The organism is Microbacterium sp. UFMG61, assembly GCF_015354505.1.
GTDB lineage: Bacteria > Actinomycetota > Actinomycetes > Actinomycetales > Microbacteriaceae > Microbacterium.
The window spans coordinates 1-227,559 of record NZ_JACAFP010000005.1 but is presented as its reverse complement, the minus strand read 5'-3'; the positions used below and the strand labels follow the sequence as shown (position 1 = coordinate 227,559).

Genomic DNA, 227,559 nt, shown 5'->3' with positions numbered 1-227,559 from the left:
GACTCGTAGAAGCTCGGCCAGCCGCAGCCGGAGTCGAACTTGGTGCCGCTCTTGAACAGCTCGGCGTCGCACGCGCCGCACGTGTAGAGGCCGGCTCGTCCCTCGTCGAGCAGCTCGCCCGTCCAGGCGCGTTCGGTGGCTGCCTGGCGCAGCACCGCATACTGCTCGTCGCCGAGCTCTTCGCGCCACTCTTCTTCGGTCTTGTCCACGCTGTACGACATGAGTCCTCCTGGGGGTTCCGCTCCATTCTCTCGCGTCCGGAGGCGGGCGGGGTCACGAGAGAATGGACGCATGACGGATGCCGTGCAGCAGCGCTACGCCCGCTTCGCCGAGCACGAGGCGCCCGGTCGCAGCGAGCTGTACGCCGAGTGGGCCGCAGGAGTCGCGGGCGATCCGGGGGTCAGCGCCGTTCTCGCGCGCATCCCCGAGAATCGGCGCCAGCCGCCGCTGGTGTTCGCCGTGACCCGGATGCTGGGCGCAGAGCTCGGCGACTACGGCGGCTGGCGCGCGTTCGTGACAGCCCATGCCGACGAGATCGTGGCCGAGTGCACCGCGCGACGGCTGCAGACCAACGAGCCGTTGCGGCTCGCGCCGCTGCTGCCCGTGCTCTCCGAGATCGAGGGTCCCCTCGCGCTGCTCGAGATCGGCGCCTCCGCGGGGCTGTGTCTGTATCCCGACCGCTATTCCTACCGTTTCACGGATGCCGACGGCGCGGTGCGCCTCGCGCTGGACCCGGCCGACGGCCCGTCGGAGGTCGTGCTGCACAGCCGGGTGGGGGGCGCCCTCCCGCCGATGCGGCTGCCCGAGGTGGTGTGGCGGGCCGGGATCGACCTCACGCCGCTCGACGCGGGGAACGACCGAGACCGTCGCTGGCTGCAGGGCCTCGTCTGGCCGGGGGAGGAGGGGCGAGAGCAACGTGTCATCGCTGCGCTCGACATCGCGGCGGACGCGCCCCCTCATCTCGTCGCCGGAGACGCTCTCGAACACCTTGAGGAGCTCGCCGCGCGTGCGCCGCAGGATGCGACCCTCGTCGTCACGACCCCGGGAGTGCTGGTCCACATCCCTCGGGAGGCGCGTCAGGCGCTCGTCGACCGCATCCGCCGATTGCCGGCGCGCTGGATCACGATCGATCCGCCCGCGCTGCTCGACGTGTGGGAGCCGGCCGTCGACGCCGACACCTGGCCCGATTTCGTGGTCGCGCTCGACGGACGCGTGCGGGCGTCGGCCGATCCGCTCGGACGATCGTGGGAGTGGCGCGCCGCCGCGGGCGTCTGATCGACCTACTCTGATCTCATGCTGGGAGAGATGACCGAGCGCGATCGCGCCATCTTCGCGCTGGAGACCGCCTGGCCGCGGCACAGCGGCGCGAAGGAGGAGGCCATCCGCGCGCAGCTCGGCATGAGCTCGGCCCGCTACTACCAGCTGCTCGGCCGCCTCATCGAGTCAGACGTCGCGCTCGAGTACGACCCCATGCTCGTGGGCCGCCTCCGCCGCATCCGCGATGCGCGCGCGATGCGCCGGTCGACTCGGACCCCGGGCTTCGTCGGCTGACCGACCGGCGGGAATCGGCTGCGCCGCGCGGTCGGGCGTGGCGCGGATGTCCAGGTCGGTGCCAGTAGCATCGAGGGGTGTCAAAGCCCACCCGAGACCGATTCGATGACGTGCCCCGCTCTTCCGGACGTGTGGGCGCGCACCGCGCCGAAGCCCCCGGCATGAACGGGTGGGTGGTCCTGCTGTGGTCGTTCGTGGCCGCTCTGGTGCTCGTGGTCGCAGGCATCTTCGGCTCTCTGATCGTGATGGGGCGCATCACGCCGTTCCCCGAGGCGGCGCCCACGCTCACCCCGATCCCCGAGGAGACGGGCGTGATCGACACGTCCTATTCCGTGATGATCCTCAACGCCACCGCCGACGAGGCCCTCGACGAGGACATGCGTGCGGTGCTGATCAACAACGGGTGGCCGGCCGAGACCGTCTTCGCCAGCGACAGCACGAGCGAGGACTTCACGACCACCACGGTCTATTACGTCGCCGCCGAGGACGAACTCGCGGCGATCGGACTGGCGGGACTCATCGGCGGCGCCGATGTGCAGCAGAGCGACTTCTACCTCGGGGAGACCGAGGAGGGGCAGAAGCAGCTCACCGTCGTGATCGGCCTCGACCGGGTCTCGGGCGCCGCGACCGACGTCGAGGAGACGCCCGCTCCGTAGTACCTCCTGCAGCTTGCACTCGGTGGGGTCGAGTGCCAGAATGGCGTTAGCACTCTCTCACTCTGAGTGCTAAACCCAACGTCTACGTCCAGGAGGGACGACAAAACTCATGGCAAAGATCATCGCTTTCGATGAGGAGGCCCGCCGCGGCCTCGAGCGCGGCCTCAACATCCTCGCCGACGCCGTCAAGGTGACGCTCGGCCCGCGCGGTCGCAACGTCGTGCTCGAGAAGAAGTGGGGCGCTCCCACGATCACGAACGACGGTGTGTCGATCGCCAAGGAGATCGAGCTGGACGACCCGTACGAGAAGATCGGCGCGGAGCTCGTCAAGGAGGTCGCCAAGAAGACCGACGACGTCGCCGGCGACGGAACCACCACCGCCACCGTGCTCGCTCAGGCACTCGTCCGCGAGGGTCTGCGCAACGTCGCAGCCGGCGCTGACCCCATCTCGCTCAAGCGCGGCATCGAGAAGGCCGTCGCAGCGATCACCGAGGAGCTGCTCGCCAGCGCCAAGGAGATCGACTCCAAGGAGCAGATCGCCGCCACGGCATCCATCTCCGCAGCTGACCCCGCGATCGGCGAGCTCATCGCCGAGGCGATCGACAAGGTCGGCAAGGAAGGCGTCGTCACCGTCGAGGAGTCGCAGACCTTCGGCACCGAGCTCGAGCTCACCGAGGGCATGCGCTTCGACAAGGGCTACCTGAACCCGTACTTCGTGACGGACCCGGAGCGCCAGGAAGCGGTCTTCGAAGACCCGTACATCCTCATCGCGAACCAGAAGGTCTCCAACATCAAGGACCTCCTGCCGATCGTCGACAAGGTGATCCAGGACGGCAAGGAGCTCGTCATCATCGCCGAGGACGTCGAGGGCGAGGCTCTCGCGACTCTCGTGCTCAACAAGCTCAAGGGCATCTTCAAGTCGGTCGCCGTCAAGGCTCCCGGCTTCGGCGACCGTCGCAAGGCGCAGCTGCAGGACATCGCGATCCTCACCGGTGGTCAGGTCATCACCGAAGAGGTCGGCCTGAAGCTCGAGAACGCCACGCTCGACCTGCTGGGTCGCGCTCGCAAGGTCATCGTCACCAAGGACGAGACCACGATCGTCGAGGGTGCCGGCGAGGCCGACCAGATCGAGGGTCGCGTCACGCAGATCCGTCGCGAGATCGAGAACACCGACAGCGACTACGACCGTGAGAAGCTGCAGGAGCGTCTCGCCAAGCTCGCCGGTGGCGTCGCCGTCATCAAGGCCGGCGCAGCGACCGAGGTCGAGCTCAAGGAGCGCAAGCACCGCATCGAGGACGCGGTTCGCAACGCGAAGGCAGCCGTCGAAGAGGGTATCGTCCCCGGTGGTGGCGTCGCGCTGATCCAGTCGGGCACCAAGGCTCTCGACGCTCTGTCGCTCTCGGGCGACGAGGCGACCGGTGCGAACATCGTTCGCGTCGCGATCGAGGCTCCGCTGAAGCAGATCGCTCTGAACGCCGGTCTCGAGCCGGGCGTCGTCGCGAACAAGGTCGCCGAGCTCCCCTCGGGCCAGGGCCTCAACGCGGCATCGGGCGAGTACGTCGACATGTTCGCCGCAGGAATCATCGACCCGGCGAAGGTGACCCGATCGGCGCTGCAGAACGCAGCCTCGATCGCGGCTCTCTTCCTCACCACCGAGGTCGTCGTGGCTGACAAGCCCGAGAAGGCTGCAGCTCCGATGGGTGACCCGTCGGGCGGCATGGACTTCTGATCCTTCTGCACCATCAGGGACTCCGGTCCTGACACAGAAACGCCCCGACTTCGGTCGGGGCGTTTCTGCGTGTCCGCGCGCTGTCTCGGCGGTCTGCTGAGTCGCGCGGGTCGGCTCCGAGCTCAGCGGAACAGGCTCGCCGAGTACTGGTCTGCGTCGGCGTACTGCGTGGCCGCGCTGCCCAGCCCCGTGCCGATCGATTCGAGCGCCTGCTCGACGTGGACCTGCGCGCCTCGCCATTGTTCGGCGCAGGACTGGAACGCGTTCGAGGCGGTGCCCACCCAGGTCGACTGCAGCTGTGTGAGCTGGGCCATGAGGGTCGCGGCCTCGGCGCGCAGGCGCTCCATGGTGGCGAGAGCGGAGCCGTGCGCGGCGCCGACGGCTTCGGTGTCAACGGTGAAGACGGACATGAGAACTCCTTTGTCGATGGGGTTCCGACGGTACGAGAATCCCGGCGCGCGAGGTCATCGTGCGAGGGCGAGCGACCGTCCGGTGTGCACAACCGGCGGCCGTGCGGGTCCGTGCAGAGAGAGGCTCAGAGGTCGAGAGGCTCGAGGGGCTGCGTGTCCTCGAGCAGGTGGGCGGGCGTGGCACGCGAAGGAGCCAGGGGGAATGTGACGGTGAAGGTCGCACCGCCGCCCGGAGTCTCCGAGACCTCGACGCTGCCGTGCAGAGCCTTCACGATCGACGCCACGATCGCGAGTCCCAGCCCCGAACCGCCGGTCTCGCGGGCGCGAGACGTGTCAGCGCGCCAGAAGCGCTCGAAGATCTGCTCGCGGATCTGCGGGGGGATGCCCTCGCCGTGGTCGACGATCGAGATGCTGCCCGTGCCGCGAACGCGGTCGGCGTCGACGACGAGCTCGATCGGGCTCTCTTCGGGCGAGAAGCGCCGGGCGTTGCCCAGCAGGTTCGTCACCACCTGACGGACCTTGTTCTCCTCGCCGAGGATGATCGGGGGAGTCCGCACCGGGATGTCGGTGGCCTCGGTGAAGTCGATCGCGGGTACCTTCTCAGCCCCGCGAGGGCGACGCCGGAGCCGAGACAGCGTGCCGCGTGACAGGCCGCGCGGCGCGGGCTGCGGTGTCTCGGGCGCCACGGGGGTGGGGCGGGTCGTGACGTCGATCAGCGGAGCCTCGACCGTGCGGTCGACGACCGACACCGTGCGGGCCGGAGCGGCGGCACGCAGATCGAGCGCGGCGTCGCGCGCGATGGGGCGCAGGTCGAGCGGCTCGATCTCGGGCTCGCGCTCCTCGTCGAGCCGGGCGAGTGCGAGAAGGTCCTCGACGAGCACTCCCATGCGGATCGCCTCCTTCTCGATGCGCTCCATCGCTCGGGCGGTGTCCTCCTCGCCCTTGATCGCACCCATGCGGTAGAGCTCGGCGTATCCGCGCACGCTCACCAGCGGGGTGCGCAGCTCGTGGCTCGCATCGCCGATGAACCGGCGCATGTGCCGCACGGTGCGATCCCGCTGCGCCAGCGAGCCGTCGACCCTGTCGAGCATCGTGTTGATGGCGTAGTTGAGGCGTCCGACCTCGGTCGTCGGCTCGAGGTCGGTCAGCCGTTGGCTGAAGTCGCCGGCGGCGATCGACATGGCCGTCGATTCGACCTGCCCGAGTCGACGGAAGGTGAGCGTCACCAGCCCCCGTGTGAGCAGCGCCGCCAGCAGTATCGTGACGAGTGCGACCGTGATGTAGATGCCGAAGTACTGGCTGATGATCCGGTCGGCGGAATCGAGGGGCATCGCGACCACCTGGATGCGCAGCGAGCCGCCGCCTTCACCGGGCAGGCTCGCGACCGCCGCGCGGAAGCTCGCGCCCTTCGTGCCGTCGAGAGTGAAGGTGCTGTCGCTCTTCGCCTGTGCCTCGAGCAGCGTGAACGTCGAGGGGAACAGCGGTGAGCCGTTCGCCGAGGCGCCGGTCGTGGTCTGCAGCACGCCCTCGCCGTCGTAGATCGCGACGAAGAAGTCGCGCGGCGACTCCTTGGGTGTGTAGTGCGTCTCGCCGTCGACCATCGCCACGTCGAAGTAGCGGTCCGCGAGGTCGGCCGAGACGAGCGCGGGCAGCTGCGACTCGATGTTGCTGACGAGCGCGTTGCGCAGAATAGGCACGGTTCCGACTCCCGCCGCGAGCAGGCCGAGCGCGAGCACGGCCACCGTCACGCCGGTGACCTTGGCGCGCAGACTGATCGCCCGCCACCAGCGGGTGACCGCGTCGGGCTTGCGCGCCATGCGGTCCTCCTCGAGACGGATGCTGAGCGGTGTCGGTGTGCTGAGCGGTCGGCGTTACTTGCCGACCTTGAGCATGTACCCGAATCCGCGCTTGGTCTGGATCACCGACTCCTCGGTGTGCGGATCGATCTTGCGGCGCAGATACGAGATGTAGCTCTCGACGATGCCCGCGTCGCCGTTGAAGTCGTACTCCCACACGTGGTCGAGGATCTGAGCCTTCGACAGCACGCGGTTGGGGTTGAGCATGAGGTAGCGCAGCAGCTTGAACTCGGTCGGGCTGAGCTCGATCGGCTCCTTTCCGACGTGCACGTCGTGCGTGTCCTGATCCATCGACAGCTCGCCGGCGCGGATGATCGACTCCTCGTCGGCCTGCATCGTGCGGCGCAGGATCGCCTGCGCGCGTGCGACGATCTCGTCGAGGCTGAACGGCTTGGTGACGTAGTCGTCGCCACCCGCGTTGAGTCCCTCGATCTTGTCGTCGGTGCCGTCCTTCGCGGTGAGGAACAGGATCGGTGCGGTGAATCCCGCTCCGCGCAGACGCTTGGTCACGCTGAACCCGTTCATGTCGGGGAGCATGACATCGAGGATGATGAGGTCGGGCTCCTCCTCCAGCACGGCGGAGATGGTGGCCGCGCCGTTGGCGACCGTCTTCACCTGGAAGCCCGCGAAGCTCAGGCCCGTGGACAGCAGGTCGCGGATGTTCGGCTCGTCGTCGACGACCAGGATGCGCGCATCAGTCATGACCCCATTATGGTGACTCCGTCGATGGGAATGCTGGTGATCCGTCGGAGCGGCGAGTACGCCGAGGGCGAAGCGCCGGTGCGACGGCGCTGTGGAGGCGGCGCGAGGCGGTCAGGCCGCGATCGCGTCAGCATCCATGATCGTGTAGCTGTACCCCTGTTCGGCGAGGAACCGCTGGCGGTTCTGCGCGTAGTCCTGATCGATCGTGTCGCGCGCGACGAGCGTGTAGAAGCTCGCCGTGTGCCCCGACTTCTTGGGCCGCAACAGGCGTCCGAGGCGCTGCGCCTCCTCCTGTCGCGATCCGAACGAGCCGGACACCTGGATGGCCACGGAGGCTTCGGGCAGATCGATCGAGAAGTTCGCCACCTTCGACACCACGAGCACCGGGATCTCGCCCTCGCGGAACGCCTGGTACAGCTGTTCGCGTTCGTCCACCGGGGTGGCTCCCGTGATCTGCGGAGCGTTCAGCGACTGCGACAGGGAGTCGAGCTGGTCGAGGTACTGGCCGATCACGAGGATCCGCTCGTCCTCGTGCTTCGCGATGAGCTCGCGCACCGCCTGGATCTTGGCGGGGGCCGACGCCGCGAGGCGGTAGCGCTCGTCGTCGGTCGCCGCGGCGTACTCGAGGCGGTCGCTCGGCGGCAGGTCGACGCGCACCTCGTAGCAGACGGCGGGGGAGATGAACCCCTGCGCTTCGATCTGCTTCCACGGTGCGTCGAACCGCTTGGGGCCGATCAGGCTGAAGACATCGCCTTCGCGGCCGTCTTCGCGGACGAGCGTCGCGGTGAGTCCGATGCGACGGCGGGCCTGCAGATCGGCGGTGAGCTTGAAGACGGGAGCGGGCAGCAGGTGCACCTCGTCGTAGACGATGAGACCCCAGTCGAGCGCATCGAGCAGCGCCAGGTGCGCGTACTCGCCCTTCCGCTTCGCCGTGAGGATCTGGTACGTCGCGATCGTGACCGGCTTGACCTCCTTGGCCTGGCCCGAGTACTCGCCGATCTCTTCGGGCGTCAGGCTCGTGCGCTTCAGGAGCTCGTCCCGCCACTGGCGCGCGGACACGGTGTTCGTCACGAGGATCAGGGTCGTCGTCTTGGTCGCGGCCATCGCTCCGGCGCCCACGATCGTCTTGCCGGCACCGCAGGGCAGCACCACGACGCCGGAGCCGTCCTTCGAGAAGGCATCCACGGCATCCTGCTGGTACGGGCGGATCTGCCAGCCGTCCTCAGCCAGCTCGATCTCATGAGGAGTGCCCGGGGTGTACCCGGCGAGGTCCTCGGCGGGCCAGCCGATCTTCAGCAGCTCCTGCTTGATCTGGCCGCGCGCCCAGGCGTCGACGATGAAGGACTCGGGTGTCGGGTGCCCGAGGAGCAGCGGCTGGATGCGCTTGTTGTTCGCCACCTGCGTGAGCACAGCCGGGTCGCTCGAGCGCAGGATCAGGATTCCCTCGTCGTCGCGCTCGATCACGAGGCGCCCGTAGCGGTTGACGGTCTCGCGCAGATCGACCGAGACCGACGGCGGCACGGGGAAGCGCGACCAGCGATCGAGGGTCTCGAGCATGTCCTCGGCCGTGTGGCCGGCGGCACGGGCGTTCCAGAGTCCCAGGCGGGTGATCCGGTAGGTATGGATGTGCTCGGGTGCGCGCTCGAGTTCCGCGAAGATCGCCAGCTCGTGGCGGGCGCTCTCGGCGTCGGCGTGGGCGACTTCGAGCAGCACGGTGCGGTCGCTCTGGACGATCAGGGGGCCATCAGACATAGCTGTCCAGTTTACTGCTCGATCACGGTGGCGGCGCGGATGCTCGACACCGGCAGCGTGCGCTCGACGTCGGCCGCGCGGTCCCTGCCTCGGAGGCGTCCGCCGCCGAGACCGGTCGCCTCCAGCAGCAGGTCGCGCGTCGAGCCGTCGGGCATCCCGATCGTCACTCGAAGCGTGGCGCGCGATCGCACGGCCGCCTCGAGCTCGCGATCGAGCCAGGCCGCGTCGGCATCCGGTCCCTGGTGCGACCGCAGCGCGGCGATCAGCGGGGCGAAGTCGACGGGCGTCGGCGGAGCGGGGTCTGCCGCCGGGTTCCGCTCCCCGGTCAGTGCTGTGCCCTGTTCGTCGACGAGCGTCGCCGGATACCGGGCATCCACCAGCGCCCAGTAGACGGTGTCGCGGCCGACGTGGGTGGTGAGCGAGCCGACATGCGAGGAGAGTCCGAGCGGTCGCAGTGTCTGATCGACCGACATCGCGTCGAGCAGGGTGCTGTCGGCACTCTCGATGCGTGTGCGCCCGGTCTCGGAATCCGTCGACACCCGCACGAGCCCGTGACGCTGCGCCGTCTGGGTCACGAGATATCGGAGCGGCTGCGGGATGCCGGTGAGTGAGACGCCCTCGAGGAACTCGACGATCGACTCCTCGGTCTCGCCCGCGACGAGCGCCCTCGCGACGGACTCCGGGGAGAACCGGTACGACGATGCCTGCGCGGCGGATTCGCGGGCGGCGATGGTGCGCAGCCGCACATCGAGCGCTGGCGCGAGCGGCCCGGGAGCGATCGCGCTCAGGTCGTTCTGGAGGAAGATGCGGTCGACCTCGCTGGGCAGAAGCAGCGTGAGCGGCCGCGGATCGATCGGCGCGCCGTGACGCACCGTCATCGCCCACGACGGTTCGCTGTCATCGTCGGCGCGGAGCCCGAGAAGTCGGGCGCGTTCGAGCAGCGCCGCGCTGCGCTCGGGCCAGGACGCGTCCCAGGGGTGCGCGTGGGTCCAGTCGGAGGTCGGGATCCATCCGCCGTCGTGATCGCGCACGCCGCGGGGCAGTGCATCGCGGTGGCCGGAGACCAGGGCGCTCCACCTGTCGGCGACTGAGGAGCGCAGCCATGCCTCTGCGCTGACGGTCGTGCGCAGACGGCGGTCATCGACCGTCATCAATCCCGCGGTCGTGGCGATGGCGACGAGTGCGTCGAGCGTGTCGGCATCGAGCCCCGCCTCGCCGAGCTGCCGTTTCTCACCCGCGCTGAGAGTGCCGCCGGTGAGCAGGGTGAAGGGCCGGTCGCGCGCCAGCAGCAGCAGATCTGCCACGGCCGACACCGTGGTGAACGCCCGCTCCGCCGCGTGCGCCTCTGCGGTCTCGTCCGCGGCGACGGGTGCCGCGGGGTCGACGGCGGCAGGCGCAGGGCGTTCGGCGACGGCCGACGCCACCGCCGGCCACGGCACGCCGTCCGGGCGCACCAGGGCGAGTGACAGGAGCGCCGCACGCTCGGCGGATTCGGGGACTGCGGATGCCGAGAGTGCGGCCGCATGCAGAGCGATGGCCTCGCTGCGGGTCAGCGTCGGAAGCACCCGGGCGAGGGAGCCCGCGTCGAGCAGGGCTTCGGCGGCATCGAAGAAGTCCTGCCATCCGGCATCGGCGCGCACGGTGCGCGCCGTGAACAGCGTGGCGAGCTCGGCATCGCTCGCCGCGGCCAGCCGTTCGGCGAGGGGGCGGGCGTGCGTCGTCATGCCGATGGCCTCAGGATCGCGAGGCGCGACCCTTGCGCACGAAGCTCATCGAGAGCAGGACGATGATCATCACGAACGCCGCGGGGAGTCCCCAGTAGGGGACCGCAGCCACGAGCGGCCAGACTCCCGAGCCGAAGTCCTGCTGCTGCATGCCGACGGCCGTGCCGATGATGATCGCGAAGAAGCAGAGGATCGAGGCCGCGGCGAGGCCCAGTGCCGTGAACGCCAGAATGCGGTCGACTCGGCGCACGGGGACATCCGGTTCAGGACTCTGCATGTTCATCCGTCTCAGCCTAGTCGCTGCGGGGCCTGACGGTTCCGCGGGCGGCCTCGGCTTCGGCGCGCGCCGACCGGTAGGCTGAGGGCAGGCGCATCTGCGCGCCTTCCAGCTCCACACCGACTCAGCGAGGTTTCTCCCATGCCCACCGGCAAGGTCAGGTTCTACGACGAAGACAAGGGTTTCGGCTTCATCGCCACCGATGACGGTCAGGATGTCTTCCTGCACGCGTCGGCGATGCCCGCCGGGACGGCTGTGAAGGCCGGAGCTCGGGTGGAGTTCGGCGTCGCCGACGGAAAGCGCGGGCTGCAGGCGCTCTCGGTGCGCGTGCTCGAAGCCCCGCCGAGTCTGGCGAAGGCCAAGCGCAAGCCGGCCGACGACATGGCGATCATCGTCGAGGACCTCGTGAAGCTGCTCGACGGCATCGGCGGCGACCTGCGCCGCGGCCGCTACCCCTCGTCCTCGCACGGCCGCAAGATCGCGGCCGTCCTGCGCAAGGTCGCTGATGACCTCGAAGCCTGACGTCGATCAGCGTCTCGTCGACGCTCATGATCTCGCGCTCGCGGCGCTGCACGAGATCACTCCGGCGTCGACCGTCGGTCCCGCGGCCGGCTACCTCCCCGAGGACGACGGTTCGGTGTCGCTGCGGTTCGAGAACCGCCTTCCCGGATACCCCGGCTGGTACTGGACCGTGACTGTCGCGCGTGTCGACGAGGAGGATCCCACGGTCCTCGAGATCGAACTCCTCCCCGGCGACGGAGCGCTGCTGGCGCCCGAGTGGGTGCCGTGGGCCGAGCGTCTCGCCGAGTACCGCGCGCACCAGGTGGAGCTGGCCGAGCAGGCTGCTGCCGCGGCCGAAGCCGACCCCGACGCGGATGACGCGGACGGACTCGACGACGACGAGCTCAACGACATCGACGAGGACGAGGACGACCTCGATGACGATGACGATGACGACGCGGACGACGATGATGACGACGACCTCGACGACGACGATCTGACGGCGGAGCCGCGCGTGCTGCACGCCGGTGATCTCGACGGCGTCGACATCGACGAACTCGACGATTCCGCCACCGCGGACGACGCTTCGGACGAGGACGACGACGACGAGGACGACGACTCCGACGAGGACGACGACTCCGACGGCGACTCCGACGACGAGGAATGACCGTCCGCTCGGGCACGCGAGTGCGACGAGCATGACAAAGGGGGCCGCGTGATGATCACGCGGCCCCCTTTCTGCATCCTGCCCGAAGGTCAGGCGCCCTGGTTCTCGAGCACGTAGTCGAGGGCGCGGGTCAGCTGGCGCACGTCGTCCGGTTCGATCGAGACGAACGTCGCGACGCGCAGCTGGTTGCGGCCCAGCTTGCGGTAGGGCTCGGTGTCGACGATGCCGTTGGCGCGGAGGGTCTTGGCGATCGCCGCCGCATCGACGGTGTCGTCGAAGTCGATCGTGACGACGACGGGCGAGCGGTGCGCGGCATCCGCGACGAACGGCGTGGCGACCGCCGAGCCCGCAGCCCAGTCGTAGAGCACACTCGACGATTCGGCCGTGCGGGCACCGGCCCACGCGAGACCGCCGTTGTCGTTGATCCAGCGCAGCTGGCTGTCGAGGAGGTGCAGGGTCGTCAGAGCCGGAGTGTTCAGCGTCTGATTGAGCCGCGAGTTGTCGACGGCGTTCTTCAGGCTGAGGAACTCGGGGATGTACCGATCGGATGCCGCGATGCGCTCGATGCGGTCCACCGCGGCGGGGGAGACGGCGGCGAACCACAGTCCTCCGTCGGATCCGAGGTTCTTCTGCGGTGCGAAGTAGTAGACGTCGGCCTGGGTGGCGTCGAAGTCGATGCCACCCGCTGCGCTGGTCGCGTCGATCACCGTCAGCGCGCCCTCGGCGGCCACGCGCTCGACGGGCGCGGCGACTCCGGTGGAGGTCTCGTTGTGCGGCCAGGCGTAGACGTCGACACCCTCGACGACCTCCGCCGCGGTGCGGGAGCCGGGCTCGGACTTGCGCACGTCGGGAGCCTCGAGCCACGGGGCGGCGGCCGCGGCGGCGAACTTGCCCCCGAACTCGCCGAAGACGAGGTTCTGACTGCGGCGCTCGATCAGGCCGAAGGCCGCAGCATCCCAGAATGCCGTCGATCCGCCGTTGCCGACGATGATCTCGTAGCCCTCGGGGAGGCGGAACAGTGCGGCGAGCTGCTCGCGCACGCTGCCGACGAGGTTCTTCACCGGCGCCTGGCGGTGCGAGGTGCCGAGCAGGGTGGGCCCTGCGGCGAGCAGCGCATCGAGCTGCTCGGGGCGCACCTTCGAGGGACCGCATCCGAAGCGGCCGTCAACGGGCAGGAGGTCACGGGGAATCTCGATCGCCATGGGTCGAGTCTAAGCCGTGCCGATGTCCCCTCCACACCGCATGACGCCTGATGTCCGCGGGGGAATGTAGGCTTGCCTAACGAGACTCGGAGGGCCGCATGACGGACTTGATCGACACCACGGAGATGTATCTCCGCACCATCCTCGAACTCGAGGAGGAGAACATCGTCCCGCTGCGCGCACGCATCTCCGAGCGCCTCGGTCACTCGGGCCCGACGGTCTCGCAGACCGTCGGCCGGATGGAGCGCGATGGGCTCGTCGTCGTCTCGGAAGACCGCACGCTCGAGCTGACCGACGCCGGCCGTCGCAAGGCCGTCGACGTCATGCGCAAGCACCGTCTCGCCGAGCGTCTGCTCTCCGACGTGATCGGTCTCGACTGGGCCTACGTGCATGAAGAGGCGTGCCGGTGGGAGCACGTGATGAGCGAGCAGGTCGAGCGTCGTCTCGTCGAGCTCCTCGGGCACCCCACCGAGTCTCCCTACGGCAACCCGATCCCCGGCCTCGACCAGCTCGGCGACACCCCTGCGCGCACCTTCGACGAGGGCGTGATCGGTCTCGTGCAGAAGCTCAACGCCGCGGGCGCCCCGATCGAAGGCACGGTCCGTCGTCTCGCGGAGCCCGCCCAGGTCGACCCCGAGCTGCTCGAGCAGCTTCGCGATGCCGGCGTCGTGCCGGGCGCGAAGGGCGACTACCGCTTCAACGAGGGGTACGTCCTCATCCAGATGGAGGGCAAGGACGACGGACTCGAGCTGCCCGTCGAGCTCGCCTCGCACATCTTCCTCGTGGGCGAACCGGCCTGATCCCGGCAGAAATCCCGCGTGATTCCGCCTCTGCGGGGATTGCCAGTTTCGCAGGGTGACAGTTTCGTTATCTTCCGGTAACCTCGGACAGGTCGTCGCGAAAGCCCACTGACGATACCCGAGAGGATCGCCTTCCAGGCTCGTCGTCTTCTCGGTAAGAACGCACAAAGTACCCGAGCTACATTCGTGCCACGAGAGCAGAGTGCCGACGAGTCAGCGCTACCCGAGCGTGCAGGCGCAGGAGGATTACGTTTTGGTCAAAGACATCGAATCACCCGCGAAGACATCTGAAGATCGAGCAGTCGCCCGCACCACCCGTGCCGCGGCCAGCGCACGCAAGGCCGTGAAGCCTCTGCGATCGATCGCCATCTTCGGGGCAGTCGGTGCTCTGGTCGCCGCGGTCGCTCTGCCGGCGTACGCATCCTCCAAGCCGAGCGAAGCGGCCGCCACGACGCTTCAGCAGCTGGCAGCCGACGACTCGCAGTCGCTCGTCGTCGCGTCCGCAGCCACGGCCGCCACTCTCGATCGAGGCACGTTCACCGCGACCACTCCCGACGAGATCGCCAAGAAGAAGGCGGAAGAAGCGGCGGCGGCTCGAGCTGCTGCAGCTGCATCCGCAGCGGCCGCGTCTCTGGCGTCGTCGGGCGGCGGCAACTTCAACACCGGGAACTATGCGCTCGTCTCGCCCGGATCGGGCGAGGTCCGCTACCCGCTGCCTCAGGGTTCGTACAACGTCAGTCGCACCGTGGGCGGCGCTCACCAGGGCGCCGACATGCTCGCTCCCGCGGGCACCCCGATCTACGCGGCGGCCGCCGGCGTGGTTCGTGCCTCAGCCGAGAGCATCGGCGGATACGGTGTCTGTGTCATGCTCGACAGCGTCGTGGGCGGTCAGCGCGTGCAGACCACTTATGGCCACATGATCTACGGTTCGCGTCAGGTGCAGGCCGGCGAGACGGTCGCCGCCGGGCAGCTGATCGGCTTCGTCGGCAGCACGGGACGGTCGACCGCGAACCACCTGCACTTCGAGGTCTGGGTGAACGGTGGACTCATGGAGCCGATCGCCTGGCTCGGTGCGAACGCGGGCTGAGGTCCTCCACTTCCTCTGCGCGTGGACGACCCCCGCGGACACTCCCTCGCGGGCGGCCTCTCGGACACGCCTTCGGCTGTTCATCCGCAGTTTGGCCCTCGCGCCCCGCTCATGGGTTAGCCTGAACGCGTTGTCGTATCAGGCGGGAGAAGCTGATGGAACGAATACCGAGCATCCGAACCATGGATGCCCTCGGTCGTCACGTCCTTCAGCATCGTCCGCAGGGACTCCACGGTTCTGCCGTGTGTAGAAGGCGCTGTCTGTAGACAGCGCCTTTTTTTCGTCCCTGCGAGCGCTCACGTCCTGCGCGGCGCGTGTGAGTCGAGAGTGCCGGGAAGCCGTCCCGGCGGATCGAGAGGATGACGATGCGCACACTGGTACTGAACGCGGGATACGAGCCTCTGGCGATCGTGTCGTTCAAGAGAGCCCTGGTCCTGGTCATGAACGACAAGGCCACGGTCATCGAACGCGTCGAGGATGATCCCGTCTGGGGGAGCCACGGCGTGTATGACAGACCGGCGGTCATCATCCTGTCGCGCTACGTGCGCATCCCTGTGAGCAGACGTGTTCCCGTCACCCGGCGGGGTGTTCTGCGGCGCGATGATCATCGCTGCGGGTACTGCGGCAAGGCCGCCTCGACCATCGACCATGTGCTGCCTCGTTCGCGCGGGGGAGCTGACTCGTGGGAGAACCTCGTGGCCTGCTGCCTGCGCTGCAACAACGTGAAGAGCGACCGCACCCCTCAGGAGATGAGATGGGCGCTGCGCTTCACGCCTCGTCCCCCGCACGGCACCGCCTGGACGGTGCGGGGGAGCGAACGCAGCGACCCCCGATGGGAGCCGTACCTCGCTCTGGCAGCGTGAGACGGGGACGAGGGTGCCTCTAGAATGGAACCCACGCCCCCGTAGCTCAGCAGGATAGAGCAGCCCTCTCCTAAAGGGCAGGTCGCTGGTTCGAATCCAGTCGAGGGCACTCCATCAGACGCGGCCCCATGGTCAGTCGCGACCGCGCCGCCACAGCTTCGACGGCCACCAGATCACGCGACCCAGGTCGTACGCGAGCGCCGGCACGAGCAGTGAGCGCACGACGAACGTGTCGAGCAGCACGCCGAAAGCGACGATGAAGGCCAGCTGCACGAGGAACAGGATCGGGATCACCGACAGTGCGGCGAACGTCGCCGCGAGCACGAGTCCTGCCGAGGTGATCACTCCGCCGGTGATGGAGAGCCCGCGCAGCACGCCCTCGCGGGTGCCGTGCTCGAGAGACTCCTCGCGCACTCTGGTCATCAGGAAGATGTTGTAGTCGATGCCCAGTGCCACGAGGAAGACGAAGCCGTACAGCGGCACGGCGGGATCGGCACCGGGGAAGTCGAACACCCCGTTGAACATGAGTGCCGAGACGCCCATCGCGGTGCCGAACGACAGGACGGTCGTCGCGATCAGCAGCACGGGGGCGAGGATCGAGCGCAGCAGCAGCATCAGGATCAGCATGATCACGACCAGGATCACCGGGATGATGAGGTTGCGGTCGTGGATCGACGCATCGTTCGTGTCGATCGCCGTCGCGGTGACCCCGCCGACGACGGCATCGATGTCGTCGAGCTCCGCGCGGAGGTCACGGACGGTCTGTGCTGCGGCGTCGGAGTCCGCGGCATCGGTGAGTGTTCCCTGCAGCAGGACCTCACCGTCGACGACGGTGGGCTCGGGGGCCGGAGTGCCGGGAGGGCCGAACGCCGAGATGCCGTCTTCGGTCACCGGGGCCGAGCCGCTGGGCGAATCGGATGCTGTCACGGCGACGCCGTCGATGCCGTCGTCTGCGAGGAGCACATCGGCGGCATCCTGCAACCGGTCCTCCTGCACGACGACGTACACCGGGCTTCCGGATCCGCCGGGGAAGTGCTCGCCGAGCGCGACCTGGCCGTCGCGAGCCTCGGATGCGCCGAGCACGAGGTCGGACTGCGGCACGCCCGAGGCGTTGAGCTGCAGCACTCCCGACGCTCCGGCGATCAGTACGAGCGTGGTGGCGATCCAGATGACCCGCGGACGCCTGGTGATGAGGCCGGCGAGACGTGCCCAGAGCCCGGTCGTGCGCATGCCGTGCTCCTCGGCCACGACCTCGGGCTCGAACTTCGGACGGCGCGGCCAGAACACGGCGCGCCCGAAGAGCAGCAGCAGCGCGGGGAGCAGCGTCAACGCGGCGAGCATGGCGAAGACGATGCCGATCGCAGCGACCGGTCCCAGCGTGCTGTTCGACTTCAGGTCGCTGAGCAGCAGGCAGAGCAGACCGGCGATGACGGTGCCGCCCGAGGCCACGATCGGCTCGAACGAGCCCTTCCAGGCGGCGAGCACGGCGGTTCCCTTGTCGCGCGCGACGCGGAGCTCCTCTCGGAACCGCGCGACGAAGAGCAGGGCGTAGTCGGTGGCGGCTCCGATCACCAGGATGAAGAGGATGCCCTGGGTCTGCCCGCTGAGCAGCAGCACCTCGAACTTCGCGAGCCACCACACGACGAGCAGTGCCACGCAGAGTGCGAAGAGGCTCGTCGACAGCACCACGAGGGGCAGCAGGAACGATCGGTACACGAGCACGAGGATGATCAGCACGGCGAGAAGGGCCACTCCGAGCAGGAGCCCGTCGATGCCCGCGAACCCGGCCACGAGGTCGGCACTGAATCCGGCGGGGCCGGTGATGTACACGGTGACCCCGTCGGGTGCCGCATCGCGCAGTTCGTCGCCCAGCGCGGCGACGGCGTCGGCGAGCTCGGCGTCGCCGTCGATCGGGATGAAGGCCTGCACGGCCTGACCGTCGTCGGAGGTGAGCGCCGGGGAGACGTCGTCGCTCACGCCCTCGACCGAGGGCGCACCGGCCACGGCATCCGTGATGGTCTGGATGTCGCTCTCGGAGAGGTCGCCGTCGGCGACGAACACCGCGATGGCGGGGATCGTGTCGCTGTCGCGGAACTCGCCGAGAAGCTTCTGCACCTGCGTCGCGTCAGCCGATTCGGGCAGATAGCTGGTCTGGTCGTTCGAGGAGACCTCATCGATCTTGCCGAACAGCGGTCCGCCGAGACCTGCGCCGACCAGCCACACGAGGATCAGGGCGACCGGAAGGAACACACGCACCCACGAGTGTCGACGGGTGCGCTCACGGGTCGGCGGGGTCGACGGGGTCGTCGAGCGGTCAGGGCGGGACATCGGGTTCCTCTCGGGAGGGGGATCAGGAGGGGGGAGACGGGCGCTCGGACCGGAGAGTCAGGAGACCCAGGCGAGGATCAGGATCATCGTGGCGAGGAAGCCCGCGAAGTAGTTGAGCGCGATGAAGCGGCGCCACGCACGGTTCGTTCCCGCCGACGTCTCGTCGGTGACGTTCCACCACGGCGCGGCATTCACGAGGTACGGCAGCGCGAGGACGGCGCCGAGGGGAGCCGGCCACGACGTGAAGAGCATCGCGATGCCTGCCGCGGCCCACAGCGCGATCGCGAGACGCACCGTCGCGCGAGCACCGATCACCGTGGCGATCGAGCCGATGCCGCCTTCGCGGTCGGGGCCGATGTCCTGCACCGCGCCGAAGGCGTGTGCGGCCATCCCCCAGAGGAAGAAGGCGACCAGCACGATCACCGCGGTGGGGGTGACCGCTCCATCGGCGAGAGTCAGGCCCACGATCGCGGGCGTCACGAAGTGCAGGCTCGACGTGGTCGAGTCGAGGAACGGGCGCTCCTTGAAACGGAGTCCCGGAGCCGAATAGGCGATCACCGCGAACACGCTGATCGCGAGCCAGAGCCAGGACGCGGGGTTGCCGACGACGACGAGGTAGACGAGGAACGGGACGTTCGTCACCACCGCCGACCACAGGGTCGCTCGATGGATGCGCGGTGAGAGCAGCGCTCCCTCGATACCGCCCTTGCGAGGGTTGGCGAGGTCGGAGGCGTAGTCGAACACGTCGTTGATGCCGTACATCGCGAGGTTGTAGGGCACGAGGAAGTACAGGGTCCCGAGGATAAGGGTGAGATCGATCTCGCGCGTGGCGAGCAGGTAGGCCGCGGCGAAGGGGAACGCGGTGTTGATCCAGCTGATGGGGCGTGAGGAGAGCACGATCTGCGCGAGATCGCTCCGCGCCGTCGTCTTCGATGCGTTCATGCGCGATCCTCCCCGCCTGTGCTGCCGATCCGGGACCGTCGACGGGCCCGCAACGCCGCCCATACCGCGGGGAGCATGATCGCGCCCGCGATCGGATAGGCGAAGTCCTCGAGGGGGGCCAGGCCGATGTGGATGCCGAGCAGGTGTCCGGGCGAGTAGTGGAAAAGCCCGGTCGCGATCATCAGCGTGTCGAACACCGCGGTGAGGACCACCAGCACGGTGACGGTGATGCCGACGCCGGCCAGGCTCGCGCGGCGTCGTCCGGCGACAAGCGAGGCGATGACCGCGATGACGACAGCGCCACCGAGGAACCAGGCCGAGAGGGCGACGTAGGTCATGCCGTCTTCTCGGTTCCTCGGCGCAGACGCAGCCGTGCGACGATGCGCGTGGCTCCGGTGTACCCGACCATGGTGCAGACGACCAGGAACAGCAGGAAGATCGGCTCTTCGATCGGCAGCTCCGGAGCGAGCAGGATGCCTGTCGCGACGAGGGCCTCTCCCCGGAAGAAGATGCCGCCGGCGATGCCCGCGATGTCCCAGAGCAGGAAGAACGCCAGACCGATGACGGTCACGATGGATGCCGAGAGGGCATCCCGCCAGAAGAACAGGCGGAAGCGCCAGTCGAGCAGGAGCATGCAGCCGAGAGTGGCGAGGAGGATCGCCAGGTATACGACCCCCATCATGAGGCCTGAGTGGGGGTGGTGATCGTGGACTCGGCGACCGGGCCGCTCGAGTGGTCGCCGCGGATGCGCTTCAGCACGATCTCGGCGCTGATGAGGCACATCGGCACCCCGACCCCCGGCGCGGTCGTGCCTCCCGCGTAGTAGAGCCCCTCGACGCGCCGCGATGCGTTCTGCGCCCGGAACATCGCGCTCTGCGACAGGATGTGCGCAGGACCGAGCATCCCTCCGCGCCACGAGTTGTAGTCGTCGCGGAAGTCGGCGGGACCCTTGGTCTCGCGCACCACGATCCGCTCGCGAAGGTCGTCTATGCCCGCCCATTGCGAGATGAGGTCGATCGCGGCATCCGCAGCCGCCTCGACGGCCGGAGAGCCGGTGCCGTCCGAACCGCCGCCACCCAGATCGGTGTCGGCCGGGATCGGAACGAGCACGAAGAGGTTCTCGTGGTCGGGCGGAGCGACGGTCTCGTCGGTCGCGCTCGGGCGGCACACGTAGGTGGATGCCGGGGAGGGGATCGCCGGGTGGTCGCCGAAGATGGCGTCGAAATTGGCATCCCAGTCGTCGGTGAAGAACAGGGAGTGGTGCGGCAGCTCGGGGAGCGCACCGCGCACGCCGAGCATGACCAGCACGGCTCCGGGGCCGCTCGTGCGGCGCTCCCACCAGCTCTCCGGGTAGGTGCGCAGCTCGGGCGGCAGCAGACGGGTCTCGGTGTGGTGCAGGTCGGCGCCGGAGACGACGATGTCGGCATCCTCGCGGTGCAGGATGCCGTCGGCATCCCGCCATTCGATGCCGGATGCGACACGGCCGCCGCGGGAGTCGCGCGTGCGGATCGCCGTCACGTCAGCCTCGGTGACGATCGTGACTCCCGCTGCTCGAGCGAGATCCGCGATCCGCTCGACGACGCGCCAGAAGCCACCCTGGGGGTAGCTGACGCCCTCGTCGAGGTCGAGCGCGCTCATCAGGTGGTACATCGCCGGAGCGCTGCGCGGATCGGTGCCGAGGAACACGGCGGGGTAGCCGAGGATCTGTCGCAGCACCGGATCGCGGAAGCGCGTGGCGGCGAAGGACTGCAGGCGTGTGCCCAGCAGTGAGAGGAGGCGGGGGAGTGCGCGCAGCACCTCGGGACTCGTCAGGGTGCGAAGGCGCGTGAACGGGTTGTACAGGAAGTACTTCTCGGCCATCGTGCGCGCCTCGTGCGCGGAATCGAGGTAGGCGTCGAGAGCTCGGGTCGATCCCGGCTCGCGCGACTCGAACAGCTCGGTCACGGCTGCTCGGCCACTGGGTACCGTGACGGCCGCGGGCGGAGTCCCGTCCGCCCCAGGCTCCCGGAAGACCCGATAGCCCGGGTCGAGGAGCGTGAGGTCGAGCTGTTCCGCGGTCGTCGTGCCCATCATCGTGAAGAAGTGATCGAAGACCTCGGGCATCAGGTACCACGACGGACCGGAGTCGAAGCGGAACCCGTCGCGTTCGATGGTTCCGGCTCGTCCGCCGACGCGGGCGTTCTTCTCATACACGGTCACGTCGTGTCCGTCTCGGGCGAGCAGACCGGCCACGGCGAGGCCGGCGACGCCTGCCCCGATCACGGCGACGCGGCTCATCGGTCACGCTCCACAGCGGTGACGACGACGGCGCGCGCGGCGAGCAGAGCCTTGAGCGGATCGGGAACCCGCACCCGTCGTCGGTACAGCTCGTTCGCGGGAGTTCGCGCCACCCGGCGGTTCAGCGCCTCGAAGAGGGCGAGTGCGCTGCGCACCGCGGCGCGCGCGTCTTTCGGGAGCAGAGGGATCGAGAGCCGCGCGTCGTCGAGCTGCGCGTCGATCCTGCGCACCCACTCGTCGCGATCCGCGTCGCTGATCCGACCCGATTCGGCCAGGTAACCGCGCTGCAGGCGGTCGGTGTCGTCTGCGAGATCACGCAGGAAGTTCACGTTCTGGAAGGCGGCGCCCAACTTTCGGGCGCCGTGCACGAGTGTGGCGTGCTCGTCATCGGTGCGGATCGCTCCGCGCAGGAACACACGCAGGCACATGAGTCCGACCACCTCCGCCGAGCCGTACACGTAGCGCTCATGCGCCTGGGCATCGAACGCGGCGAAGTCGGTGGCGCTCGTGATGTCGGCGCTCATCGAGTCGAAGAACGGCTGCGTGAGATCTTCGCCGATGCCGCATTCGCGGGCTGTGCGGGCGAATGCGTGCAGCACGAGGTCGGTGCTGTACCCCGTGCGCATGGAACGATGCGTCTCGGCGACGTACGACGCGAGCGCCTCCGTCTGCGCCGAGATGTCGAGGCCCGCCTGCGCCGCGACGCCGTCGACGATCTCGTCGGCGATCCGCACCATCGCGTAGATGTTGCGCACGTGCTGACGGTGGCGCCCGCCGAGCAGTCGCGTCGCCAGACCGAACGATGTCGAGTACGTGCGGATGACGTCGGTCGACGCCGTGTCGGCGGCGCGGCTGAAGCGGCCGAGGCTGTCGCCTCCGGCCGGCGCGGCAGCGGCGCTCACGACTGCCGTCCGTCGAGGCGGTCGGTGATCGCGCTGATGGTGCGGGCGGCGTCCGCGCTGATCTCGCCGCTGCTCTCGGCCTCGGCCAGCAGCGTGCTGACGGCCTCGCGCTGGTCGGCGATGAGGGCGGTCACGAAGCTCTCCGCACCGCACTCGCGGAGCGCGTCGCGGATCTCGGTCGCCTCGTGCATCGTGAGGTCGGCCGAGCCGAAGGTGCGCTCGATGCGCGGCCATGCCGAGGTCGAACGGGCGTAGGCGATGATCGCGGTCTCTTTTCCCTCGCGCAGGTCTGAGAAGGCATCCTTGCCATGCATCCTGTGGTCTCCGAACACGCACAGCAGGTCGTCCTGCAGCTGATAGGCCAGTCCGAGGTGGCGGCCCACCAGATGCAGCGCGTCTTCGGCGGCGCACGACGAGCCGGCCAGCATCGCGCCGGCGCGCAACGGGAGTGAGAAGGAGTAGGTGGCCGTCTTGTACACGCTCATGTTGAGCACCGTGTGCAGGTCGGGTGCCACGATCCCGTGACTCAGGGCGACGTCGGTGTGCTCCCCGGCCACGGTCTCGAGGATCGTCTGCTCCACGAGGTCGAGAAGCCGAGTGCGCGTCTCGTATGGAAGATCGACGCGGGCGAACCCCATCACGGAGGCCGTCAGCAGCAGGTCTCCCATGAGGATCGCACTGGAGCGAGCCCAGTGCAGAGAGGCCTCTTCGCTCGCGCCCGGGTTTCCCGACGCGAGAGCGCCGATCAGATTCGGGCGCTTGCGGCGGGTCAGGTCGCCGTCGATCACGTCGTCGTGCAGCAGGAAGGCATAGTGCAAGAGCTCGATGTGCGTCGCGACGTCGATCGCTGCCGTCGTCTGATCGACGCCCGATTCGGGGGACAGCGAGCGGTGGATGTCGAGCAGCAGTCGGGGGCGCACGAGCTTGCCGCCGAGCGCGTGATCGGCGGCGGCCCTCCAGAGCGACGCGAACTCGCTGCCATAGGCCTGAGCGGTGTCGCTGTGCACGGTGAAGCGGCGTCGGAGCATCTCCTCGACCTGGGTGCCCATGTCCTCATGGATCGCGGTGGAGGTCATGGTCAGACCGCCCCGTGCGCGCGCAACTGTGGAAGCTGCTCGACCAGCCAGGGACTGAAGGCGAAGGGGGCCGCCGCGACCGCGTCGGCGAACTCGGCGGGATCGACCCACGCCCATTCGGAGACCTCGTCGGGATCGGGTACGAGGGCGCCGTCGATGCGCGCGATGTGCACGGGGCAGATCTCGTTCTCGACGATCCCGCTCGCGTCGACAGCGCGGTAACGGTAGTCGGCGAGAACCATGGTCACGTCGGTGACGGTGAGGCCGAGTTCCTCCTGTGCACGGCGGTGCACGGCATCCGTCATGCTCTCGCCGGGTCGCGGGTGTCCGCAGAAGCTGTTCGTCCAGACACCCGGCCAGGTGCGCTTGCGCAACGCGCGGCGGGTGACGAGGATTCGGCCGTTCTCGTCGAGGACATGGCACGAGAAGGCGAGGTGCAGGGGAGTCTGCGTCGTGTGCACCTCGTCCTTCGGGAACACGCCGATCGCGTCTCCGTCTTCGGACAGGAGGATGACCTCATCCAACGGGGGAACCTCCAAGATTTCGCTAGCTTAGCTAATTATCAACATAACATGAATCCAATCGTGTGTAGCATGATCCCATGAACAACAGATCTGACGCCAGCCCCCGGGGGAGCGGCTCGTCGGATGTGATCTCTCCTGAGGGGCAGATGTCACCTGACGGGCTTGCACACTCGGCGATCTACGATGTCGAATCGAGTGACCCTCGAAGTGTGCTGATCGACCGCTCGGGTGTGGGCCCCGAAGATCTTCAGCAGATCGCCGTCCTCATGGGAGCGCTCGGAGACCTTCGCGACGCCGAGCAGAAGCTGTCGCTGGCCTCACGCCGCTACATGCGCCTGAACGAGACCGACATGCGGGCGCTGCACTACCTGATCGTCTCCGACAACCGGGGAATGGTGGCGACCCCGGGCGGAATCGCCGCGCACCTCGGCATCTCGACGGCATCGACGACGAAGCTTCTCGATCGGCTCGAGAAGGGGGCGCACATCCGTCGTGCCCCGCACCCGACCGATCGTCGCGCGCTCGCGATCACGATCACACCGGAGACCAGGCAGGCGGCGATGGACACCGTCGGCAAGCAGCAGGCGAAGAGGTTCTACTCGGCCGCGCGACTCACACCGGCCGAGCGCGACGTCGTCATCCGATTCCTCTCGGACATGGCAGATGAGATCGCGCTGAAGGACGAGGCCTGGGCGCAGGCCGATGCGGTGCTCTCAGACTGACCCCGCTCACTCGACGAAGCCCTCGGACCTGTTCGGTCCGAGGGCTTCGTCGATGCAGTGCGTGGCTCAGTGGGCGGCGTTGTACGCCTCGACCACGGGCGCGGGAATGCGGCCCCGCTCGGACAGCGTGTATCCGTTGTCGTTCGCCCAGGCGCGGATCGCCGCGACCTCGGGGTTGCGGCCGGGCCGCTTGCGAGAAGAGGTCGCGGACCGGGCGGCTCCGGACGTACCCGCTCGACGCCCCGCCGAGATGTACGGCTCGAGAGCCGAACGCAATTCCTCGGCGTGCTCGGCGTTGAGATCGATTTCGTAGGAGGTGCCGTTCAGCGAGAAATGAACGGTCTCGCCCTCGCCGACCTCGAGAACGCTGCCGTCGATGTCGTCAACCAGCTGGTGCACAATTCGTCTTGCCATAGCGATGACAATACAGCGCGAATGCGAATATCAGAAGCGGATCCACGGGTGATATTCCGACTGTCACGTCGAAATGCACCCGCAGGCAGAATTCATCGTCAGGGAAGGATGCCCGCGCGGCGCGCTTTCGTCACCGCAGCGTGGCGCGTCGAGGCGTCGAGTTTCGACATCGCGGTGCCGAGATACGCCTTGACCGTGCCTTCGCGGAGCCCGAGCTGCGCGGCGATCTCGCCGTTCGTCGCGCCGAGTGCCGCGCATGCCAGAACATCGGTTTCGCGACGGGAGAGGTGGATCGTGGGAACCGGCCCCGTCGTCGGGGGTGCCGGCGCGTCGCCGGCGAGCAGGACGAGACGCTGCTCGACCTGCGCGATGCGCGCGCGGATGTCGACGTCGTCGACCGAGGCGGCGATGCTGCGGAGCTCGGCGAAGCTCTCGCGCAGCTCCTCCCGCTGGCGGGGTGCGACTGACTCGGTGGCGGGTCCGGCTCCCCGCAGCCGCCGATCGACCTCGTCGCGGATGCGCAGTTCGTCAGCCACGGACTGGGCGATCTGCATGGCGGGCGCCGTGGTGACTCCACCGACCGGCGTCCTGTCCCAGGCTCCGGCGTAGAGGACGCCGCGGGGGCGTCCGGCCACGATGATCGGAAGAGCCAGCAGGGTGTTCAATCCTTCACCGAGCACGAAGACGTCGTAGTCGTGCGTGATCTGTCGCGAGGAGCCGTAGTCGTTCGTCATGCGCGGGCGCAGCTCCATCATCGCGCGCCCGCCGAGTCCGCGCTCGGGACGCACACGCAATCCGTCGAGGCTGCGCGTCCGGTTGCCCACGATGCTCGTGACGCTGACCACACCCTCATCGATCAGCCCGCCGAACGCCACGGGGAAGCGGGTTCGCTGAGAGAGCTCGCGCACGGCTCTGGCGACGAGCTCGGTCTCGGATTCCATCCCGGTCGCTGTGCTCACGACGACTACCTACTTTCGGGGGTGACGGCACCGTTCCCCGTTTCGTAGCGTCGACCCTACCACTCGTGCGGCCCGCCCGCGCGAGCCGTGAACCATGTGGCAAGGAGGCCCCATGACCGACCATTCACCTGCCGATTCGGCGGACGGAATCGACTACATCGCCGTCGAGGAATCCGAACGTTTCCGCACGCTCAAGCGCACGCAAAGATCATTCATCTTCCCGCTCGCCGCGTTCTTCCTGATCTGGTACTTCGTGTACGTGCTGCTCGGGGCGTTCGCGACAGATTTCATGGCGCAGCGGGTCTGGGGCGACATCACCGTCGGACTGCTGCTGGGTCTGGGGCAATTCGTCACGACATTCGCCATCACGATGGGATATGTCGCCTTCGCGAATCGCAAGCTCGATCCGATAGCGACCGAGATCCGTGAAGAACTCGAGAAGGCGCAGGGGCACGCATGAACGTCTTCTCCGCCACCGGCGAGACCCTCGCGGTCGAGAGCAATCCCGTTCTCAACATCTCGATCTTCGTCGCATTCGTCGCGGTGACATTGTTCATCGTCATCCGCGCGAGCCGGAACAACAAGACCGCGGCCGACTACTATGCGGCGGGTCGGTCGTTCACGGGGCCGCAGAACGGTTTTGCGATCGCCGGCGACTATCTGTCGGCGGCATCGTTCCTCGGTATCTGCGGGGCGATCGCGATCAACGGCTACGACGGATTCCTCTACTCGATCGGATTCCTGGTCGCCTGGCTGGTGGCGCTCCTGCTCGTCGCCGAGCTGATGCGCAACACCGGCAAGTTCACGATGGCCGACGTGCTGTCCTTCCGCCTGAAGCAGCGCCCGGTGCGGATGGCGGCCGCCATCACCACGCTCGCGGTCTGCTTCTTCTATCTGCTCGCCCAGATGGCCGGTGCCGGCGGGCTCGTCTCACTGCTCCTCGGCATCGACGGGCGGGTCGGACAGTCGATCGTCATCGCGGTCGTGGGTGTGCTCATGATCGTCTACGTGCTGATCGGTGGCATGAAGGGCACCACCTGGGTGCAGATCGTCAAGGCATTCCTGCTCATCGGCGGTGCCATCGCGATGACCGTGTGGGTTCTCGCGATCCACGGGTTCAACCTCAACACCCTGCTCGAGGCGGCGGTGGCGAACTCCGACAAGGGAGACGCGATCCTCGCCCCCGGTCTGCAATACGGCGCCAACCCGTGGGACTTCCTGTCTCTGGGCATGGCACTGGTGCTCGGCACCGCCGGTCTTCCGCACGTGCTGATGCGGTTCTACACGGTACCGACGGCCAAGGAGGCGCGTCGGTCGGTGGTGTGGGCGATCTGGCTGATCGGCGGGTTCTACCTGCTGACGCTCGTGCTCGGCTACGGCGCCGGCGCACTCGTGGGCGCCGACGTCATCGCGGCCGCACCGGGCGGTCCGAACTCGGCGGCTCCGCTCCTCGCCCTGTACCTCGGCGGCCCCGTGCTGCTCGGGTTCATCTCGGCGGTGGCGTTCGCCACGATCCTCGCCGTGGTGGCGGGACTCACGATCACGGCCGCGGCCTCGTTCGCGCATGACATCTATGCCAACGTGATCCAGAAGGGCAAGAAGGATGCCGCGGGCAACCCGGTCGAGCCCGACCCGAACGGCGAGGTGCGTGTCGCCCGTCGCACCGTGATCGTGATCGGGATCCTCGCGATCGTCGGAGGAATCGGCGCACAGGGGCAGAACATCGCCTTCCTCGTCGCGCTGGCCTTCGCCGTCGCGGCGTCCGCGAACCTGCCGACGATCCTGTACTCGCTGTTCTGGCGCCGCTTCACCACGCGCGGCGCCGTGTGGAGCATGTACGGCGGTCTCGGGGCGGCGATCATCCTGATCGTCCTGTCGCCGGTGTTCTCCGGATCGCCCACGTCGATGATCCCCGGGATCGACATCGTGCTGTGGCCGATGAACAACCCGGGCATCGTGTCGATACCCATCGGGTTCTTCCTCGGCTGGCTCGGCACGATCACGAGCCGGACGAAGGAATCGCCGACGCTGGCCGCCGAGATGGAGGTCCGTTCGCTCACCGGCTTCGGTGCCGAGAAGGCGGTCGATCACTGACGGATGCCGCAGCGGTGTCAGCTCTCACCGAACAGCGTGGACCCCGGCGGCCTACTCGCCGGGGTCCACGCTGTGCGACGTCGCCGCGCCTCGAGATCAGCGCCGCGCCTCGAGATCCAGCAGGAAGGTCTTGCGCTCGGGATGCGCTCCGTACTGGCCGGCGGACCCGTCGGAGCGCACGACACGGTGCACCGGCACGATGATCGAGAACGGAGTGAGGCGGCATGCGGTGCCCACGGCACGAGCTGCGCCGGGGTGCCCGGCGAGTGCGGCGACCTCGCCGTAGCTGAGGGTCTCTCCCCAGGCGATCGAGCAGATCGTCTGCAGAGCCGTGCGCGAGAATCCCTCGGCCAGCCGCCAGTCGAGATCGATCTGCTCATGGAAGGCCACCGGCGTTCCGTCGAAGTAGTCGTCGAGGAGGAGGGTGAGCTCGGCCGCTGCGCCGGGGTCGGGCTCGGGGATCGCGCCGAGTCGGCGCGAGATGTTCTCGAGCAGCCAGGGGACCGACGGATCGGCGGACTCCGAGAGGTCGAAGCGCACGATCCCCACGTCAGAGAACACGGCCAGGGCGTCTCCGAACGGAGTGGGGGCGAAGTCGTAGCGGAACGTCATGCGTCCATCCTGACGTGCGCGGTCCGACCGACGGCGTCGTGGGGACGGGGATGGGGGACAGGGGATCATCCGCATCCGCCTGTGGAGGAGTGGTGTCGACGCGCGCGGGCGGGGCTCGAACCGGCGGAAATCCGGTGAAACCCGCCCGGGATACCGCCGCGGCGACGCGTCGCGCTTAGTGTGTGAGGGTGTGGCGACGTGATGGCAAGCCTGCGGAAGCAGCGAACGATGCCCCGGTGAACCTGGGCGATCTGCACGTGACCCCGGCGCACATCGAGGTCGCGCACGCCGCCGAGGCTGAGCGCACCCGGCTGCGCGCGGAAGCCGCCGATCTCGGCGGAGCGTCCCCTCTCGTCACGTTCCGCGACACGATCGAATCCGGCATCGACATCTCGAAGGCCCACCCGGGCAGCCTGCCGCAGTTCATCACCGGCAAGTCGACCCTGCTCTCCAACCTCTTCCGCGATGAGGTCGGTCTGCGCACGGCACGGCTCGCGGCCGAGCGGATCACCGCAAAGAACACCGAGCTGCGCACGGTGCGCGGCATCGAGGCCGTCCACCTCGCGGTCGGCCTTGCGGGATGGCGTATCGGCGGAGCCGAGTTCTCGGCCCCCGTGCTGCTGCGACCGCTCGCCATCCGCCGGCACCACACCGACTTCGAGCTCAAGCTGCACGGTGTCTTCGAGATGAACCCCGAACTGGTGCGCGTCGCTCGCGAGCATTTCGGGATCACGATCGATGCCGCGGCGCTCGCCTCGCTCGCGTATGACGGCGGTGTGTTCAAGCCGCAGCCCGTGATCGACAGTCTGCGTGCGACGACCCGCGCGATCGACACGTTCACCGTGCTGCCCCGCCTCGTCGTCTCGACCTTCGCCGACGTGGGCGGCGCCATGTCGCGCGACGGCGGCAACCTCGACCACGTCGTGCTGAACGCGCTGGCCGGGCACGTCGGCGACCGTGAACAGGTCTCGGCACGTCGTCCGGCTCCGCATCATGTCGGACCCGACGACCGTGCACCGGCATCCGACAACCTGCTCCTCGATGCCGACGCCGAGCAGGAAGCCGTGCTCGCACGTATCGCCGCCGGGCAATCACTCACGGTCGCCACCCTGCCGGGCACGGGCGGCACCCAGACGGTCATCAACGCCGTGGGCGAGCTGGTGCGCGCGGGCAAGCGTGTGCTCGTCGTCTCCGCCCGACGCTCGACTCTCGACGGCGTGCGGCACCGGCTCGCGGGCATCGGCCTCGATGGGCTGGCCATCTCGAGCCAGAGCGTGCGCCGCGACCTGGTGCGGGCGATCGGTCGCAACGAGAAGGCGACCGCGCCGAAGGTCAGCGACGTCGACGACGCACTGGTGCGCCTGCGCAGCGTGCTCATCGACTACCGCCGGGCGCTCACCGCCCCCGTCGCGGGCACCGGATCCTCGGTGCTCGACGCCACGCGCCACCTCACCCGGCTCGCGTCGCTCCCGACTCCGCCGTCGACGACCGCCCGACTGTCGATCGACACCCTGCGCCGCCTGGCGAACGACCGCTCAGCAGCGGCCGACACACTCTCGCACGCGGCTCGACTGGGGGAGTTCCGGTTCGGCCCCGACGACTCGCCCTGGTACGGCGTCACCTTCACGACCACCGAGGCCGCCCGCTCGGCGCATCAGCTCGCCGGGCGTCTGCACGCCGACAGTGTGCCGGCGCTGCTCGAGCGCGGCTATGCGCTGATCGCGCAGACGCACATGCGACCGTTCGCCACGATCGATGAGCTCGGCGAGTACCTGCGGTTGCTCCAGGGCATCCGCGATTCGCTCGACCGCTTCAGCCCCACCGTGTTCGAACGTCCCCTGGGCGAGCTCATCCAAGCCCACGGGTCGCGCCGGGACTCGCCGGGCATGTCCAGCGCCAACCGCCGCCGACTGCGCCGACTGGCCAAGGAGTACGTGCGACCCGGCGTGCACGTCACCGAGATGCACGACTCGCTCCTGCGCATCCAGACGCAGCGCACCCAGTGGCAGCGCTGCGTCGACGCGGGCGTCGCACCGGAGATCCCGCTGGGTCTCGCCGACGTCTACACCGCGTGGCAGCGTGTCGTGGCAGAGCTGTCCGAGCTCGACGCGGCGCTCGGTCGCCGCGAACCGCTCTCGTCTCTTCCCGTCGCGCGACTCGTGCGCATCCTCGCCGGGCTCGCCGCGAAGTCCGATGTCTTCGACAACCTCGTCGAGCGCGCCGAGCTGCGTGACCGGCTCGCCGATCTCGGACTCGAGCCCCTGCTCACCGAGCTGTCGGTGCGCCACGTGTCCGAGGCGCAGGTCGGCGAGGAGCTCGAGTTCGCCTGGTGGCAGTCTCTGCTCGAGCGTGCTCTGCAGGACGATCGGGCGCTGCTCGGTGCGAACACCGCGGTCGTCGACCGGCTCGAACGCGACTTCCGCCTCGTCGACGAGGCCCATGCGGCGATGGCCGGGCCTCTGCTCGCATGGCAGCTGGCGAATCAGTGGAAGATCGCGATCGTCGACGAGCCCCAGGAATCGCAGCACCTGCGCAAGGCTCTCACGCAGAAGACCACGACGACCGCTGAGATCGTGAGCGCGGCTCCGACCCTCGTCGGCGTGCTGGCGCCGGTGTGGATCTCGTCGCCGTATCTCGTGCCCGAGATCCCCGACTCGGTGGAGTTCGACACCGTGCTGCTGGTGGATTCCGCCGCGATCAACCTGGCCGAGGCGACGCCGGCGATCCGCCGCGCCCGCCAGGTCGTGGCGTTCGGCGACCCTGTCACGCAGCGGCCGACGGCCTTCGACCTCGCCGTGGGCACCGACCCCGAGTGGGAGCCCGAGGTGCCGTTCGACGAGGTGTCGGTGTTCGAGCGGCTCTCCGAGCTGCTGCCGGTCATGACTCTCACGCGCAGCTATCGTGCGGGCGGCGAAGACCTCGCCGAGCTGATCAACGACGCCTTCTACGGCGGAGAGATCGTCTCGCTCCCGTGGGCGGGCTCGTATCTCGGCCGGGGCAGCCTGACCGTCGACTACGTCGAGGGAGGCACCGGTGCGCCCGATCCGGTCTCCGGGGCCGTCGAGAGCCCGGATGCCGAGGTGGCCCGTGTCGTGACGCTCGTCGTCGAGCACGCGGTGCACAGGCCGAGCGAGTCCCTCATGGTGGTCACCGCCAGCCGTCGTCACGCCGAGCGTGTGCGCGCGGCCGTGACCTCGGCCTTCGCAGGGCGGTCGGACGTGGCCGACTTCGTCGGCCGCGACACCGCAGAGCCGCTCGCGGTGCTGACCCTCGAGGAGTCGGTCGCCGAGAGCCGGGATCGCGTGATCTTCTCGCTCGGCTACGGGCTCACGAAGCACGGTCGCGTGCTCAGCGACTTCGGTGACCTCTCCTCCTCCGACGGAGAGCGCCTGCTCACCGTCGGCATGACCCGTGCGCGCCGCTCGATGGTCATGGTCTCGTCGATCAGGCCCTCGTCGTTCGACGACGGACGGCTCGAGTTCGGTGCCGCCACGCTGATGTCGATCCTCGGCGGTCTGGCCGCTCGCGGTCGCGAGGCGCGGCTCGAAGACCTCGCCGACCCGCTGACGCTGGCCCTGGCCCGCGAACTGCGTCGCCTCGGCGCCGCGGTCGACGTCGACTACCGCGGACTGCTGCCGCTCGTCGCCCAGCACGCGGGCAAGGCGGTCGTGATCGAGTCGGACCCCGAGTCCCGGGGAGATTCGCTGCGTGAGACGCTGCGTCTGCGGCCGAACGTGCTCCGCCGTCTGGGCTGGCACTACGTGCGGGTGCACGCGTTCGACCTCTACAGCGACCCTGCGACCGTCGCCTCGCGCATCGCTGAAGTGCTCGGCATCTCGGCATCCACGGTGCGGGCCGACAACGACACCGAGCCGCTCGACCTCAGCGATCCTCAGGATGACTGACGACACCGAGCCTTCGGCGCCGCGTCAGGAAGTGGTGCGGGTGGCGGGTTCTCGCCGCGCGCGCCTGACGCCCGTTCCGGGCACCGACCCCTCGCCGGAGCATGCGGCGGGGAAGAAGCCTGCGGCATCCGGTCCGCGCGGGGCGAAAGGGCCGAATGACGACCGCCTGATGCAGGACGTTCCGCCGCACTACTGATGGGCGGCGGCCGCTCGCATCGGCCGAGACACGCAGAACCGCCCGAGACCCGCAGAATCCCGGGGATTCGATGCGGATCTCGAGCGGTCGACCGGATCTCAGCGGATGCCGGATGCCGGATGTCGGATGCCGGTGCGACGACTCAGCGTCAGTCGCGCGGCGTCTGCTGCCTGGCGAGCAGGTCGCGGATCTCGATGAGCAGCTCGGTCTCGGTGGCTGCGGCCGGCTCTTCGGCGGGTTCTTCGGCCGCGGTGCCCTTGCGTGCTTCGACGTGCGCCTTGAAGGTGTTCATCGGCAGGACGAAGACGAAGTAGACCACGGCGGCCACGGCGAGGAAGCTGATGATCGCCGAGATGAGGTCGCCGAGGGGGAACGTCACCTCGTTGCCGTAGATGTTCGTGACGGTCGGGCCGAAGTTGCCGGCAGCATCCGCCTCGAAGAACAGGGAGACGAGCGGGTTGATGAGGCTGTTCACGACTGCGGTGACGATGGCCGTGAACGCGGTACCGATGACGACCGCGACAGCCAGGTCGATGACATTGCCGCGGAGGAGGAATTCCTTGAAACCTTTGAACATGTGAGTCTCCGTGTTGTTCGGTGCGTCAGGACGAAGCGGAGGTCGCAGCGGGCGCGGGCTTCGCGCTCGTCGTCGACTCTGACTTCGATGATGCCGGGGTCGAGGACGAACCCGCGGAGCCCGCCCGCGAGTCGGTGCGATAGAAACCGGAGCCGTTGAAGGTGACGCCGATCGAGCCGTACTGCTTGCGCAGCTCGCCGCCGCACTCGGGGCAGACGGTCAGCGCGTCGTCGGCGAAACTCTGCACGGCGTCGAAGGCGTGGCCGCAGGCGCGGCAGGCATAGGCATAGGTGGGCATTGCGATCCTCGTCGGGTCAGCGCCGGGTCGGCGACAGGAGAAGGGTCTGCGTGGGGGTCACGACGCCGGTCACCGGCTGATCGTGCACTTCCCTCGGCAGGAGGTCGAGTACCTCGGAATCATAGATGACCGCATACACCGGCGGGCACTTCTCCATCGATCCGATGGTCTTGTCGAAGTAGCCGCGGCCCCAGCCCATGCGCATTCCGCCGCGATCGACGGCGGCTGCCGGGATGATCATGAGGTCGACGTCGTTCACGGCGATCGGTCCGAGCAGCTCGCCGGTCGGCTCGGGGAGGCCGAAGAGGCCCTCGGCGATCTCGTCGTCGTCGGTCGCGACGGCCCAGTCGAGCAGCCCGTCCGCGCGGGTGACCGGAAGCAGCACGCGGATGCCGCGGCGCACCGCCGCGCGCACGAAGTCCCGCGTGCCCGGTTCCGTGGTCGTCGACAGGAAGCACGAGATCGATCGGGCGCCGAGGGAGTCTACGAGGTCGTCGAGTCGGCCGGTGAGAGCGCTGTCGAGGGCGTCGCGCTGCGATTCGCTCAGCAGCTGTCGTCTCTCGCGGAGTTCGGCGCGCAGTGCGCGCTTCTCGTGCTCGACGTCGTTCGCCATGCCTCCGAGTCTACGGCGGCTCCACGGGTAGGCTGTCGGAATGGGTCATCAGAAGATCAAAGCCGTCATTCCTGCCGCAGGACTGGGAACGCGGTTCCTGCCTGCGACGAAGGCGATGCCGAAAGAGATGCTGCCTGTCGTCGACAAGCCGGCCATCCAGTACGTCGTCGAAGAGGCGGCGGATGCCGGCATCGATGACATCCTCGTCATCATCGGGCGCAACAAGAACGCCATCTCGAACCACTTCGACTCGGTGCCCGAGCTCGAGGTCAAGCTCACCGAGAAGGGCGACATGGGTCGCCTCGAGCACGTCATGAAGTCGAGCGACCTGGCCGACATCCACTTCGTCCGTCAGGGGGAGCCCAAGGGGCTCGGACACGCGGTGCTGCGTGCCCGCACCCACGTGGGTGACAGTTCCTTCGCCGTGCTTCTCGGCGACGACCTCATCGATGCGCGCGACCCGCTGCTCACCGAGATGATCGCCGAGCACGAGCGCACCGGCGCGGCCGTGATCGCGCTCATGGAGGTCGACCCCGCCAGCATCCACATGTACGGCGCCGCAGCTGTCGAGACGATCGACGGCTCGGATGCCGTCACGGTCACCGGCCTCGTCGAGAAGCCCCCCGTCGAAGACGCTCCGTCGAACCTCGCCGTGATCGGCCGCTACGTGCTTCCCGCTTCGATCTTCGAGGTGCTCGAGCACACGGAGCCGGGCAAGGGCGGCGAGATCCAGCTGACCGACGCGCTGCAGGTCCTCGCGACCGACCCCGACGGTCCCGGCGTCGTGGGCGTGGTGTTCCGCGGGCGCCGCTACGACACGGGTGACCGTGTCGACTACATCAAGGCGATCGTGCAGCTGGCCTCGGACCGCGACGACCTCGGTCCTGAGCTGCGTCCGTGGCTCAAGGAGTTCGCAGAACGCCTCTAGGCGTCTCGGCTGCGGGAGCGCGCAGGATGGAACTGGCGACGGGGATGCGGCATGGACCGATCGAGCTTCGTCTCGTGCGCCCGCGCGACGCGAGGTCGCTGCAGCACGAGTTGCTGTCGAACAGGTCATGGCTGCAACCGTGGGAGGCGACCGTCCCGTATGGAGCGGTGTCCTTCGACATGCGCCTCAGCATCCGACGACTGCTGCAGCAGTATCGCGACGGTGCGGGATATCCGTTCGTCATGGAGTACGAGGGCGAGATCGCCGGGCAGCTCAACGTGTGGGGAGTCGCGCGAGGCTCGCTGTGCTCGGCGACGATCGGCTACTGGGTGAGCGAGCGGTTCGCGGGTAAGGGGATCACGCCGACCGCGGTCGCGCTCGCCACGGACGCCTGCTTCACCGAGTATGCGCTGCACCGCATGGAGATCTGCATCCGCCCGGAGAACGCGGCGAGCCTGCGCATCGTGCAGAAGCTCGGCTTCCGCTACGAAGGGCTGAGGCGCCGGTACATCCACATCGACGGCGACTGGCGCGACCACTATGCATTCGCGCTGACGCGTGAGGATGTGCCGCAGGGTGTGCTGGCGCGATGGGTGAGCGGGCAGGTGCCCCCGGATGCCGCGACCATCCCCCCTGCGGATCGCATGATCATCTGATCGCCGTCGCGCGCAGAACTCATCGCGACACGCGCTCGCGCAGAGCATCGTCGTCGCCGCTGTTCCCGTACCGTGGGGAGCATGGACGGGCCGGTGCTGAGCGGGGGAGTGATCGTGCTCGTCGCCGTGCTCCTGTGGATGCTCTATCTGCTGCCCTCGTGGCGCGGACGCTTCCAGTACGACGCCGCCGAACGCAACGCCGTGCGCCTCAATCAGGCGCTCCGCGTGCTCGCCGAGACGAGCGAGACGCCCGATGAGGTGCGCCTCGAACTGAATGCGCGCACAGCGCTCGCCCAGCAGAAGCTCGCGAAGCGCGTGCAGTCGGAACGAGAGTCCGCCGAGCTCGAGAAGCTCCGTCAGGAACTCGCCGCGACGCGGGCCGATCCGGTGATCCGCCAGGCTCGTGCGCGCCGACGCGTGCGGGTCGCTGCGACCTCGCTTCTGCTGGTCGGCCTCGCCGTCGCCGGGCTCGGGGTGTGGCAGCTGATCGTCGTGCAGACGCAACTTCTGATCTGGCTCGGTGGCGCGCTCGCGATCGGTGCGACCGTGGTGCTGCAGCGCATGGCGTCGGTCGCCTCGCGCGCCGCGCGACGGCCCGCTCAGGTCGTCGCGGCGCCCGCTCCGCGTGTGGCGCCCGCGCTGCACGATCAGGGTCCCGCGACCTGGACTCCGCGTCCGCTTCCCGAGCCGTTGGTGTCGGTCGCCGGTTCACGGGCGCAGGCCGCCCGCGCCGAGATCGAGGCCCAGGAGGAGCGTCGCAAGGTCGCTCGTCTCGCCGCGCTCCGCGAGCGCGCCGAGCAGATGGCTCCCGCCCCACCCGTGCAGCTTCCCGCAGCCTCGTCGCCGTACGCCCGCATGGGGTTCGTCGACGATGCCGAGATCGAAGCGCACGTGCGCGACCTGCTCGCCAAGCGGGCCGCCGGGTGACGCAGACACCTCGTCGACCGTGATAACGTAGACGAGGTTCACGGGCCTATGGCGCAGTTGGTAGCGCGCCTCGTTCGCATCGAGGAGGTCAGGGGTTCGAATCCCCTTAGGTCCACACCGTGAAGAAGGCCCCGGGCTCACGCCCGGGGCCTTTCTCATTCTCCGTCGCCGCCTAGAGAACGGCAGGGATGAAGATCTCGACGCGACGGTTCAGCTGGCGGCCGGCCGGATTGTCGACGCCGTCGATCTCGTTCGCAGCGACCGGGCGGCTCTCTCCGAAGCCCTCGGCGGTGAGGGCAGTCGTCACACCACGCTCCTGAAGCCCGTCCACCACGGACTCGGCTCGCTGCTCGGACAGCACCTGATTCTCGGCATCCGATCCGACGGCGTCGGTGTGGCCGCTGACCTGCGCCTCGGCGACGTCGAGGGTCGTGAAGACCTCGGCCACCGCGTCGAGGGTGGCGGCGGCATCGGGGCGGATGTCGCTGCGATCGAAGTCGAACAGCACTCCGTCTTCGAAGGTGAGAGTCGTGCCGCACGAGGCCACCGGGGCGAGCGTGCCGAGAGGCGGGAAGACGCCGAGTTCGGGCACGGGAGGCAGAGGATCGGCGTCGATCATCTCATCGTCGACGAGCGCCGTGCCATCGCCGAAGTTCTGGATGGTGATGGTGTCGCTCGTGTAGTTGCCGGATCCGTCGCCGAAGTTCTGGATCGTGACATCGCCGTCGGTGTAGTTGCCGGATCCGTCGCCGAAGTTCTGTATGGTCACCGTGCCCGCTGTGTAGTTGCCGGATCCGTCCCCGAAGATCTGCACGGTGCGGGAGGCGTCCGTGTAGTTGCCGGATCCGTCGCCGAAGTTCTGTATCGTCACCGCGCCGTCGCTGTAGTTGCCGGACCCGTCGCCGAAGTTCTGGATGGTGACTCCGTTGATCGTGGAGTTCCCCGATCCGTCGCCGAAGTTCTGCACCGAGCCGTCGGGCCCCGTGAACGTGCCCGATCCGTCGCCGTACAGGTACGCGGTGCCGTTGCCGGAGATCACGCCGCCGCCCGCGTCGCAGTGCGCGGGGGAGGCGGTGACGCCGGGGATGTCGGACAGCGCGTCGTTGACCTCGATCGTGAAGGCCGAGGCCGAGGTGTCGAGCAGAGCGAGATCGGGGAGCACGAAGAGCGGTACCGGAGGGAACTGTCCCGCGTCGTACCCCGCCACCGTGGCGGCTGAGGGAGTCGGCGTGGGTGTCGCTGACGGGGTCGGGACCGCTGTGTCGGCAGCGGACACGGGCGGCTCCGGCGCGCAGCCGGCGAGGGTGGCGGTGAGAAGGATGCCGAGCGCTGTTCCGGCGGCAAGGGAGCGGCGACGGCCGCGCGATGTCACGATCTGGGGCGAGTGCATGCTCACAGAGTAGCGATCGGTCAGCGCGCCACTCGCGACTCGAGGACGGCGGCGGTCTCGCGCACGGCATCCGCGAGCACCTGCTCGTTGAGCTCGGACCCCGCCCACGTGACCGCGACGGCCGCCACCGGCCAGCCCGTGTGATCGCGCACGGCGGCGCCGACCGACCGCAGGCCGTCGGCGACCTCGCTGTCTTCCGTCGCGTAGCCGCGCGCGCGTACCTCTCGCAGCACCTCGCGGAGCGCGCTCGGCGTGCGCGGACCCAGGCCCGTGCGGTCGGGGAACGCTGAAGCGCTGGGGTAGAGGGCGCGCACCTGCTCACGGGGGAGCGACGCGAGCATCGCCCGACCCGAGGCGGTGAGGTGCGCGGGCAGCCGCACTCCGACGTCCGTGACCAGCGCGGGGCGCCGCGGCGCACGCTCCTCGACGATGTAGAGCACGTCGCCGCCGCTCATGACCGCGAGGTGGGCGCTCTCGCCGAGACGATCGGAGAGCGCAGCGATCAGCGGTCTGCCGAGTCGGGCGAGCGGCTGCTGGCGGGAGTAGCCGCCCGCGAGCTCGAACGCCGAGGTGCCGAGCCCCCACCGGCGATCCTCGCGCAGGTGCATCACGAACCCGTGGGCAGCAAGGGTCGTGAGCAGGTGGTAGACGGTCGAGCGGGGGAGGGCGAGCTCGCGGGCGATCGCCGACGCGGCGACGGGTGCCGGTCGGCCGGCCAGATAGCGGAGGATGCGCAGGGTCTGATCTGCCGCGGGAACCTGCGGTTCGCCGGAGTGCGCTGAGCCGACCGCTTTGTCTGGGATCACAGACACAGCATGCCATGACCCCCTGACGGAAGCGACCCCCGAGGTGTGGAATCGAGACATGAGTGATCCGTCCCCCGTTCTCGTCGGCGCTGCACCTCTGAGCCCTGCCGATGTCGTCGCCGTCGCCCGGCACGGCGCCCTCGTCGACATCAGTCCCGAAGCGATCGAGCGCGTCGCCGAGACCCGCCGCGTGATCGACGGACTCGCGGCCGACCCGCATCCGCACTACGGCGTCTCGACCGGTTTCGGCGCGCTGGCGACCACATTCATCGCTCCCGACCGACGGCTGCAGCTGCAGGCGAGCCTCATCCGCTCGCACGCGGCCGGCACCGGTGCCGAGGTCGAGCGCGAGGTCGTCCGCGGACTGCAGCTGCTGCGCCTGCAGACGCTCGCCTCGGGACGCACCGGCGTGCGCCCGGTCGTCGTCGAGACCTATGCGGCCCTGCTGAACGCGGGCATCGTGCCGGTCGTCCGCGAATACGGATCACTCGGATGCTCCGGAGACCTCGCTCCGCTCGCGCACATCGCCCTCGCGACGATGGGGGAGGGCGACGTCCGCACGGTGGACGGCGAGCTCATCCCGGCATCCGACGCTCTGGCCGCCGCCGGCATCGAGCCGCTCACGCTCGTCGAGAAAGAGGGACTCGCCCTCATCAACGGCACCGACGGCATGCTCGGGATGCTCGTGCTGGCGCTGCATGACCTCGAGACCCTGCTGCTCACGGCCGACATGGCCGCGGCGATGTCGGTCGAGTCGCAGCTGGGGACGGATGCGGTCTTCGCCGCCGACCTCATGGCACTGCGCCCGCAGTCGGGGCAGGCGGAGTCCGCCGCAAATCTGCGGTCGTTCCTCGGCGACTCGCCCATCGTGCACAGCCACAAGGGCCCGGAGGACGGCCGCGTGCAGGACGCGTACTCGCTGCGCTGCTCGCCGCAGGTGCACGGCGCCGCGCGTGACACCATGGGCTACGCATCGACCATCGCGGCTCGCGAACTGTCCAGCGTGATCGACAATCCGGTCATCACGCTCGACGGACGCATCGAGTCGAACGGCAACTTCCACGCAGCACCGGTCGCGGCGGTGCTCGACTTCCTGGCGATCTCGGTCGCCGATGTGGCCTCGATCGCCGAACGCCGCACCGACCGGGCGCTCGACCCGGCACGCAGCCACGGTCTGCCGCCCTTCCTGGCCGATGAGGTCGGCGTCGACTCGGGTCTGATGATCGCCCAGTACGCCGCAGCCGGCATCGTGTCCGAGCTCAAGCGCCTCGCCGTCCCGGCATCCGTCGACTCGATCCCGTCGTCGGCGATGCAGGAGGACCACGTGTCGATGGGCTGGGCCGCCGCCCGCAAGCTCCGCCGCGCGATCGACGGACTCGGCCGTGTGCTGGCGATCGAGATCCTCACCGGGGCCCGCGCGCTCGACCTGCGCGCACCGCTGCAGGCGGGTCCGGCGACCGGCGCCGTCCGCGACCTCATCCGCACCGTCGCCGCAGGGCCCGGACCCGACCGCTACCTCTCACCCGAGATGGAGGCCGTGACCGCACTCGTGCAGTCCGGCGCCGTCGCCCGCATCGCAAAGGAGCACGCGCATGACTGACCCTTCGACAAGCTCAGGGACCCGGGAGGGCTCGGGGACCCGGGAGGGCTCGGGGACCCAGGAGGGCTCGGGGAACCGGGGGCCGCGCGTGGTCCGCGCCGCCCGCGGCAACCAGCGCACCGCCAAGAGCTGGGGTGCCGAGGCCGCCAAGCGGATGCTCATGAACAACCTCGACCCCGAGGTCGCCGAGCACCCCGAAGACCTCGTCGTGTACGGCGGCACCGGAAAGGCCGCTCGCAGCTGGGAGGCGTACGACGCGATCGTCCGCACGCTCGACGAGCTCGAGCCCGACGAGACGCTGCTCGTGCAGTCGGGCAAACCGGTCGGCGTCTTCCGCACGCACGAGTGGGCGCCCCGCGTGCTGATCGCCAACTCGAACCTCGTGGGCGACTGGGCCACTTGGCCCGAGTTCCGCAAGCTCGAAGAGCTCGGCCTGATCATGTACGGCCAGATGACCGCGGGGTCGTGGATCTACATCGGCACCCAGGGCATCCTGCAGGGCACCTATGAGACCTTCTCGGCGGTCGCGCGCTCACTGGGCAGGGACTCGCTCCAGGGCACGCTGACCCTCACCGGCGGTGCCGGAGGGATGGGCGGCGCGCAGCCGCTCGCCGTGACCCTCAACGACGGCGTGGTGCTGATCGTCGACGTCGACGAGTCGCGCCTCGCGCGCCGGGTCGAGCACGGATACCTCGACGAGTACACGACCGACCTCGACGCGGCCGTCGCCCGGGTCGTCGCCGCGAAGCAGGCGGGAGAGGCCCTCTCGGTCGGCGTGGTCGGCAATGCGGCCGAAGTCTTCCCCGAGCTGCTGCGCCGCGGTGTGCCGATCGACATCGTCACGGATCAGACCAGCGCCCACGACCCGCTCGCCTACCTGCCGGTGGGCATTTCGGTCGCCGACTGGAAGGCCGAGGCCGAACGGGATGCTGAGGCCTTCACCCACCGCTCGCGCGAGTCGATGGCACAGCACGTCGCCGCGATGGTCGCGTTCCAGGATGCGGGGGCGGCGGTCTTCGATTACGGCAACTCGATCCGGGCCGAAGCGCAGCTGGGCGGCTTCGACCGGGCCTTCGAGTTCCCCGGCTTCGTGCCGGCATACATCCGTCCCCAGTTCGAAGAGGGCCGCGGGCCGTTCCGCTGGGCGGCTCTCTCGGGCGACCCCGAGGACATCTACAAGACCGACCGGGCGATCGCCGAGCTCTTCCCCGACGACAAGCCGCTGCACCGCTGGCTCGAGAAGGCCGGCTCGACCGTGCACTTCGAGGGTCTGCCCGCGCGCATCTGCTGGCTCGGATACAAGGAGCGTCATCTGGCCGGTCTCAAGTTCAACGAGATGGTCGCCTCGGGTGAGCTGTCGGCGCCGATCGTGATCGGCCGGGACCACCTCGACTCGGGATCCGTCGCCTCGCCGTACCGCGAGACCGAGTCGATGAAGGACGGTTCGGATGCGATCGCCGACTGGCCCCTGCTGAATGCGCTGCTCAACACGGCATCCGGTGCCTCGTGGGTGTCTCTGCATCACGGCGGCGGCGTCGGCATCGGCCGCTCGATCCATGCCGGTCAGGTCAGCGTCGCCGACGGTTCGGCGCTCGCCGCCGAGAAGCTCGAGCGCGTGCTGACCAATGACCCCGGCACCGGAGTCATGCGACACGTCGACGCCGGATACGAGCATGCGCGCGAGATCGCTCGCGAGCGCGGCCTGAAGGTGCCGATGCTGTGAGCGCCACGCTGATCACGAACATCGGCGAGTTGACGACCAACGTCGCCTCTCCTGAGGGAGACCGCTTCGGCACGCTGCGCGATGCCGCTGTGCTGATCGAGGGCGGACGGATCGCCTGGGTCGGATCGGTGGATGCCGCACCCGATGCCGACGAGATCATCGATGCCGGTGGTCACGCGGTCGTCCCGGGGTTCGTCGACAGCCACAGCCACCTCGTGTTCGGCGGTGATCGTGCGTCCGAGTTCGAGGCGCGGATGGCCGGTCAGAAGTATGCCGCGGGCGGCATCCGCTCGACCGTCGCGGAGACGCGAGCGGCGAGCGATGGCCAGCTGCGTGAACGCCTGCGGGAATTCGTGGACGAGATGCTCGCGCAGGGCACCACGACGGTCGAGATCAAGAGCGGTTACGGACTGAGCGTCCTGGATGAACAGCGCCTCGTGCGACTGGCCGCCGAGGTCACGCCGGAGGTCACATTCCTCGGTGCGCACGTCGTTCCGGTCGAGTACGTCGACCGTGCCGACGAGTATGTCGAGCTGGTGACGGGCCCGATGCTCGACGCGTGCGCTCCGCATGCGAAGTGGGTCGACGTGTTCTGCGAGACCGGAGCGTTCTCGGTCGCGCAGTCGCGGCGGGTGCTCGAGGCAGGAATAGCGAAGGGTCTCCTGCCCCGAGTGCACGCGAGCCAGCTCGGTCCGGGCGACGGGGCGCGTCTCGCGGTCGAGCTCGGCGCGGCGTCGATCGATCACGGCACCTACCTGACCGATGACGACATCGCAGCGCTCGCCGCCTCCGACACCGTGCTCACTCTCCTGCCCGGCGTCGAGTTCTCGACCAGGCAGCCGTATCCCGACGCGCGTCGACTGATCGACGCGGGTGTCACCGTGGCGATCGCCTGCGACACGAACCCCGGGTCGAGCTTCACATCGTCGATGCCGTTCTGCATCGCGATCGCGGTGCGCGACATGGGCATGACCCCTGCCGAGGCTGTCTGGTCGGCGACCGCCGGGGGAGCGCGGGCGCTGCGTCGTGACGATGTCGGCGTGATCGCTCCGGGCGCGCGGGCAGATCTGGTTCTGCTGAAAGCGCCGACGCGCATCCACCTGGCGTATCGGCCCGGAGTGCCCCTCGTCGATCGGGTGTGGAAGGACGGGGTCGCGGTCTTCGCGGCATCCGACGAGGCACGAGGAACGGAGAATTATGGCTCTGTCGCACGATGAGCTTTGGCCGCGCGCCGGATCCTGGCCCGCGTTCGCCGCGGGGGATGACGCGGATGCCGTGCTGATCGGCATTCCGACCTGGCGCACCTCGCTGTCGCCGACCGGCGCTCACGCGACGCCCGCCGCGATCCGTGAGGCGCTGACCCGCTACAGCGCCACGCTGATGGGCCCGCCCGTCGTCGATCTCGCCGAGGCGCTGCGCGTGCTCGATGCCGGGGATGTGGCGGAGCCCGACGGTGAAGCCGGCATCGCGGCGACGGTCGGGCGTGTGCACGAGCTCGCCGAATCCGCTCGTCTCGTGATCGCTCTCGGCGGCGACAACGCGCTGACCTACCCGGTCGCGCGGGGAGCCGGGGCCACCGGGCTGATCACGATCGATGCGCACTTCGATCTGCGCGACGGCGTGTCGAACGGCTCGCCTGTGCGGCGTCTCATCGAAGACGCCCCTGACGGCGAGCGCATCGACCCGACGCGGATCGTGCAGATCGGCATCGCCGACTTCGCGAACTCGGCGGCCTATGCGGCGCGGGCCGCTGACTGGGGCATCCGGGTCATCACGCTCGATGAGGTGCGGCGCCGGGGCATCGCCGAGGTCGTCACCGAGGCGATGGCGATCGCGGGAGCGGGCGCCGCCTCCCGCATCCATCTCGATGTCGACGTCGACGCCGCCGACCGGGCTGCAGCGCCCGGCTGTCCGGCGAGCGTCCCCGGAGGGTTCGCCGCGTGGGAGCTTCGCGCTCTCGTGCGCTCGATCGTCGCCGACCCTCGGGTGGTCAGTGCGGATATCGCCGAGGTCGATGCGACGGCCGACACCGACGACCTGCGCACGGTGCGGCTCGCCGCCCTCTGCGTGCTGGAGATGCTCGCGGGCCTCGCGACGCGCTGAGCCCGCGGGCGGCGTGAGAGTAGGCGATGTCTACGCTGGTGGCATCCCTCGATTCTCGAAAGGCTCATCGATGTCGCTGACGCTCCCTTCCCCGTCGCTGCCGGACCCGACCGCCGTCCCCGCGCTCCGGTGGGGCGTGATCGGCACGGGCATCGCCGGGAAGTTCGTGCATGCGATCCACGCGCACACCGAGCAGCGCGCGGTCGCGGTCACGGCGCGAGACCGAGTCAAGACCGAGGCGTTCGCCGCCGAGCACGGCATCGCGCGGGTGCTGCCGAGCATCGAGGCGCTCGTCGCCGACCCCGAGATCGACGTCGTCTATGTCGCCACGCCGCATCCGCTGCACCGCGAACAGGCGCTCGCTGCGATCGCCGCAGGCAAGCACGTGCTCATCGAGAAGCCGATCGCGATGTCGGCCGATGAGGCGCGCGAGATCACGGATGCCGGTCGCGCTGCAGGGGTGCTCGTCATGGAGGCGATGTGGACCAGGTATCTGCCGCAGTCCGACGTGATGCGGAAGGTTCTCGCCGACGGCGCGATCGGCGACGTGCGGCTCGTCACTGCCGACTTCGGCTTCACGATGCCCTACCTGCCGGAGCACCGGCTCTGGGATCCGGCGCTCGGTGGGGGCGCCCTGCTCGATGCCGGGGTCTATCCGATCTCCTTCGCATCGTCGGTCCTCGGCGCTCCGGCCGAGATCGTGGCCAGAGGAGACAGCGGCCCCGGGGGAGTGGATGTCAGCGCCGATGTGCTGATGTCATACGCCTCGGGCGCGCGGGCGTTCGCCAGCACCTCTCTGCAGACCGCGCTCCCCGTGAAGGCTGCGGTGCTCGGCTCGCGCGGCCGCATCGAGATCGGCAGCCCGTTCTTCGGCCCCTCGTCGATCAGCGTGACCATCGGCGGGTTCGGATCGTCTGAGACGGCCTCGTTCACGGACAACCGGTTCGAGGCCGTGCACGACGGGCTCGGATATCAGGCGACAGCTCTCGCCTCCTATGTGTCCGAAGGGCGAGTGGAGTCCCCGGTGCACACGCACGATGACGTCGTCGGCGTGATGCATGTCATCGACGTCGCGCGGGCCGCGATCAGCGCGTCCGGGTCATCCAGCGTCTGAGCATTTCCGGTACCCGACGTTCACCATGACCATCTCCGACGAACTCCTGAGAGGACCTCGAGGACGTCGCCTGTGCCTCTCCGTCGTGGTCGGTGCCGACGATGCCGTGAGGTCGGCCGTGTTCTGGCTCGGTCACCAGCTCGATCCGAATCCGGGGACGATCATCCGCTTCGGCGTCGAGGGTGGCGACGATGTCGAGGATCCCACCGTCACCGAGGCCGAGGTCGCCGACCTCATCCTCCGTTCCGATCTGACGGCGCCGATCTCTGAAGATGCGGTGAGGGATGCCATGGGCGAATCGGTCGACCACGCCCGGTACTGGCAGCACGCGGACGGAGCGGACCTCGTGGCCGCACTGCCGCGGGTGAGAGAGGCTCTGCGCCCCGTCGCCGAGCGGCTGGTCGCGGCGATGCCGGAACTGAGTGCGCCGTTCACGACGACGCAGTGGGCGGTCGACTGGCGCCCCGAGTCGGACAGCGCGCCGATCGAGCGCGACCCGGCTGCGGTTCTCGCGAGGTGGACCGCCGAGCAGCAGGCGAACGAGAGGCGGTCGATCATCGATCGGACTGCGGACCCCCGTGCCGGGGCTTCGGGGACCTGGTGGTCGCTCCCGGGGGAGCTCCTCACCACGAGAGCGCGGGTGCTGGACGCGCTCCAGTACGTCGAGGATTCCCTCGGCTGGGAGGTGGCGACCATCATCCCCGTCCGTGGGGCGGGGCGGATTCTCGAGGTGTCGTCGGGCGAGGACTGGGCCGAGCTGTGCCGCGAGTACCCGATGGATGTGACCGCCTCGCGTCGCCACGATTGGTTCTGGGTCACGGGTCGCGACGGCCGATGGGTCATCCCTGATTGGGAGAGCGTCGCGCAGCGGTGGGATGCCGTGCATCTCACGACCCTCGGATACCTCTCGGCAGCCACGCGGCTGATCGATGTCGACGACGAGCGTGCGACCGTGATCGCCGGGTGGGCGCCCGATTCCACGATGTGGCTCACCGATGCCGCGCGCGAATGGGAGGGTCCCCGTCAGCAGTGGCGCCGAGTCGAGGGCGGGGCCATCTGGGAGAGGGAACCGACGACTCCGGGCGCCGACGAGCTGTGAGGCGGTGAGCCGCGCCGAGGCGGAGGCGCCGCGACCGCCGATCGGCGACTTTACGATAGAGCCATGGACGCTCTGGAGACCCTCGCTCTCGTCGGCGAGGTGCTGTCCTGGGTGGGGTTGGGAATCGGGCTGCCGCTGCTCCTGCTGGCAATGCTGATCCGTGCGATCGAAGGCCCGTGGCACCGCATCGAGATCGCGATCGTCGAACGGGAGGGCTCGTCGTTCGCCCGCTGGTTCGCCGGGGGAGACTTTCACGAGAGGCCGCTGAAGCGCGGCGAGTCCGTGATTCCGCACGAGGGCTGGGCGCCCGGCGTCGTCAGTGCGAACGATCCCTCTCGCGCTCGCGTGGGGGATCCGCCGCATCTGCGACGAGTTGTCACGACGCTCGGGATCGTGTTCGCGGGTGTCGGCGTGATCGGTCTCGTCGGATCGTTGCTCCCGCTGTTCCTCTGACCGGAATGTCAGGTCGGACGAGTGATGAGGTCCTGGAGCTGCCGTGCGTCTCGGCCACGGCGGACCCGGTCTCAGAGGGCCGCAGCCTGCTCCAACTGCACGAGTCTCTCGCCAGGGCTCCCGGTGAGCATCGCGATCGAAGGCATGTCGCCCGCGCGTTCGAGATCGTCGAGTGCTTCGAGAAGAGCGTCCTCCATCGCCTCTCGGAGCTCCGGGTCCTCGTCGTCGGGAAGGTCGATCGGATGCCGTGGATCCAGCGGCACGACGGCGATCAGATCGATGTCGGCCATCGATGACTCGACCAGCTCGTGGGCTCGCGCGAGGAGCGCGTCGTCTCCGCGGCCGAGCATCTCGAGCGCGGTGAGGTAGGCGAGGAAGTCGAGGGGACCGCGCTCGAAGATGACGGATCTCTCGCCCGCCGACTCCCGCAGACGCGCGACCGTCACGCGCAGCTGCGCCACGAAGCAGGCCGCGCTGCTCGGATCGTGGGAGTCGATGTCGTCGAACGGGTCGCCGAGCACCGTGTACTCGGGATGTGCCGCGTGGAAGTCGGAGATCAGCGTGCTCTTGCCGCTCGCGTGAGTGCCCGACACGACGATCCGCACGGTCAGACCCCGGGAATCAGCAGGTGCGCGATCGTGAAGATGGCGAGCCCCGCAAGGGCGCCGACGAAGGTGCCGTTCAGACGGATGTACTGCAGGTCACGCCCCACCATGAGCTCGATCTTCTCGGTGGTCTCGACCGGGTCCCAGCGCTCGACGGTGTCTGTGATGATCGACGCGATGTCGTGGCGGTACCGGTCGACGAGGAACACGGCGGCATCCGACACCCAGGTGTCGACGCGGTGCTGCAGCGCGGCATCCGTCGTCAGCCTGTCGCCGACCTCCTGCAGAGCCTGGGCTGCACGCACGCGCAGGCCGCTCTCGGGGTCGGCGAGGGCGGTGAGCAGTCCGTTCTTGGCCGTGTTCCACGCCTCCGCGGCGAGGGCGCCCACTCGGGGGCTGTCGAAGAGCGACGATTTGGCGTTCTCGAGCTTCGCGCGGGTCGCCGGGTCGTTCTGCAGGCTGTCGGCGAGACGGGCGAGGTAGCCGTCGACGGCGATGCGGGCCGGATGCTGCGGATCGGCCTGCACGGCCCGCACGAACTTCACCGCCTCGTTGTAGGCGGTGTCGTCGACGAAGCGGTGCGCGAGCTTCGGCACCCACCCCGGGAGTCTCCGCGAGATGAGCCCCGAGAACGACTCGGCGTTCGCGTCCAGCCAGCGGGCGATGCTGTCGGCGGCGAGGTCGACGGCTCCATGGTGGGCATCCGCCTCGACGATCTTCTCGAGCCAGGCGCCGGCCGGCGGACCCCACTCGGGGGAGACGAGGTGCTCGCGGGCGAGGTCGGTGATGAGGTCGCGCACGTCGTCGTCGCTGAGCGCGTTGAGCACGGCTGTCGCGATCGTCGCTCCCTCAGCCGCCACACGCTCGGCGTGCGCAGGCTCACGCAGCCACTCACCGGCTCGTTTCGAGATGGCGGTGCTGGCGAGCTTGGTGCGTACGACGCTCGCCTCGAGGAAGTTCGTCTCGACGAACTCGCCGAGCGTGCGGCCGATCTCGTCTTTGCGGTTCGGGATGATCGCCGTGTGCGGAATCGGCAGTCCGAGGGGCCGCCGGAACAGCGCGGTCACGGCGAACCAGTCGGCGAGGGCACCGACCATGCCGCCTTCGGCCGCGGCGCGCACATAGGCCAGACACGGCTGCCGTTCCTGGAACGCGAACGCGATCACGAACGCGACGGCCATGAAGATCAGTGCGCCGAGGGCCACCGCCTTCATGCGGCGGAGGGCGCGCAGTCGCACCTGGTCTGCGGGCGACAGGAGCGCCATCGGGGTTCGCGGCATGACGTCATCCTTTCACGGGGATCTGTGTCCGGTCCTGTTCCGGTATGGCGGGTAGCTGGCGTATCCGCGAGCCATTCTTGGGATGTAGTTCCACGACCATCCGAGACGAGGCCCATCGTGTTCACCTTGACAGCCCGAGAGTTCAAGCGATCCGCCGCCCGCGCTCAGCGGGTCGCCGATGACCAGCCCGTGATAATCACCCGAAACGGCGCGCCCGCGTACGTGCTGCTGAGCATCGGGGAGTATGAACGGCTCCGAACTGCGGGTCCGGTCGCGGGTTCTCGGTCGTTCCTGGACATCATCCTGCCGCTGCCCGACGGGGCAGATCCCGACGATCTGTTCGGTCAGATTATGGACGAGATCGCCGCCGACAGGGCTCGCGATTTCGGGCGTGATGTCGACCTCTGACATCGGGACTGCCAGCTGAGCGATGCGCTGACCGCGCTGCACCACGGGCTGAGTCTCGTGACGCGCAACACGAAGGACTTCGAGATCCCCGGCCTCTCGGTGCTGAACCCGTTCGAGGGCTGACAGCGGCAGGATCCGAGTACCCTCGAATCGTGATCGAAGACATCAAGAAGCGCGCACTGCACCGCACCAGCATCCTCGAGGGTCAGATGCGCGGCGTCGCGCGGATGATCGAGAACGAGGAGTACTGCATGGACATCATCACGCAGTCCCGCGCGATCCAGCGTTCGCTGGAGTCCCTGAACCGTCTGCTGCTCGAGAACCATCTGCGCACGCACGTGACGCACATGTTCGAGGAGGGCGGGGAGGAGCGCGACAAGGCTGTCGACGAGCTGCTCAAGGCGTTCGACTTCGACCGCAAGTAGGGTCTGGCCGGTCGCGCTCCTCTTGTCTAGCCGCTTACGCCGCTCTTCAGAACGACGTAAGCACCCAGATTGTCGACCTTGACCCATTTTCCTGTCGTGCCGATACGGTTCGTGGTGCCGAGTTGGACCGCTCCTTTTCCAGCGGTTCGGTAAGCGCGAGCGCAGTACCCAGCGGGGACGTAGAACGCGTCGTAGTCGGTGAACCGATCGCTGAACGCTCCACGAGAGACGTATGCGGTAGACCCGGTCACGGTCGTCCCGTTCCAGTCCGTACCAACCCGGATGCAGTTTGCCCCCTGCGGGTATTGCGGGGAACACTTTCCTGATTCTGAATGCCGAGATATGGCGACGGCGGAGACGGAGCTGAGAAGCGCCACGCGCAGCAGCGGCTGCGACTCACGGCACTGTCAGCTCGTGGCTGCCTCGTCGGCGACGGCGAGAGCCTCGTCGAGCACCGTGAGGCCGCGCACCAGGTCGTCCTCGCTGATCACGAGCGGCGGCGCGACGTGCATGCGGTTGAAGTGCGTGAACGGCCAGACGCCGGCCTTCTTCGCGGCGGCGGCGAAGGCGGCGACCGGCGCAGCATCCGCTCCGCTCGCGTTGAACGGCACCAGCGGCTCGCGTGTCTCTTTGTCGCGCACGAGCTCGACGGCCCAGAACAGTCCACGGCCCCGTACCTCTCCGACGCTCGGGTGGGTCTCGACCCAGCGGCGCAGCGTCGGCTCGACGATGCGCTCGCCGAGATCGCGCACGCGCTCGAGGATGCCGTCACGGCGGAACACCTCGAACGTCGCCACACCCGCGGCGCACGCGAGCGGGTGGCCGGAGTACGTGAGTCCGCCGGCGAACGGTGTGGTGTCGAACGCCTTCGCGATGCGCTCCGAGATCACGACGCCGCCGAGGGGCACGTAGCCCGAGTTCACGCCCTTGGCGAAGGTGATGAGGTCCGGGCGCCCGCCGTAGGCGTCGATGCCGAACCACTCGCCGAGTCGGCCGAAGCCGACCATGACCTCGTCGGCGATGTAGACGATGCCGTAGCGGTCGCACAGCTCGCGCACGCCCGGCAGGTATCCGGGCGGCGGCACGAGCACACCGTTCGTGCCGACCACGGTCTCGATGATGATCGCGGCGATGGTCTGCGGCCCCTCGAGCTGGATCGTCTGCTCGAGGTGGGCGAGTGCGCGCTCGGACTCCTGCTCGGGCGTCTCGGCGTGGAACGGCGAGCGATACAGGTACGGCCCGAAGAAGCGCACGGCTCCCGAGTCGGGCGTGCCGTTGGCCCATCGACGAGGGTCGCCCGTCAGCGAGATCGCGGTCGAGGTCGACCCGTGATAGCTGCGGTACATCGAGAGGACCTTGTGGCGACCGGTCGACTGGCGGGCCATGCGCACCGCGTACTCGTTGGCCTCGGCGCCGCCGTTCGTGAAGAAGACCTTCTCGAAGCCCTCGGGCGCGACCTCGACGATGAGTCGTGCGAGCTCGCCCCGCACGTCGTTGGCCATCGCGGGCTGGATCGTCGAGAGCCGCCCCGCCTGCTGCTGGATCGCCGCGACGAGGTCGGGATGCTGGTGCCCGAGGTTCAGGTTCACCAGCTGGCTCGAGAAGTCGAGGTAGGCGTTGCCGGCGTAGTCCCAGAACGTCGAGCCCTCACCCGCGGCGACGGGGAGCGGATCGATCAGGCCCTGGGCGCTCCAGGAGTGGAAGACGTGGCCGCGGTCATCCGCGCGCACCTGCGCCTCGGCCTCGGGGGCAGGCAGCGTGTGGGATGCACCGTGGCGGTCGGTGTAGTTCGTCATGTCTCGTGTCTCCGTTCTCTGTCCGCTCGGGAGCTCAGTGGTTGCTCGGGAAGCCCAGGTCGATCTGCGAGGGCGTGTGGTCGGGCCAGCGCGTGGTGACCACCTTCGACCGAGTGTAGAAGTGCACCGACTCGGGACCGTAGATGTGCGAGTCGCCGAACAGCGAGTCCTTCCATCCGCCGAACGAGTAGGCCCCGATCGGCACGGGGATCGGCACGTTGACGCCGACCATGCCGACCTCGATGTCGAACTCGTACTGGCGGGCGGTGCCGCCGTCGCGCGTGAAGATCGCGGTGCCGTTGCCGTAGGCGTTCGCGTTGACGAGCTCGACGGCCTCGGCGTAGGTCTCGACGCGCACGACCGAGAGCACCGGACCGAAGATCTCGTCGTCATACACCTTCATGCCCGGGGCGACCTGGTCGATCAGGCTGACTCCGATGAAGAAGCCCTCGGAGTCGAACTGCGTCGTCGTGCCGTCGACCACGACCGTCGCTCCCTCGGCGGCGGCACCCGTCACGTACGAGGCGACGCGGTCGCGGTGCTCGCGGGTGATGAGCGGACCCATCTCGCTCGCGGCATCCGTGCCCGCGCCGATCGTGAGGCCCTCGATGCGCGAGGCGATCGCGGTGACCAGGTCGTCGGCGATGTCGCCGACCGCGACGAGCACCGACACGGCCATGCAGCGCTCGCCGGCCGAGCCGTACGCGGCGGAGACGGCGGCGTCGGCTGCAGCGTCGATGTCGGCATCCGGCATCACGACCATGTGGTTCTTCGCCCCGCCGAGCGCCTGGACGCGCTTGCCCGCGGTCGACGCGCGCTGGTAGATCGACCGGGCGATGGGGGTCGAGCCGACGAAGCTGATCGCGTTCACGCGCGGCGACTCGAGCAGCGCGTCGACGGCCTCCTTGTCGCCGTGCACGACATTGAGCACGCCGTCGGGAAGACCCGCCTCCTGGAAGAGCTTCGCGAGCCAGACCGACGCCGACGGATCCTTTTCGCTCGGCTTGAGCACCACGGTGTTGCCGCACGCGATCGCCGAGGCCACCATCCACAGCGGCACCATCACCGGGAAGTTGAACGGGGTGATCGCGGCGACGACGCCGACGGGCTGCTTGACCGAGTGCACGTCGACGCCACGCGAGACCTGCTCGCTGCGCTCGCCCTTGAGCAGGTGCACGAGACCGGCGGCGAACTCGACGTTCTCGATGCCGCGCGAGACCTCGCCCGCGGCATCCGAGAGCACCTTGCCATGCTCCGACGTGACGATCGCCGCGAGCTCGGGCGTGCGCTCCTTGAGCAGCTGACGCAGACGGAAGAACACGTCGGCGCGCTTGATGAGGCTCGTCTCGCGCCACGCGGGCAGAGCGGATGCCGCGGCGGCGATCGCCTCGTCGACCTCGGCGGTGGAGGCGAAGGCGACCTGCTTCGTGACCTGACCGGTGGCCGGGTCGAAGACCTGACCCGTGCGCGCCGCATCCGCGGTCTCTGCTCCATTGATGAGGTGACGGACGATGTCCACGGGGCTCCTTCGGGGTGCGGAATCCGTATCGAACACTCTGACCGAGGCGCGATACGCTGACTTCCTCCCATGATCACAGAGCGCGAGGAGAATTAACGGTGTCAGAACGTAGCGAGATCGCCGACGATCGGACAGATCGTCCGGCGAGTGCGGTCTTCCTGACGGTCGCCGACGTCCTCGCGGAGGCCGCGGTGCAGCAGGGCGAGCCCGACGTGATCGTCGGCGGCGCCGCTCTCGACGCCGCCGTGCGCTGGGTGCACGTGTCCGACAGCGTCGGAGTCGCGCGTCTGCTCGACGGCGGCGAGCTGCTGCTGACCACCGGGGCGGGGTGGCCGGTCGATGACGCCGAGCTGCGGGACTTCGCGTCGAGCCTGCATCGCGCGGACATCGCCGGGATCGTGTTCGAGCTGAAGACCGCGGGGCAGGCGGTGCCACAGCCGGTCGTCGACGTCTGCGCCACGGTGGGCCTCGCGCTCATCGCCCTCACTCACGAGGTCAAGTTCGTCGCCGTGACCGAGGCGGTGCATCATGCGCTGATCGCAGCCCAGACCGACGCCCTGCATCAGCGACAGCACCTGCACGAGCTCTTCACGACGCTGAGCCTGCAGGGGTCTCCGGCCGACGTCGTGGTGTCGGAGACCGCCCGAGCGCTCGGCGCTGCGGTGGTCCTCGAGAATCTCGCGGGCGAGGTGATCGCGACCGAGGGGCTGGGAATGCCGATCGCCGAGGTGCTCGATCGTCGTGGTGCTGCCGAGCGCGTGCCCGTGCAGGCCAGGGGAGTGCGGTGGGGCACGCTCGTCGCGCTTCCGGGCCCTGCGCACCCCGCAGGTCGCGTCACGGTGCTCGAGCAGGGCGCGACGGCCCTCGCGTTCGGATGCATCGCCGACGGCGGTGACGCCGAATGGTCGCTGCTCGCCCAGCGCGGGGTGATCGACGACCTGCTCGGCGCGCGCTTCGCCAAGGCCGAGGACATCGATGCACGGCTGCGTGCCGGAGGATTTGCACTGGCCGGGCGTCACTGTCACGGTCTCGTCGCGCGAGGCAGCGCGTCGACCAGCGAGCTCGCCTACCGTGCGCGACAGGCGGGGTTCGCGGTGATGGCCGCCCGCGTCGACGGCGACGATGCGGCGCTGCTGTCGGTGCCGGCATCCGTCGTGCTCTCCGACGAGGTGCTGCTGCGCATCGCCGGTCCCGACCGCGCGGTGTTCGTGGGGCCGGTCGCCGACGACGTGATCGGACTCCTCGGTTCACTGCGCGCGGCCCGCGACCTCGCCGACAGCGACAGAGCGGATGCCGGGGCCCGAGTGCGCCGCGTCGACGACCGCCCGCTCGAACGGCTCGTCGCGACCCTGCGCGACGACCACCGATTGCACGAGCACAGCGAGCGGATGCTGTCGCCGCTGATCCGACACGATCGTGAGCGCCGCGGCGACCTGCTCGACGTGCTCGCAGCTCTCGTCGCCCACCCGGGCAACCGCTCGGCGGCGGCCACCGCGAGCCACCTGTCGCGGTCGGTGTTCTATCAGCGCCTCACGCTGATCGGCGATCTGCTGGGCGCGGACCTCGACGACGGCGAGACGATCGCGGCGCTCCACCTCGCACTTCTCGCGAGGCGGCGCACTGCGGCATCCGGTTGAGCCCAGCCGGCCGGCGTCAGAGCACCGATTGCGCCTCGGAGAGCACGCCGCGCAGGATCTGACCGATCTCGCGGAACTCGGCGGGGCCGATCGTGAGTGGCGGCGCGAGCTGGATCACGGGGTCGCCGCGGTCGTCGGCGCGACAGTAGAGTCCGGCCTCGAACAGCGCGGGCGACAGGAAGCCGCGCAGCAGCCGCTCGGACTCGTCGTCGTCGAAAGTCTCCCTCGTGGCCTTGTCCTTCACCAGCTCGATGCCGAAGAAGTAGCCGTCGCCGCGCACGTCGCCGACGATGGGCAGATCGAGCAGGGTCTCGAGCTCGGCGCGGAACATCGGCGAGTTCTCGCGCACGTGCTCGTTGAGCCCCTCCTCGTCGAAGATGGCGAGGTTCTCGAGCGCGACCGCCGCCGACACCGGATGTCCTCCGAACGTGTAGCCGTGCGGGAACGAGACGTCGCCCTTCGAGAAGGGCTCGTAGATCCGGTCGCTGATGACCGTGGCGCCGATCGGAGAGTAGCCGCTCGTCATACCCTTGGCGCACGTGATCATGTCGGGCACGTAGCCGAGACCGGTGCACGCGAAGGTGTGACCGAGTCGACCGAACGCGCAGATGACCTCGTCCGAGACGAGCAGCACATCGTGGCGGTCGCAGATCTCGCGCACCCGGGCGAAGTAGCCGGGCGGGGGCGGGAAGCATCCGCCCGAGTTCTGCACCGGCTCGAGGAAGACGGCGGCGACCGTGTCTGCGCCTTCGAACAGGATCATCTCCTCGATGCGGTCGGCTGCCCAGCGGCCGAACGCCTCCAGGTCGTCGCTCGGGCCGCCCATCTCTGCCGCGCGGTAGAAGTTGGTGTTGGGCACGCGGAAGCCGCCGGGGGTGACCGGCTCGAACATCGACTTCATCGCCGGGATGCCGGTGATCGCGAGGGCTCCCTGCGGGGTGCCGTGGTAGGCGACCGAGCGCGAGATGACCTTGTGCTTGGTGGGCTTTCCCTGCAGCTTCCAGTAGTGCTTGGCGAGCTTGAAAGCGGTCTCGACGGCCTCGCCGCCTCCGGTCGAGAAGAACACGCGGTTGAGGTCTCCGGGTGCCTCGTCGGCGAGGCGGTCGGCGAGTTCGATCGCTGCGGGGTGCGCGTACGACCACAGCGGGAAGAACGAGAGCTCGGATGCCTGCTTCGCTGCGGCCTCGGCGAGACGACGGCGTCCGTGCCCGGCGTTGACGACGAACAGGCCCGCGAGGCCGTCGAAGTACTCCTTGCCCTTCGAGTCCCAGATGCGGTGGCCGTCACCCTTGACGATGATCGGCACACCGCTCTTCTCCACCGTGGACTGGCGCGTGAAGTGCATCCACAGATGGTCCTTGGCCATCGCCTGGAGTTCGGCCTCGGACGGTGTCGTGCGGTGCGTGCTCATCTGGTCCCCCAGTTGTAGAGCTGCTTCTGCAGCTTGGCGTAGATGAAGGTCTCGGTCGACAGCACCCCGTCGATCGGCCGGATGCGGTCGTTGATCAGCGCGAGGAGGTCTTCGTCGTCTTCGCACACGACCTCGGCGAGGATGTCGAAGGATCCGACCGTGATCACGACGTAGTCGATCGCGGGGATCTCGGCGATGGCCTCCGCGACGACCCGGGTGTCACCGGAGACGCGGATGCCGATCATCGCCTGCCGGGGGAAGCCCAGCTGCATCGGGTCGGTGACGGCGACGATCTGCATCACACCCGACTCGGTGAGGCGCTGCACGCGCTGCCGCACGGCGGCCTCGCTGAGACCCACCTCGCGGCCGATGTCGGAGTACGAGCGTCGCCCGTCCTCTTGCAGCAGCTCGATGATCGTCTTCGCGACGTCATCCAATGGAGGGTGCTTCTTCGAGGACGGCATGATGCGATCCTCGCACCGGAGCGGCCTCTCTTCAACCGATTCCGCAGAATTTTCAGTTCTGTGGCGGGGAAACCGCAGAATACTGCGATTAGGCGTCGAGCGGGCCCAGCCAGGCGCTCGCCGCGGTGGCGTGCGCCGACTCGGGATCGGACGGGTGGAACGCCCCCGCGAGCACATCGCGGTACAGCCGGGAGAGCTCGTTCGACGAGAAGTACGAGCCGCCGCCCGCGACGAGCATGGCCTGATCGACGACGTGCTTCGACATGGTGATGGCGCGGTGCTTGACGCCGGAGAGCAGGGTGAACCAGCGGGCGCCGTTGTCGACCCGCTCGTCGACCTCCCGCGCGAGCGCGGCGATCTGCGGGGGCAGAGCGTCATACGCGAGGCCCATGTCGGCGATGCGCCAGCGGATGTCGGGATCCTGGCTGTAGGCGGCGCCCGTCTTCTTCGAGCGGCGCTTCTGGGCGGTCTCGACCGCGAGATCGAGCGCGCGCCGGGCGATGCCGGTGTACACCGAGGCGAGCAGGATCTCGAAGACCGAGAAGATGCCGAACACGATCGGGTCGGGGTTCGGGCCGGGATCGATGCGGCGCACCACGTGCGCGGCATCCGCGACTGCTCCGTTCACACGGGTCGTCCTGCTCTGCGTCCCGCGCATGCCGAGGGTGTCCCAGTCGTCGCCCGTGGCGACCGCATCGGTGCGCTCGACGAAGGCGAACACGAGCTTGGGGGCGTCGGCGCTCGTGGTGTCGAGACCGTGCAGCCCGAGCCTCGTCCAGACGGGCGCGAGCGAGGTGAAGATCTTGGTGCCGGTGAACGAGTAGCCGCCATCGGCGGTCGGTACGGCATCGGTGTCGCTGCCGAACAGCACGAGGTCGTTGCCGCCCTCGCTGATGCCGAACGCGAAGACCTCGCCGGCGACAGCGCCGTCCTGCACGAATTCGAGACCCGTGACTCCGCGATCGGAGAAGACCTTGGCGACGCCCGTCCAGACGAGGTGCATGTTGATCGCGAGGGCCGTGGCCGGGGCAGCCGTGGCGAGGCGCTGCTGCAGGATCGCGGCTTCGACGAGTCCGAGCCCCGCGCCGCCGCGCTCGGTCGGCACGAGGATCGAGAGATAGCCGGCGTCGCGGAGCTCGTCGAGGTCGTCCTGCGGGAAGGTGTTGTCGCGGTCGTGGATCGGCGCGCGTTCGCGGATGCGCGCGAGCAGATCGTCGGGGAGGAACGCGGTCGGATCGAACGTGGTCATGCGAGTGCCTCTTCCAGCTGTCGGATGGTCTCCTCGGGCTTGTCGCGGTGCAACGAGTGCCCCGATCCCGGGACGACCGACATCGTGATGAGCGAGTTCGATGCGAGAACTGCCGCCGCGACATCACCCGTGAAGATGCTGTAGACCGCGGGATCCGAGGCGATCACGTGCGTGGGGACGGTCAGCCGCGCGGCATCCGCCGTGACGTCCCAAGGGGTGTTCTGCCGGCTCGTCTGCTCGACCGCCCAGGCGCTCGTACGGTGCACCGCATCGACCTTGAGCTCCCAGTCCTGGGGATGCCAGTGCGGATGCTCCTGCCGCACCAGTTCGACCCTGTTGTCGGCGAAGGCGCGCTCCTGACTCTTGCGGACGATCGCCGCATCGCGACCGCCGACGAGGATGGCGGGGTCGAGGAGCACGAGTCGGCGGGTCCAGGCGGGGGCGGATGCCGCGGCCACCGTGGCGGAGGCCCCTCCGAGCGAGTGCCCGACGACGGCATCCCACGGTCCGCCGCCGTCGGGGAGTGTCGCGACGAGGTCGGCGCCGTATGCGGCGACCGAGTAGTCGAGGGCGCGCGGCGCATCGCCGTGGCCGCGCAGATCGACCGCGGTCGCGTGCCAGCCGGCGTCAGCCAGGCCGGCGCCCACACGCCACATGAGCGCACCGGACGAGCCGAGACCGTGCACGAGGAGGACGCGGCGATCGGATGACGGGTCTCCCCAGGAGATGCGAGGCAGCGAGAGCGATGCGGGCATGCTCTCAGCCTACGACCGGGATGCGCAGGGCAGCCCGACAGCAGTCACGCGGGGTCAGATCAGCGGGGGCAGATCGCCGTGCGTGGTGAGCACGCGGGCCGCGGCGGCGTGCCCGGCGGTCAGTCTCGCCGCGAGGTCGGCGTCCTCGAGGGTCGCGGCGAGGAAGCCTGCCGCGAAGGCATCGCCGGCGCCGACCGGCTCGACGACGTCGACCTTCGGAGCCGGAACGAACACCGGCTCGACGTCGCCGTGGAACGCTGTCGCGCCGACGTCGCCGTCTTTCACGACCAGCAGTGCGCAGTTCGGAAGGTGCGCACGGATCTCGCGGGGCGTCACGGTGCCCCAGATGCGTTCGGCCTCATCACGCCCGACGAACGCGATGTCGGCGGCATCCGCGAGCCTGGCCAGGGTCTGGGCCGCGTCCTGCATGGTCCACAGCGCGCGCCGATCGTTGACGTCGAAGGAGACGAGTGCGCCCGCCGCGCGAGCGTCGACGGAGAGCTGGTCGACCATCGCGCGGCACGACGAGGAGAGTGCGGGGGTGATGCCGGTGGTGTGCACGATCCGGACGCCGGCGAGCTGGGCGGCGTCGAGGAACCCGGGTGCCATGAGCGACGCAGCCGACCCGCGGCGGTAGTAATAGACGGAGGAGGACTCGATGCCGGGATCCTTCAACATGACACCGGTCGGAGCATCCGCGTCCGTCGTGACCCAGAGGTCGACTCCGCGGCGCGAGAGCTCAGTGGAGATGCGCACGCCGATCGGATCGTCGCCAAGGCGCGAAGCCCAGGCGGCGCGGTGGCCCGCCGAGACGAGGCCGACCGCCACGTTGCCCTCTGCGCCGGCGAGTCCGAGCGCAGCCGTCTCGGTCTCGGCGAGGGGGGCGCCCAGGGCCGTGACGAGTCCCATGGACTCGCCCACGCAGACGACCTCCGGGACAGCGGACGAGGGGAACTCGGAGCTCATGAAGGCGTGACCGCCAGGGGTTCGGTGTCGGGGTGGGGGCTCGCGTCGCGGTGACGCAGGTCGGGGAAGGAGCGGACGAAGACGATCGAGACGACGAGTCCCGCCGCCGCGAACAGGGTCGCCGCGAGATAGGCGCCGCGGGGATCCGTCGCGTCGACGAGGAACCCGGCCACGGCAGACCCGGCGGCTGCTCCGATGAGCTGCCCGGTGCCCGCCCAGCCGAACGCCTCGGCGGTCTCGCTGAACTTGACGCTCGCCGTCGTGATGGCGAACAGCACCGCCAGAGCCGGGGCGATGCCGACACCGGCGACAATCAGGGTGCCGCCGAGCCAGAACTCGTTGAGGGCGAACATCGTGAGGGCGAGGCCGATCGTGACGATCGTGAGGCGGCGGGCCATCGCCCACGGGCCGATCGGGATGTGGCCGAACGAGAGTCCGCCGGCGAGGCTGCCGACGGCGAACACCGCGAGCACGAGACCCGCCGCCAGGCTGCCGTGCTCGAACGTCGCGACGACGCCGACCTCGACCGCCGAGCATGCACCGATGAGCAGGAAGCCGATGATGGTGGCGAGGAGCACCGGCGGTTTGAGGACGACCTTGCCGAGTGCGCTGCGGCTGCGCGGGATGCGCACGCGGCCGACCTCGGGGGAGAGGATGAACCACGCTCCGCCGCCGACGAGCACCACCGCCACGAGCAGCAGGCCCTCGGCTGTGCCGACCTGCGTCGACACGAGCGTGATCACGACGGGGGCGAGCACCCAGATGATCTCCTGCAGCGAGGCGTCGAGCGAGAACAGCGGCGTGAGCTGACGCGAGTTCACGAGCTTGGGATAGATGGTGCGCACGGCGGCCTGCACGGGCGGGGTCGAGAGGCCCGCGATCATGCCGAGGATCATGTAGCCGGGCACGGTGAGGGGGAGGAGCGCGAGACCGAGCACCGCCACGACGCAGACGCCGAGAGTGAGGGCGAGCACGCGGCGCATGCCCCACGCGCCCATCCATCGGCTCGTGATCGGACCGGCGACGGCCTGGCCCACACTGGTCGCGGCGAGCACGAGACCGGCCGATCCGTAGGAGCCGGTCTGCTGCTCGACGTGCAGGAGGATCGCCAGCGAGGTCATGCCGTTCGGGAACCGAGCGGTCAGCTGTGCCGCGATCATGCGCGCCACTCCGGGCGTGCGAAGAAGGTCCGTGTATCCCGCCACAGGTCAACGCTACCGGGCGCCGGGGACACCCGTCGAAGCGTGGTTCGGACGACACGCCGCGACACGCCGAGGACCACTTTCCACAGGAAATCGAATGTCGGAACCCGCGCGTACGGTGCCACCTGTGGATGGATCCCCGGCGGGGGTTCGAGAGGCGCGATTTCTCGCGGTTCGCGACCCCTCTCCGAGGGCTCCTGCCTGTGGAAGAAACGGTGGAGAACCTGTGTTGTAACAGTGGAGAGCGGTGGAAAACTACACGGATGTAACTACTACCCCTAGTGGTCACCCTGAATGTCCGTACCTATATGTAGTATTGAGATCCCGGCGAGGGTCTGCCGGAAAACAGCCTGATCCAGAAGCAGGCCAGAGATTTGAGGGGAAGCGAAAAGATGTCGATCACGGTCTACACCAAGCCGTCCTGCGTTCAGTGCAACGCCACCTACCGCGCGCTCGACGCCAAGGGCATCGAGTACGAGATCCTCGACCTGTCGGAGGACCCGACGGCCCTGGAGCAGGTCAAGGCGCTGGGCTACATGCAGGCGCCCGTCGTCGTCACCGACGAGGGACACTGGTCGGGCTTCCGTCCCGACAAGATCGACGAGCTCGCGTCTCGTCTGGCGTAGTTCGACGAGCTCACCAACCCAAGGGGAAGAGTATGAGCGCCGTCGCGACCGCCGCGCCGCTCCTGGTCTACTTCTCGAGCGCCTCGGGTAACACCGCGCGCTTCGTCGAGAAGCTCGGGCTTCCGGCCCGACGTATCCCGCTCCTCCGGCAGGAGGAAGAACTCGTCGTCGACGAGCCCTTCGTGCTGGTCACCCCCACCTATGGCGGGGGTGAGGGGCGGGGTGTCGAAAAAGGTGCCGTACCCAAGCAGGTGGTCCGGTTCCTCAACGACGAGCGAAACCGGCGCCACATCCGCGGAGTGATCTCCGCGGGCAACACCAACTTCGGCGAGTCCTTCTGCCTCGCCGGTGACATCATCAGCCGCAAGTGCAACGTGCCTCACTTGTATCGGCTCGAGATCTTCGGCACACAGGACGATGTTGATCGCGTGAGCGACGGATTGGAAAGACAGTGGGAACTGCAGTCGAAGAGCATGACGCCGTGACCGAGACGGTGGCGTTCAAGATGAACCCGAGCTACGAGGGTCTCGACTATCACGCCCTCAACGCCATGCTGAACCTGTACGACGCGAACGGCAAGATCCAGTTCGACGCCGACAAGAGGGCGGCACGCGAGTACTTCCTCCAGCACGTCAACCAGAACACCGTGTTCTTCCACTCGCTCAAGGAGCGTCTCGACTACCTCGTCGAGAAGGAGTACTACGAGCCCGCCGTCATCGAGCAGTACTCGCTCGAGTTCATCCAGAAGCTCAACGACCTCGCGTACAGCAAGAAGTTCCGCTTCGAGACCTTCCTCGGCGCCTTCAAGTACTACACGAGCTACACGCTCAAGACCTTCGACGGCAAGCGCTACCTCGAGCGCTTCGAGGACCGCGTCGTGATGACCGCCCTCGGCCTCGCCGGCGGCGACGAGAAGCTCGCCGTCGCTCTGGTCGAGGAGATCATCTCCGGACGCTTCCAGCCCGCGACCCCGACCTTCCTCAACTCGGGCAAGGCGCAGCGCGGCGAGCTCGTCAGCTGCTTCCTGCTGCGCATCGAAGACAACATGGAGTCGATCGCCCGCGGCATCAACTCCGCACTCCAGCTCTCCAAGCGTGGCGGCGGAGTGGCACTGCTACTCTCGAACATCCGCGAGGCCGGTGCGCCGATCAAGCAGATCGAGAACCAGTCCTCGGGCATCATCCCCGTGATGAAGCTCCTCGAAGACAGCTTCAGCTACGCCAACCAGCTCGGTGCCCGCCAGGGTGCCGGCGCGGTGTACCTCAACGCGCACCACCCCGACATCATGCGCTTCCTCGACACCAAGCGTGAGAACGCCGACGAGAAGATCCGCATCAAGACGCTGTCGCTGGGTGTCGTCGTGCCCGACATCACGTTCGAGCTCGCCAAGAACGGTGAGGACATGTACCTCTTCTCGCCGTATGACGTCGAGAAGGTCTATGGCGTGCCCTTCGGCGACATCTCGGTCACCGAGAAGTACCGCGAGATGGTCGACGACGCGCGCATCAAGAAGACCAAGATCAACGCGCGTGAGTTCTTCCAGACCATCGCCGAGATCCAGTTCGAGTCGGGCTACCCGTACATCATGTTCGAGGACACGGTGAACAAGGCCAACCCGATCAAGGGCCGCATCAACATGTCCAACCTCTGCAGCGAGATCCTGCAGGTGAACACGCCGACCACGTACAACGACGACCTGTCGTACGACCAGATCGGCAAGGACATCTCCTGCAACCTCGGCTCGATGAACATCGCGCTGTCGATGGATGCCGATGACCTGGGACAGACCGTCGAGACCGCGATCCGCGCGCTGAGCGCGGTGAGCGACCAGAGCCACATCCGCTCGGTGCGCTCGATCGAAGACGGCAACGACCGCTCGCACGCCATCGGCCTCGGCCAGATGAACCTGCACGGCTACCTGGCTCGCGAGCACGTCTACTACGGCTCCGAAGAGGGCATCGACTTCACGAACATCTACTTCTACACGGTGTTGTTCCACGCGCTGCGCGCCTCGAACAACCTCGCGATCGAGCGCAAGCAGGCCTTCGACGGCTTCGAGGACTCGACGTACGCGTCGGGAACCTTCTTCGACAAGTACATCGAGCGCGCCTGGGTGCCCGAGACCGAGAAGGTCAAGGAGCTCTTCGCGGGCCAGCACATCCCGACGCAGGAGGACTGGGTGGCGCTGAAGGCGTCGATCCAGGAGCACGGCATCTACAACCAGAACCTGCAGGCGGTGCCGCCGACCGGCTCGATCTCGTACATCAACAACTCGACGTCGTCGATCCACCCGATCGCGTCGAAGATCGAGATCCGCAAGGAAGGCAAGCTCGGTCGCGTCTACTACCCGGCTGCGTTCATGACGAACGACAACCTGGAATACTACCAGGACGCGTACGAGATCGGCTACGAGAAGGTCATCGACACCTACGCCGCCGCCACCCAGCACGTCGACCAGGGCCTGTCGCTGACGCTGTTCTTCAAGGACACCGCCACGACGCGTGACATCAACAAGGCTCAGATCTACGCATGGCGCAAGGGCATCAAGACGATCTACTACATCCGTCTGCGTCAGATGGCGCTCGAGGGCACCGACATGACCGAGTGCGTCAGCTGCATGCTGTGACGCTTCGACAGGCTCAGTGACCCAGGTATCGAGAAACGAAGAACAATGACTCCCCACCCCCCGCTCAAGCTGGTCGACAGCGTTCAGGCGATCAACTGGAACCGCATCATCGACGACAAGGACCTCGAGGTCTGGAACCGTCTGGTGAACAACTTCTGGCTGCCCGAGAAGGTGCCTCTGTCGAACGACATCCAGTCGTGGAACACGCTGACGCCCGACGAGCAGCTGCTCACCATGCGCGTGTTCACCGGTCTGACGCTGCTCGACACGATCCAGGGCACCGTCGGCGCGGTGTCGCTGATCCCTGACGCGATCACCCCTCACGAAGAGGCGGTGTACACGAACATCGCGTTCATGGAGTCGGTGCACGCGAAGAGCTACTCCTCGATCTTCTCGACGCTCGCGTCGACGAAGGAGATCGACGAGGCGTTCCGCTGGTCGACCGAGAATCCGAACCTTCAGAAGAAGGCTCAGATCATCATGGATTACTACCAGGGCGACGACCCGCTCAAGCGCAAGGTCGCCTCGACCCTGCTCGAGTCGTTCCTGTTCTACTCGGGCTTCTACCTGCCGATCTACTGGTCGTCGAAGGCGAAGCTCACGAACACGGCCGACCTGATCCGCCTCATCATCCGCGACGAGGCCGTGCACGGGTACTACATCGGCTACAAGTTCCAGAAGGGTCTCGAGAACGAGACCGAGGAGCGTCGCCAGGAGCTGAAGGACTACACCTTCAACCTGCTGTTCGAGCTCTATGACAACGAGGTGCAGTACACGCAGGACCTCTACGATGGCGTCGGCCTGACCGAAGACGTCAAGAAGTTCCTGCACTACAACGCCAACAAGGCGCTGATGAACCTCGGCTACGAAGCGATGTTCCCCTCGACCGTCACGAACGTGAACCCGGCGATCCTGTCGGCGCTCTCGCCGAACGCCGACGAGAACCACGACTTCTTCTCGGGCTCGGGCTCCTCCTACGTCATCGGCAAGGCCGAGGCGACGGAAGACGACGACTGGGACTTCTGAGTCATGTTGTGCGGCGTCATGCATTGTGGCGCGGACGCACCTTGAAGTTGGCGCACATCACGGGACCTGGCTCAGATTCTGGAGTTGGCGCAAGAGACCATTGAGAGTGGGGTGCGAAGCCTATGCCGAACAAGCCGCACCCCACTCCCATGGATCTAACCAGGTCTTGGCCAGACGTCCCGTCGACGGACCCCGCCGGCGAGGCCGCACGCACCTTCGTCGTTAACCTGCGCGCGGCTATGGGCGAGAAGAGCATTCGGCATTCGACGTGTTGCCGCGGATGCGGGTATCGATGAGGGGGACCGTTCGTCGTGTTCTTGACGGGTCGGCCTGGCCGCACTTTCGAGCGATGGTGCTGTTGGAGGAATCCCTCGGTGCGCGGTTGTACACGCGGTAGTCGTCTTCGCGGCACGGCGCGGGCGACCGAACTCGTTCAGTCCTCGTCGGCCTGCGCGAGACTCATGACCGCCGCGACATCGTGCCGGCTACGACAGGCCGCGGTGAGAAGCATCACGGCCTCCGCATCCAGCTCGGTCGCTCGCGACGTGTCGGGGCTCTTCGAGCCGTCCTCGCGGTACTGCAGACGCGGTACGGGAATGACTGGACCTCCGGCGCGCCGGTATGTCTCGGCGGCGTCAGCGCGCACCTTCGTTGTGCACGGCGTGATTCCGAGTGCTTGAGCGTCGGAGAGGACGTCGCGGTATAGATCCTGTTCGTCGAGCGCGATGCACATGTCAAGCAGCACCGTGAGGACGTAACTGCTCAGGGAGCGAGAGAGCGTTGTCGCCTCCAACGCTCCTCCGAGGAGTCGCTCGACGACCGACCTCGGGCTGTCATCCATCGTCCCGAGTCCCAAGCCGTTGAGCGCCGGGTCGGTGCGGTCCATCAGCCACTTCGCTACCGAGCGGAGGTATGCGGCTGCCGTCGCCGGATCGCGTCGGTGGAGGGCCAAAACGGTCGGAATGATGGAGACAGCGAACTGGTCCGATACGGGACGCGTACCTCCAGGGTGATCTGTGGCGAGTACGCCGACAACACGTTCGAGTTCGCCTCGAGTGGCCGCAGAGTCCGACGAACGTGCGGCCAACGCCAGAATCTCCGTGAGGCGTACGAGAGTGACCGCGTATGAGACCATGCCGGTTGGGCCGGGGTCTCCGAGCGCGAGGTGGGCGGGATCGTCCAGATGGGGCGTGACCGCCTCCAGCAACTCGAGCGCGACGCTCTGGAAAAGGCGCTTGGCAGAGCTGGCTTGCAGGTCGGCCGTTTCGGACAGCTTGGTGCCGCACGCTCCACGGAATAGGTGCAGGGCGCACATCGAGGCGAGATCCAGGCGGCGCCCCACCCGGAAAGCGCTGATGAGCATCGCCGCTTCGAGGGACGCGACCCCGGGCTTGGGAGCATCAATCCAACGGCGAGTGAATCGCTCGAGGGAAGGCTCATCGACGGCGTCGGAGCGAATGTCGCTGAGCATGCGCTGCAGTTCGATTTGCTCATCGAGAGAGACCAAAGCCAACTCCGGGTTCGACACGAGCCACGCGGCCAGGTGTTCTCTGTCCCAGAACTCGATACGCCACTCGTTCCTGCGGTGGATAGCCGCTGCATACTCCTGAGCATCGGTGGGGGCGGCACCTTTCAGGCGGCCCGTGGCCAAGAGCACAGCAACGCGAGGGATGGCGTCATCGAAGTGAGGGTGAGCACGTGTGTTGTACCCGACTTCCTCCAGCTGCGGACGCACAGCCCTCCATTCGCTCTGACCGATGTCGCCGGCCTTGGACTGAATCGCATACTGCTCGACGACGCCTGTCTCCGGGTGCCGTCTTTTCGCAACGACGTCCTTACCGAACTCAAACGCCCCGTGAATGAAGTGGATATCGTAAAAGCCCTGAGCTGCGAGAACGGCGAGCAGCGTCGGGTCAAACTCTCGCTCGGTGACGGTGTCAAGAAAGGCGCCGACGGCTGCGTGAAGCACGCTGCTCCTCTCGTTTCGCGGCGATGATGGCGTCGAAGCGTCGCCCCTGCTCCTCGGTTGGAGGGTTCTTCCGGAGCAGATCGTGGAGCGCCGGAGTGATGATGAGGGAGAGGTTGTGGTTTCCGTCTTCGTCGAACTCAATCTCCATCGTCTGGACGGCTGCGATGAAGTTCTCAGTAGGGTTGCTGTCCGTCAGAGACAGTACGTTGCCGCTCGCCGTGGCCACATCCGACATGAACCCGACCATCTCGCTGGTCTGTTGGTCGCCGAGGCTCTCGGCGAGCTCGAGGACGTGCCCGAGCGCTGTTCCAACGTCGAACGTGAGCGCTGTTTCCAGTGATATCTGCATGTCGTGCTGATGCGAGAACTGCCGGAAGTCAGCGGACTCCTCTTCAGGCGCGGCGTCGTCGGCGACATCGGGTAGCTCGTCGAGGGTGTGGCGGGTGACTCTTTGGAGCACCGGGTAAAGGTCTTCGACGAGAGTGTGCACGCTGTCGCTGAACCAGTCCCACCCCGCCTGAACGTACTCGCTCGGAACGGCGGGCACGGGCGGTGGAACACTCGCCGGTTCAGGTTGCATGCTTCGACGGTACTCGGGGGATCGGACGACGGATCACTGGCCGTGACTGACGAAGCCGCTTGCGACCTCCCACGATGCCCGTTCGAGCCCATCGATCTCCTCTATGACCGCCTGAGCCGTAGTGTCCTCGAACGATAAGACCACATCGAGGGCTCCGTCGATCTCTTCGACGTCCACGCCGTGATCCCGAGCATCGCGAATGGCGTCGGCGATAGATGGATTGATGAGGTCAGTGACCAAGACGAGCGTGACCGCGTCGACATCTTCGAGCAGCGAGGCTGCGGTGTCGATATCGGCATCAGGGCCGAAGATCGGGCCGTTGTCATCCCACACCATCTCCAGGTCGGACTTCGTGGTGACTTCTTCACCTGCCCGTTGGAATGTCGCGACAATCGTCATACCGAATTGTGTGCGCCTGAGGATGGCGGAGATGAGATCAGGTGCGAGAACCACGCCCCAACGTCGCCGAACCCGCTCAGTCACGTCGACCTCGGTTGTGGCGGCGGCAGGTGCCTCCTCGCTGGCAAGTCGCAGAAGCGTGTCAATCGCGCGGCGCGGAGCCGTGCGGAAGAACTCTCGGTTCTGGGTGTCGCGAAACTCCGCGAGTTCCGCGTGAATGGCTCGTTCGAGCATTCTCGGATTCTCCGTCGATTGGGCGTAGAGGACGACGAATGGGGAAGGAACTCCCGTGCTGTATAACTGCTTCGCCCGCGCTTCAGGCGACCCCGTCGTCATCCCGATCTTGACGAGCTTTGGGAAAGCGCAGTTGTGGAGTATGTAGACGGCACCCATGCCGCCACCTTATCGACTCGCTGTGTCGCCCTCACCGGAAGGAAATGGGGCTGGCTGGTCGTTGAGCGGGCAGGGATGGATGGCCCTGCCTCGCGAGCCGGCGCACTACTGAGTTCGTAGGGTGTTGGTCAGCTGTTCCCGGATTGCATCGACGTAGTCACCATCCAGACCAAGGTCCCCGCGTGCGGCGATGAACGTTGTGTCCCAATCGCGACCCGACGTGGTCCCCGGAGTCAGGAGCACGCCGATAGTGGTCAAGTTCGCCATATCGGCGATGGCGAAGAAATCGTGATGCTGCAGTTCGACTCTGGCGTGGAAGACCATCTTGGCCATTTCGTCCAACCTCGAGGCAATCATGAAGACGATGGGCGAGTCGAACTCGTCGCCGGCGATGGGAAGGTAGATGCGTGCTGAGGTGATGAGGGAACGCCGCGACCAGGTCTTCGCTTCTGACATGTAGGCCTGCAGCCTCTCTCCGAGATCGCTCCTGGAAGCTACAGGGATGCTGTCCAGGCGTGAGAGGAGCTCAATTCGCGTCAGCTCTTCCTCCGCGGGGATGCTGCACAGCGCGACATCTTCTTGGATGGTGCGGAGAATGAAGTGCGCGGACGTGGCGGCCGTGCCTGCAGGGTCGAGCGGTGCGAGGGGGACTGACGATACTGTGGCGCCGCGGGTAGCCCATTCCGGAGCAGATGGGGGTGCAACGTCAAGATCGGCGAGGGCCAGCTCGTGGTAACGAACGGGCTCGGTGCCGAGGGCGACGTTCTCCCCGGCGACCCTCCGCAAGTAGCTGACGACGGAGCGCGCGGAACGAAGTTGGTTGAACAGGAACTCCCAGTCTCGTCTCAATATCACGACCGCATTAGAGGGCGTGTCCGGCGGCATGTAGCCGTCCGGCACCTTGTCGTGGTCTACGAGGACGAGGGAAATCCAGGTGAGGGTCGTGCCGTCGATGGTGACTGTTCGGCCTCGCTTATTGCGCATGGCAACAGGTCGAGTCGACAGAAACCGGATGGAGCCGGCGCCCTGTTTCAGGCCCTTCGTGATGTTCTTCGTGAGCCAGTTCGACTCTCGCTCTTCTAGGCCTCCCGATTGCTCGCGGCTTTTCGACTGAATCATCACCGCGGTTCCGCTCGTGATGAGAATGCCGTCCCCGACTTCGCGCACCCCGCTGCCGCTGGTCTCGTGGGCGGGCTCGAAGACGAAGTCGGGCATGCCCCAGATGGCCGCGGCGGCGCGGATGGCATTCTCCGCTGCGATGCCACGCTCCATTTCGGGAGGTAGGGGTACGGCAGGCAGGATGGTTCGGCGTCGCACTCCGTCCTTGGTTTCGATGAAGAGTGTGATTCCGTCAGACATGCGCTCAGGCTAGTGCCGGGCTCCGACAAGTCGATTGCCTGAATCACTGCGTGCCAGTGGGCGGTCGCGCAGGTCGTCTCATCCATCGAGGCGGGCACGAACAGGTTCTACGTGAACCGCCCGCAGCGCGCGGACCCTGGGGCACGAGCCGCGACACGCCCGACGGTCACGACACGCCGAGGCGCATTCCGAATCTCGGACAGTTCGGACATATTCTAATGCAAACCAAGAAAGTCAAGCTCGCCTGTGGATAACTCACATCCCGGGCATTGAATTCCGCGGGATCACGCGGCTTTTGACTTTCGATCTCTCTCCTGCATCTGTGGAAGAAGCAGTGCAGAACCTGCGTACAACTGCCGTAGGCGTGTTGGCTGAACTACACCGGTGTAACTCGAACCCCTTGTGAACCCTGTGTATGTCCGGTCGCTCGACTAAAATGAGAGCTACCGACAGGTAACTACGGAAAAAGCCCCTCAGATCAGCTACCAACTGATCCGAGGGGCGGAAGTTTCATTCGAAGACCGAAACTTCCTCCAAAGTACGCGTGACGGCGACGTGCGACAAGAACTTGTGGACTTTCGCGCGTGTCATTCGAATCCGATTGGAGGATTTCCACATGGCTCGTTTTGTGATCAAGAAGGCCAGCAACGGCTGGCAGTACTACTTCAACCTCATCGCCCCCAACGGGCAGGTGATCGCGACCTCGGAGATGTACAACTCGAAGATGGCCGCGCAGCAGGGCGTTCAGTCGGTGAAGCTGTACGCGCCGACGGCTCTCGTCGACGACGTCACTGGCTCGGTTGGGCGGTTCTGAGGTGGCTACGCGTCGGGTCAACGGCCTGATCTACGTCACCTGCCCGTACTGCCGCACGAAGTTCGGCCCTTACCAGCGCCTCGGCCTCGGTCAGCGCTCGTGCGGCCGCTGCGGCCGGTCGTTCATTGCCCGGTAGCCAGTGATCAGGGGAGGGCGTCGGAGCGATCCGGCGCCCTTCTTGGCGATTTGGGGCCGGCCGGAGCGTCCGTTCGATTGTCGCACGCGGAGGCCGACCTGGCTGCGAGGTCGCCTCGCTCGCGCGGAGTTCGCTAGCTCCCTCGTCTCTGAGTTCGCTGACCAGCTCCGCGATTTCTGCACGGCGATGTCAGCGCGAGGTTTCTGATGGGCTGGAGCGGCCCCACCAGACGACGGTGGGGCTTCGGGCGAAACTATCGCGATCTCAGTCAGACTCTTTGTGTTTGCCTTGCGGCGCCGCTCGTGTCTTCGTCGTCTTCTTCTTCTTCTTCTTCTGGCTTTTCTTAGTAGCGGGGGAAGACTCCTCTGTCACGCGCGTTTCGTGGCTGTGATCACTGTCCGTGCTGACCGGAGCCTTCTGATCGACGGCAGGCGGAGCGGATACGACTCCGGGGAAGAGCGCGGCCCCCGAAGCGTCTGTCTTGGGAGGTTGGATAGCCTCCTTCTTCGCCTTCTTGCGAATCTTCGCCTTGTCAGGTTCTCCGAACCAAGTGCCCCAGTAGATCCGATTGAATTCACGCCGAGAGAAGTAGCGACCGTCGTCGAGGCGACGGTACCAGTTCGTCCCGTTCACGTCGGTGAACTCAACGAAGAGTTTGAGTTCACGCGGGTCTTTCTCTACGTCTACGGTGCGGCGCTGAGTGTGTCTCGGCTTGAACTTCCATCTGAAGTTCTCGTGAGCACCAAAAATGGCGATCATGTCAGGACCGCCCTGCGCGTACTGATAGAGCGCAACGCCTGAAACCGGGTACTTCCCGGTGTTCTCGACATCCAGGACCACGGAGTGCTGCTTTGTGAACGGGTGGTGTACGTAGGTGGCTTCAGTGAGCAGGGCGTCTGCGTGCACAGCTCGCTTCTCGTTAGCTTCGCGTCTCAAGAGGTAGAAGCCGAAGAAGAACGCCCCAGTAGTGCCCAAGGCTCCAACCCAATCTGCGGCGTTCCCCCATTCCCACACGTCGTACCCCCACATCTTTGCCCAGTTGTCCCACAGGTCAGCCCAAGATGCCACGCCCAGAGAATAGCGTGTGCCGCGTGCATTCAAGACAGCGCCAACTTCTGCGACGCGCCGACGAAGCGACGGAGACGCGTGCTTCAGGCGGGACTTAAGCCAACTGCGACACATCTGCGCCAGGATCGTCGACGCGGCAATCACCTGCTGAACATGACGAAGGGGGCGGATGCTGCGGCATCCCTCCCCTTCATCATGTGACGGCCTCAGACGCGCTCGTCGGCCAAGCGGGCCCGGCGCTCCTCTTCACGCTTCGAGTATGTGGCGGCGCGGATGGCATCGTCGGACTCCAGGCCCGTTCCCAACGCCCCGCCGAGTGTCGCCGCCGACGCGACGAACCAGGTGAGCACGAACAGATCGCCGACTTCGACGGTTCGGCCGAGGGACTCGCTCATCATCGACGTGTCGAGCACGAAGAGTGCCCAGGCCAGATTCACGACGTACAGCGCCAGATAGCAGATGATGATGCCGATGGTTAGAGTCAGCAGCGTCGAGGTGTTGTAGAGACGGGATCTCTCACGCGCCTGGGACGAGTCGTCGTCGGGACGGTCCCAGAGCCTGCCGTCGATCACGATCCAGGCGATGATGATCGTGATGGAGGCCACAGTCGCCGCCACCAGGCGCCAGCCCGACAGCGAACTGGCGAGCGACCACACCGTCGGCTCGATCGTCGCCACCGCCCCGGTCGCCAGCGCCGCGACCAGCGCGGACTTGAGCCCGGCGGCCAGCAGCCATGGGCGATTGGCGAGCACCATTCCGAGCAGCACGCGCCCGCGGGCGCTGAGCCCGGGGAGTGGCAGGCGCTGTTCCTCGGGCGAGGAAGGCTCGGCCATCCCGTCGACGAGTCCTCGCACCGCGCGGCGCGCGGGTCTGCACACGGAACCCGCCCAGGGCAGGCAGTGACAGCACCGCGGACTGGCGCCGAGGATCGACCGCCGCCAGCAGGTAGCGACCATCGTCATCGCGGAGCGGCAGCTCAGTGACGCCGATGACGAGATCCCACTGGTTCCGGCCCGCGTGCGCACGAAGTCGTTCCAGCGCGACGTCGACGTCTTCAGAACCGAGGGTGAACGGTTCGCTGCCGAGTTCGACGATCCAGCCGTCGGCCACGGTGGACAGCGGCCGCGTGAGGTCGGTCATCCGGCGGGCGACAGCGGTGGGCGAAGCCGGGTCGGCCACGAGGCCCACTCGGATCGGCTTCATCTCCGCAACCTACACCCACCACACGTCGCCCGCATCGGCATCTGCGAGTCCTGCGCTGCCTACTTCCGGTTCGCCGCATGGTATGCGAGCAAGGCCTTGATCGAGGCGTCTGCCCCACGATGGCCGAGTCATCTCCGTCGATGACGGGAGCGATCTGCATCGCGACGAGCTGATGACCCAGATCGTGCCCTGGGTGACGGTGATGTGCTCGTGCAGGGCGATCAGTGGCCGGGCACTCGGCCACTGTGGTGTAGGCGGCAGCGCCCGCTAGGAGGACCAGACGAGGCGGCGAGGAAATGGTCGCACGAAACTCCGACGCTGGCTGGTCCGGATCGGTGTGCCGGGTGCCAGCCTCCTTGCACCGCTCGCGCTGCCGACGATGCTGACCGCCGCGTTCTTCGTGGCCGCCGGGGTCGGCAAGGAGCGGGTCTTGTTCTGGCAGCTCATCGCCATCGTCCTGTGGACAGGGGCGTCTGCGCTCGCGGCTTCCGGTGTGCTCGCTCTCCGGGTTGGTGAGGCGCCCGCTCTCCGGCGGACGCACCGCGGACCCGCGCGGCCTCTGACGCACGCGCCCCGCCGTGGAGAAGCGCGTTCACACATCTACTTATGCGCTTAAGGTACGCTGTCGAGCATCCGCTCGATCCGATCGAGGAGCTCTCATGCGCACGACGCTCGACCTGCAAGGACCATGGACCTGGACGATCGACGCCGACGGACCCACCGATCTTCCCGACGAGGCGCGGTCCCTCCTCGACGTGTCCGTTCCCGCGCGGGTGCCTGGCGCGGTGCACCCCGATCTTCAGGCGGCGGGGATCATCGCGGATCCGCTGGTCGACCGCAATGAACTCGGTGTCGCGTGGGTGTCGCGCACCGATTGGCGCCTCACGCGGCAATTCGGGCCGGTGCGCGAGGGCGAGCGTGTCGATCTCGTCCTGGACGGCGTGGACACCGTCGCCTCGGCCGTCCTCAACGGCTCCGAGGTGGGGGTGACGAGGAACATGCACCGTTCCTATCGGTTCGACATCACCTCCGCCGTTCGCGACGACAACACGCTCGATCTGCGCTTCACGTCTCCGTATACGGAGGCCGTGCGCTGGGAGCGCGAACTCGGTGCTCGTCCGAGCGCCTATCCCGAGCCCTTCGCCTTCATCCGCAAGATGGCCAGCAGCTTCGGGTGGGACTGGGGCCCCACCCTGCCATCGTGCGGGCTGTGGCGCGGCGTGCGTGTGGAGTCGTGGAGCACGGTGCGCATCGCCGCCGTCCGCCCCCTCGTGGATGTGGTGGAAGGCACGGGCATACTCACGGTTCACATCGAGCTCGAGCGTGCGGAGTCGGGACGGGATCGTGCGTTGCAGGTGGAGGTGACGATCGACGGTCAGGCCGTCCGCGCGGAGGTGCCGCACGGCGAGGATACGGTGAGCGTCGTCGTCGCGGTCCCCGAGGTGCGCCGATGGCAGCCGCGGGGCTCTGGCGATGCCCACCTGTACGGAGTCGATGTCACGGTGTCGACCGGCGCGGAGATCATCGACGAGCACCGCACCCGGGTGGGGTTCCGTACCGTCGCCGTCGACCGCACCCCGGATGCCGAGGGGACTTCCTTCGTGCTGTCCGTGAACGGGCGGCCTCGATTCGTCAAAGGTGTGAACTGGATCCCCGAGAGCGTCTTCCCCGGAACGATCCAGCCGGGACGCGTGCGGGAGCGCCTCGAGCAGGCCGTCGCCGCGAATGTCGACCTGATTCGCGTCTGGGGTGGCGGCGTGTACGAGAGCGAGGAGTTCTACGACGCCTGCGACGAGCTGGGTCTGCTTGTCTGGCAGGACTTCCTCTTCGCGTGCGCCGCATATCCCGAGGAGGAGCCGATCAGGGCGGAGGTGATCGCCGAAGCCCGCGAGAACGTCGTCCGCCTCAGCGCGCACCCAAGTCTCGCGCTCTGGAACGGGAACAACGAGAACCTCTGGATGCGTCTCGACAAGGACTGGGCGACGCAGCCCGGAGGAGAACTCTCCTGGGGGGAGCGGTACTACCTGGAGTGGCTGCCCGATGTCGTTCGCGAGCTCGATCCGACTCGGCCCTACACGGAGGGGAGCCCGTGGTCCGGCACCTGGGCGCACGACCCCAATGACGCCGATCATCAGACCTTCCATTCGTGGGATGCCTGGAACGAAGACGACTACGACGTCTACCGCGGAAGCTCGCCGCGCTTCGTCTCCGAGTTCGGCTGGCAGGGGGCCGCGGCGTGGCGGACGCTTCGCGACGCGGTCAGCGACCCTGAGCTTCGCGTCGAGTCCGAGAACGTCCGTCATCACCAGAAGGCCATCGACGGGCATGCGAAACTTGCACGCAATCTCGCCCGCCACCTCCCGGCGACGGAGGACTTCGATCGGTGGCACCTGCAGACGCAGTGGATGCAGGTCGAGGCGGTCCGCACCGGTGTGCTGCACTGGCGAGCGAGTTGGCCACGCACAGCGGGCGCCATCCTGTGGCAGCTCAACGATCTCTGGCCCGTCACATCATGGTCGGCGATCGACAGTGCCGGCCGCTGCAAGCCCCTCTACTTCGCACTTCGGGACATGTATCTGCCACGAGTGCTCACCATCGAGCCGCGTGATGGTGCTCTGGAGCTGTGCGTCATCAACGACGAGGACCACGCGTGGGAAGGGCCGGTGCAGCTGGCGCGGCGCCGCGCAGACGGAGCGCCGACGGCGGAGCGGTCGTACGCGGTCTCGGTTCCGCCACGATCGGTCACCCGCACCACAGTGCCCTCGGTCATCGCCGATTCACCGGATCCGGCGGGCGAGTTCATCGTCGCGACGCTCGGCGACGAGCGCGCGCTCTGGCATCTCGCCTCGCCGCGAGACTCTCGGCCTCCCGCGACACCGCTGGAGATCACGGTCGCCGTCGTGAGCGGTGGACTCGACATCAGCGTGCGCTCACGGGATCTCGCCCGCGACGTGCTTGTCCAGCCGGACCGCATCCATCCTGACGCGACGGTCGATCGTGGCTTCACCACCGTGCTGCCGGGGGAGGAGGAGGTGTTCCGCGTCCGCGCTCCGGAGGCGCTCGACCCCGACTCGGCTTCGGTGCCGTTCGTCGTCGCGTCGCTGCGGGATATCATCGATCCCGACTGACGGGAGTCGCACCGGTGATGATGAGTGCTGCGCGGGCCCGGCGGGTCACCATCGCAGACGTCGCGCGAGAGGCACAGACGTCGACAGCGAGTGTCTCTTACGCGCTCAACGGCCGCCCCGGGATCTCCGAGGCCACGCGAGTGCGCGTTCTCGAGGTCGCGGGCCGGCTCGGCTGGTCGCCGGCGAACGCCGCACGAGCGCTGGCCGGCGCCGGAGCAGACACGATCGGCCTCGTGATCGCGAAGGATCCTCGCGATCTCTCCGTCGAGCCGTTCTACATGCAGTTCATCGCCGGCGTGGAGACCGTACTCGCGGACCGCTCGATGGGACTCCTGCTCGAGGTCGTCTCGGATCCGGATGCCGAGGTCGAGGCGATCCGGCGTTGGCACGGCTCCCGCCGCGTGGACGGCGTGCTGCTCACCGACGTGATGGTCGATGACCAGCGGATCGCCGTCGTGTCGGAGACCGGCATCCCGGCGGTCGTCGTCGGCGATCCCAGCGTCGCGGCGGGAATGACGACCGTGTGGACCGACGACGCCGTCGGGATGCGTCAGGCCGTCGAGCATCTCGCAGCTCTCGGCCATCGGCGTGTCACCCGCGTCGCGGCGCCGCGACGTTACGCATACACGGCGATCCGGGACGAAGCCTTCGAGCGCTCAGCTCGCGCGGTGGGCATCGAGCACGCCATCGTTCACACCGACCTCTCGCAGGACTCCGGGGCGACGGCCGCGCACGCGGTGTTGTCATCGGCTCGAGCGCCGAGCGGCCTGATCTTCGACAACGACATCATGGCCGTCGCCGCTCTGACCGCCGCACACGGCCGGGGGCTCTCGGTCCCCGACGATGTCTCCATCGTGGCGTGGGACGACTCGCTTCTCTGCCGTCTGGTGGCTCCGGCGCTGACGGCACTCGGCCACGATGTCGTCGCCCTCGGGGCGCACGCTGCGCGTCGGCTCCTCGACGTCATCGACGGGGCGCAGCAGTCAGTCCATCAGGACGCGGTGCCGAGGCTGCAGGTCAGAGCCTCGACCGGTCGGGCGCCGACCGGGGTCTGACCTGCAGCTTGGGTCGTCTACCAGCGAAGAGCGGGATCCCACCGCAGCTGCACGCCGCCGCGTTCGAGATCGCGCTGGAAGTCATCGAGGTGCCGGGCGTTCGCCCGCACCGTCGACGGCTCGATGTCGTGGTCGAGGCAGTACGACGCGAGTGCCCCCACTGCCTCGCCGATCGACCATTCGACGGGCTGGAGGCGGTAGCTGCCGTTCGAGATATGCGTCGTGCCGATGTTCTTGGCCGCGGGGAGGAGGTTGCGCACCCGCTGAGGCAGGAGGGCTCCGAGGGGAATCTCGAACGGCTCCGGCAGGCCGCCGCCACCGGAGCTCCCGCCAGTCGTGGCGTGCCGGTCGATCCAGTAGTAGTGGCCGACCCCCACGGTGTCCGGGTAGCGCTCGGCGCCGCGTCCGTCACGGAGGTCGCGGTCGAAGTCCTGCTCGAGGATCGTCCGCTCCGCCCGGATGCGGCGTGACTCGCGGAAGTACGGCATCATGGCGAACCCGTCGGCGGTGCCGGTGACCTGCGGCGCGACCCGGAGTCCCGGCCAGCCGGTGCCGCCGTCTGATCGAGGTGCCTCCGTCTGCAGCCAGTACAGCAGAGCGCGACTCAGCGCCTTCGAGCGACCCCAGTGCACGTCCGCGTCGTCGACGCCGAAGAGCGGGCCGCCGACGTAGTCGTTCATCGGCCAGTTCACGATGACGATATCGCTGTCATAGGCGCCGTCCTCGAACTGGCGCCGTGCGGCGATCCGTCGGTAGTTCCACAGTTCCGGGGCCTCGCCCATGTTGCGGTGGTCGACGTCGATGGCGAAGGGATCGTCGTCGTCGTTCACCCGCAGTGTGTAGTCGCGGGCGATGGAGCCGTCGTGGGCGGCCCGGCGGAAGCCGAGCATCTTCTCGCCGTCAAGTTGCGGTGGACGCCATTCGCGGAACTCGTCGTAGTCGTCAGGGCGATCGATGGTGTGATCCTGCCCCGCGAGGTGTTCGACCGCGAAGCACCAGGTTACACTCTGCATGTCGAGCGGATCGCCGGATTCGGGCGCACCGGGCTCACCCGTCTCGCTCTGCGACTCGCGGCCGGTGACGTACTCCACCCCGCCGAGGTCGAGCAGGTCGCCGAGCTCGGTCGCATCCAGCACGAACGGCGCGGAGAGCTCACGTGAGTCGCCCTCGCGATCGCGCACCGTGACAGCCGTGATTCGATCGCCGTCGGCGTGGACCGCGACGGGGGTGGTCTCGAGCATCAGAGTGAGCCGTCCGGAGGCCTCGTACGGCCGGAGCATGTCGTGGATCACGGCGACGATGACCTTCGGCTCGACGCTGAGCGGGCTGACCCAGGCCGCTCCCGGGTTGAGATGGCGATCGGCCCTCGCGGCGGGGGTGAGCGGATAGTACGTCCGGTAGTGCTCTCGGACGAGGTCGCGGAAGTGGGCGTAGCTGCGGTTGCGTCCCGTCGCTTCGATGCGTCGGTGCTCGTCGCTGGGTACGAGCTGGCTCGTCAGTTGGCCCCCGAGCCACGCGGTCTGCTCGGTCATGATGACCGATCTGCCGCGGCGCAGAGCGGCGAGGGCGGCGGAGACGCCGCCGACGCCTCCGCCGATGATGAGAAGGTCGGCCTGCTGTCGTGTCACGGAAGAACACCTTTCTTTCCCGAGAACTCTAAGTAATTTTCTCGAACATGTCCAAGTAAAATCTCAAGGGGTGCCGTGTGCGCCATAGAATTCCAGAACGCTGACTGAGTGAAGGGGTGCCCATGCGCGCGAAGGAGCGTCGACCGTCGCTTGCCGAGGTGGCGGGCGAGGCGGGGGTCTCGATCTCCACCGTGTCGAAGGTCGTGAACGGGGCGCCTGACGTCGCTCCCGACACCCGTGTTCGGGTGGAGTCGGTGCTGCGCGACAAGCAGTACCTCTCGCCGAAGCAGCGCTCGCGGAGCGATCTGGCCACGGTGGTGGTCGTGCTCGCGAGTTCCAGCATGTCGTCACCGCTGACGGTCGAGATCCTGCGCGGCACCATGCGTGCGGCTCACGAGGCGGGGCTCGAACTCGTGCTGCTCGATCTGCCGGACGGTGTGCCCGCCGCCGGTTGGATCGAGCGGACCAAGCGCAGTGGTCCGACAGCGGTCATCGCACTGAAATCGCGGCTGAGGACGCAGGAGCGGGCCAAGCTGGCGAAGAACGGCGTCCCCCTCGTCGAGGTCGACACGTACCAGCTCCCCGACAGCGACTCGTATTCGGTGGGCGCCACGAACTTCGCAGGCGGAATGGCTGCGACGCAGCATCTGCTCTCGCTCGGGCACCGTCGAATCGGGTTCCTCGGCGGGGTCTCCGACACCCAGGCGTCGATCGCCCGCAAGCACGGGCATCTGGCCGCTCTCGCCTCGGCCGGTATCGAGCCCGGAGGCGACATCATCGAAGAGGGTGACTTCACCTACGAATCCGGGCTGCAGGCCGCAGAGACCCTTCTGGGTCGAGAGGGTCGTGTCACAGCGATCTTCGCGGCGAGCGATGCGCAGGCCGCCGGGGTTCTGGAGGCTGCCCGACGCGCCCGCGTGCCTGTCCCGGATGAGCTGAGCGTCATCGGGTTCGACGACCAGCTCGTCGCGCGGATGACCGCTCCTCAGCTGACGACCATCCGACAGCCCTCTGACGCGATGGGGTCCTACGCGGTGGAGGTCGCCCACAAACTGCTGCTCGGCTCGGCACCGCCGGCCTTCCACACCGATCTCGCGACGGAGCTCGTCGTCCGAGGGTCGACAGCCCCGGTGAGCGCTACCGAAAATATTGCTTGATATTCTCGATAGTTCTGGTACTTTTTCTTTCAGCGCGCTACGAGGCGCGTCAATGAGTCCGAAGGAGTACTTCATGCGAGCTACCCGATCCCGAGGGGCCGCCATCGCGCTCACCGGAGTTCTGGCGGTGTCCCTCAGCGCCTGCGCCGGTACCGAGAGCGGCGCGTCAGGGCCTGTCGACCTGACCATGGCACTCTGGTCCTCCAACGAAGGTCACCTGGCGCTGTTGCAGGAGATCGGGGACGCCTACGTCGAAGAGCACGGCGACGAGGTCTCATCGATCACATTCGAACCCGTGACGAACCCGGACTACATCGCGGGGCTCACGACGCAGATCGCCGGAGGCGATGTTCCCGACCTCGCCTGGATCCCGGAGGCGAGCGGTCCCGAGTTCGTCGATTCCGGGATCCTGCACGACGTACGCGAGACGCTGGAGAGCGCCGACGGCTACGACCTCGACGACATCCTGCCTGCCGCGCTCGCACCGTGGCAGGACGACGACGGCGGTGTCTACGCGTATCCGTTCTCGAACTCCCCGTTCGCGCTCTACGTCAACAACGACCTCGTCGCCTCGGCGGGTCAGTCGGATGTCGAGTCGCTCGTGGGCACCCCCGATTACACCTGGCAGACGGTCGCGGACATCGCCGCGGCGGTCAACAGCGAGACGGGAGCGACCGGACTGAACGTTCCCACCTTCAACCCGACGAACTGGAGCGCGGTGACCATGCTCGGAAACGCGTGGGGCGCAGCGCCGTGGTCCGACGACGGCGCGACCTGCGAGTTCGCCTCGCCCGAGATGATCGACTACCTCACGTGGTACCAGGAGCAGATGGGCAGGGGAGCGATTCCCGCCGTCTCCGGCAACGCGGCCCCCGCCGCGTTCGCGAGCGGTGACGTCGCCTTCAGCGTCGCTCAGCTCAGCCAGTCGGGGAGCCTCGACGACAGCTTCGAGTGGTCGTTCCTTCCGTTGCCCGCAGGGCCCGAGGGCTACCACCCGATCGTCGGACAGGCCGGGGTGAGCGTGCTCGAGCGCAGCGAGAACCAGGATCAGGCGGCAGGCTTCCTCGCTTACCTGACCAACCCGACGAATGCCGAGCTTCTCGCGCAGTTCTTCCCGCCGCCCCGCGAGTCGCTCCTCAACGTGGAGACGCTTTCCCAGGCAGCTCCGAAGCTCTCGCCTGAAGAGATCCAGTCCGCGATCATCGACGTGGTTCCCGATGCCACGGTGAAGCCGCAGCATCCGGTTCTCTCCCAGTTCTCCGACAAGGTCCGCGCGGGGCTCGACCCGGTGTGGTCGGGCGGCGACGTCGAGACCGCTGTCACCGGCATCTGCGAGCAGATCTCGCCGACGCTCGAGGGCTGACCCGCGTGCCCGCACGCACTGTCGCGGCGAGCGCACGAAGCGCCCTGCCGAGCCGGCGTCCCCGTCCTGACGGGGACCGCTGGCTCGGCGTGGCCTTCGTCGCGCCCCAGGTCCTCGGCGTCATCGTCCTCGGCGTCGTCCCGTTCCTCTTCGTCATCTGGTACAGCTTCAACGAATGGCGGCCGCTCACCGGCGGTATGGAGTTCATCGGCCTCGACAACTACTCACGTCTCATCGCGGATCCGACCTTCTCCGCCTCGGCCGTCGCGAGCCTGCTGTTCAGTGCCGGAGTCCTCGTACTGAATCTCGTGATCGCCATCAGCCTCGCTGTCCTCCTCAACCGACGGATGAAGGGCATCACGGGATTCCGCACGATCTTCTTCTCGCCGGTCGTGGTGTCGGTCGTCGCCTGGTCGGTCACCTGGGGTTTTCTTCTCGCTCCAGACGGAGGCATCAACGGAGCGCTGCGGATGCTCGGAATCGACGGTCCCAACTGGCTGGCAGACCCGTCGACGTCTCTGATCTCCCTCGTCGTGGTGCAGGTGTTCAAGGGGGTGGGCATGAACATGGTGCTCTTCCTCGCCGCCCTGCAGAGCGTGCCGGAGGAGATCCGCGAGGCCGCGCAGCTCGACGGCGCGACGCCGTGGCGGTCGTTCTGGGCGATCACCGTGCCGATGATCGCCCCCACGATCCTGCTCACCGGCATCCTCACCACGATCGGATCGCTCGAAGTGTTCGCTCCCGTGCAGCTACTCACCGGAGGTGGTCCGGGGGACTCGACCAACGTCCTGCCGTTCCTCCTCTACCGCACCGCCTTCGTCAGCCAGCAGTTCGGCTACGCCAGCGCTATCGGCGTCGTCCTGTTCGGCATCATCCTGGCGCTGACGATGCTGCAGTGGACCACGCGACGCAAGTGGGTGCACGATGAGGTCTGAGGCATCGAAGGCGGCACGCAGCCGCGCCAGGATCAACACCGTCGTGCTCTACGTGCTGCTCGTCGTGGTGTCGGTGCCGTTCCTGTACCCGACGCTGTGGATGTTCTTCTCCTCGTTCAAACCGGCGAACGAGATCTTCCTCCAGCCGCCCACCCTGCTGCCCAGGGAATGGACCCTCGACGGCTTCGTCCAGGTGTTCACCGCCCAGCCGTTCCTGCAGCAGTACGGCAATTCGATGTACATCGCGGCGATCGTCACGGTGTCGTCGATCCTGCTCTCCGCGATGGCCGGCTACGCCTTCGCGCGCATCAGCTTCCCGCTGCGCAATGCGGCCTTCACCCTGCTGCTCGCCGCGATGATGGTGCCGACCGAGGTGACGATCATCCCGATCTTCACGGCGGTCAACGCGATGGGGCTCAACGACACCCACTGGCCTCTCATCATCCTGCCGATCTTCGGCCCCACTGCGGTCGTCTCGGTGTTCATCTTCCGCCAGCACTTCCTCAGTTTCCCCAAGGATTACGAAGAAGCGGCTCGGCTGGACGGCGTCACTCGGGCGGGGGTGTTCTTCCGGATCGCGCTCCCCTTGGCGACGCCGGCGATCGCGGCGGTGGGGATCATGGCGTTCCTGCGCTCGTTCAACATGTACTTCGAGGCGCTCATCTTCCTGCGCACGCCGGAGAAGTTCACGCTCGGTCTCGCGATCACCCGCTACCAGGACTTCTACGGCGAGCAGATGTGGAACACGCAGCTCGGTGCCGCCTCTCTCACCGTCGTCCCGATCCTCGTGGTGTTCCTCATCGCGCAGAAGCAGTTCGTTCAGGGCCTCGCCCAGACAGGGCTCAAAGGATGAGTTGACCCCCCGAGCGACGACGCGGACCGGGCGTCGCCGCAGCCCCACCATGCCCGGTCAGAGACGAAGGAGTCGAGATATGCATGAGGATGAGACCCGTCTGCAGATGCTGCCGGCGCTCAGCCGAAGGAACTTCCTGGTCGGTGCTGGCGCTGCCGCGGCGCTGCTCGCGATCGGGAACGCGGGAGCATCGCCCGCGATGGCGACATCGGCCGGTACGGTGCTGCCGCTCGTCGCGCCGCTCCCTGCCGGGCAGCCGGTGCGCGCCCAGTTCGCCCCGAACGAGCAGGTTCTTGCGGCATACCTGACGATCGTGGCGCCGCTCGCCAACAGCGTCCGCGACGTCGCGCCGAACTACGGGTGGATGGAGGACGGCTGGTGGCGCACACCGAACCAGCCGTACAACACCCGGATCATGGAGCATGTCGCGACGCTGTCGTGGTTCTATGCCAACGATCGGCCGTGGAACCCGTACTACCGCGACCCGGCACTGCTCGGGCGGCTCGACGCGGCGCTCGGTCACTACCTCTCGCTGCAGCACGCCGACGGGTCGTACCCGGAGTACTCGCCGACCGAGCATCACCTGTCACCGACCGGATTCGGAACCGTCGCGCTCGCTGCGGTACTCCGCGACCTTCGTGCCGCCGGCGAGCTCTACGACCGCCGCGTGCAGATCCGCGACGCCATCCGCAAGAGCTCGGCGTGGCTCGTCGACACCTCTCGTCCGCACTGGAATCGGCCGGTGCAGTTCGCCAACCAGGTCGTCGCAGGCCTCTCCGGCGTGGTCGAGGCCGCGCACGTCCTCGGGGAGCCGGCGGTGAGCGCCTCCGTTCCGAACCGGCTGCAGATCATTCTGAAGGACGGACAGGCCCCGGCCGGGTTCTTCCACGAGCCGATCGCTCCGGATGCCGGATACAACTTCGATGTGATGCTGCCCGATCTTGGTGCCCTCTATACACGGCTGCCGGACCCGTCGATCATCCAGCTGGCGGAGCGGTTCGCGGCCTGGTGGGGGTACGTCGTCGTCCTGGAACCCGGGCGGAACGAGGGCTTCATCCTCTCGGGGACCAGCGCACGCAACATCGTCGCGACGTTCGTGCCCACCCCGGTGGACGACGTCGACCGCAGCGCCCTCGCGCGCACGTTGCTCCCGCATGTGCCGGCATTGCGGGCGTTCTTCGCGAGTTCGGAGGAGAAGACGCAGGCACGCACCGACTGGGCCGCGTCGACCGCGCCCGTGGCGCCGCGGCAGAAGCAGGACTCGTCGCCACGCCTGCACATGCACGTGCCGCAGGCGCCGATCGGAGTGTCGGCGGCACAGCGCGATGCCCAGGCCGCGGCGCTGCGCTACCGGCAGGAGAGCACGTTCACAGAGCTTCGCAGAGGCACGCTCGATCAGCAGTACGTCTTCGTCCGCCGACCCGGGTACTACACCGCCGCCCTCTACGGGGTGAGGCAGAATTCACTGCAGCGGGCGGGCACAAATGCCTTCTGGCATCCGGTCGCCGGGATGCTCGCTCTCACCGTGAACAGCACCGGACCCGATGACTGGACGACGATCAACGACACGGCCGGTACGGCGTCGTCGCGGGGGCCGGTGACCGCGACGCACCATGCGGGGGAGACGGCCGCCGGTGCCGCCATCTCCGCCGACGGCCTCACCGGCTACACCGGGGTGTTCACGACGCGCTACACCACCGCCGACGGATCTGTGCGCACCGATGTGACGCACCGCGCCGACGGTATACGGCGGATGCTCTCGACAGCGGGGCCGTCGCGCGAGCGCATCCCGCTGATCATCGGTCAGGACGACGTCGTCGCATTCGCGAACGGCACGGCGGCGCCCTACGGTCAGGAGACGATCACGATGACCCGCGGCCTCACGGTCACTCGGGGCGCTCTGCGGTTCGTCATCGACTGGGGCGTCGACCGGGAAGCCAAGTACGCGCCGATGGATCGCGCTTATCTCGGAAACCGAACGCACAGGATCCTCACGATCAGCTTCGCGAACTCGCTCACCGTCGATCTGAAGGTTGTTCCCGCGGTCTAGCCAGGGTCGCGCTCATGCCCGCGGCGTCGCATGCTGCGCCGCGGGCATGTGGCGTCCGAACCGGCCGAGCGGTCGGGCCCCTTGCAGGACGGGAACGGCTCCGGATTCTACTTCCGGTTCGCCGCGTAGTAGGCGAGCAGCGCCTTGGTCGACGCATCCTGACCCTCGATGGCCGACTGATCTCCGCCGATGGCGGGCGCGATCTGCATCGCGAGTTGCTTGCCGAGCTCCACGCCCCATTGATCGAAGGAGTTGATGCCCCAGATCGTGCCCTGGGTGAACGTGATGTGCTCGTACAGCGCGATCAGCTGGCCGAGCACCTGCGGGGTGAGTGCGGGCGCGAAGATCGACGTGGTCGGACGGTTGCCCGCGAACGTGCGAGCGGCGACCAGAGCACCGGTCGTGCCTTCGGCCTCGACCTCCTCCGCCGTTTTGCCGAACGCGAGCGCCTTGGTCTGCGCGAGGAAGTTCGCGAGGAACAGCTCGTGCACGTCCTGGCCGCCGTCGGTCAGCGGGTAGGCGGGGTTCACGAACGCGATGAAGTCGGCGGGGATCAGCCGGGTGCCCTGGTGGATGAGCTGATAGAACGCGTGCTGGCCGTTGGTCCCGGGCTCACCCCAGAAGACCTCGCCCGTGTCGGTGGTGACGGGCGTGCCGTCCCAGCGCACGGACTTGCCGTTGGACTCCATCGTCAGCTGCTGCAGGTACGCGGGGAATCTGCTCAGCTGCTGCGCGTACGGCAGCACGGCGTGCGACTGCGCGCCGAAGAAGTTGACGTACCAGACGTTCAGCAGCCCCATCAGCACCGGCACGTTGTGCTCGAGCGGCGTCGTGCGCACGTGCTCGTCGACGGCGTGGAAGCCCGCGAGCAGCTCGCGGAACGTGTCGGGGCCGAGCGCGATGGCGAGCGACAGGCCGATCGCGGAGTCGACCGAGTAGCGGCCTCCGACCCAGTCCCAGAAACCGAAGGCGTTGGCGGGATCGATGCCGAAGGCGGCGACCTTGTCGAGTGCCGTCGACACCGCCACGAAGTGGTGGGCGACCGCGTCGGTGCGCGCATCGTCGTCGTCGGAGATCGCACCGGATGCCGCGAGGCCGGACCACAGCCAGTCACGGGCGAGGCGGGCGTTGGTGAGCGTCTCGAGCGTCGTGAACGTCTTCGACGCGACGATGAACAGCGTCGTCTCGGGGTCGAGGTCCGCCGTCTTCTGCGCGAGGTCGGTGGGGTCGATGTTCGAGACGAATCGCGCCTCGATGCCGGCATCCGCATACGGCTTCAGCGCCTCGTAGACCATGACGGGGCCGAGATCGGAGCCGCCGATGCCGATGTTCACGACGTGGGTGACCTTCTTGCCGGTCACTCCCTGCCAGTCGCCCGAGCGCACACGGGCGGCGAAGGCGCTCAGCGCGTCGAGAACGGCCTGCACGTCGATGTCGACCTCCTGCCCGTCGACGACGAGTTCGGGGGATGCTCCGGCGGGCCGCCGCAGGGCGGTGTGCAGCACGGCGCGATCTTCGGACGTGTTGAGGTGCTCGCCCGCGAGCATCGCGGCATACCGCTCAGCGACGCCGGTCTGCTCGGCCAGGCGCAGGAGGGCTGCGAGAACATCGTCGGTGACGAGGTTCTTCGAGAGGTCGACGTGCAGGTCGGCCAGGGCGAACGAGAGCGACTGCGCGCGGTCCGCGTCGGCGGCGAACCAGCCGCGAAGATCGGGGGTGAACGCACCGTGCAGGGCGGTGAGCTCGGACCAGGCGGACGTGGCTGTCGGATCAACGGGAGCGGTCATGATCCCACGCTACTGCGACCGGCGAGCCACCGCGCGCTCGTTACCGCGCCGGTTCCGGGGTGAGGTAGAGCCCGCCCGGCTGAGACGCGGTCACGGCGAGATCGCGCAGCCAGTTGCGGTTGATGTCGGGCGAGCGAGGGCCGGTGAACGAGAAGACCAGGGCGCTCGCGGGATGCACCCACACCGTCGTCCGTCCGCCGCCGAGGCTCAGGTCATCGCGCCACGTGAACGGGAACGGTTCGCCGCGTCGCAGTTTGGCCGTCATGACGAGCTGCAGGTGATTCAGTGCGCGATCCTCGACGTCGACCCGTGGCCCACGGTTGTACATGAATCGTCCCATCGGCGTCTCCTCGGTGCCCGGGGCCCCAGCGTCGCACGCGCGCGTCGCGCCGCGTAGGGGGTGTACAGGCGGCACCGCGGAGAGGATCATGTACCCGCCCCTAGGATGGCGGGGATGACCGAGTCGAGCCCTCACGAGACCCGCGTGCGGTCGAGTGTCTCGCGTCTGCTGATCATCACCCCGCTGCTGGTGGGAGTCGCTCTGCTCGCCGTCGCCGTCGCCTGGACCCTCGTGAGCGCCGACCTGGGCTTCTTCGGCTTCCTGCTGATGCTGATCGGCGGATGGGCGGTCGCCTTCGCGTTCGTGAACGCGACCTTCGAGATGCGACCTCGGATGCTCGGAGTCGTCGTTCACATCGGTGTGGCCGCCGCGCTGACGGCGCTGATGTACTGGGCGATCGAACACGGCACGGAGCCGCTCGCGGCTCTTCCGGAGGGCACGAAGGCGGTTGTCGTCGTGCTGCAGATCGCAGCCGGCCCCGCCCTCGGGTGGATCTGGCTCGGCCTTCTCTCGCGGATCACCGACCTCTTCTCGCGGCGTGATTCCGCTCGTAGGCCCGCACCCACGGCACCGACGTGGCAGCGTGACGGAAGCGGTGACGGATCAGTCGTGGAGTTCTCGGCGATCGAGGTGCGGATGCGCGAGATCACATCCTGGATCGTCGCGCTCGTTCTCGTCGGCGGACTCGGTGCCGTCGCACTCCTCATCGTCCTCGGCGACGCGGTCGTGCAGGCGGGACCCAAGATCGCGATCATCGTCGTCGGCGTGGTCATCGCGCTGCCTGTGTACCTGCTCTTCCTCGCCGTGGTGCGCCGGCGCACCGTCACGTGCGCGGTGGCGTTCGGCAACGACGAGCTGCGGGTCCGCGTCGGATCCGGCTCTCATGTCATCCCGTTCCGCCAGATCGAACTGCTCGTCTGGCGGACCGCCAGCGACTACGCGCGTGTCGAGGTCCGCGGTGCGGGCGTCGATCTCTCCCTCGTCGTCGGACTCGCGAAGGCGGCTGCCGGACGCACTGCCGAGCTTCCCGATCTGCCGCGGCGGGTGTTCCGCAGGTTCGAGCTCGCGGGCCTGTCCGTCGAACAGCGGCGCCGCGACGATATCGTGACATTCCGTCGATCGCAATGATCGGCATTCCTGTGCATATCGAGGCCCGCGTCGGGGTACGGTTCACTCATGGGAAGACTGCGATACGACGGCACCTCGGAGCCGATCATCATCGAAGACGAGACGCTTGCACACCTCAAAGTGATCATCGGCACGAAGCTGCGCCGGCAGGAGAGCTTCATGATGACGTGGCACCCGACCGAGGGTGGGGACCCCGGCCGAGTGACGGTGTGGATCCATCCCGCGATCCCGCTGCAGTTCCTGTTCAGCACTGCCGAGTCTCAGCACATCGAGAAGTCGCGCATCGAAGACATGATGCATGCGCTCAATGCGACCGGCGAGCTCGTGATCGACGAGTTCGTGCAGCCGAAGGTGCTCAGCGCCGGGGCGCCGGCCGCCTGAGCGCCCGTCGACGTCGATGCGGATCAGGCCGTCTTCCGCCTGAGCAGTCCTCTTCCGACCGCACGCCTACTCGCCGGGGTAGCCGCTCGCGCTGAGCGTGCGCGCGAGATGCGCGGCGTTCCTCGCGGCGGTCGATGTGGCCTGGGCGACCTTCTCGGGCGTCTTGGGCAGATCCTTGTAGTCGACGCTCTGCATCGCCTCGCCGTTCCAGTACACCGATCCCTGGGCGGGAATCGTGAAGCCCACGTCGTTCAGGCCCTGGAAGAGGATCGCGGCGATGTGGTGCGCGCCGTCCTCGTTGCCGACGACCGCGGCGATCGCGACCTTGTCGAAGAGAATCGGACGCCCCTGCTCGTCGGTCTCTGCGAGTTCGGCGTCGAGCCTCTCGAGAACGCGCTGGGCGACGCTCGAGTGCTGACCCATCCAGGTCGGCGTCACGAAGACGAGGATGTCGGCGGCGAGCACGCGCTGTCGCAACGTCGGCCACTCGTCGTCGCCGCCCATGTCGGCCTCGACCCCGGGGCTGATCACATGATCGACCGCGCGGACGAGAGTCCCCGCGACGTCGTGTTCGGCGAGAGCGTCGAGGATCTGGGATCCGAGCAGATCGGAGCTCGACTCGGCGGGGGAGGGCTTGAGGCTGCAGGTGATGGCCAGTGCGGTGAGCGTCTTCGTCATGCGAGCGATGCAACCACGCGACGCGCGCCACCGGCAGGGCCTTTCGTGCGGGCGATCTCTGCGCTAAAGGTATCCTTGATGCTGGCCGGTTGTTCAGACAGGAGACCCCGTGATCCTCAGCTTCATTTTCTTCATGATCCTCTTCCTCGGAGGAATCTGGCTCATGGGGCTCGCGCAGTCGCTCGAGGACTTCCAGGCGATCGTCTTCATCGCCGGCATCCTCATCGTCAGCCTGTCGCTGGCATTCATGATGCGTCAGCGTGGTTCGGCCACCCGCCGCAAGGACAACTGGTCGGGCAACGCCACCGAGTGACGCTCAGAGCCGCTTGGTGAGCCTCATCTCGAGGTTCGCCTTCACCGCGGGCCATTCGGGCTCGATGATCGAGAACTCGACGCTGTCGCGCAGTGCGCCGTTGCGGTAGCGACTGATCGCCCTCATCACGCCGTCCTGTTTCGCGCCCAGGCGCTCGATGGCGGCGCGCGACTGGGCGTTCATCCACTGGGTCGTGAGACCGACGCGGAATACACCCAGCTCTTCGAACGCATGGCGCAGCAGGAGCAGCTTGGACTCGGCATTGGTGCCCGTGCCGTGCGCCGAGGGCCGGTTCCACGTGTACCCGATGTGCAGTCGGGGAACTTCGTCGACGATGTCGTAGAACGACGTCAGGCCGAGGATGCGGCCGGAGGCGTCGAACGCCGTGAACGGGATCATGCCGCCGGTCTCGATCAGACCGATGCGTCGGTCGATCTCCGCGGCGAGACCGTCGGGGGACGGCACCGACGTGTACCAGGCGTTCTTCCACAGGTCGCCCTCGAGGAGCGCCTCGAGCAGGCCGTCATGGTGAGACGTCTCGAGCGGGCGCAGCTCGACGAGTCGTCCTGTCAAGGTGGTCGGTGCGGGAGTCACGCGAAAGCTCATGCCCTCATTCAACCAGTGCGACGGCACCGCGCCGCAGGAGGCGCTGATAGGCGTGCACGATCTCGATCGTGACTCCGAGTTCGAATGCGAGGCTGGCGGCATGCGGGCCGCGCAGCTGCTCGGCGGCGGCATAGGAGCGGGCGTCGATGAGCAGGCGTGCCGCCCATTCGTCGGCACGATGCTCCTGCCGGTTGCGGAGAGCGTGGTCTGACGTCGGCACGTGACCGAGCACGGCGTGTCCCAGCTCGTGCGCGAGAACACTGCAGGTCGCGCGTGTGCTCATGCCGGGGTCGATGCGGATGGTGGAGGTGGCAGGTTCGAAGCCGCCCCGCGACGCGCCGCGACGTTCCACGAGATGGAGGCCGTGCTGCTCGACCAGTCGGAGGAGATGTTCCATGCGCAGCCTCCTCGATCGACGGCGGACGGCCGTGCGCCTCAGTCGTAGAGGTCGTCGGTGTCGCGGCCGTGAGGGACCCCGGATTCGAACGCCACCTCGGCGACATCATCTCGTCGACCGGGGACATCGGCTCGGGGGCGCAGGGGAGTGATGACGGCGTCACCGCGTCCCGCCTCGGTGCGGAGTCGCTCCTCCGCACGGTCGAGGATCACGTGGGGCTCGACGCCCACCACGGCGCTGACCAGGTACAGCACCGGGACGGGGATGTCGCGCTTGCCCGTCGTGTAGTTGTCGAGAGCGCTCCGCGACACGTCGATGTCGCGCGCCATCCGCGCGATGCTGCTGCCGGCGGCGAAGATCTCGGCCTTGAGCTGCCGCCCGACTGCCCGGTTGTAGTTCTCGGCAGGTGTCGTCACCTGAGTCACGATAGCACCGGCCCGAAGCCAGGATGCCGTCATGCTGGGCGTCGGGCCTTGTCGCGTCCCGACGACGACGATAGTGTCGTCGGGTGACGACACATGTGCGACGGGTGGTCGCAGAATCAGTGGTGCGCGAGCTCGCCCATGCCGGCGAGACGGTGCCATGGCTCGCCGACAGAGCCGGGATCACGGTGAAAGCCCTGCAGGCGAAGATGGCGTCGCGACGCGACTTCACGGTCACCGATCTCGCAGCCATCGCCGACGTGCTCGGCATCCCGGTCTCGCGTCTCGTGCCACCGTCCTCCGAACGGTGATTCCGGCGGCGTTCTGCGCCGAATCGGGGGACGGGTGACGGCCGCGCGCTCGGGGGAGAGCCGCGTGCCGTGGGTGCGGTCGGGGGCGTCGTGGGGTCGTGCTCCGACCGCATCCGAGTGCGAGAGGCTAGCGTGGACCGCATGAAGACTGTGCCCTTCGGCTCCGCATCCGCCCCCGCCGTCATCGCCGGCATGATGCGCATCGACGACAAGGACGATGCGCACATCCGCGAGCTCTATGGTTCCGCCAGGGACGGCGGCATCGACTTCTTCGATCACGCCGACATCTACGGCGGCACCATGCACCACTGCGAATCGCGATTCGCCGACGCGCTGCAGCTCGGAGCCGCGGAGCGCGACGAGATCGTGCTCCAGACGAAGTGCGGCATCGACCCGGCGCAGCAGGCCTTCGACTTCTCGTACGAGCACATCGTCCGCCAGGTGGAGGGATCGCTCCGCGCGCTTCGCACCGACTACATCGATGTGCTGCTGCTGCACCGTCCCGATGCTCTCGTCGAACCCGACGAGGTCGCGCGAGCGTTCGACGAGCTCGAGGCCGCGGGAAAGGTGCGCGCCTTCGGCGTCTCGAACCACACGCCGCGACAGATCGACCTGCTGCGCACCGCGGTGAATCAGCCGCTGATCGCGAATCAGCTTCAGCTCTCGATCACGCACGCCCCGATCATCGCCCAGCCGATCGCCGCCAACATGCTGGCCGAGGGCCAGAGCATCGTGCGCGACGGCGGAGGCATCGTCGAGTACTGCCGCATCAACGGCATCACGATCCAGGCGTGGTCGCCGTTTCAGGGAGGGTTCTTCACCGGCGTCTTCCTCGGCAACCCCGACTACGCCGAGCTCAACGCGGTCATCGATCGTCTCGCCGCGTCGTACGGCGTCGAGCCGATCGCGATCGCGACGGCGTGGATCACGCGTCACCCGGCGAAGATGCAGGTCGTCCTGGGAACCACCACGCCCTCGCGCGTTCGGGATGCCGCCGCCGGGGCGGACATCGAGCTCACGCGTGCCGAATGGTATGAGCTCTTCCGGGCCGGCGGGCACCTCCTTCCCTAGCCACTGCCCGGGCGCAACCGTCGTGCGTCGTCTACCCTGATCACATGCCGTTCCTGTTCTCGATCCTCGTCATCGTGCTGATGGTCGGCGCGTTGATCGACATCATCACGCGCGACGACGCGCAGGTGAGATTCCTGCCGAAGATGGCATGGGTCGTCATCGTGATCCTGCTGCCATTGATCGGTGGCCTGCTCTGGTTCGCGATCGGACGCGAGTACTCCGAAGCGGGCTTGCGCATCCCCCGGATGCGGACAGCCGGTCGGTCGAGCCGTCGGACGACTCCGCAACCCGCCCCACAGCCGTCGCCGCCCTCTGACACGCGGTCGACCGAGCAGCAGATCGCCGACCTCGATCGAGAGATCGAGGAGTGGCGTCTGCGTGCGGAACTCGAGAAGCGCCGTCGAGAGTCCGAGAGCGACGGACCTGCGGCCTCCGACGGGCGAATCTAGGCGACGGCCGGCACCCCGAAGGACTCGCGTACGGCCCCGTCGAGATCGGGATACACGAACTCGAACCCTGCGCGTGTGAGCTTCTCGGGCAGCACCCAGCGGCTCTTGAGGATCAGCTCGGTCTCGGTGCGGATGCCGATGGCGCCGAGCTCGAGCATCCACCGCGGCATCGGTGGCCCGATGCGCGCGCCGGCCGCGTGGCGCACGATGGCCATGAACGCGCGGTTGTCGACCGGATTCGGCGCTGCCGCGTTGACCGGCCCCTCGAGCTCCGGATGCAGCTCGAGGAAGTCGATGATCCGCGCGACGTCCTCGACGTGCACCCAGCTGAAGCGCTGGCGACCGCCACGAGCACCCACGTCATGACCCGTGCCGGCAGCTCGGCGGGCGCGGCTCGCCGGCCAGCGTCCGTCGAGCTGTGCGCCGCCGAGTCCGAGGCGGGCGAGAGTGCGAAGGGGACCCAGAACGCCACCGTGGCCGAGCACGATCGCGCTGCGCAGCGCGACGCGTCGCGTGTGCGGCAGCTCGTCGGCGAACAGTGCGCGTTCCCAGGCCTTGGCGACCTCGACCGAGAATCCCCGGCCGATCTCACCGGTCGACTCCGTCATCGGGCGATCCTCGGCGTGGCGGTAGATCGTGGCGGTGGAGGAGTTGACCCAGAGCGCAGGCGGGGCCGACGCTCTCGTGATCGCCGTGCTCAGCGATGCCGTGGTGTCGAGCCGGGAACGGAAGATCGCCGCGCGATTCTCGGCGGTGTACCGGCAGTTGACGCTCTTGCCCGCGAGCCCGATCACGAGAGACGCGCCGTCGACAGCGCGATCGATCGCCTCCTGGTCGCCCCAGGCGATGTCAGCACCCGATCGCGAGATCGTCACGACCTCGCGCCCGGCCGCGCGAAGCCGCGGCAGCAGGTACGTGCCCATGAAGCCGGTGGATCCGCCGAGCACGACCCGACCGGCGGACACCGGCGCGTCAGTGGGCATCGGGGTGTCGGTGCTCATGCGGTCTCACTCTCGATCGAGTACTCGAAGAACCCGGTGTACTCGTAGACCCGACCGAGCATGGGCGCGTCGATGGTCATGTTCACGTGGTGGCGCTCGCGCTCGTCATCCCATCTCTCGACCAGGCCGATCGTCGGCCGCAGGAATGCGGGGGCGGCGAGCCTCAGTCGTCCGAGACGCAGGCCGACCTTCCGGATGCTCAGCACGACAGCGCCGTCGCGCACGTCGATGTCGAAGGTCGTCACCACCGTGCGATGCGGCCCGATCTCGTTGCGCAGGATGCCCGCAGGGGTCAGCTCGACGACATCGGGCATGAGCCAGGTGCGACCCGGGAGGTCGAAGTGACGTACGGCGAGCGCCCGGCCGTCGACGGTGCGGTTCTCGATGCGGAAGGGGACGTCGGTCTCCCACCCGGCGAAGGCCACTCCCAGCGCCTCGGCGATGCGGAACACCGGCCACAGCCAGCGGTGACGAGACCCGGCGGTCGTGAATGTTCCGCGCCCCACCCCCACGTGCCCCGCGGGGATCGTGCGGAAGTACCATCCGGTCTTCGGATGCAGCTCGGCGATGCGCTCGCCGAGTGCGCGCTCGTAGGGGGACGCGTGGGGATTCTCCGCGGCAGTCACGGGTCCAGCCTAGGCGGACGGAGCCGCCAATCGTCGATCGATGCTCGCGGGGGAGAGCACGTCCCTGGCGACCATGATCGCGGCGCCGAGCACGGCTGCACGATCGCCTGCCTGCGATTGCACGATCGCGAGGTGCTGTGTGGCGAGAGGGATCGAGCGCCGGTAGACGACCTCACGGACGCCCGCCAACAGGTGCTCCCCGGCGCGGGCGATGCTTCCGCCCAACACGATGATCGACGGATTGAGCAGGTTGACGACCGTTGCCAGGACCTCGCCGACATCGCGCCCGGCCTGGCGGGTGGCGGCGATCGCGGCGGCATCGCCCGAACGGACGAGATCGATCACGTCCGCCGGGCCCCTCGCGTCATGACCCTGCGCCCGTAGCGCCGCAGCCAGGGCGGACCCGCTCGCGAGTGCTTCGAGGTCGCGCTCGTCATCGGCATCCCGTGTCGACCCGACGCCGCCCGGTACCTGCACGTGCCCCATGTCGCCGGCAGACCCCTGCGCGCCCCGCTGGAGCTGACCACCCGCGATGATGCCCGCACCGATGCCCGTGGAGACCTTCACGAAGACGAGGTCGTCGACGTCGGGCCAGGCGGTCGCGTGCTCGCCGAGGGCGAGGATGTTGACGTCGTTGTCGACGAGTACGGGGACATCGAACGTGCGCTGCACGAAGCCCGGCACGTCGAATCGGTCCCATCCGGGCATGATCGGAGGATTCGTCGGGCGACCGCTGGAGTGCTCGACGGGGCCCGGGACGCCGATGCCGATGCCGAGCAGGGGCAGGCCGGCAGCCGCGGGGGAATCGAGCAGCGTCGCCCCATCGCGCAGGATCGCGTCGAGAAGCGTCTCGGGCCCGTCGCCGATGTCGACGGTGCGGGTGTGCGAGTCCAGGAAGGCACCGGCGAGGTCTGCGAGCGCGATCGTCGCGTGGGTGGCGCCGAGATCGACGGCGAGCACGAGTCCGGCGCGGGGGTTGAAGGCGACGCGCGCCGGAGGGCGTCCACCTGTCGATGCGGCTTCACCGGCCGGGCGCAGCAGCCCTGCGGCCAGGAGCGCGTCGACGCGCACCGACACGGTCGATCGGGCGAGTCCGGTGAGTGCGGCCAGCTCGGCTTTGGTGCGCGCGGTTCCGTCCCGGAGAATCTGGAAGATCTCTCCCGCGCCGGGATTCGGAGGCGCGGACGGCCGCGGAGCGTCAACCATTGCGTCAGTAAATCACAGCACTTCGAAGAGTCGACGACGAACTTCCGATTCGTTACAAATGACTTTTGACGAAGATCTAGCAAAAGCGGGACCGCCATGTCAGACTCACCGGCATGACAACGGATGTCACTGACACCGGACTCGGGACGATCCGAGCCGGGATCCTCGGCGGAGGGTTCATGGCTCGTGTCCATCGCACGGCCGCACGTGACGCGGGGGGCGAGCTGCGGGCCGTGGCCACGGGCTCCGCCTCGGGCGGACGCCGGGCCGCCGGCGAGCTCCACGCCGCGCGTGCCGAGGACGACGCCGCTGCTCTGCTCGTCGCCGACGACATCGACATCGTGCACATCTGCACCCCGAACGCCACGCATGCCGAACTGGCGGCGCATGCGCTCGAGGCCGGCAAGCATGTCGTCTGTGAGAAGCCGCTCGCCACGAACGCCGCCGACGCCAGACGCCTCGCGGACCTGGCTGCTGCGAGGGGACGGGTCGTGGCCGTGCCCTTCGTGTACAGATACCACCCGATGGTGCGCGAAGCCCGAGCTCGCGTCGCGCAGGGCGACGTCGGGGAACTGCTCACCCTCGACTGCTCGTATCTGCAGGACTGGATGCTGTTGCCCACCGACGACGACTGGCGCGTGCATTCGACCTCGGGTGGTGAGTCGCGCGCGTTCGCGGACATCGGCTCGCATCTCTGCGACCTCGTGGAGTTCGTGATCGGCCAGCGCATCCGATCGCTGAGCGCGCGGAGTCGTCGGGTGTTCGCGGAGCGCGGCGGGCGCAGCGTCGACACCGAGGATCTCGTCGCGATCCTCGTCGAGACCGACTCCGGTGCCCTCGGCACCCTGCTCATCTCGCAGATGGCCGCCGGGCGGAAGAACGCTCTGACCCTGGAGTTGCACGGCTCGCGGCAGAGCCTTCGCTTCGAGCAGGAGCGGCCCGAGGAGCTGTGGGTGGGCATGCGCGACGAATCGCGGATCCTGCTGAGGGACCCGCTGGCCGCCGCAGAGGATTCCGCCCGCCTGCAGCGCGTGCCGGCGGGACACTCGATGGGGTATCAGGACGCGTTCAACGGATTCATGGCCGACGTGTACGCGGCGGTCGGGGGAGAGCACCGTGACGGCCTGCCCACGTTCGAGGACGGATACCGGTCCGCTGTGCTGACCGAGGCCGTGCTCGCATCGGCGGCCGACGGCGGGCGATGGACGGAGGTGGCGGCATGACCGCGACGATCACGCAGCCGGTGCTCGAGGTGTCGGGCATCCGCAAATCGTTCTTCGGCGTCGAGGTGCTCAAGGGCATCGACTTCGACGTGCAGCCGGGGGAGGTGCATGGCCTCGTCGGCGAGAACGGAGCGGGCAAGTCCACGCTCATGAAGATCATCGCCGGTGTGCAACGGGCGGACGAGGGGGTCGTGCGGTATCGCGGCGATGAGGTGCACCATGCGCACCCCCGCCAGGCGATGGACGACGGCATCGTCACGGTCTTCCAGGAGTTCACCCTCCTGGCCGAGCGGACGGTCGCACAGAACGTGTACCTCGGTCGGGAACCCCGCCGCGGCGGGTTCGTCGACCAGAAGGCCATGACCACCCGCACCGGAGAGCTGCTCGCCGATCTCGGCGTCTCGTTCATCGACCCGCAGGCGCGCGTCGGCTCGCTCACGGTCGCCGAACAGCAGATCGTCGAGATCGTCAAGGCGCTCTCCTTCGACGCGCAGGTCATCTCGATGGACGAGCCCACCGCCGCACTCAGCGACCGCGAGGTCGAGCTGCTGTACGCGATCATCCGGCGACTCACGTCTCGAGGAGTCGCGGTGATCTACGTGTCGCACCGACTGAAGGAGATCTTCGACCTGTGCGACCGCATCACGATCCTCAAGGACGGCGCGCTCGTGTCGACCGACGAGACCGCCGCGCTGACCACGGACGAGCTGGTGCGCCGCATGGTCGGCCGCTCGATCCAGTCGTACTTCCCCGACGCGATCGACGGCACGGTCGTCGGAGAGCCTCGGCTCGAGCTCGACGGCTGCGGGAACGCCTTCGTCGACGGCGTCTCGCTCACGCTGTGCGCCGGGGAGATCGTCGGCGTCGCGGGGCTGCAGGGCTCTGGTCGCACCGAGCTGGTGGAGGGGATCTTCGGAATCGATCCCTTCTCCCGCGGCGTCATGCGCGTCGACGGCTCGTCCGTGCGCATCGCGAGCGCTCGCGCCGCGGTGCGCTCGGGGCTCGCGCTGGTCTCCGAAGATCGCAAGGCGCAGGGCCTCGCGCTCGGGCAATCGGTGCTCGACAACGCGCTTCTGGTCATCCGAAGCGTGTTCTCCGTGCGCACGTCGTCGTCTCGCCGTGAAGTGCCCGGAGTGCTCAGCTCACTGGAGGTGAGTTCGCGCGGACTCGATCAGGAGGTGCGATTCCTCTCCGGCGGAAACCAGCAGAAGGTCGTGCTCGCGAAGTGGCTGCTCACGCAGCCGCAGATCGTGCTCTTCGACGAGCCGACGCGCGGCATCGACGTCGGCGCGAAGTACGCCGTGTACCAGCTCATGCGCGACCTCGCCGCCCAAGGGAAGGCCGTGCTGATGGTCTCCAGCGAACTCCCGGAGGTGATCGGCATGAGCGATCGGATCCTCGTGATGCACGACGGCGAGCTCGTCGCCGAGCTGCCCGCGGGCTCGGCGGAGCACGAGATCCTCGGCGCCGCGACCGGGGTCGCGCACCCCCACGATGCGACGACCGAGGGAGGCACGCTGTGAGGCGGTTCAGGGTCGACTCGACGGTCATCGTGCTCGCCATCCTCGTGCTCACCCTCGTCGTCGGGGCGATTCTCGTCGGCACCGTCGGGCGCAACTTCCTCAGTCCGGGCAACATCCGCGACATCCTGACCGGCATGAGCGTGCTCGGCCTCGTCGCGATCGGTCAGACCCTCGTCATCCTCGGAGCCTCGCTCGATCTCTCGGTCACGTATGTCATCAGCCTCTCGAGCCTCCTCGCCGCGACGATCATGAACGGCAGCCCCGCGAACATCCCCGCGGCCGTCGCGATCACGGTGCTCGTGTGCGCCGGCATCGGCCTCGTCAACGGCCTGATCGTGACGGTACTGAAGGTGAACGGATTCATCGCGACCCTCGGCGTCGGGCTCATCCTGCAAGGAATCCTCAACACGAACTTCGAGGGTTCGGCCGGGAAGGTGCCGTGGGAGTTCCAGCTCATCGGCGCGACCGGCGTCGGACCGGTGCCGGTGTCGACCATCATCATGATCGTGCTCGCCGTGGCGATCTGGTGGCTGCTCAATCGCACCCGCACCGGCGCCCACCTCTACGCGGTCGGCGGCGACCCCGAGATCGCACGTCTGTCGGGCGTCCGCACCCGTCCTCCGCTGATCACCGCACACGTGCTGTGCTCGGTGTTCGCGGGGCTCGCCGGACTCCTGCTCGCCAGCCGCCTCGGCGTCGGAAGCCCGACCGTCGGACAGCAGGGCGGCTACGCGCTGCTGTCGATCGCGGCGGTCGTGCTCGGCGGAACCCTGCTGCTGGGCGGTCGAGGCTCGATCTGGGGTGCGATCGGCGGTGTCGCGATCCTCGCGGTGGTCGACAACGTCATGAGCGTCATGCAGGTCAACCCGTTCCTGAAGGACGTCGTGCGCGGCGTCGTGATCGTCGCCGCGGTGGCCGTCTACAGTCGTCGAGCCGTGGTCCGTCGTCGTCCGCGCTTCGGCGCCGGGGGAACACGCACCGGGGGAGACGACGCGGCCAAGGCCGCCGACGCCGACATGGCGGCGGCGGCATCCGAACTCGCTGAGAAGAGCGCCGCCGCCGAAGGAGGACGCGCATGAACGCACTCCGCACACTCGTGAGTCCTCGGGGCGCGGTGTTCCTGCTGCTCGTGATCCTGCTCATCGCCGTGACGATCCTCAACCCGAGCTTCGCGGAGCCCGGGCAGTTCATGCGCTTCATCCAGCGCGTGGCCCCGATCGCCATCGTCGCGATCGGTCAGTACTTCGTCATCATCGCCGGCGAGTTCGATCTGTCGCAGGGCTCGCTCATCACCGCGCAGGTGATCATCGCGGGAAACCTCGTCGGACAGGACGATTCCCGAACCGTCCCCGTCCTGGTGCTGATGATCGTGTTCGGTGCGGTCGTCGGACTCGTCAACGGCGTGATCACCACACTGCTCAAGGTGCCGTCCTTCATCGTCACGCTCGGCATGATGCTCGCGCTCCTGGGCGGCGTGATGTGGTGGACGGGAGGGGCAGCCACCGGCAACCCGGCAGACAGCTTCCGCGAGATCGGTCGTGGTGGCATCCGCGACGTGCCGCTTCTCGAGTTCATCCCCTGGGCGGTGTTCATCCTGATCGGCTGGCTCGCACTCGGCATCTGGGTCACGAAGCGGCCGCTCGGCAAGCTGCTCATCGCCGTGGGCGACAACGCCACCGCGGTGGACTTCGCGGGTGCACGCAGCGCCTGGGTCACCACTCGCGCGTTCATGATCTCGTCGCTGTCGGCCACGCTCTCGGCCGTGCTGCTCGTGGGGTACGCGGGAGTGCATCCGTCCGTCGGCCGGGGCTACGAGTTCGTCGCCATCACCGCCGTCGTCCTGGGAGGGGTCGTGCTGGGCGGCGGGCGCGGCTGGATCGTCGCCGCCGCGGCCGGTGCGTTCGCTCTCGAGGCCCTTTTCATGCTGCTGAACATCGCCGGCGTCCCTTCGACCCTGCGCGATGCCGTGCAGGGGGTCATCATCATCGCCGCCGTCGCCTACTCGGCCGTCGCATTCCGTGCCCGGCGCAGGCGAAGCCCGCAGCCGTCTCCGGATCTCACGACGCCGGACTCCGTCACGACCGCAGAATCCGCAACAACCCGCACCATCCACACAGAAACCAGAGGAGATTGACAATGCGACGATCAATGAGGATCGCCACCGCAGGGGTGGCTCTCTTCGGACTCATCGCGCTCGCCGGGTGCACGACAGACCCGTCCGTGGCGCCGGCCGAGTCCGACGCTCCGGATGAATCGGCCGAGACGACCGAATGGTTCGACCAGGAGCTCTTCGACAAGCAGATGGCCGAGCGTGATGTCGAGCCGCAGGGTCCGGCGGACGAGCCATACCTGCAGCACATCAACGCCGAGATGGTCGACACCGCGGAGTTCGCGAGCGAAGGTGCCAAGAAGGCCTGTTTCGCGAACGCCTCGATCTCGAATCCGTGGCGTCAGACGGGCTGGATCACGATGAACGAGCAGCTGAAGTCACTGCAGGAGGCAGGCGCCATCAGCGAGCTGGAGACCCGCGACGCGCAGGACTCCGACGACACCCAGATCGCCGACATCGACTACTTCATCTCGGAGGGCGGCTGCGACGTCTTCCTCATCTCGCCGAACAGCACGGCGGCGATGACCCCGGCTGTCGAGCGGGCCTGTGAGACCGGCAAGCCGGTGATCGTGTTCGACCGCGGTGTCGACACCGACTGCCCCGTCACGTTCATCCACCCGATCGGCGGATTCGCGTGGGGTATCGACACGGCCGAGTTCCTCATCGACAACCTCGAGGAGGGTGACAAGGTCGTGGCACTGCGGATCCTTCCCGGGGTCGACGTGCTCGAGCACCGCTGGGCGGCGGCTGAGAAGCTGTTCGACGAGGCGGGCATCGAGGCCGTTGACTACTTCACGGGCGCCGACCCGGCCGAGATCAAGAGCATCATCAGCGACGAGCTCGCGAAGGGCGACGTGCAGGGCATCTGGATGGATGCCGGCGACGGAGCCGTCGCGGCGATCGAGGCGTTCGAGGACGCCGGGGCGGACTACCCGGTGATGACCGGCGAGGACGAGATGAGCTTCCTGCGGAAGTGGAAGGACACGGGTCTCACGGGTCTCGCGCCGGTGTACTCGAACTTCCAGTGGCGCACGCCGCTGCTCGCCGCGCAGATGATCTTCGCCGGCGAGGAGGTCCCGAAGGAGTGGGTGCTGCCGCAGAAGCCGATCACCGAGGCAGAGCTCGACGACTACCTCGAGGCGAACGACGGCATGCCCGACGGGCACTACGCGAAGTTCGGCGGGGAGAACCTTCCCGGCTACCCGACGGTCTGGCAGGAACGTCAGATCCCGTAACCCGCAGTGACGCTCCCACCCTTCCCTCCGCCGCCCGCGGATGGGAGGGTGGGAGCACACGCGTCATCCCCGAAGGAGCAGGATGTCTCGCACGATCGCCGTCAACACGTGGGTGTGGGCCTCTCCGCTCAGCGATGCGATTCTCGAGCCGCTCGCGCGGAAGGCTGCGGGGATGGGGTACCAGGCGCTCGAGCTGCCGCTCGAGGACGTCGGCGACTGGGACCCCGCGCACACGCGGGAGGTGCTCGACGGATTCGGACTCGGCGCGATCCTCGTGGGGGCGATGGGCCCCGGCCGTTCGCTGCTCGCGCGGGCAGGCGACGTGGATGCCACCCAGCGCTATCTGCGCTCGTGCATCGCCGCGGCGGTCACGCTCGGTTCGGAAGTCGTCGCCGGGCCCTTCTATGCGCCGACCGGCGTGACCTGGCGAATGACGGGGGACGAGCGCGCGGACGCGGTGGCGGAGCTGCGCGAGAACCTCCGCCCCCTGGCCGAGGAGGCCGCGTCCGCCGGGGTGATGCTGACGATCGAACCGCTCAACCGCTATGAGACCAGCGTGCTGAACACGGTCGAGCAGACTCTGGATGCGCTCGAGCCGCTGCTCGGCGCCGGGGTCGGTCTGGCGCTCGACACCTATCACCTCAACATCGAGGAGAAGAAGCCTGCCGACGCGATCCGATCGGCAGCGGGAGCGATCGGCCACGTGCAGGTGTGCGGCAGCGACCGGGGCGCGGTCGGCGACGACCACACGGACTGGCCGGAGATCCTGCGCGCCCTCGACGACGCGGGGTATCACGGGCCGCTCGGACTGGAGAGCTTCACCGGCGAGAACGCGACGATCGCGGTCGCGGCGTCGGTGTGGCGTCCGCTCGCGCCGAGTCAGGACGATCTCGCCCGCCGCAGCATCCACGCGCTCAGGGCGCTCGGCGCCTGAGGTCGTCACGAGATACGAAGGAGCGTCCATGTCCACGCATCCCGTCACGCTGTTCACCGGCCAATGGGCCGACCTGCCGTTCGAGGAGGTGGCGCGGCTGGCGGCCGACTGGGGATACGACGGACTCGAGGTGGCGGCCTCGGGCGATCACCTCGATCTGCGGCGGGCCGATGAGGACGACGCGTACGTCGCGTCCCGACTGGAGGTCCTCGACCGGTACGGGCTGGAGATCTTCGCGATCTCGAATCATCTCGCCGGTCAGGCGGTCTGTGATGCGCCGATCGACTTCCGTCATCAGGCGATCCTGCGCGACTACGTGTGGGGCGACGGTGATGCCGAGGGCGTGCGCACCCGTGCGGCCGACGATATGAAGCGTGCGGCGCGGGTGGCGCGCAGGCTCGGCATCGACACGGTCGTCGGATTCACGGGGTCGTCGATCTGGCCGTATCTGGCGATGTTCCCGCCGGTGCCGGCAGCGGTCATCGAGAGCGGTTTCGAGGACTTCGCCGCGCGTTGGAACCCGATCCTCGACGTGTTCGACGGCGAGGGTGTGCGCTTCGCGCACGAGGTGCATCCGGGCGAGATCGCCTATGACTACTGGTCGTCGGTGCGTGCGCTGGAAGCGATCGATCACCGGAAGGCGTTCGGCTTCAACTGGGACCCGTCGCACATGATGTGGCAGAACATCGATCCGGTGGGGTTCATCGTCGATTTCGCCGATCGGATCTATCACGTGGACTGCAAGGACACCCGGATGCGTCCGCGCAACGGACGGGCCGGGGTGCTGGGCTCGCATCTGCCCTGGGGTGATCCGCGGCGCGGGTGGGACTTCGTCTCGACGGGTCACGGCGACGTGCCGTGGGAGGACGCGTTCCGGGCCCTCGACGCGATCGGCTACGGCGGTCCCATCTCGATCGAGTGGGAGGATGCGGGAATGGACCGGCTGCACGGTGCCCCTGAGGCTCTCGGCTTCGTGCGGTCGCTCCTGTGGCCCCCGCCGGCCGTGTCTTTCGACGCGGCCTTCAGCACTCAGAGCACCGAAGAGGTTCCATGAGCATTCAGCACACCGTCGTCTTCCGCCTCGTCCACGAGTCCGGCTCGCCGGAGGAGCGCGAGTTCCTCGAGACGGCGCGATCGGTCCTGACGGCGATCCCCGGTGTCGAGGAGTTCGCTGTTCGTCGCCAGGTCAGCCCGAAGAGCGACCTCGAGCATCAGTTCTCGATGGTCTTCGCCGACCAGCACGCCTACACCGCCTACAACGACCACCCCGCTCACACCGCGTTCGTCGCGGACCGCTGGGTGCCCGAGGTCGCGGCATTCCAAGAGTACGACTTCGTGGAGTGAGGGGCGTCGCGCTGCGGTGCGGCCGGCCGCGTCAGGCGGCCGGCTCCCGCAGCCGCACGAGGCGCTCGTGGCCCGTCTCCTCGAGCTCGGCGATGTTCTCACGCGATTTGAGGAAGTCGGAGAACGACCGGTAGCCGAGCGCCTTCTCACTGAACGACGGATCCATCCGTCGCATGTGGGTCTTCACGGCCGAGCTGTGCAGCCACTCGTCGGCATCCGCCTTGTCATGGCCGAGCCGCAAGGCGCGCTGCAGCAGCTCGGTGGCCTCGCTCTGTTCGGAGCCCTCGCCCTGCTCATCGACCTTCGCAGCCGCGGTGGCCGAAGCAGCGGCGGCCGACGCAGGTGCCTTGGCCTTCGCCGTCTTGGCGGGCTGTCGTGTCCTGGCCTTGACCGCGGGCTCGGCGACCGTCTCGGGCACCTCGACGACCGCGGGCGCGGGAGCGGACGCGGAGGGCTTGCTCGGACGCACCACTCCGGGGAGCGAGTCGTAGGCCTCGAACTCGTCGCACGCGGCGGCGAGCGACTTGGCGGTGGACCCCGCGACGCCCACGCCGATCACATACCGGCCGAGGCGCTTGCAGCGCTGCGCGAGAGGGACGTAGTCGCTGTCGCCGGCGACGATCACGACATGCGTGAGGTCGGGGAGGCGGAACATGTCTTCGACGGCGTCGACAGCCAGGCGGATGTCGGCGCCGTTCTTGGCATAGGCCGCGGCGGGGAACAGCTGCACGAGGTCGACCGCACGCGCGACGAGCTGCGAGCGGTACTCGGCGTTGACGGGCGATGACCAGTCGGCATAGGCGCGAGTGAGCACGAGGGTGCCGAACGACGCGGCGTAGTCGATGATCGCGCCGACCTCGATCATGGCGCGGGAGAGACGCTCGGTGACCTCGGGGTCGGAGGGGTTCTCGGAGATGCGCTGACGGTCTTTGCCGTACGCGTTGCGTCCGTGCACCCGGTCATACCAGGAGATGACGATGTTGTCGAAGTCCAGGTAGACGGCGACGCGGGCGTCGTGTGCCTCAGCCATGGTTCACTCCCTCGTTCGGGTACCGGACGCCGATCTGGGCGCGGATCTCGTCGAGCGTGCCCATGATCGCGACCGTCTCGGCGATGGGCAGGATGTCGCCCTCGAGGATGCCCTCGCGCACGAGACGCTCGGCGGCCTGAGCCTGGTACTGCATGCCACGCCCCTCGACCTCGGAGACGTATTCCTCGACGACCGTGCCGTCGGGGTGTACGACGCGGAAGGTCGTGGGCGTGTACCAGACGCGGTCGATGTCGATGCGGGCGTCGGTGCCGACGATGCTGGCCGCGTTCGGACCCGCGGCTCGCGAAGACGAGATCGTCGTCGAGATCGCGCCGCCGTCGTGCGTCATGATGGTTGCGACCTCGGCATCGGCGCCCGTCTCGATCAGACGCGCGGTGGCGGTGATGTCGGCCGGGGCGCCGAGCACATCCCAGACGAACGAGATCGGGTAGATGCCGAGGTCGAGCAGCGCACCGCCGCCGAGCTCGAGGGCGTTGATCCGGTGTGACGGCTCGGAGGGGAGGAGCTGCGTGTGGTCAGCGGTCACCACACGGATCTCACCGAGCGTGCCCGCGGCGAGGATCTCGCGGATGCGGACCATGTGCGGCAGATACCGGGTCCACATCGCCTCCATCGCGAGCAGGCCGCGCTCGGCGGCGAGCTGCTGCAGGTCTTCGGCCTGAGCGCGATCGACCGTGAACGCCTTCTCGACGAGCACGTGCTTGCCGGCTTCGAGGGCGAGGCGAGCGTTCGCGTGGTGCATCGGATGCGGCGTGGAGATGTAGACGATGTCGACCTCGGGGTCGGCGACCAGCGCCTCGTATGAGGGGTGGGCGCGCGCGATGTCGAAGCGTGCCGCGAAGGCATTCGCGGACTCCTGGGAGCGCGAGCCGACCGCCACCAGATCGAGCCCGGCGGTGCGCAGATCGGAAGCGAAGGCGCCGGCGATACCGCCGGTCGCGAGGATTCCCCATCGAAGACCAGTCATGGTCTCAGCGTAGAGGGTGGCACCGACGGGCTGCGCGGTCAGCCCGCAGTCGCCAGCGTGCGCTGCGGCACGAGCGGGAACACCTGCTCGGCGATCCGATCGAGTTCCTCATCGAGCGGCGATGACTGGACGAGGAGGAGCGTGATGCCGGCATCCGCGTATTCATGGATGCGTTCGGCCAACTGCTCGGCCGTGCCGACGAGATTCGGACGCAGACCGCGCGTGCCCACCGAGTACTCGCGACGGGTGAGTTCGAGGGAAAGCTTCGAATTCCGTTGGAACTCCTCGAACGAGGCGTAGCCGGGCGAGTCGGGGTCGACGGTCGTGATGCGGGCGAGCTCGCGCTGCGCCTCGGCCTCGGTGTCGCGGACGATCACGTACGCGGGCATCCCGAACTCGGCGATCGGCCGACCGTGCAGCCGCTCGGAGCGCGCGTTCATGTCGGTGACGTTGGAGCGCACCTCGTCGAGGGTGCCGCCGTGCATGACGTACGCGTCGGCGAAGCCGGCGATCGACTCGCGACCGGCCTCGCTCTCGCCGCCCGCGAAGACCACGGGGTGCGCCGAGGGCTTGGGCTCGACGATCGTGCCGTCGAGCGAGTAGTGCGATCCGTCATAGGAGAACGGCGTCTGCTCCCACAGCCCGTTCAGCACCTCGACGAACTGCTGAGCCTGCACGTAGCGCTCGTCGTGGGTCGTGAACCGGCCCCCGAACTGTGTGGCCTCCTCAGCCCACCAGGCGGCGACGACGTTCAGCGCGACCCTGCCGGGTGCGATCTGGTCGAGCGTGCCGACGGTCTTCGCGAGCACGGCGGGCAGGTGGAATCCCGGACGCACAGCCGTCATCACCCGGAGTCGTTCGGTCACGGCGAGGATCGCGGCGGACAGCGACCAGGCTTCGAGACTCGGCGCCTCGATGCCCTTGCGGTCGTTGAGATAGAGCTCCGGCACCAGGGTCGTGTGGAACCCGAGTCGGTCGGCCTTCACCGACACCTCGCGGATGTACTCCCAGGTCGCCGCCATGCGTCCCTCGTCGGTGACGTTGCGCAGGAAGCCGCCGTAGACGGGGGTCCAATATCCGAGGTCGATGGACATGATGCTCCTTGCGTCAGACGCCGGACAGCGCGCTGTCGAGATCGGCGATGAGGTCGGCGGGGTCTTCGAGGCCCGCCGACAGACGGATGGTCGTGAGGGAGATGCCGGCGGCGGCACGCTGCTCGGCCGTCAGATGCGAATGGGTCATCGACGCCGGGTGGTTCACCAGACTGCGCGCATCGCCGATGTTGGCGACGAGGCGGATGACGCGCAGCGAGTCGATCACTGCGGCGATCCGGTTCTGCGTCTCGGCGTCTTCGGGCACGGCGAGGTCGAACGAGAAGACCGAGGGGCCGCCGCGCGGCAGGTAGCGCTGAGAGAGCGGATGCCACGCGTTGCCCTCCAGTCCCGGGTGGTGCACCCGGGCGACGGCCGGATGCTGCTGCAGGTGCCTCGCGATCGCCATCGCCGTGGCGCTCTGACGTGACACCCGCAGGTCGAGGGTCTCGACCCCCTGCAGGATCTGCCAGGCGTTGAAGGGCGAGAGCGAGGGGCCGAGGTCGTGCACGTACTTCGACTTCACGAGCGCCGCGAACGCCTGGCCGATGCCGAAGCGCTCCCACAGGGTGAAGTCGCCGATGCGCGTGTAGGGCTCGGTGAAGTGCGGCCAGCGTGCCGGTTCACGGCCGAAGTCGAACGTGCCCTGATCGACCACGACGCCCCCGAGGGATGTACCGTGACCGCTGAGGAACTTCGTCGCCGAGTGCACCACGAAGTCGGCGCCGTGCTCGCCGGGGCGCACCAGGTACGGCGTGCCGACCGTGTTGTCGATCACGAGCGGGACGCCGGCCCCGTGCGCGATGTCGGCGACCGTGCGGATGTCGAGCACCTGTGCGATCGGATTCGCGATCGACTCGGCGAACAGCACGCGGGTCTCGGGGCGGATGGCGGCACGCCAGGCATCCGGGTCGTCCTGGTCGACGAAGGTCACCGGGATGCCGAAGTCGTCGAAGGTCTCCTGCAGCAGGTCGACCGTGCCGCCGTACAGCTGGGTGGCGGCGACGATGTGTCCGCCGCGTCCGACGATCGCGAGCAGGGTCACGGCGACCGCCGCCTGGCCGGATGCGACCGCCACGGCTGAGGCACCGCCCTCGAGGGCAGCGATGCGTTCCTCGAGGATCTGCTGGGTCGGGCTGGCGTTGCGGCTGTAGAGGTTGCCGGCGGTGCGCAGCGCGAAGAGGTCGGCGGCGTCGGCGAGCGAGGCGAACTCGTACGCGGCGGTCTGATAGATGGGCGGGACGGCACTGTTCTGCGGAGTCCCGGGAACGTACCCCGCCTGGATCTGACGCGTCGAGAACTCGGTCATGCGGTCGCCACCGCCGCCGTCTCGTGCGTGCGGACGACGGGAGCGTGCACGTCACCGCCGCGCAGACGCTCGAGCCATTGCACGAGCGCGGCCGCGACACTGCGGTGCGACTGGTCGTTGAGTGCGTCGTGCAGTCCGTCGACGGTCTCGACGATCTCGAGATCGGGGACGGCGCGCAGCGCGTCGATCACGTGGGGCAGCGGAGACACGGTGTCCGCACCGCCGTGGATCGCGAGCACCGGGACTTCGATCGCCGCGAGGTCTGCGGGCGCCGGGAGAGGCTCGGCCGGAGCGACCTCGATCGAGGTTGCCTCGGTCGCCAGCACGTTCAGGTGCAGCGGGCACGCCGTGCGCTCCTCGGCGGGCGGCAGATCGAGCTCGGCGTCCACGAGGGTGCCGGCGACGACGGCCGCCTCGACCGAGGCTCCCTGCGTGACGAGACGCAGCACGGCGGATGCTCCCGCATCCGACCCGACGAGCACTCGCGGGGTCTCGGTCGCTTCCGCGAGCCAAGCGCTCGCGGCATCCGCATCGTCGTCGAAGACGGCGACGACGTAGCCGTCAGAGCTCAGCCGGCGGCCGAAGCGCTCGTAGACGCCTGCGCGCTCGCCGCGTCCGGTGATGACGGCGAGCGTGCCGCGAACTCGCGCCGGAGGCGTCCAGAGTGCGGGGGAGGAGGTCGTGGTCATGCCCCCATCCTCCGATCGGCCTCGGACACGCGCTGAGGATGTGTCGCCGTGTTGCGATCCGTGTCGCTGCGCTTCGGCGGCGGTTGGCGGTCGGATCCGGGCGCTCATACTTTCGGGGCATGACCGAGCCCCTCATCATCGGCGCCATGGTGCGCACTCTCGGCGCGTACCCGTCGGGTTGGCGTCAGCCGGGCGCGCACCGCGACCCGGCGGCAGATGCCGACATCCTCCGCCATATCGCGCGCGAGGGCGAGGATGCGGGGCTCGACTACCTGTTCTTCGGCGACTGGCTGGCGACAGGACCCGACCTCGAGTTCCGCGACCCGTATCTGCTCGCCCGTATCGACCCGGTGAGCGCGGTGCTCTTCCTGGCCGGGGTCACCTCGCGCATCGGTCTGATCGCCACCGTGAACACGACCTATGCCGACCCGTATGGGACCGCCCGCTCCCTCGCCTCGCTCGACGTGCTCACCCGGGGTCGTGCCGGTATCAACCTCGTCACCGGTGCGGAACCGCGAGCCGCCGGCAACCACGGTCGCGATGCGCACGCCGACAACGAGACCCGGTACGACCGGGCCGAGGAGTTCGTCGACGCGCTGCGGCGTCTCTGGGATTCGTGGAGCGAGGATGCCTGGATCGCGGATGCCGAGCGCGGCGTGCTGATCGACCCCGACGGCCTCCGTGGGGCCGACCTGCAGGGCGAGCACGTGCGGGTATCCGGTCCGCTGAACGTGGCGCGACCCCCGCAGGGTCAGATCCCGATCGTGCACGCGGGTACCTCACCGCGTTCGCGCGCTCTCGCCGCCACCGAAGCCGACCTGGCGCTGATCGCCGCCCCGAACATCGCGGATGCGATCGCCACCCGTCGCGACCTGCGCGACATCGCGGACGCGGCCGGGCGCGCACCGGAGACGCTCAAGGTCATCGCACCCGTGCTGCCCGTCGTCGCGGATTCGGATGCCGAGGCCCACCGCATCGTCGAGCGACTGCTCGCTCTGGTGCCTCTCGCCGAGGGACACCAGAGCACCCGCACCGCGTTCCCGCCTAACCGGTCGATCGCGGCGCTCGCCGACGCGCTCGGGGTCGCGGCGGACGATTCGCTGCGCGCGGCCGACGTCGATCAGGCCGTGTCCGCAGACGACGCGGCTCGGTTGGGCGATGCCGGTGCGGCCCTGCTCGACAGGCTCGGTCGAATCGCGGGCGTGCGTGTCGAGGGGCGGGGCGGCAGCGGCGCGCTGACCTGGCGCCATCTGGTCGCGGCGCACGCCGTGCCCGCCGCCTTCGTCGTCGGCGATGCCTCCACGATCGCCGACCACTTCGAGACCTGGCGCGACGAGGGCGCGGCCGACGGATTCAACGTGCTCTCGGCGTTCCAGCCGGCGCAGTTCGAGGCCTTCACGCGGCTCGCGGCTCCTGAGCTCCGTCGCCGGGGGCTCCTCGGCCGAGCCGATGACAGTGCCCGACCCACGCTCCGCGACCGGCTCGGGGTCGGTGCTCGCGACGGCGCCGCATCCTCCCTCGCCGCACTCTGAAGCGCCGCATCCGTTACGCCGCGTTGCGTCCGGTGACCGGCCATGACGCCTCATGACAGGTCACGTCCGCGCATGACGACTCCATTCGCGACCCGGGTCGCGGAGTCCCTAGCGTGACCTTCACCCGCACACCACGAACCACAGCATCCCTTCTCAGGAGGACCCGCATGACCCGCCGTCTCATCCGCGCAGCAGCCGTCGCGCTCCCGCTCGTCCTCGCAGCGGGTCTCGCCGCCTGCGCATCGTCGCCCGCGCCGTCCGACACCTCGGCCGCGGCCGGCGACCCCGTCACCGGGGGCACGCTGACGTACCTGGAGCACCAGACGTTCACCAACCTCTATCCGCCACAGGCCGGTTTCTACCCGAACGGCGGCGTGGTCAACAACATCACCGCCCGCCTCACCTGGCAGAACCCGGACACGCTCGAGATCGAGCCGTGGATCGCCTCCGACTGGACCGTGAACGACGACGCCACCGAGTACACCTTCACCCTGAAGCCGGATGTCACGTTCTCCGACGGCACGCCGCTGGACGCCGCGGCGGTCGCGAAGAACTTCGACACCTATGGTCTCGGCGACGCCGAGCGCGGCCTGACCGTCTCGGAGGCGATCAACAACTACGCCTCGAGCGAAGTGGTCGACGAGGACACCGTCACGTTCCGGTTCTCGGCCCCGGCCCCCGGCTTCCTGCAGGCGACGTCGACGATCAACTCCGGACTCCTCTCGCCTCAGACCCTCGACGGCACGATCGAGGACTTCGGAGCGGGCAATGCCGAGGCGATCATCGGCGCGGGGCCCTTCACCGTCACCGACGAGAAGCTCGGCACCGAGTTCACCCTGACCGCCCGCGAGGACTACGCCTGGGCCCCGGAGAGCGCAGAGAACCAGGGCCGTCCGTACCTCGACGCCCTGCACGTGCTCGTGACCCCCGAGGACTCCGTGCGCATCGGCTCGCTGCTGGCGGGCCAGGCCGATTACGTGCGCTACGTGCAGGCCTTCGACGAGGACCGCGTCGAGAGCTCCGGCTTCACGCTCTACGCGCCGCAGACCCGCGGAGTGAACAACTCCATCTCGCTGCGTCCCGAGAACCCGCTTCTGGCCGACATCAAGGTGCGTCAGGCGCTCGTCGCCGCCGTCGACGCCCAGGAGGTCGTCGACACCCTGTTCACCGAGAACTACCCCGTCGCGACGTCGGTGCTGTCGCAGGAGGCCCTCGGCTACAAGGACGAGTCGGAGTACTACGCCTACGACCCCGACGAGGCCGAGAAGCTGCTCGACGAGGCCGGCTGGGAGCCCGGTTCCGACGGCATCCGCGAGAAGGACGGCGAGCGCCTGTCGATCACCGTCTACGAGGCCGCCCCGCAGCCGCTCTCGAAGCAGACCCTCGAGCTCGTCGCCCAGCAGCTCGCGAAGGTGGGCGTCGAGCTCACGGTGAAGCCCGCTGACGCCGGCTCCTACGCGGCGGACACCCGCGACCCGCTCAAGACCGGCTTCTACCACTCGATGGTCGGACGCGCGGACTTCGACGTGATCAAGAGCCAGTACTACACGAAGAACCGCGATGCGCTGATCTCGAACGATGCCGAGCTCGACGCGCTGCTCGAGGCCGTGGCCTCGGAGCCGGACACCGAGAAGCGGGTCGAGGCCTCGCAGGCGGTGCAGGACTACATCGCCGAGCAGGCGTACGTCATCCCGCTGTTCGAGGAGCCGCAGGTCTACGGCGCCGCCACCTACGTGCACGGTGTGGACTTCGAGTCGGTGGGGCGCCCCACTTTCTCGGGCGTCTGGCTCGCCGAGCACTGAGCCTGACGGACACGGTGCATCGATGAGCTTCGTCCTCCGACGAGCCGGGCAGGCCGCGATCGTTCTGATCGCGGCCTTCACGGCCACGTTCTTCCTGCTGCAGCTGCTGCCGGGCGATGCGATCCTGATCAAGTTCTCCGACCCCAGCCTCGGACTGTCGCCGGAGCAGCTCGACGGGATCCGCGCCACCTACGGCACCGACCTGCCGTGGTGGCAGCAGTATGTGCACGCGGGGCTGGGCTTCCTTGCTGGCGACTTCGGATACTCGACGCAGTTCGGCACTCCGGTGCTGACCATGCTCGCCGACGCGCTGCCGTCGACCCTGCTTCTGGCGTCGCTCGGGCTGGTGGTGGCGCTGCTGATCGCGGTGCTCGTCGCGGGACTCTCGTCGCTGGCGCCATTCGCATGGCTGCGCAACGGCATCCGCCAGGTGCCCGGCCTGTTCGTCGCGGTACCCGTGTTCTGGCTCGGCATCCTGCTGATCCAGGTGTTCTCGTTCGGTCTCGGTTGGGTGCCGATCGTCGGTGCCGATCCGGTCGCGGGGCTCATCCTGCCCGTGCTGACACTCGCGGTGCCGATCTCGGCTCCGCTCGCGCAGGTGCTCGTGCGGGCGATCGATCAGGTGCAGGCGCAGCCCTTCATCACGGTCGTCCGTGCGAAGGGCGCGCCGCCGTCGTGGGTCCTCACCCGCTCGGTCGCGCGCAACGCCGCGCTTCCCACGCTCACGATCGCGGGTGTGCTGTTCGGAGAGCTGGTCGGCGGAGCGGTCGTCACTGAGACCGTGTTCGGCCGCACCGGCATCGGCCGGCTCACCGAGCAGGCGGTGTCGAACCAGGACATCCCGGTGCTGCAGGGCGTCGTGCTGCTCTCCGCTCTCGGCTTCGTGCTCATCAGCTTCGCCGTCGACCTCGTCACCCCGCTGATCGATCCCCGCCAGCGCGCCCTCTCGAAGGCAGGAGTCTCGACATGACCATCGCCGCATCGGCCGACCCCGCCGTCGAGCCACCCGAGCAGGATGCTCCGGCATCCGCCCCGCGCAGGAGCAGCCGTGGGCTGCGTTCCCGACCCTGGGGGCTCTACCTCGCGGTCGTCGTCGTGTCGCTCGCGGTGCTCTGGGCGCTGATCCCCGGGGTGTTCGCGCCCGGCGACCCGCTCACCGGCACCCCCGCCGACAAGCTGCTGCCCCCGAGCGCGGCGCACTGGTTCGGCACCGACACCCTCGGCCGCGATCTGTTCGGTCGTGTGGTCCACGGTGCGGTGCACTCGCTCTCGGGAGCCCTCATCGCCGTCACGGTCGGCCTCGCACTCGGCACCCTCCTCGGAGCGGTCGCCGGGGCGCTCGGCGGCGTCGTCGACGACATCCTGATGCGCGTGGTCGATGTGCTGCTCGCGATCCCCGGTCTGCTGCTGTCGCTGTCGGTGATCATCCTGCTCGGCTTCGGCACGGTGAATGCGGCGATCGCCGTGGGTCTCGGCAGCGTCGCGGCCTTCGCCCGACTCATGAGGTCGGAGGTCGCGCGCGTGCGGCGGAGCGAGTACGTCGAGGCGGCATACGGCAGCGGCGGCACGTTCTTCACCGTGCTGCGTCGCCATGTGCTGCCCAACTCGCTCACGCCGATCGTCGCTCTCGCAGCCCTGCAGTTCGGCACCGCGATTCTCGCGATCTCCACGCTCGGCTTCCTCGGCTACGGCGCACCGCCGCCCACACCCGAGTGGGGTCTGCTCATCGCGGAAGGGCGCAACTACACCGCCACAGCGTGGTGGCTGACGGCTCTGCCCGGCCTCGTCGTCGTCGCGGTCGTGCTCAGCGCGAACCGCATCTCGCACCGCATCGGAAGGAACTCGCGATGACCGTTCTCGCCGTCGACGACCTCAGGGTCTCATACGCCACCCGCACCGGTCAGCGCGAGGTCGTGCACGGCGTCTCGTTCGAGATCGCCGAGGGCGAGGCGCTGGCGCTGGTGGGAGAGTCGGGGTCGGGCAAGTCCACGACCGCGCACGCCCTGCTCGGCCTGCTGCCCGCCGGCGGTCGGGTCGAGGGTGGCACTGTGCGCCTCGGCGACCTCGACATCTCGGGGTGGACGGATCGTTCGCTGCGGAGCATCCGCGGCCCCGAGATCGGCCTCGTCCCACAGGATCCGGTGACCTCGCTCGACCCTGTGCGCCCGATCGGCGCTCAGGTCGAAGAGGTGCTGGAGCTGCACGGGCATCGCGACGGTCGTGCGCGTCGGGCGCGGGTGATCGAGCTGCTCGATCGTGTCGGCATCGACGACCCCGAGCTGCGTGTGCGCCAGTATCCGCACGAGCTCTCCGGCGGCATGCGGCAGCGGGTGCTCATCGCGACCGCGATCGCGCTGCGACCCCGACTGCTGATCGCCGACGAGCCGACCAGCGCACTGGATGCCACGGTGCAGCGCAAGGTGCTCGACCTGCTCGACGAGCTGCGGCGCGACGAGGGGACGAGCATCCTGCTGGTCACCCACGACCTCGGTGTCGCCGCGGATCGCGCGCAGCGCCTCGTCGTGCTCAAGGACGGACGCATCGTCGAGCAGGGGGCGAGCGAGACCGTGCTCGCGGCGCCGTCGGATGCCTACACGAAGCAGCTGCTCGCCGATGCCCCGGCCTTCATCACGGGGTTCCGCCGGCCCGAGGCTCCGCCCTTCCTGCGGGATGCGGCGGCAGCGGCCGCGGAGAATCCGTTCGCGATCACCGCCACCGGTCTCGTCAAGGAGTTCAAGGTCGCCGGCCGGGAGCGCTTCCGCGCGGTCGACGATGTCTCGTTCCGGGTGCGCCGCGGTACGACGCACGCGCTGGTGGGGGAGTCGGGATCGGGCAAGACCACCACCGCCCGTCTGGTCACGCGGTTCCACCAGCCGGATGCCGGCGCCATCGAGATCGACGGCGAAGATGTGACGGGACTGTCGGGTCAGAGGCTGCGGGCGCTGCGCCGCCGCATCCAGCTCGTCTATCAGAACCCGTTCGCCTCGCTGGATCCGCGGCAGCAGATCGTCGACATCGTCGCCGAGCCCCTGCAGAACTTCGGCGTCGGCTCGCGGGCCGAGCGCAAGGACCGCGCGCTCGCGCTGCTCGACCGCGTGTCGTTGCCGAGCGACGTCGCCAGCCGCACGCCGCGCGAGCTCTCCGGCGGCCAGCGCCAGCGTGTGGCGATCGCTCGGGCGCTGGCCATCGACTCCGAGATCGTCGTGCTCGACGAGGCGGTCTCCGCCCTCGACGTGACGGTGCAGGCACGCATTCTCGAACTCCTCACCTCGTTGCAGACGGAGCTCGGCCTGACCTACCTGTTCATCTCGCACGATCTCGCCGTCGTGCGTCGGATCAGCCACACGGTCTCGGTCATGCGCCGCGGCCGCATCGTCGAGGAGGGCAACACCGAGGAGCTCTTCCACGACCCGCAGCACGAGTACACCAGGGAGCTGCTCGCAGCCGTCCCCGGACGAACGGAGCAGCCCGCATGACCGGTCCCACGATCGCCTTCTTCACCCGGCTGCTCGACGATGCGGCTCCTGCCGAACGCTACGCGCTGGCGACCGAGCAGATCCGGCACGCCGAGCGATACGGCATCGGACGCGCCTGGGTCGCCCAGCATCACTTCCGCGCGGCCGAGGGCGGTCTGCCGTCACCGCTGGTGTTCCTCGCGAACGTCGCCGCGCAGACGTCGCGCATCCGCCTCGGCACCGGGGTCATCACGCTGCCGCTCGAAGATGCGGTGCGCGTCGCCGAGGACGCGGTCGTCGCCGACCTCCTCGCGGGCGGACGCCTCGACCTGGGCCTGGGCAGCGGAGGGACGCCCTCGTCGTTCGTCCCGTTCGGCGAGGACGTGCGCGACAAGGCACCGACCTACGATCGCAAGCTGCGCCTGCTGCTCGACGCCCTGGCCGGTCGCGACATCGGCGCCGAGAACACCCTCTATCCGGATGCCGGCACTCTCGCCGACCGAATCTGGCAGGCGACCTTCTCGGCCCCGGGCGGCCATCGGGCCGGTGTCCATGGCCACGGTCTGCTGCTCTCGCGCACCCAGCCCCGGTCGACGGATGCGCTGCACGCACCGCTCTCGGCGCTGCAGGATCCGGTCATCGACGCGTACCTCGAGGCGCTGCCCGACGGCGTCGCCCCCCGCGTGACCGCTTCGCGCACCGTGTTCGTCGCGGACGACCGCGACGAGGCCCTGCGCTTCGCGGAGGTCGGGCTGCGCCGCGCCGCCGAGGGGTTCCGCCGCCAGGGCCAGACGATCCCGGGCGACGACCTCGACGAGCTGATCGTCGCGCTCGACACCCACCTCGGCACTCCCGAGCAGGTCGCCGAGTCGCTCGCCGCCGACGCGACCCTGGCCAGGGCCACCGAGGTGGCGTTCCAGGTGCACTCGGTCGATGCACCGCACGAGCACGTGCTGCGCTCCATCGAGCTCTTCGCCGAGCAGGTCGCCCCTGCTCTCGGCTACACCCTCACCGACACCATCAAGGAGAAGGCATGACCACCGACATCGTCGATCAGATCGTGGGGGTGACGCCCGAGCTGGATGCTCTGCGGCGCCGCCGCCCCGTCACCAGGGAGCAGCTGCAGGCGAGCTTCGACGCACTCTTCGCACCGGTGTCGACGGCGGAGGTGTCACAGGCCGAGCGTGAGCTGGTCGCCGCGTTCGCCACGCGTCTCGCCGGCGACACCGACGCGACGGGCACGTTCTACGCCGACCGGGCGCTGGCGGCGGATCCGCCGCGCGCGACCGTCGTGATCGCCGAGGCCACGGGTGCCGCCGTCAGCGGACCCTTCGGCTCGTACACCGAGGCGGGCCTGCAGGACGAGAACACCGAGGGCGAGCGCTACACCCCGTCGCCCGAGGTCGCAGAGGTGCTCGGCGAGCGTCTCGCCGCGGCCCTCGCGCACACGCACCTGCTCGTGTTCCGTCCGCGCGAGTCGTCGGCTGATGACATCCAGCGGCTGGTCGATGCGGGGTGGTCGGCCGACGGCATCGTGACGCTGTCGCAGCTCGTCTCGTTCCTCGCGTTCCAGCAGCGCGTCATCACCGGCCTGAGGGTTCTCTCGGCCGCCGGCGTCGCCGCGGCATCCGACTCCGAGGAGGCGGCAGCATGACCGAGCTTCTGCACGACCTTCTGCACGATGACGCACCGCACCCCGAGGCCTTCACCCGGGCGGAGGTCGGGTGGACGCCCCACCTGCCTCCCCTCGCCGAGGAGGAGCTGACCGAGCGCCACTATGACGGTCTCGTCGACGCCTCCCGCGCGAAGAACGACTACTTCCGGCTGCTGGCGCGCGACCCCGAGGTGCTCAAGGCACGCACGCTCGTCGACAAGGACATCTTCTACAACGCCAAGGAAGGGCTTCCGCGTGCCGAGCGCGAGCTCTCGGCGACGGCGGCCTCGCGCCGCAACGGCTGCGTGTTCTGCGCATCGGTGCACTCGCGCTTCGCAGCTCACCACAGCAAGCGGGTCGACGACGTCGATCGCCTGCTCGACGAGGGCGTGGACGCCGAACTCGGCGAGCGGTGGAACGCGGTGGTCGCCGCCTCCGTCGGACTGACCGACACCCCGAGCACGTTCGGATCGGACGCGATCGCCCGCTTGCGCGCGGCGGGACTCGACGACCTCGAAGTGGCCGATGTCATTCACGGTGCGGCGTTCTTCAACTGGGCGAACCGTCTGATGCTCTCGATCGGCCGCCCGGTCGCCCCCGCATAGCCGCACGAGCACTCACTGCCAACCCTCCCCGACGCGTCCTCGTCGGGGAGGGTTGGCCGCTCTTGCGAGAGTATCGGCATACTTCCCAGTGTCCTCATACGGCGACGTATCGCTTGCTAGCGTCGACGCATGTCGACACATCGCGAAGAGTTCTACGACGTCGATACCGACGTGTTGCGGGCAATGGCGTCGAAGGCGCGCCGAATCCTCGGCGAGCTCGAGTCGACGGAGGTGCCGGCTCCCGGAGATGCCGGACACGAATGGGTGACCGGGGCCGCGGCGGATTTCCACACCGCATGGTCCGATGGGCTGTCCGCCCGAGTGAGCGACACCGAAGACTTCGCTGACAGGTTGCGCACGACTGCTCGGATCTTCGACGAGGGCACCGATGCGGCCAAGGCCGAAGTCGACGCGATGATCTGGAACGACTGATGGAGCTGGGGCAGACCCAGTCGCCCGTCGACCTCGTGCCGGGGTCGGCGTCGGAGGTCAGGGCAACGGCGGAAGCGTGGAAGGCCCGCAGTGCCGAAGCGGACCGGGTGCGCGACGACCTCGCCACGGTGGATGACGACGGCACATGGAAAGGCGCCGCCTACGATGCGTACCTCGAGAGGTTCGAGCGTCAACTGCTGCACTGGAAACGCGCCGGGGAGTGGCTGCGCGCCGGCGCCAGCTCGCTGTTCACCTGGGCCGACGCTCTGCAGTGGGCGCAGGACGAGGCCGATCGTGCCATCACCCTGTGGAACGAGGCAGAGGAACAGGCCGCTGCGGCGCTGACTGCTCACCGCGCGCACGTGCGGGAGCTGCGCGTCGGGCACGGGCTGCGGCGCCCCGAAGTCGACGTGCCCTTCGTCGACCCGTCGGGCCCCGCGCACGCTGAGGCGCGCGAGGTCTTGTTCAACGCCCGGGCGACGCTCGAGGTCTATGCGCGCGACTGCGCGATCCGGTTGGACGAAGCTGCGGATGCCGCACGGATGCCGCTGACCGACGCGGAAGCGGCGAGGCAAGCTCAGCACGCGACGACCGCAGTGATCGTCGACCTCGCTATCGTGCAGCCGTTCCAGGCGACGATGAACATGCTCGCGGTCTCCGCACAGACGCTGTGGGAGCATCCGGACATCATCCTCGAGCTCCTCGGCGGAGCTGCCACGTTCATCGGCGGTGCGGCTGTCGCGGCCGGAGGAGGCGCCGTCACCGTCACCGGTGCCGGTGCTCTGGCAGGTGCTCCCGCAGTCGTCGTCGCAGGAGTCGGGATCGCCGGAGCTGGCGCGATGATGATCGGCGATGCTGCCAGCCGGTGGTCGCAGGAGTCCCACAGCGTGTCGGATCGTCGGCCGGGCGTCGACCGCGGAGACGGTCGAGATTACGCGGGAAGATTCGCGAAGGGGCAACAGGACAAACCGTGGGCGGACAGCGAGAAACTCGGGCTGGACATCTATGCGAGGGAGAACAATGCCGACGTGATTCGAACCAAGGTCAGGGTCGACTTCGAAGGCTCGCCCCAGAACGGTCGATACTATGACGGCCTCGAGAAGAACGGCGACGGTTCGAATACTTACACAGCGATCGAGGTGAAGTCTGGCTCCGCGTTCAAGGACTATTCGAGGCCCGGCAACACACAAGGACAGTTCGACGCCGCCGTCAACGGCGGCACCCCGGCTCGAGGCTTCCTCGACGGGGAAGAGATTCTCATCACGAAGGTGGAGACGGTGATTTTGCCATGACCAACTACGGACCATTCGCGCAGAAGTCCCCAGGTGGCTTGACGGGCTGGTTTGACGACCATCGACGCCCGATTCCCGAGCATCTGCGACTCATGCTCGGCCACCTCGATGGAGGCGGGAAGTGCACCTACATCATCTGGCGTGGTGCAGACCCGGAGAGCATCGCCGGGTTCCGTGACGAAGCGAACGACTCTTTCATGCAGGCCGCCGGTTCGGCTGACGCGATGACCGTGGAAGTGCGGCTCCCCGGCCCCCATGGCGAGAGCCACCTGTACACGGTCGGACGGCCCGAGCCCGCAGACGGCACGACCACTCTCATCCCGATCAGCGACGACCGCGCGGTTCGTGTCTTCTCGAACGAGGTCTTCACCGCCGACGAGACGGCGGTGATCTTCTACACGTACTACCTCACGGATGCGGTCTCGCAGCCCTACGTGCTTCGCGAGCTGGACCTCTCGCACGAACTCTCGGAGCTGCGATGACACGCACCTACTCGGGGCTGGTGAAGAACGATGATGGGCCCAACACCTACACGGGAATCGTCATTCTCTTCGGTCCCGCGGTCGAGGAATACTGCGGTCCGAACAGCGCCGAGCGGGAGTTCGATGAAGCAGTCAATGGCGGCGCACTCGCGCGGGGCTTGCTCGACGGTGCAGAGATCGTCATCACTCGAGTAGAAGCAGAGATCATGCCGTGACAGATCCCCGAACTCTCGCGCAGGAACTCTCGGAGTTGCGATGAAGGTCTCCGCCCGTCACGACGCCATCGCCGATACGGTCGCGCGGCTCGCCCTTGCCGTGGCAACGTTCGAGCGCGAACTCGATGCCCTCGAAGCCGAGGTCGCGCGGCTGCGATCCGCATGGGACGGCGAGGCACAGCGAGCGTACGACCGCGCGCACCAGCAGTGGTCCACCGCGATCGTGAGCATGAAAGCTGCGCTTGCCGAAGCCACCCGCCGCCTGATCACTGCGAACTCGATCTCGATGGCGACAGCCGACACAGCCGCCCGCGTCTGGACCTGAGGCGCTACGGGATCAGGACGATCTTGCCCGAGGCGGAGCCGGACTCCACGAGCTCGTGGGCCTGTGCCGCCTCGGCGAGAGGGAGCTCGGGGCCGAGCTCGATCGTGAAGTCCCCAGCGGCGAGCAGGTCGACGGTCGCCTGGAGCGCCTCGGCCCGCCAGGCGAGCTCCTGCTCGGTCAACGGCTCGGGAGAGCCGCCCGAGAAAGCGCGGATGCCGAACGAGGCTGCGTCCGGACCGCGCACGATCGTCGCGATGCGGTCGCGGTCGGCCACGAGCTCGAGCGACACCTCGATGGCCTCGTCCGTTCCGGCGCAGTCGAGTGCAACGGTCACGCCGTCCGGAGCCGCCTCGCGCACGCGTTCGAGCAGCCCCTCGCCGTAGGCGACCGGGACCGCACCGAGCTCGCGCAGCTGATCGTGCCGCGCGGGGCTGGCCGTGGCGATCACGGTGGCGCCCCAGGCGACGGCGAACTGCACCGCAGCCTGCCCGACCGAGCCGGAGCCGCCGTGCACGAGCAGCACATCGCCGTCGGCCACACCGAGCGAGCGGAGCGCCTGGAAGGCGGTGCCGGCGGGGATGCCGATGCCGGCGCCCTCTGCAGCCGTGACCGAATCGGGAAGGGCGACGAGCTTCTCGACCGGTACGGCGAGCAGGCTCGCGTAGGTGCCGACGGTGTCGCGGATCGCCACGCGGTCGCCGACGGCGAAGGCCTCCACATCGTCGCCGAGCGACTCGATCACCCCGGCGCCGTCGAAGCCCACGCCACGCGGTTCGGTGATGGGCGGTGACGGGCGCTTGGCGCTGCGCAGCTTGGCATCGATCGGGTTGACCCCGGCGGCTTCGATGCGCACCACCGCCTCGCCGTTCAGCGCGATCGGATCGGGGACCTCGATCAGGTGCAGCACATCAGGGGAACCGAACTCCGTGTAGACGATCGCGCGAGCCATGACCTCAGGCTACCCCCGTGACGCCAGCACTTTCATGATCCGCTGAGGAGAGACGGGCTGAGCGGTGCCGAGGCGCTGCGCGAACACGCTGACGCGATACTCCTCGAGCAGCCAGCGTGTCTCGACGAGCGCAAAGGGTGCATCGGCCGCGAGCGGGATCGTGCCCCCGGCGTCTTCGTAGACCTTCGCCATGCGCTCGAACTCACTCATACGCGTGCGATCCTTGCCCGGCTCGTTCGCCAGCGTCTTCAGCCGGTCGAGCATCCCGTCGAGGTAGCGCGGGAAGTGCGCGAGACGCTCGACGCCCGCCGCCGAGACGAACCCGGCGTGCAGCAGTCCCGAGAGCTGGGTGCGGATGTCGTTCAGCGGCCCGAGCCGCGAGAGCGAGTTCTGCGACTTGATGCCGCGCTCGACGTCACGCGCCTTGGTGAGGATACGCGCGACGAGCGACACGCAGGCGAAGAGGTCGTCGACGAGCGACGCCGAGACGGCGTCGCGCACACGCACGAACTCGGCCTCGGTGCGGATGATGCCGCCGGGAGCCGCGCGGTCGATCGCGCTCTGCACGACGGCGGCGCGGCAGTCCTCGATCAGCGCGGCGGCCGATTGGTAGGGCGACGCGGCGAGTGCGAGCTTCTCCTGGCTCGTGAGGTGCTGCTGCACGTACGAGGAGGGCGACGGCACGCCGAGCAGCACGAGCCGCAGCACGCCCGCGCGGGTGGCGGCGGCTGCCGCATCCGCCGTGGACTCCACCCGCACCGAGACGGTCTTGCCCTGATCGACGATCGCCGGATAGCCGCGCACGACTCCACCGGCGACGCGCGTGTCGAGCACCTCGGGCAGGTCGCCGAACGTCCACGTGGTGAGGCCGTCCTTCTCGATCGAGGCGGCGACGGCCGTGGGCTGCGGCCCCTTCGAGGGGCCGGGACGGCGGGACGGTGCCGCGATCGACCGAGCGACGCTGCTGCGCGCACGGTCGGCGAGCTGCGTCTGCAGCGCGCTGAGGTCGCGGTCCGATCCCACGATGCGACCGTGTTCGTCGACGGCGCGGAAGTTCATGCGCAGGTGCGCGGGCACCCGGTCGTCCTCGAAATCGGCCGCCGAGACCAGCTGGTTCGCGAGAGGCTGGATCAGGCGCGCGAGCGCTTCCTTGAGCGTGCGGGCGGGCAGCCCTCCGTGAGTCTCGGGGCCTTCGCCTGTGAGCTCGGCGCCGAACTTGTCGGCCCAGTCGGCGGCGGGAACCACGTGACGACGGATCGCCTTCGGCAGCGCCCGCAGCAGACCCGTGACCAGTTCCGCCCGCAGGCCCGGCACCTGCCAGTCGAAGCCGCGGTCGTCGATCTGCGCGAGCAGGGGGAGCGGGATCACGACGCTCACGCCGTCGTCGGCGGCACCGGGCTCGAAGCGGTAGGCGAGGCCGAGCACCTGGTCGCCCTGCGTCCACCGCGTCGGGAACTCGTTCTGATCGGCACGGCTGTCGTCGTCGAGCAGGTCGGCCTCGCGCATCACGAGCAGCTTCGGCGTCGAAGCGAGCTGCTCGCGCCACCACTTCTCGAACGAGCGCACATCGAAGACGTCGGACGGGATGCGCTCGTCGTAGAAGCGGAAGACGGCCTCGTCACCCGCGAGGATGTCGCGGCGGCGTTCCCGTTCCTCGAGCTTCTCGAGTCGCTTGCGCAGTTCGGCGTTGCTGCGCCAGAACGCGCTCACGCGCTTGTCGATGCGCGTCGGATCCCACTCGCCCTCGACGAGCGCGTGCCGCACGAACATCTCGCGCGAGGCGGCCCGGTCGATGCGGGCGAACTGCACGCGGCGACGGGGAATGATCTCCACCCCGAACAGAGTCACCTTCTCGTAGGCGACGGCGGCCCCGGCATCCTTCGACCAGTGCGGCTCGGTCACCTGACGCTTGGCGAGGTCGCCCGCGATCGCCTCGGCCCAGGCGGGATCGATCGCGGCGACCGTGCGCGCGTAGGTGCGTGAGGTCTCGACGATCTCGGCGGCCATGACCGCCTGCGGGGCCTTCTTGCGCAGGGCTGATCCGGGGAAGATCGAGAAGCGGATGCCGCGGGCACCGCGATACTCGGCCATCCTCTTCTTCTTCGGATCGACGCCCTTGCCCGTCTGGCGCTCATCGAGGATGCCGATCTGCGACAGGAGTCCCGAGAGCAACGCCCGATGGATCGCATCCGGATCCGCCGTCCCCGAACCGGATGAGTCCTTCGTCTTGACCAGCGATCGCAGCTGGCGGTGCACGTCGAACCACTCGCGCACACGGACGTAGTTCAGGTGCTCCGAGCGGCACAGCCGGCGGAAGGCGCTGGAGCCGAGCTCGCGCTGCTGCTCTCGGAGGTGGTTCCACAGGTTCAGGATCGAGAGGAAGTCGCTCGTGGGGTCGGCGAAGCGGGCGTGCATGCGATCCGCCTCGTCGCGCACGCTCTGCGGTGCCTCCTGCGACGGGCGTTCGCGCACGTCCTGGATCGACATGCCGGCCACGATCGCGAGCACATCGCGCGTGACGTCGGTTCCGCCCGGACGCCCCGCCTCGATCAGCATGCGGGCGAACCGCGGATCGATCGGGATGCGCGAGATGTCGCGGCCGATGCGCGTCAGCGTCTGGGGATCCGAACCCGTCGACGGGCGCACCGCGCCGAGCTCGGTGAGCAGATCGAACGCCGCCTTCACACCCCGCGAATCGGGCGGCGTGAGGAACGGGAACGCCGTGATGTCGCCGAAGCCGAGCGACAGCATCTGCAGGATGACCGACGCGAGCGAGGTGCGCAGGATCTCGGGCTCGGTGAACTCCGGCCGCTTGTCGAAGTCCTCTTCGCTGTAGAGACGGATCGCGATGCCGTCGCTGGTGCGCCCGGCACGGCCGGAGCGCTGGTTCGCGGATGCCTGCGAGATGGCCTCGATCGGCAGCCGCTGCACCTTCGAGCGGTTGCTGTACCGCGAGATGCGGGCGGAGCCGGTGTCGATCACGTAGCGGATGCCGGGAACCGTGAGGCTCGTCTCGGCGACGTTCGTGGCGAGCACGACGCGGCGGCGGACGCCGGCGACGCGACTCTTCTCGAACACCCGGTGCTGCTCGGCCGCCGAGAGGCGACCGTACAGCGGCAGGACCTCGGTGGGGGATCGGTCCTTCGAGTACGCGCCGCGCACGGCATCCGCCGCGTCCCGGATCTCGGCTTCGCCGGGGAGGAACACGAGCACGTCACCGGGGGCCTCGCGGTCGAGTTCGCGCAGGGCCGCGACGATCGCGGTGACCTCGTCGCCCTCTTCGCCGCCTTCGGCCGTCTCCTCTTCACGACCCCGATACCGGATCTCGACCGGATACGTGCGGCCCGAGACCTCGATGATCGGGGCGGGGGTGCCGTCCGCCGCGGCGAAGTGCTTCGCGAAGCTCTCGGGGTCGATGGTCGCCGAGGTGATGATGACCTTGAGGTCAGGCCGCTCCGGCAGCAGGCGCGCCAGATAGCCGAGCAGGAAGTCGACGTTGAGTGAGCGTTCGTGCGCCTCGTCGATGATGATCGTGTCGTAGCGGCGCAGCAACCGGTCGCGGTTGATCTCGTTGAGCAGGATGCCGTCGGTCATAAGTGCGATGCGGGTGTCGTCCGACACCTTGTCGGTGAAGCGCACCTTGTAGCCGACGAGCGTGCCGAGCTCGACCTGCAGCTCGTCGGCGACGCGTTCTGCGATCGTGCGCGCGGCGAGGCGTCGGGGCTGGGTGTGGGCGATCCGCTCGCGCCCGAGCTCGAGGCAGATCTTCGGCAGCTGCGTGGTCTTGCCCGACCCGGTGGCGCCCGCGACGATCACGACCTGGTGGTCGCGGATGGCGTCGGCGATCTCCTCCCGGGCGGCGCTGACGGGCAGCTCGGGGGGATAGATGATCACGGGGGAGGACATAGCCCTCCATCGTATGACGGGATCGACCCTTACGATCGTCGGATGACCATCGCGCGCACGCCCCCACAGTGGTCGAATCCGACTGAGTGGTTCCACGACTTCGGTCGTGCCCCGCGCATCCTCGGACTCGACGTCGCGCGCGGCCTGGCGATCCTCGGGATGGCGGGCGCGCACATCGGAGTGTCCGCTCCCTTCGATCCCTTCGAGCCGTCGACGTGGGGCGACCTCGTCAACGGGCGCTCCTCGATCCTCTTCGCCGTGCTCGCCGGGGTGTCGATCGCGCTGATGACAGGCCGCAGCGCGGGCCCCGACCCGGCACGAGTGCCGAGCATCCGCCTGCAGCTGGTGGGACGTGGTGCCGTGATCTTCCTGATCGGCCTGGCGCTCGAGCTCCTGAACACCCCGATCGCCGTGATCCTCACCCTCTACGGTCTGCTGTACGTCGCTGTCATCCCCTTCCTGCGCTGGGCACCATGGAAGCTGCTGCTGGCGGCGGCTGTCCTCGCCCTCGCCGGGCCCGCGCTGCTCGCGCTCGTGGCAGTGCTCGCGCTGCATCCGTCCGGCCCCGGCATCGGACTGGTGCTGTACGGGTCTTACCCCATCACGGTCTGGCTCGCCTTCGTCTTCGGCGGCATGGCGCTGGGACGGCTGCATGTCGAAAGGCTCGAGACGGCGGCGGGAGCTCTCGCGGTCGGACTCGGCCTGATGGTCGTCGGCTACGGACTCGGCCTCGTCGGTGCGCTCGCCGGTCTGGGCGGTGCAGACGGCGCCTCGGGGTCCGGCACGGCGATCAGCACGGGCTGGAGCACCTATCCGGCGGCCGTGGCCGACGGTGATCCGGTCGGCGCGGTGCTCGCCGGTGTCTTCGGCGTCGACGCGCATTCGGGCGGCACCGCCGAGATCCTGGGGTCCGGCGGATTCGCGCTCGTCGTGATCGCGCTCTGTCTGCTGCTCAGCAGGCCCCTGCGCTGGGTGCTGCTGCCGCTCGGCGCCCTGGGGTCGATGCCGTTGACGGCGTACACCGCGCATGTGCTCTCGACCGCGCTGATCGGTGGTCCCGGCGGTTTCTTCACGAGCAACGAGTTCTGGGCGGCGACCGTGATCATGCTGCTGCTGGCCACATCGCTGTGGTCGATCTTCGTGGGACGCGGTCCGCTCGAACGGCTCGTCGGCACGGCGGCGACGGCCATGGCGACCGCTCCGGCGGCCCTGCCCGCCACGAGTGCTCCTAGGCTGGATGCATGACGATTCCTGCACTCGAACTGAACGACGGCAACTCCATTCCCCAGCTCGGCTACGGCGTCTTCAAGGTGCCCGCCGACGAGACCGAGCGTGCCGTGAGCGAAGCGCTCGAGATCGGCTACCGCCACATCGACACCGCGGCGATCTACGGCAACGAAGAGGGCGTGGGCGCGGCGATCGCGGCCTCCGGCATCGCTCGCGACGAGCTCTTCATCACGACCAAGCTGTGGAACGACCGCCACCACGATGACGAGCCGAACGCGGCGATCGCCGAAAGCCTCGAGAAGCTCGGTCTCGACGCGGTCGACCTGTACCTCGTGCACTGGCCGACCCCCGCGAAGGACGACTACGTGCACGCATTCGCGAAGCTCGTCGAGCTTCGCGAGGCGGGCCTGACGCGCAGCATCGGCGTGTCGAACTTCCTCGTGCCGCACCTCGAGCGCGTCGTCGCCGAGACCGGCGTGACCCCCGCGGTCAACCAGATCGAGCTGCACCCGGCCTACCAGCAGCGCGACATCGTCGACTGGGCGACCGCGCACGGCATCCGCATCGAGTCGTGGGGCCCTCTCGGTCAGGGCAAGTACGACCTGTTCGGCACCCCGGCGATCGCCGACGCGGCCGCCGCGCACGACGTCACCCCGGCTCAGGCGGTGTTGCGCTGGCACCTGCAGAAGGGATTCATCGTCTTCCCGAAGTCGGTGCGCGCCGAGCGTCTGCGCGAGAACCTCGACGTGTTCGGCTTCGAGCTGACCGGTGCCGAGATCGCGGCGATCGACGCACTCGACCCGCTCGACGGCTCGGGACGCGTGGGCTCGCACCCGAACGACGTCAACTGAGGCGTTCCGTTTCGACAGATGACGCCCCGTGTCGCCGACCGCGACACGGGGCGTCGTCGTGAGTAGCGTCGACCGCATGACAGCTCCCTACCGTGTCGTCGCCGTGTCCGGCTCCCTGCACGAGCCCAGCAAGACCACGGCTCTCATCCGTGCGATCGCCGGTGCTGTCGCCGACCGCGCCGACGTCGAGATCGAGGTCATCGAGCTGACGGACATCGGCCCCTCCCTCGCCGGTGCGCTGAGCCGCGATCAGCTGCCCGCACGCGTCGAGGAGAAGCTCGTGGCCATCGAGCAGGCCGACCTGCTGATCGTGGGCAGCCCCGTCTACCGGGCCTCGTTCACCGGACTCTTCAAGCATCTGTTCGACTTCGTCGGCCAGTACGAGCTCGTCGGCAAGCCCGTGCTGCTCGCGGCCACCGGCGGCGGCGAGCGCCACGCGCTCATCATCGAGCACCAGCTGCGCCCGCTGTTCGCGTTCTTCCAGGCACTGACACTGCCGGTGGGGGTCTACGCGAGCAACACCGACTTCGACGGCTACGTGATCAGCTCCGATGTGCTGCAGGCGCGGATCACGCTCGCCGCCGAGCGCGCTCTGCCCCTGGTCGGGTACGCCGCATCGCGTCCCGTGGAACCGCTGCTCGTCTCCTGAGCGGCCGATACACGCCGCACCCGCGTAGCGTGAAGATATGACGAACCGGCTCGCCGATACGCTCAGCCCCTACCTCCGCGCACACGCGGACAACCCCGTCGACTGGTATCCGTGGGGAACCGAGGCCTTCGCCGAGGCCGAGCGTCGTGGCGTGCCGCTGCTCATCTCGATCGGCTACTCGACCTGTCACTGGTGCCACGTGATGGCGCGTGAGTCGTTCGCCGATCCCGTGACAGCGGCCGCGATCAACGAGAACTTCGTGGCGGTCAAGGTCGACCGCGAAGAGCATCCCGACGTCGACGGCGCTTACATGGCCGCAGCATCCGCCTTCACGCAGAACCTCGGCTGGCCGCTCACCGTGTTCGCCACCCCGAGAGGCCGCACCTTCTACGCGGGCACCTACTGGCCTCCGGTCGCACGGCAGCCGCTCCCGGCGTTCCGTGACGTGCTCGCCGCCGTGCACGAGGCGTGGACCGTGCGGCGCGCGCAGGCCGAGGAATCGGCGGATGCCGTGACCGCGGCACTCGTGCAGGCGGCGGCGTCCACGCCGTCGGACCTGCCCGATGCCGGGGCGATCGCGACGGCCGCCATGTCGATCGCGGAGCGCGAGGATCCGCAGTTCGGCGGCTTCGGGGGTGCGCCGAAGTTCCCGGTCGCCACGACGCTCCGCTTCTTGCAGACGCCGCTCGTGCGTCGGGAGGCGCCGGATGCCGCGGCAGCCGCCGAGCGGGCACTCGAGGCGATGAGAGCATCGGCTCTGCGCGATGAGGACGGCGGATTCTTCCGCTACGCCACCCGGCGCGACTGGACCGTGCCGCATTACGAGCGGATGCTGACGGACAACGCCCAGCTGCTCGAGGTGGCACTGGATGCGGGCGACGAGTCGACCGCGCGGGGGATCGCTGCCTTCCTGGTGCGGGCACTGCGCCGTGACGGCGGGGGATTCGGCGCGGCGCAGGATTCGGAGTCGTGGATCGACGGGCAGCGCAGCGAGGGCGGCTATTACCTGAGACCTGTGGCCGAGCGGGGTGAGCTCGAACCGCCTGCCGTCGACGCCAAGGTCATCACCGGCTGGAACGGCCTTGCGATCGCCGCGCTCGCGCGTGCGGGGGCCGCGTTCGCCGAACCCGAGTGGGTTCACGCCGCGGCCGAGGCGGCCGAGCACGTGCTGCGCGTCAACCGCGACGGGTCGGGAGACCTGGTTCGGGCGTCGCTCGACGGCACCGCCTCTGCGGCGGTCGCGACGACGGCCGATGTCGCGCTTCTCGCCGACGGCCTGTTCGCGCTGGCCCTCGCCACCGGCGACGTGGCCTGGGCCGTCGAAGGGCGTGCGCTTCTCGACGATGCTCTCACCGGCCTCGCCGGCGACCCGCTGTTGGCCGAGAACGGCATCGCGACCGCGCCCGATCAGACCGACGGTGATCTTCCGTCGGGAGCGTCGGCCGTCGCCTCGGCATCCCTCACCGCGTGGCTGCTCGGAGCCGGCGACCGGTACCGAGACGCCGCCGCTCAGAAGGTGCGCGAGCACGCCGCCCCGGCCGTGGGGCAGCCGTTCGCGCACGGCAGTCTGCTGCGCGTCGCCGCAGGGCTCGTCGATGCTCCGCGGCAGCTCGTGGTCGTGACGGAGTCGCCGGACGGCGCGTTGGCCTCCGCTGCGCGCGGTGCCGATGCGGATGCCGTCGCGATCGTCTCGCCGGCACAGGCGCGCGCCTTCGCCGATGCCGGGTTCGAGCTCTTCGAAGGCAAAGCAGGCGCCGGTGAGCAGGCGTTCGACTGCCGGTCTTTCGTGTGCCGGCTGCCGGTGAGCGACCCCGCCGAGCTGGCACTCCCGCGCTGATCGGGTTTCAGCGCGTGTTTCGCGGATGCTGTCGCGCGGTGCGCTCGTTGCCACGTCGGTAGTCGCCGGTGACCCGGGCCATCAGCAGCTGCGCGTCGCCGTGCTCGACCTGAGTGAGGAACTCGCTCGCCCTCGTCCCTCTCAGCACCGTCGCCGTCGCACCGTGGTGTCTGATGACGACCTCGTCGCCACGCACGACGAACTCGAAAACTCGAAGCCGGATGGAGCGCCCATGAGGAGATCGTAGGCTGAGACCGCACCGCAGGAGGTACATGCATGACCGAGGTTCCCACCACCACGACCACGACCAGGGGTCTGCATCGGGGTCTCACCCGTCGCCAGATCTCGATGATGGGGCTCGGCGGAGCGATCGGCGCCGGGCTGTTCGTGGGGTCGGGTCAGGCGATCGGCATGGCCGGTCCGGCGGTGCTCATCTCGTATCTCGTCGCCGGCGGCATCGTGGTGCTGGTGATGGCGATGCTGGCCGAGATGGTCGCCGCGCGCCCGAGTTCCGGCGCCTTCAGCTCGTATGCGCAGAGGGCGATGGGACGAAGCGCGGGCAGCGCTGTCGGATGGCTCTACTGGATCCAGCTCGTCGTGGTGATCGCGGCCGAGGCCACCGGTGCCGCCGGCATCGTCGCCGCCCGGATGCCGGGCATCCCCGCCTGGGTCTGGGTGCTCGTGTTCGTCGTGGCGCTGACCGCGGTGAACCTCTTCGGGGTGCGCAACTACGGGCGGTTCGAATTCTGGTTCGCGGCGATCAAGGTCGCCGCGATCATCGTCTTCCTCGTGGTCGGCGTGTGTGCGATCGTCGGGCTCTTCCCCGGCGTGCCGGCGACCGGCATCGGCAATCTCGTCGACAACGGCGGGTTCGCCCCGAACGGCATCGCCGGTGTCGCGGCAGCCCTCCTGGTCGTGATGTTCGCGTTCGGCGGCACCGAGGTCGTCGCTATCGCCGCGGCCGAGTCCGACGACCCCGCGCGGAACATCCGCCGCATCGTCCGTGAAGTGCTGGTGCGCATCCTCATCTTCTACGTCGGATCGATCTTCGTGATCGTGGCGGTGCTGCCGTGGAACGATCCGGCTGTCGCGGACGGCCCCTTCTCGGCCGTGCTCGAGACGCTGCGGGTGCCGGGCGTCGGTCTGGTGATGGACCTCATCGTCGTGACCGCGCTGCTCTCGGCGATGAACGCGAACATCTACGGTGCGTCGCGCATGGCGTACTCCCTCGGCGAGCGGGGCCTCGCGCCGACGGCGGCGACGCGCACCACTGCGAAGGGCGTGCCGGCGGTGGCGGTGCTCGCCTCGATCTCCTTCGGCTTCGTCACGGTGGGTCTCAACTGGGCGTTCCCCGACGTGGTTCTCCCAGTGCTCTTGAACATCGTGGGGTCGACCGTGCTCATCATCTGGTCCGCGACGGCGGTGTCACAGATCATCCTCCGCCGTCGCGCGGATCGCTCAGGCGAAGAGATGCCGATGCGCATGTGGGGCTTCCCCTGGCTGTCGTGGCTGTGCCTGGCGCTGCTCGCGGGGGTCATCGCGCTCTCGATGACCGACGAGGCCGCACGTGCGCAGCTGCTGCTGACCATCGGTCTGACGGCGGCGCTGCTCGTCGTCGCGGGCCTGACGCGCAGGGCGGGCTGACGGGATAACGGCTGGGCGTCAGACCCACCCGGGGAGCCAGTTGTGCAGGAGCCAGAAGTCGTATGGCACACTCACGCCGGTCCACACCGGATAGTAGAAGGCCGAGACCAGCACGACGACGACGAGGAACACCATGACGGTGCGCTCGCCGGCCTGGCGACGATGCAGCGGATCCTCGCGGCGCCCCGCGAGCACGCGCAGCACGACGGCGAGCCCGATCGCGAGGAAGGGGGCCATCGCCACCGTATAGAACTGGAAGATCGTGCGCTCGGGGAACATCAGCCACGGGATGTAGGTGGCCGCGAGCCCGACCAGCGGGAACGTGAGCGCAGGCTCGATCGGCCGGCGCGTGATCCAGGCGCGTACGAGACGGTAGACGAGGTAGCCCGCGGCGGCGATGCTCGCGTACCAGATCAGTGGATTCGGGATCGTCGAGATCACGGCGATGCAGTGGTCGACCCCGCACGGTGCGGGATCCGTGCCGACCCACACTGCCGTCGGACGAAGCAGCAGCGGCCACTCCCACGCCGCACTCGCGTAGGGGTGTCCGCTGTGCAGCCCGACATGGAAGTTGAGGATCGACTGATGGTAGTTCCACAGGGCGATGAACGGATTCGGGTCGCTGTCACGGGAATACCCGCCGTCGGTCACGAGCCATCCTGTCCAGCTCACGACGTAGGTGGCGAATGCCGGGAACACGAGCAGCACGAAAGACACCGGGCCCTGCCGGAACGCCGCGGAGCTCGGCCAGAGCACGATCCCGGCGCGGCGGCGGGCGAGCGCATCGGTCACGACGACGTAGAGGCCGAATGCCGCGAGCGCATACAGGCCCGACCACTTGACCGCGCAGGCGGCGCCGAGGGCGACGCCCGCGGCGATCAGCCAGGGGCGACGCCAGAGCACGCGTCCCCACAGCGGCTCGGGGGTGTCGGTGTCGGATGGCGAAGCCCCAGGGCCATGCGTGTCGGATTGCTCGAGCAGCGGGATCGTGCGGTCGCGATCGATCAGGATGAACAGGGCGCCGAGCATGATGAAGAACGTGAGCGGCCCGTCGAGCAGTGCGGTGCGGCTCATCACGATGCTCAGACCGTCGATCGCGAGCAGCGAGCCGGCGACGGTCGCGACGACGATCGATCCGGTCAGGCGACGCGCGATCAGGTAGACGAGCAGCACGGTGGCGGTGCCGAGAAGCGCGGTGGCGAGCCGCCAGCCGACGGTGTTGTCCGGGCCGCCGATCGACATGCCGAGCGCGATCAGCCACTTGCCGAGCGGGGGATGCACGACGAACGAGCCGTTGTCGGCGAGGGGCAGCTCCTGCAGGGTGATGAACGCCTCGTTCGCGTTCTCACCCCAAGTGCCCTCGTAGCCGAGGGTCCACAGCGACCACGCGTCCTTGACGTAGTAGGTCTCGTCGAAGGCGAGCTGATGCGGGTGCCCCAGGTTCACCAAGCGCAGCACCGCGGCTACGACGGTGACGACGAGCGGTGCGAACCAGCGCAGCATCCGCCCCCAGTCGGGGTCGCGCAGGATGCGGTCGCGCAGCTGCCCGTACCGCGTCGGGCGCTCCTCGGGAGCGGGGAGCAGAGGCACGGGCGCGGTCACGGGCTCCAGCCTAGACAACGAGCGTCCCGCACGTCCGGGCGACGCGGTCCCGCCTAAGCTGGGCGGGTGATCATCCTCGCCGCCACCCCGATCGGAAACCTCGGGGATGCGTCCCGCCGCCTCATCGAGGTTCTCGAGAACGCCGAGGTCGTGGTCGCCGAAGACACCCGCACCACCGGGCGACTGCTGCAGGCGCTGCAGATCACGAACAGGCCGCGGCTGATCGCGCTGCACGATCACAACGAGAAGCAGAAGTCGGCCGAGCTCGCGGCGCTCGCCGTGGAGCAGGACATCGTGGTCGTCAGCGATGCCGGGATGCCCGCGATCAGCGACCCGGGGTACGCGCTCGTCGCCGAAGCGGTCGCGCAGGGCGTGACCGTCACGGCGATCCCCGGCCCGAGTGCTGTGATCATGGCGCTCGCGATCTCGGGGCTGCCCACCGACCGCTTCACCTTCGAGGGTTTCCTGCCGCGCAAGCCGGGGGAGCGGCGCTCGACGCTTCGCGGTCTCGCCACCGAACCCCGCACGATGGTCTTCTTCGAATCGCCCGCACGCCTGGCCTCGGCACTCGCCGACATCGGCACGGTCTTCGGCGACGACCGTCGCATCGCCGTGTGCCGCGAGCTCACCAAGTTCTACGAAGAGGTGCGTCGCGGCACTGCGGCCGAGCTTGCCGAGTGGGCGGCTGCGGGCGTGAAGGGCGAGATCGTGGTCGTCGTCGAGGGGGCTCCGCCCCGGGAATCCTCGGCGGAGGATGCCCTCGTGCAGGTGCAGCGGCTCGTCGCCTCCGGCGTCCGCCTGAAGGAGGCGTGTGCCGAGGTCGCCGCGGCGACCGGCCTGTCGTCACGCGACCTGTATCAGGCAGCGCTCGCCGCCCGCTGATGCGCGACGCCTCGGATGCTGCGATCGCGGCGGCCTACGACGCTCGTGTTGAGGAGTACGTCGCGCTGGCCGGCGCTGTCGAGCAGATGGATGCTCGCGATGCGGCGTCGATCGCCCGGTGGCGCGACGACACGCAGGGTCTGCTGCTGGATGCCGGGTGCGGGCCGGGTCACTGGACGGCGTTCCTCGCACGAGGCGACCGCGAGGTGCGCGGCGTCGACCTGTCGGCGGAGTTGATCGAGACGGCGCGGCGACGGCATCCCGGCATCACGTTCGATCTCGGCTCGTTCCGCGATCTGCAGGTCGAGAGGGGCTCGGTCGGCGGCATCCTCGCCTGGTACTCGCTCATCCACACCGCACCCGAAGACGTTCCCGAGATCCTCGACGAGTTCGCCCGCGTGCTGGCCCCCGGCGGCAGCCTCCTGCTCGGGTTCTTCGACGGCGAGCCGCGTGAGCCCTTCGCGCACGCGGTCGCACCGGCGTACTTCTGGTCGGCCGAGTCGTTGGGCGCACTGCTGCAGGATGCGGGACTCGACATCGTCTCGCGGGAGTATCGCGAGCGATTGCCCGACGAGGTGAGCGTCAGACCGCACGGATCGCTGACGGCGCACCGGCGTGCATCGGCTCCTCGCTGACCGCAGGTACCCTGGTGCACAGCCATCCGGAGGAGGACCCAGCGTGAGCAAGAAGGCGACCGTCTACGACGTCGCGGAGCGCGCCGGAGTGTCGATCGCCACGGTCTCGCGTGTGCTGCGCCAGCCGGATGCGGTGCGTCCGGCGACTCGTGAGCGCGTGCTCGATGCGGTCACAGAGCTGGGCTACGTGCCCAGCAGCAGTGCCCGCGGACTGGCCGAGAGGCGCACAGGGGTGATCGGGCTCTACTTCCCCGGCTTCGACGCGTCCGACGATGCGCCGCTGCTCGACGTTCTCGCGAACTCGCCGTCGGTGACACCGCCCTTCACCGTCGAGCGCGAAGCGGCGGACCCCGGCGCTCCGCAGCCGACCATGCTCTTCCTCGACGAGGTGCTGCGCGGCGCGGAGCTGGAGGCATGGAAGCAGGGCTTCGTGCTCATGATCGGCGTCGGTCGCGATGACCCCACCCGCGAGACCGTGCGTGACATTGCCGGCCGGGTCGACGGACTGATGGTGCTTGCGCAGAGTGTTCCCGACGATGTGCTCGCCCGCCTCGCACGACGCATCCCCGTGGTGGTCCTCTCCGGCCCTGCGCGCGGCGATGACTACGACCATGTGACGGTGAGCAACGCCGAGGCCATGGCCGAGCTCACTCGCCTCGTGCTCTCGGAGTCCGACCCCGGAGGCCTCGCGTTCCTCGGCGGACCCGAGGATTCGCCCGACGGCGCGCAGCGCTGGGAGGGCTTCGCGGACGCCGTCGTCGAGGCCGGCATCGCCCTCGACGAGGTGATGGTGCTGAGAGGCGACTTCACCCGAGCGTCCGGTCGGCGCGCGGGGGAGGAGCTGATCGCCCGCGGCGTGCCGACCGCCCTGGTCGCCGCGAACGATCAGATGGCACTCGGGGCGATCGACGCCTTCCGCTCGGGCGGCGTCCGGGTTCCCGCGGACGTGCGGGTCACTGGCTTCGACGGCATCGAGGCCGCGGCTCTGTCACGGCCTGCGTTGACCACCGTGCGCCAGCCGATGATCGACCTCGGGCGTGCAGCCGTGCAACTGCTCGCGCGAAGACTCGAACACCCCGACGCCGACCCGATGACCGTGCGTCTGCCCCTGCAGATCCTCGTCCGGGAGAGCTCCCAGCGCCCTGGGCGAGGAGTCTGACCCAGGCGTTCAGGCGTTCAGGCGCGGTCGTGCAGGGTGATGCGATAGCCGTCCGGGTCGGCGAACGTGAAGGTGCGGCCGAACGGACCGTCGATCGGGGCTGCGACGATCGCGTGGCCGTCGGCGGAGAGAGCATCGTGGATGCTCTGGACGTCGGTCGCGTGCAACCAGAGCGCCGCACCGATCCCCGGCTGGTCGACTCCGTCGAGGTCGGTGCCGGGAGCGATGTCGCGCAGCGCGAAGGCGATGGGTGTCGTCTCGAAGACGACGGCGTGCGGCGGGCCCGCGGGCGAGCGCACGAGTCCGAGGTACCGCTCGTAGAACGCCTGGGACGCCGGGAGGTCGCTGGTCTGGAGTGAGATGAAGTCGGGGCCGGTGACGGGCATGATGAGTCTCTTCCGTTAGTGTCAGTTATCTGACATGCACGAGCGTATGTCAGAATGCTGACATGCGTCAAGACGGCATCGACCTCGACACCTCGCTCGGGTATCTGCTCAAAGAGGCAGCCAGTGCTCTGCGCTCGGCGATGGAGGAGGTGCTGCGACCGCTGGGCATGACGATCACGCATTACTCCTGCTTGGAGTTGCTCGCTCAACGGCCGGGGATGTCGAATTCCGAGCTTGCACGAGGGGCGTTCGTGACGCGCCAGTCCATGAACGTCCTGCTGCAGTCGCTCGAGAAGGACGGGTTCGTCGCTCGTCCGGCCACTGCTCCTGCGGGGAGGGCCTTGCCGACGACTCTCACCCCGAGGGGGAGGAGCAGTCTCGCGCAGGCGACCGCCGCGGTGCGATCGGTCGAGGTTCGGATGCTGTCGGGCATGACGGATGCCGAGCAGGAGGCCGCCCTGCGCGCCTTGCGGAGCATGGTGAGCTCGCTTCGTGAGGAGCCACACAGCCACTGATCTGGCACCGCTCCCATCCTGCGGATCCGCGCATCGACGGCGCAGGGTGCATCGCCGGTCCTTGCGCTCCGAAATGTATGCGCTTACAATCAGTGATGCGGCCTCGGCCGCGGGGTGCCCCGACCCGTGGGACCCCCTTCATGACACAGACGACATGAGGTGGCAGTGTGGCGAAGACGCACATGCTCCGACGCTGGCGGAGAGCCGCGATCGTGGGACTGGCGGCAGCAGCCGTCGTACTCAGCGGTTGCAGCATCCAGATCAGCTCGCAGCCCGATCCATCGATCGGCGACGACACGATGCTCATCAACGCGGACAAGGGCAATCCCTTCTTCACGCGGAACTTCAACCCGTATCTCACCAACACGCGCACGGCGTCGCGGTGGATCTACGAGCCGCTGATCCTGGTGAACCCGCTCGACGGAACGCTCAACCCGTGGCTGGCGACCGAGTGGTCGCAGCCCGACGCGCGAACCGTCGTGATGACGATCCGCGACGGCGTCGAGTGGAGTGACGGCGAGCCGATGACGCCCGACGACGTGGCGTTCACGTTCCAGCTGCTGAAGGACAACCCGTCGCTCGACATCAAGGGCGCGTGGCAGCACCTCGAGACCGTCGAGGTCGAGGGCGACGACGTCATCATGCATCTGCAGACGGATGACGCGCCGTCGCTGCCGATCCTCGGTCAGACCATGATCGTGCCCGAGCACCTCTGGTCCGATGTGAAAGACCCGGGCACCTACCGCAACGAGGAGCCGGTCGGCACCGGACCGTTCGTGCTCGGCAACTACAACGACCAGCAGTACTCGGTCGACAAGAACCCCGACTACTGGCAGGCCGACAAGATCGAGATCGAGCACATCATCCTGCCGTCGACGAACTCGCAGCTCGACACCGTCACGCGCGGCTACGACTGGGCGTACTCGTTCATCTCCGATGTCGAGGGCACCTGGGGTGCGGCCAGCGAGCACAACGCCTGGTGGTTCCCGCCGGGAGGCGTGATCGCGCTGATGCCGAACCTCGAGGTGGCGCCGTTCGACGACGTGAATGTGCGTCGCGGCATCGCGCTCGCCCTCGATCGCGAGGAGATCGCAGAGACGGCGTCGGAGGGCTATATGCAGCCCGCCGGGCAGACCGGACTCATCCTGCCCAACCAGGAGGAGTACCTCGACCCCAGCATCCCCGATGCGGGCATGATCACGCAGGACGCGGATGCCGCGCTCGCGGCGTTCGCCGAGGCGGGGTACACGCTGCAGGGCGACCGTCTCGTGGGCGCCGACGGCGAGCAGCTCGAGTTCGCGCTGACCACCGCCAACGGCTACTCCGACTGGACCCGCGCCGCGCAGACCGTGCAGCGCCAGCTCGCCGAGGTCGGTGTCAAGGTGAGTCTCAAGCTGCCGCAGCCCGCCGGCTACCAGAACGCCATCAGCAACGGCGACTTCGAGATGGCCGTCGGCGGCATGGGCAACGGCGACGTCTACCAGGCGTACAACAACCTGCTCTCGAGCGAGTTCTACGTGCCCTCCGGGTCGGGCGAACCCACCGCCAACAACTTCCAGCGCTATCGCTCGGATGAGGCGGATGCTCTGCTCGCCGAGTATCGCGAGACGGTCGATCCCGCCCGCCAGACCGAGATCGTGAACGAGCTGCAGGGCATCGTCTACGACGAGCTGCCCGTGATCGGGCTGTACTACGGCGGCATCTGGGGTCTGTTCAACGACTCCAAGTTCACCGGCTGGCCCACAGAGGACGACCCCTACATGATTCCGCAGAACTACGACTCGGCTCCGCTGGGCATCTTCACCCGGCTCGAGCGTGTGAAGGGGGATGACGACTGATGAAGTACGTCCTCCAGAAGCTCGGCCTCTTCGTGCTCACGCTGTGGGCGGCGGTCACGCTGAACTTCTTCCTCCCGCGGCTCATGCCGGGCTCGCCCGCCGACGCCGCGATCGCGAAGCTGGCGCAGAACGGCCCGGTGTCCGATGCGACCCGCGCCGCGATCGAGGCCCAGCTGGGTGTGCCGACCGGTTCGATCTGGGACCAGTACGTCGCCTACCTCGGTCAGGTCGTGCGCCTCGACTTCGGCGTCTCGTACACGTTCTACCCGCAGACCGTGTCGAGCATGGTCTCCACCGCGCTGCCGTACACGATCGGCCTGGTCGGCATCGTCACGATCCTCGCGTTCGTGATCGGCACGCTGATCGGCGTCGCCGCGGCCTGGCGTCGCGGCACCTGGCTCGACTCGCTGCCGACGCTGACCGGATCGTTCCTCAGCACCTTCCCGTACTTCTGGACCGCGCTGCTGCTGCTGTTCTTCTTCGGGTACGTGCTGCACTGGTTCCCGACCACCGGCGCGTACGCGGCCACCACCACACCGGCGTTCACGTGGGACTTCATCGTCGACCTTGTGCAGCACGCGGTGCTGCCGGCCGTGACGATCCTGCTGACATCGCTCGGCGGATGGATCATCGGCATGCGCAACGCCATGATCAACACCCTGGGTGAGGACTACGTGACGTTCGCCGAGGCGAACGGTCTGCACGGCCGGACGATCGCCGTGCGCTACGCCGCCCGCAATGCGATCCTGCCGAACCTCACCGGCTTCGGGCTCACGCTCGGCGGCGTGGTCGGCGGATCCATCCTCGTGGAGCAGGTGTTCGGGTACCCGGGCATCGGCTATCTGCTCTTCAACGCCGTGATCGGGCAGGACTACCCGCTCATGCAGGCGCTCTTCCTGATGATCACCGTCAGCGTGCTCATCGCCAACTTCCTCGTCGACATCCTGTACGGCGTGCTGGATCCAAGGACCCGCCGATGACCTCCACCATGAATGTCAAGGTTCCCTCCGACCGGATCGCGGCTCCCAGCCCGTGGCGCTCGTTCGCCCGGATGGTGGGAACCCTCTGGTCCAACGGCAAGGCCCGACTGGGCCTCATCATCCTCGGTCTGTTCGTGCTGGTGGCGGTGTTCGCTCCGCTGCTCGCGCCCTACGGCCCCAAGGACAACTCGTTCGAGCGCAACGCCGACGCGTCGGCCGCACACTGGCTCGGCACCACCGCCGCCGGAGAAGACGTCCTGAGCCAGCTGATCTACGGCTCGCAGATCAGCCTGCTGGTCGGAATGGCGGCCGGCATCCTGTCGACGATCGTCGCCGTGCTGATCGGACTCAGCTGGGGATACATGCGCGGCTTCCTGGGCGAGGTGGTCGGCTTCATCGTCAACCTCTTCCTCGTGATCCCCGGGCTGCCGCTCATGATCGTGATCGCCGCCTACCTGCAGAACGGCGGCATCCTGATGATCATCGCGGTGATCGTCGTCACCGGATGGGCGTGGGGTGCGCGCGTGCTGCGCAGCCAGACCCAGTCGCTCCGCGGCAACGACTTCGTCACCTCGGCGCAGTTCTCGGGCGACAGCCGGGCGCGCATCGTGTTCCGCGAGATCCTGCCGAACATGACCTCGATCATCGCGGGCACCCTCTTCGGGGCGGCGACCGCGGCGATCCTCGCCGAGGCGGGTCTCGAGTTCCTCGGGCTCGGCGACTCCAGCATCGTCAGCTGGGGCACCATGCTCTACTGGGCGCAGAACTCCAACTCGCTGCTCACCGGGCAGTGGCTGCTCCTGTTCGCCCCGGGTCTCTGCATCGCGCTGCTCGCGCTGAGCCTGACACTGATCAACTTCGGCGTGGACGGCATCTCCAATCCGCGCCTGCGTGAAGGGAAGGGCCGATGAGCGCCATGGAAGCGAACACCCCCGCACCGAACGACGTGCTTCTCGACGTCCAGGGGCTGTCCGTCGAGTACGCCTCGCCGGGAACGACGCCGGTCACGGCCGTCGACAGCGTCTCGTTCACGCTGCGTCGCGGCGAGTTCGTCGGTCTCGTCGGCGAGTCCGGGTCAGGCAAGTCGACGCTCGGCTTCGCGCTGACGCGGCTGCAGAAGCCGCCGGCACGGATCAGCGGCGGACGTATCCTCTTCGACGGCCGCGACATCCGCGAGCTGAACGCCGAGGAGCTGCGCCGTCAGCGCCAGGGCGGGTTCGCGATGGTGCTGCAGTCCGGCATGAACGCGCTGAACCCCGTCCGCACGATCGGCAACCACTTCCGCGATATCTTCGCCGCGCACGGCCACGTGCCGCGCGACGACCGCGATGCCAGGGCACGCGAGCTGATCGGCAAGGTCGGTCTCGACCCCGCCGTGCTGGCCCGGTACCCGAGCGAGCTCTCGGGCGGCATGCGTCAACGCACCTCGATCGCACTCGCTCTGTCGCTCGAGCCGCAGCTGATGGTGTTCGACGAGCCGACCACGGCGCTCGACGTGCTGGTGCAGCACGCGGTCATGGACACGATCAAGGACCTGCAGCGCTCCGAGCACTTCACCGCGATCCTCATCAGCCACGATCTGGGCATCGTGCTCGAGGCGACCGACCGGGTCATGGTGATGCACGAGGGGCGGATCGTCGAAGACGCGCCGAGCCTCGACATCCTGCACCGGCCGCAGGACGAGTACACCCGGATGCTGCTCAGCCACTACGCCGACCCCCGGGCCGAGTCGATCTCGATCCCCGGCTTCGTCGACCTCGGCACGAGGCGTCGGGAGGGGCGGTCGCGCACCGAGCTGACCGAGACCCTGCCCACCGTGTCGCAGCGCGACACGCGCCGAGCGGATGCCGCGATCGTGGTCGAGGGCGTCTCGAAGCGCTACCCGGCCCCGCGCCGCGGCGAGGAGCCGGTGGTCGCGGTCGACGACGTGTCGTTCCGTCTCGAGCCCGGAGAGGCACTCGCGCTCGTGGGCGCCTCGGGTTCCGGCAAGTCGACCCTCGCGAAGCTGATCACCGGAGTCGAGAAGCCGACCGAGGGCACCGTGCGGTTCGGCGAGCTCGACGTGGCGTCGCTGCGCCGCACGGGACTGCGCGATCTCCACAAGGACGTGCAGATGGTGTTCCAGGACCCGTATGCGGCGCTGAACCCGCTGCACACGGTGGAGTACGCCCTCAGTCGCCCGATCCGCAACTACACGAAGCTCCGCGGCGAGGAGGCGAGGGCCCGCGTGCTCGAGCTTCTCGAAACTGTGGGCCTGACGCCGGTCGAGCAGTTCGCGGCCAAGCTGCCGCATCAGCTCTCGGGTGGACAGCGCCAGCGCGTGGTCATCGCCCGGGCGCTCGCCAGCGATCCGCAGGTGCTGATCGCCGACGAGCCCGTGTCGATGCTCGACGTGTCGCTGCGAGCGGGTGTGCTCGCGCTGCTCGAGGACCTGCGCGAGAGGTGGGGCATCAGCATGCTCTACATCACGCACGATCTGCTCAGCGCGCGTCTGGTGACCGAGAACATCCTCGTGCTCAACAGCGGACGCGTCGTCGAGCGCGGCGAGACCTCCCAGGTGCTGCAGCATCCCGAAGACCCGTACACCGTGCAGCTGCTCGACGCCGTGCCCAATCCGGCACGCGCCGAGCGCTGACCGAAGACCCATCGCAAGACGAAAGGAGCACTCGTGCTCACATTCCCTGACGGCTTTCTCTGGGGCGCTGCGACCGCAGCCCATCAGGTGGAGGGGAACAACACGACCAGCAACTGGTGGGCCATGGAGCATGCTCCGGGATCGCCGATGGTCGAGCCCTCGGGCGACGCGGCCGACCACTTCCACCGCTACCCGGAGGACATGCGGCTGCTGGCGGATGCCGGTCTGAACTCGTACCGCTTCTCGATGGAGTGGGCGCGGATCGAGCCCGAGCGCGGCTTCGTCTCGCGGGCGATGCTCGATCACTACCGCCGCATGATCGACACGGCTCGCGAGAACGGGCTCGACCCGACGGTGACGCTGATGCACTTCACGGTGCCGCAGTGGTTCCAGAAGGACGGGTTCTGGCGCGCGGATGACGCGGTCGATCTGTTCTCGCGCTATGTCGAGACGGTGCTGCCGATCCTCGAGGGCGTGAAATACGTCTGCACGATCAACGAGCCGAACATCGCGGCGATGCTCGCCGGGGGAGAGGACGCGGCGAACCTCGTCGCCTTCGGTCTGCCGAACCCCGATCTCGCGGTCGCCGACACGCTGCTCGACGCGCATCACCGCGCCTCCGAGATCCTGCACTCCGTCTCGGGTGTGCAGGCCGGATGGACGATCGCGACGCAGGCGTTCCACTCCACGGGTGAGCCCGGTGCCGACGAGATGGTCGCCACCTACGGCGACCCGCGCGACCACTGGTACCTCGACCAGTCGGCCGGCGACGACTTCGTCGGCGTGCAGGCGTACACGCGCACCTTCATCGGCCCTGAGGGTCCCCGCCCGGTCTCCGACAATGTCGAGACCACGCTCACGGGGTGGGAGTTCTTCCCCGACGCGCTCGAGATGGGCGTGCGCAGCGCGTGGGAGCGCAGCGGTGGAGTCCCGGTGCTCGTGACGGAGAACGGCATCGCGACCTCCGACGACACGCGGCGCATCGCCTACACTCAGGGTGCGCTCGAAGGACTGCACCGCGCGATCTCCGACGGCATCGAGGTCAAGGCGTACCAGCACTGGAGCGCGCTCGACAACTACGAATGGGCCAGCGGATTCCGGCCGACGTTCGGTCTCATCGGCTTCGACCACCAGACGTTCGAGCGCTTCCCGAAGCCCTCGCTCGCCTGGCTCGGCGAGGTCGCACGACGCAACGGACTCTGAGACGGGCGGCCCCGGCACAGGATGCCGGGGCTACCCTCGGAGAATGACGCAAGCGAGCCGCGAGAGACGCGGTGACAGGCTCCGATCGGCGGCCGCCGGGCTGAGCGCGGCGGTCGTCGCTGTCGGTCTGGCAGAGCTCGTCGCTGCGATCGTCGAGCCGAGCGCGAGTCCGTTCGCCGTGATCGGCAGCGGCCTGATCGACCTCGCCCCGAGCTGGGCGAAGGATGCCGCGATCGCGCTGTTCGGCACCGGCGACAAGATCGCGCTGATCACCGGCATCGCTCTGGTGCTCGCGGGCGTCGCGGCGCTCGCCGGCATTCTGGAGTCACGCCGCGCGGGCGTGGGGTCGACGATCCTCGCCGCCCTCGGTGTGCTCGCCCTGGTGGCCGCGATGATCCGTCCGGGGGCAGGCCCGTTCGCCTGGCTCCCCGGTCTCGTCGCCGGAGTCGCCGCGGTGGTCGCCCTGAGGCTGCTCATGCGCGTGGTGCACCCCGTGCCGTATCTTCGCGCCGAGCATGAAGAGCGCCGGCGATTCCTGCTGTGGACCGTCGGCGTGGCGGCGACCGGGGCCGTCGCGCTCGTGATCGGAAACGCCGCCCGCGGGGTGACCCGCTCGATCGAGGCGGTACGCGCGACGCTGCGACTGCCGACGGCTGCGATCACCGCACCGGCCGTCCCCGCGGCCGCCGAGCTCGACATCTCGGGTCTCGCCCCCGTCGTCACCCCGAACACCGACTTCTACCGCATCGACACCGCGCTCATCGTGCCGCGCATCGACCCGGGCGACTGGTCTCTGCGCATCCACGGCATGGTCGATCGCGAGGTCGTGATCAGCTGGGACGAGTTGCTGAGGTTCCCGATGCAGGAGTCGCACGTCACCCTCGCGTGCGTGTCGAACCAGGTGGGCGGCGACCTGATCGGCAACGCTCTGTGGCTCGGTCACCCGGTGCGCGAGCTCCTCGCCAGGGCCGGTGTCGACCCGGATGCCGATATGGTGCTGTCGAGATCGTCCGACGGATTCACGGCCTCGACCCCGATCGAGGCGCTCACCGACGACCGCGACGCGTTGCTCGCCGTCGGGATGAACGGGGATCCCCTGCCGATCGAGCACGGCTTCCCGGTGCGCATGGTCGTGCCCGGCCTCTACGGCTATGTCTCGGCGACCAAGTGGGTGACCGATCTCGAGGTCACCCGCTTCGATCGCGCCACCGCCTACTGGACCGACCGCGGATGGTCGGAGCGCGGGCCCGTCAAGCTGCAGTCGCGCATCGACGTGCCGCGCCGCGGGGCCCGGATCGAGCCGGGGCAGGGCGTCATCGCCGGTATGGCGTGGCAGCAGCACGTGGGCATCGCGGGCGTCGAGGTGCGGATCGACGAGGGCCCGTGGCGTCGCGCCGAGCTCGCGACCGCGATCTCGGCCGACACCTGGGTGCAGTGGCGCCTCGACTGGCCGGCCGAGAGCGGCGCGCACACGATCGAGTGCCGCGCCCTGAGCGTCGACGGCGAGACCCAGACCTCAGAGCCGGCAGACGTCGTGCCCGACGGCGCACAGGGGTGGCACCGCATCGAGGTATCGGTCGCCTGAGCGTAACGACGCCCGGTATCCCGCCTAGAATCGATCCCATGCCCGCAGGCGAATCCTTCTATATCACCACGCCCATCTACTACCCCTCCGATGTGCCCCACATCGGTCACGGGTACACCTCGGTGGCGGTCGACGCGCTCGCGCGCTGGCACCGTCAGGGCGGCGATGACACGTGGATGCTGACGGGCACCGACGAGCACGGCCAGAAGATGCTCCGTGCCGCCGCAGCGAACGGCGTCACCCCGCAGGAGTGGGTCGACAAGCTCGTCACCGAGTCGTGGTTCCCCCTGCTGAAGACCCTCGACGTCGCGAACGACGACTTCATCCGCACCACGCAGGAGCGTCACGAGACGAACGCGCAGAAGTTCTGGCAGACGATCTACGACCGCGGCTACATCTACGCGGGCGAGTACGAGGCGCTGTACTGCGTCGGCTGTGAGGAGTTCAAGCCCGAGTCCGAGATCGTCGACGGCACCGGTCCCTTCGAGGGACTCAAGGTCTGCGCGATCCACTCCAAGCCTCTCGAGCTGTTGCACGAGAAGAACTACTTCTTCAAACTCAGCGAGTTCCAGGACCGCCTGCTCGAGTTGTACAAGAGCGAGCCCGATTTCATCCGACCGGAGTCCGCGCGCAACGAGGTAGTCTCCTTCGTGCGTCAGGGGCTGAAGGATCTGTCTATCTCGCGCTCATCGTTCGACTGGGGAATCCCCATCCCATGGGACACGTCGCACGTCCTGTACGTCTGGATCGACGCGCTGCTCAACTACGTCACGGGCGTCGGCTACGGCGCGGACGAGGAGGCCTTCGACCGCCGGTGGCCCGCCTACCACGTGGTCGGCAAAGACATCCTGCGCTTCCACGCCGTGATCTGGCCCGCGATGCTGATGGCCGCGGGCGTCGACGTGCCCAAGGGCGTGTTCGCGCACGGCTGGCTGCTGGTGGGCGGCGAGAAGATGTCGAAGTCGAAGCTCACCGGCATCGCGCCGACCGAGATCACCGACGTCTTCGGATCCGACGCCTACCGCTTCTACTTCCTCTCGGCGATCGCCTTCGGCCAGGACGGCTCGTTCTCGTGGGAGGATCTCTCGGCGCGCTACCAGGCAGAGCTCGCGAACGGCTTCGGCAACCTGGCCTCGCGCACCACCGCCATGATCGAGAAGTACTTCGAGGGCGTCGTGCCGGCGCCGGCCGACTATCTCGAACAGGATCTGGTGATCCAGCGTCTCGTCGCACGGGCGACGACCGATGCGGATGCCGCGGTCGAGCACTTCCGCATCGACGAGGCCATCCGCGCGATCTGGACCATCGTCGACGCGCTCAACGGGTACATCACCGAGAACGAGCCGTGGGCGCTGGCCCGCGACGACGAGCAGCGCGAGCGCCTCGGCACCGTGCTGTACACGTGCGCCGAGGGCCTGCGCGCGCTCGCCGTGCTGCTCTCGCCGGTGATGCCGCAGTCGACCGAGAAGCTCTGGGTCGCGCTCGGCGCCGCCGAGAGCCTGGGGCGTCTGCAGGACCAGCCGATCCGCGAGGCGGGTGCCTGGGGCGTGCTGCGCCCAGGAACGAGCGTCAACGGTCTCTCGCCGCTGTTCCCGCGGGTGGAGTCGGCCGCCTGAGCCATGACGGAGTCCACGCCTGAGACGTACGTGCAGCGACGTGACGGCGAGGGGCGCAAGGACCTGCGGTACCCCGCGGCTCCCGAGCCCCTCGCGGTTCCGGTCTACGACAACCACGCGCACCTCGAGATCATCGACGGCGATGAGCCGCTGTCTCTGACCGAGCAGCTCGACCGCGCCGAGGCCGTGGGCGTCGCGGGGGTCGTGCAGGCGTCGGGCGACATCGAGTCGTCGCGGTGGGCGGTCGAGGCCGCGGCATCCGATCGCCGTGTGCTCGCGGCCGTCGCGATCCACCCGAACGATGCCCCGGCGTATGCCGAGGCCGGTCGTCTCGGTGGCATCGGTCTCGACGAGGCCATCGCCGTGATCGACGAGCTCGCCGCACATCCGCGCACGCGAGCGATCGGCGAGACCGGTCTCGACTTCTTCCGCACCGAGCCCGAGCGTCGCACGCCGCAGTTCGAGTCGTTCGAGGCGCACATCTCGCTCGCCAAGAAGCACGGCATCGCGATGCAGATCCACGATCGCGATGCGCACGACGCGGTGCTCGAGACGCTGACCCGTGTCGGAGCTCCCGAGACGACGGTGTTCCACTGCTTCTCGGGCGACGACGCGATGGCGCGCGCCTGCGCGGATGCCGGCTACCACCTGTCATTCGCGGGCAACGTCACCTTCAAGAACGCGCAGAACCTGCGGGATGCCCTGAAGGTCACACCGCTCGATCGCATCCTCGTCGAGACCGATGCGCCGTTCCTCACGCCGACACCCCTGCGCGGCCGACCGAATGCGCCGTACCTGGTGCCGATCACGGTGCGGTTCATGGCGGCGGAACTCGGCATCGAGGTCGATGAGCTGTCGGCGCAGCTCGCCGCGAACACCCTGCGGGTCTACGGCTCGTTCAGCGACTGATCCGCAGGTGCGGCACTGACGATCTGCGAGATCGGCTTCCACACCAGCAGCAGCGTGAGTGCGGCTCCGACGAACGCGAACCACCAGGGAGCCGTCAGGCCCCAGACCTGCGCGATGACTCCGCCCAGAGCCTGCCCGATCACCATGCCGCCGAACACGCCGACCATGTTCACCGAGGCGACTCGGCCCTGCAGTTCTGCCGGCACCAGGCGTTGGCGCACGGTCGTCGAGATCGTGCCCCACACGAACGCGTAGGCGCCGAACACGAACATGATCACGAGCGCGACCCACCCGGTGCTCGTGAGCGCGAAGGCCAGGTGCATCAGCACCTCGAGCGACAGCACGACTCGCATGAGTGTCGCGAACGACACGTGCCGTTCGAGCCACCCGAAGCTCAGCGTCGCGAGGATCCCGCCCACTGCGGAGGCGGTCGTGAGGGCGCCGTAGCCGACGGCGCCCATGTTCAGATGCTCGGTGGCGTAGAGGACGAGCACGCCCCAGGGGGCCGCCCACGTCACGTTGAAGACCAGGATGATCAGCACCAGCATCCGCACCGGGGGGTTCTGCCAGAGCCAGCGGAGACCCTCGGCGATGTCGGTGTGCACGTGTGATCTCTCGCTCGCACCGTTCGAACGAGGGGGCACGGGCGTCCGCGCCATCCGTGAGATCAGCACCACTGCGAGCAGGACGCAGAGCACCTCGACCAGGAACGGCCAGGCGGTGCCCGCGGCGAAGAGGAATGCGCCGAGCGGTGGACCCGCGAACTGGTTCGCGACGAGGTAGCCGGCCTGCAGCCGGGCGTTGCCGATGCCGAGGTCGGTCGGCTTCACGAGCATCGGCAGCAGCGTGCTGCCCGCGGTGTCGACGAAGACCTCGGCGGTGCCGTAGAGGAAGGCGACCGCGAGCACGATCCAGATGTTCGCGGTTCCCGTGAGCAGGAACACGCAGAGAGCCGCGAGCACGACCGCTCGCGCTCCGTTCGCGACCATCACGAGTCGGCGCCGGTCGAAGCGATCGGCGATCGCCCCCGCGTGCAGGCCGAACAGCAGCCAGGGCAGGAACTGCAGGATGGCCCCGGCGGCCACGAGGATCGGCGACGACGTCATCGACGCGATGAGCAGGGGAGCGGCGGCGAGAGCGACACCGTCACCGACGTTGCTCGTCCACGATGACGCGAGCAGCCAGCGGAAATCCCTGCCCATGCGCCGTGGTGCGATCAGTTCACCGAGGGAGGGCATCACAGAAGACTACTGGCCGGTTCGGACACCGGCGGGGGTGAGGGACAATGGAGCAATGACAGTCACCCTGCTCGGCGCCACAGAGATCCGCCGGCTCGCCGCCGAGCTCGACGTCACTCCGACCAAGAAGCTCGGTCAGAACTTCGTCGTCGACGCGAACACGGTCCGCAAGATCGTGCAGGCCGCCCGTGTGCAGCCGGGGGAGCGGGTCGTCGAGGTGGGCCCGGGGCTCGGGTCGCTGACCCTTGCGATCCTCGAGGCGGGAGCATCCGTCACCGCCGTCGAGATCGATCACCGACTCGCCGCACGTCTGTCGCAGACCGTGGTCGAGCACGGCGTCCCCGCCGAAAAGCTGACGGTGGTGGATGCCGATGCGCTGCGCATCACCGAGCTGCCCGGCGAGCCGACCGTGCTGGTTGCCAACCTGCCCTACAACGTCTCGGTGCCGGTGCTGCTGCACTTCCTCGAGAGCTTCTCGTACCTGAAGCGCGGCGTCGTGATGGTGCAGGCCGAAGTGGCCGAGCGCCTGGCCGCGAAGCCCGGCTCGAAGATCTACGGATCGCCGAGCGTCAAGGCGGCCTGGTACGGCGAGTGGAAGCTCTCCGGCACGGTGTCGCGCCAGGTCTTCTGGCCTGTGCCGAACGTCGACAGCCTGCTCGTCGGCTTCGATCGGGCGGAGGGAGAGCGCGGTTCGGAGGAGGAACGACGACGCACCTTCCAGATCGTCGATGCCGCGTTCAATCAGCGACGCAAGATGCTGCGGCAGGCCCTGTCGGGACTCTTCGGCAGCTCCGCGGCGGCATCCGACATCCTGATCGCCGCGGGGGTCGCTCCGACCGCTCGCGGTGAGGACCTCACGGTCGAGGACTATCACCGTATTGCGCAGCACGTCGCTCGGATCGAAGACGCTGTCGTCACCGACTAATCTGGCACCGTGACCGAAACCCCCCGCTTCCGTCCGAACGTCCCTGAGCTGCACCGACCGTATGCAGCCGATGAGAGCCGGTACCAGCAGTTCGCGTATCGTCAGGTCGGCTCGTCGGGGCTCTACCTGCCGCCGATCTCGCTCGGCCTGTGGTGGAACTTCGGCGACAACATCCCGCTCGACAATCAGCGTGAGCTTCTGCGTCACGCGTTCGACCGGGGCATCACGCACTTCGATCTGGCCAACAACTACGGCCCGCCCTACGGCTCCGCCGAGAAGAACTTCGGGCGCATCTTCGCAGAGGACTTCCGCCCCTACCGCGACGAACTCATCATCTCGTCGAAGGCGGGGTGGGACATGTGGCCCGGGCCCTACGGCGACTACGCGAGCCGCAAGTACATCCTGGCGAGCGCAGAGCAGTCGCTCACGCGCATGGGACTCGACTACGTCGACATCTTCTACTCGCACCGCGTCGACCCCGTGACGCCCATCGCCGAGACGGTCGCCGCTCTCGACACGCTCGTGCGTCAGGGCAAGGCCCTCTATGTCGGCATCTCGTCGTACAGCGCCGAGCGCACGGCCGAGGCGCTCGCGGTCGCGAAGGATCTCGGCACGCCGCTCGTGATCCACCAGCCCGCGTACTCGATCCTCAACCGCTGGGTCGAAGACGGACTCACCGACACGCTCGAGCAGTCAGGCGTCGGCGCGATCGCCTTCACGCCGCTCGCGCAGGGCCTGCTGACCGACAAGTACCTCGGCGACGGCACGGCTGACCGCGCACAGAAGCGCGGATCCCTGCCGGATGCTCCGCTCTCCGATGACGCCGTGCAGACGCTCCGCGCGCTGAACGACATCGCGAAAGAGCGGGGACAGTCGCTCGCGCAGCTCGCGCTGCAGTGGACGCTGCGCAACCCGGTCGTCGCCTCGGCTCTGGTCGGCGCCTCGCGGCCCGCGCAGCTCGACGAGAACATCGCCGCGCTGAACGGTCCGGTGTTCACCGACCAGGAGCTCGCGCGCATCGACGAACTCTCAGGATCGATCGACGTCGATCTCTGGGCCTCGTCCACGGAGCTCTGACAGGAACCGCATCATGAGCTTCGCCGCCTCGCCCCCCGCCGTGCACGTGCGCGCGCCGGGCAAGATCAACCTCTACCTCGGTGTGGGCGGGCGGCACGACGACGGCTATCACGCTCTCGCGACGGTCTTCCAGGCCGTCTCGTTGTACGAGGACGTGATCGCTCGGCACGCCGACGACTTCTCGATCACGGTCTCGGGGGTCGACGACCCCGACTCGGTGCCGCTGGACGACCGCAATCTCGCGATGCGTGCGGCGAAGCTGCTCGCCGCGGCTGCGGAGTATGAGGGCGGCGTCGCTCTGGAGATCCGCAAGAGCGTGCCGGTCGCCGGAGGCATGGGCGGCGGTTCGGCGGATGCGGCCGCGGCGCTCGTCGCCTGCGACGCGCTGTGGGGCACCGGATTCTCGACCGCGCGTCTGCACGAGCTCGCGGCGCGTCTCGGTGCCGACGTGCCGTTCGCACTGCACGGCGGAACCGCGGTCGGCACCGGGCGGGGCGACCAGCTCAACCCGGCCCTGGCGCGCGGACGCTTCGACTGGGTCCTCGTCACGAGCGACGCGGGACTCTCGACGCCGGTGGTCTACGGCAGGCTCGACGCGCTCCGCGAAGAGCACGGCGCACTCGCCGACGACCCGCCCCTCTCACTCGACGTGCCCATCCCGGTGTTGCAGGCTCTGCGCTCCGGCGACCCCGAGCTGCTCTCCGAGAGCATCTACAACGATCTCCAGGAGGCGGCGCTGCACGAGCGTCCCGATCTGGAGACGACCATCCTGCGCGGCATCCATGCCGGTGCGCTGCAGGGCATCGTGTCCGGGTCCGGGCCGACGATCGCCCTTCTGTGCGGCAGCCCCGAGAGCGCGCAGCACGTGCAGAACGAGCTGCGCGAGCACGGGTTCGATCCGCTGCACGTGCACGGCCCGGTGCCCGGCGCGCGCATCATCGGCTGACGCCGACCAGGCGTCCGGGGTGCGTTCGGCGTGCCGTGCGTACATAATGAGATGACGATGTGACCGTGCACATGCAAGGAGGCGATGCAATGTCCACCGCCTCCGAACGCGCGCGCGTGCCGAGCATCCGCGATGTCGCGCGGCTCGCGGGAGTCTCGCATCAGACCGTCTCGCGGGTGCTCAACGATCATCCGAGCATCCGCCCCGAGACCAAGGCGAAGGTGCTCGACGCGATCTCCGTGCTCGACTACCGGCCGAACCTCGCGGCGAGGGCGCTCGTCACGAGCAGGTCGAACATGCTGGGCATCCTGTCGGCCACCGTGGGGGAGTTCGGTCCGACATCCTCGATCGTCGGCATCGAGGATGCCGCACGCGAGGAGGGGTACTCGGTCTCGACGCTGAACCTGTCCGCGACCTCGCCCGAGGCGATCGGCAGCGCCCTGCGGCAGCTGGCGCGCGAGCAGGTCGACGGCATCGTGGTGCTGGCGCCCCAGGTGCGGGTCTTCCATGTGCTGAAGGGCATGGCGGTCGACATCCCGTTCGTGTCGCTGCAGACCGCATCCGGGTCCGACGGGGTGAGTCTCTCGGCCGATCAGGTGCTCGGTGCCCGCACGGCCACCGAGCATCTGATCGGTCTCGGCCACAGCGACATCCTCCACATCGCCGGCCCGCAGGACTGGGTCGAGGCGGAGTCGAGGATGCGCGGGTATCTCGACGCGCTGCGTGAAGCCGATCTGCCCACGTTCCCGCCCATCCGCGGCGACTGGACGGCGGACTTCGGCTACTTCGCCGGGCAGGAGCTGTCGCGCAGGCGCGACTTCACCGCCGTGTTCGTCGCCAACGACCAGATGGCGATCGGTCTGCTGCACGGCTTCCGCGATGCCGGCATCCGCGTACCCGAAGACGTGAGCGTCGTGGGGTTCGACGACATCCCCGTCGCGGCGCACGTGGCACCGACGCTGAGCACGGTGCATCAGGACTTCCCTGAACTCGGACGCCGGGCGGTGCGGATCCTGCTCGCGGAGATCAGGGGCGAGCAGGCGCCGGTGTTCGGGCCTCTGCAGACGACCCTGCGCACCAGGGAATCGTCGGCCCTTCGATAAGGCCACATTTTCGTCAGTGGTCTTGACACCGCTTCGGCGAGCGTAGACTATGTAATCCAATGTGAACGGTCACATCGAAGGTGGCCGCCCGTCGCGAGGAAGATCTTGTGAGCACCACAGCAACGTTGCCGGTCGTGTCAGGCCCCATCCTGGAGATGCGCAGCATCACCAAGGAGTTCCCGGGTGTCAAAGCGCTGTCCGATGTGTCCATCACCGTCCGGGCAGGCGAGATCCACGCGATCTGCGGCGAGAACGGTGCCGGCAAGTCGACACTGATGAAGGTCCTGTCCGGTGTCTACCCCTACGGCTCGTACGACGGCGACATCCTGCTGTACGGCGAGGAGCAGCGCTACCGCGACATCGCGGCGAGCGAGCAGGCCGGTATCGCGATCATCCACCAGGAGCTCGCCCTGATCCCCGAGCTGTCGATCACCGAGAACATCTTCCTCGGCAACGAGATCCGCCGCTTCGGCAAGATCGACTGGCAGGCGCAGCGGCAGCGCACGGTCGAACTGCTCGCTCGCGTCGGTCTGCGGGAGGATCCCGACGTGGCGATCAAGACGCTCGGCGTCGGCAAGCAGCAGCTGATCGAGATCGCGAAGGCGCTCAACAAGGACGTCAAGCTGCTGATCCTCGACGAGCCGACCGCGGCACTCAACGAGAACGACTCGCAGCACCTGCTCGACCTGATCCTCGGCCTGAAGGCCAAGGGGATCGCGTCGATCATGATCAGCCACAAGCTCAACGAGATCGAGCAGATCGCCGACGAGATCACGATCATCCGCGACGGACGCACGGTCGAGACGCTCGACATCTCCCGCGGCGAGATCAACGAGGACCGGATCATCCGCGGCATGGTCGGGCGTTCGCTCGAGAGCCGGTACCCCGATCGCACGCCCGATATCGGCGAGGTGTTCTTCGAGGTCAAGGACTGGTGGGTCCAGCACCCGACCGTGTCCGAGCGCATGGTCGTGAAGGGGTCGAACCTCACCGTCCGTCGCGGCGAGGTCGTCGGCATCGCGGGTCTCATGGGCGCGGGACGCACCGAGTTCATGATGAGCATCTTCGGGCGCTCGTACGGCAACTTCCAGTCGGGCACGATCGTGAAGGACGGCCAAGAGGTCACACTTCCCGATGTGTCGTCGGCGATCAAGCACGGACTCGCGTACGTGAGCGAGGACCGCAAGGTGCTCGGACTCAACCTGCTCGACACCATCAAGCGCTCCACGGTCGCCGCGAAGCTGTCGAAGATCTCCAAGCGCGGCGTGGTCGACGAGCGCGCCGAGTACTCGATCGCCGAGCAGTACCGCAAGGCTCTGCGCATCAAGGCGCCCTCCGTCGAGGAGGGCGTCGGCAAGCTTTCCGGCGGCAACCAGCAGAAGGTCGTGCTGGCGAAGTGGATGTTCACCGATCCCGACCTGCTGATCCTCGACGAGCCCACGCGCGGCATCGACGTCGGCGCCAAGTACGAGATCTACGCGATCATCAACGAACTCGCCTCTCAGGGCAAGGGCGTGATCGTCATCTCCAGCGAGCTGCCCGAACTCCTCGGAATCTCCGACCGCATCTACACCGTCTTCGAAGGTCGGGTCACCGACTGCATCCCGGCCGACCAGGCGACACCCGAGGCCCTCATGCGCAGCATGACCTCCGCTACTCAGAAAGCATCCGCATGACCACCGACATCACGACAACGAAGCGTGGCTTCCACTTCGGCGACATCCGCAAGATGTTCGGAAGCAACGGCACTTCGTCGCTGCGCCAGTTCGGCATCCTGGGCAGCCTCATCGTCATCATCGCGCTGTTCGAGATCCTGACGCTGCTGCGCAACGGTCCGAACGGCGCGACGTTGACCTCGGGCAACCTGATCAACGTCATCAACCAGTACTCGTTCATCCTGATCCTGGCGATCGGCATGGTGATGGTCATCATCATGGGCCACATCGACCTGTCGGTCGGGTCTGTAGCCGCGTTCACGGGCATCATCGTGGCGAAGTCGATGGCGGAGTGGAACCTCCCCTGGCCACTCGCGATCGTGCTCGGTCTCGCGGTCGGCGCGCTCGTCGGCGCCTGGCAGGGATTCTGGGTGGCATACGTCGGAGTCCCCGCGTTCATCGTGACCCTCGCCGGTATGCTCCTCTTCCGCGGCGCCCAGCAGTGGATCGGTGACGCCCAGACCATCCCGGTGCCCAAGGGCTTCCAGATCATCGGTACGGGCTACCTGCCCGAGGTCGGACTCCCGCTGCCGTTCAACGTGCCCACCATGCTGCTCGCGCTGGTGGCCGTCGCCTGGCTGATCTTCTGGGAGATCCGCACGCGTCGCATCCAGCACAAGATGGGCTCGGACAGTGCGCCGCTGTGGGTCAGCGTGGTCAAGGTCGTGCTGCTGTCGGTGGTCGTCCTGGTCGCCGCGTGGATGTTCGCGACCGGTCGTCCCGGTACGAGCTTCCCGGTACCGGGTCTCATCCTGCTGGCTCTCGTCATCATCTACTCGTTCATCACGCGCAACACCGTGTTCGGCCGTCACATCTACGCGGTCGGCGGCAACCGTCAGGCCGCGCGCCTCTCGGGCGTCAAGGACCGCTGGGTCGACTTCTTCGTCATGATGAACATGTCGGTCATGGCCGCCCTCGCCGGCATGATCTTCGTCGCGCGTTCGCAGGCATCCGGCCCGAACGACGGCACCGGCTGGGAGCTCGACGCGATCGCCTCGGTCTTCATCGGCGGTGCCGCCGTCGCCGGCGGTATCGGCACCGTGATCGGGTCGATCATCGGTGGCCTCGTCATGGCGTTCCTCAACAACGGCCTCGCCCTGCTCGGCCAGGGTGCCGACGTCGTCTCGATGATCAAGGGCATCGTGCTCCTGTTCGCGGTCGGCATCGACGTCTGGAACAAGCAGCAGGGCCGCCCCTCGATCATCGGGTTCATGACGCGTCGCTCCAGCCGCAACACCGACCCGGAGGCCTCACCGGTTTTCGAGCCCAACAAGACTTACCAGGCTCCGCCCGTCGACAAGACGCGGAGCGAGTAAGCGGAATCTGCGCGCAGTGCTCGCGCGCGGTATCCGTCAACATCACACAGAAAGAGATCACATGAAGAAGATCATCGTCACAGCGACAGCGCTCGTCGCGACGGCTGCCTTCGCACTCACCGGCTGCTCGGCCGAACGAGGCGGAGACACCGGTTCGGGATCGGGCGAAGAAGCCGCGGGCTTCGCGGCAGACTCCTCGATCGGCGTCGCGCTTCCGGACAAGACCAGCGAGAACTGGGTCCTCGCCGGCAAGCTCTTCACCGACGGTCTGGAAGAGGCCGGTTTCAAGGCCGACGTCCAGTACGCCCCGGCCAGCAACACGGTCGCCGAGCAGCAGAACCAGATCCAGGCCATGGTCACCAACGGCGCCAAGGTCATCATCATCGGCGCGAAGGACGGCAAGCAGCTGGCCACGCAGGTGCAGGCGGCGAAGGATGCCGGCGCATACGTGATCGCGTACGACCGTCTCATCGAGAACACCGAGGCTGTCGACTACTACGTCGCCTTCGACAACTTCAAGGTCGGTGAGCTGCAGGGTCAGGCGCTGCTCGACGGTCTCGAGGCTCGTGCGGGCCACGAGGCTCCGTACAACATCGAGCTGTTCTCGGGCTCGCCCGATGACGCCAACTCCAAGGTCTTCTTCGACGGCGCGATGAGCGTGCTGCAGGACAAGATCGACGACGGAACGCTGAACGTCGTTTCGGGTCAGACCGAGATCGCACAGACCGCGACCGAGGGATGGCTTCCGGAGAACGCGCAGAACCGCATGGACACGCTGCTCACCTCGTCGTACAGCGGTGACACCGTGGTCGACGGTGTGCTGTCGCCGAACGACACCCTGGCTCGCGCCATCATCACCTCGGTGCAGCAGGCCGGCAAGCCGGTTCCGGTCGTCACCGGTCAGGACTCCGAGGTCGAGTCCGTGAAGTCGATCATGGAGGGTGTGCAGTACTCCACGATCAACAAGGACACCACGCTTCTCGTGGAGCAGGCCATCAAGATGGTCGGCCAGCTTCAGGCGGGCGACACCGTCGACGTGAACGACGAGGAGTCGTACGACAACGGCGCCAAGATCGTTCCGGCCTACCTGCTCGACCCGGTCATCGTGACCAAGGAGAACGCGGCCGAGGCGTACGCCAACGTGCCGAGCCTCCTCGAGATCGTGGAGTCGTACCAGTAAGCGATTCCCGCTTCGCAGCGGATCAGCTCTGCAACGAACGAGCCGTCCGGACCTTCGGGTCCGGGCGGCTCGTTCGTGTCGATGTGCGCGACGCCGACAACCGCGTCAGCATCCGATGCCGTGCGGATCCTCGGTGCAGGTGTGGGCGACGAGGGCGGTGTGGGCTTCGAGGATGCGGATCTCCTGTGGTGCGCCGATTGTGGTGATCTCGCCGGGGAGGGGGATCCAACCGGTGCCGAAGTCGACCTCTGCGGTGTACGCCACGTCGACACGGGCGAGATAGTTCCCCCGCACCTTGTACATGTGGGTGGTGGGCGTGGGAGTGAACTGCTCCTGACCGAGCTCTTGCCACGTGCGTCCCGGCACTGTCGTACTCGAGGTGCTGCGGTCACCGTAGTCGTAGAGGTAGGTGATGGGAGAGAACCGGACGCTCAGCGCGACGCCGAACAACTCGCCGGTCTGGGTGTGGACGTCTGACGCTGCGATGAAGTTCGTGGGGAGGCCGGCGATGCCGACGTTACCGGGATCTGCACTCGCGGTGAGCGGCGGCGGTGCGAACTGCGCCAGGTCGGTGATGGTGATGGTGGGTGTTGAGGGTGCTGCGGGCGCTCCGTTGTCTCGAACCGGGGACGACTCGCCCGGACGGGTGGGCTCATGGCAGCGGACGGTGCCGGAGTCGTCCATGCAGTCCGCGAGGCGGATCGCGCGGTCGCTGGGTGGTGCGGGCTCTGTGGGGGAGCCGGGAGTGCTGGCGTCGCGGGTTCCGGGCATGCCGGGGGTGTTCGGAACTGCCGGGGTGCCTGAGCGCTGCTGGGTGCCCGAGATGGTCAGAGTCGAACCGTCCGCGGAGACCCCGCACCCCGAGATTGAAAGTGCGGTCTCTGAGCAAGCTGAGGTCCCCACCAGAGCAGCGGGACCCGTCACTACGGTTGCAAGGATCAGCGCGGCGATCAACATGGGAACTCCGCCAGCACGTTGTACTCGGAGATCAGCAGGGCATCGCGGTCACCGGTGAAATGAACCGCAACGGCGTACACATCGCTACGACCGGCGGCGGTCACATCAACACCGGACGAATCGATCGCCCGAACCCCACTGATATCCAGACAAGCCCTCGCTACGACCTCAAGCACTGACCCGCTCAGATCCGCGCGCACCCCCACAAAACTGAGGAGCTCAGCACGCCCCTCGAGTTTGATCTCTGCGGACTCGAGCTGCTGCGCGGCGGTGATCTCCTCGTCAAGTATCTGCCCCGTAAGGAGCGCAGTCGGATCGGCCTTCGCATCGCCACCACGCTTCGCATTCAACGCATCGTTGTACGCCCGGTACACCTCTTCCGCGGCGGCGAAAGCTTCCGCTTCCGAGGCGAAGGCCGGCGTGGGTGTGGGACTCGGCTTCGACTCCGGGGCGCACCCGACGAGGGCCGCGAGGATCATGCCTGTGCAGATCGTCATCGACACCAGGCTTCCTGTTCGCATTGCGCGGGTGGGCACGGCTCACCCTTCGTACACGTCGATGTCGAGGATCTCTTCGCATTCGTCGACAGGTATCGCGAAGGAGGAACCGATCACCAGGCGATCACCGACTGTGACGAACTCCATACTTTCCTGCTCGTATCTCGGAGACCCTGTCTGAGGCGAGATCACCTGCCCCTGTTCGTCGATCACTTCGTAGTCCGAATAGTCGGTGCACGCGACAGCCTTGATCATTCGCGGCCCCTCGACCTGTGTTGCGAAGAACTCCATGACCTCCGGACGTCCTCGGGTGGTGATGCCGTCTTGACCCAGGCGACCGAAGGCTGCGCTCAACTCTGAGTACATGTCCGGCGTCATGAGCTTCCCAAGGCGCTCGAACTCGGCGGGGTCGGTGAGGTCGATCATGCCCAGAGCGTCGAGGTATCCGCGATAGATCACCTCGGCTCGCGCAGCCGCATGCTCCGTCATCGGTGTCGCATCTCGTCGTGCTTCTGGTGCTGCGGTCGGTGTGCACGCGACGAGCGATGTCGCGAGCAGCAGAACTGCGAGAGCGTAGGTGGATATCGACTGATTCTGCGGGGTCATCGCGCCACCGTAGTGAATGCACGACGGTTTCGGCCGGAGTTATCCACAGATGGCGCCGCCGATCCACGCGTCGCATGACGGGTCGCGGAGAAGGCGTCTCAGAACGGCGCCGCGGCCTCGTCAGCCTCGGCGGCAGTGGCGAATGTGACGGTGTTTTGGGGTGGTGGGGTGTCCGTGTAGGTCCGCCCGGTGGGGCTGGTCCAGATGAGGACTCCGTTCTGTCTTTGTTCGACGTGCCAGGGGGTGTGGTGTTTGAGCACGTGGTGGCGTCGGCAGAGGGTGGCGAGGTTGGTGTCGTTGGTGTCGCCGCCTGTGGAGGCGGCGTGTGTGTGGTCGAGGTCGCTTTTGCGTGCCGGGATGCCGCAGCCGGGGAATCGGCATCGTGTGTCGCGGGCGCGGAGGTGTCGTCGGAGGTGCGTGCTGGGGCGGTAGCGGTCGACGGCGAGGATGCCGCCGGTGATGGGGTGGGTGAGGACGCGATCCCATCCGGTGGCGTTGCCAGCGAGATGCCGGGCTGTGTCGGAGTCGATCGGGACGACGCCATCCAGTTCAGCTGGTGGTGGTGGCTGTGGCGAGGGTGGTGAGTGAAAGTTCGAAGTGACTGCGCTTGTGTGCGGGGCTGAGCTGGTGGCGTCAGCGTCGGCGGTGTCGGCGGTGTCGGTGGTGTCTGAGTGGTCGCCGGTGTCGGTGTGGTCGCCGGTGTCGGTGTGGATGAGGGTGGTGATGGGGACGGTGATGGTGATGTGGGCGTGGAGTTCTGTGAGGAGGGTGTCGGTGCTGTCGTGTCCGGTGGGGGTTCCGGTGAGGACGAGGTCGGCGAGTAGGTCGGCGCGGATTTCGTCGACGGTGCGGGTGTCGGGGGTGTGGTCGTGGCCTGCGCGGCGGGCGTCGCGGGTGGCGCGGAGGTTCTCGGTGCGGATCAGGTGTGCCATCTGTGAGAGTCGGTCGAACATGCCGTGCACGAGGGCTGCGGGGGCGTGGGTGTGCAGGGCGGCCATCCCGTCGTCGCTCTCTGTGACCCAGACGCGGCGGTGGGTGCGTGCTTTCCGGTGTCGGGAGGTGATCGTGGTGGGGGCGAACCGTTCGGCGATGCGGCGGGCGAGGGGGCGTAGCCGGTTGGGGGATTCGTGTTCGGCGAGCGGGATCAGGATCGCCGCGTACTCGGCGTGGGCGGTGTCGGGCAGGTGGGAGCCGGCGTCGGTGATCACCCGGGAGTGGGCGGCGCTGATGCGGCCGGTGCCTTGGGCGGCCCACACGGTCGGGAACAGGTCGACGAGCACGGTCGCTGCGGCCATGCGCCGCTCGATCGTGCGATCGCTCGCCCGTTGCACCGCCGCGATCTCGGCCGCGACGGTGCGGATGGAGTGATCGCCCCTGTCCGGGTGATCGCCCTGTTTCGCGATCTCGATCGCGAGGCGCCCCGCCATGGCGAGTAGCCCGTCGCGTGCGGCGTGCATGCTGCTCACCGTCGCTTCCGCGACGTGCAGCGCCTCCACCAGAGCGGCGAGGGTCGCCATCTGGGAGTCGGTCGCATCGAGCAGCGCTGTCATGGGACTAGTAGATCACCCACCACCGATATTCGAAAGTAGTTTCGAATGTATTCCAGAATACGCATAAAACACCGACCAAGCATGGTTGACTCGCCTCATGCTCCTCCACGCCGTCGACACATCACCCAGCAGGTCGGGCGACCTCGGCCACGGCCTGCCCGTCGTGGTCCTTCTGCACGGCATGATGGGGTCGTCGGAGAGCTGGTGGCGCGTAGTCCCGCTTCTTACGGCTCGTGGACACCGTGTCCTCGCGATCGATCTCCCCGGCCATGGCCTGTCTCCGCGGGATCCATCGCTCACGATCGAGCAGGCGGCGGCCTCCGTCGTCGAGACGATCGCACACCTCGCTCCAGGAGAAGCGATCATCGCCATCGGTCACTCATACGGCGCCACCGTGCTTGCCGAAGCCGCGCAGACCGTCAATCCGCACCTCGCTGTGTACGTCGACGCAGGTCTGGCGCTGCGTGGAGGGGGCGACCGCCACACACTCGTGACCCAGTACGAGCGCGATCGACAGACGCGGATGTCAGCCGACACGTTGCGCGCCATGCGCCCGTTCTACTCGGAGAAGGACGCCCAGGTAGAGGCGCGTGCCGCTTCACAATTCGATCCCGAGACTATGGCGTCGATCTCGTGCGGAGACGGTCACACCTGGATACCAGAGCCGGGGTCCATCCTCGTGCACGCGCAACCGAGCGCGTGGGTGTCGCCGGACGACCTCCGACGCTTCGCGAGGGTTGGGGTGCAGGTGCGCGGGATACCGGGCGCAGCTCACTCCGTCTGGTTCAGCCACTTCGCGGAGTTCACGGCGTCCCTCCCGGAGCTGTTCGGACCGACGCCGGGCACGTCGACAAGCCCGAGGAGATGATGACCATGAATCCACCAGCAGATCTGGTGCTCGCTGAGTTCGGCGTCACACCCAGGCGTGGAGAGACGCTGCGAAAGCTCGCGGGTGGGCGCGGTCTGACATGGCGCGTAGGCGATACCGTGCTTCGCCCCTCTGCCGCAGATGGCGAGACCTCGTGGAAGGCGGCTGTGCTGGCAGAGCTCGCTCACACCGATGCGTTCCGCACGCCTCGCCCGATCGTCGCCCGCTCGGGATCCTGGTCCGTAGACGGATGGGAGGCATGGCAGTGGGTGCCGGGTGGCACCGACGAGAAGCGCGTCGACGAGGTGCGCGCCACAGGTGCGGCGTTCCATGAAGCGATCCGAGAGCTCCGACGTCCTGGCTTCCTCGCAGATGACCCGTGGGCGCGCTCCGACAGGATCGCCTGGGAGGAGGCAGCCCTCCCGCGAGAGCGCACACTCGAACGCCTCGCAGATGCCTTCGCGCCCGTAACCGCTCCATCCCAGATGATCCACGGCGACCTCCTGGGCAACGTCATGTTCGCCCAGGGGCACCCGCCGTCGATCATCGACTGGGCTCCGTACTGGCGCCCCGCCGGGTTCGCCGATGCGATCGTTCTCGCTGATGCGGCGTGCTGGCACGGCCTCGATGTCCAGGAGATGCGCCGGTCGGCTGAGGGCGTGCCCGAGGGACGGCAGCTCCTGATCCGGGCGCTCGTCTTCCGAATCGCGACGTTCCACCTGCTGGGTCGCTGGGATGCGCAGATGGAGGCGCATCACGAAGCCGCGATCGAGGTCGCCCTCACCTGACCGGTCCGCACAGCCCACGCGACTACCCTGGAGAGCGATATGGCACATCTTCTCGGGGCTGAGGCCCTTCATCTCGAATATCCGACGAGGGTCGTCTTCGACTCCGTGACCCTCGGCATCGAAGAAGGTGACCGCATCGGCATCGTCGGCCGCAACGGCGACGGCAAGTCGAGCCTGCTCGGCATGCTGGCCGGCATCAAGGAGCCGAACTCCGGCCGGGTCACGGTGCGCGGCGGCACGACCGTCGGCGTGCTTGACCAGGCAGACACCCTCAGCGATGACCTGACCATCAGTGCAGCAGTCGTGGGTGACACTCCTGAGTACGAATGGGCGGGCGACCCCCGCATTCGCGACGTGATCGAGGGTCTGCTGAAGGATCTGCCCTGGGACGCCGAGATCGGCTCGCTCAGCGGTGGCCAGCGCCGTCGCGTGTCGCTTGCCAAGCTGCTGACCGGAGACTGGGACGTCATCGCCCTCGATGAGCCCACAAACCACCTCGACGTCGAAGCCATCACCTGGCTTGCCGGGCACCTCAAGAAGCGATGGAGCGCCAACTCCGGCGCGCTCATGGTCGTGACGCACGACCGGTGGTTCCTCGACGAGGTCTGCACCGAGACCTGGGAGGTGCACGACCGTATCGTCGAGCCCTTCGAAGGTGGATACGCGGCATACATCCTGCAGCGCGTCGAGCGCGACCGCATGGCGGCGGCCACCGAAGCCAAGCGGCAGAACCTCGCCAAGAAGGAGCTCGCCTGGCTTCGTCGCGGAGCGCCCGCCCGCACCGCGAAGCCGAAGTTCCGCATCGATGCGGCCAACGAGCTGATCGCCGACGTGCCGGAGATCCGCGACAAGATCTCGCTGCAGTCGCTCGCCGTCTCGCGTCTCGGAAAAGACGTCGTCGACCTGCTCGACGTCGGAGTGACCTACCCGACCGCCGACGGCGGCGAGCGCGAGGTGCTGCGCGACGTCGAATGGCGCATCGCACCGGGGGAGCGGACCGGAATACTCGGCGTCAACGGCGCCGGCAAGTCGACACTGCTCGGCCTCATCTCAGGCACGGTCGAACCCACCGTCGGACGCGTGAAGCGCGGCACGACCGTCAAGGTCAAGACGCTGACCCAGCGCCTCGACGAGCTCGAGGACGTGCGCCGCGAGCCGGTGCGTGTCGTGATCTCGCGGCTGCGCACCTCGTACACGATGGGCTCCGGCTCGAAAGCGCAAGAGCTCACCCCGGGGCAGCTGCTCGAGCGGCTCGGTTTCGATTCCGCCCAGCTTTCCACACCGGTCAAGGATCTCTCCGGCGGCCAGCAGCGTCGGCTCCAGCTGCTGCTCGTACTTCTCGACCAGCCCAACGTGCTCATCCTCGACGAGCCGACCAACGACCTCGACACCGACATGCTCGCCGCGATCGAGGACCTGCTCGACTCGTGGTCGGGAACCCTGCTCGTCGTCAGCCACGACCGGTACTTCCTCGAGCGCGTGACCGATCAGCAGTTCGCGATCCTCGACGGGCACCTGCGGCACCTCCCCGGAGGTGTCGACGAGTACCTGCGTCTGCGGCAGTTGCAGACTTCTGCACCCGGAAAGTCGCAGACGGCCGTCAACACTGAGAAGAAGGCCCCGAGTCTGGACGGCGCGGCCCTGCGGGCAGCGCAGAAGGAAGTCTCGGCGCTCGAGCGCCGCATTCAGAAGCTCACTCAGCAGGTCGACAAGGCGAAGACCGCTCTCGCCGATCACGACCAGTCGGACTTCGCGGGACTCGGCGAGAAGATGAAAGCGATCAGCGATCAGCAGGTCGAGATCGAGGAACTCGAACTCCGTTGGTTCGAGCTGACGGAAGAGCTCGACTGACGGAAGAGCTCGACTGACGGAAGACCGCGACTGACGGAAGAGCGCGACTGACGGAAGAGCGCGACTGACCGAAGAGCCGATCTCACCCTGGCGAACGCGCGGCCGCGGGAATACCGTTGCCCTGCGAGAGGCTGTGCTCTGGGCGGGGTTCGATACCGACAGGGATCGCACAGCATGATCCTGCGGTACCCGGGAGGTTCACATGGAAGGACTCGAGGTCACCGTCCTGATCGGACTCACGATCCTCGTCGGTGCGTTGATCGCACCTCGCGTGCGGCTGGCGTTGCCCCTGGTGCTCGTGATCCTCGGGCTGTTGCTCGGATTCGTCCCGCAGTTGCGTGAGATCCAGCTGCCGCCGGAGACCGTGCTGCTGCTGTTCCTCCCCGTGATGCTGTTCTGGGAGAGCCTCACGACGTCGCTCCGTTCCATCCGGCGCGACTTCCGTTACATCCTCCCCATGAGCACGGTGCTCGTCGTGGCATCCGCTTTCGCCGTCGCGGGTGTCGGGCTTCTGTTCGGGATGCCGTGGGAGACCGCGCTCATCCTCGGGGCCGCCGTCGCCCCGCCGGATGCCACGGCTGTCGCCGCGCTCGGTCGACTCCTGCCGCGGCGGATGTTCATGAAGCTCAAGGCCGAGAGCCTGACCAACGACGGCACCGCGCTGGTGCTCTACGCCATCGCCGTGTCACTGGCGCTCGGCGGCAACATCACGCCGCTGTCAGTCACGATGTCGGTACTCACCTCGTACATCGGGGGCATCGCGGCGGGAGCTGTGATCGCCGCTCTGGGCTACCTGCTGCTGCGTCGCACGTCGTCGACGGTCGTGATCAACGTCACCCTGCTTCTCGTGCCGTTCTCCGCGTTCCTGCTCGCCGAGATCGTGCACGCCTCCGGCGTTCTCGCCGTCGTCGTCGCCGGTCTCATCGTCGCGTACGTGTCGCCCCGCGTCACCACGGCCTCGTCGAGGCGTCAGGCCGACGCCGCCTGGCCGTTCGGGGTCTTCCTGCTCAACGGCGCCCTCTTCGTGCTGATCGGCCTCGAGGTGCAGTTCGTCGCGCACGAGATCTCGGCAGCGGCGATCGGGCGGCTCGTCCTCATCACCCTCGGTGTGTGGGCGACGCTGCTGGTCGTGCGCTACCTGTTCCAGCTGATGAACATGCCTTTCCAGCGCCGAACCGGCACCCGGCCCTCGAAGGGGGCGAGAGCCCGCTCGATGGCGGTGTCGACCGTCGCGGGGATGCGAGGTGCCGTCTCCCTCGCGATCGCGCTGTCGGTTCCAGCGGCCAGTGCGACGGAGGGGGAGATCGCCGGACGTGACGAGATCGTCTTCGTCACTGCGGGTGTGATCCTGCTGAGCCTCCTCGTGCAGGGGCCGCTGCTGCCGGCGATCGTGCGGTGGGCGCGGTTCCCCGTGGACCACGCGGAGGACGAGGAGTACGAGCTCGCCGAACGCGCCATCTCCGGTGCGGCCCTCGCCGCGCTCGACGACCTCGCCACCGAGCATGGCGTCGGCCAGGAGATCCGCGACAAGGTCCGCGCCGAGGGCTATCAGATGCTCGAGTTCTCGAACGCTCGCGCACTCGCGCGCGAGCAGGAGATCGTGGATGCCGAAGCGCGTGCCCTCGACCAGCTCCTCGACGAGCCCGATCCGCTGGGAGCCACCGGTTCCGAGCCGACCGGCGGAGAGCTCGGCATCGGGGGAGTCCCGGCGCCGGCGTCTCTGAGCGCAGACGCCGACACAGTGCCCGCTCCCGACGGCGGTGAGGTCGAAGTCCGGACGCTGCAGATGATCGCGACGTCCGCCGACGTCGACGTGATGCAGCGCTCGCCGCTGCTGCGCCACGAGGAGCACACGCGCCTCAAGCTCGCCCTGCTCGACCGCAAACGCGAGGTGCTGCTCGGACTGCGGCGCGGCGGTACGGTCGATGACCTCGTGGTGCGCCGGATCTCGGCACGACTCGACCTCGAGCAGGTGCGTCTGCAGGGTATCGAGGAGTACGACTGAGCGCTGTGACGCTCTGTGACGTCACGATTCTCCGAGATCGGGTATGAATGCCTAACGTGTTCGAGTCCCCCAAGAGAGGAACCCGAACACCCATGTCCTTCACAGCATCCCGCCGGACCACGTCCGTCATCGCCGCGCTCACCGCGGTCCCGCTCTTCGTCGCCCTCGCGGGCTGCGCGACGGCATCCTCCGACGCCGGCTCCGGCGACTCCGGATCGTCCGAGAACGAGACCGTCAAGGTCGGCGTCGTCGGCAAGGGCGACGCGCAGTGGGCGCCCTTCGTCGAGGCCGCGGCCGAAGAGGGCATCACGGTCGAGCTCGTCGACTTCGGCTCCTACGAGCAGCCGAACCCGGCGCTGACCGAGGGCGAGATCGACCTCAACCAGTTCCAGCACATCGTGTACCTGGCCGATTACAACGTGAACTCCGGCTCGGACCTCACCCCGATCGGCTCGACCGCGATCTACCCGCTGGGTCTCTACTCGAAGAAGTACGACGACGTCGACAGCATCCCCGAGGGCGAGACCGTCGCTGTTCCGGATGACGCGTCGAATCAGGCCCGTGCCCTCCTCGTGCTCCAGTCGGCCGGTCTCATCGAGCTGAAGAGCGGTGGCACGATCTTCTCCGACGTCGCCGACGTCGACACCGACAAGTCCAAGGTCAAGGTCACGGCACTCGAGGCCGCGCTGATCCCGACCTCGCTGCCCGATGTGGCCGCCGCGATCATCAACAACGACTTCGTGGAGGACTCCGGTCTGACCTTCGACGACGCGATCGCGCAGGACGACCCGGAGGACCCGAACGCGCTGCCGTACGTGAACATCTTCGCGTCGCGCGCCGAGGACGCCGACAACGAGACGTACCTCAAGCTCGTCGAGATCTTCCAGACCAACGAAGACGTCCAGGCCGGTCTGATCGAATCCTCGGGTGACACCGCGGTTCCGCTGCAGACCCCCGTCGAGGACCTCGTGTCGTCGCTGGAGAAGGTCCAGAAGGACACCGAAGCGCAGAAGTGAGTCCGGTGGGAGGGAAACCTCCCGCCTGATGCGAGAGAATCGGGTGGCGCTGCGTGCGTCACCCGATTCTTCGTTCCCGAAGCAGACCGGAGCAGCACACATGCCCATCGTGAGCCTGACCAACGTGTCGAAGGCATACCCCTCCCGCACCCCGGGCGACGGCGAGATCGTCGCCGTCGACGACGTCACCCTCGACATCGAGAAGGGCGACGTCTTCGGCATCATCGGATACTCCGGTGCGGGCAAGTCGACACTCGTGCGCCTGATCAACGCACTCGAACCCGCGACCGGCGGCACGATCCTCGTCGACGGGGTTGATGTCACCGCGCTCCGCGAGAGCGAGTTGCGCAAGGTCCGCGGGGGGATCGGCATGATCTTCCAGCAGTTCAACCTGTTCGCCTCGCGCAGCGTCAAGGCGAACATCGCCTATCCGCTGAAGCTGGCGGGATGGTCGAAACCCGACATCGAGAAGCGCGTCACCGAGCTCCTCAGCTTCGTCGGCCTGGCCGACAAGGCCAAGGCGTACCCCGAACAGCTCTCAGGAGGACAGAAGCAGCGCGTCGGCATCGCCCGCGCTCTCGCCACCGATCCGGCGATCCTGCTCGCTGACGAGGCCACGAGCGCCCTCGACCCACAGACCACGCACGAGGTGCTCGATCTGCTCAAGCGGGTCAACCAGGAGCAGGGCGTCACGATCGTGGTCATCACGCACGAGATGGACGTCATCCAGACGATCGCCACCAAGGTGGCCGTGATGGAGAACGGACGTGTCATCGAGAAGGGTGACGTGTTCGACGTCTTCTCGGCCCCGCAGAACCCCGCGTCGCAGCGCTTCGTCGGCACGGTCGTGAAGGGCATCCCGACACCGTCCGAGCTGTCGGTGCTGCGCGACCGGCACCAGGGTCGGCTCGTCACCTTCTCGTTCCGTGACGGCGACTCCTCGCAGGCCCAGGTGTTCCTCGACCTCGCGGGCGCGGGGCTCGACTTCGAGCTCGTCTACGGCGGCATCAATGACATCCGCGGGCGGGCCTTCGGGCACCTCACGCTCGCGATCCGCGGCGAGGATGCGGTCGTCGACCGCACGCTCGCAGGAATCAGCGAACGCGTCGAAGTCACGGAGATCGCCGGAGAGGGGGCGCGCTGATGGATCGTCTGAACGAACTGTGGCCCGAGTTCTGGAAGGCCGCACTCGAGACGCTGTACATGACGTCGTTCGCCCTGGTGCTCGGCGGCATCCTCGGCCTCGCGATCGGCGTGATCCTCTACGTCACACGCCCGGGCGGTCTCGCCCAGAACAAGCCGGTCTCGGTCGTCGCGAACCTCGCCGTCAACTTCTTCCGCCCCATCCCGTTCGTGATCTTCATGGCGGTGGCGCAGCCGTTCGCGCGTGTGGTCGTCGGCACCGGCATCGGCACCACGGCAGGAGCCTTCATCATCGGTCTGGCCGCTGCCTTCGCGATCGGTCGCATCGTCGAGCAGCACCTCGTCTCGGTATCGCCGGGGGTCATCGAGGCCGCTCGCGCGATGGGTGCCGGCCCCTGGCGAATCCTGTTCACCGTCGCGATCCCCGAGTCGCTCGGCCCCCTCATCCTCGGCTACACCTTCATCGTGGTCGCGCTGATCGACATGACGGCGATGGCCGGTCTGATCGGCGGTGGCGGCCTCGGCGCCTTCGCGCAGATCTACGGCTTCCGGCAGTTCGAGCCGTTGGTCATGTGGGCGGCGATCATCCTCATCGTGGTGTTCGTGCACCTCGTGCAGATGCTCGGCACGCGCCTGGCGCGCAAGATCATGCGCCGCTGACGCGGCGAGGTGCACCCGCAGCTGATGCATCTTGCCGCTGTGCGGGCGCAGCAGCGTGTGCACGACGCGCGCGTCGGCGTCGATCACCTCGATCGCCGTCTCGGCGTTCGGCTCCCGCTCGTCGTCGACCTGCACCTTCAGCTCGTTGCGGAGCTTGACGATGTGATTGCGATAGACGAGGGGGAATCGCGATGCGTCCCACTCTGCCGGGCGCGCGGACACTGCCTCGTAGACCTTCTGCACCTGCCGCTTCTCGAACATCAGCTGGTACGGAGCTCTGGTCTGCGGCCGCGCCGAGAACATGAGCACACCTGCGGTCGCCCGGTCGAGACGGTGGATCGGGGCCAGCTCGTCGTTGCCGAGCAGGTTGCGCAGACGGATCAGCGCCGAGTTCTGCAGGAACTTCCCGCCGGGGATGGTCGGCAGGAAGTGCGGCTTGTCGATGACCACCAGGTCGTCGTCCTGATGGATGACCTCGATCTCGACGGGGAGCCGGGTCTCGACAGGAGGATCGCGGTAGTACCAGATGAACTCCTCGACCCCCAGTGGGGTCTCCCGCGTGAGCGGTCTGCCGTCGCGGGCCACGATCTCGCCCCGGTCGAAGCGCGAGAGCAGCCCCTCCGGGTCGAGGTGGAAGAAGCGCTCGATCATGTAGGCGCCGACGGTCGGCCAGTCGCCGCTCAACGGAACGTGCAGACGCGTCGCGCCGACGCCGTCGCGCACGGGAAGAGGGGAGAGCATCGCCATGTCGTCAGACCCTCACGCGTCGAAGCTGAGGCTGAGCTTGCGCAGCAGCGCGGCCAGCCGGTCGCGATCCCCGCGCGACAGAGCCTTGAGCAGTTCGGCCTCGACATCGACGAGGCGGGTGATCGCGGCATCCACCCTGATGCGTCCGTCGTCGGTCAGTGTGACGAGCACGCTGCGGCCGTCTGCAGGGTCTGCTTCGCGGCGCACGAAGCGCCGACCCACCAGGCGGTCGATGCGGTTGGTCATCGTGCCACTCGACACGAGCGTCTGCTGCAGCAGCTGCTTGGGGGAGAGCTGGAAGGGTGTTCCCGCCCGGCGCAGCGCCGACAGAACGTCCCACTCCCAAGCCTCGAGATCGCTGCGACGGAAGACGTCGCGCCGCGCGCGGTCGAGCAGGCGGGTCAGCCGATCCATCCTCGACAGCACCTCGAGGGGCGAGAAGTCGAGGTCGGGGCGCTGCGTGTTCCAGGCGCCGACGATCCGGTCAACCTCATCCGCCTCAGTCATCCGTCCATTATCGCCGGTAGCAGGCATGCGGACGTGGCAGACTTGACCCCGCGGCTCTCTCGGGGGCCGTGGTCCGCCGTGGTGTAATGGCAGCACGACAGCCTTTGGAGCTGTGAGGTCTAGGTTCGAGTCCTGGCGGCGGAGCATGACTGGGAACAAGCTCGCCATCATCGTCCTCGCCGCAGGACAGGGCACGCGTATGCGCTCTCGCCTGCCGAAGGTGCTGCACTCGATCGGAGGGCGACCCCTGGTCGGGCACGTGCTGACCACGGCCACGCGATTGGGTGCCGACCACATCGAGGTCGTCGTGAGGCATGAGCGCGATCAGGTGGTCGCGGCACTCACCGAGGCCTACCCGGCAGCCGTGTTCGTCGATCAGGACGACATCCCCGGCACCGGTCGTGCCGTGCAGGTGGCGATCGATCAGCTTCCCGCCGACTTCGACGGCGATGTTCTGGTCCTCTCGGGCGACTGCCCGCTCGCGGATGCCGACACCCTTTCGAGCTTCCTCGCCGAGCACCGGGCATCCGGAGCGCCGGCGACCCTCATGACGGCTGTGGTCGACGACCCGACGGGATACGGCAGGGTCATCCGTGATGTCGACGGCGGCGTCGACCGCATCGTCGAGCAGAAGGATGCGGATGCCGACGAGGCGGCCGTGCGCGAGATCAACGCGGGCATGTACGTCTTCCGTGCGGCGACCCTGCGCACCTACCTGCCCGAGATCGGCGTCGACAACGCGCAGGGCGAGATGTATCTCACCGACGTCCCCGGCCTCCTCCGTCGCGACGGTGACCGCGTCGCCGCATCCGTCGTGTCCGATGTGACCGTCACCTACGGCGTGAACGACCGCGCGCAGCTCGCGCTGGTGGGGCGCCTCCTCAACGACCGGATCGTGCGCCGCTGGCAGCTCGAGGGCGTGACGATTATCGACCCGGCGACGACCTGGATCGATGACGATGCGAAGCTCGCCCCCGATGTCACGATCCTTCCGAACACGCACATCCTGAAGGCGACGGTCATCGCCGAGGGCGCGATCATCGGACCCGACACGACTCTCGTCGACTGCGAGGTGGGGGAGGACGCGATCGTCCGTCGGACCGACGCCACGCTCGCCGTGATCGGCGCAGAGGCCACGGTCGGCCCGTTCTCGTTCCTTCGCCCCGGCACCGTGCTCGGCGCCAAGGGCAAGATCGGCGCCTATGTCGAGACCAAGAACGCGGAGATCGGCGAGGGCAGCAAGGTCCCGCACCTCTCGTACGTGGGCGATGCGACCATCGGCCGCGGGGTGAACCTCGGTGCGAGCACGATCACGGCGAACTACGACGACGTGAACAAGCACCGCACCGTGGTCGAGGACGAGGTGCACACCGGCTCGCACACGACCCTCGTCGCGCCCGTTAGGCTGGGAGCAGGCGCCAAGACAGGTGCCGGCGCCGTGGTCCGCAAGGATGTGCCCGCCGGATCCCTTGCCATGAGCGTCGCCCCTCAGCGCAACATCGAGGGTTGGGTCGAGAAGAACAGGGCAGGCACGGGCGCGGCAGACGCCGCAGCCCGATCCCGAGTGGCGGAGTAGGCAAAAACGATGGCGCGCAAGAAGAAGACCGTCGATCTGGACCGGGACAACGGCATCGCCCCCGGACTGGTCGCCAAGACGAAGAAGCGGCTCATCGTCGCGGGTGGCCGTTCGCACCCTGAGCTGACCGCCGCCGTGGCTGCGGCGCTCGGCACCGAGGTGGTGCCGACCGAGCACCGCACGTTCGCATCCGGCGAGATCTACGCCCGGTTCGACGTCTCGATCCGCGGCTGCGACCTCTTCCTGATCCAGACCTTCGGCGAGCCGGTCAACGAGTGGCTCATGGAAGCGCTGATCATGGTCGACGCCGCCAAGCGCGCGTCCGCCAAGCGCATCACCGTCGTCGCTCCGTACTATCCGTACTCTCGTCAGGACAAGAAGGGCCGCGGTCGTGAGCCGATCAGCGCCCGCCTCGTCGCCGATCTGCTCAAGACCGCCGGGGCCGATCGCGTCATGAGCGTCGACCTGCACGCCGCGCAGATCCAGGGCTTCTTCGACGGCCCCGTCGACCACCTCTTCGCCAAGCCCGTGCTGCTCGACTACTTCGAGCGCACGCTGAGCCCCGCGGACCGCGAGATCCTCACGGTCGTGTCGCCCGACATGGGCCGCGTCCGCGTGGCCGACACCTGGTCCGACAGCCTCGGCGCCCCGCTGGCGATCATCCACAAGCGTCGTGACCCCAAGGTCGCCAACCAGGTCTCGGTGCATGAGATCGTCGGTGCGGTCGAGGGTCGCACCTGCCTTCTCGTCGACGACATGATCGACACCGGCGGCACGATCGTCAAGGCAGCCCAGGCGCTCAAGGCGAACGGCGCGCATCGCGTGATCGTGGCCGCGACTCACGCGATCTTCAGCGACCCGGCCTCCGAGCGACTGCAGGACGCCTCGATCGACGAGGTCGTCATCACCGACACGATTCCGCTGACCGAGTCGCGTCGCTGGGACAAGCTCACGATCCTGCCGATCGCTCCGCTGCTCGCTCGCGCCATCCACGAGGTCTTCGAGGACGGTTCGGTCACGAGCATGTTCGGCGGAGACGCGTAAGCAACCCATATATCGGACACAGCCCGCACATAGATGCTGTCCCTACGGTCGAATCAACACACCGATCAAGGCCGGGAGGACCATCATGATCCGCACGACTGTACCGACTTCTGTTCGCAAGGGCGCTGCCATCGCCGGCGTCGCAGGGCTCCTCGTCCTGGCCGGCTGCTCCGGCACGGCCGATGCCGAGGACACCTCGACCGGTGGGTCGTCGAGCACCGACAGCAGCACTGACACGAGCACCGGTTCGGCCAGCTCGGCCGAGTACGCCGACGGCACGTACACCGCCGACGGGTCGTACCAGACGCCTGAGACGGTGGAGGAGATCTCGGTGACCCTCACCATCGCCGACGGGCTGGTGAGCGAGGTCGAGGTCACGGGAGACCCGCAGGCCCGCGAGAGCGAGCAGTACCAGGGACAGTTCATCGACGGGATCGCCGATGAGGTCGTGGGCAAGTCGCTCGACGAGATCGACGTCAGCAAGGTGGCGGGTTCCTCGCTCACCAGCGGTGGGTTCAACAAGGCCGTCGACGCGATCAAGGAGCAGGCGGCCGCCTAGTCGCCTGGACTCGCGAACATGGCGACCTGGCGTTTCGACGCGATCGGCACGCGCTGGGAGATCGAGACGCAGGACGAACTCGGCCTGAGCGAGCGGGCGCTCGTGGACGCCGAGGTCGAACGGTTCGACCGCGAGTGGTCGCGATTCCGCGACGACTCTGCGGTGACCGCGATGAGTCGCACCGGCGGCACCATCGTCTCGAGCGACGCCGGAGCGATGCTCGACGCCTATCGCGATCTGTCGCAGGCGACCGCGGGAGCGGTCAATCCCCTCGTGGGCGACAGCCTCGGTGCGCTCGGATACGACGCGGACTACACGCTCGTCGCAGGGGCACCGCTCGCGGCTCCGAGCGAGTGGGCCGACCGCATCCGCTGGACGGCAGGGGAGGCGACGGCATCCGTGCCCTCTCTGCTCGATGTCGGTGCGCTCGGCAAGGGGCGTCTCGTCGACCTCGTCATGGAGACGCTGAGCGATGTGCCCGGCGATCTCGTGGTGGATGCCGGGGGTGACATGCGCGCTCGCGGATCCGCGGTGCGCGTGGGCCTCGAGCATCCGTACGACGCCACGAAGGCCATCGGCGTCGTGGAGCTGCAGGATGCCGCGCTGTGCGCCTCGGCCGTCAACCGGAGAGCATGGGGAGAGGGGCTGCATCACGTGCTCGACGCGCGCACCGGTGTGCCGGTGCGCACCTGGGCGGCGACCTGGGCCCTCGCCCCGGATGCCATGCGAGCGGATGCCGTCGCCACCGCGCTGTTCTTCGACGGTGGTCCCGAGCTCGCGGCGCGCTGGGGCGTGCACTGGGTGCGGATGACGACGGACGGACGCGTCGAGCGCTCGCCCGGATGCCCCGCCGAGCTGTTCACCCGCCGATGAGGCGCTGAAGTAGGGAAGAGTGGAACCGTGATCACCTCCATCACCGCCGCACGCCAGCGCGTCCTCGCGCTGCTCGGCGGCATCTCGATGTACCGCCTCGTTCTCTTCTCGCTGCTCGCGCTGGCCGTCATGGCCCTCGTGCTCTCCGCGGTCGGGATCATCGTGTCGCCGACGCCACTCGAGATCGTCGCCTCGTTCGCGGTTCTCGCGGTGGTGATCTCCGCCGTGGACGCGGCGGCGCAGCGCGTGCTGCGGTTGCCGTGGAGGATCGAGTCGTCGCTCGTCACCGCGCTCATCCTGCTGTTCGTGCTGCGACCCGGCATCGAGCCGCTCGCGCTGCTCGGACTCGCGATCGCTGGTGCCGTGGCGAGCCTGTCGAAGTATCTGATCGCCTGGCGGGGCCGGCACATCCTCAACCCGGCCGCGTTCGGGGCCGCCGTCGTGTCGATCCTCGGCTCCTTCGGCGCGTTCGAGTGGCTGGGCACGTCGTCGTCGTGGTGGGTGGGCACGCCGTCACTGTTCATCCCCGTCCTCATTCTCGGACTCGCGGTGCTGTGGCGCACCGAGAAGGTGCGCGTGGTCGCCGTGTTCCTTCTCGTCGCGGTGGCTGTCTCCATCCTGCGTCAGGCCGTACAGGCCCAGGAGTTCGACATCGCGTTCGACCTCGGCACGGCGCTCTCGTTCGCACTGCTGCAGTCGCCGTTCCTGTTCCTCGGAGCGTTCATGCTCTCCGAACCGCTGACCCTCCCGCCGCGTCGCTGGCAGCAGTTCTCCGTGGCTGCCCTCGTGGGCGTGCTCGCGGGGTGGCCGATCGCGATCGGCGGACTCTTCACCCTCGGACAGGAACGAGCGCTCCTCATCGGCAACCTGCTCGCCTTCGCCTTCGCCCTTCGCGGCTCTGTGCGTCTGGTGCTCGAGAAACGGCAGTTCATCACCCCGACCGCGCAGGAGCTGACGTTCCGTGCGAAGGGCACGGTCCGCTTCCTCCCCGGGCAGTACCTGGAGTTGGACGTGCCGCATCACCGTCCCGACGCTCGGGGCACGCGCCGCGAGTTCAGCATCGTGTCAGCGCCGGCCGACCTGCCGACGCTGCGGATCGCCTACAAAAACGGCGACCAGAAGCATCCGTCGAGCTTCAAGCGTGCGCTGGCCGCCGCGGAGCCCGGCGCCACGCTCGCGGTGACGGGAACCTGGGGCGACTTCCTGCTGCCGCGATCGGAGGCGCCCGTTCTGCTGGTCGCCGCCGGTATCGGCGTCACACCGTTCGTGTCGCAGCTCCGCCAGCTGCAGGCGACCGGGCAGCGGCGCGACGTGGTGCTCGTCTACGTGGCGTCCGACAGCTCGGAGCTCGCGTTCCGCGACGAACTCTCCGCCACCGGTGCCCGCGTCGTCGTGTTCACCCGCGACGAGCCGGCCGACCTTCCCACGCAGTGGACCTGGGCGCAGGGTTCCCGGCTCGACGCGGATGCGCTGGAGCGCCACGTGCCCGACCTCGCAGAGCGCCACTCGTTCATCTCCGGCCCGCCGCGCTTGATCGCCGACCTCGCGCCGGCACTGCAGAAGGCCCGCTCCCTCACGACCGACGCCTTCGCCGGCTACTGACCATCCGGCGCCTCTGAACCGCGCCGGCTACTCGCCGGCAGCCGGATTCACGGGGATGCGCACGGTGAACGTCGTGTCACCGGGCTCGCTCGCCACGGAGATCTCGCCGCCGTGGCCCTCGACGATGGCCTTCGCGATCGCCAGGCCGAGGCCGGTGCCGCCGGTCTGTCGGGCACGCGAGCTGTCACCCCGTGCGAAACGGGCGAACAGCTCCTCGCGCACGGCCGGATCGATCCCGGGTCCGTCGTCGTGCACGCGGATGACGGCATCCTCACCCTCGCGGCTCACCCGGAGCGTGATCGAGGTGCCGGCCGGCGTGTGCGTCCTGGCGTTCGCGAGCAGATTGGCGACCACCTGATGCATGCGTCCCGCGTCGCCCATGATGACGATCGGCTCGTCGGGCACGTCGATGTTCCAGTGATGATCGACGGCCGTGGGGCGGGCGTCGGAGAGTCCCTCCAGCGCCAGCTGGGTCAGGTCGACCGTGCCGTACACAAGCTCCCGGCCTTCGTCGAGACGGGCGAGCAGCAGCAGATCCTCGACCAGACGGGTCATGCGCAAGGACTGCGCCTGGATACGCTCCAGCGACGTCGTCGTGCCCTCGATCGCCGCTTCTCCGCCCTGCTGCTTCAACGCACGCAGCGAGAGCTCCGAGTATCCGCGGATCGATGACAGCGGGGTGCGCAGCTCGTGGCTCGCGTCGGCGACGAACCGTCGCATCCGCTCCTCGTTCTTCTGTCGCGCCGCCAGCGAGGTGTTCACGTGATCGAGCAGGGTGTTCAGCGACGCCCCGACGAGACCCGTCTCAGTGCGCGGGTCGGCCTCGGACGCCGGCACGCGCTCGGTGATCTGCACCTCGCCGCGGTCGAGCGGCTGGTTGGCGACGCGCGTCGCGGTCGCAGCGACAGCGCGCAGCGGCCGGAGACCCACTCTGATGGTGATCGCGGTGGTCAGCGCGAGCAGGATCAGACCGCCGAGGGTTGCGAGCACAATCACGGTGAGCAGCGTCGTCAGCTGGTTCTGGATGTCGGTGCGGGGCAGGCCGGTCACGACGTTCACGCCGTTGGGCGCCTGCTGCACGACGACGAGGTAGGAGCCGAAGTCGTCGAGGGTGACCGTGCCGACGCGGCGTCCGTCGAGCGCCGCGTCGATCCGCGCGAGATCCGCGCTCGTCAAGGTCTGCGACTCCCCGCTGAACTCGCCCTTGGTGTCGGGGAAGACGACACCGTTGGTGCCGCCCGCGGTGCTCGACACGGCCATCAGGATGCCGGGCGGAACCCGCGAGCCCTGGCCTTCGAAGATCGTTTCGACGTCGGCGTACTTCGCAGGCACGCTGCCGACCGCCTGGGCGACCTGACCGGAATAGTTCGTCACCCTGTCCTGAAGCTGCTGTTCGAGCGTCCCACCCAGAAGAGCGCTCGTGATCACCGCGACGATCACGAGGATGAGCGAGACGAAGCCGATCACGGCTGTCATGAGCCGTGTCTGCAGGCTCATCGGCCGCGCTGTCATCCTCGTGGAGCTCACTGGGGCGCCTTGATCATGTATCCGACGCCGCGGACGGTGTGCAGCAGCGGGGTGCGCCCGGCGTCGATCTTCTTGCGCAGATACGAGATGTACAGCTCGACGACGGACGACTTGCCGCCGAAGTCGTAGCTCCAGACTCGGTCGAGGATCTGCGCCTTCGACAGCACGCGGCGCTCGTTGCGCATGAGATAGCGAAGCAGCTCGAACTCGGTCGCGGTGAGCTCGATCTCGGTGCCGTCGCGGACGACCTCATGGCTGTCCTCGTTGAGCGTGAGGTCGGCGACACGCAGGATGGACTGGCCGTCGTCGGCCGTGGCGTGCCCGGTGCGGCGGATGATCGCGCGCAGCCGGGCGATGACCTCCTCGAGGCTGAAGGGCTTGGTGACGTAGTCGTCTCCTCCGGCGGTGAGACCGGCGACGCGGTCGCCCACGGCATCCTTCGCCGTGAGGAAGAGCACGGGCACGAGGCTGCCGGATTCACGGAGGCGGCGCAGGACGGCCATGCCGTCGAGGTCGGGCATCATGATGTCGAGCACGAGAGCATCCGGTTCGAACTCCCGTGCCACCTGAAGGGCCTCGAGGCCGGAGGATGCCGTGCGCACCTCCCAGCCCTCCATGCGCAGGGCCATCGCGAGCAGGTCGGTGAGCATCTGCTCGTCGTCGACGGCGAGGATGCGCAGGGGAGAGCCGTCGGGGCGGCGCAGTTCGGGGAGATCGGTGCTCATGAGTACATTCTGCGGAATCACCTATGGGGTTTCTATGGAACGCGCTATGCGTCTGCTGTGAGGTGCGCGTCCCATAGGTTTCTCATCACCCGTCCCTCGATCTCGCAAAAGTCGGCTCCTTAGCGTCATCATCGGCCCGCGAACAGCGCGCGGCGGAAGGAGACACATGTACGGCACTTATCTGCGGCGAGAGTTGGCGGGCCGCAAGAAGCAGACCTGGATCGTGGCGGTCGGGCTCGCGATCGCCATCGCGCTCGTGATCATCGTCAACGCCCTCACCGCGGGGGTGCGGGACGCGCAGGCGCAGGCACTGGAGTCGGTGTACGGCGTCGGCACCGATCTGACCGTCACGGGGGCCGCGGGCGAGCCGGGGGAGGGCGGCGGACAGCGCTTCGACTTCGGGGCGGACGACGGAGCGACAGACGGCGACACGACCACGCTCAACCAGTCGACTCTGATGACGGACTTCATGCGGGGAACGCTCGATGCCTCGGTTCTCGATACTGTGGCGTCGACCGACGGGGTGACCGCCGCGACGGCGGCGCTCAGCCTCAACAACTCGACGTTCTCGGGCGAACTGCCCAGCGGGGGCTTCGGTGCGCAGGATGGCACGACCGAGGGTGCCGCCCCGACGGACGAGACCCCGGCCGAGGGACAGATGCCGCCGCAGGACGGCGCCGGTGGCGGCGGATCGTTCGGCGTCGACTCGTTCACGGTGCTCGGAATCGACCCGGCGGCCGAGTCCGTCGGTCCACTCGCCTCCGTCGAGGTGACCGACGGTCGCGCTCTCGACAGCGACGACGCCGGCACGCTCGTCGCCCTCGTCGATGCGACGTACGCCTCGACCGCCGAGATCGCGGTCGGAGACATGATCGATGTCGCGGGTTCCGACGTCGAGGTCGTCGGCATCGTGGCATCCACCTCCGACTCCGCCGACACTGCGGCGAACGTCTACCTGCCACTCGACACCGCACAGGAGCTCTCGGGCGCGGGTGACGTCATCTCCACCGTCTACGTGCAGGCCGAGTCCGCGGCATCGATCGACGCGGTGCAGACCGCGCTCGCCGACGAGCTGCCCGATGCGACCATCACGTCGCAGTCCGAGCTCGCCACCACAGTGTCGGGGTCGCTCTCGAGCGCCACGTCACTGATCACGAACCTCGGCACATGGCTCTCGATCATCGTGCTCGCCGTCGCGGTGCTCCTCTCGGTGCTGCTCACTCTCTCGGGCGTCTCTCGGCGCACCCGCGAGTTCGGCACTCTCAAGGCGATCGGCTGGTCGAACGGACGGGTCGTGCGTCAGGTGGCGGGCGAGTCCATGGTGCAGGGCCTGATCGGCGGCGCCGTGGGCCTCGCACTCGGTGTCGCGGGCATCGTGGCGATCAACCTCATCAAGCCGACCATCGCCGCGAGCGCTGCTGCCGGCGGTGCGCAGGACGGCCCCGGCGGTATGGGCGGACCCACGGGAGGCGGTGGGCAGATGTTCCAGACCCAGCAGGCTGCCGACATCGTGCTGCAGGCGCCCTTCACACCGTGGGTGCTGATTGCAGCCGTGGGCCTCGCGGTGCTCGGCGGCCTCGTCGCCGGAGCGTTCGGAGGATGGCGTGCGGCGCGCCTCAGCCCGGCCGAGGCGCTGCGGTCCGTCTCCTGACGGACGCTCGATCACCCATCACACGACAAGGAGATACGACATGACCATCGCAGACATCGCTCCGGCCACGAACGGCACGGATGCCACGGTGCCGCTGTACCGCGCACAGGGTGTGACACGCACCTACACGCAGAAGGGGCGCACGGTGAAGGCGCTCACCGGCGTCGACCTCACGATCCGCCCCGGCGAGTTCGTCACCATCCAGGGACCGACGGGCGGGGGCAAGTCGACTCTTCTGCAGATGCTCGGCGCGCTCGATAAGCTCTCGTCCGGATCGCTGAAGCTCGGTGAGATCGAGCTGGCGTCGGCATCCGCACGCGAGCTCAGCCGCATCCGCGCCGAGGAGCTCGGCTTCGTCTTCCAGGGGTTCAACCTGATTCCCACTCTGACGGCAGCCGAGAACGTGAACATGGCTCTCGAGCCGACCGCCCTGAGCCGTACCGAACGCGCGACGCGTGTCGCCGAGGCGCTCGCCCATGTCGGCCTCGCCGATCGTGGTGACCACCTGCCGACCGAGCTCTCGGGCGGCCAGCAACAGCGTGTGGCGATCGCTCGGGCGATCGTGAAGAGACCTCGTGTGCTGCTCGCGGACGAGCCGACGGGCAACCTCGACGAGAGCATGCGAGACGAGATCCTGACATTGCTCGAGGGACTGTGCGCCGAAGGGATCACCATGATCGTCGTCACCCATGATTCGGCGGTGGCGCGCAGGGCGAGCAGGCGGCTGCGGCTCGCGAAGGGGACGGTGCAGGACATCACCCGGTGAGACAGGACGAAGGCCTCGGCGGAATCGCCGGGGCCTTCGTCATGTCTCAGACGCGCTCAGTGCGTGTCTTCGGCTTCGATCTCGGTGCGGTCGCCCGACCACTGCGTGTGGAAGGTGCCCGGCTTGTCGATGCGCTTGTAGGTGTGCGCACCGAAGAAGTCGCGCTGCCCCTGCACGAGGGCGGCGGGGAGGCGGTCGGCGCGGATGCCGTCGTAGTACGACAGCGACGACGAGAACGCCGGAGCGGGGATGCCCGCGGTCGCTGCGGCGATGACGACGCGGCGCCAGGAGGCCTGACCGCGCGTGAGCGCCTCGGCGAAGTACGGTGCCGACATGAGGACCGGAAGGTCGGGGGTCTCGGCGTACGCGTCGGCGATGCGGTTGAGGAACTGGGCGCGGATGATGCACCCGCCGCGCCAGATCTTGCTGATCGCGCCGAGGTCGATGTTCCAGCCGTACTCGGCGGCACCCGCGCGGATCTCGTCGAAGCCCTGCGAGTAGGCGACGATCTTCGACGCGTACAGCGCGAGGCGGACGTCCTCGATGAAGGCGGCCTCGTCCGTGACGGTGAACTCCTCGTCAGGACCCGGGAGGGCGCCGGCGACGGCGCGCTGCTCGGGGTGCGACGACAGCGAGCGGGCGAACGTGGCCTCGGCGATGCCCGAGACGGGGACGCCGAGCGACAGCGCCGTCTGCACGGTCCACGCGCCGGTGCCCTTGGCGCCGGCCTGGTCGAGGATGACGTCGACGAGGGGCTTGCCGGTCTCGGCATCCACCTGGCGGAGCACCTCTGCGGTGATCTCGATCAAGTAGGACTCGAGCTCACCCTTGTTCCACTCGGCGAAGATCGCGGCGATCTCGGCGGGGGACTTGCCCGTGCCGCGGCGGATGAGGTCGTAGGCCTCGGCGATCAGCTGCATGTCGGCGTACTCGATGCCGTTGTGCACCATCTTGACGAAGTGTCCGGCACCGTCGTGGCCGACGTGCGTGACGCACGGCTCGCCCTCGGCGATCGCGGCGATCGACTTCAGGATCGGGCCGAGGGTGATCCAGGACTCGTCCGAGCCGCCGGGCATGATCGACGGGCCGGTGAGCGCGCCCTCTTCGCCGCCCGAGATGCCGGCGCCGACGAAGTTGACTCCGGTCTCGCGCACGGCCTTCTCGCGACGGATGGTGTCGGGGAAGTAGGCGTTGCCGCCGTCGACGATGATGTCACCGGGCTCGAAGACCTCGAGCAGCGAGTCGATCACGGCGTCGGTGGGACCGCCGGCCTTGACCATGATGATCGCGGTGCGCGGCTTCTGCAGCGAATCTGCGAAGTCCTGGTACGTCCTCGCCGGGATGAATCCTGCTTCGGGGTGCTCCGAGACGAGCGTCTCGGTCTTCTCGTAGCTGCGGTTGAAGATCGCCACCGTGTTGCCCTCGCGGCTGGCGAGGTTGCGGGCGAGATTCGAACCCATGACGGCGAGTCCGACGACTCCGATGTTCGCTGATGCTTCGGGCACAGATGGCTCCTAGATCGAGAAGTAGGGGATGATCCCAGGGTATCGCGGCGCTCGGGTGGCGGCCGCGTTGTGACGTCCGATGGCGAGCGCCCCGACGACGAGACGGTTGCTGCGCACCCGTGCTGCGGCGATCAGTCCTTGCGGTAGCCGGAGCGGCCGAGCGAGAAGAGTGCGCCGAAGGTGGCGACGGCGGCGCAGAGCGACATGGCTCCGATGACCCAGGCGATCGCGTGCGAGAAGAAGACGCCGTCGAGCATGAGGAACTCCATGTTCTGCGAGAGGGAACGGTGTCTTCAGCCTAACGGGTCATCGGGTAGCATGAAGGGAGTACCTCGGCGAGGGATGAGCGCGCGTGCGCGCGAATCCGTTATCGACGCGGCGAAGCAAGCCCGGTGGCTTCTTTCACGTGTCTGCGTTCGAGAGCTGTTCCATAGACCACCGCGCGGCTGCTCGCTGCGTGCCCCGAAGGAGAACCCCATGTCTGAAGACACCAAGGTCCAGGCCGAGCTTCGCGAGAACTTCGGCAAGGGCTTCGCCCGCCGCCTCCGCGCCGCCGGCAAGATCCCCGCCGTTCTGTACGGCCACGGCACCGAGCCGGTCCACGTCGCACTGCCGGGCCACCAGGTCTCGCTCATCATCCGTCGCGCGAACGCTCTGCTCGAGCTCGACATCGACGGAAAGAACCAGCTCGCCCTGGTCAAGGACGTCCAGAAGGACCCCGTGCACCAGATCATCGAGCACATCGACCTGCTCGTCGTGAAGAAGGGCGAGAAGGTCACCATCGACGTCCCGATCGTCGTCACGGGCGAGTCGGCTCCCGGCACGATCGTCAACCAGGACGCGAACACCCTGTCGATCGAGGCCGAGGCCACGCACCTGCCGCAGAACGTCGAGGTCTCGGTCGAGGGGCTCGAGGACGGCGCGCACATCACGGCCGCCGACGTCACGCTGCCCAAGGGCTCGTCGCTGCTCAGCGACCCCGAGGTGCTCGTCGTCGCGATCTCGATCCCGGCCGAAGAGCCGCTCGAAGAGGACGAGGCTGCCGCTGCGGATGAGGCTCCTGCCGAGGACGCCGCCGCGGAGTGATCTCCGTCGGCTCAGCACTCAGCTGACCGCATCACAGAGGGGGCGCGAGCAGATCGCGCCCCCTCTGTCGTATCCTGACCCGGGTCGCATCGACCCGCTTCCGAGAGGACGACCGCATGGCATCCACCTGGCTGGTGGTGGGGCTCGGCAATCCCGGCCCGCGATACGAGGCGACGAGGCACAACATCGGTCAGATGGTGATCGATGAACTGGCCTCGCGCCGGAACGAGACCTTCCGCGAGCACAAGGGGGGCGCGCGCGTCGTCGAGACCTGGCTGCGCCCCGGTGGTGACAAGCTCGTGCTCGCCAAGCCGAACACGTTCATGAATGTCTCGGGCACTCCCGTCGCCGCTCTCGCGCGGTTCTACTCGGTCCCGCCCGAGCGGATCGTCGTGGTGCACGACGAGCTCGACATCCCCTTCGACACCGTCAAGCTCAAGACGGGTGGCGGGCACGGCGGACACAACGGGGTGCGAGACATCGCCAGAGCCATCGCGACTCCCGAGTTCCCTCGCGTCCGCGTCGGCATCGGCCGACCGGTGGGACGTCAGGACCCTGCCGACTGGGTGCTGTCGCCGTTCGGCAAGGATGAGCGGGCGAACCTGCCGATCCTCGTCTCCGATGCCGCCGACGCCGTCGAGCTGCTCGTCGCCGAGGGACTCCTCGCGGCACAGCAGAAGCACCACGCCCCGCGCTGAGGCTCGCCGTTCGCAGCCGTGAGGTGCGGTGACGCGTCCTAGACGACGAGGCCGGCGGCGACTCCGGCGGGGAGCATCACTCCGACGACGACCCAGAAGACGACCGCCCCGAGGGCGGCCACGACGACCGCCGCGATCCCCGCGCCTCGCCCCTTCTTCTTCACGATCGCGATGATTCCGATGACGATCGCGGCGATGCCGAGCACCGTGCCCGTCCAGAAGGCGATCTCGGTCCACAGAACCTGGTCGCGGGCAGGCGCGAGCGCGGCCAGCGCGTCGGAGCCGGTGGCGTCGAATCCGCCGGGCAGGCGCGTGCCGATCTCGAACGAGGTGAATCCCGCGATGATCGGGATGATGAGTGCCGCGATGCCCGCGGCGACGAGCGCGAGGATGCCGAGCATCCCGGACTTCTTCGGCTCGGTGGCCGGAGCCTGATAGTCACCCGCGGGTGCGGAGTAGCCGCCCACGGGCACCTGATACGCGCCGGGAGGGGCGCTCTGATACGCCGGGGGCGCGGCCTGATATGCCGGAGGTGCCGATACGTATGCCGGGGGCGCCGTGTGCGGCTGGTAAGCCGGGAGCCCCGTCTGCGGCTGGTAAGCCGGGAGCCCTGTCTGCGGCTGGTATGCCGGGGGAGTGGCCTCGTACGCCGGGGGAGCGGGCTGGTTCGCCGGAGGTGTCGCCTCATATGCCGGAGGCGCGGGTGGTGCCGGCGCGTATCCGGGCATCGGGGGCTGACCGTCCACCGGCTGGGGTGCGGGCGGCACGGGGGGAACGGCTCCGGACGGGGGCAGCGGCTGATCAGTCACGCCCCCATCCTAGGGCCGAGGATCTCAGACGCGCCGAAGCAGTCCGACGCGGTCGTAGACCGCTGCGAGCGTCGCGTCGGCGACGGCATCCGCCCGGGCGGCGTTGGCCGCGAGAATGCGGTCGAGCTCGGCAGGGTCGTCGAGCAGCTCGAGCGCGCGAGCGCGCACCGGCTCGAACTCGGCGACGACGACCTCGGCGAGACCCTTCTTGAAGTCTCCGTAGCCGCGACCTGCGTACTCGTCCTCGATCGCACCGACCTGCCGACCGCTGAGTGCGGCATAGATCGTGAGCAGGTTCGAGACACCGGGCTTGCTCTCGCGATCGAAGCGTACGGAGCCCTCGTTGTCGGTCACCGCCCGCATGATCTTCTTCGCCGACTTGGCGGGATCGTCGAGCATCCAGAGCACGCCGGCATCGCTCTCTGCGGACTTCGACATCTTCGAGGTCGGGTTCTGCAGGTCGTAGATGCGCGCCGTGTCCTTCTGGATCACCGGACGCGGCACCACGAACGTCTCGCCGAAGCGGGAGTTGAAGCGCTCCGCGAGGTCGCGCGTGAGCTCGACGTGCTGCTTCTGGTCGTCGCCCACCGGCACGACATCGGTCTGGTAGAGCAGGATGTCGGCGGCCATGAGCACCGGATAGGTGAAGAGCCCCACGCTCGTCGCGTCGGCGCCGTAGCGCGCAGACTTGTCCTTGAACTGCGTCATCCGACCTGCTTCACCGAAACCGGTGATGGTCGAGAGGATCCAGGCGAGCTCGGCGTGCGCGCGCACGTGGGACTGCACGTACAGAGTCGACTGCGAGGGCTCGATCCCCGCTGCGATGTACTGAGCGGCCGTGCGGCGGGTCTTCTCGCGGAGCTCGGCGGGGTCCTGCGCGACGGTCAGCGCGTGCAGGTCGACGACGGAGAAATACGCGTCGTACGAGCTCTGCAGCTCCCGCCACTGCAGGAGCGCGCCGATGTAGTTGCCGATCTGCAGAGAGTCGGCGGAGGGCTGCATTCCGGAGTAGAGGCGTGGTTTCGTCACGGTATCAATCCTATGGGCGTGGTGGCGGTACTCGAACCCGCTCGCCCGTTCAGTAGGTGTAGTCGACGACGACCGGCGCGTGGTCGCTCCACCGCTGGTCGTAGGCTGCCGCGCGGGCCACATGGTACGCGGTCGCCCGCTCGGCAAGCGACGGAGTCGCGAGGTGGTAGTCGATGCGCCATCCCGAGTCGTTGTCGAACGCCTGTCCTCGCATGGACCACCAGGTGTAGGGACCCTCGACCTCCCCGTGGAAGGCGCGTCCGACGTCGACCCATCCGAGTCCCGGACCTGTCGAGCCGTCGACGCCCTCGACCGTGGATCCGGCTGCGCCGAGGAATCGATCGAAGTACGCGCGCTCGCGGGGGAGGAAGCCGGCCTTCTTGCGATTGCCGCGCCAGTTCTTGATGTCGAGTTCGCGATGACCGACATTCAGGTCGCCGGTGACGAGCGCGAGAGCGTCGTCGTGACCGAGCTCCGCGAGCCTGATGCCGAAGGCGTCGAGGAACTTCCACTTCTCGTCCTGTTTCGGGGTGTCGGCTTCGCCGCTGTGCACGTAGGCGCTGACCACCGTCAGCGGGCGATCGCCGATCAGGAAATCGGCCTCGATCCAGCGCCCCTTCGAATCGAACTCGGCGGGGCCGAAGTCGGTGCGCGTGGCGAGCGCCGGCACGCGGCTCGCGATCGCCACACCGGCGCGGCCCTTGGCCGTCGCCTCATCGTGCACGAAGGTCCATCCGGGGAGAGCAGCCTCGAGGTGCTCGTCCTGACCGCGGACCTCCTGCAGGGTGAGGATGTCGACGTCGGCCGCATCGAGCCAGCCGCTCATGCCGTTGCGAGCCGCCGCTCGGATTCCGTTGACATTGACCGAGGCGATACGCAGATGAGGCATGTCCACAAGCCTAACGAGGGCCGCCGACATCCCGAGACGGGCGCTGCAGTTCCGACAGCAGACGCTGGGCGAGCGGGGTCATGGTCTCCGGGGGCGGGGGAGCGGACGCCTCCAGCTCGACGAGCTCCCGCTCGGCAGCCCGGACCGCCCTCTCTGCCGGCCACGCGCGGTACCAGGGCGCGGCGTCCCGAGCGGACTCGGCCTCGCGCACGCGGATTCGCGCCGCCTGCACGAGCGTCCGGTGTTCCGCGATGCGACGCTCTGCCTCGGTCAGCGACTGCAGAGGGAGGTCGCGGTCCTGCGCGGCGACGGCGATCCACGAGGACGCCACGAGCATCACCACACCGTTGACACGGAACCACAGGAGGAGCCCGATGAAGATGGCGAACGTCGCGAGCAGGGGATTGGAGGGGGTATAGCTCAGAAGGAAGCCCGCTCCGAACTGCAGGATGGTCATCGCTCCGCCGCCGAGCAGCGCGCCCGGCCAGATCGTCCGCCACTCGAGCGAGGTGCCGGTGAGGAATCGGACCATCGCGGCCAGGGCCGCCGAGAGCAGTGCGAACGACACCAGCACCGTGCCGATGCGGATGCTCGTCAGACCGTCGAGGGCGGATCCCCATCCGAGCAGGCTGAGGATCCAGCTCAGTGCGACCGCGCTGGCGGAGCTGAGCAGAGATCCGGCGAGCAGCGAGACGCCGAAGATCAGCGCGGCCAGCAGGTCGCGTGCCTTGAGGATGACGTAGCTGCGACGGTCGGGGGGCAGACCGAAGATGTCCCGGGTCGCACGTCGTGAGAACGTCACCCAGCCGATCGCGGTCCAGATCACTGTGCCGAGCGCGATCAGGCCGGTGATGCTCAAGAGGCCGGTCGTGCTGACCGCGATCTCCTGCACCTGCTGCGGGGTGAAGACCCCGCCCTCCTCCTGGATCAGGTTCGGGATGTAGCTGTTGATGATGTCGATCATGCCGTCGACGGCCGCGGTGCTGCCGCCGAGCCAGAGGCCGGCGATCGCGAAGGCGAGGTAGATCGCCGCGAAGATCGCGAAGAGCGCCTGGTAGCTCACGCCGGCGGCGAGCAGGAATCCGTTGTGCTGGAGGAAATGCCGCCACACCCGCACGGGGAAGAGGCCCAGGGTGCGCTGCGTCAGCGCGGTGGCACGCTCGACGGCCGCATCGAGGCGACGGGGATCGCTCGCATCGCCATCGGGATCAGACACATCCTCACCCTATCCACACAACGCGAAAGGGCGGGCTCCCCTGAGGGAACCCGCCCGTCGGCGTCAGCGCGAGAGCGTCAGGGACGACCGCGCAGCACGGCCTGCTTGACCTCGGCGATGGCCTTCGTGACCTCGATGCCACGCGGGCATGCCTCGGAGCAGTTGAAAGTCGTGCGGCAGCGCCACACGCCTTCCTTGTCGTTGAGGATGTCGAGGCGCACGTCGGCGTTGTCGTCGCGCGAGTCGAAGATGAAGCGGTGCGCGTTCACGATCGCGGCCGGTCCGAAGTACTGGCCGTCGGTCCAGAACACGGGGCACGACGAGGTGCAGGCTGCGCAGAGGATGCACTTCGTGGTGTCGTCGAAGATCTCGCGGTCGGCGATCGACTGCACGCGCTCCTTGCCCTTCTCGGGCACGGAGTTCGCGACGAGGAACGGCTGCACCTCGCGGTACGAGGCGAAGAACGGCTCCATGTCGACGACGAGGTCCTTTTCGAGCGGCAGACCCTTGATCGCCTCGACGTAGATCGGCTTCGAGATGTCGAGGTCCTTGATCAGCGTCTTGCAGGCGAGGCGGTTGCGGCCGTTGATGCGCATGGCGTCGGAACCGCAGATGCCGTGGGCGCAGGAACGGCGGAACGTGAGCGAGCCGTCGACCTCCCACTTGATCTTGTGCAGCGCGTCGAGCACGCGGTCGGTGGAGTAGAGCTCCACGTCGTAGTCGACCCAGTGCGGCTCCGCGTCGACCTCGGGGTCGAACCGGCGGATGTTGAACGTGACGATGAAGGACTGGATCGCAGCCTCTTCCGTCGTGTCGGCGGGGGCCTCAGCGATGGCGTTGGACATGCTCAGTACTTCCTCTCCATCGGCGGGTAGTTGAGTTCGCCCTGCTCGTTCTTGGTGAACACGACGGGCTTCCAGTCGAGCTTGATGTGATCGCTCGGCGTGGAGGAGTGCGGGTCACCGGTCAGGTACGCCATGGTGTGCTTCATGTACTTCTCGTCGTCACGCGTCGGGAAGTCATCGCGCATGTGACCGCCGCGGCTCTCCTCGCGGTTCTGCGCGGCGTAGACCACGACCTCGGCGATGTCGAGCAGGAAGCCCAGCTCGACGGCCTCGAGCAGGTCGGTGTTGAACCGCTTGCCCTTGTCGTCGACATGGACGTTCTTGTAGCGCTCGCGCAGTTCGGCGATCACGCCGAGCACGTGCTGGAGCGAGTCGTGGGTGCGGAAGACCTGCGCGCCCTTGTCCATCTCGTCCTGCAGCTCCTTGCGGAGCACGGCGATGCGCTCGGTGCCCTGGTTGTTGCGCAGGTCCTCGAGCATGCCGGAGACGAAGCCCGCGGGGTTCTCGGGGAGCGGCACGAACTCGGCGGTCTTGACGTACTCGACCGCGTTGCGCCCCGAGCGCTTGCCGAACACGTTGATGTCGAGCAGCGAGTTGGTGCCGAGACGGTTGGCGCCGTGCACCGAGACGCAGGCGCACTCGCCCGCGGCGTAGAGACCGGGGACGACGGTGTCGTTGTCGGCCAGGACCTCGCCGTTGTTGTTGGTCGGGATGCCGCCCATGGCGTAGTGCGCGGTGGGCATCACGGGCACGGGCTCGACGACCGGGTCGACACCCAGGTAGGTGCGGGCGAACTCGGTGATGTCCGGGAGCTTGGTCTCGAGCACCTCGGCACCGAGGTGGGTGCAGTCGAGGAGAACGTAGTCCTTGTGCGGGCCGGCGCCTCGTCCCTCGGCGACCTCCTGGACCATGCAGCGCGCGACGATGTCACGTGGCGCCAGGTCCTTGATGGTCGGCGCGTAGCGCTCCATGAAGCGCTCGCCCGAGGCGTTGCGGAGGATCGCGCCCTCGCCTCGGGCGCCCTCGGTGAGGAGGATGCCGAGGCCGGCGAGCCCGGTCGGGTGGAACTGGAAGAACTCGAGGTCCTCGAGCGGGAGGCCCTTGCGCCAGACGATGCCGACGCCGTCACCGGTCAGGGTGTGGGCGTTCGAGGTCGTCTTGAAGATCTTGCCGAAGCCACCGGTCGCGAAGATCACGGCCTTGGCCTGGAAGACGTGCAGCTCACCGGTCGACAGGTCGTAGGCGACGACGCCGGACACCTGGGTCTTGCCGTCGGCATCCTTCACCGTCAGCAGGTCGAGCACGTAGAACTCGTTGAAGAAGTTGATGCCGAGCTTGACGCAGTTCTGGAACAGCGTCTGCAGGATCATGTGACCCGTGCGGTCGGCGGCGTAGCAGGCACGACGCACCGGGGTCTTGCCGTGCTCGGCGGTGTGACCCCCGAATCGACGCTGGTCGATCTTCCCCTCGGGCGTGCGGTTGAAGGGGAGGCCCATGTTCTCGAGGTCGATGACCGCGTCGATGGCCTCCTTGGCGAGGATCTCCGCAGCATCCTGGTCGACCAGGTAGTCGCCGCCCTTGACCGTGTCGAAGGTGTGCCACTCCCAGCTGTCCTCCTCGACGTTCGCGAGCGCAGCAGCCATGCCGCCCTGCGCCGCACCGGTGTGCGAACGCGTCGGGTAGAGCTTGGAGATCACCGCGGTCTTCGCGCCGGGACCGGCCTCGATGGCCGCACGCATGCCGGCGCCTCCGGCGCCGACGATGACGATGTCGAACTGGTGGTAATGCACGCCGTCACGGACGACGGAATCCTGGGTCTCGGTAGTCACTTCTCGTTTGCCTTCTCTTCTACTGGCCCAGCGCCTGGCACGAATCCCACAGCGTGCTCGACTCGGTCACTCCCAGGCAGGGGTCGAACGTGAAGACGACCAGCGTGCCGAGGATGATGAGCAGAGCCGCGGCGAGACCGAGCGCCCAGATGAGCGCCTTGCGCGCGGTGTTGTTCGTGACGTAGTCGTTCACGATCGTGCGCATGCCGTTGGCGCCGTGGATGAGCGCGAGCCACAGCATGATGACGTCCCACCACTGCCAGAACGGCGTGGCGAACTTGCCGGCGATGAACGCGAAGTCCAGGGCGTGGATGCCCTCGCCGACCATCAGGTTGATGAACAGGTGGCCGAAGATCAGGACCACGAGCACGACGCCGGAGCCGCGCATGAAGAGCCAGCCCCACTTCTCGAGGTTGACACCGCGGCGAGTGCGGGTGGGGGCGGAGACGGTCTGAGCGGTCATCAGTGTCCTCCTCCGAACCCGGCGAACGCGAGCATCAGGTGGCGGGGCACGAACCCGGCCATGATGATGCCCCAGACGAGGAGCACGCCCCAGAAGAGCTGGCGCTGGTACTTGGCACCCTTGGACCAGAAGTCGACCGCGATGATGCGCAGGCCGTTCATGGCGTGGAACACAATGCCGGCGACGAGGACGACCTCGCCGATCGCCATGATCGGGTTCTTATAGGTTCCGATGACCGCGTTGTAGGCCTCGGGCGACACCCTGATGAGTGCAGTGTCGAGCACGTGCACCAACAGGAAGAAGAAGATGGCGACTCCGGTGATGCGGTGAAGCACCCACGACCACATGCCTTCGCGACCCCGATAGAGGGTGCCGCGAGGGGTCTTGGAAGTGGTTTCCGAAATCGACGGTGTCAAGCGAGCGCTTGTGGACACGGTCGTCCTCCCTGGATCGATGTGACTCGGTCGCGTGCGTCGCGTCATCCAAGCGTGAACCCGTTGAACGTCAGGCACGGCCGATCGCTGTCCATCCTATTCCCGGGAACAGGCCGAGGCGACGAAGGCCACCCTAAGTCTCTCGATGTCGAGATGACGGATGCGGATACCCTGGCAGGGTGAACCAACCGATCAAGGACTTCTACGCAGTGATCCCCGCCGGGGGCATCGGCAGTCGACTGTGGCCGCTCTCGCGGGCTGACGCGCCCAAGTTCCTGCACGATCTCACGGGATCGGGGCACTCTCTGCTGCGCGACACCTGGGATCGGCTCGAACCCCTCGCCGGTGCCGATCGCATCGCGGTCGTGACCGGACGCGCCCACCGTGCGGCCGTCGAGGCGGAGCTGCCTGGAATACCGGATCTCAATGTCTTCCTGGAATCCGAGCCGCGCGAGTCGGCGGCGGCCATCGGCCTGGCGGCGGCGATCCTGCACCGTCGCGACCCCGACGTCATCATCGGTTCGTTCAGCGCCGACCACGTCATCCGCAGCACCCGGGTGTTCGAGTTCGCGGTGCGGGATGCCGTCGAGGTCGCCCGCGAGGGGTACATCTGCACGATCGGCATCTCGCCGACGGAGCCCGCGGTGGGCTTCGGGTACATCAAGAAGGGGCCCGAACTCGTCGTGGAGGGCGCCAGGGAGGCGGCGCTCGTCGACACCTTCGTCGAGAAGCCCGATCTCGAGACCGCCACCGTCTACCTCGCGAGCCGTGACTATCTCTGGAACGCGGGCATGTTCATCGCGAAGGCGAGCGTGCTGCTCGACGAGCTGGCGGCGAACGAGCCTGCGCTGCACGCGGGGCTCCTCGAGCTCGCCGAGGCGTGGGACGACCGCGACCGGCGGGGACCCGCCGTCGACCGCATCTGGCCGGGGCTGAAGAAGATCGCGATCGACTACGCCGTGGCCGAGCCCGCGGCCCGGCGCGGCCGCCTCGCGGTGGTGCCCGGTCACTTCGACTGGGACGACGTGGGGGACTTCGCGTCGCTGACCAAGCTCATCAACAACGGACGCAAGAACGATCTCGCCGTGCTCGGACCGAAGGCCCGCGTGCTCAGCGACGCTGCGAGCGGCATCCTCGTCAGTCAGACGTCGCGAGTGATCAGCCTGGTCGGGGTCAAGGACATCGTCGTGGTCGACACTCCCGACGCTCTGCTCGTCACGACCGTGGAGCATGCGCAGCGTGTGAAGGGCGTCGTGGAGTCGCTGAAGCTCACGGGGCGCGGCGACGTGCTCTGATGAGCAGCCCTCCCTGCTCATCGGCTGATTGGATTTCAGCTTTGTAACCATTGCGTGGCGTGTGGCGTCGCGGCATGCAAAAAAGCCGAAACACTGGGTAACTTTGATCGATCCGCGAGGGCCGCGGGTTCGTTGAGGAGGCATGAGTTGACCATCTCCACCACCAAGAAGCTGCTCGGCGCGACCATCGCCGCCGGCGTCGTCTTCGCGCTCGCCGGCTGCGGCCAGGCCCCGACCGAGTCCGGCGGAACCGGAGGCGGCGACGCCGCCTCCGACTTCGTGCCCTGCCTCGTCTCCGACGCGGGCGGCTGGAACGACAAGTCGTTCAACCAGTCGGCCAAGGAGGGCATGGACCGTGCAGCGGACACCCTCGGCGTCAAGCCGATCGAGTTCGAGTCCGCGAACGACAACGACTACGCGCCCAACCTCGAGACCGCGGTCTCCGAGGGCTGCTCGCTGATCGTCTCCGTCGGCTTCAAGCTCTCGGCCGCCACGGTCGAGTCGGCTCTCGCGAACCCCGACATCGACTACGCGATCATCGACGACTACGCCGACAACGACTTCGACGGCACCACCGATGCTCCGAACATCAAGCCGCTGGTCTTCGACACGGCTCAGGCCGCCTACCTCGGCGGTTATGCCGCTGCAGGCTGGTCCTCCGCATCGGGCGTCAACAAGGTCGGAACCTTCGGCGGAATGCAGATCCCGTCGGTCGCCGTGTTCATGGACGGCTTCCAGCTCGGCGTCGAGAAGTACAACGAGGACAAGTCGGGTGCGGTCGAGGTCTTCGGCTGGGACGCAGCCACGCAGAAGGGCTCCTTCACCGGTGGCTTCGACGCGAACGACACCGCCAAGCAGACCGCCCAGGGCGTGCTCGACCAGGGCGTCGACGTGATCCTCCCCGTCGGCGGACCCGTCTACCAGAGCGCTGCGGCGGCGATCGCCGACAGCGGCAAGGACACGCTGCTGATCGGTGTCGACAGTGACCTGGCCGTGGCCGACGAGAGCGTGGCCGACGTCACCCTCTTCTCGATCATGAAGGCCATCGACGTGGCCGTCGAGGACGCGACGATCGCCGCATCCGAGGGCGACTTCGACCCGGCGCCCTACGTCGGCACGCTCGAGAACGAGGGCGTCAAGCTCTCGGGCTTCGGTGCCTTCGAGGGCGACCTGCCCGACGGGCTGCTCGACGAGATCGCCGCTCTGCAGGAGCAGATCATCTCGGGCGACATCACGGTGGATTCCGAGAACTCCCCGTAAGCAGTTCCCATCCATGGCGGGGCGAGTGGTGCAAGCGGCCACTCGCCCCGTGCCATGGAACGACACTCCCACTCTCGACTGCGGACTCGGCATCATCGGCGATGCCTGAGGCCCGCTCTTCCTCGGACTCTTCTGGATAGGGTGCAGATATGAAGCTCGAACTCCGCGGCATCACCAAGCGCTTCGGCAGCCTCGTGGCCAACGATCACATCGACCTGGTCGTCGAGCCGGGGCAGATCCACGCGCTGCTCGGTGAGAACGGCGCCGGCAAGTCCACCCTCATGAACGTGCTCTACGGCCTGTATCAGGCCGATGAGGGCGAGATCCTGCTGGACGACGTCGTTCAGCGCTTCCGCGGCCCCGGTGACGCGATGGCCGCGGGCATCGGCATGGTGCACCAGCACTTCATGCTGGTGCCGGTGTTCACCGTCGCCGAGAACGTCATGCTCGGGCACGAGCAGACGAAGGGCCTCGGCACTCTCGACATCGCGAAGGCGCGCGAGCATGTGCGTTCGGTCGCCGCCCGCTTCGGGTTCGACATCGATCCGGATGCGATCGTCGGCGATCTTCCGGTCGGCGTGCAGCAGCGCGTCGAGATCATCAAGGCTCTGTCCCGCGACGCCAAGGTGCTCGTGTTCGACGAGCCCACTGCCGTGCTCACCCCGCAGGAGACGGATGAGCTCATGGGCATCATGCGCCAGCTCCGCGACGAGGGCACCGCGATCGTCTTCATCACCCACAAGCTGCGTGAGGTCCGCGAGGTCGCCGACGCGATCACGATCGTGCGTCTCGGCAAGATCGTCGGAGAGGCGTCGCCCACCGCCAGCAACGCCGAGCTCGCCTCGCTCATGGTCGGGCGCGCGGTCGAGCTCACGGTGCACAAGGAGGCCCCGCGCCTCGGCGAGGGCGGTCTGCAGGTCGAAGGACTCCGTGTGCTGACGGCGGCCGGGGCGATCGTGGTCGACGGCGTGGACTTCACCGTGCGGCCGGGCGAGGTGCTCGCGATCGCGGGCGTGCAGGGCAACGGCCAGACGGAGCTCGTCGAGGCGATCGTCGGTCTCGCGTCACGCGTCGAGGGATCGATCATCCTCGACGGCACGGACCTCGTCGGCAAGAGTGTGCGCACGATCCTCGACGCGGGGGTCGGCTTCGTTCCCGAAGACCGCAACGAGGACGGTCTGGTCGGCGCGTTCTCGGTCGCGGAGAACCTGATCCTCGACCGATCGACCGACCCCGCCTTCAGCCGCGTCGGGACGATCCGACGCTCCGAACTCGAGGACTTCGCGAAGGCGCGCATCGCCGAGTACGACATCCGCACGCAGGGCTCGCACACGCCTGCCGGCACGCTCTCGGGCGGCAACCAGCAGAAGGTCGTGATCGCCCGCGAGATGAGCCGCGAGCTGCGACTGCTCGTCGCGGCGCAGCCGACGCGCGGCGTCGATGTCGGATCGATCGAGTTCATCCACAAGCGGATCATCGAGACGCGCGACGCGGGGATCCCCGTCATCGTCGTCTCCACCGAGCTCGACGAGGTCGCGGCTCTCGCCGACCGCATCGCGGTCATGTACCGAGGAACCATCGTCGGGATCGTTCCCGGCGACACCCCGCGCGAGACGCTGGGTCTGATGATGGCGGGCGCCGCCGAGGGAGAGGTTGCCGCATGAGCGGGACGACGCCACAGGCCGACGGGCCGGGGAACGAGAGCTCCTCCGACCAGCTGTCGGTGAACACGACGACGACTCTGCGCGATCCCGTGGATGTGCCACCGCCCCCGCGCGGCAACACGATCCTCAAGGAGATGCTGCGGGGCAGCGCCGTCACCACGATCCTCGCGATCTTCCTCGCCCTCGTCGTCGGCGGCATCCTGATCGCCTTCACCAACGAAGACGTGCTGACGGCATCCGGATACTTCTTCCAGCGTCCGAGCGATACGTTCGCAGCCATCTGGAATGCGGTCTACAACGGATACGAGGCGCTGTTCCGCGGCGCGATCTTCAATGCGCGCGGCGCCGACTTCGCTGCGCAGATCAGGCCCCTGACGAACACTCTCGGCTTCGCGGCTCCGCTGATCGCAGCCGGCCTCGGCGTGGCCCTGGCGTTCCGCGTCGGCCTGTTCAACATCGGTGCCCGCGGCCAGATGCTCATCGGCGTCGCCGTCGCAGGTCTTCTGACGTTCCAGCTCGACCTGCCGATCTGGCTGCACATTCCCGCCACCCTCATCGCCGGAATCGCCGGAGGTGCGCTGTGGGGCGCGATCGCCGGCCTGATCAAGGCCCGCACAGGCGCGCACGAGGTGATCCTCACGATCATGCTCAACTACGTCGCCTACTACCTGCTGCTGTGGATGATCCGCACGCCGGGTCTGCTCCAGAAGCCCGGGACGAACCAGGCTCTCGGCTATGCGACCCCCGAGAGCGCGCAGTTCCCCGAGCTGTTCGGACCGAAGTTCCCGCTGCTCGACCTCGGCTTCGTGATCGTGATCATCGCGACACTCTTCGTCTGGTGGCTGATCGAGCGGTCATCGCTCGGACTCCGCATGCGCGCCGTCGGCGAGAACCCGCACGCGGCCCGTGCCGCCGGCATCAGCGTGCAGCGCGTCTACGTGTACGCGATGCTGTTCGCCGGTGGCCTCGCGGGCCTCGCGGGCATGAACCAGGTGCAGGGAGCCGTCACCACCGGCATCACCGAGACGATCGACGCCGGGATCGGCTTCGACGCCATCACCGTGGCTCTGCTCGGACGCAGCCGCGCCTGGGGGACGTTCGCGGCCGGCATCCTGTTCGGTGCTCTGAAGGCCGGATCGTTCTCGATGCAGGCGCAGGACATCCCCGTCGACATCGTGCTCGTGGTGCAGTCGCTCGTCGTGCTGTTCATCGCCGCGCCGCCGCTGCTGCGCGCCGTGTTCTTCCTGCCCAAGTCCGATGCGGAGAAGGCCGCCAAGGCGAGAGCCAAGGCCGCGAAGAAGGCGGTGACGGCATGATGTCGCTCGTGCAGAAGGAAGCCGCCGACGGCACCGTGCAGCTCATGACGGTTCGCGAGCGCCACCTCAAGGCGCCGATCGTGCTCGCCGTCGTCACGGTGCTGCTGTCGCTGCTCGTGCTGCTGGTGCCGCGCACCGGAACGAGCACGTTCCGCCTCGGCGACTCGTCGCAGTCGTTCCAGCTGCCCGACGTCGCGCTGCCGACCGCCTCCACGATCTGGGTGGTCATCGGCATCCTCGTCGTTCTCGTCATCGCCGCGTTCCTGCGTGCGTGGACCTATCGCACCGCCTCGCTCTGGCTCGTCCTGGGGTTCGGCATCCTCGCGATCTTCGCGTTCCTCGTCTGGGCGGGTGCCGGCGGACTCGTGCCCGTCACGAGCCTCCTCTTCGGCGCGGTGTCGCTCTCGGTTCCGCTCGTCTTCGGAGCGCTCGGCGGCGTGATCGGCGAGCGCGCGGGCGTGGTGAACGTCGCGATCGAGGGCCAGCTGCTCCTCGGAGCGTTCTCGGCCGCACTGCTCTCGAGCATCACGGGCAACCCGTTCGTCGGGCTGATCGGGGCGATGATCGGCGGTGTGCTGGTCGCGAGCGTGCTCGCCGCCTTCGCGATCAAGTACCTCGTCGAGCAGGTCATCGTGGGTGTCGTGCTCAACGTGCTCGTCACGGGCCTCACCGGCTTCCTCTACGGAGCGCTGCTCGCGCCGAACGAGAAGGCGCTCAACACGCCGGTGCGCTTCACCCGCATCGAGATCCCCGTGCTCAGCGACATCCCGATCATCGGCCCCGTGCTCTTCAACCAGACGTTCATCGTCTATCTCATGTTCATCACGGTCGCCGTGGTCGCCTGGGGGCTCTATCGCACGCGCTGGGGCCTTCGCCTGCGCGCAGTCGGCGAGCACCCGCAGGCCGCGGACACGGTCGGAATCAAGGTCAACGCGACGCGTTTCTGGAACGTGCTGCTCGCCGGTGCGATCGCCGGTATCGGCGGTGCGTACTTCACGCTGGTGTCGGTGCCGCAGTTCGGCAAGGACATGACCGCGGGGCTCGGCTTCATCGCCCTCGCCGCCGTGATCTTCGGACGCTGGGATCCCATCCGCGCGACGCTCGCGGCGCTGCTCTTCGGGTTCGCCACGAACCTGCAGAACCTGCTGTCGATCCTCAAGACGCCTGTTCCCAGCGAGTTCATGCTGATGCTCCCGTACGTCGTCACCCTGATCGCGGTCGCCGGTTTCGCCGGTCAGATCCGGGGACCGGCCGCGAGCGGCAAGCCGTACATCAAGTCCTAGGAGAGACATGACCGACATCGACTGGGACGAGCTGCGCCAGGTCGCCACCGACGCGATGGCCAAGGCCTACGCCCCGTATTCGCGCTACAAGGTGGGCGCTGCCGCGCTCGTCGGCGACGGACGCATCGTGGCCGGCTGCAACGTCGAGAACGCCTCGTACGGGGTGACGCTGTGCGCCGAGTGCGCTCTGGTGGGCGACCTGCACATGTCGGGCGGCGGACAGCTCGTCGCGTTCGTCTGCGTCAACAACGACGGCCAGACGATCATGCCCTGCGGGCGATGCCGCCAGCTGCTCTTCGAGCACGCCATGCCCGGGATGCTGCTGGAGACCGTCTCCGGCATCCGGACCATCGATGAAGTACTGCCGGATGCGTTCGGCCCCCGAGACCTGGAGGACGCCCGATGAGCTCCACGCAGAGCGGCTCGGTGGAGCCCTTCGACGCGATCGATGTGATCCGTGCCAAGCGCGACGGAGGCGTGGTGCCCGAGAAGGCGCTGCGCTGGATGGTCGACGCGTACACCCGCGGCTATGTGTCCGACGCGCAGATGGCGTCGTTCGCCATGGCCGTGTTCCAGCGGGGCATGGAGCGCGATGAGATCCGTGTGCTCACCGACGCGATGATCGCCTCCGGGGAGCGGATGAGCTTCGCCGCTCTCGGCAAGAAGACCGTCGACAAGCACTCGACCGGCGGCGTCGGTGACAAGATCACCCTGCCGCTCGCGCCGCTGGTGGCCGTGTTCGGCGTCGCGGTGCCGCAGCTCTCCGGCCGCGGACTGGGGCACACGGGAGGCACGCTCGACAAGCTCGAGTCGATCCCCGGCTGGCGTGCGGCGCTCAGCAACGAAGAGATGTTCGCCCAGATGAAGAGCGACGTCGGCGCGGTGATCTGCGCCGCAGGCTCGGGCCTCGCTCCCGCCGACAAGAAGCTCTACGCACTGCGCGACGTGACCGGAACGGTCGAGGCGATCCCGCTGATCGCCTCGAGCATCATGTCGAAGAAGATCGCCGAAGGCACCGACGCCCTGGTGCTCGACGTCAAGTTCGGCTCCGGCGCATTCATGCAGGACATCGACCGCGCCCGTGAGCTCGCTCGCACGATGGTCGCGCTCGGCACGGACTCGGGCGTCGCCACCACCGCACTGCTCACCGACATGAACGTGCCTCTCGGCTTCGCCATCGGCAACGCCAACGAGGTCCGCGAGTCCGTCGAGGTGCTCGCCGGCGGCGGGCCGGCGGACGTGCGCGAGCTGACCGTCGCCCTGGCGCGCGAGATGCTCGCCCTGGCGGGCCAGCCGGATGCCGATGTCGAGGCCGCTCTCGACGACGGCCGCGCGATGGACAGCTGGAAGGCGATGATCCGGGCGCAGGACGGCGACCCCGATGCACCGCTGGCGACGGCGCGTGAGACCCACGTGGTGACGGCACCCTCCGACGGCGTCGTGTCGCAGATGGATGCCCTGCCGTTCGGCATCGCCGCCTGGCGTCTCGGCGCAGGACGCGCGCGGGCGGAGGACCCGGTGATCTTCGAGGCGGGCATCGACCTGCACGCCAAGCCGGGCGACCGGGTCGTGGCGGGGCAGCCCCTGTTCACGCTCTCGGCCGCAGATGAGGCGCGATTCCCTCGTGCGCTGGATGCTCTGGAGGGGGCGTGGGCGATCGGTGACGAGGCCCCGGCCGCGGGGCCGGTCGTGCGGGAGCGCATCACGGCCTGACTCGCTGACCGCTAGCCTGAACTGAGCGAATCCGCGACCGAGAGGAACCTCCATGTCGATCGACGCGAACGGCGACGTCACCATCCAGGGCGTGTCCCTGCGCAGCCTGCCGAAGGTGTCGTTGCACGACCACCTGGACGGCGCGGTGCGCCCCTCGACGATCATCGAGCTGGCGGATGCGATCGGCCTCGGGCTGCCTGCATCGAAGCCGGGAGCCCTCGGCAAATGGTTCGCGACGAAGAGCGATTCGGGATCCCTCGTGGAGTACCTGAAGACGTTCGATCTCACCACCGCCGTCATGCAGACGCGCGAGGGCCTGACCCGCATCGCGCGCGAGTTCGTGCAGGACCTGGCGAAGGACGGCGTGATCTACGGCGAGGTGCGCTGGGCGCCCGAGCAGCACCTGACCGGTGGCCTCACCCTCGAGCAGACCGTCGAGGCCGTGCAGCAGGGCCTGGAAGAGGGAGAGGACGCCGCTGACCGTGCCGGTCACAGCATCCGTGTGGGCCAGCTGCTCTCCGCACTGCGCCACACCGACCGCTCGCGCGACATCGCCGAGCTCGCGGTCGCCTTCCGCGGCCGGGGCGTCGTCGGATTCGACATCGCGGGGCCGGAGGACGGATTCCCCGCGTCGGACCATCGCGCGGCATTCGACCACTTGGCCGAGAACTTCTTCCCGGTGACCGTGCACGCCGGCGAGGCCGCGGGCATCGCCTCCATCCGCTCGGCGCTGCTCGACGGGCGCGCACTGCGCCTCGGGCACGGCGTGCGCATCGCCGAAGACCTCCAGGTCATCACGCAGGAGGGCGACGAGGTGCAGGTGCAGTTCGGCGATCTGGCGCGCTGGGTCCGCGACCGTGAGATCCCGCTCGAGCTCTCGCCCTCGTCGAATCTGCAGACCGGCGCGATCGCGGCCTGGGGCAATACTCTCGCGGACCACCCGTTCGATCTGCTCTACCAGCTGGGCTTCGCGGTGACCGTGAACGTCGACAACCGCACCATGAGCGCCACCTCGCTCACGCGCGAGCTCTCGCTGCTCGTCGAGACCTTCGAGTACGACCTCGACGATCTCGAGACCTTCCAGTTCAACGCCGCGGCCGCCGCCTTCCTCCCCGTCGAGGAGCGGGAAGAACTCGTCGAGATGATCGCCGACGGCTTCGACATCTGACCATGGCATCCGGGGGGAAGCGACGCCGTACGGGCCTCGCGATCGGGATCGTCGCGGCCGTCGTGCTCGCAGGGGGAGCGGCAGCCGCCGTGGTGTGGCTGAACCGTCCGGCCGAGATGCCGACGCCGAAGGCGGAATCCGGAGTCATCGAACGGCCCTTGACTCCGGCGCAGCAGCTGCTCGCGGATGCCGACGATCCGCTCGCGTGCGCTGTGACGTTCGTCGGCGACGGCGTACCTGAAGAGCCGATGCTGCAGCGGCAGGATGCGCTGTACGCTGCCCTGCCGATCCCGGCGCAGGAGGGGCGGGTGTTCGCCGGCTGGTACTCGTCGGGGGCGGACGCCGCGGCATTCGTGGTCGAGAACCGTGTCAACGGCGCCGATCCGGTCGTCTGCGTCGATCAGCAGATCGAGCTCTTCGCGGCGTGGAAGACGCCCGAGGAGAACCTCGCGGAGAACGCCGAGATCCCGATCCTCATGTATCACCAGTTCACGTCGAACCCCGAGGGGGAGTCGGGGTGGCTGCGGGGCAACTACGCCTACATCGGTGACTTCGAGGCGCAGATGGAGCACATCGCGACGACGGGTTTCTACCTGCCGACCTGGGACGAGCTGAGCGCGTTCATCGACGGTCGTCTGTTCCTGCCCGCCCACTCGGTGATCATCACCGACGACGACGCCGATCAGACCTGGTTCGATCTCGCCGTGCCCGTCATCGATCGCCTGGGTCTGCTGTCGACCTCGTTCATGATCACCTCGGCGCGGCAGGACCCTGCCCCGTCGGAGTATGTGCTGCGCCGCTCGCACACGCACGACATGCATCAGGCGGGGGAGAACGGCAAGGGACGGATGGTGAACTGGACGGCCGATGAGATCGCGGCCGATCTGAACACGTCCGCCGACATCCTCGGAGTGCGCGAGGTCATCGCGTACCCGTACGGTCACTACAACGACACCGCGAAGCAGGGCGTCGCGCAGGCCGGATTCGAGATGGCGCGCACGATCGAGCCGGGCACGGTGGCGATCGGCGCCGACAAGCTCGCGCTTCCCGTTGTCCGCATCGACTACGGCATGGGTCTCGACGCCCTGGTCAAGCGGATCGGCTGAGTGGCTGCGGAGGGCAGGAGGAGCCGATGAGCGCATCCGTCTTCATCGCGGGGCCCGCGTCGTGGAACACGATCGTCGTGCTCGACCGGCTGCCCGAACCCATGCCGCACATGCAGTTCGCGGAGGACAGCTGGGAGACGGTGGGCGGCACGAGTGCGGGCAAGGCGCTGAGCCTCACCGCGCTCGGGCGCACGACACTCCTGCACGCGCTGAGCGCGAGCGATGAGCCGGGGAGGAAGGTTCGGGATGCACTCGCTCGGGCCGGCGTCGACGGGCTCTGGGGCGCAGGCGATGTGACCGAGCGCCATCTCAACCTGATGACCCGCGCAGGTGGTCGGGTCTCGCTCTACCTGTCTTCGCCGGGTGCCACCGACGGCGCGGACGACACGGCGCTGATCGCGGCGATGACCCGCGCCGACGTCCTCGTGCTGGATCTCGCCGCGGAGCCGCTGCGCCTGATTCCCGCGGCTCAGAGCACGGGGAAGCCGCTCTGGGTCGACGTGCACGACTACGACGGCACGGCCGATTTCCATCGTCCGTTCCTCGACGCCGCGGACGCGGTGTTCTGCAATGCCGACCGGCTGCCCGATCCCATCGACTTCCTCCATGCGCGCATCGCGGCGGGGTCATCGCTCGCGGTGTGCACGCTCGGGGCCGGGGGAGCCGTGGCTGTCGACAGCGACCATGTCGAGCATCGGGTGGCGGCGGTGCCGGTCGATGTCGTGGACACGAACGGGGCGGGCGATGCGTTCTTCGCCGGTGTCTTGGACGCCCGGTTCACCGGGGCCGACCTCGACACCGCGCTCCGGGCCGGCGCTCGCGCCGCATCGACGGTCCTCGGGACAAGGCACCTGCATCCGACTCTCGACCCGGTACTCGATCCGAGAGACGAATGACTGCCGGTCAGCTGCTCGGCAGCTCCGCGAAGAACGACGCGAGCAGCTCGGCGACCTGCGCGTGCATCTCCTCGTCGGAGATGGTCGGCGTGCCGTCGCCCGCCTGCGGGCCGTAGTCGCCGAACGACGCGTGCGAGGCGCCGTCGATCTCGACCATCTCGGCATCCGCCGGCAGCATGTCGCGCGCGGCATCGATCTTGGCAGGTGTCGACAGGCCGTCTTCGCTGCCTGAGATGCTGATCACCGAGAGGTCGGAGTCCGACACGTCGTTCGAGCAGTAGGAGCCGAACAGCACGAGGGCTTCGGCATCTGCGGCGAGTTGGCAGGCGCGCACGCCGCCGAGCGAGTGGCCGCCGACGCCCCAGTCGTCGATCTCGGGGGCGGCTGAGGTGAACGCGTCGAGACCGCGCAGGTCGAAGAACGCGAGGTTCAGCCACGGACGGGTGATGACGACGGTCACGCCCTCTTCGGCGAGGCTCTGCAGGATCGGCGCGTAGGCCCAGGGGTCGACTTTCGCACCGGGCACGAAGACGAGCCCCTGGTCGGACTCGCCATCGGCGGGCGTGAGGATGATGCCCTGCTCGGCATCCTCGACCTGGATCGCGCTGTTCGACTTCACGTCGGCCAGGGGGCCGGGCTCGGCCTGCATGACGCCGATCTGGCTCCAGGCGACGATGCCGCCGATCCCGAGCACGAGGACCGCGACGAGGCCCCAGACGATGAACGTGAGGACTCTGCGGCCACGCTTCTTCTGCACGAGTCCAGGGTACGACGCGAGGGTGTGAGCGGCTCTCAGTCGATCATGCTCGGGGTGTGTCCGTGTGCGCGGGCGCGGCGAGGTCGCGCTGCTCATGTCTGAGGGCACGGCGGTACGCATGGTTGTTGACGTAGTGAGCCATGCGGTCGAGCGCCAGATACCGGTAGCCACCGGTGAGGTCCGGCCACGGCGCTCCCGTCACCCGCGAGCGAAATCTCTCTGCGCGCGCGGGGTCGGTCACGGTCGCCTCCAGATAGGCCGCCAGCAGCTCCGCCTGTTCGTAGCGGCCCTGCCACCCGATTCCGGATGCCTCGATCATGCCCAGCACGAAGAGGCCGTTGAACGACGCGGGGAAGATGTTCAGGAAGAGTCGGGGAGCGGCGCCCTGCCAGTGCAGGTGCTCGCGGTCGACGAACGGGTAGTCGAGTGTGTACCCGGTCGCCATCAGCACGAGGTCATAGTCGTCGGCCGTGCCGTCGCGGAAGCGCACGGTCTGCCCGTCGAAGCGCTCGACGTCGGGGCGGATGCGCAGGTCGCCCTGCCCGAGGTGGTGCAGGATCAGGGTGTTCACGATCGGATGCGACTCGTAGATGCGGTGGTCGGGCTTCGGGAACCCGAATCTCACGGGATCGCCCGTGAAGGCGCGGAGCACCCGGCTGTCGACCGCCTGCTTCAGACGCGCCGGCAGCGGGCGGCCCTGGTTGAGCGTGTCGCTCGGCCGACCGAAGAGATAGCGCGGAACGAAGTGGTATCCGCGGCGCACGCTCATGTCGATCGAGGCCGCATGGTGCACGGCATCCACCGCGATGTCGCATCCGGAGTTGCCCGCCCCGATGATCAGCACCCGGCGCCCGTCGAGCTGAGCAGGGGACGTGTATGCGCTCGTGTGCAGCATCTCGCCCGAGAACTCGCCGACGAATGACGGCATCCGCGGTTCGGCGAGCGTGCCGTTGGCGAGCACGACCCCCGCGTACCGGTGGGTCTGCCGTCCCTCAGGGCCGGTGCTGGTGAGCTCCCAGCCGCCGTCGCGCGGTTCGAGCCGCGTCACCCGTGTATCGAAGCGGAACAGCTCCGTCAGTCCGAAGTGGTCGGCGTACTCGCGGAAGTAGTCGAGCAGCACCCGGTGCCCTGGGTAGTCGACCGAGGAGCGCATCGGGAACTCGGCGAACTCGGTGGTGGTGCGCGACGAGATCAGGTGCGCCGACTCGTACATGGTGCTGCGGGGATTCGTGATGTCCCACAGGCCGCCGACCCGGTGCGACGCCTCATATCCGTCGACCGCGATCCCGCGCCTGGTGAGCGCGCGTGCTGCGGCGAGGCCCGAGGGCCCGGCACCGATCACCGCATACCTGTTCATGCCGCTCCTGCAGATCGTCGTACCCACGAGGACGCCCCCTGCCGATCGTATCGGCAGGGGGCGTGGAGTCGGAGGGTTCGGGCCCCCGGACTCGGGTCAGGACGCTGCGAGGGCGGTCTGACGGGAGACGACCGCGTCGCGGATCGCCGGAAACAGCGGATGCTCGGGATCGAGTCCGGTCGCGAGCGTCGTGAACGACAGCGCGTCTTCTGCGCGCAGCCGCTTCTGCAGTTCGACGGACTGCTCGTCATCGGTCTCGTCGAACTCCAGAGCCGCCGCGACAGCGCCCACGAGAGCGGTCGCGGGCAGGCCGCGCTCGGCCGCCATCGCCGCCGGGCCGATGAACCGCTCATGGCGCGAGATCTTGCGCAGCGGCTGGCGTCCGACACGCTGCACGGTGTCGATGAGTGCGGGGTTGCGGAACCGATCGAGGATCGTCGCGCGGTACTCGGCGAGCTCGGCGGGGTCGAGCCCGTGTTCGGCCGTGAGCACGGCGGAGGTCTCCTCCAGCGCCGCCGACACGCGCGCGGCGATGTCAGGATCGGCCAGCGCGTCGGAGATGCGCTCGATGCCCGCGCGCGCACCGAAGTACGCGGTGGCCGCATGACCCGTGTTCACGGTGAACAGCTTGCGCTCGATGTAGGGAGCGAGGTTCTCGACGAAGTGCGCGCCGGGGATGGCCGGCAAGGTGTCGCCGAAGGCCCCGGACTCGATGGCCCACTCGAAGTACGGCTCGACAGTCACGTCGACGCCGCCGCCCGCGGGCTGCCCGGGCACGATGCGGTCGACCGCTGTGTTGGCGAACACCGCACGCGCCAGCAGCTCGGCGGCGTCCTCTCCGGCCGCCTTCTCGACCTCGGCGCGGAGGGTGTCGGTCGCACCGATCGCGTTCTCGCAGGCCATCACCTGCAGCGGCGCGGCATCGGGGGAGCGGCGTCGAAGGCCCTCGACGATCGTGGGAGCCACGAAGCGCAGCACGGTCGGACCGACAGCGGTCGTCGCCACATCGGCTGTCGCGACCTCGTCGGCGACCGCATCCGGGTCCGTGCCGCTGTTGACGGCGCGGAACCCTGTCACGACATGGTCGGTGCCGCCCGGGCCGGCCTCGTGCACCGTGTACGAATCGACCGCGTTGATCGCATCGACGAGTGCGGTGGCGACGTCGGAGAATACGACCTCGTAGCCGCCCTCGTGCAGCAGCAGACCGACGAATCCGCGGCCGATGTTGCCGGCGCCGAAGTGGACAGCCTTCATCAGTCGTTCACCGCCGAGAGCAGCGCATAGAGCTCCTCCGGGGTCTGTGCGGCATTGAGCTTCGCGACGTCATCCTCGTCCGAGAACAGGATCGCGATCTGCGAGAGGATCTCGAGGTGCTCGTCGCCGCGGCCGGCGATGCCCACCACGAACGTCGCAGGCTCGCCCGCCCAGTCGACGCCGCCGTCGTAGCGGACGACCGAGAGAGCGGATCCGAGGATCGCGTCCTTCGTGTCGTTGGTGCCGTGCGGAATCGCCAGACCGTTGCCCATGTAGGTCGACACGGTCGCCTCGCGCTGACGCATGGCATCGACGTAGCCGGGGGTGACGGCACCCGCCGAAACGAGGATGTCGGTGGCCTCCTGCAGCGCTTCCTGCTGCGTGCTCGAGCCCGCGTGGATGCGGACCTGGTCGAGGGTGAGAACGCTCATGGTGATTCCTTCTTTCTGAGTATGTGGAGGGAGGGGCGGATGCCGAGGCACCCGCCCCTCCCGGTCTGTCACGCGGGCGTCAGGCGCCGGACTCGCGCTGCTCGCGCACCATCTCGACGACCTCTTCATACCTCGGAGAGTTCATGAAGTTGTCGACCGACACGTGGATCGAGTTCGGCGACTGCGCCTTCGCGCGGTCGGTCAGTTGCTGCTGTGTGATCACGAGGTCGGCGCTGCCGTCGAGGTTCGCGATCGCCTGGTTGGTGACCGTCACCCCGTCGATCTCCGCCTTCTTGAACTTGTTGCGCAGCACGCTCGCACCCATGGCCGACGAGCCCATGCCGGCGTCGCAGGCGAACACGATGTTCGCGATGCGACGGTCGGTGGCCACGCCTGCGCCGGCACCGGCAGCTGCACCGGCAGCACCCGAGGAGGCACGCAGAGCGTCCATCGCGGCGGACGACTTGCCCTTGTTCGCCTCGGTCTGTGCGATCGCGTCACCGAAGCTGTCGCGCTCGGCCTCGAGGTCGCGCTTGCGCGAGGCCCGCAGGATGATGGCCGTGATCAGGAACGTCACCGCGGCGGCGAGGACGACAGACAGGTACACGACCAGGAGGTTGCCGATGCCGCCCGCTGCAGGTGCGACGGCGGCTGCGGTGATGGCGATGATGCTGCCGGGCGCCGCGGGGAAGGCCAATCCGCCGCCGAGCACCATGTTCGTGGTGACACCGGTGGCTCCACCGGCGATCAGGGCGAGGATCGTGGCGGGCTTGCTCAGCGCGTACGGGAAGTAGATCTCGTGGATGCCACCGAAGAACTGGATGATCGCGGCACCCGGTGCAGAACCCTTCGCCTCACCGATCCCGAAGAACGAGAAGGCCAGCAGCAGGCCGATGCCGGGCCCGGGGTTCGCCTCGATCAGGAACAGGATCGACTTGCCGGCCTCCTCGACCTGCTGGAGCGCGAGGGGAGTGAACACGCCGTGGTTGATCGCGTTGTTGAGGAAGAGGACCTTCGCCGGTTCGACGATGATCGACAGCAGCGGGAGCAGGCTGTAGCTGACCAGCCAGTCGACGATCGCTCCGAGGAAGCTGCTGATCGCGAGCATCACCGGTCCGAACGCGAAGAAGCCGGCGATGGCGAGCAACATGCCGAGGATGCCCGCGGAGAAGTTGTTGACCAGCATCTCGAAGCCGGCCTTGATCTTCCCCTCCCAGAGCTTGTCCATCTTCTTCGTGATCCAGGCCGCGAGCGGACCCATGATCATCGCGCCGAGGAACATCGGGATGTTCGTGCCGACGATGACACCCATCGTCGCGATCGTCGCAACGACGCCACCGCGCTCGCCGTAGACCATGCGTCCTGCGGTGTTGGCGATGAGCAGGGGAAGGAGGTAGGTGACCATCGGACCGACGAGTCCGACGTACTGCGGGAAGGTGGTGCCGTCCTCCGCCGTCGCGAGAGCGGTCATCGCGCCCTGCCAGCCGATGAGGTCAGCGTTTCCGAAGCCGCCGAGAAGATCGGCGACCGGATGCCAGTTGCCGAACCAGCCGACTGCGATGAAGAGCATGGTGATGAATCCCCACGCGATGAACGCGGCGATGTTGGGCATGATCATGCCCGACAGGAACGTGCCGAAGCGCTGCACGCCTGTTCGGAGGCCGCCTGCCTTCGTGGCGGCGGGTGACGTCGTCGTCATGATGTCGTCTCTTTCTGGTGAGGGGGGAGGGGTGCTGCGGCGTCTGCCACAGCGAGGCGAGCACCGGCGGCGTCATCGGCCGCGAGTGCGAGTTCGGCGAAGTTACGGGCTTCGTCGAGAGTGTGCTTCGACAGGGTGTGGCGCACGTCCGCCAGCGCGGACGGCGCCATCGAGAGACTCGTCGCGCCGAGGCCGACGAGCACGAGCGCGAGCATCGGGTCGGCGGCGGCCTCACCGCAGATGCCCACCGGCTTGTCCAGGCGAGCGCCCGCGTCTCCGACCTCGCGCACGAGCCTGAGCACGGCGGGGTGCCAGGGGTCCTGGAATCCGGCGACGGAACCCAGCATGCGATCGGCGGCCATCGTGTACTGGGTGAGGTCGTTCGTGCCGATCGACGCGAAATCCGCGTGCGCGAGGATTCGGTCGGCGAGCAGCGCGCTGGACGGAATCTCGACCATGACGCCCGCCGTCTTGAGCCCGTACTCGCGGGCGAGCGAGGTGAAGTACTGCGTCTCCTCGACGGTCGCGACCATCGGCGCCATGACCCACAGGTCGGCCTCGGTGGCGGCATCCGCCTCGGCGAGAGCCGTCAGTTGCTCGCGCAGGATGTCCTCGCTCGCGCGGAGGGCACGCAGGCCACGGAGGCCCAGCGCCGGATTCTCCTCGTGAGCGTCGTTGAGGAAGGCCAGCGGCTTGTCTCGTGAGCGTCGTTGAGGAAGGCCAGCGGCAGCAGCGCGCTGGACGGAATCTCGACCATGACGCCCGCCGTCTTGAGCCCGTACTCGCGGGCGAGCGAGGTGAAGTACTGCGTCTCCTCGACGGTCGCGACCATCGGCGCCATGACCCACAGGTCGGCCTCGGTGGCGGCATCCGCCTCGGCGAGAGCCGTCAGTTGCTCGCGCAGGATGTCCTCGCTCGCGCGGAGGGCACGCAGGCCACGGAGGCCCAGCGCCGGATTCTCCTCGTGAGCGTCGTTGAGGAAGGCCAGCGGCTTGTCGGCGCCGGCGTCGAGCATGCGCACGACGACCTTCTTGCCCGGGAAAGCCGCGAGCAGCTCACGGTACGACTCGCGCTGCTGCTCGACGGTCGGCGCCTGGGCCGACGAGAGGAACAGGAACTCGGTGCGGAACAGCCCGACGCCCTCGGCCCCACGTTCGACGGCATCGGATGCGTCTGCGGGTTTCCCCAGATTCGCCAGCAGCGGGATCAGCGTGCCGTCGGCGAGGGCGCCGGGAGTCAGCGGTGCGGAATCCGCGGAACGACGGGCGGCGGCGCGCTGCTCGGCACGCTGCTTCTCGTCATCCGTCGGATCCACGGTCACGATGCCCGCCGCCGCATCGACGATCACGGGCCGACCGGTGGTCAGCTCGGATGCCGAGGCGGCGCCGACGATCGCGACGATGCCCTTCTCGCGGGCGAGGATAGCGGTGTGCGAGGTGGGGCCGCCGTCGAAGGTGACGAGCGCGAGCACCTGGTCGAGGTTCAGCAGCGCCGTGTCGGCCGGGGCGAGGTCGCGGGCCACGAGGACGAACGGATGCCCCGGGTCGGGCACGCCGGGAGCATCGACGCCTCGCAGCCGCGCGAGCACGCGCTGGGCGATGTCGTCGAGGTCTGCGGCGCGTTCGCCGAGGTAGCCGCCGACCGCCTCGAGGGTGGCGCGGAAGCCAGCGAACGCATCATGCACCGCCCACTCGGCGGTGGCGCCGTCGTCGATGCGCGCGTCGACCTCGTCCTGGAGCGTCGGGTCCTCGGCGATCATCGCCTGAGCCTCGAGCACCTCCTGCGCCGATCCGCCGGCGGTCTCGCCACGCGTGGTCAGCTCCTGGGCGACGGCGGCGATGGCCCCGCGGACGCGGGCGCGCTCGGCATCGATGCCCTGGGTGCTGGGAGTGTTCTCGGGAGCGGGCAGAGCCTCGGCCATCCGGACGACGACACCCTGGGCGACACCCAGGCCGATGCCGACCCCGCGCACGTCGCTCATGCGCTCTCCTGGTCGTGATCGGTGGTGAGCAGCTCGGTCAGGGTGTCGAGAACACCCTCGGCGCTGTCGCCGTCTGCGGTCAGGGTCACGTAGTCGCCGTACTCGATCGCGAGGGCGATCACTCCGAGGATGCTGGCCGCGTTGACCGCCTTGCCGGAGTCCTTGGCGATCGTGACGGGGATGCCGGAGTCCTTCGCGGCCTGCGCGAACAGCTTCGCGGGGCGGGCGTGCAGCCCGTGCGACGAGCCGATGCGGACGGTGCGGGAGACGGTCATGATGTTCCTTCCGGGGTGGTCGTGACGCCGACGAGGATCGAGCGCGCGAGTGCGAGGGTGCGGGAGCCGTCACGGTCCGAGAACACGTCCTCGGGGAGGACGGCCACGGGGACCTGCGCGGCAGCGCGGATGGCATCGAGACGGTCGGCCAGATGTGGGCCGACGAGGACGAGGTCGTGATCGCCGGGGGAGACGGTGTGCTCCATGCCGGCAGAGGCGTCCAAGTCGAGGCCGGCGTCTGTCGCCGCCCGCCGGAGTCGCTGCGCGACGAACGTGCTCGACGCGCCCGCGCCGCACACCACGAGGATCCTCATTGATGCCACCTTTCCTGAGAACAGTCTGGGAACTACGGCGGAAAGGTGCCAACACGTTCCTTTCCGCCCCTGCGGAACGTCGGTGTCGAGACGCAGCGCCCGGGTAGCTGACATCATGGAAGTCACGCCGGGACAGTGCGGTCGGCACGAAGCAGGGGAGGATCATGTCGCGTCAGCGCCAGGACCAGCTCCTCGCCACCCTGCTGCGTCAGGGCACCTGGGCCACCGCCGCGAGTCTCGCCGATCAGCTGGGCGTCACGCCGCGGAGCATCCGCTCGTACGTCGCGGCGCTCAACGCACGGACGGGCGACGCGGATGCCGTCGAATCGGGCCCAGCGGGCTATCGCGCCGCCGCCGGAGCACGGGATGCCCTGCGGACCAGGCAGAGCCGGGACTCGGCACCGCGAGACCGCCTGCACGCACTCGTGCGCACGCTGCTCGACGTGCCCGCCGGGATCGACGTCTTCGAGATGGCCGATCGCCTGCACGTCAGCGAGGCCACCGTCGAAGCAGACCTCTCACGGGTGCGGGGCCTGCTCGACGGCACCGAGCTGGCCCTCGAGCGTGACCGCGAGGTCGTGCGGCTGCGCGGAACCGAGGCGGCTCAGCGACGCCTGCTCTCCCGACTCGCTCACGACGAGATGGACGCCGCATCCTTCCACCCCGAGACCTTCCGTCGTGCACTCGCCGCCACCGCGGTCGGCGCCGACGCCGTCGCTCCCTTCAAGTCCGAGTTGGTGCGCGAACTCGGTGTCCTGGGCTACTACGTCAACGAGCTCGCGATCTCCGACGTCCTGCTGCACATCGCGATCGCCGCGGAGCGGGTGGCCGGGGGGCATTCGCTCGACTCGGCTCCTCCCAGCGCCCGCGAGGAGATCCCGCAGGTCGGTGCCGTGATCGCACGGCTCGCGGAGGAGCACTTCTCGGTCACGCTCGGTGAGGGCGACAGCGGGCACCTCGCCTCGCTCGTGCTGACGCGCATCGTCGCGCCCGGGCAGGATGCCACTCGCGAAGTCGCCCGCAGCGGTGTGGCGCCGGGAGTGGAAGAAGCGGTGCGCGCTGAGCTCGCGCGCGCTGCCCATGATTTCGAGGTCGACCTCGTCGACGAGACGTTCGTGCTGCGCCTCGCCCTGCACGTGCAGAATCTGCTGCGCCGCGCCGAGGAGAGAGCGCTCACCCGCAACCCGCTGACCCGCTCGCTCAAGACGTCATACCCGATGATCTTCGAGGTCGCGGTATCGATCGCGAGCGGCCTGCACGATCGGCTCGGCACTCCGATCCACGACGACGAGATCGCCTACATCGCCATGCACGTCGGCGGGCGTCTGGAGCGCAGCCGCAAGGCAGAGTCGATCCTGACCGCCACGATCGTCTGCCCGGGGTACTACGAACTGCACGAACTGCTGCGCTCGAGCGTCGACCGCTCGCTCGGCACCGCGATCGAGGTCACGAGCGTCGTCACGAAGGTCGATCCCGATTGGGCGTCCTTCGACACGGATCTCGTGCTGAGCACCATCGAGCCGGGAGCCGCGGGAGACCGGTTCGTGCGCATCCAGCCCTTCCTCACCGACGCCGACGTCGATCGCATCCAGCAGGCCGCCGCGCGTGTGCGTCGCGGCCGTCGCCTCACCCGACTGCGCGCCGAGCTCGCCCGCTACTTCGACGCGGATGCGTTCGTGCACCCGCTGCCGGATGAGGGAGAGGAGGCGATCATCCGCCGTCTCGGGGGACTCCTCGTCGATGCCGGTCTCATCGGCGAGGACTACGTCGAGAACACGATCCTGCGCGAGCGGATGTCATCGACGGCGTTCACGGACGCCCTCGCGGTGCCGCACGCGCTGCAGATGACCGCGACACGGACGGCCATCGCGATCGGCGTCGCCGACGGCTCGGCCGCCTGGGGCGAGGGACGCGTGCAGGTCGTCGCGCTCGCCGCCTTCAGCGAGAGCGATCGGGCAGCGTTCCAGACGGTGTTCGAGCAGCTCGTCGAGGTCTTCAGCGAGCGCGAGAGCGTGCAGCGCATCGTGCGTCGCGGCACCACATTCGAGGCGTTCCTCGACGAGCTCGTGGCGGTCATCGACGGCTGACCCCATCGTCAGCGCGGTGGATCCAACACGCCGGCGAGGGTGTCGAGCACCCGCTCCGCGCCCACCGAGTCCGCGGTCTCGAGCACGACGACGTCGCCGGGGGTGAGGCCGAGGTCCATGAGCGCGAGAACACTGCTCAGGTCCACGACCGCCCCGGTCGACGTCTGCAGGGTCACCGCGTGCGGGTGCGCCTGCACCACCCGCACGAGCTCAGCGACGGGACGCGCGTGCACCCCGTTGTGGGTGCTGATGATCACCTGTCGTCTCGGCATGCGTTACGAGCGCTCTTCCAGGAGGGAGCGCACGGCGGCCTCGAGCTCGCGGACGATCTCAGCGGCGCGGTCGGCCGAGTCGGCCTTGGCGTCGATGTAGACCTTCAGTTTCGGCTCGGTGCCGCTCGGTCGCACGATGATGCGGGAGCCGTCTGCCAGACGGTAGCGCAGCACGTCACCGGACGGCGCGCCCTCGCGGGCGTGCAGCAGATCTTCGGCCGAGGCGACCGAGTGGGCGTCGAATCGCGTCGGCGGCAGGGTGCGCAGCGACAGCATCACGCGCCCGATCACCGACAGATCGTCGACCCGGATCGACACCTGCCCGCTCGCGAAATGGCCGTACGTCTCGCCCAGTTCAGCGACCAGATCGCTGAGCGACGAGCCGCGCTCGTGGGCTTCGGCGGCGAGGCCGAGAACGGCGACGGCGGCCGAGATGCCGTCCTTGTCGCGCACGGTCTCGGGATTGACCAGATAGCCGAGCGCCTCCTCGAACCCGTACACGATGCCGGGGGCGCGGGAGATCCACTTGAACCCCGTGAGCGTCTCGTGGAACTCGAGTCCGTGGTGTGCGGCGATGGCACCGAGACCCGGCGACGACACGAGCGAGCACGCGAGTGAGGCGCCTTCGGTGCCTTCCGCGGCCTTCGCCGCGCGGGCGCCGAGCAGCAGCCCGACCTCGTTGCCGGTGAGTCGTCTCCATCCGCTCTCCGACGAGGCATCGGGAACGGCCACGGCGAGGCGGTCGGCATCCGGGTCGTTGGCCAGGATGAAGTCGGCCTGCACACGTCGTCCGCGCGCGAATGCCAGATCCATCGCTCCCGGTTCCTCGGGGTTGGGGAACGACACGGTGCGGAAGGTCGCGTCGGGCTTCAGCTGCTCTCCGACGACCATCGGCTGCGGGTAGCCCGCGGCGGTCACGATCTTCGACAGGGTCTCCCAGCCGACGCCGTGCATCGCCGTGTACACCCAGCGCAGGCCGGAGGCCGACTTCGGGGCCGGAGCGACGGCGGCGGTGGCCGCGATGTACGCGTCGACGACGTCCTCACCCGCGGTCTCATACGAGGTCGAGCGGGGGAGCGCCGAGATGTCGTCCGCATCGGCCACGCGCTGGATGTGAGCCGCGATCTCGGCATCCGCCGGGGCCACGATCTGCGCTCCCTGGTTCGCACCGCCGAGGTACACCTTGTAGCCGTTGTCGTTCGGCGGGTTGTGCGAGGCGGTGACCATGACTCCTGCGTCCGCGCCGAGGTGACGGACCGCGAAGGCGAGCACCGGGGTCGGCAGCAGACGAGGCAGCAGGATCGCGCGGAGTCCCGCGCCGGCGAACAGCTCCGCCGAGTCGGCGGCGAAGACGCGCGAGTTGCGACGGCCGTCGTAGCCGATGACGACCGTCGGGGTGTCGCCGGTCGAGCGCTCGCGCAGATAGGCCGCGAACCCGGCCGCGGCCTGTGCGATGAGCACGCGGTTCATGCGGTTGCTGCCGGCGCCGAGGGCACCGCGCAGGCCGGCCGTGCCGAACGCCAGACGTGTGCCGAAACGGTCGTCGAGCTCGGCGACCGCGTCGTCATCGCCGGCCGAGGCTCGGGTGATGACCGCGGCGAGCTCGTCACGCGTCTGGTGGTCGGGGTCCTGCCTCATCCAGGCGCGAGCCTGCGCGAGGCGCTCGTCACTCACAGCGCCTCGACCACTCGGGCCAGCAGCGCCGAGATCACCGGCTCCGCCTCACGGCCCGCCTCGATCACCTCTGCGTGGCTGAGCGGGGTCTTCTGGATGCCGGCGGCGAGGTTCGTGATGAGCGAGAAGCCCAGGATCTCCATGCCGGACTCACGCGCGGCGATCGCCTCGAGGGCGGTCGACATGCCGACGATGTGTCCGCCGATGTGCTTCGCCATCTGCACCTCGGCCGGCGTCTCGTAGTGCGGACCGCGGAACTGCGTGTACACGCCCTCGTCGAGAGTGGGGTCGACGGTGCGGGCGATGTCGCGCAGGCGGGTCGAATAGAGGTCCGTCAGGTCGATGAAGGTGGCACCCTCGAGCGGCGAGTCAGCGGTGAGGTTGATGTGATCGCTGATGAGCACGGGCTGTCCCGGCGTCCAGGTCTCCCTGACTCCGCCGGCCCCGTTGGTGAGGACCATGATCTTCGCCCCGGTCGCTGCCGCGGTGCGCACGGAGTGCACGACCCGACGCACGCCGTGGCCCTCGTAGTAGTGGGTGCGGGCTCCGATGACGAGCACATTCTTGCCGTCGGGGGTGCGGATGCTGCGCAAGGTGCCGACGTGACCCTCGAGCGCCGGCTTCGAGAAACCGGTGACCTCGGTGGCAGGGATCGTGGCGGTGGTCTCGCCGATGATGTCGGCGGCCTTCCCCCATCCGCTGCCGAGGGTCAGGGCGATGTCGTGCGTCTCGACTCCGGTCAGCCGCGCGATGTCTGCGGCGGCTGCGGCGGCGACCTCGAACGGGTTCGCGGTGGGATCGTCGAGGGGGTTGGTGTGTGTTTCGGACATGGATCCACTCTAGGAAGGTGCAGGCTCGGGTGCCAGGATTGCGAGAGAATGGGAACCATGTCTTCCACCCCTTTTGAGCGCACTCAGCGCGTCGCCGTGCTCGGCGGCGGTCCCGGCGGCTACGAGGCGGCACTCGCCGCGGCCCAGCTCGGAGCCGAGGTGACCCTGGTCGAGCGTGTGGGTGTCGGCGGTGCGGCGGTCCTCACCGACGTCGTGCCCTCGAAGAGCCTGATCGCGACGGCCGATGCGGCCATCGCGATCTCGGAGGCCTCTGACCTCGGTGTGCAGTTCTACGCGAAGGGCGAGCACGGCAAGCCGTTGAAGCCCGAGATCGCCATCAACCTCGCTGCGGTCAACAAGCGACTCATCGCCCTCGCCGGACAGCAGTCCGAGGACATGCGCTCCGCGCTGCTCGAGGCCGGCGTGCGCATCCTGTCCGGACACGGGCGTCTCGAGGGGCCGAACGCGATCATCGTCTCGACCGGCCACGGCGGCACGGACTTCGACCGTATCGAGGCCGACACGATCATCGTCGCGGTCGGCGCGTCGCCGCGCGAGCTGGACTCGGCGAAGCCCGACGGCAAGCGCATCCTCACCTGGACGCAGCTGTACGACATGAAGGCTCTGCCCGAGCACCTCATCGTGGTCGGATCCGGCGTGACCGGCGCCGAGTTCGCCTCGGCCTACATGAACCTCGGCGCCAAGGTCACCCTGGTCTCCAGCCGCGACCAGGTGCTTCCCGGTGAGGACCAGGATGCTGCGCGCGTGCTCGAGAAGGTCTTCAAGCGCGGCGGCATGACGGTGCTCTCCAAGGCTCGTGCCGAGAAGGTCGAGGTCACGAAGGACGGCGTGACGGCGACGCTGTCGGACGGACGCACGGTCGACGGCAGCCACTGCCTGATGGCCGTCGGATCGATCCCCAACACCGCGGGCATCGGCCTCGAGGATGCGGGGGTCGAGCTCGACGAGTCGGGGCACGTGCGCGTGAACCGCGTGGCACGCACGTCGGTCCCCAACGTCTATGCGGTGGGCGACTGCACGAACTTCTTCCCGCTCGCATCCGTGGCGTCCATGCAGGGGCGTACGGCGGTGTTCCACGCGCTCGGTGACATCGTGATCCCGCTCGAACTGATCAAGATCACCTCGAACATCTTCACCGCCCCCGAGATCGCCACGGTCGGCTACTCCGAGAAGGACGTCGAAGACGGCGTCGCCGACGGGCTCGTCTACAAGCTGCCGCTCGCCGCCAACCCGCGCGCGAAGATGATGGGCATCAAGGACGGCTTCGTGAAGCTGATCGCCCGCAAGGGCTCGGGCACCGTGATCGGCGGCGTGATCGTCGGGCCGAAGGCATCCGAACTGATCTACCCCATCGCCGTCGCTGTCGAGCGACGCCTCACGGTCGATCAGGTCTCCCGCGTCTTCGCGGCATACCCGTCGCTGTCGAGCAGCATCACCGACGCGAGTCGCGCGATGCACCTCGTCAACGCGAAGATCTCGTAGCGTCCCGCCGTCGGTCGCCGCACGGGGGGAGGGGACAGTGACCGAGACGAGCGCACCGCCATCGCTGCAGGAGTGGCCGGCGGCATGGGGTGAGCGTCGACCTCGACGCAACCGCGGCATGCTCTGGCTCGCCATCGCGCTGTTCGCGGTCGCGGGCGCCATGATCGGATTCTCGGCAGGCGCGGCCGGTCCGCTCTGGTCGGGTGCGGCGCTCGCCCTCTTCGGCCTGACGGCGTCGGCCGTGAGTGCCCGGAGGCCGTTCGGGCAGGGGCGAGCGAGGCTGATCGACACGGCGACGCTGACGCCGGGGCGAAGCTGGACGCCCGATGTCCGCGTGCACTTCGTGTCAGAGAGGCGCCCCGGCGTCGTCACCCTGCTGCTGTGCGTCGTGTGGGCGCTCGTCCTGACGGCCGCGACGATCGTGGCGATCGGGATCGGCGTGACCGGCCGTCCGGAGGCCTTCCTCGGTGTGGCGGTGCTCGCGGCATCCGCTGCGCTGTTCGTCTACACGGCCGTGCGTGCGGCGATCACCCAGTACCGAGCCGATTCGTTCGGGCGTCGACCGATCGGGGTCGGAGTCGGCCCGGACGGGGTCATCCTGATCCGCGCGGCCGAGACCCTGTACCTGCCGTGGAGCGCGATCCGCGGCGTGGAGCCGAATGTCACCGAACCTCGTCGTGGCATGGACGAGCTTCCGCTGATCCGTCTTCGCGTGGATCCTGCCCGGGTGATCGTGACGAAGGGATCGCGAGCGCCGGCCACCGTCTCCGTGGCCCCGGCGATGCTGAAGGTCCATCCGCAGGTCGTGTGGTCTGCGCTGCGGGCGTTCTTCGGCTCACCGTCGGCACGTGCCATTCTCGGCACAGCGGCGGGACAGCGGATGTTCGACGAGTGGTGCGCATCGGCACCCTCCGCCTGACACACACGAAGGCCCCCACCTCGAGGTGGGGGCCTTCGTGACTGAGAGCTGCGGTCAGCTGATCGTGAGCAGCTGGTGACCGGCCGAGACGGTGGCACCCGCACTCGCGTTGATATTGCCGATCACGCCGTCCTTGTGCGCCTGCAGCGGCTGCTCCATCTTCATCGCCTCGAGGACCACGACGAGGTCGCCCTTGACGACCTGCTGCCCGTCTTCGACGGCGACCTTGACGACGGTGGCCTGCATCGGCGACTTCACGGCGTCGCCGGACGCTCCGGCGCTGACGGAGGTCGCGTGGCTCCGACGCGACGGCGGCACGGCAGCGGGTCGTCCGACGTTTCCTGCAGCGACCGCGACGCGGTCGGGCAGGCTGACTTCGAGCCGCTTGCCGGCGACCTCGACGACCACGGTGTGGCGGTTCTCCGCGGCGGCGGGCGACTCGAGTTCGCCGTCCCACGCGGGGATGTCATTGACGAACTCGGTTTCGATCCAGCGGGTGAAGACGCCGAACTCGCCGTTCTCGGCGGTGAAGGCCGGGTCGTTCACGACCTTGCGGTGGAAGGGGATCACGGTCGGGAGTCCGGCGACCTCGAACTCGTCGAGGGCGCGGCGCGAGCGCTCGAGAGCCTCGGCTCGATCCTTGCCCGTGACGATGATCTTCGCGAGTAGCGAGTCGAACGCACCCGAGACCGAATCGCCGGCGGTGACGCCGGAGTCGAGGCGGATGCCGGGGCCGCCGAAGGTCTTGAAGACGTGGACGGGGCCGGGCTGAGGGAGGAACCCGCGACCGGGGTCTTCGCCGTTGATGCGGAACTCGATCGAGTGGCCGGTCGGCTTCGGGTCGTCGTAGTCGATGGTGCCGCCGGCGGCGATGCGGAACTGCTCACGCACCAGGTCGATGCCCGTGACCTCTTCGGAGACCGGGTGCTCGACCTGCAGACGGGTGTTCACCTCGAGGAACGACACCGTGCCGTCGGCACCGATCAGGAACTCGCAGGTCCCGGCGCCGACGTAGCCGACCTCCTTGAGGATCGCCTTCGACGCCGAATAGAGCAGGTCGTTCTGCTCGTCGGTGAGGAACGGCGCGGGCGCCTCCTCGACAAGCTTCTGGTGACGGCGCTGCAGCGAGCAGTCGCGGGTCGAGATGACCACGACGTTGCCCTCGGCATCCGCCAGGCACTGCGTCTCGACGTGGCGCGGCTTGTCGAGGTACTTCTCGACGAAGCACTCGCCGCGGCCGAAGGCGGCCACGGCCTCGCGCGTCGCGGATTCGAACAGCTCCGCGACCTCGTCGAGCTCGCGAGCGACCTTGAGGCCGCGTCCGCCGCCGCCGTACGCGGCCTTGATCGCGATCGGCAGGCCGAACTCCTTCGCGAAGGCGACGACCTCGTCGGCGCCGGCGACGGGGCCGGGAGTGCCGGGGGCGAGCGGGGCGCCCACCTTCTCGGCGACGTGACGAGCGGTGACCTTGTCGCCGAGGGCCTCGATGGCCTCGGGAGAGGGGCCGATCCAGGTCATGCCCGCGCCGATCACGGCACGGGCGAACTCGGCGTTCTCAGCGAGGAAGCCGTAGCCCGGGTGCACGGCGTCTGCGCCGGCGCGGCGGGCGATCGAGAGGATCTTCTCGATCTGCAGGTAGGTCTCGGCGCTCGTGGCTCCGCCGAGGGCGAAGGCCTCGTCGGCGAGGCGAGTGTGCAGAGCGTCGCGATCCTGGTCGGCGTACACGGCGACCGAGGCGATCCCCGAGTCACGAGCGGCACGGATGATGCGTACGGCGATCTCGCCGCGGTTGGCGATGAGCACCTTGGCGATATCAGGCATGGTTGTCAGCCTAGCGAGAAGCAGGACGATCCATTTGACGACTCTCCACAAGAAAGTAGGGGAAACGTCGACGAGACTCTACGACCAGAGGTCTGTCCACGCGACGCCGAGGTCGGAGGCCAGTCGGCGCACCGTCGACAGGGACATCCCCACGACCGTCGACGGATCGCCGTCGACGCGGGTGATGAACGCGCCGCCCAGGCTGTCGACGGTGAAGGCGCCCGCCACGTGCAGGGGTTCGCCGGACGCGACGTAGGCCGCGATCTCGGCATCCGTGATGTCGTCGGCGAAGGTGACGGATGCGTCGGCTGTCGCCATCGCCTCCTCGGGGACGGCACCGGGGGACACCCGGAAGACGGAGTGGCCGGAATGGAGGATGCCGGTGGCGCCGCGCATCTCGTGCCAACGGCGGGTCGCCTCCTCGGGCGTGTACGGCTTGCCGTAGACCCGGCCGCCGATCTCGAACATCGAGTCGCCGCCGATCACGATGCCGTCGAACTCTCCGATCGCCGCGAGCTCGTGCGCGACCGCCGCCGCCTTGGCCCTGGCGAGCAACAGCACCAGTTCGGCCGGCGGAAGGTCGGAGCCCCGCTCGGCCGCGGCAGCTGCGGCGACAGCGTCCTCGTCGACCTCGGGCGACTGCGTGAGCGGTTCGATCCCGGCCTGTCGCAGAAGCATCAATCGGGCGGGAGATGTGGAGGCGAGGCAGACGCGCATGTTCACCACCGTATCCTCGAAGGATGACTTCTTCCCCAGCCCTGCTCGATCTGGACATCACCGGCATCGCGCACGGCGGTACCTTCATCGCCCGCCATGAGGGACGAGTCGTCTTCGTCTCGGATGCGATCCCCGGGGAGCGCGTACGCGCGCGCCTGAGCGAGGACTCGACGGGGGAGTCGAAGAGCTTCTGGCGAGCCGAGACCGTCGAGGTCCTCGAGGCCTCTCCCCATCGCCGCCCGCACATCTGGTCCGAAGCGGACGTCGCGCGCGCGCCGGAGGACCGTCCAGGCGGTGCAGACCTCGGGCACATCGATCTCGAGCACCAGCGTGTGCTGAAGCGCCAGGTGCTCACGGAGGCACTCGACCGCTTCGCCGGCTCCGGGCTCGACGCTCCCGAGATCGAGGCGGTGGAATCCGGTGACGGCACCGGATGGCGCACGAGGGTCACGCTCCACGTCGACGGCGAGGGGAACGTGGGCCCCTACGCCGCCCGCAGCCACCGGGTGATCCCGGTCGGCTCGCATCCGCTCGCTCGCCCCGGGATCGAGAAGGCGGCGCTCGCACTCGCGTCCGGTGACCCCGGCAGTGTGGATCTCGTCGAACCGGGCGACGGTTCCGTGCGCGTGATCCGTCGTGACCGTCTCGACGAGCGTCCCGCGCGCGGTCAGGGTCGCCGTCCGGCGCCCGAGGTCGTCTATGAGCAGGTCGGGGATCGCCGCTTCCAGGTGGATGCCGGCGGATTCTGGCAGGTGCACTCGCGGGCTGCTTCCGTGCTCGACGGGGCGGTCTACGGCATTCTCGACGGACATGTCGACCCGGCGAAGAGACATCTCGACCTCTACGGCGGTGTGGGTCTCTTCGCCGCCTCCCTCGCCGATCTCGGCGGGACCGACATCGTCACCGTCGAATCGAGTCGGCGGGCGACCGAGCATGCCCGCCGCAACCTCGCACCGCTCGAGGTCACCGCGGTCACCGCGCGCGTCGATCGCTACCTCGCAGGAGCCTCAGCGGGTGCATCGGTCGGTGCCGTCGTGCTCGACCCTCCCCGAGCCGGCGCCGGCCGCGCGGTGGTCGACGCGCTGCACACGCTCGCCCCCGAGGCGATCGCCTACGTGGCCTGCGATCCTGTCGCCCTCGCTCGTGACCTCGGCACCTTCCGCGCACACGGATGGAAAGTGAAGACCCTGCGCGGCTTCGACCTGTTCCCGCACTCCCACCACTTCGAGGTCGTCGCGTTGCTCACACGCTGACGTCCCGTGGGCGAGCGTCGCCCGGGGCATCACTAGGCTGGAGTGATGAGCAGGGTCGCACTGATCGACGATCACGAATCCGTTCGCCTCGGTCTCGAGGCGGCATGCGCTCGCGACGGTGAACAGTCCGTCGTGTTCTCGGGCAGCACGGTCGTCTCCTACCTCGATTGGCGCGCCGCGACGTCTGCCGCGTCGGCCGATGTCGTCGTACTCGATCTGACCCTCGGTGACGGCACCACCGTCACCGAGAACGTGTCGTCGCTCGTGGCCGACGGCGCGAGCGTGGTCATCCACAGCGTCGCCGATCGCCCTGCGGCGGTGCGGGAGGCGCTCGCCGCCGGAGCGGCGGGGGTCGTGAGCAAGTCCTCGGCCCTCGACGACGTGCTCGACGCGATCCGCACGGTCGCGCAGGGTGAGGCCCTCAACAACGTCGAGTGGGCGAGCGCCGTCGACGGCGACCGCGACTTCGCGGATGCGCAGCTCTCGACCAGAGAGCGCGAGGTACTGCGCCTCTATGCGACGGGACTCCCGCTGAAAGCCGTGGCAGAGCGACTGGGAGTCGCCTACTCCACCGCCAAGGAGAACATCACCCGCATCCGCGTCAAGTACGTCGATGTGGGTCGACCCGCACCGACCAAGGTCGATCTGCTGCGCCGGGCGATGGAGGACGGCATCGTCGCCGCAGACGGGGCGCCGAGTGCCGGCTGACGCGCTCAGCATCCGCGAGGCCTGGAGCAAGATCCCTTCTCCGGGCAGCGTGGAGACGGAGTTCGAGCGCTTCACCGGCAAGCGGATGGAACGCATCCTTGCGACCGTCGTCGCGGTCGGTGCCGGCGTGCTGGGCGTGCAGGCCTTCATCGCCGCTGTCACGGCGATGTCGTGGGACGAGTCGCCCCGTATCGCGATGCTGCTCGCGGTCTACGTGCCGCTCGCAGCCATGCTCGTGGCATGCGTCATCGGTCGTGGCGTCCGCACCACCTCCGGGATCTTCGCCGTGGCCTACGTCCTCGCGCTCGGCGCCTGGCCGACCATCATGGGCATGGGTGACAGGGCGGCCTCCGAGCAGCCGTGGATCTTCTTCCTCGTCAACGTCGGCGTCGTCGCGGCCATGCTCGCCTTCCCTCTCTGGCTGCAGTTCGCCTGGGCCGTCGGCCTGCCGTTCGTCTACGGTTACGTCCGGCTGGTGGAAGGCGACTTCTCTCCGGAATTCTGGGTCACCACGGCGTTCGACGTCTCGTTCACACTGATCCTCGGCATCGTCATCATCTCCCTGGGGTGGATGTTCCGCTCCGTCGCGGCCGGTGTCGATGAAGCGCGTGCGCAGGCAGTCGCGTCGTACGCGGCTGCCGCGGCCGCGGCCGCGACGGAGGAGGAACGCGTCGCCATGTCGGCTCTGATGCACGACAGCGTCCTGGCCGCGCTCATCGCCGCGGAGAGGGCGGAGGGCGAGCGCGCGCGCGATCTGGCCGTCGGAATGGCGCGCGAGGCTCTCACGCGACTCGCGAACACCGAGGCCGCCGTCGCACAGGAGGGCAGCGACGAACCCGTCGCCGCGGCGCAGATCGTCGTCGAACTGCGCCGGGCGCTGTCCGAGCTCGGCGCCGACGCGATCGTCGAGGAGCGGGGCGGACCCGGACTCATTCCCGGCCGAGTGGCGCGGGCACTCGTCCTCGCCGCTCGCCAGGCCCTCGGCAATGCAGTCACACATGCGCACGGTCGCGGGCTGCACATCGTCGCGGAAGGACGCGGTGACGAGGGCATCACCGTGACGATCTCCGACTCGGGGCCGGGGTTCGACCTCGCTGCGATCGGACCCGACCGGCTCGGCATCCGCGCGTCGATCCTCGCCCGCATGGCTGGTGTCGCCGGCACGGCCGAGATCGAGTCGAGCGCGTCCGGGACCGTGGTATCGCTCGGGTGGGTGCGCCCGTGAACCGGACGGTGCGCAGTGTCGCCACCTCACTCGCCGTCGGCTTCGCGATGTACTTCGCGGCTCGTGGCATCTGGTGGATCGATCAGCCGACGGGCCCGCTGCTCATGGTGGCGGCGATCGGCCTCTACCTCGTGGTCGTGAACATCGCGATCCTCTGGGATTCCGCGATCGTCGTGCGGATGCCCATGTGGGCGGCGGTCGCCGCACTCGCCGCTGCGGCGATCATCCCGGCACTCGTGACCTTCTCGCTCGACCCGCTGACGCTGCGCGCACCGTTCGCGACCTGGTACATCGGCGCCATCGGGGTGCTCGGCGTGGTCTGCATCGTCCGGAGGCGGTTCGTCATCGGATGGGCGATCGTCGTCATCCTGATCGCCGAGTCATCGGTCTTCCTCGGGTTCACCGATGCGCTGGCCCTCGGGCTCGTCGGGTCTGCCATGTGGGCAGCCGTCGCGCACCTCCTGGTCATGTTCTGGGATCGCGCCGTGCGCGACACGGAGCGGCTGGCGGGAATCCAGCAGGCGGTCTCCGCCTGGCACGCCACGCAGCAGGTGCGTCAGCGGGAACGTCGGATCCGTACTCAGTTCGCGCTCGCGGTGGCGGGTCCGGTGCTCAGCCGAGCGGTCGCGACGCACGGCGCACTCGATGCCGAGGAGCGACTGGAGGCCCGACTGGCCGAAGGGCGACTGCGCGATGAGCTCCGCGGCGCGGATCTGCTGAACGACGCGGTGCGCGATGCGATCGCGGATGCTCGACGCCGGGGTGCGGTCGTGACGGTGTTCGACGAGGGAGGACTCTCCGACGTCGAGGACGCTCGTCGGGAGGAGATCCGTGACGAGCTCGCCGCCGTTCTGCGCAGCGCCGAGGCGGAGCGATGGATCATCCGGGCCGCGAGCGATCCGCTGACCGCCGTCACCGTCGTGGGCCGGGCGGGATCCGGCGGCACGAGCGACGACGATGCCGTGGATGTCTGGCACGAGATCCCACGCCGCACCGCCTGAGGCATCTCCCGGCGAAGACCCCCTCTGCCCTCGGCTCCGATCGGGGGAGGAAATCGGAGTCGAGGTCAGTCAGAATGGGCGAGGGGCGGCGATATCGCCAGCCCCTCGCCATGCGGAACAGTTACCCGAAAACCGTCCGCCTGTGGCCGATCTGCGTCTGTCTACCCTGGGACCGAGAGACCAGCCGAACGCGAAGCGTCCCCATCAGTCTCGGACATGGTCAACACGTTTGTCTGTAGGTATTTTGGGGGACAAGATCGCCCCCGCGATACGAGATGATGAGGCATGGGCATGCGCCGCGGAACCAACCTTCCCCGAATGGGTGACTTCAACCAGTCGGTCATCCTCGAGGCCATCCGACGGTCGGTCGAGGGACTCAGCCGGATCGAACTGGTCGAGGCGACAGGCCTCTCGGCGCAGACCGTGACGAACATCACGCGGCGGCTCCTGGACGACGGGCTGATCGCCGAGGCCGGTCGCACCATCAACGGCCCGGGCAAGCCACGCATCACCCTGCGACTGGTCGCGGGGAGTCGGTTCTCGGTCGGCGTGCATCTCGACCCCGCCGTCATCACCGTCGTGCTGCTCGACATCGCCGGCGCAGTCGTGCGTCGACGCGTCGTGCGGGCGGGAGACAGGGATCCTCGAGCGGTGGTCGAGACCATGGCCGGTGCGATCGACGACCTCATCTCGGACGCGGGGATCGATCGCTCACGAGTCGCCGGAATCGGCGTTGCAGCGCCGGGGCCGTTGGACGCGGCTGTCGGGACGGTCATCGATCCTCCGAAGCTCAACGGGTGGCACCGCGTGCCGCTTCGTGCGGTCCTGGCCGAAGCGACGGGCCTTCCGGTCGTCGTGGAGAAGGACACCACTTCTGCCGCGGTGGGAGAGGTGTGGACGGGGAACGGCGCAGCCGACGGATCCTTCCTGTTCGTGTACCTCGGCACCGGTGTCGGCGCGTCACTCGTTCGGGAGGGAGACGCGATCCGCGGGAGCTCACACAACTTCGGCGAGGTCGGGCACATCGTGGTGGATCCGGACGGGCCGTCGTGCGCCTGTGGCTCTCGAGGGTGCGTCGAGGTCGTGTGCACCCCTCAGGCCATCGTCGAGCAGGCCGAGGCGGCGGGGGTCTTCGACGGCGACCGTCAGATCGATGGTGTGCATGCCGTCGAGGAGCGCTTCACGATGCTGTGCGAACGTGCTGCGGCGGGTGATGCCCCGGCCACGGCTGTGCTCGAACGCGCTGCCGGTTCGCTCGCCGTGCTGATCGCCGTGCTCACGAACATGCTCGACGTCGATCGAGTCGTGCTGGGGGGACCGTTCTGGGACCGTGTGTCCGCGATCTACCTCCGCGAGCTGCCCGGGGAACTGCACCGGCGCAGTGCGACCCGTGATGTGCGGGAGATCCCGGTGACGGGCACGATCGTCGGTGATGACGTGGGGGCGGTCGGCGCTGCGTGCGTGGTGCTGGATCAGATCCTGACGCCGCGCGCATCCGATCTGTACCTGCGGGAGGCGACGGCACTCCGTCCGTAGTTCCGGTATATCGGCGCAGAGACCGGAATAGTAATTCCAATCGATGTACTATTGAGTCGGATGCGCCGTTTTGGGGTGATGCGAGTCTGTCTCTCTCGCATCCATGGCGAAGAATGCCTGCGGGCGCGGTCGTCTTCAGCCGGAGAATCGGCCCCAGGGGATGTCTCGGCGCAGCGGAGTCCGCAGAGACCGCTGTGTGCGCATCCAGGCGGATGCCACAGGCTCGTCGGCGACGGCCTCCGCGCCCTCCTGCGCGTAGGCATCGCTGACGACGGCGATCAGAGCAGCGAGTAGGCATCGCTGACGACGGCGATCAGAGCAGCGAGTTC

Annotated in this window: 216 protein-coding genes, 3 tRNA genes and 2 pseudogenes (1 of these 221 only partly in view); 127 read left to right on the top strand and 94 right to left on the bottom strand. The window is 68.2% G+C overall.

Features of this window, described 5'->3' with window-relative positions; translation table 11 throughout:
- Nucleotides 1-221, bottom strand: the 5' portion of a protein-coding gene (gene msrB / locus IXW21_RS07865) for a peptide-methionine (R)-S-oxide reductase MsrB (protein ID WP_194763701.1). It extends 184 nt beyond the left edge of the window; only the first 221 of its 405 coding nucleotides appear in the window; the start codon lies at nt 219-221; its stop codon lies off the left edge, out of view.
- A 70-nt stretch (nt 222-291) separates the two neighbouring features.
- Here msrB and IXW21_RS07860 point away from each other — a divergent pair, with 70 nt between their 5' ends.
- From IXW21_RS07860 to groL, 4 genes are all read left to right on the top strand, one after another.
- A complete protein-coding gene (locus IXW21_RS07860; RefSeq protein ID WP_194763700.1) occupies nt 292-1,275 on the top strand; it encodes a DUF2332 domain-containing protein in 984 nt (327 codons plus the stop codon).
- An 18-nt stretch (nt 1,276-1,293) separates the two neighbouring features.
- Complete coding sequence (locus IXW21_RS07855) at nt 1,294-1,551, top strand: DUF3263 domain-containing protein (protein ID WP_194763699.1); 258 nt, start codon at nt 1,294-1,296, stop codon at nt 1,549-1,551.
- Between the two features lie 77 nt (nt 1,552-1,628).
- The gene (locus tag IXW21_RS07850; RefSeq protein WP_323742192.1) at nt 1,629-2,207 is read left to right on the top strand and encodes a LytR C-terminal domain-containing protein; all 579 of its coding nucleotides are present in this window, start codon (nt 1,629-1,631) and stop codon (nt 2,205-2,207) included.
- A gap of 109 nt (nt 2,208-2,316) precedes the next feature.
- A complete protein-coding gene (groL, locus tag IXW21_RS07845) occupies nt 2,317-3,936 on the top strand; it encodes a chaperonin GroEL (protein ID WP_194763698.1) in 1,620 nt (539 codons plus the stop codon).
- A gap of 122 nt (nt 3,937-4,058) precedes the next feature.
- Here groL and IXW21_RS07840 read toward each other — a convergent pair whose 3' ends face one another.
- The 6 genes from IXW21_RS07840 to IXW21_RS07815 form a co-directional block, all read right to left on the bottom strand.
- Nucleotides 4,059-4,346, bottom strand: coding sequence for a WXG100 family type VII secretion target (locus IXW21_RS07840; protein WP_194763697.1), 288 nt, complete (start codon nt 4,344-4,346; stop codon nt 4,059-4,061).
- A 125-nt stretch (nt 4,347-4,471) separates the two neighbouring features.
- Nucleotides 4,472-6,163: a sensor histidine kinase gene (locus tag IXW21_RS07835; RefSeq protein ID WP_194763696.1), complete on the bottom strand. Its 1,692-nt coding sequence runs from the start codon at nt 6,161-6,163 to the stop codon at nt 4,472-4,474.
- Between the two features lie 54 nt (nt 6,164-6,217).
- On the bottom strand, nt 6,218-6,904 hold the full coding sequence (locus tag IXW21_RS07830) for a response regulator transcription factor (protein ID WP_096714949.1): 687 nt from the start codon (nt 6,902-6,904) through the stop codon (nt 6,218-6,220).
- A gap of 111 nt (nt 6,905-7,015) precedes the next feature.
- Complete coding sequence (locus IXW21_RS07825) at nt 7,016-8,656, bottom strand: DNA repair helicase XPB (RefSeq protein WP_194763695.1); 1,641 nt, start codon at nt 8,654-8,656, stop codon at nt 7,016-7,018.
- Between the two features lie 11 nt (nt 8,657-8,667).
- Nucleotides 8,668-10,380: a helicase-associated domain-containing protein gene (locus tag IXW21_RS07820; protein ID WP_194763694.1), complete on the bottom strand. Its 1,713-nt coding sequence runs from the start codon at nt 10,378-10,380 to the stop codon at nt 8,668-8,670.
- A gap of 10 nt (nt 10,381-10,390) precedes the next feature.
- Nucleotides 10,391-10,663, bottom strand: a complete 273-nt coding sequence (locus IXW21_RS07815) for a multidrug ABC transporter ATPase (protein ID WP_194763693.1) — start codon at nt 10,661-10,663, stop codon at nt 10,391-10,393.
- 135 nt (nt 10,664-10,798) lie between these two features.
- Between IXW21_RS07815 and IXW21_RS07810 the strand changes: the two genes are divergently transcribed.
- Complete coding sequence (locus tag IXW21_RS07810) at nt 10,799-11,179, top strand: cold-shock protein (protein WP_194763692.1); 381 nt, start codon at nt 10,799-10,801, stop codon at nt 11,177-11,179.
- Entirely contained in the window at nt 11,163-11,825 is a 663-nt protein-coding gene (locus tag IXW21_RS07805) for a DUF3027 domain-containing protein (RefSeq protein ID WP_194763691.1), read from the top strand. Before IXW21_RS07810 ends, IXW21_RS07805 begins: the two co-directional genes overlap by 17 nt.
- Before the next feature lie 89 nt (nt 11,826-11,914).
- On the opposite strand, the gene serC is transcribed toward IXW21_RS07805, so the two are convergent.
- Complete coding sequence (serC, locus tag IXW21_RS07800) at nt 11,915-13,027, bottom strand: phosphoserine transaminase (RefSeq protein ID WP_194763690.1); 1,113 nt, start codon at nt 13,025-13,027, stop codon at nt 11,915-11,917.
- Between the two features lie 98 nt (nt 13,028-13,125).
- Here serC and IXW21_RS07795 point away from each other — a divergent pair, with 98 nt between their 5' ends.
- The 4 genes from IXW21_RS07795 to IXW21_RS07780 all read left to right on the top strand — a co-directional run bounded on the left by IXW21_RS07795 (nt 13,126) and on the right by IXW21_RS07780 (nt 15,886).
- Nucleotides 13,126-13,827: a metal-dependent transcriptional regulator gene (locus tag IXW21_RS07795; protein WP_194763689.1), complete on the top strand. Its 702-nt coding sequence runs from the start codon at nt 13,126-13,128 to the stop codon at nt 13,825-13,827.
- A 253-nt stretch (nt 13,828-14,080) separates the two neighbouring features.
- Nucleotides 14,081-14,914 carry a M23 family metallopeptidase gene (locus IXW21_RS07790; protein WP_194763688.1) on the top strand — a complete coding sequence of 278 codons (834 nt, stop codon included), beginning with the start codon at nt 14,081-14,083 and terminating at the stop codon, nt 14,912-14,914.
- 365 nt (nt 14,915-15,279) lie between these two features.
- Nucleotides 15,280-15,777 carry an HNH endonuclease gene (locus tag IXW21_RS07785; protein WP_194763687.1) on the top strand — a complete coding sequence of 166 codons (498 nt, stop codon included), beginning with the start codon at nt 15,280-15,282 and terminating at the stop codon, nt 15,775-15,777.
- Nucleotides 15,778-15,812: 35 nt separating this feature from the next.
- A tRNA-Arg gene (locus IXW21_RS07780) sits at nt 15,813-15,886 on the top strand.
- Between the two features lie 23 nt (nt 15,887-15,909).
- Here the strand turns inward: IXW21_RS07780 and IXW21_RS07775 are convergent.
- Genes IXW21_RS07775 through idi form a run of 8 tightly spaced genes read right to left on the bottom strand, consistent with a single transcriptional unit; the run spans nt 15,910 to nt 23,826 of the window.
- Nucleotides 15,910-18,105 (bottom strand): MMPL family transporter, encoded by a 2,196-nt coding sequence (locus IXW21_RS07775; protein ID WP_194763686.1) that lies wholly within the window; start codon nt 18,103-18,105, stop codon nt 15,910-15,912.
- A 57-nt stretch (nt 18,106-18,162) separates the two neighbouring features.
- Nucleotides 18,163-19,047 (bottom strand): prenyltransferase, encoded by an 885-nt coding sequence (locus tag IXW21_RS07770; protein WP_194763685.1) that lies wholly within the window; start codon nt 19,045-19,047, stop codon nt 18,163-18,165.
- A complete protein-coding gene (locus tag IXW21_RS07765) occupies nt 19,044-19,385 on the bottom strand; it encodes a lycopene cyclase domain-containing protein (protein WP_194763684.1) in 342 nt (113 codons plus the stop codon). The genes IXW21_RS07770 and IXW21_RS07765 overlap by 4 nt, the downstream gene beginning before the upstream one ends.
- Nucleotides 19,382-19,726, bottom strand: coding sequence for a lycopene cyclase domain-containing protein (locus IXW21_RS07760; RefSeq protein ID WP_194763789.1), 345 nt, complete (start codon nt 19,724-19,726; stop codon nt 19,382-19,384). Before IXW21_RS07760 ends, IXW21_RS07765 begins: the two co-directional genes overlap by 4 nt.
- The gene (crtI, locus tag IXW21_RS07755) at nt 19,726-21,324 is read right to left on the bottom strand and encodes a phytoene desaturase family protein (protein ID WP_194763683.1); all 1,599 of its coding nucleotides are present in this window, start codon (nt 21,322-21,324) and stop codon (nt 19,726-19,728) included. Before crtI ends, IXW21_RS07760 begins: the two co-directional genes overlap by 1 nt.
- Entirely contained in the window at nt 21,321-22,226 is a 906-nt protein-coding gene (locus IXW21_RS07750) for a phytoene/squalene synthase family protein (RefSeq protein WP_194763682.1), read from the bottom strand. The genes crtI and IXW21_RS07750 overlap by 4 nt, the downstream gene beginning before the upstream one ends.
- Nucleotides 22,223-23,302, bottom strand: coding sequence for a polyprenyl synthetase family protein (locus IXW21_RS07745; protein WP_194763681.1), 1,080 nt, complete (start codon nt 23,300-23,302; stop codon nt 22,223-22,225). Before IXW21_RS07745 ends, IXW21_RS07750 begins: the two co-directional genes overlap by 4 nt.
- A 2-nt stretch (nt 23,303-23,304) precedes the next feature.
- The gene (idi, locus tag IXW21_RS07740; RefSeq protein WP_194763680.1) at nt 23,305-23,826 is read right to left on the bottom strand and encodes an isopentenyl-diphosphate Delta-isomerase; all 522 of its coding nucleotides are present in this window, start codon (nt 23,824-23,826) and stop codon (nt 23,305-23,307) included.
- A gap of 146 nt (nt 23,827-23,972) precedes the next feature.
- Here idi and IXW21_RS07735 point away from each other — a divergent pair, with 146 nt between their 5' ends.
- The gene (locus IXW21_RS07735; protein ID WP_194763788.1) at nt 23,973-24,548 is read left to right on the top strand and encodes a MarR family winged helix-turn-helix transcriptional regulator; all 576 of its coding nucleotides are present in this window, start codon (nt 23,973-23,975) and stop codon (nt 24,546-24,548) included.
- A gap of 66 nt (nt 24,549-24,614) precedes the next feature.
- On the opposite strand, the gene IXW21_RS07730 is transcribed toward IXW21_RS07735, so the two are convergent.
- Together IXW21_RS07730 and IXW21_RS07725 are read right to left on the bottom strand one after the other, a co-directional pair.
- A complete protein-coding gene (locus IXW21_RS07730) occupies nt 24,615-24,962 on the bottom strand; it encodes a histone-like nucleoid-structuring protein Lsr2 (protein ID WP_194763679.1) in 348 nt (115 codons plus the stop codon).
- Nucleotides 24,963-25,060: 98 nt separating this feature from the next.
- Nucleotides 25,061-25,921, bottom strand: a complete 861-nt coding sequence (locus tag IXW21_RS07725) for a LuxR C-terminal-related transcriptional regulator (protein ID WP_416361091.1) — start codon at nt 25,919-25,921, stop codon at nt 25,061-25,063.
- A gap of 112 nt (nt 25,922-26,033) precedes the next feature.
- On the opposite strand from IXW21_RS07725, the gene IXW21_RS07720 reads away from it, so the two are divergent.
- Entirely contained in the window at nt 26,034-26,381 is a 348-nt protein-coding gene (locus IXW21_RS07720) for a DUF485 domain-containing protein (RefSeq protein ID WP_194763678.1), read from the top strand.
- A complete protein-coding gene (locus tag IXW21_RS07715) occupies nt 26,378-28,015 on the top strand; it encodes a cation acetate symporter (RefSeq protein WP_194763677.1) in 1,638 nt (545 codons plus the stop codon). Before IXW21_RS07720 ends, IXW21_RS07715 begins: the two co-directional genes overlap by 4 nt.
- A 96-nt stretch (nt 28,016-28,111) precedes the next feature.
- Here IXW21_RS07715 and IXW21_RS07710 read toward each other — a convergent pair whose 3' ends face one another.
- Complete coding sequence (locus IXW21_RS07710; RefSeq protein WP_194763676.1) at nt 28,112-28,627, bottom strand: methylated-DNA--[protein]-cysteine S-methyltransferase; 516 nt, start codon at nt 28,625-28,627, stop codon at nt 28,112-28,114.
- Nucleotides 28,628-28,815: 188 nt separating this feature from the next.
- Here IXW21_RS07710 and IXW21_RS07705 point away from each other — a divergent pair, with 188 nt between their 5' ends.
- Nucleotides 28,816-32,532 carry an AAA family ATPase gene (locus tag IXW21_RS07705; protein ID WP_416361090.1) on the top strand — a complete coding sequence of 1,239 codons (3,717 nt, stop codon included), beginning with the start codon at nt 28,816-28,818 and terminating at the stop codon, nt 32,530-32,532.
- Nucleotides 32,525-32,728, top strand: coding sequence for a hypothetical protein (locus IXW21_RS07700; RefSeq protein WP_194763675.1), 204 nt, complete (start codon nt 32,525-32,527; stop codon nt 32,726-32,728). Before IXW21_RS07705 ends, IXW21_RS07700 begins: the two co-directional genes overlap by 8 nt.
- A gap of 148 nt (nt 32,729-32,876) precedes the next feature.
- On the opposite strand, the gene mscL is transcribed toward IXW21_RS07700, so the two are convergent.
- Genes mscL through IXW21_RS07685 form a run of 3 tightly spaced genes read right to left on the bottom strand, consistent with a single transcriptional unit; the run spans nt 32,877 to nt 34,216 of the window.
- Nucleotides 32,877-33,305: a large conductance mechanosensitive channel protein MscL gene (gene mscL, locus IXW21_RS07695; protein WP_194763674.1), complete on the bottom strand. Its 429-nt coding sequence runs from the start codon at nt 33,303-33,305 to the stop codon at nt 32,877-32,879.
- Between the two features lie 25 nt (nt 33,306-33,330).
- Nucleotides 33,331-33,603: an FmdB family zinc ribbon protein gene (locus IXW21_RS07690; RefSeq protein WP_194763673.1), complete on the bottom strand. Its 273-nt coding sequence runs from the start codon at nt 33,601-33,603 to the stop codon at nt 33,331-33,333.
- A 16-nt stretch (nt 33,604-33,619) separates the two neighbouring features.
- A complete protein-coding gene (locus tag IXW21_RS07685) occupies nt 33,620-34,216 on the bottom strand; it encodes a 5-formyltetrahydrofolate cyclo-ligase (protein ID WP_194763672.1) in 597 nt (198 codons plus the stop codon).
- Nucleotides 34,217-34,256: 40 nt separating this feature from the next.
- Here IXW21_RS07685 and galU point away from each other — a divergent pair, with 40 nt between their 5' ends.
- The 4 genes from galU (at nt 34,257) to IXW21_RS07665 (ending at nt 36,842) form a co-directional block, all read left to right on the top strand.
- The gene (gene galU / locus IXW21_RS07680) at nt 34,257-35,144 is read left to right on the top strand and encodes a UTP--glucose-1-phosphate uridylyltransferase GalU (protein ID WP_194763671.1); all 888 of its coding nucleotides are present in this window, start codon (nt 34,257-34,259) and stop codon (nt 35,142-35,144) included.
- A gap of 44 nt (nt 35,145-35,188) precedes the next feature.
- A complete protein-coding gene (locus IXW21_RS07675; protein ID WP_194763785.1) occupies nt 35,189-35,800 on the top strand; it encodes a GNAT family N-acetyltransferase in 612 nt (203 codons plus the stop codon).
- Between the two features lie 81 nt (nt 35,801-35,881).
- Nucleotides 35,882-36,727, top strand: a complete 846-nt coding sequence (locus tag IXW21_RS07670; protein ID WP_194763670.1) for a hypothetical protein — start codon at nt 35,882-35,884, stop codon at nt 36,725-36,727.
- A 42-nt stretch (nt 36,728-36,769) separates the two neighbouring features.
- Nucleotides 36,770-36,842: transfer RNA gene (locus IXW21_RS07665), tRNA-Ala, on the top strand.
- A gap of 57 nt (nt 36,843-36,899) precedes the next feature.
- Here IXW21_RS07665 and IXW21_RS07660 read toward each other — a convergent pair.
- Together IXW21_RS07660 and IXW21_RS07655 are read right to left on the bottom strand one after the other, a co-directional pair.
- Complete coding sequence (locus tag IXW21_RS07660; RefSeq protein ID WP_194763669.1) at nt 36,900-38,117, bottom strand: OmpA family protein; 1,218 nt, start codon at nt 38,115-38,117, stop codon at nt 36,900-36,902.
- 20 nt (nt 38,118-38,137) lie between these two features.
- Complete coding sequence (locus IXW21_RS07655) at nt 38,138-38,929, bottom strand: IclR family transcriptional regulator (protein WP_323742191.1); 792 nt, start codon at nt 38,927-38,929, stop codon at nt 38,138-38,140.
- A 52-nt stretch (nt 38,930-38,981) separates the two neighbouring features.
- Between IXW21_RS07655 and hutH the strand changes: the two genes are divergently transcribed.
- The 7 genes from hutH (at nt 38,982) to IXW21_RS07620 (ending at nt 47,015) form a co-directional block, all read left to right on the top strand.
- Nucleotides 38,982-40,523 carry a histidine ammonia-lyase gene (gene hutH / locus IXW21_RS07650; RefSeq protein WP_194763667.1) on the top strand — a complete coding sequence of 514 codons (1,542 nt, stop codon included), beginning with the start codon at nt 38,982-38,984 and terminating at the stop codon, nt 40,521-40,523.
- Nucleotides 40,516-42,246 carry a urocanate hydratase gene (gene hutU, locus IXW21_RS07645; RefSeq protein WP_228528287.1) on the top strand — a complete coding sequence of 577 codons (1,731 nt, stop codon included), beginning with the start codon at nt 40,516-40,518 and terminating at the stop codon, nt 42,244-42,246. Before hutH ends, hutU begins: the two co-directional genes overlap by 8 nt.
- On the top strand, nt 42,243-43,463 hold the full coding sequence (gene hutI, locus IXW21_RS07640; RefSeq protein WP_194763666.1) for an imidazolonepropionase: 1,221 nt from the start codon (nt 42,243-42,245) through the stop codon (nt 43,461-43,463). Before hutU ends, hutI begins: the two co-directional genes overlap by 4 nt.
- Nucleotides 43,444-44,349: an arginase family protein gene (locus IXW21_RS07635; protein ID WP_194763665.1), complete on the top strand. Its 906-nt coding sequence runs from the start codon at nt 43,444-43,446 to the stop codon at nt 44,347-44,349. Before hutI ends, IXW21_RS07635 begins: the two co-directional genes overlap by 20 nt.
- A gap of 70 nt (nt 44,350-44,419) precedes the next feature.
- Complete coding sequence (locus IXW21_RS07630; protein ID WP_194763664.1) at nt 44,420-45,463, top strand: Gfo/Idh/MocA family protein; 1,044 nt, start codon at nt 44,420-44,422, stop codon at nt 45,461-45,463.
- A gap of 25 nt (nt 45,464-45,488) precedes the next feature.
- On the top strand, nt 45,489-46,562 hold the full coding sequence (locus tag IXW21_RS07625) for a hypothetical protein (protein ID WP_194763663.1): 1,074 nt from the start codon (nt 45,489-45,491) through the stop codon (nt 46,560-46,562).
- Nucleotides 46,563-46,625: 63 nt separating this feature from the next.
- Nucleotides 46,626-47,015, top strand: a complete 390-nt coding sequence (locus tag IXW21_RS07620) for a hypothetical protein (RefSeq protein WP_194763662.1) — start codon at nt 46,626-46,628, stop codon at nt 47,013-47,015.
- 71 nt (nt 47,016-47,086) lie between these two features.
- Here IXW21_RS07620 and IXW21_RS07615 read toward each other — a convergent pair whose 3' ends face one another.
- Nucleotides 47,087-47,608, bottom strand: coding sequence for an AAA family ATPase (locus tag IXW21_RS07615; protein ID WP_323742190.1), 522 nt, complete (start codon nt 47,606-47,608; stop codon nt 47,087-47,089).
- 14 nt (nt 47,609-47,622) lie between these two features.
- Nucleotides 47,623-48,900, bottom strand: coding sequence for a DUF445 domain-containing protein (locus IXW21_RS07610; RefSeq protein ID WP_194763660.1), 1,278 nt, complete (start codon nt 48,898-48,900; stop codon nt 47,623-47,625).
- Between the two features lie 117 nt (nt 48,901-49,017).
- Here IXW21_RS07610 and IXW21_RS07605 point away from each other — a divergent pair, with 117 nt between their 5' ends.
- Together IXW21_RS07605 and IXW21_RS07600 are read left to right on the top strand one after the other, a co-directional pair.
- On the top strand, nt 49,018-49,308 hold the full coding sequence (locus IXW21_RS07605) for a type II toxin-antitoxin system prevent-host-death family antitoxin (protein WP_323742189.1): 291 nt from the start codon (nt 49,018-49,020) through the stop codon (nt 49,306-49,308).
- A gap of 152 nt (nt 49,309-49,460) precedes the next feature.
- Complete coding sequence (locus tag IXW21_RS07600; RefSeq protein ID WP_194763659.1) at nt 49,461-49,733, top strand: metal-sensitive transcriptional regulator; 273 nt, start codon at nt 49,461-49,463, stop codon at nt 49,731-49,733.
- Between the two features lie 407 nt (nt 49,734-50,140).
- On the opposite strand, the gene IXW21_RS07595 is transcribed toward IXW21_RS07600, so the two are convergent.
- Complete coding sequence (locus IXW21_RS07595) at nt 50,141-51,529, bottom strand: aspartate aminotransferase family protein (RefSeq protein WP_194763658.1); 1,389 nt, start codon at nt 51,527-51,529, stop codon at nt 50,141-50,143.
- A 34-nt stretch (nt 51,530-51,563) separates the two neighbouring features.
- Nucleotides 51,564-53,048, bottom strand: a complete 1,485-nt coding sequence (locus IXW21_RS07590) for a CoA-acylating methylmalonate-semialdehyde dehydrogenase (protein WP_194763657.1) — start codon at nt 53,046-53,048, stop codon at nt 51,564-51,566.
- 98 nt (nt 53,049-53,146) lie between these two features.
- Here IXW21_RS07590 and IXW21_RS07585 point away from each other — a divergent pair, with 98 nt between their 5' ends.
- Nucleotides 53,147-54,685 carry a PucR family transcriptional regulator gene (locus tag IXW21_RS07585; RefSeq protein ID WP_323742188.1) on the top strand — a complete coding sequence of 513 codons (1,539 nt, stop codon included), beginning with the start codon at nt 53,147-53,149 and terminating at the stop codon, nt 54,683-54,685.
- A gap of 16 nt (nt 54,686-54,701) precedes the next feature.
- On the opposite strand, the gene IXW21_RS07580 is transcribed toward IXW21_RS07585, so the two are convergent.
- From IXW21_RS07580 to IXW21_RS07555, 6 genes are all read right to left on the bottom strand, one after another.
- The gene (locus IXW21_RS07580; protein WP_194763656.1) at nt 54,702-56,096 is read right to left on the bottom strand and encodes an aspartate aminotransferase family protein; all 1,395 of its coding nucleotides are present in this window, start codon (nt 56,094-56,096) and stop codon (nt 54,702-54,704) included.
- Complete coding sequence (locus IXW21_RS07575; RefSeq protein WP_194763655.1) at nt 56,093-56,560, bottom strand: Lrp/AsnC family transcriptional regulator; 468 nt, start codon at nt 56,558-56,560, stop codon at nt 56,093-56,095. Before IXW21_RS07575 ends, IXW21_RS07580 begins: the two co-directional genes overlap by 4 nt.
- A gap of 88 nt (nt 56,561-56,648) precedes the next feature.
- A complete protein-coding gene (locus tag IXW21_RS07570; protein WP_194763654.1) occupies nt 56,649-57,809 on the bottom strand; it encodes an acyl-CoA dehydrogenase family protein in 1,161 nt (386 codons plus the stop codon).
- On the bottom strand, nt 57,806-58,564 hold the full coding sequence (locus IXW21_RS07565) for an alpha/beta fold hydrolase (protein ID WP_194763653.1): 759 nt from the start codon (nt 58,562-58,564) through the stop codon (nt 57,806-57,808). The genes IXW21_RS07570 and IXW21_RS07565 overlap by 4 nt, the downstream gene beginning before the upstream one ends.
- A gap of 54 nt (nt 58,565-58,618) precedes the next feature.
- Nucleotides 58,619-59,530: a sugar kinase gene (locus IXW21_RS07560; RefSeq protein ID WP_194763652.1), complete on the bottom strand. Its 912-nt coding sequence runs from the start codon at nt 59,528-59,530 to the stop codon at nt 58,619-58,621.
- The gene (locus IXW21_RS07555; RefSeq protein ID WP_194763651.1) at nt 59,527-60,735 is read right to left on the bottom strand and encodes an MFS transporter; all 1,209 of its coding nucleotides are present in this window, start codon (nt 60,733-60,735) and stop codon (nt 59,527-59,529) included. Before IXW21_RS07555 ends, IXW21_RS07560 begins: the two co-directional genes overlap by 4 nt.
- Nucleotides 60,736-61,124: 389 nt before the next feature.
- On the opposite strand from IXW21_RS07555, the gene nrdH reads away from it, so the two are divergent.
- Genes nrdH through nrdF form a run of 4 tightly spaced genes read left to right on the top strand, consistent with a single transcriptional unit; the run spans nt 61,125 to nt 65,010 of the window.
- Nucleotides 61,125-61,358, top strand: a complete 234-nt coding sequence (nrdH, locus tag IXW21_RS07550) for a glutaredoxin-like protein NrdH (protein ID WP_017828869.1) — start codon at nt 61,125-61,127, stop codon at nt 61,356-61,358.
- Between the two features lie 32 nt (nt 61,359-61,390).
- Nucleotides 61,391-61,843 carry a class Ib ribonucleoside-diphosphate reductase assembly flavoprotein NrdI gene (gene nrdI, locus IXW21_RS07545; protein WP_194763650.1) on the top strand — a complete coding sequence of 151 codons (453 nt, stop codon included), beginning with the start codon at nt 61,391-61,393 and terminating at the stop codon, nt 61,841-61,843.
- Nucleotides 61,844-61,863: 20 nt separating this feature from the next.
- The gene (gene nrdE / locus IXW21_RS07540) at nt 61,864-63,984 is read left to right on the top strand and encodes a class 1b ribonucleoside-diphosphate reductase subunit alpha (RefSeq protein WP_194763781.1); all 2,121 of its coding nucleotides are present in this window, start codon (nt 61,864-61,866) and stop codon (nt 63,982-63,984) included.
- A 45-nt stretch (nt 63,985-64,029) separates the two neighbouring features.
- A complete protein-coding gene (gene nrdF, locus IXW21_RS07535; protein ID WP_194763649.1) occupies nt 64,030-65,010 on the top strand; it encodes a class 1b ribonucleoside-diphosphate reductase subunit beta in 981 nt (326 codons plus the stop codon).
- Nucleotides 65,011-65,443: 433 nt separating this feature from the next.
- Here nrdF and IXW21_RS07530 read toward each other — a convergent pair whose 3' ends face one another.
- From IXW21_RS07530 to IXW21_RS07515, 4 genes are all read right to left on the bottom strand, one after another.
- Nucleotides 65,444-66,979, bottom strand: coding sequence for a restriction endonuclease (locus tag IXW21_RS07530; protein WP_194763648.1), 1,536 nt, complete (start codon nt 66,977-66,979; stop codon nt 65,444-65,446).
- The gene (locus tag IXW21_RS18550; RefSeq protein WP_194763647.1) at nt 66,948-67,469 is read right to left on the bottom strand and encodes a hypothetical protein; all 522 of its coding nucleotides are present in this window, start codon (nt 67,467-67,469) and stop codon (nt 66,948-66,950) included. The genes IXW21_RS07530 and IXW21_RS18550 overlap by 32 nt, the downstream gene beginning before the upstream one ends.
- A gap of 123 nt (nt 67,470-67,592) precedes the next feature.
- Complete coding sequence (locus IXW21_RS07520; protein ID WP_194763646.1) at nt 67,593-68,351, bottom strand: GIY-YIG nuclease family protein; 759 nt, start codon at nt 68,349-68,351, stop codon at nt 67,593-67,595.
- 105 nt (nt 68,352-68,456) lie between these two features.
- Nucleotides 68,457-69,710 (bottom strand): hypothetical protein, encoded by a 1,254-nt coding sequence (locus tag IXW21_RS07515; RefSeq protein WP_194763645.1) that lies wholly within the window; start codon nt 69,708-69,710, stop codon nt 68,457-68,459.
- Nucleotides 69,711-70,326: 616 nt separating this feature from the next.
- Between IXW21_RS07515 and IXW21_RS07510 the strand changes: the two genes are divergently transcribed.
- Nucleotides 70,327-70,524: a YegP family protein gene (locus IXW21_RS07510; RefSeq protein ID WP_194763644.1), complete on the top strand. Its 198-nt coding sequence runs from the start codon at nt 70,327-70,329 to the stop codon at nt 70,522-70,524.
- A 400-nt stretch (nt 70,525-70,924) separates the two neighbouring features.
- Here IXW21_RS07510 and IXW21_RS07505 read toward each other — a convergent pair whose 3' ends face one another.
- Nucleotides 70,925-71,728, bottom strand: coding sequence for a hypothetical protein (locus IXW21_RS07505; protein ID WP_194763643.1), 804 nt, complete (start codon nt 71,726-71,728; stop codon nt 70,925-70,927).
- A 206-nt stretch (nt 71,729-71,934) separates the two neighbouring features.
- A complete protein-coding gene (locus IXW21_RS18240; protein ID WP_228528285.1) occupies nt 71,935-72,561 on the bottom strand; it encodes a hypothetical protein in 627 nt (208 codons plus the stop codon).
- 1,029 nt (nt 72,562-73,590) lie between these two features.
- On the opposite strand from IXW21_RS18240, the gene IXW21_RS07495 reads away from it, so the two are divergent.
- Together IXW21_RS07495 and IXW21_RS07490 are read left to right on the top strand one after the other, a co-directional pair.
- The gene (locus IXW21_RS07495; protein WP_194763642.1) at nt 73,591-76,059 is read left to right on the top strand and encodes a glycoside hydrolase family 2 protein; all 2,469 of its coding nucleotides are present in this window, start codon (nt 73,591-73,593) and stop codon (nt 76,057-76,059) included.
- A 20-nt stretch (nt 76,060-76,079) separates the two neighbouring features.
- Complete coding sequence (locus IXW21_RS07490) at nt 76,080-77,114, top strand: LacI family DNA-binding transcriptional regulator (protein WP_194763641.1); 1,035 nt, start codon at nt 76,080-76,082, stop codon at nt 77,112-77,114.
- Nucleotides 77,115-77,131: 17 nt separating this feature from the next.
- Here the strand turns inward: IXW21_RS07490 and IXW21_RS07485 are convergent, their stop codons facing one another.
- Nucleotides 77,132-78,742 (bottom strand): FAD-dependent oxidoreductase, encoded by a 1,611-nt coding sequence (locus IXW21_RS07485; protein ID WP_194763640.1) that lies wholly within the window; start codon nt 78,740-78,742, stop codon nt 77,132-77,134.
- A gap of 122 nt (nt 78,743-78,864) precedes the next feature.
- Here IXW21_RS07485 and IXW21_RS07480 point away from each other — a divergent pair, with 122 nt between their 5' ends.
- The 5 genes from IXW21_RS07480 (at nt 78,865) to IXW21_RS07460 (ending at nt 85,100) form a co-directional block, all read left to right on the top strand.
- Nucleotides 78,865-79,899: a LacI family DNA-binding transcriptional regulator gene (locus tag IXW21_RS07480; RefSeq protein ID WP_194763639.1), complete on the top strand. Its 1,035-nt coding sequence runs from the start codon at nt 78,865-78,867 to the stop codon at nt 79,897-79,899.
- 73 nt (nt 79,900-79,972) lie between these two features.
- Complete coding sequence (locus tag IXW21_RS07475) at nt 79,973-81,262, top strand: ABC transporter substrate-binding protein (protein ID WP_194763638.1); 1,290 nt, start codon at nt 79,973-79,975, stop codon at nt 81,260-81,262.
- A 5-nt stretch (nt 81,263-81,267) separates the two neighbouring features.
- A complete protein-coding gene (locus IXW21_RS07470; protein ID WP_323742187.1) occupies nt 81,268-82,197 on the top strand; it encodes a sugar ABC transporter permease in 930 nt (309 codons plus the stop codon).
- On the top strand, nt 82,187-83,050 hold the full coding sequence (locus tag IXW21_RS07465; RefSeq protein ID WP_194763637.1) for a carbohydrate ABC transporter permease: 864 nt from the start codon (nt 82,187-82,189) through the stop codon (nt 83,048-83,050). Before IXW21_RS07470 ends, IXW21_RS07465 begins: the two co-directional genes overlap by 11 nt.
- A 79-nt stretch (nt 83,051-83,129) precedes the next feature.
- Nucleotides 83,130-85,100 carry a twin-arginine translocation signal domain-containing protein gene (locus IXW21_RS07460; protein WP_194763636.1) on the top strand — a complete coding sequence of 657 codons (1,971 nt, stop codon included), beginning with the start codon at nt 83,130-83,132 and terminating at the stop codon, nt 85,098-85,100.
- A gap of 107 nt (nt 85,101-85,207) precedes the next feature.
- Here the strand turns inward: IXW21_RS07460 and pgi are convergent, their stop codons facing one another.
- Complete coding sequence (pgi, locus tag IXW21_RS07455) at nt 85,208-86,887, bottom strand: glucose-6-phosphate isomerase (RefSeq protein ID WP_194763635.1); 1,680 nt, start codon at nt 86,885-86,887, stop codon at nt 85,208-85,210.
- 40 nt (nt 86,888-86,927) lie between these two features.
- The gene (locus IXW21_RS07450; protein ID WP_194763634.1) at nt 86,928-87,227 is read right to left on the bottom strand and encodes an ATP-dependent DNA ligase; all 300 of its coding nucleotides are present in this window, start codon (nt 87,225-87,227) and stop codon (nt 86,928-86,930) included.
- Nucleotides 87,228-87,341: 114 nt separating this feature from the next.
- Between IXW21_RS07450 and IXW21_RS07445 the strand changes: the two genes are divergently transcribed.
- Together IXW21_RS07445 and IXW21_RS07440 are read left to right on the top strand one after the other, a co-directional pair.
- Nucleotides 87,342-88,355, top strand: a complete 1,014-nt coding sequence (locus IXW21_RS07445) for a hypothetical protein (protein WP_194763633.1) — start codon at nt 87,342-87,344, stop codon at nt 88,353-88,355.
- Between the two features lie 48 nt (nt 88,356-88,403).
- Complete coding sequence (locus IXW21_RS07440; protein ID WP_194763632.1) at nt 88,404-88,736, top strand: hypothetical protein; 333 nt, start codon at nt 88,404-88,406, stop codon at nt 88,734-88,736.
- A 66-nt stretch (nt 88,737-88,802) separates the two neighbouring features.
- On the opposite strand, the gene IXW21_RS07435 is transcribed toward IXW21_RS07440, so the two are convergent.
- Entirely contained in the window at nt 88,803-89,414 is a 612-nt protein-coding gene (locus IXW21_RS07435; protein ID WP_194763631.1) for a flavodoxin family protein, read from the bottom strand.
- Nucleotides 89,415-89,523: 109 nt separating this feature from the next.
- On the opposite strand from IXW21_RS07435, the gene IXW21_RS07430 reads away from it, so the two are divergent.
- Nucleotides 89,524-89,727, top strand: coding sequence for a hypothetical protein (locus IXW21_RS07430; protein ID WP_194763630.1), 204 nt, complete (start codon nt 89,524-89,526; stop codon nt 89,725-89,727).
- A gap of 3 nt (nt 89,728-89,730) precedes the next feature.
- Here the strand turns inward: IXW21_RS07430 and IXW21_RS07425 are convergent, their stop codons facing one another.
- From IXW21_RS07425 to IXW21_RS07415, 3 genes are read right to left on the bottom strand one after another with little or no spacing between them, the layout of a single operon-like run.
- Nucleotides 89,731-90,333 carry a GNAT family N-acetyltransferase gene (locus IXW21_RS07425; RefSeq protein WP_194763629.1) on the bottom strand — a complete coding sequence of 201 codons (603 nt, stop codon included), beginning with the start codon at nt 90,331-90,333 and terminating at the stop codon, nt 89,731-89,733.
- Between the two features lie 4 nt (nt 90,334-90,337).
- Entirely contained in the window at nt 90,338-90,730 is a 393-nt protein-coding gene (locus IXW21_RS07420) for an ImmA/IrrE family metallo-endopeptidase (protein ID WP_194763628.1), read from the bottom strand.
- Between the two features lie 38 nt (nt 90,731-90,768).
- Nucleotides 90,769-91,146, bottom strand: a complete 378-nt coding sequence (locus IXW21_RS07415) for a helix-turn-helix transcriptional regulator (RefSeq protein ID WP_323742186.1) — start codon at nt 91,144-91,146, stop codon at nt 90,769-90,771.
- Between the two features lie 92 nt (nt 91,147-91,238).
- Between IXW21_RS07415 and IXW21_RS07410 the strand changes: the two genes are divergently transcribed.
- From IXW21_RS07410 to IXW21_RS07400, 3 genes are all read left to right on the top strand, one after another.
- The gene (locus tag IXW21_RS07410) at nt 91,239-91,463 is read left to right on the top strand and encodes a helix-turn-helix domain-containing protein (protein ID WP_194763627.1); all 225 of its coding nucleotides are present in this window, start codon (nt 91,239-91,241) and stop codon (nt 91,461-91,463) included.
- 141 nt (nt 91,464-91,604) lie between these two features.
- On the top strand, nt 91,605-92,534 hold the full coding sequence (locus tag IXW21_RS07405; protein WP_194763626.1) for an aldo/keto reductase: 930 nt from the start codon (nt 91,605-91,607) through the stop codon (nt 92,532-92,534).
- 44 nt (nt 92,535-92,578) lie between these two features.
- A complete protein-coding gene (locus IXW21_RS07400; RefSeq protein WP_194763625.1) occupies nt 92,579-92,983 on the top strand; it encodes a PLDc N-terminal domain-containing protein in 405 nt (134 codons plus the stop codon).
- On the opposite strand, the gene IXW21_RS07395 is transcribed toward IXW21_RS07400, so the two are convergent.
- Genes IXW21_RS07395 through IXW21_RS07385 form a run of 3 tightly spaced genes read right to left on the bottom strand, consistent with a single transcriptional unit; the run spans nt 92,980 to nt 95,816 of the window.
- Nucleotides 92,980-93,984, bottom strand: coding sequence for a TIGR01777 family oxidoreductase (locus tag IXW21_RS07395; RefSeq protein ID WP_228528283.1), 1,005 nt, complete (start codon nt 93,982-93,984; stop codon nt 92,980-92,982). The genes IXW21_RS07400 and IXW21_RS07395 overlap by 4 nt on opposite strands.
- A complete protein-coding gene (locus IXW21_RS07390) occupies nt 93,981-94,610 on the bottom strand; it encodes a DUF4166 domain-containing protein (protein ID WP_194763624.1) in 630 nt (209 codons plus the stop codon). Before IXW21_RS07390 ends, IXW21_RS07395 begins: the two co-directional genes overlap by 4 nt.
- A 9-nt stretch (nt 94,611-94,619) precedes the next feature.
- Nucleotides 94,620-95,816 carry an ROK family transcriptional regulator gene (locus tag IXW21_RS07385; RefSeq protein WP_194763623.1) on the bottom strand — a complete coding sequence of 399 codons (1,197 nt, stop codon included), beginning with the start codon at nt 95,814-95,816 and terminating at the stop codon, nt 94,620-94,622.
- A 113-nt stretch (nt 95,817-95,929) separates the two neighbouring features.
- Between IXW21_RS07385 and IXW21_RS07380 the strand changes: the two genes are divergently transcribed.
- The 8 genes from IXW21_RS07380 (at nt 95,930) to IXW21_RS07345 (ending at nt 104,185) form a co-directional block, all read left to right on the top strand.
- Nucleotides 95,930-97,039, top strand: coding sequence for a Gfo/Idh/MocA family protein (locus IXW21_RS07380; protein WP_194763622.1), 1,110 nt, complete (start codon nt 95,930-95,932; stop codon nt 97,037-97,039).
- Nucleotides 97,036-98,562, top strand: coding sequence for a sugar ABC transporter ATP-binding protein (locus IXW21_RS07375; protein WP_194763621.1), 1,527 nt, complete (start codon nt 97,036-97,038; stop codon nt 98,560-98,562). Before IXW21_RS07380 ends, IXW21_RS07375 begins: the two co-directional genes overlap by 4 nt.
- Nucleotides 98,559-99,641, top strand: a complete 1,083-nt coding sequence (locus tag IXW21_RS07370; protein ID WP_194763620.1) for an ABC transporter permease — start codon at nt 98,559-98,561, stop codon at nt 99,639-99,641. The genes IXW21_RS07375 and IXW21_RS07370 overlap by 4 nt, the downstream gene beginning before the upstream one ends.
- Complete coding sequence (locus IXW21_RS07365) at nt 99,638-100,696, top strand: ABC transporter permease (protein WP_194763619.1); 1,059 nt, start codon at nt 99,638-99,640, stop codon at nt 100,694-100,696. The genes IXW21_RS07370 and IXW21_RS07365 overlap by 4 nt, the downstream gene beginning before the upstream one ends.
- Nucleotides 100,697-100,710: 14 nt before the next feature.
- Nucleotides 100,711-101,907 carry a substrate-binding domain-containing protein gene (locus tag IXW21_RS07360; protein WP_416361089.1) on the top strand — a complete coding sequence of 399 codons (1,197 nt, stop codon included), beginning with the start codon at nt 100,711-100,713 and terminating at the stop codon, nt 101,905-101,907.
- Between the two features lie 82 nt (nt 101,908-101,989).
- A complete protein-coding gene (locus IXW21_RS07355; protein ID WP_194763617.1) occupies nt 101,990-102,841 on the top strand; it encodes a sugar phosphate isomerase/epimerase family protein in 852 nt (283 codons plus the stop codon).
- 28 nt (nt 102,842-102,869) lie between these two features.
- The gene (locus IXW21_RS07350; RefSeq protein ID WP_194763616.1) at nt 102,870-103,895 is read left to right on the top strand and encodes a sugar phosphate isomerase/epimerase family protein; all 1,026 of its coding nucleotides are present in this window, start codon (nt 102,870-102,872) and stop codon (nt 103,893-103,895) included.
- Entirely contained in the window at nt 103,892-104,185 is a 294-nt protein-coding gene (locus IXW21_RS07345) for a Dabb family protein (RefSeq protein WP_194763615.1), read from the top strand. Before IXW21_RS07350 ends, IXW21_RS07345 begins: the two co-directional genes overlap by 4 nt.
- Nucleotides 104,186-104,216: 31 nt before the next feature.
- Here the strand turns inward: IXW21_RS07345 and IXW21_RS07340 are convergent, their stop codons facing one another.
- The 5 genes from IXW21_RS07340 to IXW21_RS07320 are packed head-to-tail and all read right to left on the bottom strand — an operon-like array spanning nt 104,217 to nt 109,292.
- Nucleotides 104,217-105,215 carry an NYN domain-containing protein gene (locus IXW21_RS07340; RefSeq protein WP_194763614.1) on the bottom strand — a complete coding sequence of 333 codons (999 nt, stop codon included), beginning with the start codon at nt 105,213-105,215 and terminating at the stop codon, nt 104,217-104,219.
- Entirely contained in the window at nt 105,208-106,203 is a 996-nt protein-coding gene (locus tag IXW21_RS07335) for a Gfo/Idh/MocA family protein (RefSeq protein ID WP_194763613.1), read from the bottom strand. Before IXW21_RS07335 ends, IXW21_RS07340 begins: the two co-directional genes overlap by 8 nt.
- A 38-nt stretch (nt 106,204-106,241) precedes the next feature.
- A complete protein-coding gene (locus IXW21_RS07330; RefSeq protein WP_228528282.1) occupies nt 106,242-107,297 on the bottom strand; it encodes an LLM class flavin-dependent oxidoreductase in 1,056 nt (351 codons plus the stop codon).
- A 13-nt stretch (nt 107,298-107,310) separates the two neighbouring features.
- Nucleotides 107,311-108,603: an O-acetylhomoserine aminocarboxypropyltransferase/cysteine synthase family protein gene (locus IXW21_RS07325; RefSeq protein WP_194763612.1), complete on the bottom strand. Its 1,293-nt coding sequence runs from the start codon at nt 108,601-108,603 to the stop codon at nt 107,311-107,313.
- A complete protein-coding gene (locus IXW21_RS07320) occupies nt 108,600-109,292 on the bottom strand; it encodes an alpha/beta hydrolase (RefSeq protein WP_194763611.1) in 693 nt (230 codons plus the stop codon). Before IXW21_RS07320 ends, IXW21_RS07325 begins: the two co-directional genes overlap by 4 nt.
- 119 nt (nt 109,293-109,411) lie before the next feature.
- Between IXW21_RS07320 and IXW21_RS07315 the strand changes: the two genes are divergently transcribed.
- The 13 genes from IXW21_RS07315 to IXW21_RS07255 all read left to right on the top strand — a co-directional run bounded on the left by IXW21_RS07315 (nt 109,412) and on the right by IXW21_RS07255 (nt 121,086).
- On the top strand, nt 109,412-110,824 hold the full coding sequence (locus IXW21_RS07315; protein ID WP_194763610.1) for an NtaA/DmoA family FMN-dependent monooxygenase: 1,413 nt from the start codon (nt 109,412-109,414) through the stop codon (nt 110,822-110,824).
- Nucleotides 110,825-110,991: 167 nt separating this feature from the next.
- Nucleotides 110,992-112,626 carry a TIGR04028 family ABC transporter substrate-binding protein gene (locus tag IXW21_RS07310; protein ID WP_194763609.1) on the top strand — a complete coding sequence of 545 codons (1,635 nt, stop codon included), beginning with the start codon at nt 110,992-110,994 and terminating at the stop codon, nt 112,624-112,626.
- Between the two features lie 22 nt (nt 112,627-112,648).
- Nucleotides 112,649-113,596, top strand: a complete 948-nt coding sequence (locus IXW21_RS07305) for an ABC transporter permease (protein WP_194763608.1) — start codon at nt 112,649-112,651, stop codon at nt 113,594-113,596.
- Nucleotides 113,593-114,477, top strand: a complete 885-nt coding sequence (locus tag IXW21_RS07300) for an ABC transporter permease (protein WP_194763607.1) — start codon at nt 113,593-113,595, stop codon at nt 114,475-114,477. Before IXW21_RS07305 ends, IXW21_RS07300 begins: the two co-directional genes overlap by 4 nt.
- A complete protein-coding gene (locus tag IXW21_RS07295) occupies nt 114,474-116,102 on the top strand; it encodes a dipeptide ABC transporter ATP-binding protein (RefSeq protein WP_194763606.1) in 1,629 nt (542 codons plus the stop codon). The genes IXW21_RS07300 and IXW21_RS07295 overlap by 4 nt, the downstream gene beginning before the upstream one ends.
- Nucleotides 116,099-117,118, top strand: coding sequence for a putative FMN-dependent luciferase-like monooxygenase (locus IXW21_RS07290; protein WP_194763605.1), 1,020 nt, complete (start codon nt 116,099-116,101; stop codon nt 117,116-117,118). The genes IXW21_RS07295 and IXW21_RS07290 overlap by 4 nt, the downstream gene beginning before the upstream one ends.
- Nucleotides 117,115-117,735 (top strand): CMD domain protein, encoded by a 621-nt coding sequence (locus tag IXW21_RS07285; protein WP_194763604.1) that lies wholly within the window; start codon nt 117,115-117,117, stop codon nt 117,733-117,735. Before IXW21_RS07290 ends, IXW21_RS07285 begins: the two co-directional genes overlap by 4 nt.
- The gene (locus IXW21_RS07280; protein WP_194763603.1) at nt 117,732-118,340 is read left to right on the top strand and encodes an alkylhydroperoxidase domain protein; all 609 of its coding nucleotides are present in this window, start codon (nt 117,732-117,734) and stop codon (nt 118,338-118,340) included. Before IXW21_RS07285 ends, IXW21_RS07280 begins: the two co-directional genes overlap by 4 nt.
- 129 nt (nt 118,341-118,469) lie before the next feature.
- On the top strand, nt 118,470-118,772 hold the full coding sequence (locus IXW21_RS07275; protein ID WP_194763602.1) for a hypothetical protein: 303 nt from the start codon (nt 118,470-118,472) through the stop codon (nt 118,770-118,772).
- Nucleotides 118,772-120,064 (top strand): putative T7SS-secreted protein, encoded by a 1,293-nt coding sequence (locus IXW21_RS07270; RefSeq protein ID WP_194763601.1) that lies wholly within the window; start codon nt 118,772-118,774, stop codon nt 120,062-120,064. Before IXW21_RS07275 ends, IXW21_RS07270 begins: the two co-directional genes overlap by 1 nt.
- Before the next feature lie 38 nt (nt 120,065-120,102).
- Entirely contained in the window at nt 120,103-120,546 is a 444-nt protein-coding gene (locus tag IXW21_RS07265) for a hypothetical protein (RefSeq protein ID WP_194763600.1), read from the top strand.
- Nucleotides 120,543-120,761, top strand: a complete 219-nt coding sequence (locus IXW21_RS07260) for a hypothetical protein (protein ID WP_194763599.1) — start codon at nt 120,543-120,545, stop codon at nt 120,759-120,761. Before IXW21_RS07265 ends, IXW21_RS07260 begins: the two co-directional genes overlap by 4 nt.
- A gap of 40 nt (nt 120,762-120,801) precedes the next feature.
- Nucleotides 120,802-121,086: a WXG100 family type VII secretion target gene (locus IXW21_RS07255; RefSeq protein WP_194763598.1), complete on the top strand. Its 285-nt coding sequence runs from the start codon at nt 120,802-120,804 to the stop codon at nt 121,084-121,086.
- A gap of 4 nt (nt 121,087-121,090) precedes the next feature.
- Here the strand turns inward: IXW21_RS07255 and IXW21_RS07250 are convergent, their stop codons facing one another.
- Together IXW21_RS07250 and hrpA are read right to left on the bottom strand one after the other, a co-directional pair.
- Nucleotides 121,091-122,035: a quinone oxidoreductase family protein gene (locus tag IXW21_RS07250; protein WP_194763597.1), complete on the bottom strand. Its 945-nt coding sequence runs from the start codon at nt 122,033-122,035 to the stop codon at nt 121,091-121,093.
- 9 nt (nt 122,036-122,044) lie between these two features.
- A complete protein-coding gene (hrpA, locus tag IXW21_RS07245; protein WP_194763596.1) occupies nt 122,045-125,941 on the bottom strand; it encodes an ATP-dependent RNA helicase HrpA in 3,897 nt (1,298 codons plus the stop codon).
- 42 nt (nt 125,942-125,983) lie between these two features.
- Between hrpA and IXW21_RS07240 the strand changes: the two genes are divergently transcribed.
- The 4 genes from IXW21_RS07240 to IXW21_RS07225 all read left to right on the top strand — a co-directional run bounded on the left by IXW21_RS07240 (nt 125,984) and on the right by IXW21_RS07225 (nt 130,505).
- Nucleotides 125,984-127,186 (top strand): heparan-alpha-glucosaminide N-acetyltransferase domain-containing protein, encoded by a 1,203-nt coding sequence (locus IXW21_RS07240; RefSeq protein ID WP_194763595.1) that lies wholly within the window; start codon nt 125,984-125,986, stop codon nt 127,184-127,186.
- Nucleotides 127,183-128,019: an aldo/keto reductase gene (locus IXW21_RS07235; RefSeq protein WP_194763594.1), complete on the top strand. Its 837-nt coding sequence runs from the start codon at nt 127,183-127,185 to the stop codon at nt 128,017-128,019. Before IXW21_RS07240 ends, IXW21_RS07235 begins: the two co-directional genes overlap by 4 nt.
- Before the next feature lie 76 nt (nt 128,020-128,095).
- Nucleotides 128,096-128,668 (top strand): FMN reductase, encoded by a 573-nt coding sequence (gene msuE, locus IXW21_RS07230; RefSeq protein WP_194763593.1) that lies wholly within the window; start codon nt 128,096-128,098, stop codon nt 128,666-128,668.
- A gap of 37 nt (nt 128,669-128,705) precedes the next feature.
- Nucleotides 128,706-130,505, top strand: a complete 1,800-nt coding sequence (locus tag IXW21_RS07225) for a thioredoxin domain-containing protein (protein ID WP_194763592.1) — start codon at nt 128,706-128,708, stop codon at nt 130,503-130,505.
- A gap of 7 nt (nt 130,506-130,512) precedes the next feature.
- Here the strand turns inward: IXW21_RS07225 and IXW21_RS07220 are convergent, their stop codons facing one another.
- Nucleotides 130,513-130,701, bottom strand: a complete 189-nt coding sequence (locus tag IXW21_RS07220) for a hypothetical protein (RefSeq protein WP_228528326.1) — start codon at nt 130,699-130,701, stop codon at nt 130,513-130,515.
- A gap of 80 nt (nt 130,702-130,781) precedes the next feature.
- On the opposite strand from IXW21_RS07220, the gene IXW21_RS07215 reads away from it, so the two are divergent.
- Nucleotides 130,782-132,149: an amino acid permease gene (locus IXW21_RS07215; RefSeq protein WP_194763591.1), complete on the top strand. Its 1,368-nt coding sequence runs from the start codon at nt 130,782-130,784 to the stop codon at nt 132,147-132,149.
- A gap of 18 nt (nt 132,150-132,167) precedes the next feature.
- Here the strand turns inward: IXW21_RS07215 and IXW21_RS07210 are convergent, their stop codons facing one another.
- Entirely contained in the window at nt 132,168-133,751 is a 1,584-nt protein-coding gene (locus tag IXW21_RS07210; RefSeq protein ID WP_194763590.1) for a dolichyl-phosphate-mannose--protein mannosyltransferase, read from the bottom strand.
- 66 nt (nt 133,752-133,817) lie between these two features.
- Here IXW21_RS07210 and rsmI point away from each other — a divergent pair, with 66 nt between their 5' ends.
- Genes rsmI through IXW21_RS07195 form a run of 3 tightly spaced genes read left to right on the top strand, consistent with a single transcriptional unit; the run spans nt 133,818 to nt 136,427 of the window.
- Nucleotides 133,818-134,633 (top strand): 16S rRNA (cytidine(1402)-2'-O)-methyltransferase, encoded by an 816-nt coding sequence (rsmI, locus tag IXW21_RS07205; RefSeq protein WP_194763589.1) that lies wholly within the window; start codon nt 133,818-133,820, stop codon nt 134,631-134,633.
- A complete protein-coding gene (locus IXW21_RS07200) occupies nt 134,633-135,268 on the top strand; it encodes a class I SAM-dependent methyltransferase (protein WP_194763588.1) in 636 nt (211 codons plus the stop codon). The genes rsmI and IXW21_RS07200 overlap by 1 nt, the downstream gene beginning before the upstream one ends.
- Before the next feature lie 43 nt (nt 135,269-135,311).
- Nucleotides 135,312-136,427: a LacI family DNA-binding transcriptional regulator gene (locus IXW21_RS07195; protein WP_194763587.1), complete on the top strand. Its 1,116-nt coding sequence runs from the start codon at nt 135,312-135,314 to the stop codon at nt 136,425-136,427.
- Nucleotides 136,428-136,444: 17 nt separating this feature from the next.
- Here the strand turns inward: IXW21_RS07195 and IXW21_RS07190 are convergent, their stop codons facing one another.
- Nucleotides 136,445-136,813: a VOC family protein gene (locus IXW21_RS07190; protein ID WP_194763586.1), complete on the bottom strand. Its 369-nt coding sequence runs from the start codon at nt 136,811-136,813 to the stop codon at nt 136,445-136,447.
- A gap of 62 nt (nt 136,814-136,875) precedes the next feature.
- Between IXW21_RS07190 and IXW21_RS07185 the strand changes: the two genes are divergently transcribed.
- From IXW21_RS07185 to IXW21_RS07145, 9 genes are all read left to right on the top strand, one after another.
- Nucleotides 136,876-137,328, top strand: coding sequence for a MarR family winged helix-turn-helix transcriptional regulator (locus tag IXW21_RS07185; RefSeq protein WP_194763585.1), 453 nt, complete (start codon nt 136,876-136,878; stop codon nt 137,326-137,328).
- A 167-nt stretch (nt 137,329-137,495) separates the two neighbouring features.
- Nucleotides 137,496-139,166 (top strand): ABC transporter substrate-binding protein, encoded by a 1,671-nt coding sequence (locus IXW21_RS07180; RefSeq protein ID WP_323742185.1) that lies wholly within the window; start codon nt 137,496-137,498, stop codon nt 139,164-139,166.
- Nucleotides 139,166-140,146: an ABC transporter permease gene (locus IXW21_RS07175; protein ID WP_194763584.1), complete on the top strand. Its 981-nt coding sequence runs from the start codon at nt 139,166-139,168 to the stop codon at nt 140,144-140,146. The genes IXW21_RS07180 and IXW21_RS07175 overlap by 1 nt, the downstream gene beginning before the upstream one ends.
- The gene (locus IXW21_RS07170) at nt 140,143-141,057 is read left to right on the top strand and encodes an ABC transporter permease (protein WP_194763583.1); all 915 of its coding nucleotides are present in this window, start codon (nt 140,143-140,145) and stop codon (nt 141,055-141,057) included. Before IXW21_RS07175 ends, IXW21_RS07170 begins: the two co-directional genes overlap by 4 nt.
- Nucleotides 141,054-142,781 (top strand): ABC transporter ATP-binding protein, encoded by a 1,728-nt coding sequence (locus IXW21_RS07165; protein ID WP_194763582.1) that lies wholly within the window; start codon nt 141,054-141,056, stop codon nt 142,779-142,781. The genes IXW21_RS07170 and IXW21_RS07165 overlap by 4 nt, the downstream gene beginning before the upstream one ends.
- A gap of 33 nt (nt 142,782-142,814) precedes the next feature.
- Nucleotides 142,815-143,984, top strand: coding sequence for a glycoside hydrolase family 1 protein (locus IXW21_RS07160; protein ID WP_194763581.1), 1,170 nt, complete (start codon nt 142,815-142,817; stop codon nt 143,982-143,984).
- A 43-nt stretch (nt 143,985-144,027) separates the two neighbouring features.
- Nucleotides 144,028-145,569, top strand: a complete 1,542-nt coding sequence (locus IXW21_RS07155; protein ID WP_194763580.1) for a molybdopterin-dependent oxidoreductase — start codon at nt 144,028-144,030, stop codon at nt 145,567-145,569.
- 38 nt (nt 145,570-145,607) lie between these two features.
- Entirely contained in the window at nt 145,608-147,185 is a 1,578-nt protein-coding gene (gene metG, locus IXW21_RS07150; RefSeq protein ID WP_194763579.1) for a methionine--tRNA ligase, read from the top strand.
- A gap of 3 nt (nt 147,186-147,188) precedes the next feature.
- Nucleotides 147,189-148,094, top strand: a complete 906-nt coding sequence (locus IXW21_RS07145; RefSeq protein WP_194763578.1) for a TatD family hydrolase — start codon at nt 147,189-147,191, stop codon at nt 148,092-148,094.
- On the opposite strand, the gene IXW21_RS07140 is transcribed toward IXW21_RS07145, so the two are convergent.
- A complete protein-coding gene (locus IXW21_RS07140; RefSeq protein ID WP_194763577.1) occupies nt 148,073-149,332 on the bottom strand; it encodes an MFS transporter in 1,260 nt (419 codons plus the stop codon). The genes IXW21_RS07145 and IXW21_RS07140 overlap by 22 nt on opposite strands.
- Nucleotides 149,333-149,387: 55 nt before the next feature.
- Here IXW21_RS07140 and rsmA point away from each other — a divergent pair, with 55 nt between their 5' ends.
- From rsmA to IXW21_RS07105, 7 genes are all read left to right on the top strand, one after another.
- On the top strand, nt 149,388-150,257 hold the full coding sequence (gene rsmA / locus IXW21_RS07135) for a 16S rRNA (adenine(1518)-N(6)/adenine(1519)-N(6))-dimethyltransferase RsmA (protein ID WP_194763576.1): 870 nt from the start codon (nt 149,388-149,390) through the stop codon (nt 150,255-150,257).
- Nucleotides 150,258-150,266: 9 nt separating this feature from the next.
- Complete coding sequence (mgrA, locus tag IXW21_RS07130) at nt 150,267-151,334, top strand: L-glyceraldehyde 3-phosphate reductase (protein ID WP_194763575.1); 1,068 nt, start codon at nt 150,267-150,269, stop codon at nt 151,332-151,334.
- 13 nt (nt 151,335-151,347) lie between these two features.
- Nucleotides 151,348-152,280, top strand: a complete 933-nt coding sequence (locus tag IXW21_RS07125; RefSeq protein WP_194763574.1) for a 4-(cytidine 5'-diphospho)-2-C-methyl-D-erythritol kinase — start codon at nt 151,348-151,350, stop codon at nt 152,278-152,280.
- A gap of 89 nt (nt 152,281-152,369) precedes the next feature.
- Nucleotides 152,370-153,383 carry a LacI family DNA-binding transcriptional regulator gene (locus IXW21_RS07120; RefSeq protein ID WP_194763573.1) on the top strand — a complete coding sequence of 338 codons (1,014 nt, stop codon included), beginning with the start codon at nt 152,370-152,372 and terminating at the stop codon, nt 153,381-153,383.
- 155 nt (nt 153,384-153,538) lie between these two features.
- Complete coding sequence (gene mmsA / locus IXW21_RS07115) at nt 153,539-155,059, top strand: multiple monosaccharide ABC transporter ATP-binding protein (protein ID WP_228528298.1); 1,521 nt, start codon at nt 153,539-153,541, stop codon at nt 155,057-155,059.
- A complete protein-coding gene (mmsB, locus tag IXW21_RS07110) occupies nt 155,056-156,414 on the top strand; it encodes a multiple monosaccharide ABC transporter permease (protein ID WP_194763572.1) in 1,359 nt (452 codons plus the stop codon). Before mmsA ends, mmsB begins: the two co-directional genes overlap by 4 nt.
- Before the next feature lie 61 nt (nt 156,415-156,475).
- Nucleotides 156,476-157,594: a sugar-binding protein gene (locus tag IXW21_RS07105; RefSeq protein ID WP_194763571.1), complete on the top strand. Its 1,119-nt coding sequence runs from the start codon at nt 156,476-156,478 to the stop codon at nt 157,592-157,594.
- 105 nt (nt 157,595-157,699) lie between these two features.
- Here the strand turns inward: IXW21_RS07105 and IXW21_RS07100 are convergent, their stop codons facing one another.
- The 4 genes from IXW21_RS07100 to IXW21_RS07085 form a co-directional block, all read right to left on the bottom strand.
- A complete protein-coding gene (locus IXW21_RS07100; protein WP_194763570.1) occupies nt 157,700-158,365 on the bottom strand; it encodes a hypothetical protein in 666 nt (221 codons plus the stop codon).
- A gap of 179 nt (nt 158,366-158,544) precedes the next feature.
- Nucleotides 158,545-159,087: a hypothetical protein gene (locus tag IXW21_RS07095; protein ID WP_194763569.1), complete on the bottom strand. Its 543-nt coding sequence runs from the start codon at nt 159,085-159,087 to the stop codon at nt 158,545-158,547.
- A gap of 3 nt (nt 159,088-159,090) precedes the next feature.
- Complete coding sequence (locus IXW21_RS07090; RefSeq protein ID WP_194763568.1) at nt 159,091-159,474, bottom strand: hypothetical protein; 384 nt, start codon at nt 159,472-159,474, stop codon at nt 159,091-159,093.
- 278 nt (nt 159,475-159,752) lie between these two features.
- On the bottom strand, nt 159,753-161,204 hold the full coding sequence (locus IXW21_RS07085) for an HNH endonuclease signature motif containing protein (protein ID WP_194763567.1): 1,452 nt from the start codon (nt 161,202-161,204) through the stop codon (nt 159,753-159,755).
- A gap of 97 nt (nt 161,205-161,301) precedes the next feature.
- Between IXW21_RS07085 and IXW21_RS07080 the strand changes: the two genes are divergently transcribed.
- From IXW21_RS07080 to IXW21_RS07050, 7 genes are all read left to right on the top strand, one after another.
- Nucleotides 161,302-162,072, top strand: a complete 771-nt coding sequence (locus IXW21_RS07080; RefSeq protein ID WP_194763566.1) for an alpha/beta fold hydrolase — start codon at nt 161,302-161,304, stop codon at nt 162,070-162,072.
- A 119-nt stretch (nt 162,073-162,191) separates the two neighbouring features.
- The gene (locus tag IXW21_RS07075) at nt 162,192-162,860 is read left to right on the top strand and encodes a phosphotransferase (protein ID WP_194763565.1); all 669 of its coding nucleotides are present in this window, start codon (nt 162,192-162,194) and stop codon (nt 162,858-162,860) included.
- A 39-nt stretch (nt 162,861-162,899) separates the two neighbouring features.
- A complete protein-coding gene (locus tag IXW21_RS07070) occupies nt 162,900-164,711 on the top strand; it encodes an ABC-F family ATP-binding cassette domain-containing protein (RefSeq protein ID WP_194763564.1) in 1,812 nt (603 codons plus the stop codon).
- Nucleotides 164,712-164,913: 202 nt separating this feature from the next.
- Nucleotides 164,914-166,716 (top strand): Na+/H+ antiporter, encoded by a 1,803-nt coding sequence (locus IXW21_RS07065; RefSeq protein ID WP_194763563.1) that lies wholly within the window; start codon nt 164,914-164,916, stop codon nt 166,714-166,716.
- Between the two features lie 92 nt (nt 166,717-166,808).
- Nucleotides 166,809-167,732: a MetQ/NlpA family ABC transporter substrate-binding protein gene (locus IXW21_RS07060; RefSeq protein ID WP_194763562.1), complete on the top strand. Its 924-nt coding sequence runs from the start codon at nt 166,809-166,811 to the stop codon at nt 167,730-167,732.
- 100 nt (nt 167,733-167,832) lie between these two features.
- Nucleotides 167,833-168,876 (top strand): methionine ABC transporter ATP-binding protein, encoded by a 1,044-nt coding sequence (locus IXW21_RS07055; protein ID WP_194763561.1) that lies wholly within the window; start codon nt 167,833-167,835, stop codon nt 168,874-168,876.
- Nucleotides 168,876-169,535, top strand: a complete 660-nt coding sequence (locus tag IXW21_RS07050) for a methionine ABC transporter permease (protein WP_194763560.1) — start codon at nt 168,876-168,878, stop codon at nt 169,533-169,535. The genes IXW21_RS07055 and IXW21_RS07050 overlap by 1 nt, the downstream gene beginning before the upstream one ends.
- Before the next feature lie 12 nt (nt 169,536-169,547).
- Here IXW21_RS07050 and IXW21_RS07045 read toward each other — a convergent pair.
- Nucleotides 169,548-170,186, bottom strand: a pseudogene (locus tag IXW21_RS07045) (pseudouridine synthase); the annotation flags it as partial.
- A gap of 108 nt (nt 170,187-170,294) precedes the next feature.
- Entirely contained in the window at nt 170,295-170,789 is a 495-nt protein-coding gene (locus IXW21_RS07040; RefSeq protein ID WP_194763559.1) for a MarR family winged helix-turn-helix transcriptional regulator, read from the bottom strand.
- 72 nt (nt 170,790-170,861) lie between these two features.
- On the opposite strand from IXW21_RS07040, the gene IXW21_RS07035 reads away from it, so the two are divergent.
- The 6 genes from IXW21_RS07035 to IXW21_RS07010 all read left to right on the top strand — a co-directional run bounded on the left by IXW21_RS07035 (nt 170,862) and on the right by IXW21_RS07010 (nt 176,443).
- Nucleotides 170,862-170,933: transfer RNA gene (locus IXW21_RS07035), tRNA-Gln, on the top strand.
- Between the two features lies 1 nt (nt 170,934).
- Nucleotides 170,935-172,365, top strand: a complete 1,431-nt coding sequence (gene glmU / locus IXW21_RS07030) for a bifunctional UDP-N-acetylglucosamine diphosphorylase/glucosamine-1-phosphate N-acetyltransferase GlmU (protein WP_194763558.1) — start codon at nt 170,935-170,937, stop codon at nt 172,363-172,365.
- 9 nt (nt 172,366-172,374) lie between these two features.
- A complete protein-coding gene (locus IXW21_RS07025; RefSeq protein ID WP_194763557.1) occupies nt 172,375-173,409 on the top strand; it encodes a ribose-phosphate diphosphokinase in 1,035 nt (344 codons plus the stop codon).
- Between the two features lie 85 nt (nt 173,410-173,494).
- Nucleotides 173,495-173,968: a hypothetical protein gene (locus IXW21_RS07020; RefSeq protein ID WP_194763556.1), complete on the top strand. Its 474-nt coding sequence runs from the start codon at nt 173,495-173,497 to the stop codon at nt 173,966-173,968.
- Between the two features lie 18 nt (nt 173,969-173,986).
- Nucleotides 173,987-174,841: an FAD:protein FMN transferase gene (locus tag IXW21_RS07015; RefSeq protein WP_194763555.1), complete on the top strand. Its 855-nt coding sequence runs from the start codon at nt 173,987-173,989 to the stop codon at nt 174,839-174,841.
- 27 nt (nt 174,842-174,868) lie between these two features.
- Complete coding sequence (locus tag IXW21_RS07010) at nt 174,869-176,443, top strand: FAD-dependent oxidoreductase (protein ID WP_194763554.1); 1,575 nt, start codon at nt 174,869-174,871, stop codon at nt 176,441-176,443.
- Between the two features lie 27 nt (nt 176,444-176,470).
- Here the strand turns inward: IXW21_RS07010 and IXW21_RS07005 are convergent, their stop codons facing one another.
- Together IXW21_RS07005 and IXW21_RS07000 are read right to left on the bottom strand one after the other, a co-directional pair.
- Nucleotides 176,471-177,940 (bottom strand): ATP-binding protein, encoded by a 1,470-nt coding sequence (locus tag IXW21_RS07005; protein WP_194763553.1) that lies wholly within the window; start codon nt 177,938-177,940, stop codon nt 176,471-176,473.
- Between the two features lie 26 nt (nt 177,941-177,966).
- Complete coding sequence (locus IXW21_RS07000; protein WP_056312334.1) at nt 177,967-178,695, bottom strand: response regulator transcription factor; 729 nt, start codon at nt 178,693-178,695, stop codon at nt 177,967-177,969.
- Nucleotides 178,696-178,861: 166 nt separating this feature from the next.
- On the opposite strand from IXW21_RS07000, the gene IXW21_RS06995 reads away from it, so the two are divergent.
- Together IXW21_RS06995 and IXW21_RS06990 are read left to right on the top strand one after the other, a co-directional pair.
- A complete protein-coding gene (locus IXW21_RS06995; RefSeq protein WP_194763552.1) occupies nt 178,862-180,346 on the top strand; it encodes an ABC transporter permease in 1,485 nt (494 codons plus the stop codon).
- 40 nt (nt 180,347-180,386) lie between these two features.
- A complete protein-coding gene (locus IXW21_RS06990) occupies nt 180,387-181,112 on the top strand; it encodes an ABC transporter ATP-binding protein (RefSeq protein ID WP_194763551.1) in 726 nt (241 codons plus the stop codon).
- Between the two features lie 56 nt (nt 181,113-181,168).
- Here the strand turns inward: IXW21_RS06990 and gndA are convergent, their stop codons facing one another.
- Nucleotides 181,169-182,617 carry an NADP-dependent phosphogluconate dehydrogenase gene (gndA, locus tag IXW21_RS06985; protein ID WP_194763550.1) on the bottom strand — a complete coding sequence of 483 codons (1,449 nt, stop codon included), beginning with the start codon at nt 182,615-182,617 and terminating at the stop codon, nt 181,169-181,171.
- Nucleotides 182,618-182,748: 131 nt separating this feature from the next.
- Nucleotides 182,749-182,874: a hypothetical protein gene (locus tag IXW21_RS18410; RefSeq protein WP_267238687.1), complete on the bottom strand. Its 126-nt coding sequence runs from the start codon at nt 182,872-182,874 to the stop codon at nt 182,749-182,751.
- 220 nt (nt 182,875-183,094) lie between these two features.
- Between IXW21_RS18410 and IXW21_RS06980 the strand changes: the two genes are divergently transcribed.
- Nucleotides 183,095-183,703, top strand: coding sequence for a 50S ribosomal protein L25/general stress protein Ctc (locus IXW21_RS06980; protein ID WP_194763549.1), 609 nt, complete (start codon nt 183,095-183,097; stop codon nt 183,701-183,703).
- A 116-nt stretch (nt 183,704-183,819) separates the two neighbouring features.
- Nucleotides 183,820-184,401: an aminoacyl-tRNA hydrolase gene (pth, locus tag IXW21_RS06975; protein ID WP_194763548.1), complete on the top strand. Its 582-nt coding sequence runs from the start codon at nt 183,820-183,822 to the stop codon at nt 184,399-184,401.
- Nucleotides 184,402-184,439: 38 nt separating this feature from the next.
- Here the strand turns inward: pth and IXW21_RS18235 are convergent, their stop codons facing one another.
- From IXW21_RS18235 to sdhC, 8 genes are all read right to left on the bottom strand, one after another.
- Entirely contained in the window at nt 184,440-185,210 is a 771-nt protein-coding gene (locus IXW21_RS18235; RefSeq protein ID WP_228528280.1) for a hypothetical protein, read from the bottom strand.
- 24 nt (nt 185,211-185,234) lie between these two features.
- Nucleotides 185,235-186,239, bottom strand: a complete 1,005-nt coding sequence (gene trpS / locus IXW21_RS06965) for a tryptophan--tRNA ligase (protein WP_194763547.1) — start codon at nt 186,237-186,239, stop codon at nt 185,235-185,237.
- A 49-nt stretch (nt 186,240-186,288) separates the two neighbouring features.
- Nucleotides 186,289-187,128 (bottom strand): exodeoxyribonuclease III, encoded by an 840-nt coding sequence (locus IXW21_RS06960; RefSeq protein ID WP_194763546.1) that lies wholly within the window; start codon nt 187,126-187,128, stop codon nt 186,289-186,291.
- Between the two features lie 10 nt (nt 187,129-187,138).
- The gene (locus IXW21_RS06955; protein WP_194763545.1) at nt 187,139-188,344 is read right to left on the bottom strand and encodes a YihY/virulence factor BrkB family protein; all 1,206 of its coding nucleotides are present in this window, start codon (nt 188,342-188,344) and stop codon (nt 187,139-187,141) included.
- A gap of 77 nt (nt 188,345-188,421) precedes the next feature.
- Nucleotides 188,422-189,189, bottom strand: a complete 768-nt coding sequence (locus IXW21_RS06950) for a succinate dehydrogenase iron-sulfur subunit (protein ID WP_194763544.1) — start codon at nt 189,187-189,189, stop codon at nt 188,422-188,424.
- A gap of 2 nt (nt 189,190-189,191) precedes the next feature.
- A complete protein-coding gene (gene sdhA, locus IXW21_RS06945) occupies nt 189,192-191,018 on the bottom strand; it encodes a succinate dehydrogenase flavoprotein subunit (protein ID WP_194763543.1) in 1,827 nt (608 codons plus the stop codon).
- Nucleotides 191,019-191,037: 19 nt separating this feature from the next.
- Nucleotides 191,038-191,481 (bottom strand): succinate dehydrogenase hydrophobic membrane anchor subunit, encoded by a 444-nt coding sequence (locus IXW21_RS06940; protein WP_194763542.1) that lies wholly within the window; start codon nt 191,479-191,481, stop codon nt 191,038-191,040.
- Nucleotides 191,481-191,915: a succinate dehydrogenase, cytochrome b556 subunit gene (gene sdhC / locus IXW21_RS06935; RefSeq protein ID WP_194763541.1), complete on the bottom strand. Its 435-nt coding sequence runs from the start codon at nt 191,913-191,915 to the stop codon at nt 191,481-191,483. The genes IXW21_RS06940 and sdhC overlap by 1 nt, the downstream gene beginning before the upstream one ends.
- Before the next feature lie 179 nt (nt 191,916-192,094).
- Between sdhC and IXW21_RS06930 the strand changes: the two genes are divergently transcribed.
- The 10 genes from IXW21_RS06930 (at nt 192,095) to IXW21_RS06885 (ending at nt 203,616) form a co-directional block, all read left to right on the top strand.
- On the top strand, nt 192,095-193,210 hold the full coding sequence (locus IXW21_RS06930; RefSeq protein WP_194763540.1) for a mannose-1-phosphate guanylyltransferase: 1,116 nt from the start codon (nt 192,095-192,097) through the stop codon (nt 193,208-193,210).
- A 147-nt stretch (nt 193,211-193,357) separates the two neighbouring features.
- On the top strand, nt 193,358-194,470 hold the full coding sequence (locus tag IXW21_RS06925; RefSeq protein WP_194763539.1) for a BMP family lipoprotein: 1,113 nt from the start codon (nt 193,358-193,360) through the stop codon (nt 194,468-194,470).
- A gap of 149 nt (nt 194,471-194,619) precedes the next feature.
- Nucleotides 194,620-196,134, top strand: a complete 1,515-nt coding sequence (locus IXW21_RS06920) for an ABC transporter ATP-binding protein (RefSeq protein ID WP_194763538.1) — start codon at nt 194,620-194,622, stop codon at nt 196,132-196,134.
- The gene (locus IXW21_RS06915) at nt 196,131-197,450 is read left to right on the top strand and encodes an ABC transporter permease (protein ID WP_194763537.1); all 1,320 of its coding nucleotides are present in this window, start codon (nt 196,131-196,133) and stop codon (nt 197,448-197,450) included. Before IXW21_RS06920 ends, IXW21_RS06915 begins: the two co-directional genes overlap by 4 nt.
- Nucleotides 197,450-198,733, top strand: a complete 1,284-nt coding sequence (locus IXW21_RS06910) for an ABC transporter permease (RefSeq protein WP_416361092.1) — start codon at nt 197,450-197,452, stop codon at nt 198,731-198,733. Before IXW21_RS06915 ends, IXW21_RS06910 begins: the two co-directional genes overlap by 1 nt.
- 7 nt (nt 198,734-198,740) lie before the next feature.
- Nucleotides 198,741-199,139, top strand: coding sequence for a cytidine deaminase (locus IXW21_RS06905; protein WP_194763535.1), 399 nt, complete (start codon nt 198,741-198,743; stop codon nt 199,137-199,139).
- Entirely contained in the window at nt 199,136-200,446 is a 1,311-nt protein-coding gene (locus IXW21_RS06900; RefSeq protein ID WP_194763534.1) for a thymidine phosphorylase, read from the top strand. Before IXW21_RS06905 ends, IXW21_RS06900 begins: the two co-directional genes overlap by 4 nt.
- A gap of 52 nt (nt 200,447-200,498) precedes the next feature.
- Nucleotides 200,499-201,614, top strand: a complete 1,116-nt coding sequence (locus IXW21_RS06895) for an adenosine deaminase (RefSeq protein ID WP_194763533.1) — start codon at nt 200,499-200,501, stop codon at nt 201,612-201,614.
- 2 nt (nt 201,615-201,616) lie between these two features.
- A complete protein-coding gene (locus tag IXW21_RS06890; protein ID WP_194763532.1) occupies nt 201,617-202,720 on the top strand; it encodes a polysaccharide deacetylase family protein in 1,104 nt (367 codons plus the stop codon).
- Nucleotides 202,721-202,746: 26 nt separating this feature from the next.
- Entirely contained in the window at nt 202,747-203,616 is an 870-nt protein-coding gene (locus tag IXW21_RS06885; protein ID WP_194763531.1) for a carbohydrate kinase family protein, read from the top strand.
- A 7-nt stretch (nt 203,617-203,623) separates the two neighbouring features.
- Here IXW21_RS06885 and IXW21_RS06880 read toward each other — a convergent pair whose 3' ends face one another.
- From IXW21_RS06880 to IXW21_RS06840, 9 genes and pseudogenes are all read right to left on the bottom strand, one after another.
- On the bottom strand, nt 203,624-204,373 hold the full coding sequence (locus tag IXW21_RS06880; RefSeq protein ID WP_323742184.1) for an alpha/beta hydrolase: 750 nt from the start codon (nt 204,371-204,373) through the stop codon (nt 203,624-203,626).
- A gap of 43 nt (nt 204,374-204,416) precedes the next feature.
- Entirely contained in the window at nt 204,417-205,730 is a 1,314-nt protein-coding gene (locus IXW21_RS06875) for a flavin-containing monooxygenase (protein WP_194763529.1), read from the bottom strand.
- Nucleotides 205,731-205,826: 96 nt separating this feature from the next.
- Nucleotides 205,827-206,984 carry a mannitol-1-phosphate 5-dehydrogenase gene (locus tag IXW21_RS06870; protein WP_194763528.1) on the bottom strand — a complete coding sequence of 386 codons (1,158 nt, stop codon included), beginning with the start codon at nt 206,982-206,984 and terminating at the stop codon, nt 205,827-205,829.
- A complete protein-coding gene (locus tag IXW21_RS06865; RefSeq protein WP_194763527.1) occupies nt 206,984-207,415 on the bottom strand; it encodes a PTS sugar transporter subunit IIA in 432 nt (143 codons plus the stop codon). Before IXW21_RS06865 ends, IXW21_RS06870 begins: the two co-directional genes overlap by 1 nt.
- Nucleotides 207,416-207,494: 79 nt before the next feature.
- Nucleotides 207,495-209,114: a PTS mannitol transporter subunit IICB gene (locus IXW21_RS06860; RefSeq protein WP_194763526.1), complete on the bottom strand. Its 1,620-nt coding sequence runs from the start codon at nt 209,112-209,114 to the stop codon at nt 207,495-207,497.
- Nucleotides 209,111-209,812, bottom strand: a pseudogene (locus IXW21_RS06855) (putative PEP-binding protein); the annotation flags it as partial. The pseudogene IXW21_RS06855 and the gene IXW21_RS06860, both read right to left, overlap by 4 nt.
- Nucleotides 209,704-211,095, bottom strand: coding sequence for a putative PEP-binding protein (locus IXW21_RS06850; RefSeq protein WP_228528278.1), 1,392 nt, complete (start codon nt 211,093-211,095; stop codon nt 209,704-209,706). The pseudogene IXW21_RS06855 and the gene IXW21_RS06850, both read right to left, overlap by 109 nt.
- A complete protein-coding gene (locus IXW21_RS06845; protein WP_194763525.1) occupies nt 211,092-211,370 on the bottom strand; it encodes an HPr family phosphocarrier protein in 279 nt (92 codons plus the stop codon). The genes IXW21_RS06850 and IXW21_RS06845 overlap by 4 nt, the downstream gene beginning before the upstream one ends.
- On the bottom strand, nt 211,367-211,684 hold the full coding sequence (locus IXW21_RS06840) for a PTS sugar transporter subunit IIB (RefSeq protein ID WP_194763524.1): 318 nt from the start codon (nt 211,682-211,684) through the stop codon (nt 211,367-211,369). Before IXW21_RS06840 ends, IXW21_RS06845 begins: the two co-directional genes overlap by 4 nt.
- Nucleotides 211,685-211,848: 164 nt before the next feature.
- Between IXW21_RS06840 and IXW21_RS06835 the strand changes: the two genes are divergently transcribed.
- A complete protein-coding gene (locus IXW21_RS06835; RefSeq protein WP_194763523.1) occupies nt 211,849-213,771 on the top strand; it encodes a BglG family transcription antiterminator in 1,923 nt (640 codons plus the stop codon).
- Nucleotides 213,772-213,779: 8 nt separating this feature from the next.
- Here IXW21_RS06835 and IXW21_RS06830 read toward each other — a convergent pair whose 3' ends face one another.
- Genes IXW21_RS06830 through IXW21_RS06820 form a run of 3 tightly spaced genes read right to left on the bottom strand, consistent with a single transcriptional unit; the run spans nt 213,780 to nt 216,547 of the window.
- Nucleotides 213,780-214,043 (bottom strand): HPr family phosphocarrier protein, encoded by a 264-nt coding sequence (locus tag IXW21_RS06830; RefSeq protein ID WP_228528277.1) that lies wholly within the window; start codon nt 214,041-214,043, stop codon nt 213,780-213,782.
- A gap of 3 nt (nt 214,044-214,046) precedes the next feature.
- Entirely contained in the window at nt 214,047-215,717 is a 1,671-nt protein-coding gene (locus IXW21_RS06825; RefSeq protein WP_194763521.1) for a phospho-sugar mutase, read from the bottom strand.
- Entirely contained in the window at nt 215,714-216,547 is an 834-nt protein-coding gene (locus IXW21_RS06820; RefSeq protein ID WP_194763520.1) for a purine-nucleoside phosphorylase, read from the bottom strand. Before IXW21_RS06820 ends, IXW21_RS06825 begins: the two co-directional genes overlap by 4 nt.
- 48 nt (nt 216,548-216,595) lie before the next feature.
- Between IXW21_RS06820 and IXW21_RS06815 the strand changes: the two genes are divergently transcribed.
- Complete coding sequence (locus IXW21_RS06815) at nt 216,596-218,050, top strand: NAD(P)H-quinone dehydrogenase (RefSeq protein WP_194763519.1); 1,455 nt, start codon at nt 216,596-216,598, stop codon at nt 218,048-218,050.
- Between the two features lie 37 nt (nt 218,051-218,087).
- Nucleotides 218,088-218,969, top strand: coding sequence for a hypothetical protein (locus IXW21_RS06810; protein WP_194763518.1), 882 nt, complete (start codon nt 218,088-218,090; stop codon nt 218,967-218,969).
- 54 nt (nt 218,970-219,023) lie between these two features.
- Here the strand turns inward: IXW21_RS06810 and IXW21_RS06805 are convergent, their stop codons facing one another.
- Both IXW21_RS06805 and IXW21_RS06800 read right to left on the bottom strand, forming a co-directional pair.
- Nucleotides 219,024-220,790, bottom strand: coding sequence for an acetyl/propionyl/methylcrotonyl-CoA carboxylase subunit alpha (locus IXW21_RS06805; RefSeq protein WP_194763517.1), 1,767 nt, complete (start codon nt 220,788-220,790; stop codon nt 219,024-219,026).
- Nucleotides 220,791-220,868: 78 nt separating this feature from the next.
- Entirely contained in the window at nt 220,869-221,507 is a 639-nt protein-coding gene (locus tag IXW21_RS06800) for a Maf family protein (protein ID WP_194763772.1), read from the bottom strand.
- Between the two features lie 23 nt (nt 221,508-221,530).
- Here IXW21_RS06800 and IXW21_RS06795 point away from each other — a divergent pair, with 23 nt between their 5' ends.
- From IXW21_RS06795 to IXW21_RS06775, 5 genes are all read left to right on the top strand, one after another.
- Entirely contained in the window at nt 221,531-222,760 is a 1,230-nt protein-coding gene (locus tag IXW21_RS06795; protein ID WP_194763516.1) for a class I SAM-dependent RNA methyltransferase, read from the top strand.
- A gap of 45 nt (nt 222,761-222,805) precedes the next feature.
- Nucleotides 222,806-223,468, top strand: a complete 663-nt coding sequence (locus IXW21_RS06790) for a response regulator transcription factor (protein WP_194763515.1) — start codon at nt 222,806-222,808, stop codon at nt 223,466-223,468.
- Nucleotides 223,458-224,693, top strand: coding sequence for a sensor histidine kinase (locus IXW21_RS06785; RefSeq protein WP_194763514.1), 1,236 nt, complete (start codon nt 223,458-223,460; stop codon nt 224,691-224,693). The genes IXW21_RS06790 and IXW21_RS06785 overlap by 11 nt, the downstream gene beginning before the upstream one ends.
- Complete coding sequence (locus IXW21_RS06780; protein WP_194763513.1) at nt 224,690-225,694, top strand: hypothetical protein; 1,005 nt, start codon at nt 224,690-224,692, stop codon at nt 225,692-225,694. The genes IXW21_RS06785 and IXW21_RS06780 overlap by 4 nt, the downstream gene beginning before the upstream one ends.
- A 318-nt stretch (nt 225,695-226,012) precedes the next feature.
- Nucleotides 226,013-227,230, top strand: coding sequence for an ROK family transcriptional regulator (locus tag IXW21_RS06775; RefSeq protein WP_194763512.1), 1,218 nt, complete (start codon nt 226,013-226,015; stop codon nt 227,228-227,230).
- A gap of 135 nt (nt 227,231-227,365) precedes the next feature.
- Here the strand turns inward: IXW21_RS06775 and IXW21_RS06770 are convergent.
- Nucleotides 227,366-227,559 (bottom strand): acyl-CoA carboxylase subunit epsilon (locus tag IXW21_RS06770; protein ID WP_194763511.1); only part of this gene is annotated, 194 nt, incomplete at its 5' end.

Bases quoted from the DNA above. Each gene is read 5' to 3' on its own strand.
- IXW21_RS06905 (WP_194763535.1), top strand. From the start codon at position 198,741: ATGACCGACATCGACTGGGACGAGCTGCGCCAGGTCGCCACCGACGCG.
- IXW21_RS07090 (WP_194763568.1), bottom strand. From the start codon at position 159,474: ATGATCGACCTCACCGACCCCGCCGAGTTCGAGCGCCTTGGGAAGCTC.
- IXW21_RS07165 (WP_194763582.1), top strand. From the start codon at position 141,054: ATGAGCGCCATGGAAGCGAACACCCCCGCACCGAACGACGTGCTTCTC.
- IXW21_RS07350 (WP_194763616.1), top strand. From the start codon at position 102,870: ATGTCCACGCATCCCGTCACGCTGTTCACCGGCCAATGGGCCGACCTG.
- pgi (WP_194763635.1), bottom strand. From the start codon at position 86,887: ATGACCGCTCCCGTTGATCCGACAGCCACGTCCGCCTGGTCCGAGCTC.
- IXW21_RS07760 (WP_194763789.1), bottom strand. From the start codon at position 19,726: ATGGGGGTCGTATACCTGGCGATCCTCCTCGCCACTCTCGGCTGCATG.
- IXW21_RS07620 (WP_194763662.1), top strand. From the start codon at position 46,626: ATGGACGCTCTGGAGACCCTCGCTCTCGTCGGCGAGGTGCTGTCCTGG.
- mmsB (WP_194763572.1), top strand. From the start codon at position 155,056: ATGACCACCGACATCACGACAACGAAGCGTGGCTTCCACTTCGGCGAC.
- nrdE (WP_194763781.1), top strand. From the start codon at position 61,864: ATGAACCCGAGCTACGAGGGTCTCGACTATCACGCCCTCAACGCCATG.
- IXW21_RS06840 (WP_194763524.1), bottom strand. From the start codon at position 211,684: ATGAGGATCCTCGTGGTGTGCGGCGCGGGCGCGTCGAGCACGTTCGTC.
- IXW21_RS07565 (WP_194763653.1), bottom strand. From the start codon at position 58,564: ATGCCCGCATCGCTCTCGCTGCCTCGCATCTCCTGGGGAGACCCGTCA.
- IXW21_RS07310 (WP_194763609.1), top strand. From the start codon at position 110,992: ATGACCCGCCGTCTCATCCGCGCAGCAGCCGTCGCGCTCCCGCTCGTC.
- IXW21_RS07325 (WP_194763612.1), bottom strand. From the start codon at position 108,603: ATGACCGAGTTCTCGACGCGTCAGATCCAGGCGGGGTACGTTCCCGGG.
- IXW21_RS06835 (WP_194763523.1), top strand. From the start codon at position 211,849: ATGTCGCGTCAGCGCCAGGACCAGCTCCTCGCCACCCTGCTGCGTCAG.
- IXW21_RS06815 (WP_194763519.1), top strand. From the start codon at position 216,596: ATGGGAACCATGTCTTCCACCCCTTTTGAGCGCACTCAGCGCGTCGCC.
- pth (WP_194763548.1), top strand. From the start codon at position 183,820: ATGGCATCCACCTGGCTGGTGGTGGGGCTCGGCAATCCCGGCCCGCGA.
- IXW21_RS07770 (WP_194763685.1), bottom strand. From the start codon at position 19,047: ATGAACGCATCGAAGACGACGGCGCGGAGCGATCTCGCGCAGATCGTG.
- IXW21_RS07670 (WP_194763670.1), top strand. From the start codon at position 35,882: ATGGACGGGCCGGTGCTGAGCGGGGGAGTGATCGTGCTCGTCGCCGTG.
- mscL (WP_194763674.1), bottom strand. From the start codon at position 33,305: ATGTTCAAAGGTTTCAAGGAATTCCTCCTCCGCGGCAATGTCATCGAC.
- IXW21_RS18410 (WP_267238687.1), bottom strand. From the start codon at position 182,874: ATGCTCGACGGCGTCTTCTTCTCGCACGCGATCGCCTGGGTCATCGGA.
- galU (WP_194763671.1), top strand. From the start codon at position 34,257: ATGGGTCATCAGAAGATCAAAGCCGTCATTCCTGCCGCAGGACTGGGA.
- IXW21_RS07235 (WP_194763594.1), top strand. From the start codon at position 127,183: ATGACGATTCCTGCACTCGAACTGAACGACGGCAACTCCATTCCCCAG.
- IXW21_RS07840 (WP_194763697.1), bottom strand. From the start codon at position 4,346: ATGTCCGTCTTCACCGTTGACACCGAAGCCGTCGGCGCCGCGCACGGC.
- IXW21_RS07700 (WP_194763675.1), top strand. From the start codon at position 32,525: ATGACTGACGACACCGAGCCTTCGGCGCCGCGTCAGGAAGTGGTGCGG.
- IXW21_RS07315 (WP_194763610.1), top strand. From the start codon at position 109,412: ATGACCGAGCCCCTCATCATCGGCGCCATGGTGCGCACTCTCGGCGCG.
- IXW21_RS07355 (WP_194763617.1), top strand. From the start codon at position 101,990: ATGTCTCGCACGATCGCCGTCAACACGTGGGTGTGGGCCTCTCCGCTC.
- IXW21_RS07520 (WP_194763646.1), bottom strand. From the start codon at position 68,351: ATGGGTGCCGTCTACATACTCCACAACTGCGCTTTCCCAAAGCTCGTC.
- IXW21_RS07475 (WP_194763638.1), top strand. From the start codon at position 79,973: ATGCGAGCTACCCGATCCCGAGGGGCCGCCATCGCGCTCACCGGAGTT.
- IXW21_RS06885 (WP_194763531.1), top strand. From the start codon at position 202,747: ATGAGCGCATCCGTCTTCATCGCGGGGCCCGCGTCGTGGAACACGATC.
- IXW21_RS07275 (WP_194763602.1), top strand. From the start codon at position 118,470: ATGTCGACACATCGCGAAGAGTTCTACGACGTCGATACCGACGTGTTG.
- IXW21_RS06950 (WP_194763544.1), bottom strand. From the start codon at position 189,189: ATGTCCAACGCCATCGCTGAGGCCCCCGCCGACACGACGGAAGAGGCT.
- IXW21_RS06865 (WP_194763527.1), bottom strand. From the start codon at position 207,415: ATGAGCGTTCTCACCCTCGACCAGGTCCGCATCCACGCGGGCTCGAGC.
- IXW21_RS07340 (WP_194763614.1), bottom strand. From the start codon at position 105,215: ATGGCTGAGGCACACGACGCCCGCGTCGCCGTCTACCTGGACTTCGAC.
- IXW21_RS07445 (WP_194763633.1), top strand. From the start codon at position 87,342: ATGACCGAGTCGAGCCCTCACGAGACCCGCGTGCGGTCGAGTGTCTCG.
- IXW21_RS07720 (WP_194763678.1), top strand. From the start codon at position 26,034: ATGACCGACCATTCACCTGCCGATTCGGCGGACGGAATCGACTACATC.
- IXW21_RS06870 (WP_194763528.1), bottom strand. From the start codon at position 206,984: ATGAAGGCTGTCCACTTCGGCGCCGGCAACATCGGCCGCGGATTCGTC.
- IXW21_RS07690 (WP_194763673.1), bottom strand. From the start codon at position 33,603: ATGCCCACCTATGCCTATGCCTGCCGCGCCTGCGGCCACGCCTTCGAC.
- IXW21_RS07730 (WP_194763679.1), bottom strand. From the start codon at position 24,962: ATGGCAAGACGAATTGTGCACCAGCTGGTTGACGACATCGACGGCAGC.
- IXW21_RS07405 (WP_194763626.1), top strand. From the start codon at position 91,605: ATGAAGACTGTGCCCTTCGGCTCCGCATCCGCCCCCGCCGTCATCGCC.
- IXW21_RS06800 (WP_194763772.1), bottom strand. From the start codon at position 221,507: ATGCGCGTCTGCCTCGCCTCCACATCTCCCGCCCGATTGATGCTTCTG.
- IXW21_RS07270 (WP_194763601.1), top strand. From the start codon at position 118,772: ATGGAGCTGGGGCAGACCCAGTCGCCCGTCGACCTCGTGCCGGGGTCG.
- IXW21_RS07285 (WP_194763604.1), top strand. From the start codon at position 117,115: ATGACCACCGACATCGTCGATCAGATCGTGGGGGTGACGCCCGAGCTG.
- IXW21_RS07425 (WP_194763629.1), bottom strand. From the start codon at position 90,333: ATGAGCTTTCGCGTGACTCCCGCACCGACCACCTTGACAGGACGACTC.
- IXW21_RS07125 (WP_194763574.1), top strand. From the start codon at position 151,348: ATGAGCTTCGCCGCCTCGCCCCCCGCCGTGCACGTGCGCGCGCCGGGC.
- IXW21_RS07625 (WP_194763663.1), top strand. From the start codon at position 45,489: ATGACCATCTCCGACGAACTCCTGAGAGGACCTCGAGGACGTCGCCTG.
- nrdI (WP_194763650.1), top strand. From the start codon at position 61,391: ATGAGCGCCGTCGCGACCGCCGCGCCGCTCCTGGTCTACTTCTCGAGC.
- rsmA (WP_194763576.1), top strand. From the start codon at position 149,388: ATGACAGTCACCCTGCTCGGCGCCACAGAGATCCGCCGGCTCGCCGCC.
- IXW21_RS06830 (WP_228528277.1), bottom strand. From the start codon at position 214,043: ATGCCGAGACGACAGGTGATCATCAGCACCCACAACGGGGTGCACGCG.
- IXW21_RS07775 (WP_194763686.1), bottom strand. From the start codon at position 18,105: ATGTCCCGCCCTGACCGCTCGACGACCCCGTCGACCCCGCCGACCCGT.
- mmsA (WP_228528298.1), top strand. From the start codon at position 153,539: ATGCGCAGCATCACCAAGGAGTTCCCGGGTGTCAAAGCGCTGTCCGAT.
- IXW21_RS07380 (WP_194763622.1), top strand. From the start codon at position 95,930: ATGACAACGGATGTCACTGACACCGGACTCGGGACGATCCGAGCCGGG.
- IXW21_RS06980 (WP_194763549.1), top strand. From the start codon at position 183,095: ATGTCTGAAGACACCAAGGTCCAGGCCGAGCTTCGCGAGAACTTCGGC.
- crtI (WP_194763683.1), bottom strand. From the start codon at position 21,324: ATGAGCCGCGTCGCCGTGATCGGGGCAGGCGTCGCCGGCCTCGCCGTG.
- IXW21_RS07215 (WP_194763591.1), top strand. From the start codon at position 130,782: ATGACCGAGGTTCCCACCACCACGACCACGACCAGGGGTCTGCATCGG.
- IXW21_RS07855 (WP_194763699.1), top strand. From the start codon at position 1,294: ATGCTGGGAGAGATGACCGAGCGCGATCGCGCCATCTTCGCGCTGGAG.
- IXW21_RS06875 (WP_194763529.1), bottom strand. From the start codon at position 205,730: ATGAACAGGTATGCGGTGATCGGTGCCGGGCCCTCGGGCCTCGCCGCA.
- IXW21_RS06995 (WP_194763552.1), top strand. From the start codon at position 178,862: ATGTACGGCACTTATCTGCGGCGAGAGTTGGCGGGCCGCAAGAAGCAG.
- IXW21_RS07420 (WP_194763628.1), bottom strand. From the start codon at position 90,730: ATGGAACATCTCCTCCGACTGGTCGAGCAGCACGGCCTCCATCTCGTG.
- IXW21_RS07435 (WP_194763631.1), bottom strand. From the start codon at position 89,414: ATGACGAAGACGCTCACCGCACTGGCCATCACCTGCAGCCTCAAGCCC.
- IXW21_RS06895 (WP_194763533.1), top strand. From the start codon at position 200,499: ATGTCGATCGACGCGAACGGCGACGTCACCATCCAGGGCGTGTCCCTG.
- IXW21_RS06775 (WP_194763512.1), top strand. From the start codon at position 226,013: ATGGGTGACTTCAACCAGTCGGTCATCCTCGAGGCCATCCGACGGTCG.
- IXW21_RS07745 (WP_194763681.1), bottom strand. From the start codon at position 23,302: ATGACCTCCACCGCGATCCATGAGGACATGGGCACCCAGGTCGAGGAG.
- IXW21_RS06910 (WP_416361092.1), top strand. From the start codon at position 197,450: ATGTCGCTCGTGCAGAAGGAAGCCGCCGACGGCACCGTGCAGCTCATG.
- IXW21_RS07200 (WP_194763588.1), top strand. From the start codon at position 134,633: ATGCGCGACGCCTCGGATGCTGCGATCGCGGCGGCCTACGACGCTCGT.
- IXW21_RS07630 (WP_194763664.1), top strand. From the start codon at position 44,420: ATGTCGCTGACGCTCCCTTCCCCGTCGCTGCCGGACCCGACCGCCGTC.
- IXW21_RS07060 (WP_194763562.1), top strand. From the start codon at position 166,809: ATGTCCTTCACAGCATCCCGCCGGACCACGTCCGTCATCGCCGCGCTC.
- IXW21_RS07375 (WP_194763621.1), top strand. From the start codon at position 97,036: ATGACCGCGACGATCACGCAGCCGGTGCTCGAGGTGTCGGGCATCCGC.
- IXW21_RS07805 (WP_194763691.1), top strand. From the start codon at position 11,163: ATGACCTCGAAGCCTGACGTCGATCAGCGTCTCGTCGACGCTCATGAT.
- IXW21_RS07190 (WP_194763586.1), bottom strand. From the start codon at position 136,813: ATGCCCGTCACCGGCCCCGACTTCATCTCACTCCAGACCAGCGACCTC.
- IXW21_RS06845 (WP_194763525.1), bottom strand. From the start codon at position 211,370: ATGACCGTCTCCCGCACCGTCCGCATCGGCTCGTCGCACGGGCTGCAC.
- IXW21_RS06915 (WP_194763537.1), top strand. From the start codon at position 196,131: ATGAGCGGGACGACGCCACAGGCCGACGGGCCGGGGAACGAGAGCTCC.
- IXW21_RS07515 (WP_194763645.1), bottom strand. From the start codon at position 69,710: ATGTCTGACGGAATCACACTCTTCATCGAAACCAAGGACGGAGTGCGA.
- IXW21_RS07385 (WP_194763623.1), bottom strand. From the start codon at position 95,816: ATGGTTGACGCTCCGCGGCCGTCCGCGCCTCCGAATCCCGGCGCGGGA.
- IXW21_RS07320 (WP_194763611.1), bottom strand. From the start codon at position 109,292: ATGACCACGACCTCCTCCCCCGCACTCTGGACGCCTCCGGCGCGAGTT.
- IXW21_RS06990 (WP_194763551.1), top strand. From the start codon at position 180,387: ATGACCATCGCAGACATCGCTCCGGCCACGAACGGCACGGATGCCACG.
- IXW21_RS07480 (WP_194763639.1), top strand. From the start codon at position 78,865: ATGCGCGCGAAGGAGCGTCGACCGTCGCTTGCCGAGGTGGCGGGCGAG.
- IXW21_RS07635 (WP_194763665.1), top strand. From the start codon at position 43,444: ATGGCTCTGTCGCACGATGAGCTTTGGCCGCGCGCCGGATCCTGGCCC.
- nrdF (WP_194763649.1), top strand. From the start codon at position 64,030: ATGACTCCCCACCCCCCGCTCAAGCTGGTCGACAGCGTTCAGGCGATC.
- groL (WP_194763698.1), top strand. From the start codon at position 2,317: ATGGCAAAGATCATCGCTTTCGATGAGGAGGCCCGCCGCGGCCTCGAG.
- IXW21_RS07240 (WP_194763595.1), top strand. From the start codon at position 125,984: ATGACCATCGCGCGCACGCCCCCACAGTGGTCGAATCCGACTGAGTGG.
- hutH (WP_194763667.1), top strand. From the start codon at position 38,982: ATGAGTGATCCGTCCCCCGTTCTCGTCGGCGCTGCACCTCTGAGCCCT.
- IXW21_RS07015 (WP_194763555.1), top strand. From the start codon at position 173,987: ATGGCGACCTGGCGTTTCGACGCGATCGGCACGCGCTGGGAGATCGAG.
- IXW21_RS07560 (WP_194763652.1), bottom strand. From the start codon at position 59,530: ATGAGCTCCGAGTTCCCCTCGTCCGCTGTCCCGGAGGTCGTCTGCGTG.
- IXW21_RS07510 (WP_194763644.1), top strand. From the start codon at position 70,327: ATGGCTCGTTTTGTGATCAAGAAGGCCAGCAACGGCTGGCAGTACTAC.
- IXW21_RS07080 (WP_194763566.1), top strand. From the start codon at position 161,302: ATGCTCCTCCACGCCGTCGACACATCACCCAGCAGGTCGGGCGACCTC.
- IXW21_RS07810 (WP_194763692.1), top strand. From the start codon at position 10,799: ATGCCCACCGGCAAGGTCAGGTTCTACGACGAAGACAAGGGTTTCGGC.
- metG (WP_194763579.1), top strand. From the start codon at position 145,608: ATGCCCGCAGGCGAATCCTTCTATATCACCACGCCCATCTACTACCCC.
- IXW21_RS07820 (WP_194763694.1), bottom strand. From the start codon at position 10,380: ATGACGACGCACGCCCGCCCCCTCGCCGAACGGCTGGCCGCGGCGAGC.
- IXW21_RS06790 (WP_194763515.1), top strand. From the start codon at position 222,806: ATGAGCAGGGTCGCACTGATCGACGATCACGAATCCGTTCGCCTCGGT.
- IXW21_RS07175 (WP_194763584.1), top strand. From the start codon at position 139,166: ATGAAGTACGTCCTCCAGAAGCTCGGCCTCTTCGTGCTCACGCTGTGG.
- hutU (WP_228528287.1), top strand. From the start codon at position 40,516: ATGACTGACCCTTCGACAAGCTCAGGGACCCGGGAGGGCTCGGGGACC.
- IXW21_RS07675 (WP_194763785.1), top strand. From the start codon at position 35,189: ATGCGGCATGGACCGATCGAGCTTCGTCTCGTGCGCCCGCGCGACGCG.
- IXW21_RS07365 (WP_194763619.1), top strand. From the start codon at position 99,638: ATGAACGCACTCCGCACACTCGTGAGTCCTCGGGGCGCGGTGTTCCTG.
- IXW21_RS07070 (WP_194763564.1), top strand. From the start codon at position 162,900: ATGGCACATCTTCTCGGGGCTGAGGCCCTTCATCTCGAATATCCGACG.
- IXW21_RS07580 (WP_194763656.1), bottom strand. From the start codon at position 56,096: ATGAGCACGCACCGCACGACACCGTCCGAGGCCGAACTCCAGGCGATG.
- IXW21_RS07825 (WP_194763695.1), bottom strand. From the start codon at position 8,656: ATGTCTGATGGCCCCCTGATCGTCCAGAGCGACCGCACCGTGCTGCTC.
- IXW21_RS07185 (WP_194763585.1), top strand. From the start codon at position 136,876: ATGCGTCAAGACGGCATCGACCTCGACACCTCGCTCGGGTATCTGCTC.
- IXW21_RS07305 (WP_194763608.1), top strand. From the start codon at position 112,649: ATGAGCTTCGTCCTCCGACGAGCCGGGCAGGCCGCGATCGTTCTGATC.
- IXW21_RS07280 (WP_194763603.1), top strand. From the start codon at position 117,732: ATGACCGAGCTTCTGCACGACCTTCTGCACGATGACGCACCGCACCCC.
- IXW21_RS07660 (WP_194763669.1), bottom strand. From the start codon at position 38,117: ATGCACTCGCCCCAGATCGTGACATCGCGCGGCCGTCGCCGCTCCCTT.
- IXW21_RS07050 (WP_194763560.1), top strand. From the start codon at position 168,876: ATGGATCGTCTGAACGAACTGTGGCCCGAGTTCTGGAAGGCCGCACTC.
- IXW21_RS07830 (WP_096714949.1), bottom strand. From the start codon at position 6,904: ATGACTGATGCGCGCATCCTGGTCGTCGACGACGAGCCGAACATCCGC.
- IXW21_RS07120 (WP_194763573.1), top strand. From the start codon at position 152,370: ATGTCCACCGCCTCCGAACGCGCGCGCGTGCCGAGCATCCGCGATGTC.
- IXW21_RS07835 (WP_194763696.1), bottom strand. From the start codon at position 6,163: ATGGCGCGCAAGCCCGACGCGGTCACCCGCTGGTGGCGGGCGATCAGT.
- IXW21_RS07735 (WP_194763788.1), top strand. From the start codon at position 23,973: ATGTCACCTGACGGGCTTGCACACTCGGCGATCTACGATGTCGAATCG.
- IXW21_RS06940 (WP_194763542.1), bottom strand. From the start codon at position 191,481: ATGACCGCTCAGACCGTCTCCGCCCCCACCCGCACTCGCCGCGGTGTC.
- IXW21_RS06860 (WP_194763526.1), bottom strand. From the start codon at position 209,114: ATGACGACGACGTCACCCGCCGCCACGAAGGCAGGCGGCCTCCGAACA.
- IXW21_RS07055 (WP_194763561.1), top strand. From the start codon at position 167,833: ATGCCCATCGTGAGCCTGACCAACGTGTCGAAGGCATACCCCTCCCGC.
- IXW21_RS07335 (WP_194763613.1), bottom strand. From the start codon at position 106,203: ATGACTGGTCTTCGATGGGGAATCCTCGCGACCGGCGGTATCGCCGGC.
- IXW21_RS07300 (WP_194763607.1), top strand. From the start codon at position 113,593: ATGACCATCGCCGCATCGGCCGACCCCGCCGTCGAGCCACCCGAGCAG.
- IXW21_RS07610 (WP_194763660.1), bottom strand. From the start codon at position 48,900: ATGCCGCGAACCCCGATGGCGCTCCTGTCGCCCGCAGACCAGGTGCGA.
- IXW21_RS07765 (WP_194763684.1), bottom strand. From the start codon at position 19,385: ATGACCTACGTCGCCCTCTCGGCCTGGTTCCTCGGTGGCGCTGTCGTC.
- IXW21_RS07570 (WP_194763654.1), bottom strand. From the start codon at position 57,809: ATGACCACGTTCGATCCGACCGCGTTCCTCCCCGACGATCTGCTCGCG.
- IXW21_RS07815 (WP_194763693.1), bottom strand. From the start codon at position 10,663: ATGAACATGCAGAGTCCTGAACCGGATGTCCCCGTGCGCCGAGTCGAC.
- IXW21_RS07795 (WP_194763689.1), top strand. From the start codon at position 13,126: ATGACGGACTTGATCGACACCACGGAGATGTATCTCCGCACCATCCTC.
- IXW21_RS07000 (WP_056312334.1), bottom strand. From the start codon at position 178,695: ATGAGCACCGATCTCCCCGAACTGCGCCGCCCCGACGGCTCTCCCCTG.
- IXW21_RS07715 (WP_194763677.1), top strand. From the start codon at position 26,378: ATGAACGTCTTCTCCGCCACCGGCGAGACCCTCGCGGTCGAGAGCAAT.
- IXW21_RS06890 (WP_194763532.1), top strand. From the start codon at position 201,617: ATGGCATCCGGGGGGAAGCGACGCCGTACGGGCCTCGCGATCGGGATC.
- IXW21_RS07395 (WP_228528283.1), bottom strand. From the start codon at position 93,984: ATGAGCACCGACACCCCGATGCCCACTGACGCGCCGGTGTCCGCCGGT.
- glmU (WP_194763558.1), top strand. From the start codon at position 170,935: ATGACTGGGAACAAGCTCGCCATCATCGTCCTCGCCGCAGGACAGGGC.
- IXW21_RS07170 (WP_194763583.1), top strand. From the start codon at position 140,143: ATGACCTCCACCATGAATGTCAAGGTTCCCTCCGACCGGATCGCGGCT.
- IXW21_RS07065 (WP_194763563.1), top strand. From the start codon at position 164,914: ATGGAAGGACTCGAGGTCACCGTCCTGATCGGACTCACGATCCTCGTC.
- IXW21_RS18240 (WP_228528285.1), bottom strand. From the start codon at position 72,561: ATGGCCGAGCCTTCCTCGCCCGAGGAACAGCGCCTGCCACTCCCCGGG.
- IXW21_RS07490 (WP_194763641.1), top strand. From the start codon at position 76,080: ATGAGTGCTGCGCGGGCCCGGCGGGTCACCATCGCAGACGTCGCGCGA.
- IXW21_RS07465 (WP_194763637.1), top strand. From the start codon at position 82,187: ATGAGGTCTGAGGCATCGAAGGCGGCACGCAGCCGCGCCAGGATCAAC.
- IXW21_RS07440 (WP_194763632.1), top strand. From the start codon at position 88,404: ATGGGAAGACTGCGATACGACGGCACCTCGGAGCCGATCATCATCGAA.
- IXW21_RS07710 (WP_194763676.1), bottom strand. From the start codon at position 28,627: ATGACGTTCCGCTACGACTTCGCCCCCACTCCGTTCGGAGACGCCCTG.
- IXW21_RS07685 (WP_194763672.1), bottom strand. From the start codon at position 34,216: ATGGCGAACGACGTCGAGCACGAGAAGCGCGCACTGCGCGCCGAACTC.
- IXW21_RS07085 (WP_194763567.1), bottom strand. From the start codon at position 161,204: ATGACAGCGCTGCTCGATGCGACCGACTCCCAGATGGCGACCCTCGCC.
- serC (WP_194763690.1), bottom strand. From the start codon at position 13,027: ATGGCGATCGAGATTCCCCGTGACCTCCTGCCCGTTGACGGCCGCTTC.
- IXW21_RS07575 (WP_194763655.1), bottom strand. From the start codon at position 56,560: ATGCCGTCCTCGAAGAAGCACCCTCCATTGGATGACGTCGCGAAGACG.
- IXW21_RS06820 (WP_194763520.1), bottom strand. From the start codon at position 216,547: ATGTCCGAAACACACACCAACCCCCTCGACGATCCCACCGCGAACCCG.
- IXW21_RS07345 (WP_194763615.1), top strand. From the start codon at position 103,892: ATGAGCATTCAGCACACCGTCGTCTTCCGCCTCGTCCACGAGTCCGGC.
- nrdH (WP_017828869.1), top strand. From the start codon at position 61,125: ATGTCGATCACGGTCTACACCAAGCCGTCCTGCGTTCAGTGCAACGCC.
- IXW21_RS07785 (WP_194763687.1), top strand. From the start codon at position 15,280: ATGCGCACACTGGTACTGAACGCGGGATACGAGCCTCTGGCGATCGTG.
- IXW21_RS07290 (WP_194763605.1), top strand. From the start codon at position 116,099: ATGACCGGTCCCACGATCGCCTTCTTCACCCGGCTGCTCGACGATGCG.
- IXW21_RS07250 (WP_194763597.1), bottom strand. From the start codon at position 122,035: ATGGCTCGCGCGATCGTCTACACGGAGTTCGGTTCCCCTGATGTGCTG.
- IXW21_RS07360 (WP_416361089.1), top strand. From the start codon at position 100,711: ATGAGGATCGCCACCGCAGGGGTGGCTCTCTTCGGACTCATCGCGCTC.
- IXW21_RS06805 (WP_194763517.1), bottom strand. From the start codon at position 220,790: ATGCCTGATATCGCCAAGGTGCTCATCGCCAACCGCGGCGAGATCGCC.
- IXW21_RS06900 (WP_194763534.1), top strand. From the start codon at position 199,136: ATGAGCTCCACGCAGAGCGGCTCGGTGGAGCCCTTCGACGCGATCGAT.
- IXW21_RS07145 (WP_194763578.1), top strand. From the start codon at position 147,189: ATGACGGAGTCCACGCCTGAGACGTACGTGCAGCGACGTGACGGCGAG.
- IXW21_RS06920 (WP_194763538.1), top strand. From the start codon at position 194,620: ATGAAGCTCGAACTCCGCGGCATCACCAAGCGCTTCGGCAGCCTCGTG.
- IXW21_RS07330 (WP_228528282.1), bottom strand. From the start codon at position 107,297: ATGTCCATCGACCTCGGATATTGGACCCCCGTCTACGGCGGCTTCCTG.
- IXW21_RS07005 (WP_194763553.1), bottom strand. From the start codon at position 177,940: ATGAGCCTGCAGACACGGCTCATGACAGCCGTGATCGGCTTCGTCTCG.
- IXW21_RS07155 (WP_194763580.1), top strand. From the start codon at position 144,028: ATGACGCAAGCGAGCCGCGAGAGACGCGGTGACAGGCTCCGATCGGCG.
- IXW21_RS07140 (WP_194763577.1), bottom strand. From the start codon at position 149,332: ATGCCCTCCCTCGGTGAACTGATCGCACCACGGCGCATGGGCAGGGAT.
- IXW21_RS07255 (WP_194763598.1), top strand. From the start codon at position 120,802: ATGAAGGTCTCCGCCCGTCACGACGCCATCGCCGATACGGTCGCGCGG.
- IXW21_RS07595 (WP_194763658.1), bottom strand. From the start codon at position 51,529: ATGACGAACTACACCGACCGCCACGGTGCATCCCACACGCTGCCTGCC.
- IXW21_RS06850 (WP_228528278.1), bottom strand. From the start codon at position 211,095: ATGAGCGACGTGCGCGGGGTCGGCATCGGCCTGGGTGTCGCCCAGGGT.
- IXW21_RS07495 (WP_194763642.1), top strand. From the start codon at position 73,591: ATGCGCACGACGCTCGACCTGCAAGGACCATGGACCTGGACGATCGAC.
- IXW21_RS06795 (WP_194763516.1), top strand. From the start codon at position 221,531: ATGACTTCTTCCCCAGCCCTGCTCGATCTGGACATCACCGGCATCGCG.
- IXW21_RS07400 (WP_194763625.1), top strand. From the start codon at position 92,579: ATGCCGTTCCTGTTCTCGATCCTCGTCATCGTGCTGATGGTCGGCGCG.
- IXW21_RS07040 (WP_194763559.1), bottom strand. From the start codon at position 170,789: ATGACTGAGGCGGATGAGGTTGACCGGATCGTCGGCGCCTGGAACACG.
- IXW21_RS07020 (WP_194763556.1), top strand. From the start codon at position 173,495: ATGATCCGCACGACTGTACCGACTTCTGTTCGCAAGGGCGCTGCCATC.
- IXW21_RS07105 (WP_194763571.1), top strand. From the start codon at position 156,476: ATGAAGAAGATCATCGTCACAGCGACAGCGCTCGTCGCGACGGCTGCC.
- IXW21_RS07860 (WP_194763700.1), top strand. From the start codon at position 292: ATGACGGATGCCGTGCAGCAGCGCTACGCCCGCTTCGCCGAGCACGAG.
- IXW21_RS07460 (WP_194763636.1), top strand. From the start codon at position 83,130: ATGCATGAGGATGAGACCCGTCTGCAGATGCTGCCGGCGCTCAGCCGA.
- hrpA (WP_194763596.1), bottom strand. From the start codon at position 125,941: ATGTCCTCCCCCGTGATCATCTATCCCCCCGAGCTGCCCGTCAGCGCC.
- IXW21_RS07100 (WP_194763570.1), bottom strand. From the start codon at position 158,365: ATGCCCGGAACCCGCGACGCCAGCACTCCCGGCTCCCCCACAGAGCCC.
- IXW21_RS06960 (WP_194763546.1), bottom strand. From the start codon at position 187,128: ATGCCTCATCTGCGTATCGCCTCGGTCAATGTCAACGGAATCCGAGCG.
- msuE (WP_194763593.1), top strand. From the start codon at position 128,096: ATGACAGCTCCCTACCGTGTCGTCGCCGTGTCCGGCTCCCTGCACGAG.
- IXW21_RS07295 (WP_194763606.1), top strand. From the start codon at position 114,474: ATGACCGTTCTCGCCGTCGACGACCTCAGGGTCTCATACGCCACCCGC.
- IXW21_RS07260 (WP_194763599.1), top strand. From the start codon at position 120,543: ATGACACGCACCTACTCGGGGCTGGTGAAGAACGATGATGGGCCCAAC.
- IXW21_RS07225 (WP_194763592.1), top strand. From the start codon at position 128,706: ATGACGAACCGGCTCGCCGATACGCTCAGCCCCTACCTCCGCGCACAC.
- IXW21_RS07450 (WP_194763634.1), bottom strand. From the start codon at position 87,227: ATGGGACGATTCATGTACAACCGTGGGCCACGGGTCGACGTCGAGGAT.
- IXW21_RS07025 (WP_194763557.1), top strand. From the start codon at position 172,375: ATGGCGCGCAAGAAGAAGACCGTCGATCTGGACCGGGACAACGGCATC.